This window comes from Streptomyces sp. NPDC017940, assembly GCF_044328435.1.
Classification (GTDB): Bacteria; Actinomycetota; Actinomycetes; order Streptomycetales; family Streptomycetaceae; genus Streptomyces.
In genome coordinates, this window is the sequence record NZ_JBIRHJ010000003.1 from 571,300 (window position 1) to 801,985 (window position 230,686).

Annotated in this window: 196 protein-coding genes, 2 pseudogenes and 2 riboswitches (2 of these 200 running past the window's edge); of the genes and pseudogenes, 55 read left to right on the forward strand and 143 right to left on the reverse strand. The window is 71.6% G+C overall.

Annotation, left to right across the window (positions count from 1 at the left end):
- From ACH4DX_RS12625 to ACH4DX_RS12665, 9 genes are all read right to left on the reverse strand, one after another.
- On the reverse strand, positions 1-1,112 hold the 5' portion of the coding sequence (locus ACH4DX_RS12625) for an amidohydrolase (RefSeq protein WP_398122095.1). Its footprint begins 145 nt before the window's first position; 1,112 of the gene's 1,257 nt are visible here — the first part of the coding sequence; the start codon lies at positions 1,110-1,112; the stop codon falls past the left edge of the window.
- A gap of 784 nt (positions 1,113-1,896) precedes the next feature.
- Complete coding sequence (locus tag ACH4DX_RS12630) at positions 1,897-2,526, reverse strand: SMI1/KNR4 family protein (RefSeq protein WP_398155042.1); 630 nt, start codon at positions 2,524-2,526, stop codon at positions 1,897-1,899.
- On the reverse strand, positions 2,526-9,449 hold the full coding sequence (locus ACH4DX_RS12635; RefSeq protein ID WP_398155043.1) for a polymorphic toxin-type HINT domain-containing protein: 6,924 nt from the start codon (positions 9,447-9,449) through the stop codon (positions 2,526-2,528). Before ACH4DX_RS12635 ends, ACH4DX_RS12630 begins: the two co-directional genes overlap by 1 nt.
- 96 nt (positions 9,450-9,545) lie before the next feature.
- Complete coding sequence (locus ACH4DX_RS12640; RefSeq protein WP_398155044.1) at positions 9,546-13,220, reverse strand: LamG-like jellyroll fold domain-containing protein; 3,675 nt, start codon at positions 13,218-13,220, stop codon at positions 9,546-9,548.
- Between the two features lie 94 nt (positions 13,221-13,314).
- Positions 13,315-14,826, reverse strand: a complete 1,512-nt coding sequence (locus tag ACH4DX_RS12645) for a hypothetical protein (protein ID WP_398155045.1) — start codon at positions 14,824-14,826, stop codon at positions 13,315-13,317.
- A 451-nt stretch (positions 14,827-15,277) separates the two neighbouring features.
- Positions 15,278-16,519, reverse strand: coding sequence for a hypothetical protein (locus ACH4DX_RS12650; RefSeq protein WP_398155046.1), 1,242 nt, complete (start codon positions 16,517-16,519; stop codon positions 15,278-15,280).
- Positions 16,520-16,956: 437 nt separating this feature from the next.
- Positions 16,957-17,892 (reverse strand): N-acetylneuraminate synthase family protein, encoded by a 936-nt coding sequence (locus tag ACH4DX_RS12655; RefSeq protein ID WP_398122034.1) that lies wholly within the window; start codon positions 17,890-17,892, stop codon positions 16,957-16,959.
- 13 nt (positions 17,893-17,905) lie between these two features.
- A complete protein-coding gene (locus ACH4DX_RS12660) occupies positions 17,906-19,216 on the reverse strand; it encodes a cytidylyltransferase domain-containing protein (RefSeq protein WP_398122033.1) in 1,311 nt (436 codons plus the stop codon).
- A gap of 215 nt (positions 19,217-19,431) precedes the next feature.
- Positions 19,432-20,805 (reverse strand): DUF6716 putative glycosyltransferase, encoded by a 1,374-nt coding sequence (locus ACH4DX_RS12665; RefSeq protein WP_398155047.1) that lies wholly within the window; start codon positions 20,803-20,805, stop codon positions 19,432-19,434.
- A 198-nt stretch (positions 20,806-21,003) separates the two neighbouring features.
- Here ACH4DX_RS12665 and ACH4DX_RS12670 point away from each other — a divergent pair, with 198 nt between their 5' ends.
- From ACH4DX_RS12670 to ACH4DX_RS12690, 5 genes are all read left to right on the forward strand, one after another.
- A complete protein-coding gene (locus ACH4DX_RS12670; protein WP_398122031.1) occupies positions 21,004-21,984 on the forward strand; it encodes a glycosyltransferase family 2 protein in 981 nt (326 codons plus the stop codon).
- 44 nt (positions 21,985-22,028) lie between these two features.
- Positions 22,029-23,471, forward strand: coding sequence for a polysialyltransferase family glycosyltransferase (locus ACH4DX_RS12675; protein WP_398155266.1), 1,443 nt, complete (start codon positions 22,029-22,031; stop codon positions 23,469-23,471).
- Positions 23,472-23,706: 235 nt separating this feature from the next.
- A complete protein-coding gene (locus tag ACH4DX_RS12680; RefSeq protein ID WP_398155048.1) occupies positions 23,707-24,630 on the forward strand; it encodes a class I SAM-dependent methyltransferase in 924 nt (307 codons plus the stop codon).
- Positions 24,631-24,711: 81 nt separating this feature from the next.
- Positions 24,712-25,275: a MarR family winged helix-turn-helix transcriptional regulator gene (locus ACH4DX_RS12685; protein ID WP_398155049.1), complete on the forward strand. Its 564-nt coding sequence runs from the start codon at positions 24,712-24,714 to the stop codon at positions 25,273-25,275.
- Between the two features lie 85 nt (positions 25,276-25,360).
- Positions 25,361-26,323, forward strand: coding sequence for a L,D-transpeptidase family protein (locus tag ACH4DX_RS12690; RefSeq protein WP_398155050.1), 963 nt, complete (start codon positions 25,361-25,363; stop codon positions 26,321-26,323).
- Between the two features lie 252 nt (positions 26,324-26,575).
- Here ACH4DX_RS12690 and ACH4DX_RS12695 read toward each other — a convergent pair whose 3' ends face one another.
- Positions 26,576-28,036 (reverse strand): hypothetical protein, encoded by a 1,461-nt coding sequence (locus tag ACH4DX_RS12695; protein ID WP_398155051.1) that lies wholly within the window; start codon positions 28,034-28,036, stop codon positions 26,576-26,578.
- Positions 28,036-28,707, reverse strand: a complete 672-nt coding sequence (locus tag ACH4DX_RS12700; protein WP_398122026.1) for an RNA polymerase sigma factor — start codon at positions 28,705-28,707, stop codon at positions 28,036-28,038. Before ACH4DX_RS12700 ends, ACH4DX_RS12695 begins: the two co-directional genes overlap by 1 nt.
- 538 nt (positions 28,708-29,245) lie before the next feature.
- Between ACH4DX_RS12700 and ACH4DX_RS12705 the strand changes: the two genes are divergently transcribed.
- Positions 29,246-30,004, forward strand: coding sequence for a hypothetical protein (locus tag ACH4DX_RS12705; RefSeq protein ID WP_398122025.1), 759 nt, complete (start codon positions 29,246-29,248; stop codon positions 30,002-30,004).
- Positions 30,005-30,024: 20 nt separating this feature from the next.
- Here the strand turns inward: ACH4DX_RS12705 and ACH4DX_RS12710 are convergent, their stop codons facing one another.
- The 6 genes from ACH4DX_RS12710 to ACH4DX_RS12735 form a co-directional block, all read right to left on the reverse strand.
- Entirely contained in the window at positions 30,025-30,792 is a 768-nt protein-coding gene (locus tag ACH4DX_RS12710; protein ID WP_398155052.1) for a hypothetical protein, read from the reverse strand.
- Between the two features lie 447 nt (positions 30,793-31,239).
- Complete coding sequence (locus ACH4DX_RS12715) at positions 31,240-31,899, reverse strand: hypothetical protein (protein ID WP_398155053.1); 660 nt, start codon at positions 31,897-31,899, stop codon at positions 31,240-31,242.
- 216 nt (positions 31,900-32,115) lie between these two features.
- Positions 32,116-32,619: a hypothetical protein gene (locus tag ACH4DX_RS12720; protein WP_398155054.1), complete on the reverse strand. Its 504-nt coding sequence runs from the start codon at positions 32,617-32,619 to the stop codon at positions 32,116-32,118.
- Positions 32,620-32,827: 208 nt separating this feature from the next.
- Positions 32,828-33,580 (reverse strand): DUF4328 domain-containing protein, encoded by a 753-nt coding sequence (locus ACH4DX_RS12725; protein ID WP_398155055.1) that lies wholly within the window; start codon positions 33,578-33,580, stop codon positions 32,828-32,830.
- Between the two features lie 182 nt (positions 33,581-33,762).
- Positions 33,763-35,478 carry a glycoside hydrolase family 20 protein gene (locus tag ACH4DX_RS12730; RefSeq protein ID WP_398155056.1) on the reverse strand — a complete coding sequence of 572 codons (1,716 nt, stop codon included), beginning with the start codon at positions 35,476-35,478 and terminating at the stop codon, positions 33,763-33,765.
- The gene (locus ACH4DX_RS12735) at positions 35,469-35,612 is read right to left on the reverse strand and encodes a hypothetical protein (protein ID WP_398155281.1); all 144 of its coding nucleotides are present in this window, start codon (positions 35,610-35,612) and stop codon (positions 35,469-35,471) included. The genes ACH4DX_RS12730 and ACH4DX_RS12735 overlap by 10 nt, the downstream gene beginning before the upstream one ends.
- A 221-nt stretch (positions 35,613-35,833) precedes the next feature.
- On the opposite strand from ACH4DX_RS12735, the gene ACH4DX_RS12740 reads away from it, so the two are divergent.
- The 5 genes from ACH4DX_RS12740 to ACH4DX_RS12760 all read left to right on the forward strand — a co-directional run bounded on the left by ACH4DX_RS12740 (position 35,834) and on the right by ACH4DX_RS12760 (position 39,928).
- Positions 35,834-36,349 carry a 2-oxo-4-hydroxy-4-carboxy-5-ureidoimidazoline decarboxylase gene (locus tag ACH4DX_RS12740; protein WP_398155057.1) on the forward strand — a complete coding sequence of 172 codons (516 nt, stop codon included), beginning with the start codon at positions 35,834-35,836 and terminating at the stop codon, positions 36,347-36,349.
- A gap of 148 nt (positions 36,350-36,497) precedes the next feature.
- Positions 36,498-36,878: a succinate dehydrogenase, cytochrome b556 subunit gene (gene sdhC, locus ACH4DX_RS12745; RefSeq protein WP_078965447.1), complete on the forward strand. Its 381-nt coding sequence runs from the start codon at positions 36,498-36,500 to the stop codon at positions 36,876-36,878.
- Positions 36,879-36,886: 8 nt separating this feature from the next.
- The gene (locus ACH4DX_RS12750; protein ID WP_030562433.1) at positions 36,887-37,381 is read left to right on the forward strand and encodes a succinate dehydrogenase hydrophobic membrane anchor subunit; all 495 of its coding nucleotides are present in this window, start codon (positions 36,887-36,889) and stop codon (positions 37,379-37,381) included.
- Positions 37,382-37,403: 22 nt separating this feature from the next.
- Positions 37,404-39,158: a succinate dehydrogenase flavoprotein subunit gene (sdhA, locus tag ACH4DX_RS12755; RefSeq protein WP_398122018.1), complete on the forward strand. Its 1,755-nt coding sequence runs from the start codon at positions 37,404-37,406 to the stop codon at positions 39,156-39,158.
- Positions 39,158-39,928 (forward strand): succinate dehydrogenase iron-sulfur subunit, encoded by a 771-nt coding sequence (locus tag ACH4DX_RS12760; protein WP_398122017.1) that lies wholly within the window; start codon positions 39,158-39,160, stop codon positions 39,926-39,928. The genes sdhA and ACH4DX_RS12760 overlap by 1 nt, the downstream gene beginning before the upstream one ends.
- 144 nt (positions 39,929-40,072) lie before the next feature.
- Here the strand turns inward: ACH4DX_RS12760 and narI are convergent, their stop codons facing one another.
- From narI to ACH4DX_RS12780, 4 genes are read right to left on the reverse strand one after another with little or no spacing between them, the layout of a single operon-like run.
- Positions 40,073-40,789, reverse strand: coding sequence for a respiratory nitrate reductase subunit gamma (narI, locus tag ACH4DX_RS12765; protein ID WP_398155058.1), 717 nt, complete (start codon positions 40,787-40,789; stop codon positions 40,073-40,075).
- Complete coding sequence (gene narJ, locus ACH4DX_RS12770) at positions 40,789-41,436, reverse strand: nitrate reductase molybdenum cofactor assembly chaperone (RefSeq protein ID WP_398122015.1); 648 nt, start codon at positions 41,434-41,436, stop codon at positions 40,789-40,791. Before narJ ends, narI begins: the two co-directional genes overlap by 1 nt.
- Complete coding sequence (narH, locus tag ACH4DX_RS12775) at positions 41,433-43,154, reverse strand: nitrate reductase subunit beta (RefSeq protein ID WP_398155059.1); 1,722 nt, start codon at positions 43,152-43,154, stop codon at positions 41,433-41,435. Before narH ends, narJ begins: the two co-directional genes overlap by 4 nt.
- A gap of 2 nt (positions 43,155-43,156) precedes the next feature.
- Positions 43,157-46,894: a nitrate reductase subunit alpha gene (locus tag ACH4DX_RS12780; RefSeq protein WP_398155060.1), complete on the reverse strand. Its 3,738-nt coding sequence runs from the start codon at positions 46,892-46,894 to the stop codon at positions 43,157-43,159.
- A gap of 139 nt (positions 46,895-47,033) precedes the next feature.
- On the opposite strand from ACH4DX_RS12780, the gene ACH4DX_RS12785 reads away from it, so the two are divergent.
- Positions 47,034-47,939 (forward strand): tellurite resistance/C4-dicarboxylate transporter family protein, encoded by a 906-nt coding sequence (locus ACH4DX_RS12785; protein ID WP_398155061.1) that lies wholly within the window; start codon positions 47,034-47,036, stop codon positions 47,937-47,939.
- Between the two features lie 128 nt (positions 47,940-48,067).
- Here ACH4DX_RS12785 and ACH4DX_RS12790 read toward each other — a convergent pair whose 3' ends face one another.
- Complete coding sequence (locus tag ACH4DX_RS12790) at positions 48,068-48,403, reverse strand: cupin (protein WP_398155062.1); 336 nt, start codon at positions 48,401-48,403, stop codon at positions 48,068-48,070.
- A gap of 125 nt (positions 48,404-48,528) precedes the next feature.
- Between ACH4DX_RS12790 and ACH4DX_RS12795 the strand changes: the two genes are divergently transcribed.
- From ACH4DX_RS12795 to ACH4DX_RS12805, 3 genes are all read left to right on the forward strand, one after another.
- A complete protein-coding gene (locus ACH4DX_RS12795; protein ID WP_398122010.1) occupies positions 48,529-48,945 on the forward strand; it encodes a VOC family protein in 417 nt (138 codons plus the stop codon).
- Positions 48,946-49,420: 475 nt separating this feature from the next.
- Positions 49,421-50,191 (forward strand): response regulator transcription factor, encoded by a 771-nt coding sequence (locus tag ACH4DX_RS12800; RefSeq protein ID WP_398155063.1) that lies wholly within the window; start codon positions 49,421-49,423, stop codon positions 50,189-50,191.
- Between the two features lie 77 nt (positions 50,192-50,268).
- Entirely contained in the window at positions 50,269-51,792 is a 1,524-nt protein-coding gene (locus ACH4DX_RS12805; protein WP_398155267.1) for a sensor histidine kinase, read from the forward strand.
- Here the strand turns inward: ACH4DX_RS12805 and ACH4DX_RS12810 are convergent.
- The gene (locus ACH4DX_RS12810) at positions 51,758-53,035 is read right to left on the reverse strand and encodes a metallophosphoesterase (protein WP_398155064.1); all 1,278 of its coding nucleotides are present in this window, start codon (positions 53,033-53,035) and stop codon (positions 51,758-51,760) included. The two genes, ACH4DX_RS12805 and ACH4DX_RS12810, sit on opposite strands and share 35 nt — an antisense overlap.
- A 2-nt stretch (positions 53,036-53,037) precedes the next feature.
- Positions 53,038-53,280, reverse strand: a complete 243-nt coding sequence (locus tag ACH4DX_RS12815; protein WP_398122007.1) for an SCO4848 family membrane protein — start codon at positions 53,278-53,280, stop codon at positions 53,038-53,040.
- A 115-nt stretch (positions 53,281-53,395) separates the two neighbouring features.
- Here ACH4DX_RS12815 and ACH4DX_RS12820 point away from each other — a divergent pair, with 115 nt between their 5' ends.
- A complete protein-coding gene (locus ACH4DX_RS12820; protein WP_398155065.1) occupies positions 53,396-54,631 on the forward strand; it encodes a D-alanyl-D-alanine carboxypeptidase family protein in 1,236 nt (411 codons plus the stop codon).
- Here the strand turns inward: ACH4DX_RS12820 and ACH4DX_RS12825 are convergent.
- From ACH4DX_RS12825 to ACH4DX_RS12840, 4 genes are read right to left on the reverse strand one after another with little or no spacing between them, the layout of a single operon-like run.
- Positions 54,600-55,553, reverse strand: coding sequence for a YihY/virulence factor BrkB family protein (locus tag ACH4DX_RS12825; protein ID WP_398122005.1), 954 nt, complete (start codon positions 55,551-55,553; stop codon positions 54,600-54,602). The genes ACH4DX_RS12820 and ACH4DX_RS12825 overlap by 32 nt on opposite strands.
- Entirely contained in the window at positions 55,541-56,023 is a 483-nt protein-coding gene (locus ACH4DX_RS12830) for a GtrA family protein (RefSeq protein WP_398155066.1), read from the reverse strand. Before ACH4DX_RS12830 ends, ACH4DX_RS12825 begins: the two co-directional genes overlap by 13 nt.
- Positions 56,024-56,028: 5 nt before the next feature.
- On the reverse strand, positions 56,029-57,018 hold the full coding sequence (locus ACH4DX_RS12835; RefSeq protein ID WP_398155067.1) for a decaprenyl-phosphate phosphoribosyltransferase: 990 nt from the start codon (positions 57,016-57,018) through the stop codon (positions 56,029-56,031).
- Complete coding sequence (locus ACH4DX_RS12840) at positions 57,011-57,562, reverse strand: phosphatase PAP2 family protein (protein ID WP_398155068.1); 552 nt, start codon at positions 57,560-57,562, stop codon at positions 57,011-57,013. Before ACH4DX_RS12840 ends, ACH4DX_RS12835 begins: the two co-directional genes overlap by 8 nt.
- A 142-nt stretch (positions 57,563-57,704) precedes the next feature.
- Here ACH4DX_RS12840 and ACH4DX_RS12845 point away from each other — a divergent pair, with 142 nt between their 5' ends.
- The gene (locus tag ACH4DX_RS12845) at positions 57,705-59,126 is read left to right on the forward strand and encodes an FAD-binding protein (protein ID WP_398155069.1); all 1,422 of its coding nucleotides are present in this window, start codon (positions 57,705-57,707) and stop codon (positions 59,124-59,126) included.
- A gap of 85 nt (positions 59,127-59,211) precedes the next feature.
- Positions 59,212-59,967, forward strand: a complete 756-nt coding sequence (locus tag ACH4DX_RS12850) for a decaprenylphospho-beta-D-erythro-pentofuranosid-2-ulose 2-reductase (protein WP_398122000.1) — start codon at positions 59,212-59,214, stop codon at positions 59,965-59,967.
- Between the two features lie 40 nt (positions 59,968-60,007).
- Here ACH4DX_RS12850 and ACH4DX_RS12855 read toward each other — a convergent pair whose 3' ends face one another.
- The 3 genes from ACH4DX_RS12855 to glyA form a co-directional block, all read right to left on the reverse strand.
- On the reverse strand, positions 60,008-60,589 hold the full coding sequence (locus ACH4DX_RS12855) for a 2'-5' RNA ligase family protein (RefSeq protein WP_398121999.1): 582 nt from the start codon (positions 60,587-60,589) through the stop codon (positions 60,008-60,010).
- Positions 60,590-60,745: 156 nt separating this feature from the next.
- Positions 60,746-61,783, reverse strand: coding sequence for a tryptophan--tRNA ligase (trpS, locus tag ACH4DX_RS12860; protein WP_398121998.1), 1,038 nt, complete (start codon positions 61,781-61,783; stop codon positions 60,746-60,748).
- A 192-nt stretch (positions 61,784-61,975) separates the two neighbouring features.
- Positions 61,976-63,244, reverse strand: coding sequence for a serine hydroxymethyltransferase (glyA, locus tag ACH4DX_RS12865; RefSeq protein WP_398155070.1), 1,269 nt, complete (start codon positions 63,242-63,244; stop codon positions 61,976-61,978).
- Between the two features lie 41 nt (positions 63,245-63,285).
- Positions 63,286-63,376: riboswitch (ZMP/ZTP riboswitch) on the reverse strand.
- Positions 63,377-63,642: 266 nt separating this feature from the next.
- Between glyA and rocD the strand changes: the two genes are divergently transcribed.
- Positions 63,643-64,845 carry an ornithine--oxo-acid transaminase gene (gene rocD / locus ACH4DX_RS12870; protein WP_398155071.1) on the forward strand — a complete coding sequence of 401 codons (1,203 nt, stop codon included), beginning with the start codon at positions 63,643-63,645 and terminating at the stop codon, positions 64,843-64,845.
- 261 nt (positions 64,846-65,106) lie between these two features.
- Here rocD and ACH4DX_RS12875 read toward each other — a convergent pair whose 3' ends face one another.
- A complete protein-coding gene (locus ACH4DX_RS12875) occupies positions 65,107-68,547 on the reverse strand; it encodes a BTAD domain-containing putative transcriptional regulator (protein ID WP_398155072.1) in 3,441 nt (1,146 codons plus the stop codon).
- 166 nt (positions 68,548-68,713) lie between these two features.
- On the opposite strand from ACH4DX_RS12875, the gene ACH4DX_RS12880 reads away from it, so the two are divergent.
- From ACH4DX_RS12880 to ACH4DX_RS12890, 3 genes are all read left to right on the forward strand, one after another.
- The gene (locus tag ACH4DX_RS12880; RefSeq protein ID WP_398155073.1) at positions 68,714-69,733 is read left to right on the forward strand and encodes an NADP-dependent oxidoreductase; all 1,020 of its coding nucleotides are present in this window, start codon (positions 68,714-68,716) and stop codon (positions 69,731-69,733) included.
- Positions 69,734-69,813: 80 nt separating this feature from the next.
- Positions 69,814-70,395, forward strand: coding sequence for an NAD(P)H oxidoreductase (locus ACH4DX_RS12885; RefSeq protein WP_398155268.1), 582 nt, complete (start codon positions 69,814-69,816; stop codon positions 70,393-70,395).
- Between the two features lie 108 nt (positions 70,396-70,503).
- A complete protein-coding gene (locus ACH4DX_RS12890) occupies positions 70,504-71,370 on the forward strand; it encodes a polysaccharide deacetylase family protein (protein WP_398155074.1) in 867 nt (288 codons plus the stop codon).
- A gap of 242 nt (positions 71,371-71,612) precedes the next feature.
- On the opposite strand, the gene ACH4DX_RS12895 is transcribed toward ACH4DX_RS12890, so the two are convergent.
- Positions 71,613-72,041, reverse strand: coding sequence for an ATP-binding protein (locus tag ACH4DX_RS12895; protein WP_398121992.1), 429 nt, complete (start codon positions 72,039-72,041; stop codon positions 71,613-71,615).
- 124 nt (positions 72,042-72,165) lie between these two features.
- Between ACH4DX_RS12895 and ACH4DX_RS12900 the strand changes: the two genes are divergently transcribed.
- The 3 genes from ACH4DX_RS12900 to ACH4DX_RS12910 all read left to right on the forward strand — a co-directional run bounded on the left by ACH4DX_RS12900 (position 72,166) and on the right by ACH4DX_RS12910 (position 73,865).
- Positions 72,166-73,002: a helix-turn-helix domain-containing protein gene (locus tag ACH4DX_RS12900; RefSeq protein ID WP_398155269.1), complete on the forward strand. Its 837-nt coding sequence runs from the start codon at positions 72,166-72,168 to the stop codon at positions 73,000-73,002.
- Entirely contained in the window at positions 72,999-73,172 is a 174-nt protein-coding gene (locus ACH4DX_RS12905; RefSeq protein WP_398155075.1) for a DUF397 domain-containing protein, read from the forward strand. The genes ACH4DX_RS12900 and ACH4DX_RS12905 overlap by 4 nt, the downstream gene beginning before the upstream one ends.
- 144 nt (positions 73,173-73,316) lie before the next feature.
- A complete protein-coding gene (locus ACH4DX_RS12910) occupies positions 73,317-73,865 on the forward strand; it encodes a Uma2 family endonuclease (RefSeq protein ID WP_398155270.1) in 549 nt (182 codons plus the stop codon).
- A 37-nt stretch (positions 73,866-73,902) separates the two neighbouring features.
- Here ACH4DX_RS12910 and ACH4DX_RS12915 read toward each other — a convergent pair whose 3' ends face one another.
- Together ACH4DX_RS12915 and ACH4DX_RS12920 are read right to left on the reverse strand one after the other, a co-directional pair.
- Positions 73,903-74,853, reverse strand: a complete 951-nt coding sequence (locus tag ACH4DX_RS12915) for a LysR family transcriptional regulator (protein WP_398121990.1) — start codon at positions 74,851-74,853, stop codon at positions 73,903-73,905.
- 683 nt (positions 74,854-75,536) lie between these two features.
- On the reverse strand, positions 75,537-76,934 hold the full coding sequence (locus ACH4DX_RS12920) for a PLP-dependent aminotransferase family protein (RefSeq protein WP_398155076.1): 1,398 nt from the start codon (positions 76,932-76,934) through the stop codon (positions 75,537-75,539).
- 47 nt (positions 76,935-76,981) lie between these two features.
- On the opposite strand from ACH4DX_RS12920, the gene ACH4DX_RS12925 reads away from it, so the two are divergent.
- Together ACH4DX_RS12925 and ACH4DX_RS12930 are read left to right on the forward strand one after the other, a co-directional pair.
- Positions 76,982-77,503: a carboxymuconolactone decarboxylase family protein gene (locus tag ACH4DX_RS12925; RefSeq protein WP_398155077.1), complete on the forward strand. Its 522-nt coding sequence runs from the start codon at positions 76,982-76,984 to the stop codon at positions 77,501-77,503.
- Positions 77,500-78,234, forward strand: coding sequence for an isocitrate lyase/phosphoenolpyruvate mutase family protein (locus ACH4DX_RS12930; protein ID WP_398155078.1), 735 nt, complete (start codon positions 77,500-77,502; stop codon positions 78,232-78,234). The genes ACH4DX_RS12925 and ACH4DX_RS12930 overlap by 4 nt, the downstream gene beginning before the upstream one ends.
- Positions 78,235-78,351: 117 nt before the next feature.
- Here the strand turns inward: ACH4DX_RS12930 and ACH4DX_RS12935 are convergent, their stop codons facing one another.
- The 6 genes from ACH4DX_RS12935 to ACH4DX_RS12960 form a co-directional block, all read right to left on the reverse strand.
- On the reverse strand, positions 78,352-79,317 hold the full coding sequence (locus ACH4DX_RS12935; protein WP_398155079.1) for a glycine betaine ABC transporter substrate-binding protein: 966 nt from the start codon (positions 79,315-79,317) through the stop codon (positions 78,352-78,354).
- Position 79,318: 1 nt separating this feature from the next.
- The gene (locus tag ACH4DX_RS12940) at positions 79,319-81,295 is read right to left on the reverse strand and encodes an ABC transporter permease (RefSeq protein WP_398155080.1); all 1,977 of its coding nucleotides are present in this window, start codon (positions 81,293-81,295) and stop codon (positions 79,319-79,321) included.
- On the reverse strand, positions 81,295-82,416 hold the full coding sequence (locus ACH4DX_RS12945; RefSeq protein WP_398155081.1) for a glycine betaine/L-proline ABC transporter ATP-binding protein: 1,122 nt from the start codon (positions 82,414-82,416) through the stop codon (positions 81,295-81,297). The genes ACH4DX_RS12940 and ACH4DX_RS12945 overlap by 1 nt, the downstream gene beginning before the upstream one ends.
- Positions 82,413-83,948: a GMC family oxidoreductase gene (locus ACH4DX_RS12950; RefSeq protein ID WP_398155082.1), complete on the reverse strand. Its 1,536-nt coding sequence runs from the start codon at positions 83,946-83,948 to the stop codon at positions 82,413-82,415. Before ACH4DX_RS12950 ends, ACH4DX_RS12945 begins: the two co-directional genes overlap by 4 nt.
- A 245-nt stretch (positions 83,949-84,193) precedes the next feature.
- Positions 84,194-85,723, reverse strand: a complete 1,530-nt coding sequence (locus ACH4DX_RS12955; RefSeq protein WP_398155083.1) for an aldehyde dehydrogenase family protein — start codon at positions 85,721-85,723, stop codon at positions 84,194-84,196.
- A gap of 134 nt (positions 85,724-85,857) precedes the next feature.
- On the reverse strand, positions 85,858-86,823 hold the full coding sequence (locus ACH4DX_RS12960; RefSeq protein ID WP_398155084.1) for a LysR family transcriptional regulator: 966 nt from the start codon (positions 86,821-86,823) through the stop codon (positions 85,858-85,860).
- A gap of 105 nt (positions 86,824-86,928) precedes the next feature.
- Between ACH4DX_RS12960 and ACH4DX_RS12965 the strand changes: the two genes are divergently transcribed.
- A complete protein-coding gene (locus ACH4DX_RS12965) occupies positions 86,929-88,401 on the forward strand; it encodes an MFS transporter (protein ID WP_398155085.1) in 1,473 nt (490 codons plus the stop codon).
- On the opposite strand, the gene ACH4DX_RS12970 is transcribed toward ACH4DX_RS12965, so the two are convergent.
- The 9 genes from ACH4DX_RS12970 to ACH4DX_RS13010 form a co-directional block, all read right to left on the reverse strand.
- Positions 88,398-89,228, reverse strand: coding sequence for a hypothetical protein (locus ACH4DX_RS12970; RefSeq protein ID WP_398155086.1), 831 nt, complete (start codon positions 89,226-89,228; stop codon positions 88,398-88,400). The two genes, ACH4DX_RS12965 and ACH4DX_RS12970, sit on opposite strands and share 4 nt — an antisense overlap.
- A 2-nt stretch (positions 89,229-89,230) precedes the next feature.
- A complete protein-coding gene (locus ACH4DX_RS12975) occupies positions 89,231-89,611 on the reverse strand; it encodes a hypothetical protein (RefSeq protein ID WP_398155087.1) in 381 nt (126 codons plus the stop codon).
- A 26-nt stretch (positions 89,612-89,637) separates the two neighbouring features.
- On the reverse strand, positions 89,638-91,560 hold the full coding sequence (locus ACH4DX_RS12980; RefSeq protein ID WP_398155088.1) for a hypothetical protein: 1,923 nt from the start codon (positions 91,558-91,560) through the stop codon (positions 89,638-89,640).
- Positions 91,561-91,741: 181 nt separating this feature from the next.
- Positions 91,742-92,731: a malate dehydrogenase gene (locus ACH4DX_RS12985; RefSeq protein WP_398155089.1), complete on the reverse strand. Its 990-nt coding sequence runs from the start codon at positions 92,729-92,731 to the stop codon at positions 91,742-91,744.
- A 381-nt stretch (positions 92,732-93,112) separates the two neighbouring features.
- The gene (locus ACH4DX_RS12990) at positions 93,113-94,348 is read right to left on the reverse strand and encodes a DUF2690 domain-containing protein (protein ID WP_398155090.1); all 1,236 of its coding nucleotides are present in this window, start codon (positions 94,346-94,348) and stop codon (positions 93,113-93,115) included.
- 449 nt (positions 94,349-94,797) lie between these two features.
- Positions 94,798-95,493, reverse strand: coding sequence for a response regulator (locus ACH4DX_RS12995; protein WP_398121974.1), 696 nt, complete (start codon positions 95,491-95,493; stop codon positions 94,798-94,800).
- Positions 95,490-96,659, reverse strand: coding sequence for a sensor histidine kinase (locus ACH4DX_RS13000; RefSeq protein WP_398155091.1), 1,170 nt, complete (start codon positions 96,657-96,659; stop codon positions 95,490-95,492). The genes ACH4DX_RS12995 and ACH4DX_RS13000 overlap by 4 nt, the downstream gene beginning before the upstream one ends.
- A gap of 479 nt (positions 96,660-97,138) precedes the next feature.
- The gene (locus ACH4DX_RS13005; RefSeq protein ID WP_398155092.1) at positions 97,139-97,816 is read right to left on the reverse strand and encodes a DUF3017 domain-containing protein; all 678 of its coding nucleotides are present in this window, start codon (positions 97,814-97,816) and stop codon (positions 97,139-97,141) included.
- 19 nt (positions 97,817-97,835) lie between these two features.
- The gene (locus tag ACH4DX_RS13010; RefSeq protein ID WP_398121971.1) at positions 97,836-98,690 is read right to left on the reverse strand and encodes a bifunctional methylenetetrahydrofolate dehydrogenase/methenyltetrahydrofolate cyclohydrolase; all 855 of its coding nucleotides are present in this window, start codon (positions 98,688-98,690) and stop codon (positions 97,836-97,838) included.
- 325 nt (positions 98,691-99,015) lie between these two features.
- Here ACH4DX_RS13010 and ACH4DX_RS13015 point away from each other — a divergent pair, with 325 nt between their 5' ends.
- The gene (locus tag ACH4DX_RS13015) at positions 99,016-99,648 is read left to right on the forward strand and encodes an RDD family protein (protein ID WP_398155093.1); all 633 of its coding nucleotides are present in this window, start codon (positions 99,016-99,018) and stop codon (positions 99,646-99,648) included.
- Positions 99,649-99,747: 99 nt separating this feature from the next.
- Here ACH4DX_RS13015 and purH read toward each other — a convergent pair whose 3' ends face one another.
- Positions 99,748-101,373 carry a bifunctional phosphoribosylaminoimidazolecarboxamide formyltransferase/IMP cyclohydrolase gene (gene purH / locus ACH4DX_RS13020; protein WP_398121969.1) on the reverse strand — a complete coding sequence of 542 codons (1,626 nt, stop codon included), beginning with the start codon at positions 101,371-101,373 and terminating at the stop codon, positions 99,748-99,750.
- A complete protein-coding gene (gene purN, locus ACH4DX_RS13025; protein ID WP_398121968.1) occupies positions 101,370-101,990 on the reverse strand; it encodes a phosphoribosylglycinamide formyltransferase in 621 nt (206 codons plus the stop codon). The genes purH and purN overlap by 4 nt, the downstream gene beginning before the upstream one ends.
- Before the next feature lie 333 nt (positions 101,991-102,323).
- Here purN and ACH4DX_RS13030 point away from each other — a divergent pair, with 333 nt between their 5' ends.
- Entirely contained in the window at positions 102,324-103,403 is a 1,080-nt protein-coding gene (locus ACH4DX_RS13030) for a hypothetical protein (RefSeq protein WP_398155094.1), read from the forward strand.
- A gap of 308 nt (positions 103,404-103,711) precedes the next feature.
- Here the strand turns inward: ACH4DX_RS13030 and ACH4DX_RS13035 are convergent, their stop codons facing one another.
- On the reverse strand, positions 103,712-105,763 hold the full coding sequence (locus ACH4DX_RS13035) for a DUF6350 family protein (RefSeq protein ID WP_398155095.1): 2,052 nt from the start codon (positions 105,761-105,763) through the stop codon (positions 103,712-103,714).
- A 107-nt stretch (positions 105,764-105,870) separates the two neighbouring features.
- Between ACH4DX_RS13035 and ACH4DX_RS13040 the strand changes: the two are divergent.
- Positions 105,871-106,083 (forward strand): annotated as a pseudogene (locus ACH4DX_RS13040) (helix-turn-helix transcriptional regulator); the annotation flags it as partial.
- Positions 106,084-106,398: 315 nt separating this feature from the next.
- Positions 106,399-107,640: an RNA polymerase sigma factor gene (locus ACH4DX_RS13045; RefSeq protein ID WP_398155271.1), complete on the forward strand. Its 1,242-nt coding sequence runs from the start codon at positions 106,399-106,401 to the stop codon at positions 107,638-107,640.
- A gap of 282 nt (positions 107,641-107,922) precedes the next feature.
- Here the strand turns inward: ACH4DX_RS13045 and sucD are convergent, their stop codons facing one another.
- From sucD to ACH4DX_RS13070, 5 genes are all read right to left on the reverse strand, one after another.
- Positions 107,923-108,807 (reverse strand): succinate--CoA ligase subunit alpha, encoded by an 885-nt coding sequence (sucD, locus tag ACH4DX_RS13050; protein WP_398121964.1) that lies wholly within the window; start codon positions 108,805-108,807, stop codon positions 107,923-107,925.
- 23 nt (positions 108,808-108,830) lie between these two features.
- Positions 108,831-110,012, reverse strand: coding sequence for an ADP-forming succinate--CoA ligase subunit beta (gene sucC / locus ACH4DX_RS13055; protein ID WP_398155096.1), 1,182 nt, complete (start codon positions 110,010-110,012; stop codon positions 108,831-108,833).
- 309 nt (positions 110,013-110,321) lie between these two features.
- Complete coding sequence (locus tag ACH4DX_RS13060; protein WP_398155272.1) at positions 110,322-111,443, reverse strand: VWA domain-containing protein; 1,122 nt, start codon at positions 111,441-111,443, stop codon at positions 110,322-110,324.
- A gap of 217 nt (positions 111,444-111,660) precedes the next feature.
- Positions 111,661-114,213 carry a DUF5682 family protein gene (locus tag ACH4DX_RS13065; protein WP_398155097.1) on the reverse strand — a complete coding sequence of 851 codons (2,553 nt, stop codon included), beginning with the start codon at positions 114,211-114,213 and terminating at the stop codon, positions 111,661-111,663.
- The gene (locus ACH4DX_RS13070) at positions 114,210-115,346 is read right to left on the reverse strand and encodes an AAA family ATPase (RefSeq protein WP_398155098.1); all 1,137 of its coding nucleotides are present in this window, start codon (positions 115,344-115,346) and stop codon (positions 114,210-114,212) included. The genes ACH4DX_RS13065 and ACH4DX_RS13070 overlap by 4 nt, the downstream gene beginning before the upstream one ends.
- Before the next feature lie 222 nt (positions 115,347-115,568).
- On the opposite strand from ACH4DX_RS13070, the gene ACH4DX_RS13075 reads away from it, so the two are divergent.
- Both ACH4DX_RS13075 and ACH4DX_RS13080 read left to right on the forward strand, forming a co-directional pair.
- Entirely contained in the window at positions 115,569-116,954 is a 1,386-nt protein-coding gene (locus ACH4DX_RS13075) for an SWIM zinc finger family protein (protein ID WP_398155099.1), read from the forward strand.
- Between the two features lie 166 nt (positions 116,955-117,120).
- A complete protein-coding gene (locus ACH4DX_RS13080; RefSeq protein ID WP_398155100.1) occupies positions 117,121-118,821 on the forward strand; it encodes a DUF5691 domain-containing protein in 1,701 nt (566 codons plus the stop codon).
- Positions 118,822-119,335: 514 nt separating this feature from the next.
- Here the strand turns inward: ACH4DX_RS13080 and ACH4DX_RS13085 are convergent.
- On the reverse strand, positions 119,336-119,752 hold the full coding sequence (locus tag ACH4DX_RS13085; RefSeq protein WP_398121958.1) for a cobalamin B12-binding domain-containing protein: 417 nt from the start codon (positions 119,750-119,752) through the stop codon (positions 119,336-119,338).
- 476 nt (positions 119,753-120,228) lie between these two features.
- Between ACH4DX_RS13085 and ACH4DX_RS13090 the strand changes: the two genes are divergently transcribed.
- Positions 120,229-121,104 carry an esterase/lipase family protein gene (locus tag ACH4DX_RS13090; RefSeq protein WP_398155101.1) on the forward strand — a complete coding sequence of 292 codons (876 nt, stop codon included), beginning with the start codon at positions 120,229-120,231 and terminating at the stop codon, positions 121,102-121,104.
- Between the two features lie 254 nt (positions 121,105-121,358).
- The gene (locus tag ACH4DX_RS13095) at positions 121,359-123,035 is read left to right on the forward strand and encodes a M23 family metallopeptidase (RefSeq protein WP_398155102.1); all 1,677 of its coding nucleotides are present in this window, start codon (positions 121,359-121,361) and stop codon (positions 123,033-123,035) included.
- Between the two features lie 162 nt (positions 123,036-123,197).
- Here the strand turns inward: ACH4DX_RS13095 and ACH4DX_RS13100 are convergent, their stop codons facing one another.
- Entirely contained in the window at positions 123,198-125,750 is a 2,553-nt protein-coding gene (locus tag ACH4DX_RS13100) for an ATP-dependent DNA helicase (protein WP_398155103.1), read from the reverse strand.
- A gap of 289 nt (positions 125,751-126,039) precedes the next feature.
- Positions 126,040-126,197: riboswitch (cyclic di-AMP (ydaO/yuaA leader) on the forward strand.
- A 7-nt stretch (positions 126,198-126,204) separates the two neighbouring features.
- Here ACH4DX_RS13100 and ACH4DX_RS13105 point away from each other — a divergent pair.
- Entirely contained in the window at positions 126,205-127,488 is a 1,284-nt protein-coding gene (locus ACH4DX_RS13105) for an NlpC/P60 family protein (protein WP_398155104.1), read from the forward strand.
- Between the two features lie 6 nt (positions 127,489-127,494).
- On the opposite strand, the gene ACH4DX_RS13110 is transcribed toward ACH4DX_RS13105, so the two are convergent.
- On the reverse strand, positions 127,495-127,848 hold the full coding sequence (locus tag ACH4DX_RS13110) for a hypothetical protein (RefSeq protein ID WP_398155105.1): 354 nt from the start codon (positions 127,846-127,848) through the stop codon (positions 127,495-127,497).
- Between the two features lie 583 nt (positions 127,849-128,431).
- Between ACH4DX_RS13110 and ACH4DX_RS13115 the strand changes: the two genes are divergently transcribed.
- Positions 128,432-129,508 carry an NlpC/P60 family protein gene (locus tag ACH4DX_RS13115; RefSeq protein ID WP_398155106.1) on the forward strand — a complete coding sequence of 359 codons (1,077 nt, stop codon included), beginning with the start codon at positions 128,432-128,434 and terminating at the stop codon, positions 129,506-129,508.
- A 98-nt stretch (positions 129,509-129,606) separates the two neighbouring features.
- Here ACH4DX_RS13115 and ACH4DX_RS13120 read toward each other — a convergent pair whose 3' ends face one another.
- Both ACH4DX_RS13120 and ACH4DX_RS13125 read right to left on the reverse strand, forming a co-directional pair.
- The gene (locus tag ACH4DX_RS13120) at positions 129,607-130,461 is read right to left on the reverse strand and encodes a LuxR C-terminal-related transcriptional regulator (protein ID WP_398155107.1); all 855 of its coding nucleotides are present in this window, start codon (positions 130,459-130,461) and stop codon (positions 129,607-129,609) included.
- Entirely contained in the window at positions 130,458-131,750 is a 1,293-nt protein-coding gene (locus ACH4DX_RS13125; protein ID WP_398121950.1) for a PspC domain-containing protein, read from the reverse strand. Before ACH4DX_RS13125 ends, ACH4DX_RS13120 begins: the two co-directional genes overlap by 4 nt.
- Before the next feature lie 252 nt (positions 131,751-132,002).
- Here ACH4DX_RS13125 and ACH4DX_RS13130 point away from each other — a divergent pair, with 252 nt between their 5' ends.
- Positions 132,003-133,358 carry a PspC domain-containing protein gene (locus ACH4DX_RS13130; RefSeq protein ID WP_398155108.1) on the forward strand — a complete coding sequence of 452 codons (1,356 nt, stop codon included), beginning with the start codon at positions 132,003-132,005 and terminating at the stop codon, positions 133,356-133,358.
- Positions 133,345-133,770: a hypothetical protein gene (locus ACH4DX_RS13135; protein ID WP_398155109.1), complete on the forward strand. Its 426-nt coding sequence runs from the start codon at positions 133,345-133,347 to the stop codon at positions 133,768-133,770. Before ACH4DX_RS13130 ends, ACH4DX_RS13135 begins: the two co-directional genes overlap by 14 nt.
- 145 nt (positions 133,771-133,915) lie before the next feature.
- On the opposite strand, the gene ACH4DX_RS13140 is transcribed toward ACH4DX_RS13135, so the two are convergent.
- The 3 genes from ACH4DX_RS13140 to ACH4DX_RS13150 form a co-directional block, all read right to left on the reverse strand.
- Positions 133,916-134,437, reverse strand: coding sequence for a DoxX family protein (locus ACH4DX_RS13140; RefSeq protein ID WP_398155110.1), 522 nt, complete (start codon positions 134,435-134,437; stop codon positions 133,916-133,918).
- 218 nt (positions 134,438-134,655) lie between these two features.
- On the reverse strand, positions 134,656-135,927 hold the full coding sequence (locus ACH4DX_RS13145) for a hypothetical protein (protein WP_398155111.1): 1,272 nt from the start codon (positions 135,925-135,927) through the stop codon (positions 134,656-134,658).
- Between the two features lie 220 nt (positions 135,928-136,147).
- Positions 136,148-136,936, reverse strand: coding sequence for a class II aldolase/adducin family protein (locus tag ACH4DX_RS13150; protein WP_398155112.1), 789 nt, complete (start codon positions 136,934-136,936; stop codon positions 136,148-136,150).
- Between the two features lie 187 nt (positions 136,937-137,123).
- On the opposite strand from ACH4DX_RS13150, the gene ACH4DX_RS13155 reads away from it, so the two are divergent.
- Entirely contained in the window at positions 137,124-137,603 is a 480-nt protein-coding gene (locus ACH4DX_RS13155; RefSeq protein WP_398121944.1) for a pyridoxamine 5'-phosphate oxidase family protein, read from the forward strand.
- 77 nt (positions 137,604-137,680) lie between these two features.
- On the opposite strand, the gene guaA is transcribed toward ACH4DX_RS13155, so the two are convergent.
- On the reverse strand, positions 137,681-139,261 hold the full coding sequence (gene guaA, locus ACH4DX_RS13160; RefSeq protein WP_398155113.1) for a glutamine-hydrolyzing GMP synthase: 1,581 nt from the start codon (positions 139,259-139,261) through the stop codon (positions 137,681-137,683).
- Positions 139,262-139,744: 483 nt separating this feature from the next.
- Between guaA and ACH4DX_RS13165 the strand changes: the two genes are divergently transcribed.
- Complete coding sequence (locus tag ACH4DX_RS13165; protein ID WP_398155114.1) at positions 139,745-140,077, forward strand: chorismate mutase; 333 nt, start codon at positions 139,745-139,747, stop codon at positions 140,075-140,077.
- Positions 140,078-141,248: 1,171 nt separating this feature from the next.
- Here ACH4DX_RS13165 and ACH4DX_RS13170 read toward each other — a convergent pair.
- A complete protein-coding gene (locus ACH4DX_RS13170; protein WP_398155115.1) occupies positions 141,249-141,743 on the reverse strand; it encodes a hypothetical protein in 495 nt (164 codons plus the stop codon).
- Between the two features lie 561 nt (positions 141,744-142,304).
- Complete coding sequence (locus tag ACH4DX_RS13175) at positions 142,305-142,694, reverse strand: hypothetical protein (protein WP_398155116.1); 390 nt, start codon at positions 142,692-142,694, stop codon at positions 142,305-142,307.
- Between the two features lie 378 nt (positions 142,695-143,072).
- On the opposite strand from ACH4DX_RS13175, the gene ACH4DX_RS13180 reads away from it, so the two are divergent.
- Positions 143,073-144,275: a hypothetical protein gene (locus ACH4DX_RS13180; protein WP_398155117.1), complete on the forward strand. Its 1,203-nt coding sequence runs from the start codon at positions 143,073-143,075 to the stop codon at positions 144,273-144,275.
- A gap of 122 nt (positions 144,276-144,397) precedes the next feature.
- Here ACH4DX_RS13180 and ACH4DX_RS13185 read toward each other — a convergent pair whose 3' ends face one another.
- The 4 genes from ACH4DX_RS13185 to ACH4DX_RS13200 form a co-directional block, all read right to left on the reverse strand.
- Positions 144,398-146,278 carry a GMC family oxidoreductase N-terminal domain-containing protein gene (locus ACH4DX_RS13185; RefSeq protein ID WP_398155118.1) on the reverse strand — a complete coding sequence of 627 codons (1,881 nt, stop codon included), beginning with the start codon at positions 146,276-146,278 and terminating at the stop codon, positions 144,398-144,400.
- Between the two features lie 154 nt (positions 146,279-146,432).
- The gene (locus ACH4DX_RS13190; protein WP_398121936.1) at positions 146,433-148,049 is read right to left on the reverse strand and encodes a succinic semialdehyde dehydrogenase; all 1,617 of its coding nucleotides are present in this window, start codon (positions 148,047-148,049) and stop codon (positions 146,433-146,435) included.
- Between the two features lie 165 nt (positions 148,050-148,214).
- Positions 148,215-149,960 (reverse strand): serine/threonine-protein kinase, encoded by a 1,746-nt coding sequence (locus ACH4DX_RS13195; RefSeq protein ID WP_398155119.1) that lies wholly within the window; start codon positions 149,958-149,960, stop codon positions 148,215-148,217.
- 152 nt (positions 149,961-150,112) lie between these two features.
- Positions 150,113-150,766 (reverse strand): hypothetical protein, encoded by a 654-nt coding sequence (locus tag ACH4DX_RS13200; RefSeq protein WP_398155282.1) that lies wholly within the window; start codon positions 150,764-150,766, stop codon positions 150,113-150,115.
- A 684-nt stretch (positions 150,767-151,450) separates the two neighbouring features.
- Between ACH4DX_RS13200 and ACH4DX_RS13205 the strand changes: the two genes are divergently transcribed.
- Entirely contained in the window at positions 151,451-151,657 is a 207-nt protein-coding gene (locus tag ACH4DX_RS13205; RefSeq protein WP_398155283.1) for a hypothetical protein, read from the forward strand.
- Positions 151,658-151,675: 18 nt separating this feature from the next.
- Positions 151,676-151,837: a hypothetical protein gene (locus ACH4DX_RS13210; protein ID WP_398155284.1), complete on the forward strand. Its 162-nt coding sequence runs from the start codon at positions 151,676-151,678 to the stop codon at positions 151,835-151,837.
- A 480-nt stretch (positions 151,838-152,317) separates the two neighbouring features.
- On the opposite strand, the pseudogene ACH4DX_RS13215 reads toward ACH4DX_RS13210, so the two are convergent.
- The 5 genes and pseudogenes from ACH4DX_RS13215 to ACH4DX_RS13235 all read right to left on the reverse strand — a co-directional run.
- A pseudogene (locus ACH4DX_RS13215) lies at positions 152,318-153,157 on the reverse strand (serine/threonine-protein kinase); the annotation flags it as partial.
- A gap of 92 nt (positions 153,158-153,249) precedes the next feature.
- Positions 153,250-155,031, reverse strand: coding sequence for a protein kinase (locus ACH4DX_RS13220; protein WP_398155273.1), 1,782 nt, complete (start codon positions 155,029-155,031; stop codon positions 153,250-153,252).
- 338 nt (positions 155,032-155,369) lie between these two features.
- Entirely contained in the window at positions 155,370-158,543 is a 3,174-nt protein-coding gene (locus ACH4DX_RS13225) for a protein kinase (protein WP_398155120.1), read from the reverse strand.
- A 144-nt stretch (positions 158,544-158,687) separates the two neighbouring features.
- Positions 158,688-160,976 carry a serine/threonine-protein kinase gene (locus ACH4DX_RS13230; RefSeq protein WP_398155121.1) on the reverse strand — a complete coding sequence of 763 codons (2,289 nt, stop codon included), beginning with the start codon at positions 160,974-160,976 and terminating at the stop codon, positions 158,688-158,690.
- Positions 160,977-161,308: 332 nt separating this feature from the next.
- Positions 161,309-163,015 (reverse strand): glycerol-3-phosphate dehydrogenase/oxidase, encoded by a 1,707-nt coding sequence (locus ACH4DX_RS13235; RefSeq protein ID WP_398121929.1) that lies wholly within the window; start codon positions 163,013-163,015, stop codon positions 161,309-161,311.
- Positions 163,016-163,299: 284 nt separating this feature from the next.
- Here ACH4DX_RS13235 and ACH4DX_RS13240 point away from each other — a divergent pair, with 284 nt between their 5' ends.
- Together ACH4DX_RS13240 and ACH4DX_RS13245 are read left to right on the forward strand one after the other, a co-directional pair.
- Positions 163,300-164,553 carry a nucleotide sugar dehydrogenase gene (locus ACH4DX_RS13240; RefSeq protein ID WP_398155122.1) on the forward strand — a complete coding sequence of 418 codons (1,254 nt, stop codon included), beginning with the start codon at positions 163,300-163,302 and terminating at the stop codon, positions 164,551-164,553.
- 101 nt (positions 164,554-164,654) lie between these two features.
- Positions 164,655-165,269 (forward strand): hypothetical protein, encoded by a 615-nt coding sequence (locus ACH4DX_RS13245; protein ID WP_398155123.1) that lies wholly within the window; start codon positions 164,655-164,657, stop codon positions 165,267-165,269.
- Positions 165,270-165,402: 133 nt separating this feature from the next.
- Here the strand turns inward: ACH4DX_RS13245 and ACH4DX_RS13250 are convergent, their stop codons facing one another.
- The 4 genes from ACH4DX_RS13250 to ACH4DX_RS13265 all read right to left on the reverse strand — a co-directional run bounded on the left by ACH4DX_RS13250 (position 165,403) and on the right by ACH4DX_RS13265 (position 170,546).
- On the reverse strand, positions 165,403-166,527 hold the full coding sequence (locus ACH4DX_RS13250) for a GuaB3 family IMP dehydrogenase-related protein (protein ID WP_398121926.1): 1,125 nt from the start codon (positions 166,525-166,527) through the stop codon (positions 165,403-165,405).
- 264 nt (positions 166,528-166,791) lie between these two features.
- On the reverse strand, positions 166,792-168,303 hold the full coding sequence (gene guaB / locus ACH4DX_RS13255; RefSeq protein WP_398121925.1) for an IMP dehydrogenase: 1,512 nt from the start codon (positions 168,301-168,303) through the stop codon (positions 166,792-166,794).
- Positions 168,304-169,092: 789 nt separating this feature from the next.
- The gene (locus ACH4DX_RS13260; RefSeq protein WP_398121924.1) at positions 169,093-169,668 is read right to left on the reverse strand and encodes a sigma-70 family RNA polymerase sigma factor; all 576 of its coding nucleotides are present in this window, start codon (positions 169,666-169,668) and stop codon (positions 169,093-169,095) included.
- Between the two features lie 266 nt (positions 169,669-169,934).
- A complete protein-coding gene (locus ACH4DX_RS13265; RefSeq protein ID WP_003948568.1) occupies positions 169,935-170,546 on the reverse strand; it encodes a response regulator transcription factor in 612 nt (203 codons plus the stop codon).
- A gap of 434 nt (positions 170,547-170,980) precedes the next feature.
- Between ACH4DX_RS13265 and ACH4DX_RS13270 the strand changes: the two genes are divergently transcribed.
- Positions 170,981-171,295 (forward strand): WhiB family transcriptional regulator, encoded by a 315-nt coding sequence (locus tag ACH4DX_RS13270; protein WP_398121923.1) that lies wholly within the window; start codon positions 170,981-170,983, stop codon positions 171,293-171,295.
- Positions 171,296-171,423: 128 nt separating this feature from the next.
- Here ACH4DX_RS13270 and ACH4DX_RS13275 read toward each other — a convergent pair whose 3' ends face one another.
- Positions 171,424-172,320 (reverse strand): LysR family transcriptional regulator, encoded by an 897-nt coding sequence (locus tag ACH4DX_RS13275; RefSeq protein WP_398121922.1) that lies wholly within the window; start codon positions 172,318-172,320, stop codon positions 171,424-171,426.
- Between the two features lie 90 nt (positions 172,321-172,410).
- Here ACH4DX_RS13275 and ACH4DX_RS13280 point away from each other — a divergent pair, with 90 nt between their 5' ends.
- Positions 172,411-173,088, forward strand: a complete 678-nt coding sequence (locus ACH4DX_RS13280) for an MOSC domain-containing protein (RefSeq protein ID WP_398155124.1) — start codon at positions 172,411-172,413, stop codon at positions 173,086-173,088.
- Between the two features lie 89 nt (positions 173,089-173,177).
- Entirely contained in the window at positions 173,178-173,951 is a 774-nt protein-coding gene (locus ACH4DX_RS13285; RefSeq protein WP_398155125.1) for an SDR family NAD(P)-dependent oxidoreductase, read from the forward strand.
- Between the two features lie 232 nt (positions 173,952-174,183).
- On the opposite strand, the gene groL is transcribed toward ACH4DX_RS13285, so the two are convergent.
- The 3 genes from groL to ACH4DX_RS13300 form a co-directional block, all read right to left on the reverse strand.
- Positions 174,184-175,812, reverse strand: a complete 1,629-nt coding sequence (gene groL / locus ACH4DX_RS13290; protein ID WP_398121919.1) for a chaperonin GroEL — start codon at positions 175,810-175,812, stop codon at positions 174,184-174,186.
- A gap of 118 nt (positions 175,813-175,930) precedes the next feature.
- Positions 175,931-176,239, reverse strand: coding sequence for a co-chaperone GroES (groES, locus tag ACH4DX_RS13295; RefSeq protein WP_030022440.1), 309 nt, complete (start codon positions 176,237-176,239; stop codon positions 175,931-175,933).
- Between the two features lie 719 nt (positions 176,240-176,958).
- A complete protein-coding gene (locus ACH4DX_RS13300; protein WP_398155126.1) occupies positions 176,959-178,002 on the reverse strand; it encodes a polysaccharide deacetylase family protein in 1,044 nt (347 codons plus the stop codon).
- An 82-nt stretch (positions 178,003-178,084) separates the two neighbouring features.
- On the opposite strand from ACH4DX_RS13300, the gene ACH4DX_RS13305 reads away from it, so the two are divergent.
- A complete protein-coding gene (locus ACH4DX_RS13305; protein ID WP_398155274.1) occupies positions 178,085-179,293 on the forward strand; it encodes a methyltransferase domain-containing protein in 1,209 nt (402 codons plus the stop codon).
- Positions 179,294-179,353: 60 nt separating this feature from the next.
- On the opposite strand, the gene ACH4DX_RS13310 is transcribed toward ACH4DX_RS13305, so the two are convergent.
- The 6 genes from ACH4DX_RS13310 to tsaB all read right to left on the reverse strand — a co-directional run bounded on the left by ACH4DX_RS13310 (position 179,354) and on the right by tsaB (position 184,111).
- Positions 179,354-180,676 (reverse strand): RNA polymerase sigma factor, encoded by a 1,323-nt coding sequence (locus ACH4DX_RS13310; RefSeq protein WP_398155127.1) that lies wholly within the window; start codon positions 180,674-180,676, stop codon positions 179,354-179,356.
- A 35-nt stretch (positions 180,677-180,711) separates the two neighbouring features.
- Positions 180,712-181,095 (reverse strand): YciI family protein, encoded by a 384-nt coding sequence (locus ACH4DX_RS13315; protein ID WP_398121916.1) that lies wholly within the window; start codon positions 181,093-181,095, stop codon positions 180,712-180,714.
- Positions 181,096-181,427: 332 nt separating this feature from the next.
- A complete protein-coding gene (locus ACH4DX_RS13320; RefSeq protein WP_398124141.1) occupies positions 181,428-181,679 on the reverse strand; it encodes a hypothetical protein in 252 nt (83 codons plus the stop codon).
- Entirely contained in the window at positions 181,676-182,791 is a 1,116-nt protein-coding gene (gene tsaD / locus ACH4DX_RS13325; protein ID WP_398155128.1) for a tRNA (adenosine(37)-N6)-threonylcarbamoyltransferase complex transferase subunit TsaD, read from the reverse strand. Before tsaD ends, ACH4DX_RS13320 begins: the two co-directional genes overlap by 4 nt.
- Positions 182,784-183,350: a ribosomal protein S18-alanine N-acetyltransferase gene (gene rimI, locus ACH4DX_RS13330; protein WP_398155275.1), complete on the reverse strand. Its 567-nt coding sequence runs from the start codon at positions 183,348-183,350 to the stop codon at positions 182,784-182,786. The genes tsaD and rimI overlap by 8 nt, the downstream gene beginning before the upstream one ends.
- Positions 183,351-183,454: 104 nt before the next feature.
- Positions 183,455-184,111, reverse strand: coding sequence for a tRNA (adenosine(37)-N6)-threonylcarbamoyltransferase complex dimerization subunit type 1 TsaB (tsaB, locus tag ACH4DX_RS13335; protein WP_398155129.1), 657 nt, complete (start codon positions 184,109-184,111; stop codon positions 183,455-183,457).
- A gap of 103 nt (positions 184,112-184,214) precedes the next feature.
- Between tsaB and ACH4DX_RS13340 the strand changes: the two genes are divergently transcribed.
- Positions 184,215-184,763: a hypothetical protein gene (locus ACH4DX_RS13340; protein ID WP_398124138.1), complete on the forward strand. Its 549-nt coding sequence runs from the start codon at positions 184,215-184,217 to the stop codon at positions 184,761-184,763.
- A 114-nt stretch (positions 184,764-184,877) separates the two neighbouring features.
- Here the strand turns inward: ACH4DX_RS13340 and ACH4DX_RS13345 are convergent, their stop codons facing one another.
- From ACH4DX_RS13345 to ACH4DX_RS13370, 6 genes are all read right to left on the reverse strand, one after another.
- Complete coding sequence (locus ACH4DX_RS13345; RefSeq protein WP_398124137.1) at positions 184,878-185,066, reverse strand: hypothetical protein; 189 nt, start codon at positions 185,064-185,066, stop codon at positions 184,878-184,880.
- A gap of 171 nt (positions 185,067-185,237) precedes the next feature.
- Positions 185,238-185,750 (reverse strand): tRNA (adenosine(37)-N6)-threonylcarbamoyltransferase complex ATPase subunit type 1 TsaE, encoded by a 513-nt coding sequence (gene tsaE / locus ACH4DX_RS13350; RefSeq protein WP_398124136.1) that lies wholly within the window; start codon positions 185,748-185,750, stop codon positions 185,238-185,240.
- A 71-nt stretch (positions 185,751-185,821) separates the two neighbouring features.
- On the reverse strand, positions 185,822-187,099 hold the full coding sequence (locus tag ACH4DX_RS13355; RefSeq protein ID WP_398155130.1) for an alpha/beta fold hydrolase: 1,278 nt from the start codon (positions 187,097-187,099) through the stop codon (positions 185,822-185,824).
- Positions 187,100-187,112: 13 nt separating this feature from the next.
- Positions 187,113-188,264, reverse strand: coding sequence for an alanine racemase (alr, locus tag ACH4DX_RS13360; RefSeq protein WP_398155131.1), 1,152 nt, complete (start codon positions 188,262-188,264; stop codon positions 187,113-187,115).
- Positions 188,265-188,756: 492 nt separating this feature from the next.
- Positions 188,757-190,226 (reverse strand): NAD(P)H-hydrate dehydratase, encoded by a 1,470-nt coding sequence (locus tag ACH4DX_RS13365; protein WP_398155132.1) that lies wholly within the window; start codon positions 190,224-190,226, stop codon positions 188,757-188,759.
- Positions 190,227-190,281: 55 nt separating this feature from the next.
- The gene (locus tag ACH4DX_RS13370; protein WP_398155133.1) at positions 190,282-190,650 is read right to left on the reverse strand and encodes a holo-ACP synthase; all 369 of its coding nucleotides are present in this window, start codon (positions 190,648-190,650) and stop codon (positions 190,282-190,284) included.
- A 185-nt stretch (positions 190,651-190,835) separates the two neighbouring features.
- Here ACH4DX_RS13370 and coaA point away from each other — a divergent pair, with 185 nt between their 5' ends.
- A complete protein-coding gene (gene coaA / locus ACH4DX_RS13375; protein ID WP_398122101.1) occupies positions 190,836-191,834 on the forward strand; it encodes a type I pantothenate kinase in 999 nt (332 codons plus the stop codon).
- 38 nt (positions 191,835-191,872) lie between these two features.
- Entirely contained in the window at positions 191,873-192,823 is a 951-nt protein-coding gene (locus ACH4DX_RS13380) for a DUF389 domain-containing protein (protein ID WP_398122102.1), read from the forward strand.
- Here the strand turns inward: ACH4DX_RS13380 and glmM are convergent.
- From glmM to ACH4DX_RS13400, 4 genes are all read right to left on the reverse strand, one after another.
- Positions 192,820-194,187, reverse strand: a complete 1,368-nt coding sequence (gene glmM, locus ACH4DX_RS13385; protein ID WP_398122103.1) for a phosphoglucosamine mutase — start codon at positions 194,185-194,187, stop codon at positions 192,820-192,822. The two genes, ACH4DX_RS13380 and glmM, sit on opposite strands and share 4 nt — an antisense overlap.
- Positions 194,188-194,376: 189 nt before the next feature.
- Positions 194,377-194,892: a 30S ribosomal protein S9 gene (rpsI, locus tag ACH4DX_RS13390; protein ID WP_030567300.1), complete on the reverse strand. Its 516-nt coding sequence runs from the start codon at positions 194,890-194,892 to the stop codon at positions 194,377-194,379.
- A gap of 42 nt (positions 194,893-194,934) precedes the next feature.
- Positions 194,935-195,378, reverse strand: a complete 444-nt coding sequence (gene rplM, locus ACH4DX_RS13395; protein ID WP_030567298.1) for a 50S ribosomal protein L13 — start codon at positions 195,376-195,378, stop codon at positions 194,935-194,937.
- A gap of 252 nt (positions 195,379-195,630) precedes the next feature.
- Positions 195,631-196,866 carry a glycosyltransferase 87 family protein gene (locus ACH4DX_RS13400; RefSeq protein ID WP_398155134.1) on the reverse strand — a complete coding sequence of 412 codons (1,236 nt, stop codon included), beginning with the start codon at positions 196,864-196,866 and terminating at the stop codon, positions 195,631-195,633.
- Positions 196,867-196,940: 74 nt separating this feature from the next.
- Here ACH4DX_RS13400 and ACH4DX_RS13405 point away from each other — a divergent pair, with 74 nt between their 5' ends.
- Complete coding sequence (locus tag ACH4DX_RS13405; protein WP_398122105.1) at positions 196,941-197,789, forward strand: hypothetical protein; 849 nt, start codon at positions 196,941-196,943, stop codon at positions 197,787-197,789.
- Positions 197,790-197,811: 22 nt separating this feature from the next.
- On the opposite strand, the gene truA is transcribed toward ACH4DX_RS13405, so the two are convergent.
- The 41 genes from truA to ACH4DX_RS13610 form a co-directional block, all read right to left on the reverse strand.
- Positions 197,812-198,678: a tRNA pseudouridine(38-40) synthase TruA gene (gene truA, locus ACH4DX_RS13410; protein WP_398155135.1), complete on the reverse strand. Its 867-nt coding sequence runs from the start codon at positions 198,676-198,678 to the stop codon at positions 197,812-197,814.
- Positions 198,679-198,813: 135 nt separating this feature from the next.
- The gene (gene rplQ, locus ACH4DX_RS13415) at positions 198,814-199,314 is read right to left on the reverse strand and encodes a 50S ribosomal protein L17 (RefSeq protein ID WP_398122107.1); all 501 of its coding nucleotides are present in this window, start codon (positions 199,312-199,314) and stop codon (positions 198,814-198,816) included.
- A 136-nt stretch (positions 199,315-199,450) separates the two neighbouring features.
- A complete protein-coding gene (locus tag ACH4DX_RS13420) occupies positions 199,451-200,473 on the reverse strand; it encodes a DNA-directed RNA polymerase subunit alpha (protein WP_016645160.1) in 1,023 nt (340 codons plus the stop codon).
- 139 nt (positions 200,474-200,612) lie between these two features.
- Entirely contained in the window at positions 200,613-201,017 is a 405-nt protein-coding gene (gene rpsK, locus ACH4DX_RS13425) for a 30S ribosomal protein S11 (protein WP_003948617.1), read from the reverse strand.
- 65 nt (positions 201,018-201,082) lie between these two features.
- Positions 201,083-201,463 (reverse strand): 30S ribosomal protein S13, encoded by a 381-nt coding sequence (rpsM, locus tag ACH4DX_RS13430; protein ID WP_030567288.1) that lies wholly within the window; start codon positions 201,461-201,463, stop codon positions 201,083-201,085.
- A gap of 218 nt (positions 201,464-201,681) precedes the next feature.
- Entirely contained in the window at positions 201,682-201,795 is a 114-nt protein-coding gene (rpmJ, locus tag ACH4DX_RS13435) for a 50S ribosomal protein L36 (RefSeq protein ID WP_003948619.1), read from the reverse strand.
- Positions 201,796-201,852: 57 nt separating this feature from the next.
- Positions 201,853-202,074 carry a translation initiation factor IF-1 gene (gene infA / locus ACH4DX_RS13440; protein WP_003948620.1) on the reverse strand — a complete coding sequence of 74 codons (222 nt, stop codon included), beginning with the start codon at positions 202,072-202,074 and terminating at the stop codon, positions 201,853-201,855.
- Between the two features lie 161 nt (positions 202,075-202,235).
- A complete protein-coding gene (map, locus tag ACH4DX_RS13445; protein WP_398155136.1) occupies positions 202,236-203,072 on the reverse strand; it encodes a type I methionyl aminopeptidase in 837 nt (278 codons plus the stop codon).
- A gap of 167 nt (positions 203,073-203,239) precedes the next feature.
- Positions 203,240-203,896, reverse strand: a complete 657-nt coding sequence (locus ACH4DX_RS13450; RefSeq protein WP_398122109.1) for an adenylate kinase — start codon at positions 203,894-203,896, stop codon at positions 203,240-203,242.
- The gene (secY, locus tag ACH4DX_RS13455; RefSeq protein WP_398122110.1) at positions 203,896-205,209 is read right to left on the reverse strand and encodes a preprotein translocase subunit SecY; all 1,314 of its coding nucleotides are present in this window, start codon (positions 205,207-205,209) and stop codon (positions 203,896-203,898) included. The genes ACH4DX_RS13450 and secY overlap by 1 nt, the downstream gene beginning before the upstream one ends.
- 236 nt (positions 205,210-205,445) lie before the next feature.
- The gene (rplO, locus tag ACH4DX_RS13460; protein ID WP_398122111.1) at positions 205,446-205,901 is read right to left on the reverse strand and encodes a 50S ribosomal protein L15; all 456 of its coding nucleotides are present in this window, start codon (positions 205,899-205,901) and stop codon (positions 205,446-205,448) included.
- Between the two features lie 2 nt (positions 205,902-205,903).
- A complete protein-coding gene (rpmD, locus tag ACH4DX_RS13465; RefSeq protein ID WP_030567278.1) occupies positions 205,904-206,086 on the reverse strand; it encodes a 50S ribosomal protein L30 in 183 nt (60 codons plus the stop codon).
- Positions 206,087-206,088: 2 nt separating this feature from the next.
- On the reverse strand, positions 206,089-206,694 hold the full coding sequence (gene rpsE / locus ACH4DX_RS13470; RefSeq protein WP_016645168.1) for a 30S ribosomal protein S5: 606 nt from the start codon (positions 206,692-206,694) through the stop codon (positions 206,089-206,091).
- Positions 206,695-206,758: 64 nt separating this feature from the next.
- Positions 206,759-207,142, reverse strand: coding sequence for a 50S ribosomal protein L18 (rplR, locus tag ACH4DX_RS13475; RefSeq protein ID WP_398155137.1), 384 nt, complete (start codon positions 207,140-207,142; stop codon positions 206,759-206,761).
- A 3-nt stretch (positions 207,143-207,145) separates the two neighbouring features.
- Positions 207,146-207,685 carry a 50S ribosomal protein L6 gene (gene rplF / locus ACH4DX_RS13480; RefSeq protein WP_398122112.1) on the reverse strand — a complete coding sequence of 180 codons (540 nt, stop codon included), beginning with the start codon at positions 207,683-207,685 and terminating at the stop codon, positions 207,146-207,148.
- Positions 207,686-207,709: 24 nt separating this feature from the next.
- Positions 207,710-208,108, reverse strand: a complete 399-nt coding sequence (rpsH, locus tag ACH4DX_RS13485; protein ID WP_018528360.1) for a 30S ribosomal protein S8 — start codon at positions 208,106-208,108, stop codon at positions 207,710-207,712.
- Between the two features lie 222 nt (positions 208,109-208,330).
- On the reverse strand, positions 208,331-208,516 hold the full coding sequence (locus ACH4DX_RS13490) for a type Z 30S ribosomal protein S14 (RefSeq protein WP_003956452.1): 186 nt from the start codon (positions 208,514-208,516) through the stop codon (positions 208,331-208,333).
- Positions 208,517-208,521: 5 nt separating this feature from the next.
- Positions 208,522-209,079, reverse strand: a complete 558-nt coding sequence (gene rplE / locus ACH4DX_RS13495) for a 50S ribosomal protein L5 (RefSeq protein WP_398122113.1) — start codon at positions 209,077-209,079, stop codon at positions 208,522-208,524.
- Complete coding sequence (rplX, locus tag ACH4DX_RS13500) at positions 209,079-209,402, reverse strand: 50S ribosomal protein L24 (RefSeq protein ID WP_030685463.1); 324 nt, start codon at positions 209,400-209,402, stop codon at positions 209,079-209,081. Before rplX ends, rplE begins: the two co-directional genes overlap by 1 nt.
- A 2-nt stretch (positions 209,403-209,404) precedes the next feature.
- Entirely contained in the window at positions 209,405-209,773 is a 369-nt protein-coding gene (rplN, locus tag ACH4DX_RS13505) for a 50S ribosomal protein L14 (protein ID WP_003974257.1), read from the reverse strand.
- Positions 209,774-209,907: 134 nt separating this feature from the next.
- Entirely contained in the window at positions 209,908-210,198 is a 291-nt protein-coding gene (gene rpsQ, locus ACH4DX_RS13510) for a 30S ribosomal protein S17 (protein WP_030567265.1), read from the reverse strand.
- Positions 210,198-210,422, reverse strand: a complete 225-nt coding sequence (gene rpmC, locus ACH4DX_RS13515; RefSeq protein ID WP_010036720.1) for a 50S ribosomal protein L29 — start codon at positions 210,420-210,422, stop codon at positions 210,198-210,200. Before rpmC ends, rpsQ begins: the two co-directional genes overlap by 1 nt.
- The gene (gene rplP / locus ACH4DX_RS13520; protein WP_398122114.1) at positions 210,422-210,841 is read right to left on the reverse strand and encodes a 50S ribosomal protein L16; all 420 of its coding nucleotides are present in this window, start codon (positions 210,839-210,841) and stop codon (positions 210,422-210,424) included. Before rplP ends, rpmC begins: the two co-directional genes overlap by 1 nt.
- A gap of 5 nt (positions 210,842-210,846) precedes the next feature.
- Positions 210,847-211,695: a 30S ribosomal protein S3 gene (gene rpsC, locus ACH4DX_RS13525; RefSeq protein ID WP_398122115.1), complete on the reverse strand. Its 849-nt coding sequence runs from the start codon at positions 211,693-211,695 to the stop codon at positions 210,847-210,849.
- Positions 211,695-212,042: a 50S ribosomal protein L22 gene (gene rplV / locus ACH4DX_RS13530; protein WP_135332555.1), complete on the reverse strand. Its 348-nt coding sequence runs from the start codon at positions 212,040-212,042 to the stop codon at positions 211,695-211,697. Before rplV ends, rpsC begins: the two co-directional genes overlap by 1 nt.
- A 41-nt stretch (positions 212,043-212,083) precedes the next feature.
- Positions 212,084-212,365, reverse strand: coding sequence for a 30S ribosomal protein S19 (gene rpsS / locus ACH4DX_RS13535; RefSeq protein ID WP_030567256.1), 282 nt, complete (start codon positions 212,363-212,365; stop codon positions 212,084-212,086).
- 12 nt (positions 212,366-212,377) lie between these two features.
- The gene (rplB, locus tag ACH4DX_RS13540; RefSeq protein WP_016645178.1) at positions 212,378-213,214 is read right to left on the reverse strand and encodes a 50S ribosomal protein L2; all 837 of its coding nucleotides are present in this window, start codon (positions 213,212-213,214) and stop codon (positions 212,378-212,380) included.
- Between the two features lie 39 nt (positions 213,215-213,253).
- Complete coding sequence (rplW, locus tag ACH4DX_RS13545; RefSeq protein WP_058848119.1) at positions 213,254-213,670, reverse strand: 50S ribosomal protein L23; 417 nt, start codon at positions 213,668-213,670, stop codon at positions 213,254-213,256.
- Complete coding sequence (rplD, locus tag ACH4DX_RS13550; protein ID WP_398122116.1) at positions 213,670-214,329, reverse strand: 50S ribosomal protein L4; 660 nt, start codon at positions 214,327-214,329, stop codon at positions 213,670-213,672. The genes rplW and rplD overlap by 1 nt, the downstream gene beginning before the upstream one ends.
- Before the next feature lie 7 nt (positions 214,330-214,336).
- The gene (rplC, locus tag ACH4DX_RS13555; protein WP_398155138.1) at positions 214,337-214,981 is read right to left on the reverse strand and encodes a 50S ribosomal protein L3; all 645 of its coding nucleotides are present in this window, start codon (positions 214,979-214,981) and stop codon (positions 214,337-214,339) included.
- Between the two features lie 16 nt (positions 214,982-214,997).
- On the reverse strand, positions 214,998-215,306 hold the full coding sequence (gene rpsJ / locus ACH4DX_RS13560; protein WP_003948644.1) for a 30S ribosomal protein S10: 309 nt from the start codon (positions 215,304-215,306) through the stop codon (positions 214,998-215,000).
- A 510-nt stretch (positions 215,307-215,816) separates the two neighbouring features.
- A complete protein-coding gene (gene tuf / locus ACH4DX_RS13565) occupies positions 215,817-217,010 on the reverse strand; it encodes an elongation factor Tu (protein WP_030567246.1) in 1,194 nt (397 codons plus the stop codon).
- A 144-nt stretch (positions 217,011-217,154) separates the two neighbouring features.
- A complete protein-coding gene (fusA, locus tag ACH4DX_RS13570) occupies positions 217,155-219,281 on the reverse strand; it encodes an elongation factor G (RefSeq protein WP_398122117.1) in 2,127 nt (708 codons plus the stop codon).
- A gap of 39 nt (positions 219,282-219,320) precedes the next feature.
- The gene (gene rpsG, locus ACH4DX_RS13575; RefSeq protein ID WP_003974303.1) at positions 219,321-219,791 is read right to left on the reverse strand and encodes a 30S ribosomal protein S7; all 471 of its coding nucleotides are present in this window, start codon (positions 219,789-219,791) and stop codon (positions 219,321-219,323) included.
- A 2-nt stretch (positions 219,792-219,793) separates the two neighbouring features.
- On the reverse strand, positions 219,794-220,165 hold the full coding sequence (rpsL, locus tag ACH4DX_RS13580; RefSeq protein WP_003948652.1) for a 30S ribosomal protein S12: 372 nt from the start codon (positions 220,163-220,165) through the stop codon (positions 219,794-219,796).
- A 293-nt stretch (positions 220,166-220,458) separates the two neighbouring features.
- On the reverse strand, positions 220,459-221,031 hold the full coding sequence (locus ACH4DX_RS13585) for a DUF1707 and DUF4190 domain-containing protein (RefSeq protein ID WP_398122118.1): 573 nt from the start codon (positions 221,029-221,031) through the stop codon (positions 220,459-220,461).
- Between the two features lie 108 nt (positions 221,032-221,139).
- Complete coding sequence (locus ACH4DX_RS13590; protein WP_398122119.1) at positions 221,140-225,054, reverse strand: DNA-directed RNA polymerase subunit beta'; 3,915 nt, start codon at positions 225,052-225,054, stop codon at positions 221,140-221,142.
- Between the two features lie 125 nt (positions 225,055-225,179).
- Positions 225,180-228,665, reverse strand: coding sequence for a DNA-directed RNA polymerase subunit beta (gene rpoB / locus ACH4DX_RS13595; RefSeq protein WP_398122120.1), 3,486 nt, complete (start codon positions 228,663-228,665; stop codon positions 225,180-225,182).
- 651 nt (positions 228,666-229,316) lie between these two features.
- Complete coding sequence (rplL, locus tag ACH4DX_RS13600; protein WP_398122121.1) at positions 229,317-229,703, reverse strand: 50S ribosomal protein L7/L12; 387 nt, start codon at positions 229,701-229,703, stop codon at positions 229,317-229,319.
- Between the two features lie 110 nt (positions 229,704-229,813).
- Positions 229,814-230,341, reverse strand: coding sequence for a 50S ribosomal protein L10 (gene rplJ, locus ACH4DX_RS13605; protein ID WP_398122122.1), 528 nt, complete (start codon positions 230,339-230,341; stop codon positions 229,814-229,816).
- Between the two features lie 315 nt (positions 230,342-230,656).
- Positions 230,657-230,686 carry the 3' end of an LppX_LprAFG lipoprotein gene (locus tag ACH4DX_RS13610; RefSeq protein WP_398155139.1) on the reverse strand. 831 nt of this gene lie beyond the right edge of the window, so the window shows 30 of its 861 coding nt (coding positions 832-861); the start codon falls outside the window, past its right edge; the stop codon is at positions 230,657-230,659.

Below are 230,686 nucleotides of genomic sequence, written 5' to 3' on the forward strand. Positions count from 1 at the left end.
GCCATCGCGCCCGGCACGTGCTCCAGGTACCAAGAGAAGTCCTCGCCGCCGAGGCTCTGCTCGGTGTCCTCGACGGAGGCGACGCCGCGCCGGGCGACCATGGCGTCCCTGAGCAGGTCCGTGACGACCGGTTCGTTGACGACGGGCGGGACGCCGCGGATGTAGTTGATCTCGGACTTGGCGCGGTAGAGGTCCGCGATCTCCTGGATGGCGCCGTGTACGAGGTCGGGGGCCTGCCGCCAGGCGACGAGGTCGAGGCAGCGGACGGTGCCGGAGAGCTCGGCGTGCTGCGGGATGACGTTGGGGGCGTGCCCGGACTCGATGCGGCCCCAGGTCACGGAGAGGCCGGAGCGGGCGTCGATGCGGCGGCCGACGAGGGCGGGGACGTCGGTGGCGACCCTGGCGGCGGCGGTCACGAGGTCGGTGGTCAGGTGCGGGCGCGCGGTGTGGCCGCCGGGGCCGTCCAGCGAGATCTCGAGGCGGTCGCAGGCGGAGGTGATGGGGCCGTGGCGCAGGCCGATGCGGCCCGCGTCGACGCGGGGGTCGCAGTGCACGGCGACGATCCGGCCGACGCCGTCGAGGGCGCCGCTGGCGACGGCGTCCGCGGCACCGCCCGGCAGGACCTCCTCGGCGGGCTGGAAGATCAGCCGCACGGGGTGCGGGAGCTGCCCCTCGGCGGCGAGTCCCGCCAGCACGAGGCCGGCGCCGAGGACGACGGTGGTGTGCACGTCGTGGCCGCAGGCGTGGGCGCGGTCCGGGACGGTGGAACGGTAGGGCACGTCCGTCTTGGTGTCCGGGATGGGCAGGGCGTCGATGTCCGCGCGCAGGGCGAGAACGGGGCGGCCCGGCTGTGGCCCGCCGCCGATGTCACAGATGAGCCCGGTGCCGACGGGGAGCACACGGGGCGTGAGCCCGGCCCGCTCGAGCCGGGTCTTGAGCGCCGCGGTGGTGCGGAACTCCTGGTTGCCGAGCTCGGGGTGCATGTGCAAGTCACGGCGGAAGGCGATGAGTTCGGCACGCAGCGCGTCGGGCAGCGCGCCCGGCATATCCCCCGGCTGGTCTCCGGGGGACGCGGACTCGGATTCGGCGTCGGCCTTGGGCTCGCGGGACATCAAATGGTTCACCCTGTGAAGGGTAGGGCGATCGAGGGGTCAACTAACCCTCGATCAACAAAAGTTCAGCCAGATTGAGGTAAGAAACTAGGTCCCCTGGCGCATGCCCGGTCGGCACGGAGGGTAGAAAGGATAGTTACCTTCCGCTTGCGGAGGGGCATCTCCGCAGGTCAGTGCGGGGCTCCGGGCGGGGCAAGGCGTCATCCTCCCGGGGGAGGGGCTGCTTGTTCGCCGTTCTGCGTCCGGGTGGACGGGACAGGGGCGGAGGCGGGGGTTCCTGTCTGGTGGCGCCGATAATAACCCCCTATAGGGGGATTTCTTGCTAATGGGGTGCATGGGCTTCGGGTGCCCGGGTGGGCCGGGGGGAAACGTCGGGGTCCGGGGGGTGCCCGGCGGAGGAGCCACCTGACCCTGTTCGGACCGGGCCCGTGCCCGGGCCATGATTCGAACGGGGGTGTGTGCGGTTCGGAGGCGGGGGCCGTGCGGTCGGGTGTCCTGCTGGGGCTCGGGGGTCATGTGCTGGGGTGGCGGCGCTCTGATCAGGCGTCTAGTTGCCGCTCACGCCCCCCACGACCTACTCCATACAGTGGCTCCCCAGGCAAGACGTCGAACTCGTCGCCAGCAAAAAGTTGCTGTGGCACTCTCATATACGGCGTCATCGCCACTCCGTCCGATGACGTGGCCGACAACTACCGTCACGGCAACCAAAAGCCCTGCCTAGAGTACCTGGCGGGGTTACAGATTTGCATCAGCCACTTTCGCGGACCAATGTCACACGGTTACGTCAATCGGAGACCGAATACTTGATCACGGCTCCGTCTGGAAGATCTCTGATCTGCACGGCAAGGTCTGCACGAAGCCGCATCCCTTTCACCGCGTCGAGGGCGTACAAATTATCCACCGAATAATCTCCCCCCAATACGAACGGCCTTTTGGGGAGGAGACGAAGGCCCTGCTGAAGCTGCCCTTTTTGACTCTGCCACTCATGCATCAACGGGAAACCGGTCTCGACTTCAAAGTCGGCGAGCAGACGACTGGCCCATTCTTCGAGACTTGCGGCAAATGGCGACACCTCGCCGGTCTCCGGATCGAATGCGAATATCGTTTCACCCTTGATTCCGAATTGCCCACCGAAAGCATCCTCGGCGAAGAAGAGATAGCCGTCGGCCATGCCACCGTATCCCGCCCGCCACAACTGGGCGTCGTTCCAATCCTCTTGACTGAGTACACCAGAACCGGAGCACGCTGGATAAACATGCAGAGCCGACTCGAAGGCGTAGAAGCCGTTGGCGCACTGCAAAAGTTCCGTAAGTTCTCCACCCAAGCGCCCGGACGCGCGGTCCGGCTTGTTCGCACCTGCAGAAGCCAACGGCTCCCCAGAAATAGCGAGGAGTTTACTGATCGAAGTTTCCATTAGGGGCACACCACCACGTGAACGACAGTCCCGTTTGACAACCCTGTGCACTGATGCCTGATGACTGAGCCAGCTCCTCTATTATCGCTGGGATCAATTGGCCGCACACTTGAGCCTGTGCCGCCTTCCTGGAACATCGCAGGAGGATACTCGTCACGATCCTTTCCTGCCACCACCGGATTACCCTTCATCGACTGGGCACGCCGTTTACTTGCGCCGCCTCGATCGATGGTCAGATGATCCGGCTGCCCTGCCGCCTGCGCGTCTTCGATGTGCTGAGCAGATTCCGGGTGCCGACCCCTACTCACCTCAACATCCGGTATCCCATTGCAATTGTGAACCAGTACCGGCGTAGCCCCCGCCAGCACATAGTACGTATGCACGTCCGCAACGGTCAGGTTGTACACCGTTGCCGATCGCGTCCAGCGGGCGACCGCCGCGATCTGGACGTACGTCCCCGCGCTGTTCCGCAGCCACTGTCCCGGCCGAAGGTCCTTCGCCTCGATCCATTCGTCCAGCTCCGGAACCCAGAAGGGATGTCCGTCCGTCGCCGTGACGGAAGCCGTCCTGCTGCCCTTCTTGCCGTCCGTGTCGATCGTGACCTTGACCAGGTGCTTGGCGCCCTTGCCCTTGATCTCCGCCGTGACCGTACGGACCTTCGTCTTGCCGGTCCTGGGGTCTGTCGCTAGAACCTTGTCGCCCACGTCGACGTCTCTGACGGCCTTCGTACTGCCGTCCGCCATGACGACTCTGGTGTCCGGAGTGAAGCTGTTGGTGACGTCCTCGCAGCTCTTCGCCGCCGCGTCCTCCAGCTTGTCGGCCTTCTTGTCCAGACTTCGCCACTTGCCGTAGCTGCTCTTGAGTCTGCCGAGCAGGCCCCAGATCCGCTTGGCGAGTGCGACGCCCTTCTTCCAGTGCCACAAGTACTTCTTGGCCAGCTGTCCGATCTTCGCGCCGATCGCACTCGTGACGACGTTCAGAATCGTGGCCCCGCAGGCCCCGAGGCTGCCGGTGCTGAAGCAGTCCAGGGCGTCGGTGATGCCCAGTTCGTCGGAGAGGATCTGACCGAGTTCCTTGGCGGCGGACACCGCGAAGCTCTTCTCGACGTTGGCGCGGGAGCGCGCGGCAACGGCTTTCCGCTGTGCCGGGGTCTTGTCGAGCTGGAAGTACGTGTAGTAGGTCTTGGTGACCTTTACGTCGTGGCCGCCCCTGTCGTTCAGGTTGCACTGGACGCCGGGGAGCTTGCACTCCTCGGGCATCATCCCGGTCGGGTCCGACAGCGTCACCGGACTGTTGTTGGCGTACGCGTAGCCGTTGATCTGCTGCGGATCGGTGAAGTCGATCAGCGGGTCGGCGGAGATGAAGCGGCCGTTCTCCGGTTCGTACTCCCGGGCCCCGATGTGGGTCAGACCCGTCGAGGCGTCCATCGGCTTGCCGAGGAAGCCCTTGTCGTCGATCCAGGGGTCGGTCACGGCCGTACCGCGTTCGTTGCCGAAGGGGTCCATGCGGCGTCGCGTCACCGCCCCGGACTTCGCGTCGACCGCCGCGAGGGACGTCCCGTGATGGTCCCCCGCCAGGAACTGCACGCCCTTCGGTGTGCGCGTCGCGACGGTCTGGCCGGCGAAGGAGTAGTAGCGGGTGGCCTCGACCGCGCGGGTGGCGGTGTCGAGGGACAGTTCCATGCCCGGCAGGTACAGCGTCTGCTTGCCGGGTTCCTTGCGCAGGAGACGGCTGCCGGACGCGTCGTAGGAGAACGTCGTCGCCTCGGTGTCCGGCTTCGCCGACCTCCTCAGCTTGCCGGTGGCGTCCCAGGTCAGATCCTGCGTCGTGCCGTTCAGAACCCGCTGGCGGGTGTTGCCCGCCTTGTCGTAGGCGAAGGTGTCCTGCGACTTCACGGCGGGCCCGCTGCCGCTCGCGGGGGTGTCCGTCACCACCTTGTTGAGGGTGTGCGGGCCGCCGTTGCCGTCCGCGCCCTTGCCGTACGTGTACGTCCGCGTCACATCCGGCTTGCCGCCCACACCGTGCAGGACCTGCTTGCTCCGGTTGCCGGAGGCGTCGTAGTCGAAGTCCTGCCAGTAGGCCCCGGGGCCGCCGAGCGTCGGTGCCGCGGGGTCACTCGCACACGCCTTGTTCTGCTCCCCGGTGCCCGCGGCCTCGTCGGTCGGGTTGGCTGTCGCCCAGGCCGACTTCAGGCGCCGCTGCCAGTCGTAGCGGAAGCACTGGACGTCCGCCTGGCCGCCCGTCGGGGTGTCGGCGATCGAGGTGACGTTGCCGGAGGCGTCGTAGGTGAAGTCGGTGTCGGCGGTCACCGGGTCGACGCCCGAGATGTCCACGCGGGAGTTCGTGAGCCGGTCCGTGCCGCGCTCCCGCTCGTAGGTGAGCCAGGCCTTCTTGCCGTCGGTGCCGCCGATCGTGCCCAGTTCGAGCTGCTGGAGCTGGGAGGTGGGGGCGTAGGACGCGAGCCCGACGTAGGCTCCCTGCTTCCTGCCGTCGAGCGTCGATTCGAGGCGGATGGGGCGTTGCAGGTCGTCGTAGGTGTAGGTGAGCACCTCCGAACCCAGGCCGCCCGCGCCGGGGACGGTCTGCGTCTGGACCGTGCCGTCCGGGTTGTACTGCGTACCGAACTCATAGGTCGCCGCGAGCTCGGCGGCCGTGTCGCCCCCGAGCGCCACCTTCGTCAGCGTCGGTTGGTACATCTCGTCCAACGTGGCGTTGACCGTCGAGGTCTGCACCTTGCCGTTGTCGTACGTGTACGACCCGTACGGCTGCCCCTTGGCGACGTGGTCGTACGTCGTCGCGGTGAGCTGGGTGCCCTTGTCGGGCTCGCCCTCCCACGTGGACACCGGGCGGCCGAGCACGTCGTACTCCGTGGACACCGTCCTGTCCCGCATGTCCGTCGTGGAGACGAGACGGTCCAAGGTGTCGTACGCGTACGAGGACCTGCCGGTGTCCGGGTCGGTGGACGAGATCTTGCGGCCGCGCTGGTCGTAGCCGTACGACCAGGAGTTACCGGCCGCGTCCTCGACGTTCTTGAGCTGCCCGGCGGGCGTGTAGGTGTAGGACGTGGCCTCGTAGTCCGTCGCCGTGCCGTTGGGCAGGGGCTTGTCGCCCTTGTAGCGGCGGATCTCCGTCGCCCTGCCACGGCCGTCGGTGACAGTCGTCGTGGGCGGCGTGCCGACGGGTGGGTCGACGTGGACGCGGTCACCGCCGTGGATGTACGTGGTGCGCCACTTCTCCTCGTCGGCGACCTGGAAGATCTCCGCCGTCTTCCGGCCCGCGCCGTCGTACTGGCTGAGGGTCTGGCCGTCCACCTCGCCGGTGGGTTTGAAGATCTCGTCCTCGGGCGCCTTCGCGGTGTAGTAGTCGGAGGTGGTCTTCACGACGTTGCCGAGGCCGTCATAGTGCGTGTCGGCGACCACTCGTCCGCCGTTCGGCCCCTCGGACTGCTGCTGGCGCGGCCGCAACAAGCCGTCGTAGAGCGTGTACTCGGTGCCGTAGGACGTACCGCTGTTCTCGATCTTCTCTGTCTTGACCGCTGCCGGGGCACTCTTGCGGATCTGGTAGCTGTACTTGATGGCGGGGGTGTGGTCCTTGTCCCGGGGCCGGTCGGGCATCCACACCGAGGTGACGCGGCCGAGGGCGTCATGGCCGATGTCGCTGCGCTTGCCGTTCATGTCGACCTGCGCGGACGGCGCGCCCCAGGAACGGGCGTACTCCGTAAGGATTTGCCAGCCCAGCGGGTTGGTCTCCGTCTGCTTCGTCGTCAGTCCGTCGGTCTCCGTGTACGCGAACTTCGTCTCGGTGCCCTTGGCGTCCGTGACCTTCAGCGGGCGTCCGAACCGGTCGAAGTCGGCCGGCGCGGACTCCGTCACCGTCTGGTACGTGGCCTTGGTGCCGTCGTGCTTGGAAAGCCGCTGCACCTTGGTCACGTCGCCCTTGACGGGCGCTTCGCCCAGCGCTTGGCCGTCGTAGTACGTTCGCTCGTCGGAGATCACCTGAGTCTTGCGGTCCGGAGTCGTCCCGCAGGTGACGGCGACCTTCTCGATCCGGGAGACCAGGTCGTAGATGTGCTTCGCCTTGTTGTCGGCGAACTCGGTGCGGACGCACTGGTTGTCGGCGGCGTCGCCGACCTTGCCGTAGTCGTCGGTCTCGATCGCGCGGCCGGTCTCCGCGTCGTAGCGGGTGGTGGCGGAGACCTCCTGCCACTTGCCCGCGCCCAGGGCCGTGTACGTCTTCGTGGACTGGGGACGCACGTAGTACGCCTTGCGGGTGCCCCAGTCCTTGACCCGGGTCGCCGTGGCGCGGGACCAGGCGGTGCTGATGCTCCTGGAGACGATCTTGTCGGCTTCGTACCCACCGTTGTAGGTGATCGTCTCCAGTTCCTGACCGGACAGCTCCTCGTCGTCGGCGTGCTTCATGCCGGTCGAGTCCTCGACATCACCGCCGAGGCCGCGCAGGAAGACGTGCTCCGACCGCTGGTTCGCGGTGCTGACGGTCCCGTCGGACTTCGTCACGCGGACCTTGCCGTATCCGCGCCAGTCGCTGTGCGTGCGGTACTCGTCCTTGGTGATGCCGTCCGGCTTGGCCTTCTTCCAACCCGCGTCGCCCAGGTATGCGTGGTCGCTGACGCTGTCGGGTGTGCCGCCGGTGAGGTCGTCCTCGATGACACGTCTGACCACGTACTTGTGGAACCAGTCGGTGATCGGCTTCTCGTGGCCCGGAGGATTCCACTTGACCGGGTAACAGGCCGACTTGGGCGCGTCCTCCGAGGGCAGATCGCTCGCCTCGCACTCCGCGTCGCGGTAGAGGACGTTGAGCTGTCCGCCCGTGCCGTTGTCCACGCCGGAGAGGCGGAACCGGTTCATCGCCTGGATGCTGTCGCCCGGCTTGTCGACCCGGTTGGGCAACTGCTCCCCGAGAAGTTCCACGACCGGTGTGGTCACCGTGCCGGAGCCCGCATGGCCGGTCTGCTTGATCGTCTTCAGCCAGAGCGACTTGGAGCTGTCGCCGTTGTCCGTGAAGACGTGGCCGAGGGTCCAGGAGTCGACGTCCGCGTAGCCGTCGCCGTAGCGGATCTGCGTCGTGATCTTGCTCAGCTTCTTGCGGGTCCAGAAGGTCGGGCTGTTCTGACCCTTGCACTTGGTGCCGGACTTGCAGTTGAGGTCCCAGGGGACGTCGGGCCAGCGGCCCGCCGTCGCGTCCGTGAGGTCGCCCGGTTCGCAGTCCGCAGCCGCGGCCAGGCACCGCTCGTCGGTGTCGAAGACCATGCGGGCTGCGGCCGGAGTGCTGTACGCCTTGCCGTCCTGCTGACCGTAGTCGACCCGCTTGAGGTAGCCGCCGCGCGTGTACGACTTGCCGTTCTCGTCGGTCTGCAAGTTCTGGGTGTAGTAGTTGGTCTCCTTGCCGTAGAAGTACGACATGGCGTTGCCGTGCGGGTCGACGACGTAGTCGAGGTTCCAGCGCCAGGCCTGCTTGCAGTGGGACTCGGCGAAGGTCGCCTTGTTGCAGGGTTCCTTGTCGTCGTCGCCGTAGACCGGGACGGTCCAGGCCGAGCCGGTCTGCTCCTTGCCCGAGGTGTAACCGGGCAGGTTGTCCAGGCCGAAGTAGTACTGGGTGCCGTTGGTCGTGGTGACGCGCCAGTGCTCGCCGTCGTCGTCGCCGTTGCTCGCCCCGGAGAGCTTCTCGACCTTGCTGTTGTCGTCGCCGCTGATCCGCCACTCGTCGGACTTGTCGTCCTTGATCAGTTCGCCGGAGCTGCCACCGCCGAGCTGGATGGTGGCGTTGTCGTACGCCCAGCACTGGTCGCCGTTGGCCTTGGCGTGGCCGTCGTCGGAGCACGGCTTGTAACGGCGCTCGATGAAGCCGGGCTCATAGCCGAAGCCCTGCCCGATCCAGGAACCCTGGTTGTTCGTGGCAGCGGTCTGGCCGTCGGCGGACTGGGAGTTGTAGGACAGCGCGACCGACGGCGCGAGGCCGCCCGGCGCGGGTGGGGTGCGCAGCGGGTACGTCCAGTTGAACGCACCGGAGGAGTTGGACACGCTCCACTCGGCGGACGGCGCGAGCGGCGTGGCGCCGAAGCTGCCCTGGTCGCCGGAGGCCCCGGCGGTCGCGGCGAGTACGGTCGCCGCACCGGTGGACCCGGTACCGGCCCGCACCGGGACGTCGGCGCCCAGCGTCCGCGCGGCGGCGTCATTGCTGGTGGTCGGCAGCTCTCGTGGAGTCGTGCAGCCCTTCTTGTCCGGCGTGCTCAGCGCGCACTCCGGGAGTTGCACCAGCCGGAGGCGGGAGCCGTAGCCCGCGCCGTAGGCGTCGGCGAACGCGGAGTAGTCGAGGGTGACGCGTGCGGTCCCGGCCTGCCCCTGGCCGGCCTTCGACTCCGCGGTGCCGCGCGTCGGCTTCGCGGTGCCGTCCGCTCGCGTGTCCTTGTCCACGGCCGCGATCGAGAGCAGGACCCCCTCGACTCCTGCCGCCGCCGTCTTCCTCCGGTCGGCGACGACGACCTTCAACTTGGCCGGAGTCGCGGGAGTCGCCGCTCCTGCCGGTCGGTGTCGGGTGCGGTTCCCGGGCGGCCCGAGTTCGACGGGCATCCCCGCCGCCTTGACGGAACGGGTCGGCGCGGCCCCCAGGGAGACGGTGTCACTCGCCGCCCCGGGCCAGGTGACACCCGGCGCCCGCCGCACCCGCGCCTTGTCGACCGGATTGGGCCTCGGCCGTTCGGCCTTCAGGGTCGTACCCGGCACCGGCTTGCCGAGGTCCTTCTGGAGGGCGGGCCGGGAACGGCCCCTGTCGTCGGCAGACGCCTGCGGGACGTACTGCGGAAGCAGCCCCACGGCCATGGTGACGCCCAGGGCGAGTATCACCTGACGGCGCACCCCCGGGTACGCGGGCCAGGAGGGCAGACGGAACCGCTTGGACGTAGACATGTCACAACTCCGGGAAGTCTCGGAAGAGGGGGCGCGGGCGGGTGTCGCGGCGGCGGGGCGGCTTCCTGTACTGCCGCCCCGGCTCGCTGCCTGCGCCTATGTCACCGTTCCGTCCAGGTTCACACCGGACTCCAGGCCCGCGACGGTGGCGACCAGCGCCTCGTCGAAGGCTCCTTCGAAAACCCGCACCTCATCGATCGCGCCGGAGAAGTACTGAGACCCCGACGTCAGCCCGGCGCGTCCCACTTGGAAGCCGGCCGTGGCGAAGTTCCACTCGTTGGGCCACTTCACCACCTCTTCGGTCCACTGGCCGTTCACATAGAGGCGGACTTCTTCGAAGAGGGCGTTGTAGGACAGCGCAAGGTGATCGCCGTCACCGGAGCTGCTCGGCTGGAACCCCTGCGCGGTGGCCTCCTGCACGACGGAGTCCGCCGAGTCCTTGTCGGTCAGCCTCAGCTTCCAGCGGCCGCTGTCCTTGTCGAACCGCACACTGGCCGCCGAGCCCTCGGTCCCCGGCAACGCGAACACCGTCTGGCTGACCTTCGCGTCCGGCGAACTCAGCCGGGCCCGCGCCGTGATCGTGAAGCTCGCCTTGGACTTCAGCAACCCGGCGGTGCGGCTCGCATAGCCGTCCTTCCCGTCGAGCGACAGATGCCCGTCTCCCCATACGGGCTCTTCGGCCGGCTTGCAGTTCGGGTCGAGGATGTCGCAGGTGTCGTCCGCCTGGTGGACGGAGGACCCACCGTGCATCGACAGCCCCTTGCCGTCCGAACGGTCCGGCAGCGTCCCACTGGCGGACTCGTCCATGTCCCAGTACGCGCGCTGGCGCGGGGGGATGCCGCCGAGACTCTCCGTCTCGCCCGCGGCCAGGACCCGGTCGAAGACCTGGACGTCCGCGACGGTCCCCTTGAGGTTCGCGGTGTACCCGGCGGGCTCCAGGGCACGTCCGATCTGCAACGAGCCCGTGGCGTTCCACGTCGTGGGACGCTGCTGGACGTCCCCCTTCACGAGCATCCCGTTGACGTACATCCGCATCGTGCCCCGCGTACCGGACTTGACCTCCTCCTTGTCGTAGACACCGACCAGGTGGGTCCACTCGTCCGGCACGGGCCGGGGCCCCTGCACCTCCCACGAGATCATCGTGTCGAGGTCGCTGTCGGGCGCCAGGAAGGACCAGCGCCTGGAGGTGGCGTCGTACCCGAGCGAGAAGCCCGAGCGGGCCGACCCGTCCTGGCTCAGCACGCTCATCGAGGTCTTCGGCAGCTCGGGGAGCTGCACCCAGGCGGCCACGGAGAAGGTCTTGTCCGTGTCGACCACGTGCTGTCCGGTGTTGAGATAGGCACCGCTTCCGCCGTTCAGGGTGGCCGCCGTGCGCACCGAGCCGTGCGGGCCGTCCTCGCCGAACGTCACGCCCGAGCCCGCCGTGGCCGCCGGGGTGTCGTCGTTGCCCGCGGCCTCCTTGGACCCCACGGGGTCGGACAGACCCCAGGACGCCTTGGCCGAGCGGCCCTTGGTGACCCGGAAGCGGTAGGACCTGGTGATGTCCTTGGTGTTGCCGGCCCGGTCCTCAGCCCGTACGAACAGGGCCATGGGGGCTTCACGACGGGGCATCCAGCGCACGGTGACCGGTCTGCCGGGCGAGCTCGGCGTGACGGTGCGCTCCTCCTCCCCCGTGAACTGGTAGCGGTACTTGACCACGTCGGTTCCCTCGGAGTGCAGTTCGAAGGTGCCGTAGTCCCCCACGCCGTCGTGCCACTCGTCGTCGTCGGGGTACTTCTCGGACTTCACGTCGGGCGCGGCCGGTTTGGTCGAGTCGAGGATGAACTCGCAGCGGGTGCCGTCACCCTCGTGGCTCCACGGGCCCCAGGACGCATCCGGACCGGGGATGTCGTCGCCGCCGCGTACCCACCAGCCGATCACCGTGTTCTGCGGCAGCGTGAACTTGCCCGTGCCGTCCCCGGGGATGTCCTCGCCGGCCTTGTAGCTGAACCCGGCGACGCCACTGTCGCGGCCCCGCTGCGAACGCGACTGCTTGTAGTCGGTCGTGACGGCGTATTTCTTCTCCTTGCCGTCCTTGTCCGTCCAGAAGATCTCGAACTGGGCGCGCATCTTCTCCGAGTTGCCGCCCGCGTCGCCGTGGTCCGCGTCCCAGATCTCCGCGGACAGCGTCGGCACCGTCTTCGTGTAGTGCTTGGTGGCTTCCCCGTAGGCGCAGGAACCCCCGGAGTCCATGGTCAGGTCGCCCATCCTCGGCTGATAGGGCGGCCGGTTGTACGTCACTTCCAGCGCCGCGTTGTTGCAGAAGCGCTTCCAGGACACGTACGAGCCCTCGTCGGCGGCCTGGAGGCCGAAGGTGGTGGTGTCCCAGCCGCTGGACGCCGCCTTCTGCACGGTTCCCTGCACGTTGAAGCGCACGTTCTGGTTGGTCGCGGTGCAGGAGCCGGTCGGGTGGGTCGGCGACTCCGAGGTGATGTGGTCCTTGCTGGAGGGGCGGTTGGACCAGTTGGTACGGGAGTTGACGGCACTGCCGCCGGAGCTGTTCACGCGGTGCAGCTGCACCGAGCGTGCCTCGCTGTTGTACGTGTGCACCAGCGTGATCGCGAACTCCGCCTTGAGGATCTTCTTGCCCTCGAAGCTGCCGGTCGGCAGGGCGTAGTACTGCCGCTGCACGTCGTCGCTGCCGGTGCAGCGCACGGAGTAGTTGGCGGGGCAGCGGCCGACGCCCTTGCCGGACTCGACACCGTCGTCGGAGTTGGGGAACTTCCAGCCTTCGAGGCTGGGCTTCGCCGATGACACCCATGTCCACGCCGTGCGGCTCTTCGTCCGCGCGACCGGGTCGATGATCACCGGGTAGCGCGTGTGCTCGCCCCTGAGCAGGCCGAGGTCGGGCTTCAGGGTCATGACACCCTGCCGCAGGCCGAGGCCGACGTCGGCGACCCTGGCACCGTCCCCCGGCGCGGCCTGCGCCGTTGCCGAGGAGGGCTTTCGCTGCCCCGCGGCGTGACGTTCCCCGCGGGAATCCCACATCACCGGCTGCGGAGCCTCGAAGACCGTGCCACCGGTCTGCGCGTCCTTCGCCACCATCCCGCCGTCGGCGTCCTTGCGCAGAGTCACGCCCCGCGTCTCGACAGGCATGTCGACGGCGGCCAGCGCGGGATTCGCCGCCGCCCTCGCCGACTTGACGACCAGCAGGTGCGCGAACCCCTCGGGTTCCGCGCGGACGACCAGGTCCACGTCCGGCAGGACCGCGCGGTACGTGGCCGTCGCGCCCTCGACCTCGGGGGCGGGCAGCTTGCCGGGCCAGGACAGGGAGAACGTCCTGCCGTCCCGGCCCATCGTGGCGAACGGCCCTTCGCCGCCGCCGGAGAACGTCACTGCGGTGGGAGTGGCCTTCGGGGCGAGGGCGCCGTTCGGCTGCTCGACCAGCGTCGTGTCGATGTCGGCCCAGGCCCCGCCCTTCCGGGTGCGGACCGGCTGCGCGAACTCCTTGACGGTGAAGGTGCCATCGGGGTTCGCGAACGTCTGGGCGCGTTCCGTGCGGCGGCCGAGGACCTCTACGCGACTGCCGGACCCTTCCGCGCGGCGGGCGGCCGCGCCGTCCGTCGGTTCGGTGCGCGGTGCCGCACTCGCCGCCGCCCTCTCCGGGGGCCGGTCGGACGGTGCCGCCGCGGCCGTGGAAAGCCCCGAGACACCGGCCGCGAGGACGGACGTCACCGCTGCGACCACGACGGCGGTTCTTCGCGCCCGCAGCGCTCCCCTGCTCTTCAGCATCCCCAGCTCCCCCTGGTCCCCCTGCTTCGAAAGCCCTCTGCCCGCACCGCGCACCGGAGCGGTCCCGCGCACCGCAGTGCACACGGTCCGCCCGCTACCGGATGTCCGAACCGAACGCCTTGCCCTCGTCCGGGACGTCACCGGCGCCCGGCTTCACCGTGCGCACCGTCCCTGTCCCGCTGTCGATCTGGGTCCAGGTGGGCGCGTACACCAGACCCTTCCGGTCGCCCGAGGTCTTGCTGTACGGCACTCCCACGTACAGAAGCCGGTAGTTGGCCCACAGGCCGAGGCCCGTGAAGTCCCGCTCCTCGGCCTCGCCCGGCAGCCCGTGGCCGCGCGTGAGGACCTTGGCGCCGCGCCCCGGTGTGCCCAGGGCCGACAGGATGTGCACGGCGCCCGCGTTCTCCGCGGCCCCCACTTCCTGATTCGGGACACTGACGGCCAGCTTGATCGACTCGGCGGTCCCGACCGCTCCCGGGTCAGTGCTGGCCAGGGCGACCCGATGGCCGAAGTGGTCCGCTGCCGTCGGGCGCTCGTCGCCGCCGGTCGCCAGTCGGTCAATGAAGTTGATCTCGGTGACGGCTCCGGACGGCTTGATCCGCACAATGGTGACGGCGCCCGCGTCCACGACCGAGCCCACGTTCTCGTTGGGGGTGCCGACAGCCAGCAAGGCGTCCGTCTCGGAGTCCGCACCGGAAGGGCGGTACGGGACCATGGACAGCGCCGCGCCGAATCGGTCGCCCTCGGTGGACGTCCCGGTCACCAGAGCCGGGTGGTTCTCGTCCACACCGTCCAGGACAGTCGGACGCCCGTCCTCGATGGTGTGGTTGAACAGCGTCACCGAACCGGCGAAGGACTCGTCGCCGATCCCCTCACCGGGCACTCCGGCTGCGATGTAGCGACTCGTCGCCGAGAGGGACTGGCCGAAGCGGTCGTTGGTCTCCGCGACCCCGGGTACGTCCGGGTCGTCCTGGTTGACCGTTGTCCTGGTGGTTCCCTGGACGTAGTGGATACAGCCCGCGTCGGAGACGTCGCCGATGGCCTCGCCCGGTACGCCGATGGCGAGATACGGCTTGCCGCCCGACTTGGTCCCGGCTGCGAGGGCGTATCCGAACAGGTCCCCGGCCTCCGTGGCGGTACCGCCGTCGAGGCCTGCCTGGGTGTAGCTATCGATCTTGGAGCCCGGCCCGATGCCGGTCGGCCTGCCGTGGATGACATAGACCGCGCCGGCATCCGCCTGCGGGCCCGCGGCGGTGGTGACGTCCTCGTAGGGCGTGCCCACCACCAGGTCGTCACAGTCGTCGTTGTCAGCGTCGTACACGGCGATCGACATGCCGAACTTGTCGCCCGCCTCAGGGCTCGCTGTCATGCCGCTGAGCGCCTGTGAGATCTCGGTGACGCCCTTGTCGCCGCCCAGCACGACGCGGACCAGGCCTGCGTTCGCCTTGCCGTCCACGGTGGCTTCGGGGTCGGCCACAGCCATGTCACGGACGCCGTCGCCATTGAAGTCCGATCCCGCTCCGGCCGTGCACGAGGCAGCCGCCGCCGACGGCGCTCCCACCGCGACAGACGTCGTCGTGGCCGCCACCACCAGAGCAGCGATCACTCCCCATCCCGTCGTCCGTGCACACCCATGCAAGCGTCGGCTCAACTCCACAGTCCCCACCCCAGAGCTACAGAACACCGTCACAGAATGTTCACGGCGGGGTGAGTAAATGCCTCGACCGATCAAGCGTCAATGTGACTCACGCCACAACTTGCAGGCGGTTGCTACGTAAAGTAACCGACTGTGCGCAGGCGTTACGAGTACCAGCCAAAACGCACTGTGCCAGGCGCCGCCCGGTCACGCCGAATCTCGCGCTTTCCCCATGGCAAAGACAACGAGAATCGGCCAGGCCTCGGACAGGCGCGGTCCGGGACGTCACCCAGAGCAAGGGAAGTTTTTACCAAACACGCTTGGCGATATGTCCGTCTCCGCAACGGTGCCCGTGCAAAGCGCCGGTCGAGATGTCTGCCCCGCGGCGGCGGATAACGGGCCCGGCCCCTGCCTCGTCCGCCTACGCAGGCGACACCTGCTCGAACGACGTGGCGGTCTCCGCTGTCGGCTTGAGGCCCTGCGTAGGTACGGCGCCCGTGGCGGGTGCCGTGGGCTCGGCCGCCGCCGACTCCAGCCGCTGTACGTCCCGCGCGGTCCCCGTCACCCCCGACAGGAACCCCTGCGCCCGCGGCGACGCGGAGTCCGTGAGCCAGGTGGGGTCGATGTCCATGACGGCGACCTTGACCTCCGTGCCTGCCAGGGCGAGGGGGAGGGTGTGGACGACCGTGGAGGGGAAGCTGAGGATGGTGGAGCCGATGGGGCCGCGGCGGGCGATGAGTTCCAGGGGGAGGTCGGGGCGTACGACCTGGAGGCCCGTGTCGACGGCCAGGCGGTGCAGCTTCTCGGCGCTCTCGCGGCGGTGGGCGAAGTAGCGGGTCGCGCCGTGCGTACGGGCCAGCTTGTCCACCGCCTCGACATAGCGGTCCAGGTCCACCACGCCCGTCTCCACCAGCGACGTGCCGACCAGGTCGGCGCCCTTGGTGATGCGGGGCGGGCCGAACCTGGCCCGGGTCCAGGCGAAGGAGTTGGCCGCCACGGCCACCCCCTCGGGCACGGACGCGATCGGCATCGACGAGAAGACCTCGACGCGGCGGTGCCCGCTCGGGCTCGGCGTGAGACGGCGGCGCGCCTTCGCCGACACCGGCATGAACACCAGGTCCCGGGCGCCGGGACGGCCGCCGCGGCGGTGCCAGCGCACCAGGCGTTCGCCGTTGGCCAGTTGTGAGACGAACTCCATCGTCGCCGTGCCGTCGTCCACGACGACCAGGTCACGGGCGCGCGTGATGGTCAGGAGCAGTTGCACGTACCGCGAGAAGGGGTCGCCGATGACGATGCGTTCGGCCCTGCGCAGCGGCCCCGCGAGGCCGCCGATGGTGTGGAAGGGCGCGGAGGCGCCGCCCCGTGCCTCCTCCCAGCGCACCTGGAAGCCCTCGGCCCGCGCAAGCTCGGCCATGCGGCGCAGCTGGCCGCGCGTCATGGGGTCGGTGGGCGAGAGGACGACCAGGGTCAGACCGCCGTCCGGCGCACCCTCGTGCGGGTCCTCGCCGTGGCCGCCCTCGGCCACGTCCGCCGGGCGGCCCGACTCACCCGCCGCGTACGCCCATTCCAGGACGTTGAGCAGCTGCACCGGCGACTCCACGAACGCCAGCGTGCCGCGTCCGGTCGTCGGGGCGGCGGCGCGCCGTCCGCTTCGTACTGACATGAGTCCTCCCGTGCACAGCGGTGTGGCGGTCCCCCGTGGAGCCGCCGAAGCCCCGGCCACCGGGGCCGGAGCCGACGAAGCCGCGGTCCCGCTCAACGGGGACCGCGGAGCCGGTGCCCCGGGGTTCCCGGGGCCCGGCGGACCTGGGCCGACGCCCACCGGCCCGGGGCCGGGTGACGTACCCGGGCCGGGACCGGGCGACGTACCCGGGCCCGAGCCGGGCGGGCTTCCCGACCCGGGCCCGGCGGCATGCCCGGCTCAAGCCGGAAAACCTCCCCGACCCGGACCGGACGGCTCTCCCGACCCGGGCCCGGTGGCAAGCCCGACCCGAACCGGATGGCAAGCCCGACGCCGAGCCGGACAGCCTCCCCGACCCCAGCCGGGCGGCTCCCCCGGTGGTGCGGACGGCCGCGTGCGGGGCGTCCGCCCGGTGGGTGTCAGACGGCGGCCGGCTGGCGGTCGGCGCCCTCGGCGACGACGCCGGCGACCCGGCGAAGCTTCTTCATCGGGCCGAGCTCGGACTCGTACACCTTCTTGACGCCGTCACCGAGGGACTGCTCGATGGTGCGGATGTCGCGGACGAGGCGGGTGAGGCCCTGCGGCTCGACGGAGGCGGCCTGGTCGGAGCCCCACATCGCGCGGTCGAGGGTGATGTGGCGCTCGACGAAGGTGGCGCCGAGGGCGACTGCCGCCAGCGTCGTCTGGAGGCCCGTCTCGTGGCCGGAGTAGCCGATCGGGACGTTCGGGTACTCGGCCTGGAGGGTGTTGATGACCCGCAGGTTGAGCTCCTCGGCCTTCGCCGGGTACGTCGACGTGGCGTGGCAGAGCAGGATGTTGTCGGAGCCGAGGACCTCGACGGCGTGCCGGATCTGCTTCGGCGTCGACATGCCGGTGGACAGGACGACCGTGCGGCCGGTCGCGCGCAGGGCGCGGAGCAGCTCGTCGTCCGTGAGGGAGGCGGAGGCGACCTTGTGGGCCGGGACGTCGAACTTCTCCAGGAAGGCGACGGCCTCGGTGTCCCACGGCGATGCGAACCAGTCGATGCCGCGCTTGGCGCAGTGCTCGCTGATGGCCTGGTACTCGGACTCGCCGAACTCCACGCGGTGGCGGTAGTCGATGTACGTCATCCGGCCCCAGGGGGTGTCGCGCTCGATGTCCCACTGGTCGCGCGGCGTGCAGATCTCCGGCGTGCGCTTCTGGAACTTCACCGCGTCGCAGCCGGCGTCGGCGGCCACGTCGATGAGCGCGAAGGCGTTCTCCAGGTCGCCGTTGTGGTTGATGCCGATCTCACCCGTGATGTAAACGGGGTGGCCGGGCCCGGCGGTCTTCGAACCGAACGTGCGCAGGCGGGGGTTGGCGGCCGTGTTGCTCATGGGGGAACTGTCCTTAACTGTTGAGGGAGGGGCCGAGGATCCAGGCGGCGATCTCTCGGATCGCGCCGTCACCGCCGGGTACGGAGGTGACCGCGCGTGCGGCGCCGCGTACGACGTCGTGGGCGCTCGCGACCGCCACGGGCCAGCCGACGAGGCCGAAGCACGGGAGGTCGTTGACGTCGTTGCCGACGTAGAGCACGCGCTCGGGAGCGATGCCCTGCTCCTCGCACCACTGCTTCAGTGCGAGGTCTTTGCGGTCGATGCCGTGCAGGACCGGGATCTTGAGCTTCCTGGCCCGGGCGGCGACGACCGGGTTCACCTCCGTGGACAGGATCAGCATCGTCAGGCCCGACCTGCGCAGGGCCGCGATGCCGAGTCCGTCACCGCGGTGCACGGTGACGAACTCCCGTCCGTCGGAGTCGATCAGCACCCGGTCGTCCGTCTGGGTGCCGTCGAAGTCGAGTACGACCGCGTCGATGTCGGCGCGGGTCGGGAGCGCCCCGTCGCGGTCCGCGTCGAAGAGCGGGGCGAGGGCGCGGGCGCGGGCGAGGTCGTGCGGGTCGTCGATCTCCAGGACGCGCGCCGGGTCGGTGCGTACGGGCTCGGTGTGCCCGAAGAAGCGGTGCTTGTGCCGGCGGAAGCCCGCCACGTCCATGCCGTAGACGGCGCCGGTCTCCAGGAGGTCCTGGGGGCGGTCCTGGCGGCGGGGGCGGAAGGACTTGTCGTGGTTGACGCCGTAGCCGCCGGAGGTGGTCGGGGTGTCGGTGACGAGGCTTGTGGTACCGCCCGCCCGGGCCGCGGTGTCCGCGCGCTCCTCGATGGCGGGCTCGTCACCGGCGTCGCGCCAGATGAAGCCATGGAAGGGCGCGACGGTGTGCGCGGTGTCGGCGCCGCCCGCGGTGATCGCCGCGACGACGCCGTCCACGTCCTCGCGGACGATGAAGGGGCTGGTGCACTGGACGAGCAGGACCACGTCCACGGTCACGCCGTGCCGCTCCTCGTACCCGTCGAGGGCGTGCAGGACGGCGGCCTCGCTGGTCGCGGTGTCCCCGGCGATGGCCGCGGGCCGCAGCACCACCTCGGCGCCCGCGGCGCGGGCGGTCTCGGCGATCACCGTGTCGTCCGTCGACACCACGACATCGGTGACCAGCGGTGACGCCACGCAGGCACGGATGGCGCGGGCCACGAGCGGGACGCCGCCGACCGGTGCCAGATTCTTGGCGGGCACCCCCTTGGAGCCGCCTCGCGCGGGGATGACGGCGAGGACGCGACGCACCGGTCCGCCCTCCGGGTCGGACGGGCCCGCTGGGTGGGGCTTGGGCATGGAGGCTCCTTCAGGGATGCCTGGTGGGGGGCTTTGCGGGGCGGGCGGCGACACATCGCGGCCCGGCCCCTGCGGCGGGACTCCCTGGGGCGGGGTTCCCTGGGGCGGGATCCCTCGCGGCGGGGTTCCTTCCGGCGGAATTCCCTGCGGCGGGGTTCCCTGCGGCGGAATTCCCTGCGGCGGGATCGCGGGCCCGCGGCTCGCGTCGGGCGCCGTCACAGCTCGCCCATCCGCCGGATGACCGGTGCGACCCGCTGCACACCGTGGCGGTAGGCGCCGCGGGCGGCGCTGCGGACGGCCTGGCGCACCGGTCCTGGCTCGCGGTCGGCCGCGGGGGCGCCGGGCAGCGGCGCCGCGTCCGGGCCCAGGTGGTGGCGGGCGAGGATGCCGGGGAGATAGCCGGGGGCGGTGACCTGCGTGTAGTACGGCGCGATCGGCGGCAGGCCGCCGTCGCGGGCGCGGCCGGTGAGCTCCGCGACACGGCTGCGGGCCGCGTCGAACGCCGTCTCGTAGGCCCCGTCGGCGGCGACGCCCTGGCGGGCCACCCACTCGGGGTCGGGCGTCGGACTGTGCCCGGCGTCGAGCTGGTCCCAGGAGGCGAGGCAGCCGGAGCCGATGAAGGCGTGGTTGCCGAGCGCCTCGCGCACCCCGAGGTCGGTGAGGACGGCGGTGGGGATGGACCGGTGCAGCGCTTCGAGGGCGGCGGTGGAGCTGACGGTGACGAGCAGGTCGGTGCGGTCGAGGACCTCGCCCATGTGCCCGTAGACGAGGCGGAAGTTGGGCGGCGCGTCCTCGCTGCGGACCAGCTTCTGGTACGGGAGTTCCTCGATGTGCGTGGTGTGCTCGCCGGGCTTGCTGCGCAGCTTCAGGAGGACTTCGCGCTCGGGGTGGCTGCGGGCGTGCCGGATCAGGCGGGACAGCAGGTAGCTGCGGTCGGCGCGCTTCTCCGGTACGGAGGGCTGGGCGGCGAAGACGACGGTGTACGGGGTGGAGCGGCCGTCCGGGGCGTAGGGCGTGCCGCCGAGGAAGGGCAGCGCGGCCTCCACGACACCGGAGGCGTCGGCGCCCACTCCTTCGTAGACCTCGCGGAACCGCTCGGCGTCCTGCCGGGAGTTGGCGAGGACGACGTCCGCGCCGTGCCGCAGGAGCAGACCGTCGGCCAGCTTCTCGTAGACGACGCCGACGTAGCCGGTGACGACGACCGGTCGCCGGGAGGCGCCGTCGAAAGCGCGGGCGAGGCCGTGCAGGACGGCCTGGACGGCGCCGCCGACGAGGGCGAGGACGATGACGTCGTACGGGGCCTCGTCACCGGTCGCGGCACGCGCACCGGACGCACCGCCCACGTGGCCCAGGAACTCTATGGCGGTGACCTCGCGCATGCTGTCCGCGCGCACCCCCACCTCCTGGAGCTGGCGGGGTGTCGGCGTGGCCCGGCCGCGCAGGAGGTAGCCGTCGAGGTGGAAGTCCGCCGGGGTGTCCACGGCCGCGGTGGTCTGCACGAGGCGCTTCGCGGTGAGCGAGCCCCACTTCCACCGGGTGTCGGAGTCGGCGAGCACGGCGACCCGCGTCGTCTTGTTGCTTACTGGCACAGCGAAGACGCTAGGAAGGCATTCCGATGGGCGGCCCAACTCAGGTGCAACAAACGGTTAACAGCATGCCGACGAATGGCGAAGCGGGCTGGCATACGTGTGACGGGATGCCTGGTTAACCGTTCCGCCACGCTTCGTTCACCTGACATACCACTGTCGGCCAAGACGAATGCCGGGCCGACACCTAACGTCTCGCACGTGGTTAAGCTCTCCGTCATCGTGCCGTTCTACAACGTGCAGCAATACGCGCCCGACACCTTGAAGTCCCTGCACGCGAACGCGCGCGAGGACTTCGAATTCATCTTCGTCGACGACTGTTCGACGGACGAGACGCCGGACGTGCTCGAACGCGCCGCGCGTGAGCTCCCCGGCGCCGTCCACCTCAGACATGAACAGAACGGGGGCCTGGCCACGGCCCGCAACACGGGGCTCGACGCCGCCCGCGGCGAGTACATCACCTTCCTCGACGGCGACGACTGGCTCGCGCCCGGGTACTACCCCCGGCTGCTCGCGGCCATCGAGGGCCTCGGCTGCGACTTCGTGCGCACCGACCACGTGCAGTGCACGGCGCGCGCCCGCAGCGTGCACCGGGTGCCGCACGGCCTGCGCGACGTGGTGATGTCCCCGCGCGACGTGATCCTGCCCGCCGACCGCTCCACGTCCGTGGACTACGCCTTCGCGTGGGCGGGCATGTACCACCGCCGCCTGCTCGACCAGGGCCTGCTCCACTTCACCCACGGCCTTCGCACGGCCGAGGACCGGCCGTGGATCTGGCGCCTGCACCGGGAGGCGTCGTCGTTCGCCGCGGTGGGGATGCTCGGCGTCTTCTACCGGCGCGGCGTCGCGTCCTCGCTGACCCAGATCGGCGACGTTCGCCAGCTCGACTTCATCAAGGCGTTCGATCAGGTGGTGCGGGAGACGGCCGAGGACCGGGACGCGGACGTGCTGCTCCCGAAGGCGGTCCGTACGTATTGCGCGATCATCTCCCACCATTTGGGATCCATCGAAAGGTTCGAGCCAGCCGTGGCCCGGAAACTCAAGGCGCTGAGCGCCGCCGCACTCAAGCGCATGCCGCAGGGCGTCCTGGAGGAGGCCCTCGACTCCATGGACGTACAGCGCTCCACCCGCCTCCGCCGGCTGCGCCGCCGCTCGGGCGGCGCCGGGGAGGTGGCCGCGTGAGCCCCGCAGGCTGGGCCGTGCCCGAAAGCCCCGCGGGCCGGGCGGTGCCCGATCCGCACACGGCCGCGCTCGACGCCGCGCGCCCCGACTCGGGCCGCCGCACCACGCAAATCTTCTTCGCGTCCACGCTGTACGGCGTGGCCACGCTGGCCGCGGCCCTGGACGCCGAGCGCTTCGGCCCCGCCGACCGGCGCGTGCTGCTGATCGCCAACAACGCGGCGACGCCCGAGACCACGCCGTCCGTCGACACGATGCCCGGCTTCGAGCGGCTGCGGGCCCGCTTCGACGACGTGCTCTCGTGGAACGAGGCCATCTCGCCGTTCCACCCGGGCGGCTGGTCGCCGCGCGGCGACGACCTGCCGCTGTGGCAGCGCTATCTGCGGCTCGCCTGGGGTCTCGGCGACGACCGGATCGAGCTGGCCGTGGAGTCCATCCAGGTCAACCCCGCCCTCGCGCTCACCCGGATCTTCACCGGCGCGCCCGTCGACGTCTACGCCGACGGCCTGATGAGTTACGGCCCCACCCGCAGCAAGATCGACCCCCTGGTCGGCACCCGGGTGCGGCGGCTGCTCCACCTCGACCTGGTGCCGGGGCTCGCTCCGCTGCTGCTCACCGAGTTCGGGGTCGAGCCCGAGCTGGTGCCCACGGACGTGTTCCTGAAGGTCCTCGGTGAACTCGCCGACGACCAGGCCGAATCGGCGGCCGCCGGCGAGCTGCCGCAGCCCGACGGGGCGTCGGGGACCGACGCGTCGGCGCGGGTCGACGAACCCGCGCTCCTGCTCGGCCAGTACCTCTCCGCCCTCAACATCCTCACCACCGAGGAGGAGGAGGAGCTGCACGCGCGGATGCTGCGCGGCGTCGCGGCGCTCGGGCACACCCGGGTGGTGTTCAAGCCGCACCCGACGGCTCCCGCGCGCTGGTCGCGGCAGCTGGAGAAGGAGGCCGAGCGGATCGGCGTCGAGCTGACCGTCCTGGACACCCCGGTCCTCGCCGAGGTGCTCTACCAGCGGATGCGGCCCGCCCTCGTCGTCGGCTGCTTCTCCACCGCACTGCTCACCGCCTCGGCGTTCTACGACCTGCCGGTGGCCCGGATCGGCACCGAGACGCTCTTGGAGCGCCTGAAGCCGTACGAGAACAGCAACCGCATCCCGGTCACCCTGGCCGACGCGCTGCTGCCCGACCTCGGGGACCGCGCGGCCGTCACCGGGCCCCGCGGGGAGCCGGATCCGGCCGCGCTGACCGCCTTGGTGCGCGCCGTGGGCTTCGCCATGCAGCCGAAGATCTACCCGAGCCTGCGCCCGGCCACGGAGCGCTACCTCACCACCCAGCTGAACGACACCACCTGGCGCTACTTCAAGCGGCGCAGGCTGACCGCGCTCGCGCTGCCGGGCGGGATCCCGGTGCAGCTCGCCTTCATTCCGCGGAACGCGGCCGTCCGCAAGGTGGCGCGGCGGGCCCGGTCGATCAAGCGCGCCGCCCTGGGGTGAGGCGGGCGCCCGCGGTCCGGGGCGGGGCGCCGAAACGCCTCAGAGCACCACCGCGGGTAAGGTGATAATCCGCTTGCGTTCACGGGGAATTCATTTCTCCTGACCTTTTCGGCCGTCTCACCGATGTCTCGCGGATGTCCAGAAGCAGCATTGCGGTACGCGCCTTGACCGTGTCCGGGGTATCGCCTAGTTTCCCGGGGAACTTGCGTCCGCAACAAGAGAGCGGTTTTCCCTCATGCCTGCTGCGCACGACATATCCACGCCCCCTCAGGAGCTCGGCGACGTGCCGGGCTGGTTCCCCCCGCTCGACCAGGTGCTCTTCGATTGGTTCCTGAACCGGCAGGAGGGCCGGGGGCTGCACGGTGATCTTTTGGAGATCGGCGTGTACATGGGCAAGAGCGCGATATTCCTCGGCCGTCACCAGCGGGACGGCGAGGCCTACACGGTCTGTGACCTCTTCGAGGACGACGCCCCGGACGGGGCCAACTCCGCGGAGTCCAAGAAGTCCTACCCGACCTTGACCAAGCAGGCGTTCGAACGGAACTACCTGTCCTTCCACGACACGCTGCCGCGCGTCCTGCGGGGGCCGAGCTCCGTGGTGCCGGTCGAGGTGGCGCCCGCGTCCTGCCGGTTCGTCCACGTCGACGCCTCGCACCTGTACGAGCACGTGGCCGGTGACATCACCGCGGCCAGGGACGCCCTGCTGCCCAAGGGCGGCATCGTGGTCCTCGACGACTTCCGCTCCGAGCACACGCCGGGCGTGTCGATCGCGGCCTGGGAGGCGGTGCTCAACCGCGGCCTGCGACCGGTCTGCCTGAGCACCCAGAAGCTGTACGGGACGTGGGACGACCCCGAGGCCGTACAGGAGGACCTGCTCGCGATGGTGCGGGAGCGCGACGACTGCCACCTGAGCGTGCAGCAGGCGGCAGGACACCGGATCGTCCGCGTCAAGTCCAAGAAGGGCATGACGCCCCCCGACTTCCCGAAGTCACGCCACTACCGCCCACCCGTTCCGGCCCCCCGGCCCGCCACGCCCGCCACGCCAGCCACGCCCGCCACCGTCACTCCGGCGCGCCCGAGCCGCACCCGGGCCCGGCGGCTCGCGGCGGACCTGCTGCCACCGGTGGTGACGCGGGCGGTGCGCAAGGCACGGTCCTGAGGGGACCTGTCGGGCCCGGCCCGCGAACGCTCGCGGCGAGCGATTGACCTCAAGCAAACTTGAGGTCCTACGTTCGTACACATGACGAACACCAACGCGAACGCGAACACGGTTACGCATACGGATACGCATACGGATACGGATGCGAACACGACGACGGCGGCCACCACGGCGGCGAAGGCACCCTTCGCGCCCTCCCACAGCGACGCCGGCCTGGCCGACCAGCCGATCGGCTACTGGAGTTCGGCGGCCGGCAAGGCCGTGGTGCACCACATCCGCACGATGCTCGCCGAGAACGGCCTCACGCAGCCGCAGTGGTGGGTGCTGAACCAGGTCGACGGCCACCCGGAGGGCCGCGGCCGCGAGGAGGTCGTCGAAGTCCTGCGCGGCTACCTGGAGTTCGGCGAGGGCCCCCTGCACCACGACATCGACTCCCTCGCCCGCCGCGGACTGCTCACGGAGGGCGGGGACGGCACTCTGCACCTCACGGAGGAGGGTTCACAACTGCGCGGGCGGGTAGCCGCGTTGCAGGGAAGGACCCGTGGGGAGATCCACGAAGGCATCGACGACGCCGAGTACGTACGGACCCTGAAGGTGCTCCAGCGCATGATCTACAACGTGGACGGCCGGGCCTGGCACCACTGAGGCAGGCTTCACAAGTATTCGCTCATGGGAAACACTTCGGAGAACGGTGTCCGGTTCCAAGGCTTGGGGCGACATGAGGGATGCGATGAGCAGAAGCGCGATAGCCAAGGGGCGGGCGGCGGTGGGCGCCGTCGCCGCCCTGGCCCTGGCGTGCGGGTGCACGGCGCAGGCCGTCGACTCGTCCAGGGGTGAGGGGAATGCGCCATCCGCCAGGAAGACTTCGGACAACTCCGCGCCCACTCCGCGGAGTTCACGGAGTTCCCCGACGGAGAAGCTGAAGAAGATGAAGTCGCCGGTCTCACGGGCGGAGTTGCCCGCGTCGCAGCGGAAGCGGCCCACCCATCGGGCGCCGACGACCCCGTCCACCCCCGCGCCCCCGCTGCGCACCAGTACGCCCCCACCGCCTCCCGAGCCGGGCCCGGTCGTCATGGCCCGCGGCGAACGGGGCAAGAAGGTACGGGACTTGCAGGCCCGGCTGCGGCAGATCGGCTGGTTCGGGCAGCATCCGACAGGGACGTACGGGCCCGTCACGGCGACCGCGGTCGCCGGCTTCCAGAGCAAGCGGGGCCTGCGCGCCACCGGCACGACCGACACCCGTACCTGGAAGCGGCTGCTCGCGATGACGCGCGAGCCCTCGCGGTACGAGCTGTACCCCGACGGCGGCATGCCGCCCGCCAAGCCGGACCGGCGCTGTCTGACCGGCCGCGTCCTGTGCATCAGCAAGGACAGCCGCACCCTGACGTGGATGATCGACGGCAAGGTCAGGTCCACGATGGACGTGCGCTTCGGCTCCGAGTACACCCCGACCCGCGAGGGCGAGTTCCGCGTCTTCTGGAAGTCCCGCCACCATGTGTCGACGCTGTACGACACCCCGATGCCGTACGCCATGTTCTTCAGCGGCGGCCAGGCCGTGCACTACTCGTCCGACTTCGCGGCCAGCGGCTACAACGGCACGTCGCACGGCTGTGTGAACGTACGCGACAAGGAGGGCATCGCCCGGCTGTTCAAGCAGGTCGAGGACGGGGACCGGGTGGTCGTCTACAAGTGAGGGGGCCGGGGGTCACGGGCGGCACCGGTGGGGACTGAGGGCGCGGGCGGAATCGGGGGAACGTATCCCGCCCGCGCCATTGGCACGGAGCCGTAGGTACGGGGGGAACCCCGGCTCGTGCGCAGCCGATGACCAGTCGGCTCACTTCTTACTGCGTCACCCGTTCGGAAAACGTCACACCCGGGCGGTGCGGTCTGGGTCACATCCGCGGGCGTCCCTGGGCCTGCGGTCGGCGGCGTCCGGCGGCGTACTTCACCGGACGGGCAGCGCGCTGTACGGCGCCGACGGGCTCGGGAGCGGGGCGGGGAGCTTGACGGGCGGGGCGTGGTGGCCGCCGCCCTGGCCCTGGCCCTGGCCGGGGCCGTGCCCACCGTCTTGGTGGTCGTCGTCCTTGCCACCGTTGCCGTTGCCGTTGCCGTTCCCGTTGCCGTTGCCGTTCCCGTTGTCCTTGCCGTTCTCGTTCCCGTTGCCGTTCCCGTTGCCCTTGCCGTTCCCGTTGCCCTTGTCCTTGCCGCCGCCGAGGAGGCGCTCGCAGAACGTGCGCACGCGGTCGGCGCCGCGGGCGGCCTCCTCCAGGCTGCGTCGCTTGTCGCCCCGGAGTTCGCCGCTGCGGTAGTCGCGGCAGGCGGAGACCACGCGCTTGTGCCACTTCTTGGTGTCGCCGCGGCCCTGGCCCTGGTCCGTGTCGGGCCCGGCCTCCTGGTCCTTCCGCGGCTTGTCGGCGTCCTTCTGGCCGCCGCGGGTGTCACCGTCCTCCGGGTCGTCCGGGGTCTCGGTGTTCTCCGGCGGTGCGCTGGTCTCCGGGGCCCTCGACGGTTCGTCGTCGGGTGCGGAGCTCACGTCGTCGGGCAGTTCGTCGGGCGGGGCGACGGTGTCGCCGGAGGGCGTGGACAGCGGCCGTTCCGTCGCCGCCCCGGACGAGCCGCTGGTCGCGGGCCCCTGCTCGCTCCGCTGGAACGGCGAGGGGATCACTCCGGTCCCGGCGGCGACAGCGACCCCACCGACCATGCAGGCAGCCATCGCGGCGGCCACCCCGAACCGCACGGGCCGCCCCCAGCGGACGGACCCGCGCCCCGGGGCGGCGGTGCGCCCGATGCGGACGGACTGGTCACCGGGGGCCTTGAGGGTCTCGGGCGGCCCGGAGGCAGGGCGCCGGGGCAACTCCGCCGCGGCCCGCGGTTCCGCTTCGGGGGTGGCGGAGACACCGGGCAGGCCCGAGACGGCAGCCACCGCACCGTCCCCCGAGACCGCACCGTCCGCAGCCGCCGCACGGGACGCACGACGCGCGGCAGCCGCCCCGGACACAGTCACCGCCTCGGACACAGCCGTCGCCCCAGACGCAGCCGTCGCCCCAGGCACACCCGGCACCCCAGACACACCCGGCACCCCAGCCCCAGCCCCAGCCGCCGCACCAGCCCCAACCGCCGCCCCCGCGACGGCCGCCGCATCCGCCGCGGCACCCGATGCCACGCGGGCCTCGCGGGCCTCGCGGAACGCCGCCAGGGCACCGGCCTCGCCGGGAAGCTCGCCCCCGTCCCCCGGGCCGGCCCCGGGGGCGGGTGCGGGGAGGGCGGGCGTGCGGAGGGCGGCGAGGGCCTCCGTGAGGCGTTCCACCTGTTCACGCTCGTGATCACCGATGCCTTCGAGCCGCTCGCCGCTGAGCAGTCGCTCCGCGGCGTCACGGTCCAGCCACTTGTCCTGCTCGTCGGCCATCACATGTCCTTCTGCGTCCGCGTACGCGAATGCGTCACACAGGGGGACGGCGGCGCAGCACGTCCGTGCGGGTCCGGCTGCGGGGGAACGGCACCGAGTCCCTGCCCCTGCGCGGGCGCGTCGACGCCCATGAGTTCGGCGAGCCGCTTGAGCCCGCGGTGCGCGGCGGTACGGACGGCTCCGGGGCGTTTGCCCAGCGTATCGGCGGCGCTCTTGGCGTCGAGGCCGACCACGACGCGCAGCACGACGGCCTCCGCCTGGTCCTGCGGGAGCTGGGCTATGAGCGCGAGGGCCGCGTCGGTGGAGAGGGACTCGATCGCCTCGCCCGCGGTGTCGGCCTCGGCGGGCCTGCCGGTCAGCTCGGTCTCGTCGCCGCCTATCGCGGGGCGGCGGCCGCGCATCCGGATGTGGTCGAGGGCCCGATTGCGGGCGATGCGCGCGGCCCACCCGCGGAAGCGGTCCGCGTCACCGCTGAACCGGTCGAGGTCGCGGGCGATCTGCAACCACGCCTCGGACGCGACGTCCTCCGCGTCGACGTCGCCGACGAGCGTACGTACGTAACCGAGCAGCCGCGGGTGCACGGCGCGGTACACAGTCCGGAACGCGGTGTCGTCCCCGTCCTGCGCCGCAAGCACGGCGGCGGTCAGCTCAGCGTCGTCCTCCCCCTGCACTGCGTGCCCCTCCGCGCCTCGGCGAGGCGCCGCTCTCGCGGGTCTGTCTTCTCGCGGTCGTGCGCCGCTGTGCCGCTCGCGGTGGTCCGGTCGGCGGTCGCGTCGATGGGTCGCGACGCGGCGCGAAACTGCACGCTACGGCGTGCGACGGGTGCGCGTCCATGTTTGTACAACACGCAACTAGCGGGTGATGCGATGCGGTGTGACAGAAAACGCACCGGGAACGCAGAAGGGAGTACGGACCGCCACGCGGTTCGTACCGTGTGACGGCCGGGGCCTCTCCTGTGGGGGGTGGCGGCCCCGGCCGTCGTACCTTTCCCTACCGCCCTGAGCAGCAAAGACGTGGCTCGCGAGACGTGGCGCGACCAAGGCGTCCGGGCGTTCGACCGACCCTCCCCGAAACGATGCGCTCTGCGTTCCGTGGGCGGGGTCAGGTGGGGCCCGACGGGTGCGGGACGGGGGAAGGCGAGACGGTTGTACGCCTCGGGGGGGGGGACCTGTGACATCAGGCGGTTCAGATCGACGTCCAGATCGACGGGTGAAGCTGCGCCTGGCGCGGCAGAAGCAGCGACCGCGTTCCGTACGCGGCAGGGAGAGGGACCAGCCGCAGCGTCAGGAGGAGGAGCGCGGACGGTGGCGACGCCTCAACTGGTGGGTGCAGACCGGGACGGCCCTCGCGGGCGTCGCGGCGGTCGGAGGCATCGTGGTCACCGGTATCGCCACCTACTACAGCGCGCGGACCGCGGAAGACCAGTTGCAGCAGTCCCAGGAGGACGCTGACGAGTCAATACGCTCCCAGGCGTCCAAGGTGACGTTCTACAGCGATGCCGAGGTCAACCCGAGGAGCCGTCGCTACTACCTCATCAACCGGTCGCCGGATCCGATCTCGAAAGTGCATGTGATGATCCTGGCCGATGTCGCATGGAAGAAGACGGGCGCCGGGCCACCCCGTCGACAGAAGAGCCAGCTCATCCTCTGGCTCGGCAGCTTCCCGCCCTGCTCCGGGATCGTCCTGCGCAGCCGGGACATGGCCGTCGACTCCACCGCGCCGACGAACAAGAAGATCCCTCGCGACGCGGCGATAAGCCTGGACGAGTACTTCACGGTCAACTCCACCTACTTCAACGACAGTGGAGGGCGACGTTGGAAGCGCACCCTGGACGAACTGACGCACTGGGTGGAGCCGGGCGATGCCTATCCGGCCCCGCCGGCGCCGGTCACGGACGTCTCCACCATCCAGGTCAAGTTGCGCGAGAAGGTTCCCCTGGACACGGTGAAGCCCTGTAGTGCCACCTGATCCGTCACGTGCGGTACGGGTCAGACCTCGAAGAGGCCCGCCCCGGCCGGGCCGCCGATCTCGCTCACGTCGACGGTCCGGTCCACGGCCGGGGCGTGCGCCGCCACCGGCTTGCCGTAGTCGGACATCCGCATCGTGAGCCGCTTGTTCCCGTCCTCCATGACGAGAGCGGAGATGTAGGGCCTGCCCTCGGCCGCGACGTACATGGCGTTGGTCTCGCCCGCGCCGGGAGCCGGGTCGACGAGCGGTATGACGTGCTTGCCGTAGCGGTACGTCGCTGCTTCGGCGCGCACCTGGCCGTCGAAGGCGTGCTCCCCGCCGTCCAGCTTGCGGAGCATCGCGCCGAGGTCGCACTGCGCGCCGGGTAGCGCACGCCGTCCCGTGCCGACGCCCTCGGGCAGCTTCAGGTACTTGCCGCGGACGAGCGCGATCCGCTCCTCGACGGCTGCCAGGGCCTGCGGGCCTCGGCCGCGGGCCGTCGTCCGCATCGCCTCCAGCGAATCCTCCGAGAACCGCAGGTACGTCGCACCGCCCGCGATCACGATCAGTTCACCGCGCTGACCGGTCCCGGAGTCGAAGGTGCCCGTGCAGTTGCTGCGCCGGTCCAGATGCAGGTCGACCTCCTGGACGGTGGCCGTGCCCCCGGTCGGGGAGCCCTGGCTGATCTCGGTGGCTATGCGCAGCGAGTCCGCCGACTTCAGCAGGTCCATGCCCTCGGCGGCGAGGGTCTCACCGCGTGCCCGGTCCGCGGGCAGCCTGTCGGTGAACGTGCCGCCCTCGAAGCGCACCGGCTTCTCCCGGCCGCCGCAGGCCGTGAGCGCCGACGCGAGCGAGACAGCCGCCAGCGCGGCGGCTGCGCCCCGCGTCCACGCCCGGCCGCGGCGTCCGTGTCCACCCCGAGCCCCGCGTACCACCCTCAGCCCCACAACCCCACCCGTCCCCCACGCTCCGGCCGGGTCCGTCCCGTTCCGTCCCGCCGAAGTCCTCGTACGCTCTGCCACGTGCTCTTGCGTTCGCACGCGTCCCCACGTGTTCGCACGCGGCTCACGCGTCCGCACGCGGCTCATGCGTTTCTCATGATTCTCCCCATGAACCCTGCGCAGCGGCCCGCCCGTTGTCACATCCACGCGGTGCGGGATACGTCACTCCCCGATCCGCCCGCCCCGGTACAACCCTTCCGTCCCCTCGGCAGTCGTCCGGGCCCGCCGCCGCACGGACCATCCGCCGGACGGCCCCTAGGGCAGGTCCGAGCCCGCCCGCGTCCCCGATCGCCGGGACCTCGACACCACCGCCCGCAGCACCCTGCGCCCCTCGGTCGACACGTCGAGGACCTGGCGCAGGTTCCCGGTGACGGCGTCGCCGTCGGCTTCGAGGAGTTCGAGAACCCGTATCTGGCGGCGCAGTTCGGCGGCGACCAGAGGGGCCATGGCATCGTCACCGGCGTCCAGGAGCCGGTGTATGCGCAGCGCGGTGGCCGAGCAGGTGTCGGCCCAGGAGCGCAGGGCGCCGGCCGAGCGGGCCGCGGGTACGGCGTCGAGCATGCGCCGGGCGAGGGCGGTTGCGGCACCGCGGTCGGAGGAGTCGGGGGCGGAGCCCTCCCGGGAGGCAGGGGTGGAGCCCTCCCGGGAGGCAGGGGCGGAGCCCTCGTGGGAGGCAGGGGCGAAGCCCTCGTGGGAGGCGCGGGAGGCGCGCAATCCCTGCCGCACCTCCGCGAGCGCCCCCTCCCACGCCGTGCCGTCCGCGAGGCTCACCCACAGCGGGCGGAGCACCTGGTCGGTGGAGCCGAGCAGGGGCAGGCAGCGGTCGAGGCAGCCGAGGCCGCTCGCGGCGAGGGCGGTCTCGTCGGCGCGGGCGATGAGGTCGGCGAGGGCCGACTGGCCGGGCTCCGCCCCCACGGCGCCCGGAAGAACATCATCCGGCCATGCGTCGCCGGTTCCCACGCGCGGACCTGAACTGGACAAAGGGCTCGTACTCATGGCGTACGCCGTCTCCCGTCGCGGATGGGCACCTCCGCATGCCCCACTTGCCCTTACTGCGTACGGAGCGGCAGGAACGTCACTCCAGCGTCAGCGCGGCTGGAATTCGACGACGCCGTGCGGCGGCCGCGACGGCTACTGCGGGAACACCCCGAGCCGGTCGAGGAAGCGGAAGAAGAGCTCCTCGGCGGAGGGTTCGGGGTCCGCGGTGAGCACGTCGAGGAGCGCGGCGGACCCCACCGTCGTGCCGGACTCGGCGGCCCAGGCGACGGCGCGCCCAGCGGCGTCGCGCGGCTCCAGGAAGTAGTCCTCCACGGTCAGCTCGTCCTCGCGGAGGAACCCGGCCATCGCCTCGCGGGCCAGGCACGTGGTCCACGCGCCGCTCTCGGGGGCCGCCGCCTCGACGACGACGCAGTCGCTGTCGAGGACGTAGCCGAAGAGCGCGGGCGCGTCCGTCTCCTGGGCGAGGGTGTTCATGTTGCCGACGTCGACGCCGCCGTCGTCCGGGCACTCCCACACCTGCCACCCGTCGGGCCGCCTGTCCAGGAGCGTGAGCCGGTCCCGTACGCCCGCCACCGCCTTGCACTCACCGAGCGGGCGCTCGCTCCGGCCCACGACGTAGTACCCCCAGTAGCCCATCTCCGGTGCCCCCGTTGAACTCGAACCGCTGCTGTTCTCGAACCGTCGTACGCGATCCGTCGTACGCGAACCGCTGTACGCGACCCGCTGTACTGGAACCGCCGTGCTCGCACCGTGCTTCCCGGCTTTCGGCCGAATAGACCACAAGGCGGGTACCCGCGCCACCGAAAACGCACCGGAAAGGCCGGTGACCTGACAGAAGTGCCCTTTAAAGCGCACCTTCCGGACCAGAACGCGCCTTCGCGTCCTGCATCGCCGTGAGGCGGCGTACGAAGAGGATGGCGACGACGGCGGCGGCGATGTTCAGGACGTCGGAGGCCATCAGCGACACGACGGCCTGCTTGATCGCCTCGGGCTCCTCGGCGTTCTCGTACTGGCGGGAGGCGACCTGCCCGATGACGCCGGTGCAGAGCCACAGCGTCCACCAGGCGTTGAGCAGCGTGCGCCGCGGCCGCGCCGGCGGGGCGACGGGCTGCTCGAACCCGGCGGGCACCGCGGCGGCCGTGGTGGGAGCGCTCGCGTCCCAGATGTCGACGGCGATCCGGCGCGGGAACCAGAAGTTCACCACGGGCACGAACCAGCCGCCCACCGCCCAGCCGCGCGCCTTGGCGTGCCCGTCCGGGGCGAACACCTCGGCGTTCACGCGCACCCGGCGGAACCAGCAGATGAAGACGACGGCCGTGGCGAGCAGCGCGAGGCCCTGGAGCACGCCGGAGACGCCGTAGAGCGTGTCGGCCCGGTCGGCCCGGTCCTCCGCGTCGGCGCTCCAGCCGTGGTCGATGAGGTCGCTGACGACGTCGACGACCCCGACGCCCGCCCACAGCGAGAACACGTCGAAGGCCATGCCCACACCGAGCAGGGCCATGGTGGCGCGCGCGAGCCCGACGGGCGACTTCAGCCAGACGGCGGGTCCCGCGAACCCGGCGAACGGCGGTGGCGGTGGCGGCGGTGCGACGGGCATGGAAGGCGGCGTGTACGACATGACGGTGTGACCCCCACGGGTTCGGCGAACGCAAAGCAGCGCCGCCCTCTGCCCTCCCCGGCACCGGCGCGGCGCGACCTGCGAACCTACCCGAATTCCCCTACTTCTCCCGCATCATCCGTGTCATCCGCCTCATCCGCCTCATCCGTCTCGTCAGGGAGCTACTCCAGCCTGTCCGCGAGCCGCACGAACTCCTGCCACGAGCGGGTGGGTTCGCGCGCGTCCCACAGTTTCTGCGCCGTCGCCCGCAGCGGCATGCGGATGCCGCGGGCCACCTCGTCCTGGGTCTGCGCTCCGGCGAGGTCGCACCACACGGCGAAGGCGGCGCCGAGTATCTGCCGGTCGTAGGAGGCGGGGACGGGTGCGGTGCCGCGCAGCACCCGGGGGGTCCACTGCTCGTAGATCCGCTGCCCGGTGGGGTACGTGAAGTCGTTGGGCTGGCCGAGGACGTAGTAGAGGTACTCGTCGTTGTAGTTGACGACCTTCCGTCCCTCACGGAGGTACTCGACGGGTTCGCGGGCGCCGATCTCCTTGCCGGTCCAGTACGCGACCTCGACGCGGTCGTCGGCGTCGGTGACGCCGCCGCGGAAGAACCCGTCGTTCCAGGCCCGCACCTCGCGGCCGGGCCCGATCACCCTCGCGCGGTCGTCGAGCCACGCCGTGGCCAGGTCCTGAATGCGCGCGTCCGGTCCGAGGCGCTCGCGGGCGGCGGCGGCGAGCTGCGGGTAGGAGGCCTCCGGGTCGCTGCGGGTCAGGGCCTGGTACTCGTCGGCGCCGAGGTGCCACCGCGCCCCGGGGAACAGTTCGGCGTACTCGCGCAGCAGGTCGTCGACGATCTTCGCGGCCTTCGGCTCGGAGATGTCGACGGCGCCGGGCGTCGCCACCCCGCGGGTGTCACGCAGTTGCAGGTCGGGGTGGGCGCGGATGACCGCGCCGAGGTGCCCGGGCGAGTCGATCTCGGGGACGACGGTGATGTGCCGGCTCGCCGCGAGGTCGACGATGCGGCGGACGCGGTCCTTGCCGATGTGGTCGTCCGAGACGACCTCGGGGTGCGAGTCGGAGGCGATGCGGAAGGCCTGGTCGTCGGAGAAGTGCAGGCCTATCTCGTTGTACTTCAGGTCGCCGAGCTCACGGATGCGGTCCTCGATCCAGTCGGCGGAGAAGTGCTTGCGCGCGGTGTCGATCATGAAGCCGCGGCGGGGCTTGGCGGGCTGGTCCCGTACGACGCCCTCCGGGGCGGTCCGGCCGTCGGCGACCTCCTGCTTGAGGGTGCGGGTGCCGTAGAAGACCCCGGCGTCGGTGGGCGCGGCTATGCGTACGGTGCGGTCCTTGACGGTGAGGGTGTACGACTCGCGGTGCGTGCCGTCCTTCGCCGCCGCCAGGTCCAGGTGGACGTCGCCCGCGCGCGGCGCGGTCTCGCCCGCGTACCGCAGGCGCAGCTCACCGGCGAGCAGCCGGGCCTCGTCCGCGAGCCGCCCGTCCCCCACGACCACGCGCCCCTTCTCCGGGGGACGCCAGCCCGGCCCCCTCGCGGGGGTGTGGTCGCGTACGGCGGGCAGCGTGGCCGGGGTCTCGGAGAGCGCGTACGACTTGGTGGGCGTGGGGGTGGGCGTGGGCGTGGGCTTCGGTGCGGGTTCGCGCGCGGCCCTCGTGCGGTCGCCGTGCCCCGTCCCGCCGGAGCGGTCGTCCTCCGTGGGCCACAGGAGTGCCGTCAGCACGACGGCGCCGGTGACGGCGAGGGCCCCCGCGGCTGTGGCGGCACGGCGGCGACGGTTCGGCGGGCGCCCGCCCGGACCCGGGCGGGCGGACTCAGGGCCACCGGACCCGGGGCCGCCCTGTCCTCCGGCCCGCCCGCCGGAGTGATTCCCTAGGCCCATGCGGGACACCCCCGTCCGGGCGAACCGGCCGCGGCGGGTACGGCTCCGGCCGCCGCCGCCCGGACGGCAGCGGCGGCGGGGGCCGCGACGACAGTGGCTCCCGCGGTGGACAACGGCTCCTCGACCCTCTCCATGACTCCACGCTAAGCCTCGACAGCCGGCCACCGCGCGTCCACCTGGTGCCGCCAAACTCTGCCGTTCGGATGAATTCCCGGTGCCGCACGGTCACCCCGTCGCCCACCCCGCTAGCGTTGCCCCAGTACCCCCGTACGCCGCATCCGCCGCTCTGCGCCGAGGAGCCACCCTGCTGCCGCCGCACCGCGTCATACCGGACGCCGAGGACGCTCTGCACGTCATGAACACGACGTCGACCCAGGACGCCGAGCGCGCCCTCATGGCCTGCTGCGGGAGCCGTCACTGGGCGCGCCGCCTCGCCGACCACCGGCCCTACCCCGATCTGGACGCCCTGCTCGCCGCCGCCGACGAGGCGTCCTACGACCTGGCGCAGGACGACCTCGGCGAGGCCCTGGCCGCCGAAGCGCCGCAGGCGGCGCACCTGGCGGGCGGTGTCCACGGCGCCGCGGCCACCGCGCTGCGCGCCGCCACCGCCGCGTACGAGAGCCGCTTCGGCCACGCCTTCGTGATCTGCCTGGACGACATCGCGCCCAGCGAGGCCCTCGACCACGTGCTCGCCTCGCTCCGCGACCGCCTGGGCAACGACCCGGAGGAGGAGCGCGCCCTCGCGGCCGAGGAGCTGCGGCGCCTCGCCAGGGGCCGCCTCGCCCGGCTGCTGCCGAGGACGCCACGGGCCGGGGGACAGCCCGGACCCGCCACGGTTACACGGCGTAATAGCCCGTACGTACCAGTTTGATTGCTTGTTTGATCACAGTGGAGGACCCGGAGCGAGGTCACCGACAACTCGTCGATACGATGACGAGCGGCCGGTGGACCGTACCCGGCCGGGCTCGTCCGACCGAGAAGCCGGCCGGCCCCCATCCCCGCTCCCGGAGGGTTCTTCCGTGCCGGCTGGAACGCTGTACCGCGGCCGGGAAGGCATGTGGTCATGGGTGGCTCACCGAGTCACCGGTGTCCTCATCTTCTTCTTCCTGTTCGTGCATGTCCTCGACACCGCTCTCGTCCGCGTCTCCCCGGAGGCGTACGACGATGTCGTGGCTACCTACAAGACGCCGATCGTCGCGCTCCTCGAGTACGGCCTCGTCGCTGCCATCCTCTTCCACGCGCTCAACGGCCTGCGCGTCATCGCCGTCGACTTCTGGTCGAAGGGTCCGCGCTACCAGAAGCAGATGCTCTGGACCGTCGTGGGCATCTGGGTCGTGCTGATGGTCGGCGCGCTGTACCCGGTGCTCGGCCACGCCGTCCGTGAAGTCTTCGGGAGCTGAGGCGAGACATGTCCACTGACACGACCGTTGAGAAGTCCGGCGGCAGCGGCATCGGCCCCGTCGAGGGCGCCTCGCTGTACGACGCCGACAACCCGGCCCCCCTCATCGAGGCCCCGCGCAAGCGCACCACGAAGACCCCGCGGGCCACCCGCGGCAACTTCGAGATGGCCGCATGGCTGTTCATGCGCCTGTCCGGCGTCGTCCTCGTCGTCCTGGTGATCACGCACCTGCTGATCCAGCTCGTCCTGGACGGCGGCGTCTCCAAGATCGGTTTCGCGTTCGTCGCGGGCCGCTGGGCGTCCCCGTTCTGGCAGGTCTGGGACCTGCTCATGCTGTGGCTCGCGATGCTGCACGGCGCGAACGGCCTGCGTACGGTCATCAACGACTACGCGGAGCGCCCGAACACGCGGCTGTGGCTGAAGGGCCTGCTGTACACCGCCACGGTGTTCACCATCCTGCTGGGCACGCTGGTGATCTTCACCTTCGACCCGAACATCCGCTAGGCACGGGGCTGAGGCAACCACCATGAAGATCCACAAGTACGACACCGTCATCGTCGGCGCGGGCGGCGCCGGCATGCGCGCCGCCATCGAGGCGACGAAGCGCAGCCGCACCGCCGTGCTCACCAAGCTCTACCCCACGCGTTCCCACACGGGCGCCGCGCAGGGCGGCATGGCCGCCGCGCTCGCCAACGTGGAGGAGGACAACTGGGAGTGGCACACCTTCGACACGATCAAGGGCGGCGACTACCTGGTCGACCAGGACGCCGCCGAGATCCTGGCGAAGGAGGCCATCGACGCGGTCCTCGACCTGGAGAAGATGGGCCTGCCGTTCAACCGCACCCCGGACGGCACCATCGACCAGCGCCGCTTCGGCGGCCACTCCCGCAACCACGGCGAGGCGCCGGTGCGCCGCTCCTGCTACGCCGCGGACCGCACGGGCCACATGATCCTTCAGACCCTCTACCAGAACTGCGTCAAGGAGGGTGTGGAGTTCTTCAACGAGTTCTACGTCCTCGACCAGCTCATCGTGGAGGAGAACGGCGTCAAGAAGAGCGCGGGCGTCGTCGCCTACGAGCTCGCCACCGGTGAGATCCACGTCTTCCAGGCGAAGGCCGTGATCTACGCGTCCGGCGGCACCGGCAAGTTCTTCAAGGTGACGTCGAACGCGCACACCCTCACCGGTGACGGCCAGGCGGCCTGCTACCGGCGCGGTCTGCCGCTCGAGGACATGGAGTTCTTCCAGTTCCACCCGACCGGCATCTGGCGCATGGGCATCCTGCTCACGGAGGGCGCGCGCGGCGAGGGCGGCATCCTGCGCAACAAGGACGGCGAGCGCTTCATGGAGAAGTACGCGCCGGTCATGAAGGACCTCGCGTCCCGTGACGTCGTGTCCCGCTCCATCTACACGGAGATCCGTGAGGGCCGCGGCTGCGGTCCCGAGGGCGACCACGTCTACCTCGACCTCACGCACCTGCCGCCGGAGCAGCTCGACGCCAAGCTCCCCGACATCACCGAGTTCGCGCGCACCTACCTCGGCATCGAGCCCTACACGGACCCGATCCCGATCCAGCCGACCGCGCACTACGCCATGGGCGGCATCCCGACGAACGTCGCGGGCGAGGTCCTCGCGGACAACACGACGGTCGTCCCCGGCCTGTACGCCGCGGGCGAGGTCGCCTGCGTCTCGGTCCACGGCGCCAACCGCCTCGGCACCAACTCGCTCCTCGACATCAACGTCTTCGGCCGCCGCGCGGGCATCGCCGCCGCGGAGTACGCGGCCAAGGCCGACTTCGTGGAGCTCCCGGAGAACCCGGCGGAGCTCGTGGCCTCCCTCGTCGAGCAGCTGCGCGACTCCCGGGGCACCGAGCGCGTCGCGGACATCCGCAGGGAGCTCCAGGAGACGATGGACGCCAACGTGATGGTGTTCCGTACGGAGCAGACCATCAAGACGGCCGTCGAGAAGATCGGCGAGCTGCGCGCGCGCTACAGGAACGTCTCGGTCCAGGACAAGGGCAAGCGGTTCAACACCGACCTTCTCGAGGCCATCGAGCTGGGCAACCTGCTCGACCTGGCCGAGGTCATGGCGGTGTCGGCCCTGGCCCGCAAGGAGTCCCGCGGCGGTCACTACCGCGAGGACTTCCCGAACCGCGACGACGTCAACTTCATGCGCCACACCATGGCGTACCGCGAGGTCGCCGACGACGGCAAGGACTCGATCCGCCTCGACTACAAGCCGGTCGTGCAGACCCGCTACCAGCCGATGGAGCGTAAGTACTGATGGCTACCCCGACCCTCGACAAGGAAGACGCCAAGCCCGAGGCGGGCTTCGCCGACACCCCGTACATCACGGTCACCTTCCGGATCCGCCGCTTCAACCCGGAGGTCTCGGCGGACGCGACCTGGGAAGACTTCCAGCTGGAGATCGACCCCAAGGAGCGCGTCCTCGACGGTCTCCACAAGATCAAGTGGGATCTGGACGGCTCGCTGACGTTCCGCCGCTCCTGTGCGCACGGCATCTGCGGCTCCGACGCCATGCGCATCAACGGCAAGAACCGCCTCGCCTGCAAGACGCTGATCAAGGACATCAACCCGGCCAAGCCGATCACGGTCGAGCCCATCAAGGGCCTCACGGTCCTGAAGGACCTGGTCGTGGACATGGACCCGTTCTTCCAGGCGTACCGGGACGTCATGCCCTTCCTGGTCACCACGGGCAACGAGCCGACCCGCGAGCGGCTCCAGTCCGCCGAGGACCGCGAGCGCTTCGACGACACGACGAAGTGCATCCTGTGCGCCGCCTGCACGTCCTCGTGCCCGGTGTTCTGGAACGACGGCCAGTACTTCGGCCCGGCCGCGATCGTCAACGCCCACCGCTTCATCTTCGACTCGCGCGACGAGGCCGGTGAGCAGCGCCTGGAGATCCTGAACGACAAGGACGGCGTGTGGCGCTGCCGCACCACGTTCAACTGCACCGACGCCTGCCCGCGCGGCATCGAGGTCACCAAGGCCATCCAGGAGGTCAAGCGAGCGCTGATCACGCGCCGCTTCTGAGCCTTCCGGCTCGGCCAGGGCGAGGGCCCCGCTTCCGGTTCCGCACCGGGAGCGGGGCCCTCGCTCGTTCGCGCGCGGCCCGGTGCCATCCGGACAATCCGGGGCTGTACGGGGCTGTACGGGGCCATCCGTGACCATCCGGGACTAGGAGTCCACCCGCTCCCAGCCCCGCTTCTCCTTGCGCGGCGCCGCCCCCCTGCTCCGGTACACCACATAGGGCCGGAACAGGTACTGCACGGGCGCGCTGAACATGTGGATCAGGCGCGTGAAGGGCACCAGGGCGAAGAGGATCAGGCCGATCACGGCGTGGAGCTGGAAGGTGAGGGGGACGGCCTCCATCAGGGAGACCTCCGGCCGGAGGGTGAAGAGGGAGCGGGCCCAGGGGGCGATGGTCTCGCGGTAGTCGTAGCCCTCGCTGGGCGTGGAGTGCGCCAGCTTGGCCCACATGCCGAGGACGATGGCCGCGAGCAGCACCGCGTACATGAGCTTGTCGTTGCGGGTGGTGGCGCGGAAGACCGGGGTGTCGGTGCGGCGGCGGTAGATGAGGACGGCGATGCCCGCGACCGCGAGGGCACCCGCCGCGGTGCCGCCGAAAAGCGAGAACAGGTGGTAGGCGTGCTCGTCGAGGCCCGCGCCCGCGGTCCAGGACGCCGGGACGAACAGGCCCATGAGGTGGCCGACCAGGACGAAGAGGATGCCGTAGTGGAAGGCGGGGGACGCGATGTTCAGGAGCCGGGACTCATAGATCTGGGACGAGCGGGTGGTCCAGCCGAACTTGTCGTAGCGGTAGCGCCAGACGGTTCCGGCGACGAGCAGGACCGCGGCCAGGTAGGGCAGCACGCCCCAGAGGAAGAGGTGCATCAGCGGCCTCCGTGCCCGGGGGTTCCGTATCCGGAAGTCCCGTACCCGGAAGTCCCGTAACCGGGAACTTCGTACCCGGGAGCCCCGTACCCGGGCGGGAAGTCGAGGCCGACGGTCTCCGTGCGCGGCCCGGTTCTCGCCAGCGCCCGTGCCTCCAGGCGGTCCTTCGGGGTCGGACCCGGCAGGGTCGCGCACACCGCGTCCAGGATCGCCGCGTACGGCGTGCCGTCGTCGGTGAGCGCGAGGCGCAGGAGTTCCAGGCCCGCGCGGTGGGCGGCGAGGAGGTCCCGGTTGCCGGTGCGTGCGGTGAACTCCAGGACGGCGGGCAGGAAGTCGGGCAGTTCCTCGCCGGTGACGGTGAGGCCGTAGGCGCGGTACGTCTCCTTGAAGGCGACGAGGGACGCGCCCCTGCGGCGGGTGTCGCCGTCCAGCCACCAGCTCAGGTACAGGCTGTGCCGGTTCTTGAAGTCGAAGACGCGGACGTAGTGCTCGGCGGCGGCGGTCGGCGACCAGGGCTCGAACTCGTCGAGGAAGGGGTGCAGCTCCGGTACGGCCGCCCGCACCAGCGGCAGGCGGTCGCGGACCTCGGCGTCGGGGTAGCACAGACAGTGCGCGGCCCCCTGGTACAGCACGGCGGGTTCGGTCACCGTTCCTCCTCCTCGCCGGAGTTCACGCCGGAGTTCCCGCCGAATTTCCCTCCGGAGTTCTCACCGGAGTTCTCACCGGAGTCCGCGGCGGAGCCCACGGCGGGCATCTCGTCCGCCGTCTGGCGGCGGCGCGACGCGTGGAAGTTCTCGATCGTGACGAGCGGCAGTCCCCCGTACGTCCCCGAGTCGTCCCCGAACGGGCCGGGACCCGCCGGGACCATGCCGGGACCGCCGGGCCGGTCGAGGCCGCAGCCCTCGGGCACCGCCGACTCCTCCAGGCGCCGGGCGTCGTCGAGCGCCGCCGTCGGGATGACGTAGCGCTCGTCGTACTTGGCGAGGGCGAGGAGCCGGTACATGTCCTCGATGCCGTCCGCGGTCATGCCGACGCGGGCGGCCACCGCGGGGTCGGCGGTGTCGGCGAGGTTGACGGCCCGCATGTGCGAGCGCATCGCCGCGAGCCGCTCCAGGGCGGCGCGCACGGGGCCGACATCCCCGGCCGTGAACAGCTCCGCCAGGTACTCCAGGGGAATGCGCAGGGTGTCGATGGCGCCGAAGAGGTTGTCCGCGTCCTCGCCGTCGTGCCCGGTGCCCGCGAGGGCGTCCACGACCGGGGACAGCGGCGGTACGTACCAGACCATCGGCAGGGTGCGGTACTCCGGATGGAGCGGGAGCGCCACCCGGTAGGTGCTGATGAGGGCGTGCACGGGTGAGCGGCGGGCCGCCTCGATCCAGTCGTGCGGGATGCCGTCGCGCTCGGCGGCCCGCCGCACCCCGGGGTCGGCCGGATCGAGGAAGATCCCCAGCTGGGCCTCGTACAGGTCCTGCTCGTCGGGCACCGAGGCCGCGGCCGTCACCTTGTCCGCGTCGTACAGGACCACGCCCAGGTACCGCAGCCGCCCCACGCACGTCTCGGAGCAGACCGTCGGCAGGCCCACCTCCAGACGCGGGTAGCAGAGCGTGCACTTCTCCGCCTTGCCGGTGCGGTGGTTGAAGTAGACCTTCTTGTACGGGCAGCCCGTCACGCACTTGCGCCAGCCCCGGCACTGGTCCTGGTCGACGAGGACGATGCCGTCCTCGGACCGCTTGTACATCGCCCCCGACGGGCAGGCCGCCACACACGCCGGGTTCAGGCAGTGCTCGCAGATGCGCGGCAGATAGAACATGAAGGTCTGCTCGAAAGCCGCCTTGACCTGCACGGCGGCGCGGTCGGCGGTCTCCGTGGCCCGTTGCTCGGCCTGCGCGACCATGGGGTCGGCCGCGACGCTCCCGGGTCCACCGCCGAGGTTGTCGTCCCAGTTGGAGCTCCACTCGATCTTCATGGGCTTGCCGGAGATCAGGGAGCGGGGCTCGGCGACCGGGTAGTCGTCGCCGAGGGGCGCGTCGGTGAGGTTCCTGTACTCGTACGTCCAGGGCTCGTAGTAGTCCTTGATGCCGGGGAGCACCGGGTTGGAGAAGATCGTGGCGAGGGCGTGGAAGCGGCCGCCGGACTTCAGCTTCAGCGCGCCGCGCCGGTTCAGCTCCCAGCCGCCGCGCCACTTCTCCTGGTCCTCGTAGCGGCGGGGGTAGCCCTGCCCGGGACGGGTCTCGACGTTGTTGAACCAGACGTACTCCACGCCGGAGCGGTTGGTCCAGGTCTGTTTGCAGGTGACCGAGCAGGTGTGGCAGCCGATGCACTTGTCGAGGTTCATGACCATCGCGATCTGGGCGAGGACCCGCATGGCTAGTACGTCACCTCCTGCTCGGTCCTGCGCCTGATGACCGTGACCTCGTCGCGCTGGTTGCCGGTGGGACCCAGGTAGTTGAAGGCCCAGGAGAGCTGCGCGTAGCCGCCGATGAGGTGGCTCGGCTTGAGGAGCAGCCGGGTCAGGGAGTTGTGGATGCCGCCGCGCCGGCCGGTGGTCTCGGTCTTCGGGACGTTCACCGTGCGCTCCTGCGCGTGGTGCATGTAGACGGTGCCGGCCGGCATGCGGTGCGAGACGACGGCGCGCGCGGCCACCACGCCGTTGCGGTTGACGGCCTCGATCCAGTCGTTGTCGCGTACGCCGACGGCCGCCGCGTCGTCCGGCGACATCCAGATCACCTGGCCGCCGCGGGACAGCGACAGCATGAAGAGGTTGTCCTGGTACTCGGAGTGGATGGACCACTTGTTGTGCGGGGTGAGGTAGCGGACCGTGACCTCGCGCTCCCCGTCGGCGCCGATGCGCGGTTCGCCGAACAGGCGGTGCATGTCGAGCGGCGGCCGGTAGACGGGCAGGGCCTCGCCGAGTTCGTGGATCCAGTCGTGGTCGAGGAAGAAGTGCTGGCGCCCGGTGAGGGTGTGCCAGGGCTTGAGGTGTTCGGTGTTGAGCGTGAACGCGGTGTAGCGGCGGCCGCCGGCCTCGCTGCCCGACCACTCCGGCGAGGTGATCACGGGCACGGGTGCGGCCTGCGTGTCGGCGTACGAGATCCGCTTGCCCTCGTGCTCGGCGGCCAGGTGCGCCATCTCCTGGCCGGTGCGGGCCTCAAGGGTGTGGAAGCCCTGGGTGGCCAGGCGCCCGTTGGTGGTGCCCGACAGGGCGAGGATGGTGTTGGCGGCCTTCACGGCGGTGTCCAGGCGGGGGCGGCCCGCCGCGGGCCCGCCCCGGACCACGCCGTTGAGCGCGGCCAGCGCCGCCACCTCCTCGTCGGGGCGCAGCGCGATGCCCTTGGCGGGCAGGCCGAGCCGCTCCGTGAGCGGGCCGAGGGCGGCGAACTTGGCGCCGATCGCGGTGTAGTCCCGCTCGACGACGGTGAGGGCCGGCATGGTCTTGCCCGGCACGGGCTCGCACTCGCCGCGCCGCCAGTCCAGGGCCACCCCGCCGGGCTGCGCGATCTCGCCGGGCGTGTCGTGCTGGAGGGCGGTCGCCACCAGGTCGCGGCGGGTGCCGAGGTGACCGGCGGCCAGCTCGCTGAACCGGTCGGCGACGGCACGGAAGGCATCGAAGTCGGTACGGGCCTGCCAGGGCGGGTCCACCGCCGGGGTGAAGGCGTGCACGAAGGGATGCATGTCGGTGCTCGACAGGTCGTGCTTCTCGTACCAGGTGGCGGCGGGCAGCGTGATGTCGGACAGGAGCGTCGAAGACGTCATGCGGAAGTCCAGGGACAGGAGCAGGTCGAGCTTTCCCTCCGGGGCCCGCTCGTGCCAGGTCACGTCCCGGGGGCGGGCCCCGGGCGGCGCCTCGTCGGCGCGCAGCGAGGAGTGGGTGCCGAGGAGGTGCTTGGTGAAGTACTCGGCGCCCTTCGCCGACGAGCCGAGGAGATTGGCGCGCCACAGCGTCAGCACCCGCGGCCAGTTCCGCGGCGCGTCCGGGTCCTCGCCAGCGAACTTCAGCTCGCCCGAGCGCAGTTGCCGGACGGCGGAACCCACCGGGTCCTCGCCCTCGCCGAGGTCCAGCGGATTGCGGTCGAACGTCGGGTACGACGGCATCCAGCCCGCACGGGTCGCCTGCGCCAGACAGTCCGCCGCCGCCATCCCCTCGAACCGTCCCGTACCGAGCGGTGAGGCGAGGACGTCGGCGCCGAACCGGTCGTAGCGCCACTGGTCGGTGTGCAGGAACCAGTACGCGGCGCCGATCATCTGCCGGGGCGGCCGCGACCAGTCACCGGCGCCCGCGAGGGTGGCCCAGCCGGTGGCGGGGCGGCACTTCTCCTGGCCGACGTAGTGCGCCCAGCCGCCGCCGTTGCGGCCCTGGCAGCCGGTGAGCTGGAGCAGGGCGAGGAAGGTGCGGTAGATGGTCTCCGAGTGGAACCAGTGGTTGGTGCCCGCACCCATGAGGATCATGCAGCGGCCACGGGACTTCTCGGCGGTCGCGGCGAACTCCCGGGCGATGCGGGCGCACTGGGCGGCGGGAACGGAGGTGTGCGCCTCCTGCCAGGCGGGCGTTCCCGGCTCGGACGCGTCGTCGTACGAGGACGGCCAGCCGCCTACCAGACCCGCACGCCCCACGCCGTACTGCGCGAGCAGCAGATCGAAGACCGTGGTGACCAGCGGACCGTCAGGACCGGCGAGCCGGACGGCGGGCACCCCGCGCCGCAGCACCTCGCCCCGCCCCTGCCCGTGTGCGCCGCCTTCGGTGTCGAAGCGCGGGAGCAGCACCTCCACCCCGCGCGCCCCCACCCCGCGCGCGTCGTCCCCGTTCGCGTCGTCCCCGCGCGCCTCGTACCCGTACAACGAGAGCCGGGGCCGCACCTCGCCGAGGTCCAGGTTCCACTTCCCCTTCCCGGACTCGGTCCAGCGGAAGCCGAGCGACCCGCCGGGAACGACGGGCCGCCCGCTGCCCTCGTCGAGGACGACGGTCTTCCACTCGGCGCCCTCGCCGTCGTCACCGAGGTCGGCGGCGCGCAGGAACTTCGCCGGTACGTACGCGCCGTCGCGCTCGGTCAGGGTGACGAGGAACGGCAGGTCGGTGAAGCGGCGTACGTAGTCGTCGAAGAACGGCACCCGCCGGTCCACGAAGCACTCGCGCAGGACCACGTGCCCCATGGCGAGGGCGAGGGCGCCGTCGGTGCCGGGGTGCGGGTGCAGCCACTCGTCGGCGAACTTGGCGTTGTCGGCGTAGTCCGGGGCGACGACCACGACCTTCTGGCCCCGGTAGCGGGCCTCGGCCATCCAGTGCGCGTCGGGTGTCCGCGTCACCGGCACGTTCGAGCCCCACATCATCAGATACGCGGCGTCCCACCAGTCCCCGGACTCCGGCACGTCCGTCTGGTCCCCGAACACCTGCGGCGAGGCGACCGGCAGGTCCGCGTACCAGTCGTAGAACGACAGCATGGGCGCGCCGATCAGCGACATGAAGCGGGCGCCCGCGGCGTGCGACACCATCGACATGGCGGGGATGGGGGAGAACCCCGCGACCCGGTCCGGGCCGTAGGTCTTGATCGTGTGCACGTGCGCCGCAGCGATGATCTCCACGGCCTCGTCCCAGGTGGCCCGCGTGAGCCCGCCCTTGCCGCGCGCCCGCTGGTACGCCCGCCGCCGCTCGGGATCGCCCTGGATGTCGCCCCACGCGAGCACCGGGTCCTTCAGCCGCGCCTTCGCCTCCCGGTACAGCTCTAGCAGCACGCCCCGGACGTAGGGGTGGCGGACGCGGGTCGGTGAGTACGTGTACCAGGAGAAGGCGGCGCCCCGGGGGCAGCCGCGGGGTTCGTACTCGGGGCGGTCGGGGCCCGTCGAGGGGTAGTCGGTGGCCTGGGTCTCCCAGGTGATGACGCCGTCCTTGACGTACACCTTCCAGCGGCAGGACCCGGTGCAGTTCACGCCGTGCGTGGAGTGCACGACCTTGTCGTGGCTCCACCGGTCCCGGTAGAAGACGTCCCCCTCGCGCCCGCCCTCGACCCTGAGACTGTGCAGATCGGGCGCGGCCTCGCCCCGGCGCAGGAAGCGGCCGGTCCGCAGGAGCAGGGCGCCGGGTTCGGCGGGAGCTTGCACACGTTCCGTCACACGCTCCATCCCATGCGCGGACGGACGGGACCGCAGCCTGGCCTAGGCTAAGTGGTGGCCTGCGGGCCTGCGGGGTCTCATGGCTGGTGTGAGACGGACATGGCGTGACGAGGTGACTCCCGCCGCCGGAGCCTGCGTGATGGCGACCGGCATCATCTCCGTGGGCCTGTACCTGACGGGGCACGACGTCCTGTCGGAGATCCTCCTGGCCCTGGCCTGCGTGCTGTGGCTGGTGCTCGCCGCGGACTTCGTCGACCTCCTGGTACGCGACCGCGCCCGCTGGACGGCTGCGGCCGTCACCCCGCCCGCGCTCACCGCGGTGGCGGCGACGACCGTGGTCGGCACCCGCTTCTCCCTCCTCGGGTGGCCCGAACTCGCCGTCGCCCTGCTCGTCGTCGCCGTGCTCGTGTGGCCGGTCCTGCTGCTCGCGGTCGTCCGGCACTGGCTGCGGCACGGCATGCCGGGCGGGGTGTTCCTGGTGTGCGTGGCGACGCAGGGCCTGTCCGTACTCGCCGCCACCCTGTCCCTCGCGGGCGAGGGCGACTGGCTCGGCGACGCGGCGCTTGCCTGCTTCGCGCTCGGCCTCGTCCTGTACGCCGACGCGCTGCTGCGCTTCGACCTCCGGCAGGTGTGGACGGGGGCCGGGGACCAGTGGGTGGCGGGCGGTGCCCTGGCCATCTCCGCCCTCGCCGCCTCCAAGCTGACCGCGTCCCCGCTGTGGACGGGGGCGGGCCACACCTTCCTGCGCACCCTCACCTTCGTCCTGCTCGGGCTCGCGCTCGCCTGGTACGCCGTCCTCGCCGCCGCCGAGGTGGCCCGGCCGCGGCCCTACTACGACGTCCGGCGGTGGGCCACCGTGTTCCCCCTCGGCATGACGGCCGTCGCCGCGCTGTCCACCGGCCTCGCGACCGATGTGCCGTGGCTGCGGACGCTGGGGCGGGTGCTGTTGTGGGTGGCTGTGGCGGTGTGGGGGCTGGTGTGGGTGGGGTTCGCGTGGGCGCGGGCGGGCGGGCCTCGCGGGGCGCCGCCCCGCTCCGTCCATTAGTGCGCTCCGCGCACGGGCGCCCCTTGGCCGGTGCGGGACGTCTGCCGGGGCGGCGGCAGGGTTTCAGCACGTCCGGCGCTTGCGGACGAGGCGCGGAGCGCCGACGGGGCGGCGCTCCGCGAGGGCGCTCAGGCAGTCGCCGTCACGGCGGTCAGCAGCACCACCGAGTCCTCCACGGCGAGCAACCCGTGCCGCTCCTTGGGCGCCGCCCACAGCTCCCCCGCGGCAAGGAGGTGATCACCACCGTCCACGGTGGTCACCCGCACCTTGCCGCGCAGCACTTGCAGACTCGCCGCGGGCGGCGTGACGTGCTCGTCGAGCGCGGAACCCGAGGTCAGCGCGATGACACTCTGCCGCAGCGCCCCGTCGTGGACGACGAGACGCGCACTGCGGCCGTGGTCGTCGGCGTGAGCGCCGTGCAGGTGCTCCTCGACGAGGGCGTTGAGATCCTGGCTTTCGTGCATGGCGAGTACTCCAGACATGGGCGGAACCGACGCGGAACAGGTCGGGTACCAGGCTTCCCGGTATGAAACGCGCCGTGCCGCACCGACGCGGCCGCACCGCACGATCCGGCCCGTATTCTGACGTTATGTCAGACAATCAGCTGTCAGCTACCTGTGATGTGCTCGGGTTCGACAACACGCTGTTCCCCGTGGGCGACCTGGACGAGTCGGTCGGCTTCTACGAGCGCGCCGGCTTCACCGTCACCCACCGTCTCGACGAGGCCGGACTCGCCATCCTGAAGGTGGGCCCCGAGACGCCCGGGATGCTGCTGCGCGTCGAGGACGGTGTCGGCCGCCGCCCGCCGCCGTGGCCCACGCCCCGCGTCTGGCTCGAGGTGCCGGACGCCCGCGCGAAGGCCAGGGCCCTCGCGGCCGCGGGCATCCCGGCCCTGGCCGGACCGCACTCGGTGGCGACGGGCTGGACGGTGGAGATCGCCGACCCGTGGGGGAACGTCATCGGCTTCACGGACTACTCCAAGCGGCCGGAGCTCGGCCGCGTCTGATCACGGCGGGTCGCCACGCCCGCGGGAGCGGAGCGGTGGGCCGGCGGGGTGGGACCCGCCGGACGCGCGGCGGTGGCCGCCCCTGTGGAAGGGCGGCCACCGCGGGTGCCGGTCGACCCGCTCGCAGACCCCTGGTCAGAGGGCCTGGCGCGGGTGTCCCGGCAGGGGGGGCCGGGGGCGGGTGCAGCTCCGCCCTCCGGGCCAGGTCTGGTGCGCGGCACCGGGTGGCACGCGCGTCGGCTCACCGCCCGGGCGGCGCACCCGGTGCGGGCGCCGTGGACCCCGCCCGCCGTCCGACGTCCACGGGCCCGGACGGGGGTTCCGGGTCGTGGGCGTCGGCGGCGGGCGGTGCCTTGGTGTTCCGCCCTCAGCATCGGGGCCCCGGACCGCCGACGGCATCTTCCGGCCGGGATTCTCAAGGAACTCCAAAGGGCGGACGCGTACTTCGCGGACGGGCGGTGCGGATACTGGGGGCATGAGCAACGCCGAAGGTCACCCGGCCGCACCGGGGGGAAGAGCTGCGGGAACACCGGCCGCGGGGGCCGACGCCGGGCACGGTGGCGGGCGGGGGCGGGCGACCGTCCTGGTGGTCGAGGACGAGCCGAGCATCGCCGACGTCCTCGCCATCGCCCTGCGCTACCACCACTTCGACGTGATGACCGCGGGCACGGTCCGCGAGGCACTCGCGACGACCGCGCGGACCCGGCCGGACTGCGCCCTGCTCGACGTGATGCTGCCCGACGGCGACGGGCGGGCCCTCGGCCAGGAGCTGCGGACACGGATGCCCGACCTCGCCCTGGTCTTCCTCACCGCGCGGGACGCGCCCGCCGAGGTGGTGGGCGCCCTCGGCTTCGGCGACGACTACATCACCAAGCCGTTCAACATCGACGAGGTCGTCGCCCGCATCGGCGCGGTCCTTCGCCGGGTACGCCCCCACGACGTGCTGCCGCAGCGCCCGCCGCTGCGCTACGGCGACCTCGAGCTCGACGAGACGACGTACGTGGTGCGGCGCGAGGGCGGCACGGTGCAGCTGACCCCGACCGAGTACGCGCTGCTGCGCTTCCTGGTCCGCAACGGCGGCCGGGCGGTGCCCAAGGAGCAGCTCCTGCGCCATGTGTGGAACATCGAGCACAGCGCCGAGTCGACGGTCGTGGAGACCTACATCAGCTATCTGCGGCGCAAGCTCGACCAGGTGGGGCCGCCGCTGATCACGACGCGGCGCGGCGTCGGATACGGGCTGGCGTGACGCGCCCCGGCACCGGCTGGACACGGTCCGCGGCAAGGCCCCGCGGCACCGGCCGGGCCCGGCGCGGCCGCTTCGGCATGAACTCGCTGCGCGCCAAACTCACCCTCGTGAACGTGGCGCTGCTCGCCCTCGGCATCGTGGCCGCGACCGCCGTGAGCCTGATGGGCATGCGCCACTACCTCCTGGAGAACGTCGACTCCGAACTGACCACGTCCCGCTCGGCCATGCGGCAGAGCGGACTCGTGCTCGACGATCTGCGCAGCCTCGCCGACCTCGGCTCCCTCGACCAGATATCGCCGGAGGCCGTGCGGGCGAACGGGGAGTTCCCGGCCACGGAGTCCGTGTTCGTCGCCGTGAACCGGCGCGGCAACCCGGTCGGCATCGGCCCGCTGCCGACGACGGCACGCCAGCTCGCCCTCGCCGAGGCGGTGGGCGACGCGGCGGAGTTCGCGCGGCACACCTCGCCCCGGGGCGTGGCGGTGAACGGCGACTCCTACCGTGCCGTCGCGGCACGGCTCGCCGACGGTTCGGTGGTGGTCATGGCGTCGTCGACGGAGAACGTCCAGTCGGGCGTGGCCAAGGCCCTCAAGCTCGACCTGGCCTTCGGCGCCCTGCTGCTCGGGCTGCTCGCAGTCCTCACGATGATCGCCGCGCACCAGCGCCTGCGCCCCCTCGAGGACATGGTCGAGACGGCCTCCGCCATCGCCGACGGCGACCTGAAGCGGCGCGTCCCGGCGAGCAGGGCCGCGGTGATGGAGACCGAGCAGCTGCGCCTCGCCCTGAACTCCATGCTCCAGCAGGTCGAGACGGCCTTCGTCACGCGGGAGCGCAGCGAGGCGCAGCTGCGCCAGTTCGTCGCGGACGCCTCGCACGAGCTGCGCACCCCGCTGGCGGCGATCCGCGGCTACCTCCAGCTGTACGACAGGGGGATGCTGGACACCCCGGAGTCCCGCACCCGGGCCTGGGGCCGGGTGCACGCCGAGACCGACCGCATGAACCACCTGGTGGCGGAGCTGCTCACCCTGGCCCGCCTCGACCAGCAGCCCGAGCTGCGCTTCCACCCCGTGGACCTGAGCCGTCTCGTGCGGGACGCGGCGGACGACCTGCGCGCCCAGGAGCCGGACCGGCCGCTCACGGTGTGCGCGGACGGCGCGGTCCTCGTCCAGGCGGACGAGCAGCAGCTGCGCAAGGTGCTCGCGAACCTGCTGGCCAACGTCCGTACGCACACGCACGCCGACACCCCCGTCCGGCTCGGCCTCGACCGGTGCGGGGACGTGGTCCGCCTGACCGTCGCCGACCGGGGCCCCGGGCTCGCCCCCGAGGACGCGGCCCGGGTCTTCGACCGCTTCTTCCGGTCGGGACGGGGTGCGGGCAGCGGGCTCGGCATGGCGATCGTGCGGGGCGTGGTGGCGGCGCACCGCGGGCGGGTCGAGGTCCGCACCGCTCCCGGCGAGGGCCTCACCGTCCTGGTGACCCTGCCGAGGACACCGGCGCCGCCGCGGCCCGCCGCTCCCCCGCACCCCATGGAGCCGCCGCGGTGCACACCGCCGCTGCCCGCCGGGGCCCTCAGGCCCGCGACGACGCCAGCTCCACCACCGTGATGTCGGACGGCGCGCCCACCCGCACGGGCGGGCCCCAGGCTCCGGCGCCGCGCGTCACGTACAGCTGGGTGTCGCCGTAGCGTTCCAGGCCCGCGAGGGTCGGGTTGGCGAGGTCGGCGACGAAGTTGTTGGGCCACAGCTGGCCGCCGTGGGTGTGGCCGGAGAGTTGCAGGTCCACGCCGTGTTCGACGGCGTCGTGGATGACCACGGGCTGGTGGGCCATGAGCACCGAGGCGCGGGTCCGGTCGCGGTCGCCGAGCGCCTTCACGAAGTCGGGGCCCTCGCCGTCCCCTTCGCCCTGTACGTCGTTGACCCCGGCGAGGTCGAAGTACGGCAGTTCGGTACGGGCGTTCTCCAGGGGGCGCAGGCCCAGTGAGCGCACGTGGTCGACCCACTGCTCGGCGCCGGAGAAGTACTCGTGGTTGCCGGTGACGAAGAAGGCGCCGTGCCGTGCCCGAAGGTCCGCCAGCGGGCGGGCCGCCGGGGCGAGGTCGGCGACGCTGCCGTCCACCAGGTCGCCCACGACGGCGATCAGGTCGGGCTGGGTGGAGTTGATGGTGTCCACCACGCGGCGGGCGAAGCCCTCGCCGAGGACCGGGCCCAGGTGGATGTCGCTCACCACGGCGATCCGGAAGCCGTGCGCCGCGCGCGGCAGCTTCGCCAGCGGGACGGTGATCCTCTTGATCCTGGGGCCGCGGAGTACTCCGTACGTTCCGTGGGCGACCGTCGCGCCCGCCGCCGTTGCCGCTGTGGCGGCGACCGCCCGGGATACGAACAGGCGCCGGGTCAGGTCCCTGCCGGGCTCCGGTCCCGGCTCGTCGGACTGCCGGGGCTGCGCCCCTTCCCCCGCCTCATCGGCCCTTCGGGCCTCGTCCGCAGACGCCGGACGGGCCGAGACCTGCTTCTCCGGCACCCTCGCGCGCCGCGCGAGCCACCGCCCCAGCAAGGGCCGCACGACCTCCCCCACCAGCAACGCCAACAACAGATACAGCGCGAACGCCAGCCACAGGAAGCCCGGCCAGGCCAGGGTCTGCTGGAGGAGGAAAGGGGCCCCGCCGCGCTCCGCGCCGAGGGCGGCGAACGCGAGGAGTGGGCCCGCGAAGAAGACGACCGTGCCCACGCGGCGGGCGCGGGAGCGGGGCCGGGTGGTGTCGCGGACCGTGCGCCGCCACACGTACCAGAGCAGACCGGCGAACAGGGAAAGCACCCCTGCCCCTACGAGCACCCCGATGACGATGCCCACGGCTATGAGGTTCCGCGCAGTGCGCGGACGCCACGCAACCCGATGCCGCCCACCACCGTCCCCAAGACAAAGGAGACAACGGCGAGCGTCAGGTGCACCCAGAAGTACCCGGTCGGATCGCCCGCGTCGTCGAAGGCGAGCCCGCTGCCGTCCTTCCACAGGTTCTTGACGAAAGTGATCCAGATGAACCAGCTCCACACGCCGAAGGCGAGCAGGAACCAGGAGACGGGGCGGCTGAGCTTCATGTCCTCAGTATCGCCAGCCGCTCTCACGGACCGCCTTCGGGGTGCGGAGCGCCGGACCGCGGCAGAGGCGACCTCGGCGGAGGGCGGCGCGGGTCGCCCCTGTACGTTCTCGTCCGTGCCAGCGTTGAAGAAGACCGCCCTGCTCGTCGCCTCCGCGACCCTGTTGTCCCTGTCGGCCACCGGCCCCGCCCTCGCCGACGACAAGCCGGGCGGTGACGGCGAGCCGAAGCCGCCCGCGTCCATGTCGACGGTGGGTGGCGCGCGCCTCGGCAAACCGGGCACGCAGGTGAACCTGAAGGCGGGCGCACCGGTGCTGCCCAAGGAGCTGTCGGCGCGCTCCTGGATGGTCTCGGACGCCGAGACCGGCGAGGTGCTCGCGGCGCACAACGCGCACTGGCGCCTGGCCCCGGCGAGCACCCTGAAGATGCTGTTCGCGGACACGGTCCTGCCGAAGTTCCCGAAGACGCAGAAGCACAAGGTGCGGGCGGCGGACCTGGCGGGCATCGGCCCGGGCAGCAGCCTGGTCGGCGTCAAGGAGAACGAGACGTACTCGGTCCACGACCTGTGGCTCGGTGTCTTCCTCCAGTCCGGCAACGACGCCGTGCACGTGCTGTCCTCCCTGAACGGCGGTGTGCCGCAGACCGTGCAGGACATGCAGGAGCACGCCGAGGACCTCCAGGCCCTCGACACGCAGGTCGTCACGCCCGACGGCTACGACGAGAAGGGGCAGGTCTCCTCGGCGTACGACCTGTCCCTGTTCGCCCGCTCCGGCTTGCAGAAGAAGGACTTCCGCGAGTACTGCGCGACGGCGACCGCGCAGTTCCCCGGCGAGACGAAGAAGATCAAGAACGGCAAGGACAAGGGGAGGACGAAGCGGGAGCCCTTCGGCATCCAGAACACCAACCGGCTTCTGACGGGCGCCGACGGCGTGGAGCAGTACAAGGGCATCGCGGGCGTCAAGAACGGCTCGACGACCAACGCGGGCAACACGTTCACGGGGGTCGCCGAGCGCGACGGCAAGGTCCTGCTCGTCACAGTGATGAACCCCGGCTCCGGTGAGAGCCACGCCGTCTACAAGGAGACCGCCCGCCTCCTCGACTGGGGTTTCGCGGCGAACGGCAAGGTCGAGCCCGTCGGCGAGCTGGTCGCCCCGAAGGGCGCGAGCACCGGCTCCGGCAAGGGGGCGCCGGGCAAGGGCCAGGCGGGCGGCACCGACAGCGTCGCGAACGCCACCGAGAAGGACTCGGGCACCGGCATGGGCACCGCCATCGGCGTCACCGCCGGTGTGCTCGCGCTGCTCGCGGGCGGTCTCTTCCTGCTCAACCGCCGCTGGCCGCTGCGCCGCCAGTAGCGTCCGCCGCCCGCACCGCCCCGGCCCCCTCGGGCCGGGCGGGCTCCTCGGCCTCCGGGTAGGCGCCGGGGACGGTCTTGGAGGGGGTCGCCGTCCACGCCGCGCAGAACAGCAGCAGCTTCGCGGTGAAGTTGATCCACAGGAGCAGGGCGACGGGCACACCGAAGGCGCCGTACATGCTCTTCGCGGCGACGCCCTTCACATAGCCGCCGAGCAGCAGCTTCAGGAGCTCGAAGCCGAGTGCGCCGAGTGCCGCGGCGACGACGAGGGCGCGCCGCGGCGGCTCCACGCCGGGCAGCAGCGTGAGGACGTACAGCAGCAGCAGGAAGTCCGCGAGGACGGCGATGGCGAAGGCGATGATCTGAAGGAGCACGCCGCCCGCGCCGTCCCGGTCGACGCCGAGCCGGTCGGCACTCCAGCCGACGGCGGTGGAGGCGACCGCGGAGGCGATCAGCGAGGCGAGCCCCGCGCCGCCGAGCCCGGCGAGCACACCGGCGTCCTTGAGCTTGCGCAGGAACGGGTTCTCGTCGGTGTCGTCGAGGTCCCACACCGCGCGCAGGCACTCCCTTATCGAGCCGACCCAGCCCACGCCGGTGAACAGCAGGAGCGCGCCCGCGACGACGCCGACGGTGCCCGCGTTCGCGATCAGGGAGTCCAGGTCGAGCTGGTCGGAGATCCCCGGCACCTGCTCGGAGATCTTGTCCTTGGCGCTCTTCACCTGGCCGTCGGAGAGCGTGGCCGCGGCGATCGCCGCGGCCACGGTGATCAGCGGGAACAGGGCCACGAAGCTGATGAACGTCATCGCGGCGGCGAGCCGGGTCCAGTGGACCCGGTCGAGGCGCTCGTAGGAGTGCCAGGCGTGGGTGCGCGTCAGGCGCTCGACGTAGGGCCCGATGCCGGGGAGCTTCTTCAACCAGTCCATGTCACTCGTCTCCCCTGCCTCACCTGTCCGGTCGGTGCACTCCGAGAACGGAACACCAAGGTCCGTGTACCCCAGAATCGCAGCACGGTGGCCAGTGCCATGCCGACTCCCGCCCCGGAGACCGCGTCGGCCCGCGGCGAGGTGAGGCCGAGGCCGTAGTGCGAGACGGCCAGGCACGCGAGCTGGACGAGCGCGCCCGCGACATTGACGGCGAGGAAGATCCCGTACTGCCGCAGCCGCGACACCCCGCCGGACGCCGCGCCGGACGCCGTCCCGCGGTAGGTGCCGAGCGCGTTGCCCGTGTACGCCACCGTGCACCCGGCCACGAAGGACAGCGCCTTGGCGGTGAGCGGGTCGAGGCCCGCGGGCCCGCGCAGCCAGACGAAGAGCCCGAGGTCGGCGGCGTACGCGCACAGGCCGACGACGGCGAAGGCGGTCAGCTCGGGCCCGAGCGCCCGCAGCCGTGACACCCCCCTCACCAGTCGGCGACCGCGAACCCGTACATGGCGAGCCACACCACGCCGATCAGCGCGAGCGCGCGGTCGCGCAGGACCACGTCCTCCGGTTCGCCCGCCGTGCCGCGGTCGGCGAAGACGGCGTACCGCAGGATCGCGAGGACGAAGGCGACCACCGAGAGCTGCCGCCACGGCAGCAGCCCGGTGCCCTCGATGCCGCCGCTCTCCATCGCCCACAGGCAGTAGGCGAGCACGGCGACCCCGGCCGCGAGCTGCCACACGAAGCGCAGGTAGCCGGTCGTGTACGAGGTGAGCAGGGCCCGGGTGGCGCCGAGCCGTTCGGTGCGCCCGGCGGCGGTCGCGGCCCGCGCGGCCTCCGTCATCTGCACGGCCTCGGAGTAGCGCTTGGCGGACACCATGAACAGCGCCCCGAACCCGGTGGTGATCAGGAACCAGCGGGACAGCGGGATGTCGAGCGCCACCCCGCCGATCATCGCCCGCATCAGGAAGCCGGTGGTGACGACGGCGAGGTCGACGACCAGTACGTGCTTGAGGCTGACGCAGTACGCGAACTGCATCACCACGTACGCGGCCAGGAGCGCGGCCGTCAGCGGGGTGCACAGGACGGCCGCGGCGGCGGGCGCGAGGACGGCGAGGAGCCCGCCCACGGCGTACGCGAGGGGCACGGGGACCTGTCCGGCGGCGACGGGGCGGCGGCACTTGGTGGGGTGGGCGCGGTCGGCCTCGGCGTCCCGGGCGTCGTTGACGAGGTAGACGGCGGCCGCGGCGGCGGTGAACAGGCAGAAGGTGAGGGCGACCTGGGTCAGGGCGTGCCGGGAGAAGAGTTCGCCCGCGGCCGCGGGGGCGGCGATGACCAGGACGTTCTTGACCCACTGGCGGGGCCGTGCGGTCCTCAGGAGGCCCTGGGGGATCGCCCAGGGGCCGGTTCTTCTGAGCGGGGAGGCGTCGGGCGCCTCCCCGCGGTCCAGTACGGCGGCGCGGTCAGCCATCGGTGAAGCCTCCGATCCAGGGGGTGCCCGCCCGGGCGGCGAACGCGCCGAGGGCCGCGCCCGCCGCGACGTCCGACGGGTAGTGGACGCCGACGACCAGGCGGGACACGCACATCGCGGCGGCCAGCGGCGGCACGACCCGGGCGCAGGCGGGGCGCAGCGCGCCGTACACGAGCGCGGCCGCGGTCGCGGACGTGGCGTGGGAACTGGGGAAGGAGTGCCGTCCCGCCGTGCGCACGAGCGGCTCCACATGGCCGGGCCGCGGGCGCCGCACGAGGCGCTTCAGGCCCATGCTGGCCAGGTGCGCGGCCGCGGTGAGCGCGGTGCCGCGCAGCCAGTGGGCGCGCCGCTCGCGGTCGACGGCCGCACCGGCGAGTCCCGCGGCGAGCCAGAGGGCGCCGTGCTCGCCGCTCCTGGACAGGGCGCGGGCCGCCGCGGCCACCCGCGGGTCGCCGCCGCAGTCGCGCAGCGCGGAGAGCAGCCGGTGATCGGCTTCGCGCAGGAAGCCACTCCTGACGGCGTTCCCCGAACACTTCGTATTCATCACATAACGACTCTTCTATGCAAAGTCGCAATTACTACGGCAATCTTTGATGACACTCGCTCAATCACCCATTTCGGTGAGAAGGCCGACCGAGGTGAGTAACCGCTTTTAAGCCCCTTATGGGGGCGATACGGTCACTGCCATGTCAGCCACCCCCGCTTCCCCCTCCGCCTCCCTCCCGGAGTCCGAGCCCGAGTCCGAGCCCGAGTTCCTGTCCGAGCCCGAGTTCGTGTCCGTGTCGGGGTGGGGGCGCACCGCACCCAGCACCGCGCGCCTGGTGCGGCCCCGCTCCCCCGAGGAGGCGGTGGCCGCGCTGCACGGCTGCGCGGAGCGCGGCGGCATCCCGCGGGGGCTCGGGCGGGCGTACGGGGACGCGGCGCAGAACGCGGGCGGCGCGGTCCTGGACATGACGGGCCTGGACCGCGTGCACGCCATCGACGTGGACGCGGGCACCGTGGTGTGCGACGCGGGCGTGTCCCTGCACCGCCTGATGGAGGTCCTGCTGCCGCTCGGCTGGTTCGTGCCGGTGACGCCCGGCACCCGCTACGTCACCGTCGGTGGTGCCGTCGGCGCCGACATCCACGGCAAGAACCACCACGTCGCGGGCTCCTTCGCCCGCCACGTCCTGAGCCTGGACCTGCTCACCGCCGACGGCACCGTCCGCACCGTCGAGCCGGGCACCCCGCTCTTCGACGCGACGGCCGGCGGCATGGGCCTCACCGGCGTGATCCTCGCCGCCACCCTGAAGCTGCACCCCGTCGAGACGTCCCTGATGGCCGTCGACACCGAACGCGCGACGGACCTCGACGACCTGATGGGCCGCCTCACCGCGACCGACCACCGCTACCGCTACTCCGTCGCGTGGATCGACCTCCTCGCCCGCGGCGCCGCCACCGGCCGCGCCGTCCTCACCCGCGGCGACCACGCGCCCCTGGACGCCCTGCCCGCCCGCGCGCGCACCGCCCCCCTCGCCTTCCGGCCCCGGCAGCTGCCCCCCGCCCCCCGGTTCGTGCCCGAAGGGCTGCTCGGCCGCCGCACGGTGGGGCTCTTCAACGAGCTGTGGTACCGCAAGGCACCCCGCTCCCGCACCGGCGAGCTCCAGAAGCTGTCCGCCTTCTTCCACCCCCTCGACGGCGTGCCGCACTGGAACCGCGTGTACGGCCGCGGCGGCTTCGTGCAGTACCAGTTCGTCGTCGGCCACGGCGAGGAGGAGGCCCTGCGCCGCATCGTGCACCGCATCTCCGCGCACCGTTGCCCGTCCTTCCTCGCCGTCCTCAAGCGCTTCGGGGACGCGGGACCCGGCTGGCTGTCCTTCCCCATGCCCGGCTGGACCCTGGCCCTCGACATCCCCGCGAACCTGCCCGGGCTCGGCCCGCTCCTCGACAGGCTCGACGAAGAGGTGGCCACCGCGGGCGGCCGCGTCTACCTCGCCAAGGACGCACGCCTGCGCCCCGAGACCCTCACCGCGATGTACCCCCGCCTCCAGGACTTCCGCGCCCTGCGCAGGGACCTGGACCCGGACTCCCTGTTCCGCTCGGACCTCTCACGCCGCCTGCGCCTGTGAGGGGTTTCGGCCCGTCCGGCGTTCGCGGACGAGCGCGCGGCGCGACGCATGCACCCCGACCGCACCCCGACCCCGGAGGACCCCCGTGAAAGACGCTTTCGGCACCCCCCAGTCCCTGCTGATCCTCGGCGGTACGTCCGAGATCGCCCTGGCCACGGCCCGCCGCCTGGTGGCACGCCGCACCCGCACGGTCCACCTGGCGGGACGCCCGTCGCCCGCCCTGGAGAAGGCCGCGGAGCAGCTGCGCGACATGGGCGCCGACGTCCGTACGGTGCCCTTCGACGCCCTGGACTCCGAGTCCCACGCCCCCACCCTCGGCAAGCTCTTCCAGCAGGGCGACATCGACATGGTGCTGCTCGCCTTCGGCATCCTCGGCGACCAGGCCCGCGACGAGGACGACCCGCTCGCCGCGGTCCGCGTGGCCCAGACGAACTACACCGGCGCCGTCTCGGCGGGCCTGGTCTGCGCCCGCGCGCTCCAGGCGCAGGGCCACGGCTCCCTCGTCGTGCTCTCCTCGGTGGCCGGTGAGCGCGCCCGCCGCTCCAACTTCATCTACGGCTCGAGCAAGGCGGGTCTCGACGCCTTCGCCCAGGGCCTCGGCGACGCCCTGCACGGCACCGGCGTGCACGTCATGGTCGTGCGCCCCGGCTTCGTACGGTCGAAGATGACGGCGGGCCTCGAGGAGGCGCCCCTGGCCACGACGCCGGGCGCGGTGGCGGAGGCCATCGAGACGGGACTGCGCCGCCGCTCGGAGACGGTGTGGGTGCCGGGGACGCTGCGCGTGGTGATGTCGGCGCTGCGCCACGTGCCGCGCCCGGTCTTCCGCCGCCTGCCGGTCTGACCGGCGTGCACCCCGCCGGGGGCGGGCGCCCGGGGCCCGGTCAGCGGGCGGGCAGCGTGCCCCGCGTCGCCGGGGCGCCCGCCTGCGGGGGCACCGTGGAGCCGCCGAAGGGGAACTCGCGCAGCTTGCGCCAGACGGCGTCGGGCCCCTGCTCGTACAGCGCGAAGCCCGTGCACGGCCACGCGGCCTCGTACCCCGCAAGCTCCTCGAACGCCCGGTCCATGGCCTCCTCGGCGATGCCGTGGGCGACCGTGACATGCGGGTGGTACGGGAATTGCAGTTCGCGTACGAGCGGTCCCGAGGAGTCACGGACCCGCTCCTGGAGCCAGGAGCAGGCCGAGCCGCCCTCGACGACCTGCACGAAGACGACCGGCGACAGGGGCCGGAAGGTCCCGGTGCCGGACAGCCGCATCGGGAAGGGCCTGCACGCGGCCGCGACCGCGGCCAGGTGCTGCTCGATCGCGGGCAGCGCGCCGGAGTCCACCTCGGTCGGCGGCAGCAGCGTGACATGCGTGGGGATGCCGTGCGCGGCCGGGTCCCCGAAGCCGGCGCGCAGCTCCTGGAGCAGGCTGCCGTGTGGCTCCGGAACCGCGATCGACACACCGATCGTTACGGTCCCCACGTCGTACTCCTGTCGTCGTGTCGATGGGCGGTCGGCGGGCAGCGGCGGCTGCCTCGCCGTACGGCGGGTACTGCTCCTGCGGGTGGCCCGGTCCGGTTCGGCCGGGGTCCTTCCGGGCTCGGCCCGGGGTCCTTCCGGGGTGCGTCCGGGTCGGGCTCAGTGCTTGGCGGGCAGGAAGCCCACCTTGTCGTATGCCTGGGCCAGGGTCTCCGCCGCCACGGCACGCGCCTTCTCCGCGCCCTTGGCCAGGATCGAGTCCAGCGTCTCCGGGTCGTCCAGATATTCCTGCGTGCGGTCGCGGAACGGGGTGACGAACTCGACCATGGCCTCGGCGAGGTCGGTCTTCAGCGCACCGTAGCCCTTGCCGGTGTACTTCTGCTCCAGTTCCGCGATACCGGTGCCGGTGAGCGTGGAGTAGATGCTGAGCAGATTGCTGACGCCCGGCTTCTCCACGGGGTCGTACCTGATCACGGTGTCCGTGTCGGTGACCGCGCTCTTGACCTTCTTCGCGGTGGCCCTCGGCTCGTCAAGGAGGTTGATGAGGCCCTTCGGCGTGGACGCCGACTTGCTCATCTTGATCGCCGGGTCCTGGAGGTCGTAGATCTTCGCCGTCTCCTTGAGGATGTACGGCGCCGGGACCCTGAACGTCTCCCCGAAGCGGCCGTTGAACCGCTCGGCCAGGTCGCGGGTCAGCTCGATGTGCTGGCGCTGGTCCTCACCGACCGGCACCTCGCCCGCCTGGTACAGCAGGATGTCGGCGACCTGGAGCACCGGGTACGTGAACAGGCCCACGGAGGCGCGGTCGGCGCCCTGCTTGGCGGCCTTGTCCTTGAACTGCGTCATCCGGCCGGCCTCACCGAAGCCCGTGAGGCAGTTCATGATCCAGGCGAGCTGGGCGTGCTCGGGCACGTGGCTCTGCACGAACAGGGTGCAGCGCTCCGGGTCGAGACCGGCGGCAAGGAGCTGGGCGGCGGCGAGCCTCGTGTTCGCGCGCAGCTCGGCGGGGTCCTGCGGGATCGTGATCGCGTGCAGGTCCACGACCATGTAGAAGGCGTCGTGGGACTCCTGGAGCGCCACCCACTGGCGGACGGCGCCCAGGTAGTTGCCGAGGTGGAACGAGCCGGCGGTGGGCTGGATCCCGGACAGGACGCGAGGACGGTCGCCGGGGAGAACGCGGGGACGATCAGAGGCCATGCTCAGCATTCTCTCAGGTGCCGCCCGTTGGTCGGGAACTGGTGCGTGACGAGCGCGGACCGGTTCGGTCCGTACGGTGCGCCGAAGGCGCGGGGACGGGTCCTGGCGCCTCCCGCGGGCCGTGGCCCGGCAGCCGCCCGGCCGGGAGTCGGTCGACGCCCGGCCGGGCCCCGGGGGCGGTGGGCCCCGGGCTCACGTCACCGGCAGGCCCGGCGCCGGGAAGGCGGCCATCAGGTCGGCCACCTCCGCGCGGATCTTCCGCAGGGCGTCCTCGTCGCCGGTTGCGGCGGCGCGGACCGCGCGGTCGATCCAGTCGGCGACGGTGTCCATGTGGGCGGTGCCGAGCCCCCGGGAGGTGAGGGAGGGGGTGCCGATGCGCACGCCGGAGGGGTCGAACGGCTTCCTCGGGTCGTAGGGGACGGTGTTGTGGTTGACGACGATCCCGGCCCGGTCCAGGGCCTTCGCGGCGACCTTGCCCGGCACGTCCTTCGGCGTGAGGTCCATCAGGACCAGGTGGTTGTCGGTGCCGCCGGAGACGAGGTCGAAGCCGCGCGCGAGCAGGGCGTCGGCGAGGGCACCGGCGTTGGCGACGACGGCGTGCGCGTAGTCGCGGAAGGAGGGCTCCGCGGCTTCGCGCAGGGCGACGGCGATGGCGGCGGTGGTCTGGTTGTGGGGGCCGCCCTGGAGGCCGGGGAACACGGCCTTGTCGATGGCCTTGGCGTGCTCCTCGCGGGCCAGGAGCATCGCGCCGCGCGGGCCCCGCAGGGTCTTGTGGGTGGTCGTGGAGACCACGTCGGCGTGCGGCACCGGCGAGGGGTGGGCGCCACCGGCGACGAGGCCCGCGATGTGGGCGATGTCGGCGACCAGGACGGCCCCCGCCTCCCTGGCGATCTCGGCGAAGGCGGCGAAGTCGATGGTGCGGGGCAGGGCGGTGCCCCCGCAGAAGATCAGCTTCGGCCGCTCCTTCAGGGCGAGTTCGCGGACGGCGTCGAAGTCGACGAGGCCGGTGTCCTGCCGTACTCCGTACTGCACGCCGCGGAACCACTTGCCGGTGGCCGAGACCCCCCAGCCGTGGGTGAGGTGGCCGCCCATGGGCAGGGCCATGCCCATGACGGTGTCGCCGGGCTCGGCGAAGGCGAGGTACACGGCGAGGTTCGCCGGTGAGCCGGAGTAGGGCTGGACGTTGGCGTGGTCGGTGCCGAACAGGGCCCTGGCGCGGTCGGCGGCCAGGCGCTCGACCTGGTCGATGTTCTGCTGGCCCTCGTAGTAGCGGCGGCCGGGATAGCCCTCGCTGTACTTGTTCTGGAGGACGGTGCCGGAGGCTTCGAGGACGGCGGCGGAGACGTAGTTCTCGCTGGGGATCAGGCGGAGCGTGTCGGCCTGGAGCCGTTCCTCGGCGTCGACCAGGGCGGCGAGTTCGGGGTCGGCGGCGGTCAGGGCGGGGTGACGGGAATGGCTCATGGCGTCCTCCGGGGCGAGCGGTGATGGTGTCCGGTCGGGTCCCGGGGTGCCCAGGCGGGCGGCACCTCGAAGGCGTTGCCTCGCACGGCTCCCTCAGGGTCGATTCCCTGTGCGCCAGTCGCCGTGCTGTCAGGGCCAGGTTAACGGTCACGCCGCTCCGGCGGCTTCCCTCGTCCAGAATGCGAGTGACGATGGGAAGGGGAGCCCGCACCGGGCCCCGCCCGGGAACCCCCGCCCGGGGGCCCCGCCCGGGGGTCCGAGCCAGAGCACCCCGCCCAGGAGTCCCAGTCCAGAGATCCAGGCCCACAATCCAGGCCCGCCGGCCCCGACCCGACGCCGGACCCATGTGTGCCGCAAGGAGCGTGCGACCCGTGCGCACCGCGAGAAACGGAGACCCCGTGTCTGCTACGGAAGAACTCATCGCCTCGGCCGAAGCGCACAGCGCGCACAACTACCACCCCCTGCCTCTCGTGGTCGCCTCGGCACAGGGCGCGTGGATGACGGACGTCGAGGGCCGCAGGTACCTCGACATGCTCGCCGGGTACTCGGCGCTCAACTTCGGACACGGCAACCCGCGCCTGATCGACGCGGCGAAGAAGCAGCTCGACCGGGTGACGCTGACGTCGCGGGCGTTCCACCACGACCGCTTCGCCGAGTTCTGTACGCGCCTCGCGGAGCTGTGCGGCAAGGAGATGGTGCTGCCGATGAACACCGGCGCGGAGGCCGTGGAGACGGCCGTGAAGACCGCCCGCAAGTGGGGGTACCGCGTCAAGGGCGTCCCCGACGGGCGCGCCAGGATCGTGGTGGCCAGGGACAACTTCCACGGCCGCACGACGACGGTCGTCAGCTTCTCCACGGACCCCGAGGCGCGCGCGGACTACGGCCCGTACACGCCGGGCTTCGACATCGTGCCGTACGGCGACCTCGCGGCGCTGCGCGCGGCGGTCACGGACGACACGGTGGCGGTGCTCCTGGAGCCGATCCAGGGCGAGGCGGGGGTGCTCGTGCCCCCGCCCGGCTACCTCCCCGGCGTACGGGAGCTGACCCGTGACCGGAATGTCCTGTTCATCGCGGACGAGATCCAGTCGGGGCTCGGCCGGACGGGCCGGACGTTCGCGTGCGAGCACGAGGGTGTGGTGCCGGACGTGTATCTGCTCGGCAAGGCGCTCGGCGGCGGGGTGGTGCCGGTGTCGGCGGTGGTGGCGGACACCGGTGTGCTCGGCGTGTTCAGGCCGGGCGAGCACGGGTCGACGTTCGGCGGCAATCCGCTGGCGTGCGCGGTGGGCCTCGAAGTGGTCGCGATGCTGGAGTCCGGCGAATTCCAGCAGCGGGCCACGGAACTCGGCGAGCACCTGCACTCCGAGCTGCACCTGCTCGTGGGCACGGGCAAGGTCACCCGGGTGCGCGGGCGCGGACTGTGGGCGGGCGTCGACATCGACCCGGCGCACGGCACCGGCCGGGAGATCTCCGAGAAGCTGATGGAGCGCGGGGTCCTGGTCAAGGACACCCACGGCTCGACGATCCGCATCGCGCCGCCCCTGGTGATCAGCAAGGAGGACCTGGACTGGGGGCTCGCCCAGCTCCGCTCGGTCCTCGCCTGACCACTGCACCGGTCCCTGCCCGACGGCTGCGTCGGTCCCTGCCCGACCGCTGCGTCGGTCCTGGCCTGACCACTGCACCGGCCTCCGCCTGACCGCCGCGTCGGTCTCCGCCTGACCACTGCGTCGGTCCCCGCCTGACCACCGCATCGGTCCCGCCTGACCACCGCATCGGCCCTCGCCCGAACACGGCACTCGATGTGCGGTGCCCATCCCGGGGTCCCAGGGCCCCGGGGTCCCGGGGTCCCGGGACCCCGGGGGCCGTCAGTGGCCGCCCGCGTGCCTCCCCGCGCCCCCGACGGGGCGCGGTACCCCAAAGGGCCGCGCCGGGGCCGCCCGGCCCGTGTCCCCCTTCTCGTACGCCGCCTCGAACGCGGTGGCGCCGATAGCGGCGCGGGAGCGGGCGGTGGCGCGGTCCACGTCGGTGCGTTCGGCCGGGGGCAGCGGGGCGCCCTCGGCCCGGCGGAGGGCCGCCGCCTCGCCGAGGAGGGCGGCGGCGGCCAGGTGCTCGCCCGCCAGGGAGCGGGCGCCCGCCAGGCCTTCGAGGGCCAGGGCCACGGCCCGGTTGTCGCCGGTGCGCCGGGCCTCTTCGAGGCCCTCGCGGTGCAGGGTCTCGGCGCGCGCGGCGTCACCGCGCTGCTCGGCGACGTAGCCGAGCTGGGCGAGGACGAGGGCGGCGCCGGAGGTGACGGCGAAGCGCCGGTTGAAGTCGAGCCAGGGCAGCAGCAGGCGTTCGGCGGTGTCCAGGTCGCCGCGGCGGCGCGCGCCGAGGGCGAGGCCCGTCTCGGCGAACTGCTGCGCGGGCCGGTGGGACTGCTGTCCGGCGAGGCGGGCGGCCCGCTCGTGGTACTCGTCGGCGCGGTCGGGGTCGCCGGTGAGCAGGGCGATGCGGCCGAGCCGGGAGAGCCTGAAGGAGACCTCGGTCCAGAGTTCGAGCTCCTCGGCGCCGCGCATGCCCTCGCGCTGGAGGCGGGCGGCCACGTCGTAGTCGGCGGTGATCTCGGCGAGCACACCGAGCAGTTCCGCGGACTGGAACTGCCCCCAGCGGTCGCCCAGCTCCTCGTACAGCGCGGCGCTGCGCTCGGCGTCGCTGCGCAGGCCCACGAGGTCGCCGCCGTAGAGGGCGCGGACCGAGCGGGTGGCGAGCGCGGCGGCCTCACCCCAGCGGTCGCCCGCCGCGCGGAACTCGGCGAGCAGCCCGTCGATGCGCCGCGCCTCCTCAGCGGACCGGTCGTGTCCGCAGCGCGCGAAGGCGAGGAGCCAGCGGGAGCGGGCGTCCGCGCCACTGGTGTCGAGACCGCGGTCCGCTCCGTGCGCGCCCCCGCCGTCTCCGTGCGTGCCCTTATCGGCTCCGTACCCGCCCTCGCCTGCTCCGTACGCACCCTCGTCCTCGCCCACGAGCAGGGAGAAGGCGCTGCGCGCGGTGGCGGCCGAGGCCCGGGCCGTCCGCAACTCCGGGGGCAGGGCGGCCGTGCCCTGGGCGGCCGTGCTCAGGTCGAGGGCGAGAACCAGGGAGCGGATGGCTTCGGTGAGCCGGCCGCGCAGGTACCAGTACCAGGTCTGGGCGTTGACGAGGCGCAGCGCGAGGGCGGCGTCGCCGTCGGCGGCGGCCCGGTCGAGGGCGGCGCGCAGGTTCACGGTCTCGGCGTCGAGGCGGTGCAGCCAGCGGCGCTGGTCGCGGCCGTGCAGGGTGGAGGCGGCACGCTCGGCGAGGTCGGCGTAGTGCTCGGCGTGACGCCGCGCGAGTTCCTTCGACTCACCCGCGTCGCCCAGGCGTTCGAGGCTGTACGCGGTGACGGACTCCAGCATGCGGTGGCGCGGCGGCGCGCCGGGCGCGGGGGGCGCGGTGACGAGCAGGGAGCGGTCGACGAGGCGGGTGACGAGGTCCAGGACGTCCTCGGCGTCCAGCTCGTGCGGAACGCGGGCGTCGGGGGCTCCTGAGGGGGCGTCCCGGGCGGGGGCCAGTACCGCTTCCGCGCTCTCCAGGGTGAAGCCGCCCCGGAAGACGGCGAGGCGGCGCAGGGCGCGCCGCTCCGGCGGCGTGAGCAGCTCCCAGCTCCAGTCGATCATCGCGCGGAGGGTGCGCTGGCGGGCCGGGGCGTCGCGGCGCACCTGGCTGAGGAGGCGGAAGCGGTCGTGCAGCCGGTCGGCGAGGTCGTGCACGCCGAGGGCGCGGACGCGGGTCGCCGCCAGTTCGACGGCGAGGGGTATGCCGTCCAGGCGGCGGCAGATGAGGGCGACGGCCTCGCGGTTGTCGTCGTCGAGGGCGAAGCCGGGGGCGGTGGCCGCCGCGCGCTCGGCGAAGAGGCGGACCGCCGCGTCCTCCCCGAGGGGCGCGACGGCTTCCAGGGTTTCGCCGGTCAGGGCGAGGGGGTCCTGGCTTGTGGTGAGGACGTGCAGGTGGGGGGCGTGGCGCAGGAGGTGGGCGACGAGGGGGGCGGTGGCGTCCAGGACGTGTTCGCAGTTGTCCAGGAGGAGCAGGGCGTGGTGGGGGGCGAGGGTGCGGATGAGCCCTGCCGGGGGCTCCCCCGGCCCGCCCCTTCCCGGGACCGGGGGCCGGGCCCCCGGGCCGCCCTCCCGGTCCCCGGCCTTGTCCTCGAACGCCGGACGGGCCGGAACCTGGCCCGGGGCCTCGTCCTCCCTGACACCGAGCGCCGCGGCCACCGCCTCCGGCACCCCCTCCCCCGTCGTCCCCGCCAGTTCCACCAGCCACACCCCGTCCGGGAAGTCCTCGGCCAGGCCCGCCGCCGCCTCCAGGGCCAGGCGGGTCTTGCCCACGCCGCCGGGGCCCGTGAGGGTCACCAGGCGGTCACGGCGTACGAGTTCGCGTACGCGGGTGACGGCGCCGGTGCGGCCCACGAGGCCGGTCGTGGGGGCGGGGAGGTTGGTGCGCGGGGGTTCGGCGGCGGCGGGCGCCGAGGCGGGCGCGGGTGCCGGTGGCGGCGGGGTCAGGTCCGCTTCCTGGCGGAGCATCGCGCCGTGCAGGGCGGTGAGTTCGGGCCCGGGGTCGGTGCCGAGTTCGTCGGCGAGGCGGACGCGCAGGTCCTCGTACGCGGCGATGGCCTCGCTCGGCCGTCCCGCCCCGTACAGCGCCCGCAGATGGGCCGCGCGCAGCCGCTCCCGCAGCGGGTGGCGGGCCACGAGGTCGGCGAGCGCGTCGGCGAGGGCGGCGTGCTCACCGAGGTCGAGGCGGAGTTCGGCGAGCGTCTCGTGGGCGGTGAGGTGTTGTTCCTCCAGGCGCGCTGCGGCCGTCCTCGCGAAGTCCGCGTCGCGGAAGTCGGCGTAGGCGGGGCCCCGCCACAGGGCGAGCGCGTCGGTGAGGAGGCCGGCCCTGGCGCGGGGTCCCGCGGTGGTCTCGTCGTACGCGGCCGCGGTCAGGGCGGCCGTGAAGCGGGCCGCGTCGGTGGCGTCGGCGGCGATGCGCAGCGCGTAGCCCGCCGGGCCGTACGTCACGAGGTCCCGGCCGCCCGGCTCGGCGGCGAGGGCGCGGCGCAACTGGGAGACCTTGGTCTGGAGGGAGTTGGCCGGGTTCGCGGGGATCCTCGTGCCGCCCCACAGGTCCTCGACCAGGGCGTCCACCGGGGCGGGGTGGGGGGCGCGGACGAGCAGCGCGGCCAGGAGGGTGCGCACCTTCGCCTCCGGTACGGGGACGGGGTCGCCGTCGTCCGTACGCACCGTGAGTGGGCCGAGCACCTCGAATCGCATGGGGCAACCGTAATCGGCCCCGCCGGGCGCGCGTCGTGCGTGGACCGTCGGTGATCCGTGCGCGGGTCCCGGCACCTTGTTCCTCGTCAGCAGGAACGCGGGGCGAGCGCAGCCGCCCCGCACCCACCGCACCACTGCACACCGCAGAGAAGGAACGGGACATCCCATGCCGAACTCTCGTGAGATCCGTCTTGCCGCCCGGCCGGTCGGTTTCCCCTCCCCCGCCGACTTCGCCCTGGTCACCACCGAGGTCCCGGACACCGTGGCCGACGGGCAGGTCCTGGTCCGCAACACCTGGATGTCCGTGGACCCGTACATGCGGGGCCGCATGGACGACGTGCCGTCCTACATCGCGCCGTTCGAGCTGGGCGCGCCCCTGGAGGGCAACGCGGTCGGCGAGGTCGTCGCGTCGGGCTCGGCCGGTGTGCCGGTGGGCGCCACCGTCGCGCACTTCGCCGGCTGGCGGGAGTACGCGGTGCTCGACGCCGCCGATGTGACGGTGATCGACACGTCGGCGGCCCCCGCGTCGGCCCACCTGGGTCCGCTGGGGGCGACGGGCCTGACGGCGTACGCGACGCTGAAGCGGATCGCGCCCATCCGTGCGGGCGACGTGGTGTTCGTGTCGGCGGCGGCGGGCGCGGTCGGCAGTGTGGCGGGCCAGGTGGCGCGGGCGCTCGGCGCGTCCCGGGTGATCGGTTCGGCGGGCGGCCCCGAGAAGACGAAGAAGCTGCTCGACACCTTCGGGTACGACGCGGCGCTCGACTACCGCCAGGGCGCGCTCGACGCGCAGCTGGCGCAGGCGGCGCCCGACGGCATCGACGTCTACTTCGACAACGTCGGCGGCGACCACCTCCAAGCCGGGATCGGCGCCATCCGCCGCGACGGCCGGATCGCGCTGGTCGGCGGGCTCGGCGAGTACAACGCCACCGCACCCGTACCGGGCCCGGACAACCTCCTCTGGGCGGCGAAGCAGGAGGCGACCCTGCGCGGCATGCTCGTCACCAGCCACCTCGACCTGTTCCCGGAGTGGATCGCGACGGCGTCCGCCATGATCGCGGACGGGACGCTGCGTACCGAGCAGACCGTCGTCGAGGGCATCGCCGCCGCGCCGGACGCCTTCCTCGGCGTCCTGCGCGGCGCCAACACCGGCAAGATGCTGGTCAAGATCGCGGAAGAGGCCAAGTGATGGCGGCGCCGGCGACGACGACGGCGGTGAAGGCGGTGACGACGACGACGGCGGTGACGGCGGTGACGGCGACCGCGAGGATGAAGGTCCTGCTGGTCACCGGCCACCCCCGGGCCGACTCGCTGACCGCCCAGCTCGCCCGGCACGCCCGGGCGCGGCTGACGGCCGAGGGCCACACGGTCGACCTCCTCGACCTGGAGGCCGAGGGCTTCGACCCGCGGATGACGCCCGCCGACGAACCGGACTGGGACGACCCGCACAAGGAGTACTCGCCCGAAGTCCGCGCGCACATGCGGCGCGTGGCGGACGCGGACGCCGTCGTGGTCGTCTTCCCGCTGTGGTGGTTCGGTCTGCCCGCGCTCCTCAAGGGCTGGGTCGACCGGGTCTGGAACAACGGTTTCGCGTACGGCCGCGAGGACAAACTGCTCGCCGGGAAGCGGATGCTGTGGTTCAGCCTGGTCAGCTACGACGAGGCGCAGTTCGCCGACCTGGGCTGGCAGGACGTGGTGACGCGGATGCTCGGCAGGGGCGTCTCGCAGTTCTGCGGGATGAGACCGGAGCTGGTGGCGGTGCGGTATGTGTACGAGGCGTTGAGTGTGGGCGAGGGGGCGTTCGAGGTCCTCGACGGGGCGCTCGACGAGTTGACCGGCTCCGGGTCCTGACCTGGCCCGCGTCCCGGGCTGTGCCGCTTGACCCTCACATCAATGTGAACGTTCGAACATGTTGCCCGAGCGGCACTTTCGACTTCGTACGCATCCGAGGTGAGCGTCATGGACAACGAACTGTACGACTACAGCCCCATCGCGGGCCGGGAGACGATCCGGTGGCCCGAGGGCAAGCGGGTCGCCTTCTACGTCGGCCTCAACGTGGAGCACTTCGAGGTCGACAAGCCCGCGACCAGCATCTTCGCGGGCACCTCGCACCTCACCCCGGATCCGCTCAACCACGGCTGGCGGGACTACGGGCCGCGGGTCGGCTTCTGGCGCACCTTGAAGACCCTGGACCGGCACGGTGTCAGAGCGAGCGTTCTCCTCAACTCGGATGTGGGGGACCGCTATCCGCAGATCGTCGAGGCGGGCAGGGAGCGGGACTGGGCGTGGCTCGCGCACGGCAAGAACAACTCGATCTTCCAGGCGGACATGGCGGAGGACGAGGAGCGGGCGTACCTCACGGACGTCGTCGACACCATCGGGCGGACGACCGGGACACGGCCGCGGGGCTGGATGGGGCCGGGCCTGACGGAGACCTTCCACACGCCGCGGCTGCTGCGTGAGCTGGGTCTCGACTACGTCCTGGACTGGACGGCCGACGACCAGCCGTTCCCCCTGAACGTGCCGGGGATGCTGAGCGTGCCGTACTCGGTGGAGCTGAACGACATCAGCCTGTTCGTCAGCAAGGACACCACCGGCCCGGACTTCGTGACGATGCTGAAGGACCAGGTCGACCAGCTGGCGGCGGAGGCGGAGGCCGACGACAGCGGACGCGTGCTGCCGCTGGCTCTGCATCCCTTCGTCATCGGGCAGGCGTTCCGCGCGAAGTACCTGGACCAGGCCCTGGAGTACGTCGTCAACCACCCGGGCGTGTGGGTGACGACGTCGGACGAGATCGCGGAGCGCTATCGCGCGCAGCGCGGTTGATCCGGTACTCACCCGGATGAGGGAGCTGACGGGGTGCGCCGGGGCTCGTGCGGGACGGGGGCGTGCCGCGCCTCCCGAAGTCCGCGCCGTCTCCCCTGCTCCGAGCGTCCGTGCGCCCTGGCATCCGCCGCCGCCGATCCGCGACGGTTCACAGCGTGCGGTGCGGCTGACGGCACCGCGCACGCCCTGGACCGGCGGCGGGGCCCCCTCCCCTTCTGGGCTCCGCCGTCCAGCCCCCGGCGTCAGCTCCCTCCGTCCAGCTCCGCCCACACCGTCTTCAGCGGCTCCGGCCCCAGCTCGACGCCCCACCGGTCCGCGAGCGCCGCGACGATCACGAGCCCTCGGCCCGACTCGTCCTCCCCGTCCGGCTCCCGTACGACGGGCAACCGGTCACCGCGTGTGTCCGCGACCTCGATCCGGAGCACGCCGTCCGCCCTCCTGGTGAGTGTCAGCCGGAAGTCCCGCGCGGGGACCCTGCCGTACACGGCGGCGTTGGCCGCCAGTTCGGCGACGATGTGTTCCGCGTCCTCGTGGGGCTGTGCCCAGGCACGGAGTTGCTCGACCGCGAGCAGCCTCGCCCTGCGGGCGCCCCTCCACGTGGCGGGCAGTTGGGCGCAGTAGCGCCGCTCGGTCCTTGCGGAACGCACGGTTCGGGTGATTTCTGAGTTCACGTGACTCAGCGTGGTCGCTGGCGCTTAGCCTGAACAGTGATGATGCCTGTACGTACGGTGACTGTACGGTCCTGTCCCTGCCCGTACCGGCCGTACCCGTGACCCGGGGAGGTCCGCCGTGAGTATGGACGACATCGGCTGGGAGGTCGACGCCGACGACGAGTCCAGCGCGATCGCCGAACTCATCGGACGGCAGGTCAAGTCCTGGCGGGAGGGGGCGGGGTTGCGGGCTGTGCAGTTCGGTGAGCTGATGGGGTACGGGGAGAATTTGATCCACAAGGTGGAGCGGGGGGCGCGGATTCCTCGGCCTGAGTTTCTGGATCGGGCGGATGAAGTTCTGGGTGCGGCTGGGCACTTGCGGGGACTCAAGCCCGACGCCGAGAAAGCCCGGTACCCGAGGAAGGTTCGGGACGTCGCCAAGTTGGAAGCCCAGGCGGTCGAGGTGTGCTCGTACAACAACTCCGTGGTCGACGGGCTGTTGCAGCACGAGGACTACGCGGAAGCGGTGTTCAGCAACCGTCGCCCGCCCCTCCCGCACAACGAGGTGGAGTGGCGGCTGCTCGCACGCATGGACCGCCAACGGATCCTCAAGGACGCGGTCGGGCGTACCGTCTTCAGCTTTGTGCTGTGCGAGTCGACATTGCGGCGCAACCCTGGGGGCACAATGACACTGCGCAACCAGCTCGAACACTTGTCGGCGATCGGCGGTTTGCGGAACGTGGACATCCAGATCCTGCCCTTGAGCCGCGAGCGGAACACAGGACTCGAAGGGCCCTTCCGCCTGACCAAGCTCAAGGACGGCACCACCGTCGGACTGATCGAGGTCCAGCTCGCCAGCCGCGTGGTCACCGACCCGAAAGAGGTCCAGATCCTCGACATGCGCTATGGCATCATCCGAGCCCAGGCCCTGACGCCAGAGGAGTCACAGGACTTCATCGAGAGGATGGAAAGGGAGTCATGACGCTGGAGTGGATCAAGAGCAGTTACAGCACGGCTGACGGACCGTCGTGCGTTGAGATAGCCGCGACCCCCGGCACCATTCACATCCGCGACTCCAAGACCCCCGAGGCTCCCCACCTCACCGTCACACCCGCTGCCTGGGTGCACTTCCTGCGCCGCTCCGTCGAGTGAACCGTACGCAAGGCTGTGCCTCAGGCGTGGTGCAGGACCCGCCCCGCCGTCCTGCCGAGGTCGCGGTGCTCGACGCGGCATTGCCGCCCGACCGCTCTTTCTAGGCGCCCGGAGGAAGCCGTGACCGCAGACCTCCCCGACTGGATGATCCCGCCCAGGCCCAGCGGGTGGGAGGCCGAAGACCTCGACCATCTCCCCCAGGCGCCGCGGCATACCGAACTCATCGACGGAGCCTTGATCTTCAAGGTGTCGCCGCAGCGGTCCTGGCACTCCAGGCTCGTGGAGAACCTGACCTTCGCCCTGCGGCAGGCGGCACCCGCCGGTTCGGAGACCGAGCGTGAGATGACCGTCCGCCTCGACAGGAAGAGCCGCCCCGAGCCGGACATCCTGGTCACCACCGCCCCGTACGACCCCGACCGCACCTGGTACGCCCCTGAAGACGTCACCCTGGTCATCGAGGTCGTCTCGGAGGAATCCGCCGACCGCGACCGGTCCCTGAAGCCCTTCAAGTACGCGCAGGCCAAGATCCCGCACTTCTGGCGCATCGAGGACGAGGCAGGTGCCCCGTCCGTCCACACCTACGAACTCGACGTCATGACCAACGCCTACGTGGCAACGGGCATCCACAGGACCCGGCTGGAGGTGGCGGTCCCCTTCCCCGTCGACATCGACCTCGACGGACTCGTGCCCTGACTCCCCGGCAGGGGTCGTCGGATACGTCTCGGGCCCGCTACCTCGGCTGAGCCCACGACGGACGCCACGTTTTCGCGGGCTCCGCCGCCGCACGGCCCCGGCGCGCGGCGAGCAGGTGCTCGCGCAGCGCGGTGAGGCCGGGGTGCGGGTTGTCGGTGTGCCACAGCAGCGAGTGGGGGTAGACGGGGGTCGGGTCCCGCAGGGGGACGAGACGCAGGTCGTGGCCCGCCGGCCAGACGAGCGGGGTACGGTCGCTGAGGAAGGTCGCCAGCGTGGCGGAGTCCGCGATCGTGTCGAGGAGCGACTCGATGCCGAAGTGCGGACTCGGCCCGACGACGTCCACGGTGAAGCCGAACACCGCCGCCATCTCGTCGTAGTAGGCGGCCCACTCGGTCCCGGAGGTGTTGCCCGGCATCCAGATCCGGTGCCCCGCGAGCTGCGCCGGGGTGATCGAGCGCGCCCCCGCGAACTCGTGGGCCGGGCCGGTGAACAGGCCCATGGGCTCGTCGAGCACGGGCACGGCCTCGATGTCGTCCGGGAGTTCGCTGCCCGGCATGGTGACCGCCCGGAACGTCGCGTCGATCACTCCCGACCTCAGCGCGGCGACCGCCGCGTCGACGCCGAAGAGGGTCACGACGTCGAGATCGGTCTCCGGGTGCGCACGGTGGAAGTCCCGCAGCAGCCCGGCTGTGGCGACCCTGCGGCCCACCACGTCTACGCGCAGCGCCCTGCTTCCCGGCTGCACGGACGCCATCGCCCGCTCCTCGGCCCGGAGCAGCGCCCGGGCGTGCGGCAGGAACGCCTGGCCGTCGATGGTGATGCGCGCGCCCCTCGGGGTGCGGTCGAACAACCGCACCCCCAGGTCCCGCTCCAGCGCGGCCATCCTCTTGGACACGGCCTGCTGGGTGATGCCCAGATCGACGGCGGCCTCCTGGAACTGGCCGGTGTCGGCGGCGGCGACGAAGGTGCGTACGGCGTTGAGGTCCACCCGGCTAGCCTAGGGCCCGGTATACAACTGTTGGTTGTGTTGCGGAGAGGGCGGAGGGGACTGCGGGGCGGTGGTGCCCCCCTTCACCGCCCCTACCGCGCGCAGTGTCAGCGCACCGCCCACTTGAGCGGCTCCTTGTAGTACCCCCGTCCCGCCGGGGCCCCTCATGCCCCCCGGCACTTACAGGTGAACGTGGCCGCCCGGAGTAGGCCAGAGTGGCGCTTCCGGGGCGGAAGTAAAGGGCGCCCTCCGGGCGTCGGCTGCGCCGATTCCGCTGCGCTCCACCCTTGACTTCCGCCCCTCCAGCGCGCGTTGCTGTTGTCCGGGCGGCCCCCGGGGTGGGGCTCCGGATCACCTCCGGTGATGGCTGTCCGCCTTCGTCGCCGTCTGCCGCCCGGCACATACAGGGCACCCCGCATCGATACGTGCCCGGAGGTCGGTCGAGCAGTCGGCAGCGTTGAGCCGGTTCGGCAGCGAGCGGCGATCCGGTTTGGTGGTCCGGCGTGCCTCGTCGGGCATGCCGCCCCGGGGCCAGCCGGTTATCTACTTCGCGAAAGTTGCGTGAAGTGCGTAGGGGGCGCGAAGTGTGTGGCGCGCGCCCCCTGCGCCTCCTGCGTCCTCAAGGCACCGCCCTGCACAGGGCTTGCGTCCTCAAGGCACCGCCCTGCATAGAGCCTGCGTTCTCAAGGCAGCGCCCTGCACAGGGCTTCCAGTGCCGCCTCCCACGCTCGGTCCGATGGTGTTCCGTAGCCCACCACCAGTGCGTCCAGCGGGGGTTCCGCCGTCTGCGGGTGTCGGAAGCGGGACAGGCCCTGGAGGGCCAGGCGCTGCCAGTGGGCGGCCTGGACCACCGTCTGTTCGCTGCCCGGCGGGAGGCGCAGGACCGCGTGCAGGCCCGCCGCGATGCCGGTCACGCGGACGTCGGGGGCGTGCTCGGCCAGGGATGCCACCAGGTGGTCGCGCCGGCGGCGGTAGCGCAGGCGGGCGGACCGGACGTGGCGGTCGTAGGCGCCCGACGTCAGGAAATCCGCCAGCGTCAGCTGTTCGAGCGTGCTGCTGGCCGCCCCGTGTGCGTCCTTCAGCTCGGCGGCCTCCGGGGCCAGGGCTGCGGGCAGCACCATCCAGGCGAGCCGCAGCCCCGGAGCGAGGGACTTGCTGGCCGTGCCCAGGTAGATCACGCGGTCGGGGTCGAGGCCCTGGAGCGCGCCGACCGACTGACGGTCGTAGCGGAACTCCCCGTCGTAGTCGTCCTCCAGGATCAGGCCACCCGCACGGCGCGCCCAGTCCACCGCCGCCGCCCGCCTGTCTGGGTGCAGCGGCACTCCCGTCGGGAACTGGTGCGCCGGGGTCAGCAGGGCCGCCCCGTGCCCGGTGAGGGCGTCCGTGTGGGCGCCCCGGTCGTCCACGGCGAGCGGAACGGTGCGCAGGCCCGTGCGGTCCAGGCGCTCCCAGTGCAGGTCGAGGCCGTACGACTCCACGGCGATCCGCCCGAGGCCGCACGCGTGCAGCAGGGTGCCGAGCAGGGTCAGGCCGTGCGCGATGCCCGGTACGACGACGATCCGGTCGGGGTCGGCTCGGACGCCGCGAGCACGCGCGAGGTACGCGGCGAGCGCCGCGCGCAGCTCGACACGGCCCCTCGGGTCGCCGTACCCGAGGGCGTCGTCGGGCGCTGCCGCTAGCGCCCGCCGGGCCGACTTGAGCCACTGCGCGCGCGGGAACGACGCCACGTCCGGTCTGCCCGCCATCAGGTCGTACGTGGGTGCGCCGCCCGTCCGCCGCGGGCGCGGTGCCGCCACCGGGCCCGGCACGGCACGCTCGGCGACCCGCGTGCCCGAGCCCTGCCGTGCCGTCAGCCAGCCCTCCGCGACCAGGTCCGCGTACGCGTCGGCCACGGTGTTGCGGGCGATGCCGAGATCCGTGGCGAGGGAACGGGACGACGGCAGACGGGTGCCGGGCGCGAGCCTGCCGCCGCGCACCGCCTCGCGCAGGGCGTCGGTCAGGCCCCTGCGGACACCCGAAGCCATCGCCGCGGGCGTGTCCAGGTGCAGGTCCACCCCCAAAGTGGCCCAGGAATTCTCCATGGAAATGGACTATACCCCTGGGCTAATCGCGCCGTAGCGTCTTGGCCATGACGAACATCGACAGCAGCAACGAGAACGAGCGCCTTCCCGAGCACCTGCCCCGACTCAACGTCGCCGAGCACGCCCCCGAGGCGTACAAGGCCATGATCCGGCTCGCCACCGCCGCGAAGAAGGGCCTCGACCCGGTCGTCTTCGAACTGGTGCAGATCCGGGCCTCGCAGATCAACCACTGCGCGTTCTGCATCGACATGCACACCAAGGACGCCCTCGCCGCGGGCGAGAGCGTCGAGCGGATCGTGCAGCTCAGCGCCTGGGAGGAGTCCAAGCACTTCTACACGGCCAAGGAGATCGCGGCCATCGAGCTGACCGAGGCCGTCACCCTCCTCACCGACGGCTTCGTACCGGACGACGTGTACGAGCGGGTCGCCAAGCACTTCGACGACGCCGAGATGGCCCACCTGATCGCCGCGATCACCCTCATCAACGGCTGGAACCGCATCGCGGTGACCTCCCGCCTGGTGCCGGGCCACTACACGCCGGGCTCGACCGCGCACCGGCCCGCCGAGTGACCGGCACCGCCGCGGCGTTCGGCGCGCTGCACCGGGACCGTGCTCCCGGCGATCCGCTCGTCCTGCCGGGACCGTGGGACGCGGCCAGCGCCCGCGTCTTCGAGGAGGCCGGGTTCCCCGCGCTCGCCACACCCAGCGCGGGCGTCGCCGCCTCCCTCGGGTACGCCGACGGGTCCGTGCCGCCACGCGAGATGTTCGAGGCCGTGGGGCGGATCGCGCGGGCCGTGTCGGTGCCCGTCAGCGCGGACGTCGAGGACGGGTACGGGCTCACCCCGCGGAGGCTGGTGGGGCGCTTGCTCGACGCCGGTGTCGTCGGCTGCAACCTGGAGGACTCCTGGGGGCGCGAGGGCACTGCCGTGGGAAGCCTCAAGGACGCGCAGGAGCAGGCGGACTACCTGGCGGCGGTGCGCGAGGTCGCCGGCGCGGAGCTGTTCGTCAACGCGCGCGTCGACACCTACGTCCGCGGGGTGCCGGACCTGGCGGAGACCGTGCGGCGGGCCCGCCTCTACCTCGCCGCCGGGGCGGATTCCGTGTACGTCATCATGGCGCCCGTCGACGTCATCCCCGCCCTGCGGGACGCGATCGACGCACCGCTCAACGTCGTCCACCTTCCGGGCGGGCCGTCCCCCAAGGAACTGGGTGAACTGGGGGCCTCGCGGATCACCTTCGGCCCCGGGTTGCACCACCGCGCGACCGAAGCCCTCCGGGAGATCGCAGCGGGGTTGGGATAAGGACCTGTAGACCCGGTCCTCGAACGCCGGACGGGCTGATTCTCAGCCCGTCCGGCGTTTGAGGACGAGGCGCGCAGCGCCGATGGGCGGGAGCCAAACGGGCGGCAACCCGCAGGGTCACTTCGGCAGCCAGGACCTCCACTTCGACTCGTTGGAGTCGATCCACTCCTTCGCCGCGTCGTCGGGCGACATCTTCTTGTCGGCGATCAGGAGGGAAACCTCGTTCTGGTCGGCCTCGGACCACCGGAAGTTGCGGAGGAACTCCGCGGCCTTGCCGCCGTTCTTCGCGAAGTCGGCGTTGAAGTACTTCTGGAGCGGCGTGTGCGGGTAGGCGCACTTGATCTTGGCGGGGTCGGCGTCGCAGCCCTCCTTGTAGGCGGGGAGCCGCACCTCCGTCATGGGCACCTTCTCGAACAGCCACTGCGGCTTGTACCAGTAGGTGAGGAAGGGCTTCTTCTGCTTGGCGAACTGTTCGATCTGGGTGATCTGGGCCGCCTCGGAGCCCGCGAAGACCACCTCGAAGTCCAGGTCCAGGTTCGCCACCAGGGCCTTGTCGTTCGTCACGTACGACGGGGAGCCGTCCATGAGCTGGCCCTTGTCGCCGCTCTCGGAGGTGCGGAACCGGTCCGCGTACTTGTTGAGGTTCTTCCAGTTCGTGACGTCCGGGTGCTTCTCGGCGAAGTACGTCGGGACGTACCAGCCGATGTGCCCGGTCACGCCGACATCGCCGCCGGGGACGATCGTCTTCTTGTCCTTGACGTAGCGCTGCTCCTGGTCCGGGTGGCCCCAGTCCTCCATGATCGCGTCGACGCGGCCCTGGCTGAGGGCGTCCCAGGCGGGCACCTCGTCGATCTGGACCTTGTCGACGCGGTAGCCCAGCTCGTTCTTGAGCAGGTACTCGGCGACGGCGACGTCCGCCTGCGCGCCGACCCAGGACTGGACCGAGAGCGTCACCGTTTTGGCGCCTGCGGCGTTCGCGTACGGGGACGCCTGCTTGGTCATGTCGGCGGCGCCGCAGCCGGAGAGCGCGAGCAGCGCGCCGGTCGCCGTGACGGCGCTCATGACACGGGTACGAACGCGCATGTCACGCTCCCTTCTTCGCGCTGTGTTCCCGGCGTGCCGTGGGCTGCGTGACCCGGTCGAGCACCAGGCCGAGGCAGACGATCGCGACACCGGCCACCAGGCCCGTCGCCAGGTCGCCCTGCGCGATGCCGAACACGACGTCGTAGCCGAGCGCGCCACCGCCGACGAGGCCGCCGATGACGACGACGGCGAGGACCAGGACGACGCCCTGGTTGAGGGCGAGCATCAGGGCGGGGCGGGCGAGCGGCAGCTGGACCTGGCGCAGTTGCTGCCAGGAGGTGGCGCCGAGCGAGCGCGCGGACTCCATCGCGGCGGCGTCGACCTGGCGCAGGCCCTGGGTGGTGATGCGGACGACGGCGGGCAGCGCGTAGACGACGGCCGCGGCGACCGCGGGGGCGCGGCCGATGCCGAAGAGGGCGACGACCGGGATCAGGTACACGAACTGCGGCATGGTCTGGAACACGTCGAGCACCGGGCGGAGCAGGCGTTCGAACCGCTTGCTGCGGGACGCCGCGACGCCGATCGCGAAGCCGAGGACCAGTGTCACGGCGACACCGGCGAGGACCTGCGCGAGCGTGTCGAGGGACTTGTTCCACACCCCGAGGACACCGATGGCGCCCATCGCGGCCACGGCGGTCAGCGCGGTCTGCCAGGTGCCGATCAGCCAGGCGAGCGCGGCGACGACGAGGAGGATCGACCACCAGGGCAGGTCCTGGAGGCCGTCGCGTACGGGGTTCAGGACCCAGGTGGTGAAGTTCGCCGCCCAGTCGGCGGTGCCGCCGACGACGGGCACGCCGGTGTAGATGTGGTCGACCATCCACTCCTTGGCGGTGTTGACCGAGGGGGCGATGTCGACGACCCAGTCGGTGGGCCAGTCCACGCGGTCCGCGAAGCGGGCGGCGAGCGCGGCGAGCACGGTCACCGCGGCGGCGACGGACCAGCCGCGCGGGCCGCGCAGCGGCGAGTCGTCCTGCGCGTGGGCGCCGACGCGCTCGCCGGCGGCGCCCGTGACGCGGTCGAGGACCACGGCGAGCAGCACGATGGGGATACCGGCGGCGAGCGCCTGGCCGACGTCGACGGTGGAGAGCGCCTGGTAGACGCGGTCGCCGAGGCCGCCCGCGCCGATGACGGAGGCGATGACGGCCATGGACAGCGCCATCATGATGGTCTGGTTGACGCCGAGCAGGAGTTCCTTCAGGGCGAGGGGCAGGCGCGCGGAGAGCAGCCGCTGGCGTGCGGTCGCGCCCAGCGAGGTCACCGCCTCCATCACACCGCCGTCGGCGCCGCGCAGGCCGAGCGCGGTGAGGCGGGCCATGGGCGGGGCCGCGTACACCACCGTCGCGATGATGGCCGCGGGCACGCCCATGCCGAAGACGAGGGCGAACGGCAGCAGGTACGCGTACGCGGGGAGCACCTGCATGGTGTCGAGCACCGGGCGCAGCACGCGGAAGACGCGGTCGTCGAGTCCGCCCGCGAGGCCGAGGAGCAGGCCGACCACGACCGCGGTGAGGACCGCCACCACCATCAGGGCGAGCGTCTGCATGGTGGGCACCCACATGCCGAGCAGCCCGCACACCGCGAACGCGGAGGACGCCAGGACGGCCGGCCTGACGCCGGCGACCCGCCAGGCGATCAGACCGGCGCCGACGGTCACTCCGGCCCAGCCCGCCGCGAGCAGGACGAGGTAGACGCCGCGCACGGACAGCACGATGGCGTTCGAGACGTGCCCGAGGAAGTGGGTGAACAGCCAGTGGCTGTCGCGGTTGTCGATGATCCAGTCGGTGGTCCTGCCGAGGGGCTCGGTCAGGTCGACGGTGAGGGCGTCCGGCCAGGCGCCGGAGGCCCACTTGGCGTTGAGGATCGGCACGACGACCGCGGCGGCGACGGCGAGCAGCAGGAGCTTGCCGACGGCACGGTGGCGCAGGAGCGCGCCGACTCCCGTATCCCGTGCGGGAGTGGAGGCGGTGGCGGTGGCCATCAGGCGACCACCTCGCCCCGGCCGGCGGCCGGTGTCCTGGCGGGCGTCGCCGCGGTGGTCCCGGCGACGACGGCGAGCAGCCCGGCGTGGTCCACCACGCCCAGGCAGCGCTTGCCGTCCATCACGCGCACCGGGAGGCCGGAGCGGGCGACGGCCTCGATGGCCTCGGTGACCTTGGCGTCGGGTGCGAGGGCGGCGCCCGGGGTCTCCTCGTTCTCGCCCACGGGGCGCATCGCGCTGCGTACGCTCATCACGTCGGCGCGGGCCACGTCGCGGACGAAGTCGCGGACGTAGTCGTCGGCCGGTGAGCCGACGATCTCCTCGGGGGTGCCGAGCTGGACGACGCGGCCGTCGCGCATCAGCGCGATGCGGTCGCCGAGCTTGAGTGCCTCGCTGAGGTCGTGGGTGATGAAGACCATCGTGCGGCCCTCCTCACGGTGCAGCCGGACGACTTCTTCCTGCATGTCGCGGCGGATCAGCGGGTCGAGGGCGCTGAACGGCTCGTCGAAGAGGAGGACCTCGGGGTCCACGGCGAGGGCGCGGGCCAGACCCACGCGCTGCTGCTGGCCGCCGGAGAGCTGTCCGGGCTTGCGCTGTTCGAGCCCTTCGAGGCCGACCTTCCTGACGACTTCGAGGGCCTTGGCGCGGCGCTCGGCCCTGCCGACCCCCTGGATCTCCAGGCCGTACGCGACGTTGTCGAGGACCGAGCGGTGCGGCAGGAGGCCGAAGTGCTGGAAGACCATGGCGGCGCGGTGCCGGCGCAGTTCGCGCAGGCGGGCCCTGTCCATGGCGAGGACGTCCTCACCGTCGATGGCGAGACGGCCCGCGGTCGGCTCGATGAGGCGGGTCAGACAGCGTACGAGGGTGGACTTGCCGGAGCCCGACAGGCCCATGACGACGAAGACCTCGCCCTTGTTCACCTCGAAGGACACATCCCGCACGGCGGCGGTGCAGCCGGTGCGCGCACGCAGCTCGGCCGGGTCGAGGGCGGTCAGTTCGCTGTCGCCGGGTATGCGTCCGGCTCCGGGGCCGAAGACCTTCCACAGGTTCCGCACGGCGAAGACGGGCCCTTCGCCGGGCGCCTCGCTCTGGTCCCTCGTCGTCACGACGGCTTCGCTCATCGGCCGTCACCTCCCAGGATCTCGGCACATTTCTCCCCGACCATGAGCACTCCGATCATCGGGTTCACGGCGGGCATCGTCGGGAAGACGGATGCGTCCGCGATACGGATTCCTTGCAGGCCCCGGACGCGCAACTCGGGGTCGACCACCGCGAGTCCATCACCGGAAGCACCCATTCGGCAGGTTCCCGCCGGGTGGTAGACGGTGTGGGCCGCCTTGCGCGCCAGTTCGCTGATCTCGGCGTCGTCGGTGACCTCGGGGCCGGGGAAGACCTCGCGCTTGAGCCACTTCTTGAACGGTTCGGCCGCGGCGACCCTGCGGGCCAGCTTGATGCCGTCGACGAGCGTCCGCCCGTCGTAGTCCCCCTCGTCCTCGAAGTACCGGAAGTCGATGGCGGGCTTGACCTCGGGGTCCGCGGAGGTGAGGTACAGGCGGCCGCGGGCGCGGGACTTGGGGATGTTCGGGGTCATCGACACACCGTGCTCGGGGCGTTCGTAGCCGAGCCGCTCCGGGTTGTCGGTGAACGGGATCTGGTAGAAGTGGAACATCAGGTCCGGGCCCTTGTGGGCGGGGTCCCGCTTCACGAAGAGGCCCGCGTCGGAGTCCATCGCGGAGTTGCCGGGGATCGGCCCGTTCGTCTCCCAGACGATGACCGACTCGGGGTGGTCGATGAGGTTCTCGCCGACGCCCGGCAGGTCGTGCACGACCGGGATGCCGAGGGCCCGGAGGTCTCGTGCCGGGCCGATGCCGGAGTGCATCAGGAGGCGGGGCGTGTCGATGGCGCCCGCGCAGACGATCACCTCGCGGCGGGCGGTGAGCAGCCGCTCCGCACCGTCCCCGGTGCGGACGTGGACGCCGCGCGCGGTCTTGCCCTCGAACTCCAGTGCGTACGCCCACGTCTCCAGGAAGAGGTGGAGGTTCGGGCGGTCGCCCGCCTCCATGTGCGGGTGCAGATAGGCGACGGACGCGGAGGAGCGCTTGTTGTTCTCCGGGTGGTAGGCCAGGTCGAAGAAGCCGACGCCCTCCTCGAAGGGCCGGTCGTTGAAGCCGACGACCTCGGGAACGTCGAGGGCGGACTTGACGGCCTCGACCCAATCGGTGGCGATCTGGTTCTGGTCCTTCTTCGCGACGCGCACCACGTTGTTGCGCAGCTTGCCGAAGTAGGGGTCCATCGACTCGGCGTTCCAGCCGGTGGCGCCCGCCTCCTCCCACTCGTCCCAGTCGGACGGCAGCGGCTTGAAGGAGATCAGGGTGTTGTGCGAGGAGCAGCCGCCGAGGACCTTGGCGCGGCTGTGCAGGATGTGCGAGTTGCCGCGCGGCTGCTCGGTGGTGGTGTATCCGTAGTCGAGTTCGCCGCCGAGGAGGCCGAGCCAGCGGCGCAGCGTCAGGACGTCGTCCCGGTCGATGTCGCTGGGGCCGCCCTCGATGACGGCGACGGACACGTCCGGGTTCTCGGTGAGGCGGGATGCGATCACCGATCCCGCGGTGCCGCCACCGACGATGACGTAGTCGAACTCGGTCTGGTCAGACATGCGTGGGTGTTCCTCTTCCTGCGAGGTCGTGCAAGGTGCTCGCGCGTGCTGGGCGGGAGTGCTCGAACGTGTCGCGCGCGGGGCGGTGTGTCCCGCCCCGCGCGTCTCGCTGCGTGGTGCCGGTGGTCGGCGCGTGGTGCCGGTGGTCGGCGTGCAGGGCCGTGTTCGGCGAGTGATGCCGGTGCCCGGCGTGTGGTGCCGGTGGTCGGCGTGTGGTGCCGGTGTCCGGCGTACGGTGCCGGTCGTCAGCCCGCGAACCAGCGGACCGGCTGCGGCGCCAGGTTCTGGTAGATGTGCTTGGCCTCGCGGTACTCGGCGAGCCCCGCGGGGCCCAGTTCGCGGCCGACGCCGCTCTTGCCGAAGCCGCCCCACTCGGCCTGCGGCAGGTAGGGGTGGAAGTCGTTGATCCAGATGGTGCCGTGCCGCATCCGGCGGGCCATGCGGCGGGCGCGCCCGGAGTCGGCGGTCCACACGGCGCCCGCGAGCCCGTACTCGGTGTCGTTGGCGAGGGCGAGGGCCTCCTCCTCGGTGCGGAAGGTCTCCACGGTGAGGACCGGGCCGAAGACCTCCTCACGGACGACCTTCATCTCGCGGTGGCACTGGTCGAGGACCGTCGGCTCGTAGAAGTAGCCGGTGGCGGGGCGCGCGTCGGTGGGCTCGGGCCGCTTGCCGCCGCACCGCAGCACGGCACCCTCCTCCAGGGCCGACGCGACGTACCCCTCGGTCTTCTCGCGCTGCCCCTCGGAGACGAGGGGACCGCACTCGACGCCGTCCTCGGTGCCCCGGCCGAGGCGGATGCGCTCGGCGCGCCGGGTCAGTTCGGCGACGAAGCGCTCGCGCACCGACTCCTCGACGATGAGGCGGCCACCGGCGGAGCAGACCTGCCCGCTGTGGATGAAGGCGGCGTTCAGCGCCTGGTCGACGGCGGTGTCGAAGCCCTCGTCGGTGGCGCAGGCGTCCGCGAAGACGACGTTCGGGTTCTTGCCGCCGAGCTCGAGGGCGACCTTCTTCACGCCGACGGCGGCGGCCTGGGCGACCTTGGTGCCGGAGACGAGCCCGCCCGTGAAGGAGACGAGGTCGACGTCGGGGTGGTCGGCGAGGCGGGCGCCGACGGTGTGGCCGGGCCCCGTGACGATGTTGGCGACGCCCTCGGGCAGTCCGGCCTCGACCAGGAGCTCGATCAGGGCGACCGTCGTCAGGGGCGTGATCTCGCTCGGCTTGATGACGAAGGTGTTGCCCGCCGCGAGGGCGGGCGCGATCTTCCAACTGGCCTGGAGCAGCGGGTAGTTCCAGGGCGTGATCATCGTGCAGACGCCGATGGGCTCGTGCACGACGACGCTGTGGATGTCCTCGGACCCGGCGTCGACGACGCGCCCCGCGCCCTCACCGACCACGAGGTCGGCGAAGTAGCGGAAGGCGTCGGCCACGCAGTCGACGTCGACGCGCCCCTCCTCGACGGTCTTGCCCGCGTCGCGGCTCTCCAGGAGCCCGATCTTCTCGCGGTCGCGGACGAGCAGGTCGGCCACGCGGCGCAGCAGCGCGGCGCGCTCGGCGACCGGCGTGCCCGGCCAGGGGCCCTCGTCGAAGGCCCGGCGCGCGGCGGCGATCGCCGCGTCGGCGTCGTCCGTGCCGCCCTCGGCGATGAGCGCGAACGGCTTGGCATCCGCGGGGTCGATGATCTCGCGGGTGGCACCGGAAGCGGCACCGAGCCACTCTCCCGCCACATGGATGGTCTGTTGTGCGGACACGTCCCTGTTGCCTTCCGTTCCTGGCATTTCGTCGGCATTCGCTGCCTTTTGCCCCACCTGATCACTCGTGATAGCCGGGAGCACCTGCCCCGGTCCGGGAAAAGCATGCGCGTTCGATGGCCGAAAGTGCGCTGTGTCACTCGGCCCGCGTGGACGTGTCGTCACCCGACCCACCCGGACGTGTCGTCGTCCGTCCGGGTGATCAGGTCCCGCACACACTCCCGCAGCCACGCGTGCGCGGGGTCCGCGTCGTTGCGGGGGTGCCAGGCCATGCCGAGGGTGAGCGGCGGGAGTTCGAGGGGCAGCGGGAAGGTCACGAGGCCGAGGGTGTCCGTCAGGGGGCGCGCCCAGGACATGAAGAGGCCGACCAGGTCGGTGTGCAACAGGATGAACAGGGACGAGGGGTAGGTGCCCACGTTCCCCACGACCTCGCGGCGCAGGCCGAGTTCCGCGAGGGCCGTGTCGACGGGACCGGCCATCCGTCCCTTGCGCGACACCGCCAGGTGGTCAGCGGCGGCGAACCGCTCCGGCGTCACCTCGCCGTCGAGGAGCGGGTGCCCGGGGCGTACGACGCCCGTCATCACGTCGTCGTGGAGGTGCTCCACCCGCACCTCGGGCGCGACCGTGTCGATCACGCCGACCTCCAGGTCCGCGACGCCCTCGCGGAGCACGGGCGCGGCCAGATGGCTCTCCGGCAGGAAGCGCAGGCGCACCCCCGGCGCCTCGGCCGCCGCACGGGCGAAGAGCCGGGGTGCCCACGCCGCGGCGAACGCGTCCTGGCCGACCACCGTGAGCGTGCGCGAGACCGCCCGCAGATCCTGGGCGCCGGGGCCCGCGAACACCGCCCGCGCCCGCTCCACGACCGCGCTCACCTCCGCCCGCACGGCGAGGGCGTACGGCGTCGGCACCATCCGGCGGCCTGCGCGCACCAGGACCGGGTCACCGAGGGCCTTGCGGACCCGGCCGAGCGTGCGGCTCATCGCGGGCTCCGACAGATGCAGCCGGGCGGCGGCCCCGCGCACGCTGCCCTCGTCGAGCAGCACGTCGAGGGCGAGCAGCAGATTGAGGTCGACGCCGCCCCCGCCGCCGGGAAGCTCCACCGGAACGCGCCCTTGCGTCACGCGCAATCACCCCTTGCACACGTTGCACTGGAAAGCAGGTACGGCCCGAGCCTACGGTGACGGCATCCCCCTTCCGGACACTCCTGAGCCCGACGCTCCCCAGGAGGAGCCATGCCCGCGCCCGCCCACTCCCCGTCCTTCGACCGCGCCACCCCGCCGCCCTCCGCCACGACCCCGGACCCGTCGGGGCCGGGTCCCCTCAGACGCTCCACCCTCCTCGTCCTGTGCCTCTGCGTCCTCGTCGCCCAGAGCATGGTCGCCGCCGTCAACCTGCTGCTCCCCCAGCTCGCCGCGTCCGCCCTGCACCTCACGGCCGGTGAACTCCTGTGGACCGTCGACGCCTACGTCATCGTCTTCGCCGGTCTGCTCATACCGGCGGGCGCGCTCGGCGACCGGTACGGGCGCAAGGGCGCGCTGCTCGCGGGGCTCGGCCTGTTCGCGGCGGGCGCCACGGTGAGCGCGCTCGCCGTGTCCCCGGCCCTGCTGATCGCCGGCCGCGGGGTCTCCGGCGCGGGTGCGGCGCTGATCATGCCCGCGACCATGTCGATCCTGGTGCGCGTGGCGCCGCCCGAGCAGCGGCCGCGCGCCCTGGCCTCCTGGACCCTCGCGGTCGGCCTCGGCGGCTTCGCGGGGAACGCCGGGGGCGGCCTGGTCGGCGAGTACCTGTCGTGGCGGGCGCTGTTCTGGGTGATGGTGCCGCTCGCCGCGGTCCTCGCGCTCGCCGTTGCCCGCGCGGTGCCCCGCACCGGCCACTCGGCGGGCACCCCGGCCGCGCCGTCCCTGGACCCCCTCGGCACGCTCCTGCTCACGGCGGGTCTCGTCGCCGTGCTCTTCGGCGTCATCGAGAGCCCGGAGTTCGGCTGGACCTCACCCCGGATCCTGGGCGCCTTCGCGGCGGGCGCCGTCCTGCTCGCCCTGTTCACGGCGCACGCGCTGCGCTCCGCCGCCCCGCTGTTCGACCCCCGGGTCTTCCGCTCGGCGCGGCTGCGCGCGGCGACCCTCGGCACGGCGGCCGGGTTCTTCGGCCTGTTCGCGCTGTTCTACGTCAACTCGCAGTACCTCCAGTACGTGCAGGGGTACGGGGCGGCGCGCGCCGGATTCGCCATCCTGCCGCTCACGGTGGGCATGGCCCTGGTGCCGAGGTTCGCGGCGCGCTGGGCCGCCACGCCACGGCCGGTGGTGGGTGCCGGGCTGCTGCTCATCGGAACGGGGCTGCTCGCCGTCGCCACGGTCGACGCCGGCACCCCGTACGCGGTGTACGCCTGCTGGCTGCTCGTCATCTCCGCCGGTACGGGCCTGTGCATGCCCGCGCTGACGATGGGCGTGGTGTCGGCGCTGCCCCCGCACCAGGCGGGCCTCGGCTCCGGACTCGGCACCTCCGCGCGGGAGATCGGCGCCGCCCTCGGCGTGGCCGTCACCGGCACGGTGCTCGCCGCCCACACCGGCACCGGACACACCGGCGGCACGGCGGACTTCACGTCCGGGATGGCGGCGGCGCTGCGGGTGGTCGGGGTCGTGGTGGTCGTCGCGGCGGCCGTGGTGACGGCCGGGTTCCCGGGGCGGGACCGGGACGGCGAGGGCTAGGTCCTGTCGCCTCCGGTGCCCCCACCGCCTTCCGCCCCGCCCGGTTCCGGGCAGTACGTCAGCGGCGGGCAGAACCACTCCAGGGCGGTCGCCACCAGCTCGCGTTCGTCCTGGGTGCCGTCCGCCTCCGCCCCGTACGCGGCGATGGCGTAGATCTTGCCGTCCTGCGCCTCGAAGCGGTGGTCGACCACGTGCCAGACGCCGATCTCCGGCTCGTCCGTGATCCTGTCCGTGCGGTAGGCGAGCCGGGCGGCGGGGCGCGGGGCCGCCGGGCTCGTCAGGGAGAGCTGCTCGAAGCCCGCGGACTTCGGGACCTGGGTGTCGTCGAGGAACACTTGCAGCGAGGCCATCGGGGACGGTTCGCTCACCTCGTACACCTGGAGCCGTCGACTCCCGTCGGAGCTGCGGTAGTTGACGATGTCGATGGCCGTGCCGGACCGGGTGTCCTGCTGACCGCGGCTCCAGCCCCGCGGCACCGCGGTCCTGAAGCCCTCGGCGTCGAGTACGGACTCGTAGCCGGACGGCGGGCCGCCGTCGGGGGACGGCCGCGCGGCGTCCTCCGTGCCCGTGGCGTCCGTGCCGCCCGCGGCACCGTCCGACCCCGTGCGCTGCTCGGGCTGCCGCTGCGTCAGGTACCCGGTCGGCCCCGGCTCGTCCTTCCAGCCGAGCGCCCAGGTGCCGAAGGCGAGCCCGCACACCGCGAGCACCGCGACCGTGCCGCGCAGGGCGGCCCGCTGGCGTCCGGCGTCCCGGTCGTGGAGCAACGCGACGGCCCGCTCCCGCTCCGGTCCGACCCACTCCTGCCGGTCACTGTCGTAGATCCGCACGTTCAGCCCAGGACCCCGTCGACGGCCTGGAGGACGGCCGTCACGGACGCGGCCGTCGCGGCGGCGGGCGCGCACTCCGCGAGGGAGTCGCGCAGCCGGACGAGGACGCCGCGCTCCGCGCGGCCTCCGCCGGTGATCTCGTCCTCGACCTCGTCGAGCCGGGCCGCGATCTCGTCGTCCGCGGGCGTGCGCCCACCCTCGTCCAGCTCCCTTCGGAGCGTGCGGACAGCGGTCAGGAGGTCGCCGTGCGCCCGGCCGGCGACCACCGTCGTGTGGTTGGTGGACTCGGCCCTGCCGTGGTCGCCGAAGGCCAGGGAGCCGCCGTGGACGGAGCCGATGTGCACGCTCGCTCCGCCGCCCGGGGGGTTGTCGTCACTGCTCATGGGGTGTTCCTCCCGTAAGGGGCCGCTCACGCGGGGGTCTTGTCCGTGTGGGTGGCCCGGCCGTGGGTGCCGGTGGCGAGGGCGCCGCCGGACATCTCCTTGATGTAGACACCGCTGTTGATCTGCGTGATGTGCTGCTCGAGGCGGTCGGTGCGGTAGCCGCCCTCCCTGAGCGCGTCGCGCACGCCCTCGCCGATGCGGTCCTGGAGGGTGCGGGTGTAGCGGGCGACGTCCATCTCCTGGAACAGCGACAGCTCGTCGGTGGCCGCGAGCTGGCGCAGCGAGACCAGCGGGGCGTCGGGGGCACGGCCGGGCTCCGGCCACAGCCGGGCGGCGCCGTGCCGCAGGAGACGGCCGAACCGGCGCAGGGCACCGGCGGCCCCGGCGGGCGCGGGGTGCGGGTCGGCCTCCGGCGCCGTCAGCCAGAGCCGCAGCGCGGTCCCGAGCGAGGGCAGCCAGCGCAGGGCGGTGATGCCGAGGGCCACCGAGTGCGCGGGGGCGGTGACACAGGCACGGGCCGCGGTGCGCAGCGGTCCTTCCGGCTCACCGCCCACGAGCCCGTCCACGGCGCGGAACTCGGCCCTGACCGGGCCGAGCACGTGCGGCACGACCTCCAGGACGAGCATGCCCCCCTGCGTGTGCACCCGGACCAGGAGCGAGACGACGACCTGCTCGTTCCAGGCGCCGACGCGGATGCGCAGGAAGTGGCGGCGCGCCTCGCCGCCCTCGCCCGCGGACTCGTCGAGGTGCCGGTCCGCCTGGTCCCGCCCGTACACGAGGGCCCGTCGCGCGCCCTCGCCGGTGTACACCTCCTCGTCGCGGCCGACGCCCGCCGGGAGGTAGACGAACTCCTCGATCTCCAGCTGCCGCAGCCGGTCCCTGCTGGTGGCCGCCGCCGAGGTGCGCAGGTCCTGGAGGCGGGGCTCGATCATCGTGATGACGTCGTCCGCGGTGAGCGCCACGGGAGCGGTCTGCTGCCGGGGCACACCGCCGTTCGCCCCGGCGGGGGCGCCGTCGCCCTCGTCGGCGGCGCGCTTCAGCTCCAGGACGACGGACCAGGGCTCGCGGGGCGCTCCGGCGCCGACGAAGGGGCGGTTGACGTCGTACAGCGTGAGGGAGGCGTCCTGCTCGCGGCGGATGCACCGCTCGATGCGGCCGTACCGCGCGGGCAGGCGCGGCTGTTCGGTCTCGGCGAAGATCTGCCGGGCCAGCTGTGCGCGCAGCGTCCGGGTGCGCCGGGAGGTGTGGCGCCAGACGACGGCCGCGATCAGGAGCGGGAAGATCACGGGGTACGGGGTGTCGGCGATCCCTTCGACCGCGGCCACCGCGTACGCGAGCGCCGCCGCCCAGGCCGTGTACGTGAGCAGCCCGCCGAAGCGCCGCCGCAGCCAGGCGAGGGCTGCGGGCAGCGGCACCGGGCGCAGCGGCGCGCCGACGCCCGTGTCCCGGCCCGCCACCGTCCGCGCGCACCACAGCAGCAGCACCACGAGGGCGTACGCGAGGGCCCAGCCGCCCGGCACCATGCCGCCGAGGCCGCCGCCGGGCTCCGTGTCGCCCGCGCCCGCGGCCTCGGTGCCGAACGGGAGCAGGGCGATGTCACCGGCGGTCAGCCCGGCGTCGCCGCCCGCCCGGTCCTCCAGGGCGTCGAGGAGCAGCACGGCGTCCGTGACCAGGAACCCGGCCCAGACGGCGAGCAGCAGCAGCGCCGTCACCAGTTCGTCGCGCCGGGCGCGCAGCGCGTGCGCGAGCACCGGCAGCACATCGGCGCCGAGCGGCGGCGCCACCGGGCGCTCCGCGTGCCCGACCAGCTCCTCGACGACGCGTCTGCGGAACGCCGCGTTGAGGTGGGTGCCCGCGCTGAGCAGCCGGGTGGCCTCGGTGTGCGCGTACTGGCGGGGGGCCCGGCGGCGCTGCCGCCGGGACGGCCGGCGCGGTGGATCGGCTCGCATGCGGCGCAAGCTAGCGGAGGGGGCGGTGGGTGTGCGGCGAATGGGACAGCGGTCCCCCTAAAGGATTCCACGTACGCGAAAGCCCCCCGGGCCGTGGCTACGGCGCCGGGGGGCTTCGTCGTGCGCGCTTGCGCAGGCGCGTACTCAGGTACGCGTACTACGGCGTGCTACCGCGGTGGTACTAGATGAGGCCGAGGCCGCGGACCGCCTCGCGCTCCTCCTCGAGCTCCTTGACGGAGGCGTCGATGCGGGCGCGCGAGAAGTCGTTGACGTCCAGGCCCTGGACGATCTCGTACGTGCCGTCCTTGGTGGTGACGGGGAAGGAGGAGATGAGGCCCTCCGGCACGCCGTACGAACCGTCGGACGGGATGCCCATGGAGGTCCAGTCGCCGGCGGCCGTGCCGTTGACCCACGTGTGCACGTGGTCGATGGCGGCGTTGGCGGCGGAGGCGGCGGAGGACGCGCCACGGGCCTCGATGATCGCGGCGCCGCGCTTGGCGACGGTCGGGATGAAGGTGTCGGCGAGCCACTGCTCGTCGTTCACGGTCTCGGCGGCGTTCTTTCCGGCGATCTCCGCGTGGAAGATGTCCGGGTACTGGGTGGCGGAGTGGTTGCCCCAGATGGTGAGCCGCTTGATGTCGGAGACCGACGCGCCGGTCTTCTTCGCGAGCTGCGAGAGCGCGCGGTTGTGGTCCAGGCGCGTCATGGCGGTGAAGCGCTCGGCCGGTACGTCCGGGGCGGCGGCCTGCGCGATGAGCGCGTTGGTGTTGGCCGGGTTGCCGACGACGAGGACCTTGATGTCGTCCGCGGCGTGGTCGTTGATGGCCTTGCCCTGCGGCTTGAAGATGCCGCCGTTGGCCTCCAGGAGGTCGCCGCGCTCCATGCCCTTGGTGCGGGGGCGGGCGCCGACGAGGAGGGCGACGTTGGCGCCGTCGAAGGCGACGTTCGGGTCGTCGCTGATCTCGATGCCCGCAAGCAGCGGGAAGGCGCAGTCGTCGAGCTCCATGGCGGTGCCCTCGGCGGCCTTGAGGGCGGGCGTGATCTCCAGGAGGCGCAGGTTGACCGGCACGTCCGGGCCGAGCAGGTGGCCGGAGGCGATGCGGAAGAGCAGCGCGTAGCCGATCTGGCCGGCTGCGCCGGTGACGGTGACATTCACGGGAGTGCGGGTCATGGCGATCTCCGTAAGACAGCTGGCGGTGGGGGTCCCTGCCCCATGTGCTGGATCCCCACCGACGCCCTCGATGATCGATCTCTTGGCATCAAGAGAGATCCGGCGTCAGGTTACCGCGCCGCCGTCCGCCCCGAGCGGTGGGGCCGTGTGGGGCACCCCACAGGCCCTGGCCCCCGGGCCGGAACGGGTACGAGTGGGCGGCCGCCGCCTCGGGGGGACGAGGCGGCAGCCGCCGGGGGGGTGTGACCACTCCCGTGGGGGTAGGTCTCGTCTGCCCCCGGATCTCCCTCGCATGCGTGCCGCTGTCTCATTTCTGTGGACGCGTTCCGCCCCCAGGGGGAGAAGACCCCGGAGGAGGGCTCCCCCGCGGGCCGAAGCCGGTCACTTCGTGCAGCCGCTCTCCCCGGAGGCGAGCGTCACGCACGCCTTGGCGGAGGCGGCGTCCCGCACGGCGACCATGGGCGTGTAGCCGTCGACCCCGTCGACGGTCCCCCGCTGCCGCGCCCCCGCCCCGGACCCGGTGATCCGCACCTCGTCCCCCGGCGCGGCCAGGGTGACCCGGGCCCAGGCGGCCCCGCACGTCCTGCTGTACCGCACCTCGACGAGCGTCCTCGCCCCGACGGTCGCCCGGGACGTGGTCCTCGCGAACTCCCCGCCGCAGCCCATGGTCTCGGGGTCCTTCCCGGCGCAGTCGGCCCCGCCGCACCCGACCCCCGCGGGCAGCTTCGCCGTGGACCTCGACGGCGCGGCGGAAGGCTTCGCCTTCTTGTCGCCGTCGCCCTTGCCCAGGTCGGTGAGGAACACCGCCGCCGCGATCACCACGAGCGCTCCCACCACACCAGCGAGGAACATCGTCAGCTTCCGCTTGCGCCGCTGCCCGTCGGGGGACTTGCCGCCGGACCCCGGCCCCCCGCCCGGGTACACCGGCGGCGCCGACGCCGTCGGTGCCACCGAACCGGGGGGCGCCGACGCCTCGTACGAACGTGAGGCGGGCGGCTCCCGTTCGGCGGGCTGCTGCCGCGGCACCGGCGGCACCGTGGGGGAGACCCCCGCGGGCCCGGCCACACCGGTCACGGTCCCGATGCCGCCCCGCGACGCCCGTCCGGGACCGCTGTTGTCCCTGGGGGCGTTCGGGACCTCGGGGGTCCGCGGAGCCTTGGCCGTCTTCGGAGCCTTTGGGGCCTTGCCCGTCCTGCCCCCCGCGGCCGCGGCGTCCCTGGACTCCCCGGACACCTTCGGGCCCTTGGCGCCCTTGGTGCTCCCCGGCGGGTTCGAGGCCTGCTCGCCGAGCGCGGCGCGCGCCTGGGAGATGCGTATCGCCTGCATCGTCATGTCGTGCCGCATCTCGGAGCGGCTCCAGGCGCGCTCCGCGAGCTCCCACATGGTGATGAGGTGCACCGGCGGTGTGCCGGTGACTTCGGCGAGCGCGACGATCGCACCCTTGGGGGCGAGCAGCCGCCCGTTCAGATAGCGCTCCCACGACGTCTTGCTGTAGCCGGTCCTGTCCGACACCGCGGCGATGCTCAGCCCGCTGCGGTCGACCAGCGTGCGCAACTGACTCGCGAACTCCCTGACCTGCGGGTCGAGATCGTCCGGTAGCGCCTTCCATCGAGGCATTGCTCCCCCTGTCCCCCCGTACGTGCCTGTCTGCCGCCGTGCGTGAACTACCCAGAGGGATGCGCGGATCCGTGGTGTCAGTTCCCCGTATGGGAGCGCATCGGAGTATTGGGGGCAAAGTGTGCCCTGCCGTGCGCCCCGCGGTCCACGGCTCAGTGTCCCATCGACGCCCCGCCGCGCGACGCGGAACGCCCGCTCTCCCTCCCGCACTCCGCACGATCTTCCTAAATATGCCCTTTGAGCAGGCCGTTTCTCATCCGTAGCGGGCCCAGAACACCGTTGCGGAATGGTCACTTCCGTGCCACAGGGGACGGTTCCGACTTGTCGCCGCGATGGCGCGTCCATGACGCTTGACCCACGGCGAGCACGGGGGCTCGCCCCGCAGAACGACGGCGCCCGTCCTCCCACGGGGGAGAGGACGGGCGCCGTCCACGCGCTGCTCCGCGACGTCAGAGATTCGTTCTGCCCGGGATCACCAGACCCGTCTCGTACGCGATCACCACGGCCTGCGCCCTGGTGTCCAGGTCCAGCTTGTTCATGGTGCGGTTGAGGTGGGTCTTGACGGTCGCCTCGCTGATGTACAGGCGGTCGGCGATCTCCGCGTTGGACAGGCCCTGCGCGATCAGCTTCAGGACCTCCAGCTCGCGCCCGGTGAGCGCGGCGAGGTCGGCGGGCGGCGCGTCGGCCGAGGCCGGGGCGACTCCGGAGCGCACCGCGAAGGCCTCCACCAGACGCCGTGTGACGCTCGGCGCGAACAGCGCGTCGCCGCTGGCCACCGCGGCCACGGCGGCCAGGAGCCGTTCGGGCCCGGAGTCCTTGAGCAGAAATCCGGCGGCGCCCGCGCGCAGCGCCCCGTACACGTACTCGTCGAGGTCGAAGGTGGTGAGGACCAGGACGCGGGGCTGGGGTTCGGAGGCCGCGGCGAGGATGCGCTCGGTGGCGGTGATGCCGTTCATGCCGGGCATGCGGATGTCCATGAGGATCACGTCGGGGTGCGTGGCCGCCGCGAGCTCCACGGCTTCCGCGCCGTCACCGGCCTCGCCGACGACCTCGATCCCGGGGGCCGCCCGCAGCACACCGACGAGCCCGGCGCGGATGAGGAACTGGTCGTCCACGACGAGCACCTTGGTGTGGCTTTCGGTCATTCGGTGACATCGTCTCCCGCCGGTGCGGCCCGCGCCGACGTGGGCAGGGTCAGCCTGACGGCGAACCCTCCCGCGCTGCGCGGTCCGATGCTGATCGTTCCGCCGTAGAGCTTCGCTCGTTCACGCATACCAATCAACCCATGTCCACCACCACTCCTCACTCTCTCCGGAATCACCCCCTCCCCGTCGTCGGTGACCGACACCTCGATGCGGTCGCGGTGGTAGTGGAGTTCCACGGTCGCGCTGGCGTGGCGGGCGTGCTTGAGGACGTTGGTGAGGGCTTCCTGGACCACGCGGTACGCACACAGTTCGACGCCGGGCGCGATCGGCCGCGGCGTCCCGGTGACCCGGAACTCCACGGGCACCCCGCCCGCCCTGACCCGGTCCGTCATGTCCTCGATGCGGGCGAGCCCCGGCATCGGCGCGTCCGGCACCACCCCGTCGTCCTCCTGGGCGCGCAGCACCCGCAGCATGCGCCGCATCTCCTCCAGGGCCTCGGTGCTGGTGCCGGAGATGGTGCCGAGCGCGGTGCGCGCGGTCTTGGCGTCGGAGTCGAAGACGAACTTGGCGAGCCCCGCCTGGACGGAGATCACCGACATGTGGTGGGCGACGACGTCGTGCAGCTCCCTGGCTATCCGGCCGCGCTCCTGGGCGACCGCGTGCCGGGCCCTCTCGTGCTGCTCGGCGTGGGTCTTGCGGGCGAGTTCCGCGGAGCGGCGGGCCAGGTACCCCATCCGCCACACCAGGGCGTTGATGCCGATGGCCTGCGAGGCCACCGTCGGCACCGAAGGCATCGCGACGTTGTCCTGCCCGACGAGCCCGCCGTAGACCCAGATCGCCGCGAGCAGCCCCGCACAGTAGCCGGTGGCCTTCGTGGACTTCTGGAGGGCCACTGTGTACAGGCACAGCATCGGCCCGAAGGACGTCACCACGGGCCAGTAGCCGACAGCGACGTACAGGGTCCACAGCGAGTAGGTGAGCAGGCACGCCACCATGGGTGCCTTCCAGCGGAACATGGTCGGCAGGATCACCAGGGTGGCGAGCAGATAGCCGCGCGCATCCAGGGTGGACCAGCCCACCACGTGGGCCTCCGGACCCAGCAACGCGATCAGTGCTGCTTGCCCCACGGCGAGCAGCACGTCGACGGCGAACGGGGGGAGGCGCATCGCCGCAGCGTAGCCCGCGTGCGGGTGGGGGCACGTCCATCGGCTGCCGTACCGCGGAAGTTGTAGACGGCTCCCACGTACTCCGAAGGTGGTATACGAACGTCAACCCGGCACAGGACGACGGGGCACACCGGCGCCGCGTAGGTTCTTGCCTCAGCACCACCACCCGCGCCGCCTTGAAAAAACGGCGCGCCGGGGGAAGGGGGCGCGGGCCGCAAACGGGGGTTTGCACGGGGGACCAGGCCTGCGCCCCACACCCCCGGGACACACAGACCACTGAGGTACGCGGCTTCGTGCGGGGGCGCACGAAGGAACGGGCCCGCGGCCGCCGGCACCACCCCCTGCCCCCACGGCCAACGGCCCGTACTCTCCTGGCGAGTACGGGCCGTTGGTGTGTGCCGTGGATGTGTGCCCGGGCTTTGTGCCGGGGTCTGCCGGCCGCGGTGGCCGCCGCACCGCGGTGGCCCCGGGCCGCCCTGCTAGCTGCTGATCGTGAAGTGCAGCGCGTCGTCGAGGAACGGGATCCGCAGCCAGGGATCCGGCTGCGCCATCAGCGCGAGCAGCACGATCACCAGTCCGAGACTGCCGTACGTCACCATGTCCGTGAACCGTGAGCGCACCGCCAGCATGCCGACGCCCGGCAGCCACCAGCGCAGCACGGCGCCCGCGAGCAGCGCGAGCCCGATCAGTATCGTGCCGACGCGGAACACGTCGAAGGCGGTCAGGAGCAGCCCGAGCCCCACCAGGGACACGACGCCGAGCAGCGGCCACTGCCGCGCCGGCGCGGGCGCGTCCCCCGACGCCGCGCGGCCGCCGCCCTCGGGCCGGGCGGTGTCCCGGGTGAACAGCGGGAACCGCCGCGACACCTTGCGGGGTTCGCCGTCGGGCCCGGGGGCGCTGACGGCCCCCTTGGCGGTGGGCTCGCCGTCGTCGAGGCCGCCCGACCCGCCGGACTGCGACCGGTCGAGGTCGCCCGACCCGCCGGACTCCCGCTCCGGGCCGGTGGCCGTGCTCCGCTCCGGGGCCCTTCCCCGGTCTTGACCCGGCTCCGGCTGCGGCCCGGTGTCCGTGCTCCGCTCCGGGTCCTCACCCGGGGCGCGGTCGTCGACCGGCGCCCCGGTACCGGCCGGGTCCGTGCCCCTCGGCCCTGCGTTCATGGGCTAGCCCCTCCCTCGCTCAGCCGGCGCGGCGTTCCGCGGCCTCGACGACGTTGACCAGGAGCTGGGCGCGCGTCATCGGGCCCACCCCGCCGGGGTTGGGCGAGATCCACCCGGCGACCTCGGCGACCCCCGGGTGCACATCGCCGACGATCTTCCCGGTGTCGTCCCGCGAGACGCCGACGTCGAGCACCGCGGCGCCCGGCTTCACGTCCTCGGGCTTGATGAGGTGCGGTACGCCGGCCGCCGCCACGATGATGTCGGCGCGCCGCAGGTGGGAGGAGAGGTCACGGGTGCCCGTGTGGCACTGGGTGACCGTCGCGTTCTCCGACTTGCGGGTGAGCAGCAGCGGCATCGGCCGCCCGATGGTCACCCCGCGCCCGACGACCACGACCTCCGCGCCCTTGATCTCGACGTCGTGCCGGCGCAGCAGCCGGATGATGCCGTAGGGGGTGCAGGGCAGCGGCGCCGGCTCGTTCAGGACCAGGCGGCCCAGGTTGGTCGGGTGCAGGCCGTCCGCGTCCTTGGCGGGGTCCATCAGCTCGAGGACGCGGTTCTCGTCGATGCCCTTGGGGAGCGGCAGTTGCACGATGTAGCCGGTGCAGGCCGGGTCGTCGTTCAGCTCCCGCACGACGGCCTCGATCTCCTCCTGCGAGGCGGTCGCGGGCAGTTCGCGCTGGATGGAGGCGATGCCGACCTGCGCGCAGTCGCGGTGCTTGCCCGCGACGTACTTCTGACTGCCGGGGTCGTCGCCGACCAGGACAGTGCCGAGGCCGGGCGTGACGCCCTTCTCCTTCAGAGCCGCCACGCGGACGGTCAGTTCGGACTTGATCGCTGCTGCGGTGGCCTTGCCATCGAGAATCTGGGCGGTCATGGCCCCATCCTCCCGGATGAGGGCGTCCGCGTACCAATCCGGGGCACCCGGGGTCGCGGGAGCACGAGCGGCATTCGGGGCGCACGGTCGGCCGATGCGGCCCGTGGTGGTGCACTCGCGGGCCAATGCGGCCCGTGATGATTGCACTCGCACAACGCCATGGGGGCGCGGCTGGACAAACACCGCAGCGCTGAAGAACGATGTGGGCCACAGTGCCGCGGCCGATGTCGGGGGGAACCGACGCATCTGTGAACGTTTTCTCCTCCGCGTGTGCCGCGTCGTCCCCGACAGTTCCCCGCACAGTCCCCGACGGAGGATTCCCGCCATGAGCAACCCTTACGGGCCGCCGCCCCAGCAGCCGGGCCAGCCCGGTCAGCCCGGTCAGCCCGGTCAGCCCGGTTACGGCTATCCGCAGCAGGCCCCCCAGGGCGTACCGCCGCAGCAGGGCGGCTACCCGGGCCAGCACTACCCCGCCTACCCGCAGCAGCAGGGCGGCCAGTCCCCCTACGGCGCCCAGCCGCAGCAGGGGTACGACCCGAACGGCTACGGCGCCCGGCCCGAGCTGGCGCACTGGGGGCTGCGCGTCGGCGCGTTCTTCGTCGACATGCTGGTCTTCGTCGGGATCTACGTGGTGATGCTCATAGGTCTCGTCATCGACGTGAACGCCGTACGGGCCGCCATCGGCGTGCTCGGCGTCATCGCCCTGATCGGCATGGCGATCTACCAGCTGATCCAGGAGGGCCGTACGGGTCAGACCATCGGCAAGAAGGCGCTCGGCATCCGGCTGCTGCGGGAGCTGGACGGCCGCCCGGTCGGCGTCGGCATGGCGTTCGTGCGCCGCCTCGCCCACTTCCTGGACAGCCTGCCCCTCTACATCGGGTGGCTGTGGCCGCTGTGGGACTCCAAGAAGCAGACCTTCGCCGACAAGGTGTGCGGCACGGTCGTCATCAAGGGCTGATGTGACGGTGGTTCACCGAGGCTGATGGACGGCTCGTCGCACGTCGACGTGACGGTGGGGCGCACCCGGGTCCGGGTGCGCCCCACCGTCACGTACCGCTCAGTGGAAGAAGTGCCGCGTCCCCGTGAAGTACATCGTCACGCCCGCCTTCTTCGCGGCCTCGACGACGAGTTCGTCACGGACCGAACCGCCGGGCTGCACGACGGCCTTGACACCCGCTGCGGTCAGGACCTCCAGGCCGTCGGGGAAGGGGAAGAACGCGTCGGAGGCGGCGAAGGCGCCGCGGGCCCGCTCCTCACCGGCCCGTTCGACCGCGAGCTTCGCGGAGTCCACGCGGTTGACCTGGCCCATGCCGACGCCCACGGACGCCCCGTCCTTGGCGAGCAGGATCGCGTTGGACTTCACGGCACGGCAGGCGCGCCAGGCGAAGGACAGCTCGGCCAGCTCGCCCTCGGAGAGCGCGTCCCCGGTGGCGAGGGTCCAGTTGGCCGGGTTGTCGCCCTCGGCCTGGAGCCTGTCGGTGACCTGGAGCAGCACGCCGCCGTCGACGGGCTTGACCTCGACGGGGGTGGCGGGCGCCTGCGGGGCGCGCAGGACCCGGAGGTTCTTCTTCTTGGTGAGGGCTTCGAGCGCGCCGTCCTCGTAGTCGGGCGCGACGATGACCTCGGTGAAGATCTCGGCGACCTGCTCCGCCATCTCCGTGGTGACCGGCCGGTTCACGGCGATGACACCGCCGAACGCGGACAGCGGGTCACAGGCGTGCGCCTTGCGGTGCGCCTCGGCGACGTTGCCGCCGATGGCGATGCCGCACGGGTTGGCGTGCTTGATGATCGCCACGCACGGGTCGTCGTGGTCGTACGCGGCACGGCGCGCGGCGTCCGTGTCCGTGAAGTTGTTGTACGACATCTCCTTGCCGTGCAGCTGCTCGGCCTCGGCGAGGCCGCCGCGGCCGTCCCCCGCGGCGGAGCCGCCCGCGGGCACGTAGAGGGCCGCGCCCTGATGCGGGTTCTCGCCGTAGCGCAGCACGTTCTTGCGGACGTGGGTCGAACCGATGAACTCGGGGAAGCCGCTCTCGTCGGCGGCGGCGCCGTGTCCGTCGGCGAACCAGGACGCCACCGCCACGTCGTAGGCGGCCGTGTGCTGGAAGGCCTCCCCCGCGAGCCGCTTGCGCGCCGCCAGGTCGAAGCCGCCCGCACGGACCGCGGCGAGCACGGCGTCGTACCGCGCGGGGCTGGTGACGACCGCCACGGACGGGTGGTTCTTGGCGGCGGCGCGGACCATGGAAGGGCCGCCGATGTCGATCTGCTCCACGCACTCGTCGGGCGTCGCGCCGGAGGCGACGGTCTCCTTGAACGGGTAGAGGTTCACGACGACCAGCTGGAACGGCTCCACGCCCAGCTCGGCGAGCTGGTTGCGGTGGTCCTCCAGGCGCAGGTCGGCGAGGATGCCGGCGTGCACGCGCGGGTGCAGCGTCTTGACCCGGCCGTCCAGGCACTCGGGGAAGCCGGTCAGCTCCTCGACCTTGGTGACCGGCACGCCGGCGGCGGCGATCCGCCCCGCGGTGGAGCCGGTCGACACCAGCTCCACACCGGCCTCGTGCAGGCCGCGCGCGAGTTCTTCGAGCCCGGTCTTGTCGTAGACGCTGATGAGCGCGCGCTTGACGGGGCGCTGCGTACCCTCGGCGGTGGCCGTAGCTGCTGCGGTGGCCGTACCTTCGGCGGTCACGGGATAACTACCTTTCGTCCCTCGATCGAGAAGCCGTCCCGGGCCAGGCGCCCGACGACTTCGACGAGCAGTCCTCGCTCGACTTCCTTGATGCGCTCGTGCAGCGCGCTCTCGTCGTCCTCGGCCCTGATCTCCACCACGCCCTGCGCGATGATCGGGCCGGTGTCGACGCCGTCGTCGACGAAGTGGACGGTGCAGCCGGTGACCTTCGCGCCGTACGCGAGTGCGTCGCGCACGCCGTGGGCCCCCGGAAAACTGGGCAGCAGGGCCGGGTGGGTGTTCACCGTGCGCCCGCCGAACCGGGCCAGGAACTCCTTGCCGACGATCCTCATGAACCCGGCGGAGACGACCAGGTCGGGTTCGTACACCGCGGTGGCGTCGGCGAGCGCGCGGTCCCACTCCTCGCGGCTCGCGTAGTCCCGTACGCGGCACACGAACGACGGCAGCCCCGCGCGCTCGGCGCGCTCCAGGCCCACGATGCCGGTGCGGTCGGCGCCCACGGCCACGACCTCGGCGCCGTACGCCGCCGCCCCGTGCTCCGCGACGGCGTCGAGCAGGGCCTGCAAATTCGTACCTGATCCGGAGACCAGCACGACGAGGCGCTTGGCCTTGGCCACGGCGGGGCCCTTCCTCGGGTTCTCGGGTTCCCGGGTGCTCGGGAGTTCTCTTTGTACGGTCGTACGAAGGCTTCGCACTCCCCGATACGGGGAACTCTACGAAGCGGCCGACCGTCAGCAACGATACCGGCACACCGGCCCGCCCCTCACGGGACGGGGGCGCGGGCGGAAGGTAGCGTCTGTGGGGGCAGCCGCCCGAACAGCCGGCTGCCGAGCTCCACCACAGCCAGTCGCCAAGCTCCACCGCCGAGTTGCCGGCTCCGCCGAGCCGGCGGGTTCCACCAGCCGGGCTCTACCAAGGCCGAGCTCTACCAAGGGGAAGACGCACACCTGATGCCGGACCGCAGCCTCCGCCTCCCACCGACGCTCGCGCTTGCCGCGCCCGGCCCGTCCCGCGCTCCCGGCGCGGGCGCCCCGACACGCGCCGGGTGGGGCGGGTCGACACTGCTGCGGGATGGTGGGCGGTCTTCTTCGCCGCCTCGGGGGGAGGGTGGGGCCGATGGGCCTGGAGGTTCCAGTGGCTCCGGTGGGCCCGGGGGGTCCAGTGGCTCCGGGGGGCCCGGGGGCTCCAGTGCGTCCGGGGGTCCCGGTGGGCCCGGTGAGTCCGGGGGCTCCGGTGGGCCCGGGGGGTCCAGTGGGTCCGGGGGCCGGTCCGAGGACAATCCCTTCGCGCCGCCGCCCGAGGGCACGCCCGAGCAGCCCTGGCAGCCGCGGCGGCCCGGCGGCGGGTCGGGGTCCGGCGGAGGCAGCGGCCAGGACGGGTCCGGCGGCCACGGCGACTCCCCCTGGGGCAGCCAGTGGAGCGACCGGCAGCCGGGACGGTCGTCGGACGGCGGCTTCGGCGAGCGGCCGCGCGGCCAGGGGCAGGGGTCCGACAACTCCGGCTCCGGCGGATCGGGCGGCGGATCGCGCTGGGACCCGACCGATCCGGCCCAGCGCCGCGCGCGCTACGCCCTGCTCTCCGGCATGTGGGCGTTCTTCTTCGCACTCTTCGGCTGGCGGTACGTGGCGCTGCTGCTCGGTGCGCTCGGCCTCCACTGGGCGATCAGCGCGCTGCGGGCCAGGCCGCGGGTGCAGGACCCGACGGCTCCGGCGGCCGTCCCGGCGGCGTCGGGGGGATCGGCGGGTGCCGAAGGGCCGGGTGGCTCCGGTGGGCCCGGCGGCCCGGGCGGCTCCGGGACCGCCGTCGCCCCGAAGAGCTCGAGCGGATCGCGGCCGCAGACGACGGCGGCGATCAGCGGCCTCGTCACGGCCTCCCTCGCGCTGGTCATGGTGCTCGCGACGTTCGCCGCGCAGCTGATCTACCGGGACTACTACACGTGCCGTGACGACGCCCTGACCAACGCGTCCCAGGAGTCCTGCGAGGACCTGCTGCCCAAGGGGCTGCGGCCGCTCCTCACCGACCGCGACTGACGCCGCGACCGTGCGGCGCGCCTCACCCCGGTAGCCGGGGGCGGGTGCGCCGCACACCTCGTACGCCTCGCACGATCTCGCGCGGCTCGTACGACCTCGCGCCGCCCGTACAACGACGAAGGTCCCCTCACCGGTGAGTGAGGGGACCTTCGTTCTTTGGAGCGCCCGGCAGGCCTTGCACCTACATTTCCCATCGGATGATGGGCGTCTTTCCTTGGACCACAGACGCGTGACTCCCGTGCCGTGCACCGAAGTTACGTGATGATCATACACACCGAAGCGGCCCTCCCGAAACCACGTCGCGTCGACTATGCGGGCCGCTCCGGTTCTCCGTCCTGCGCGGGGGCGTTGTCGCCCACCGGGCGGAAGAGGAAGTCGTAGGGGTCGAGTTCGGGGGCTCGGGCGGGGGGTGGGGGTGTGGGTGGGGGGTTCGTCGGAGGTGCGGGGTTGGTCGGGGGTGCGGGGGGAAGTTGGGGCGGGGGGGTGTCGCGGTTCCGCCGGGGTCGGAGCAGGGGCCAGGTCCGGGGCTTGGTCCGGGACTTGGACTTGGACCTTGACCAGGGCCAGGGCCGGAGCTGGGACCAGGTACGTGTACGGGGCTCGGGACCGGAGTGGGGCTCGGGTTCGAGGCGGGGCTCGGGCTCCGGGCGGGACTTAGGCCCGGGGCGGGATTCGCGCTTCGGGCGGCTGTCGGATGCGGGGTGCGGCTCGGGCCCCGGGTGGGGGCGGGTCCAGAAGCGGAGCCGTACCGAGGGGCGGAGCCAGCGCCTGCCCTCTGCCTCGGGGGCCGCGTCTCCCGGGGGCGCCGGGGTTCTGGCCCTCTCACTCCCGGCCGCCGGGCTCCCGACCGCCGGGCTCCCGACCGCCAGGCCTCCCGCCGCCGGACCGGCCGGACGCGCTGGCCCCGCCGCTCCCGCCGCTCCCATCGGACGCGCGGCTGCAACCGGACGCGCCGGTCCCGCCTGGCCGGGCGATCCGGGTGCTCCGGGTGACCCGGGTGACCCGAGTGCTCCTGGCGTGTTCCTGGGCGCAGCCACCTGAAGTGCCTGCGCCACCGCCGCCTCAAGGAGCGCCGCCTTCGCCCTGATCCGTGCCTTCGTACGCCACCAGCGCACGACCAGCGCCACCGGCACCCCCACCACCAGCGTCCAGCCCGTGGCCATCGCGCCCGTGAGCCACCACACCGGCCCGAAGTCGGCGAGCACCCGTACTCCCATCGGCCCCCCGGACAGCCCCGCGAGCACCGCGCCCAGGGCCCCGCACAGCACCGCCGCGAGGACGGCGCCAAGGACCGTCCGCCCCACCGGCCAGGACGTGTCCCCCGCCGTCGCCGCCCGCGCCATGAACCACCCCAGCGTCCACCCCGCGAGGACCGGCACCACCCCCGCCGCCCAGGTGAGCGGCGAACCGGGCCCCGCCTCCGGGACCGCAGCGAGCAGCGGGAACGGCGGCAGCAGTGGCGCCGCCGAGGCACCGAGGGGTGACACCACCGTCCCGGTCCCGAGTACGAAGCCGGGGCCGAGGCCGTACGCCGCGCCCCACACCGCCGCGTTCGGCACCAGCGCGAGTGCCAGCAGGAGCACCGCGAACCGTCCCGACCACACCGTGGTGACATCCAGGAACGACTCGCGTACGAGCCCCGCGTGCAGCACCACCGACAGCGCCACGAGCAGCGCTCCCCCGGCCACCAGGACCGCCGCCCCCGCGACCGCGGCCCGCCCCACGGCGAGCGAGCGCTCGGCGTCGAAGAAGCGACGCAGCACACCGGCCACCGGCAGCGCGCCCGCCGCACGGCGCAGCGACCCCGGCAGCGGTCCGTAGGGCCGCCCCTGCGCCGTCCACACGCCGAAGCCCGCCGCCGCCACCGCGAGGAGCGGTACGTGCGCCGCCGCGCTCAGCCACGAGGGGCGCAGGGCGCCGCCCGCCGCGTACACCGTGGCCGCCGTACCCACGCACACATAGCCGAGCACCACACCCGTCCAGGCGGTACGCACCCCGAGCGCCCGCCCCTCGGGGTCGGCCGCGTCCCGCGCCGCCCGGTGCACCAGCCAGGCGGGCAGCCCGAGCAGCAACAACGGGGTGACGCCCACCGGCGCGGGCACACCGGACAGCGTGTCGGCGCGGACGAGTTCCGTGCCGTGCGCCAGGAGCCACAGGGTGGCCGCGACGTGCAGCGCGCCGTCGGGTCCGCTGTCCGGGTACGGCGAGCTGATCCACAGTCCCATCACCAGGACCGCGAACACGCCGAGCCCGAGCCCCGCGGCGAGCGCGCCGCCGATCACACAGGTGCCGAGGCCCGGCGCCGTCTGCTTCCGGTAGAGCGTCAGAGAACCGGAGTCGGTCGTAGTCGGATGAGTCACACGGTCATGCTGCCAACGACACGCGCTTTCTTCGCGTAACAGGCGAATGCCGGATGTGTCGCCCAATATACGTTTATGTACTTTTTCGAACGGCGGATCGGCTAGTCATGTCCCAGAGTCCCGCGGCCCCCAAGCGCTCGGCCTCGTCCGGACCAGGGGGAGCCCCCTCGCTGCCGTCCCCCAAGGAACGCCGCAGACTGCGCGAGGCGAAGTCGCTGAGCCAGACCGAGGTCGCCGCGAAGCTGGGGGTCTCCCGTACCACCGTCCGCGGCTGGGAGACGGGCCGCACCCAGCCCAGCGGCCGCCGCCGCGCGGCGTATGCCCGCTTTCTGGCGAGCATCGCGGAGGCCGGGGCCCCGGGGCCCGGCGCCGGTGACCCCCGGAAGGGGGACGTGCCGGAAGGCGGGGGCGCCTCGGGTGAGGACGCTTCCGAGGGGGCCCGCGACGCGGTGGGGCAGAGGGTGGCCCGTACCTCAGTGGACGAGGGGGCGGTCCGCGACCCGTTGGGCGAGGAGGCAACCCCCGGCTCGGGGGGCGAGGCGGCCCACAGCACTGTGGGCGAAGAGGCGGTCCACGGTACGGAGGGCGAGGCTACGGCCCGGAGCACAGAGGGCGAAGGGGCAGCCCGCGGCTCCGTGGGCAAGAAGGCAACCCGCAGCTCAGGGGGCAAGGCTGCGGCCCGCAGCTCAGGAGGCGAAGCTGCGGCACGCGGCACAGAAGGCGCGGCTGCGGCACACGGCTCAGCGGGTGAAGAAGCGGCCCACGGCACGGAGGGCGAGACCACGGCCCGCGGCACAGAGGCGGCCCGCGGCTCCGTGGGCAAGAAGGCAACCCGTAGCCCAGGGGGCAAGGCTGCGGCCCGCAGCTCAGGAGGCGAAGCTGCGGCACGCGGCACAGAAGGCGCGGCTGCGGCACGCGGCACAGTGGGTGACGGGGCAGCCCACGGCACGGAAGGCGCGGCTGCGGCACGCGGCGCAGTGGGTGACGGGGCAGCCCACGGCACGGAAGGCGAGGTTGCGGCGTCTGGCGCGGAGGGGGCGGAGGTCGAGGGTCCCGGTGTCGGGGCCTCGGGGCCGCCCCGTGGGCCCGAGGAGGCCTTCGACGCGCTCTGTGCCGGCACGGCCCCCACCCTCGTACGGCAGGCGTTCGCCCTGACGGGGCGGCGCGCCCTGGCCGAGGAGGCCGTCGAGCGCGCCTTCCAGCACGCCTGGCAGCGCTGGCCCGAGGTGGCCGTGGACCGGGACCCGGCGGGCTGGGTACGCGCCGTGGCACACGAGTACGCGCTGTCCCCCTGGCACCGGTTCCGTCCCGCCTACCGCCGTCCCGACGTACCGCCCGCCGAGGAGGCGGACCGCGCGCTGCTGCGCGTACTCCTCAGCCTGACGCCCGCGCAGCGCCGCACGCTGCTGCTCTACGACGGCGTCGGGCTCGACCTGCCGGAGACGGCGGCGGAGACCGAGGCCAGCACACCCGCCGCCGCGTACCGCCTGATGAACGCCCGCGACGCCGTCGCCGAGCAGTTGCCCGACACGGCGGGCCGCCCCGACGAACTGCACCGGGGCCTCGACGCCCTCGGCCGCACCGAGCGGCTGCGGCTGCCGCGTCCGGCGCGGGTACGGATCGGCAGCGAGCGCCGGGCCCGCGTCTGGACCAGGGCCGCCATCGCCTTCACCACCCTGATCATCGGCGCCACGGCCCTGACCGTCCGCACCGCCCCCACCCGCTACGAGCCGCCCCAGTCCCCCGGCAGAGCCATCAGCGGCGTCCCCCCGCACATGGGCCCGGGCCCGCTCTCGTACGACGAGGAGTCCCTGCGCCAGAAACTCCGCAAGGAACCGGGCAACACCCCGGCAAGACTGACCCCGCTACCCCGCTAGCGACCCCCGCGGCCGGGACGACGAGCACCCCCACGCGCAGGGCGTGCGGGGCGGCACCCCGCTCCGCACCGCTGCGGGCAATCGTGCCGCAGGGCGGCACGGGTGGGCGCAGCACCCCGGCGCCGGACCACCCACCCACACGCGCCGACCCCACCGCCCCAACCGGAGCAGCCAACCCCTCCGGCGCACCCCGACCCCACAGGCGGGACAACAAGAACGCGGGCCCGCACCCCACGCGGAGTGGGTGCGGGCCCGCGTTCGAGCGAACCGGACGTGCCGGCGCTAGCCGGCGAGAATCGCGCGGGCCAGCTTCGCCGTCTCGGTGGGCGTCTTGCCGACCTGCACACCGGCGGCCTCAAGGGCCTCCTTCTTCGCGGCAGCCGTGCCGGAGGAGCCGGAGACGATGGCGCCGGCGTGGCCCATCGTCTTGCCCTCGGGCGCGGTGAAGCCCGCGACGTAGCCGACGACCGGCTTCGACACGTTCTCCTTGATGAAATCCGCGGCGCGCTCCTCGGCGTCACCACCGATCTCACCGATCATCACGATCAGATCGGTGTCGGGGTCGGCCTCGAACGCGGCGAGCGCGTCGATGTGCGTCGTACCGATGACCGGGTCGCCACCGATGCCGACGGCCGACGAGAAGCCGATGTCACGCAGCTCGTACATCATCTGGTACGTCAGCGTGCCCGACTTCGAGACCAGGCCGATGCGGCCCGGCTTCGTGATGTCGCCCGGGATGATGCCGGCGTTCGACTGACCCGGCGTGATCAGACCGGGGCAGTTCGGGCCGATGATGCGGGTCTTGTTGCCCTGGGACTTCGCGTACGCCCAGAAGGCGGCGGAGTCGTGGACGGCGATGCCCTCGGTGATGACGACCGCGAGCGGGATCTCGGCGTCGATCGCCTCGACGACGGCGGCCTTGGCGAAGGCCGGCGGCACGAAGAGGACGGAGACGTTGGCGCCCGTCTTCTCCATCGCCTCGGCGACCGTACCGAAGACCGGGATGTCGTTGCCGTCGATGTCGACGGAGGTGCCCGCCTTGCGGGGGTTCACGCCACCGACGATGTTGGTGCCGTCACCCAGCATGAGCTTGGTGTGCTTCATGCCCGTGGCACCGGTCATGCCCTGGACGATGACCTTGGAGTCCTTGTTGAGGAAGATAGCCATGGTGGTCTGAGTCCCTCTATCCCTTACTTCGCAGCCGCGGCGAGCTCGGCGGCCTTGTCGGCCGCGCCGTCCATGGTGTCCACGCGCTGCACCAGCGGGTGGTTGGCGTCGGACAGGATCTTGCGACCCAGCTCCGCGTTGTTGCCGTCGAGGCGCACGACCAGCGGCTTGGTGACCTCTTCACCCTTGGACTTCAGGAGCTCCAGGGCCTGCACGATGCCGTTGGCGACCTCGTCGCAGGCGGTGATGCCGCCGAAGACGTTGACGAAGACGGACTTGACGTCCGGGTCGCCCAGGATGATCTCCAGGCCGTTCGCCATGACCTCGGCGGAGGCGCCGCCACCGATGTCGAGGAAATTGGCGGGCTTCACGGCGCCGTGCGCCTCACCGGCGTACGCGACGACGTCCAGGGTGCTCATGACGAGACCCGCGCCGTTGCCGATGATGCCGACCTCGCCGTCGAGCTTGACGTAGTTGAGGTTCTTGGCCTTGGCGGCAGCCTCGAGCGGGTTGGCTGCGTCCTTGTCCTCGAGCGCCTCGTGGTCGGGCTGACGGAAGTCGGCGTTCTCGTCGAGCGAGACCTTGCCGTCCAGGGCCAGGATGCGGCCGTCCTTCGTCTTCACCAACGGGTTCACCTCGACGAGGAGCGCGTCCTCGGCGACGAAGGTGTCCCACAGGGTCACCATCGCCTCGGCGACGCCCTCGGCCACGTCGGCCGGGAACTTCGCCTGGGCCACGATCTCGCGGGCCTTCTCGATGTCCACGCCCTCGACGGCGTTGACCGGGACCTTCGCGAGGGCCTCGGGGGTCTTCTCCGCAACCTCCTCGATGTCCATGCCGCCCTGCACCGACGCCATGGCGAGGAAGGTGCGGTTGGTGCGGTCCAGGAGGTACGAGACGTAGTACTCCGCCTCAATCTCCGGGGACAGCTCGGCGATCATCACCTTGTGGACCGTGTGGCCCTTGATGTCCATGCCGAGGATGTCCGTCGCGCGGGCGACGGCCTCGTCCGGCGTCGCCGCCAGCTTCACACCGCCGGCCTTGCCGCGGCCACCGACCTTCACCTGCGCCTTCACTACCGACTTGCCGCCAAGGCGATCAGCCGCCGCGCGCGCCGCCTCAGGCGTGTCGATGACTTCACCGGCCAGCACCGGTACACCGTGCTTGGCGAAGAGGTCCCTCGCCTGGTACTCGAACAGGTCCACGCGCGTCCGTCCCTTTTCAGTGATCTCGCGCCGCTGACGCTAGGCAGCGGCTTCAGTCTCTGCGTGCTCTGCGTGGGCGTGCCGCGAAGGGCAACGTGACTGCGCTGTCACTAGGGAGGCGTAGACGGAAGTCCGGTACGCGGCATGTCCGTCTCGCAGGTTATCGCCGCGGGACGTGCGTCCCTAAATCGCAGGTCACATTTGCGCGGTGATGACGGTCACAGATCTAGGGCGCCCGCCCGTTTGCTCGCGTGTGCGCACGTGATCAGGCGGTGCGCGCGGGCGGGCACCACGGGGACGTGCCCGCCCTCACCGCTGCGCGGGCGCGTCCGGTACGGGCAGCGGTCTCCGCTCGATCGCCGCCGCCATCACGTCCGGGAACAGGTCCGGCGTACACGCGAAGGCCGGTGCGTCCAGGGCGGCGAGCGCCGCCGCGTGCTCCCTGTCGTACGCGGGTGCCCCCTCGTCGGACAGCGCGAGCAGCGTCACGAACTGCACGCCGGATGCCTTCATCGCCGCGACCCGCTTCAGCATCTCGTTCCGTATCCCGCCCTCGTAGAGGTCGGATATCAGCACGACGACGGTGTCCGCGGGGCGGCTGATCTGCGCCTGGCAGTACGCGAGCGCCCGGTTGATGTCGGTGCCGCCGCCGAGCTGCGTGCCGAACAGGACGTCCACGGGGTCGTCGATCTGGTCCGTCAGGTCCACGACGTTCGTGTCGAACACGACGAGCCGTGTGCTGATGGACCGCATCGAGGCGAGCACCGCGCCGAAGACGGAGGCGTACACCACGGACGCCGCCATCGAACCGGACTGGTCGATGCAGAGGATGACGTCCTTCTTCACCGACTGCGCCGCCCTGCCGTACCCGATGAGCCGCTCGGGGACCACCGTCCGGTACTCGGGGAGGTAGTTCTTGAGGTTGGCCGCGATGGTGCGGTTCCAGTCGATGTCGCGGTGGCGCGGCCTGCTGACGCGTGCGCTGCGGTCGAGCGCCCCGGTGAGCGTGGCCCGGGTGCGGGTCGCGAGCCGCTTCTCGAGGTCCTCGACCACCTTGCGCACGACGGCCCGCGCGGTCTCCTTCGTCGTCTCGGGCATCGCCTTGTTGAGGGAGAGCAGGGTGCCGACCAGGTGGACGTCCGCCTCCACGGCCGCCAGCATCTCGGGCTCCAGGAGCAGCGCGGACAGTCCGAGCCTGTCGATGGCGTCGCGCTGCATGACCTGGACCACGGACGTCGGGAAGTACGTCCGGATGTCCCCGAGCCAGCGCGCGACCGACGGCGCCGACGCCCCGAGCCCGGCAGACCGCCCCTGCCCGCGCTCCTTCTTCCCCGCTCCCCCGTACAGCGCGGCGAGCGCCCCGTCCATCGCGGCGTCCCGACCACTCAGCGCACACCCGGTCCCGTCCGCCCCGTCCCCACCCAGCACCATCCGCCACCGCCGCAACCGCTCCCCTCCACCCTCACCGCCACTCACATCCACCGCCCCCCTCACGTCCGCCGCGCCGCTCACATCCACCGCCCCATCCATGTCCGCCGCTCCGTTCACGTCCGCCACGCCGCTCATATCCACCGCCCCAGTCACGCCCACCGCTCCGCTTACGCCCTCAACCTCCGCCCCCCCCGCACTCCCCTACTCGTCCCCGCCCTCACGCCGCCCCCACCAGCCAGCTCCCGTTCCGTCCGGTCCCGCCGTCCACGGTGCCGTCCTGCCCGGCCGCCCCCCGGCCGACGGGCGCGGCCCCGCTCCGCTCGGCCCCGTCCGCGGCGCTTCCCTCGGGCCCGTCGGTGAGGTGGTCGCCGAGGCCTAGGAGCAGGGCGAGGGCCGGGAGTACCGCGTCCGCGCGGTCGCGGTCGAGGTCGGGCGCGAAGCCCGGCGCGCCCTCGGACGGCGACGCCTCGCCCGCCCGGCCCGGGCCTCTGCGCACCAGCTCCCCCAAGGACCGGCGCACGCCGGGCTCATACGCGGCGAACGTACGCCGCAGCAGTGGCAGTACGTCGACGAAGGCATCCTCCGGCACCCGCGTCAGCCACTGGTCGACGAGCCCGAGGAGCCGAGGGTCGTGCACGAGCAGCATCCCGCCCCCGGCGCCGCCCCCGACGAACCCCTCGATCCACGCGGCGGCCTCGGCCGGTTCGGTCCCGGGTGACAGGGCGAGCCCCATGAACCGCGCGGCCTCCCCCTCGTCCAGGCTCCCGTCGTCCATCAGGAGACGGGCGCACCGGCCACGCACGACCCCGGCGACCCGCTCCCCCTCGACGAGCGCCCGCAGCACCCGCGCCCACCGCGGCCTGCCGCCCCACCCGGTGTCCCCGTCGTCGGAGCCGGGACCCCCGGCCCCGTCCCCTTCGCCCCGGGCGATGAGGTCACCCAGCAGGCCCACGGCCAGGTGCACCGCGTCGATGTGCCCCCGCATGGCCCTCGCGGCGTCCGCGTCGACGCCCACGCACGCGGGCGGCAACCCGACGAACACCCGCTCGGCGAGCCCGCGCGCCACCTCCCCCAGCGCACCGGTGTCCGTCCCCCGTACGTCCCCGTACCGCATCGACCGCACGAGCGCGGGCAGCGCCCGCGCCAGCTGACCGACGTCGGTGTCGAGCGCGGCACGGTCGGCGAGGACCCGCATCACCACCGGCAGCGCCTCGGACAGCTCGGCGAGCAGACACCGCTCGGCCAGGGCGGTGACCTCGGCGAGCGCCGGCGCGTCCACCGCGTCGGCCGCCGCCTTGGCGGTGGCCGCGCCGAGGACCGTCGTCCCCCACACCCCGGCCTCGGCGACCCGCACCGAAAGCTCGGGCTCCCACCGCAGCCGCCAGGTCTCCCGGAACGTGCCCGTGCTCCCGCGCGACTCGACCGGCTCCCCCCAGGCCACTCCGAGCAGCCGCAGCCGGTGCAGCAACCGGCTGCGGGCCGCGTCCGTGTCCTTACGGAGGTCCAGCTCGACCTCCCGCTCCAGCGTCTCCGGCTTGAGCCGGAGCCCGCGCTGGACCCGGGTGAGGTCGCGCTGGAGCGGCACGGCAGGCGCGGACTCCGGCACCTCGCCGAGCACGTCCCCGACGACGAGCCGGTCGTGTACGAGAGCGAGCGGCACGTCCGAGCCCTCGCACAGCACCGCCCGCGCCGCGTCCATCGTCTCGGTGAGCCCGGGCAGCGGCCGCCCACGCATCACGGCGAGCGTGTCGGCGAGCCGCACCGCCTCGATGACGTGCGCGGACGACACGATCCGGTCCTCCTCCCTGAGCAGCCGCGCGACCTTCACCAGCCAACGGGCGACGGGCCGGTCGGGCGCGCCGAACAGATGGCCGTACCAGCCGGGCGAGTCGATGCCCGCCCCGTAACCGCTGTGCCGTGAGAGGCGGCGGTGCGTCCAGGGCACCCACGTCATGTCCACCTTGACCTTCGGCAGCCCCTTCAGGAGCGCCCGGTCGGCCGCCACGGAGGTTTTCTGCCGCAGTGCGGGCACGTGCCAGGCCCCGCACACCACGGCGACACCCGCGGCCCCGAACTCCTTCTGCGCCGCCCGCACCTGGAGCCGCATGTACGCCTCGCGCACCAGGTCCCGGTCGTGCCCGCCGTCGCCGTACGTCTCGCGCAGCGCTCCCATGGCCTCACCGAGCGCCTCGAAGGGCGCGTACGCGTCACCGCCTCCCGCGCGGTGTTCGACGACGTCCTCCCACCAGCGCTCCGGGTCGTCGTACCCGGCCGCGTCGGCGAGCGCCCCCAGCGGATCGATCCGCACGGCCTCCCCGGCCCCGGCAGCGGACGCGCCCCCGTGCTCTCCGGGTTCCCCGTGTTCCCCGTGGTCTCTGGGTTCCCCGGCCCCCGGCTCCTCACGGCCCTGTGCCAGCGTGTGCGCGGCCGGCAGGTCCATGAAGCGCACCGGCACCCCGCGCCGTACCGCCCACCGGATCGCCACCCACTCGGGCGAGAACTCGGCGAGCGGCCAGAACGCCGAGCGGCCCGGCTCGTCCACCACGTGTGCGAGCAGCGCGACCGGTGGCCGCATCCCGGCCTCGGCGGCGAGCCCCACCAGGCCGTCCGCCTCCGGCGGCCCTTCGACGAGGAGCACCCGCGGCTGCGCCGCGTCGAGCGCCGCGCGCACGGCCCGCGCGGATCCGGGCCCGTGGTGCCGCACGCCGAGCAGCAGCGGCCCGTCCGCCCCGGCCCCGGCACCCGCGGTCCCCTGCGTGGCCGTCGTCATGCGCTCACCTCACGGCACGCGCGGTAGAAGTCCTTCCACCCGTCGCGCTCCCGCACGACCGCCTCCAGATACTCCTGCCAGATCACCCGGTCCGCCGCGGGATCCCGCACCACCGCCCCGAGGATGCCCGCGGCGACGTCGCCGGGGCGCAGCACCCCGTCCCCGAAGTGCGTGGCCAGGGCGAGACCGTTGGTGACCACGGAGATCGCCTCGGCCGTCGACAGGGTCCCGCTCGGCGACTTCACCTTCGTACGCCCGTCCGCGGTCACGCCCGCGCGCAGCTCGCGGAACACGGTGACGACGCGGCGGATCTCGTCGATGCCCTCGGGCCCGGTCGGAAGGTCGAGGGAGCGGCCTATCTGGTCGACGCGGCGCGAGACGATGTCGACCTCGGCCTCGGCGCTCTCGGGCAGCGGAAGGACGACGGTGTTGAAGCGGCGGCGCAGGGCACTGGACAGGTCGTTGACGCCGCGGTCGCGGTCGTTGGCCGTGGCGATGAGGTTGAAGCCGCTCACGGCCTGCACCTCTTGGCCGAGTTCCGGTACGGGCAGGGTCTTCTCCGACAGGATCGTGATGAGCGTGTCCTGTACGTCGGCCGGGATGCGGGTCAGCTCCTCGACGCGTGCCGTCATGCCCTCGGACATGGCCCGCATCACCGGGCTCGGCACCAGCGCGTCGCGGCTCGGCCCGTGCGCGAGCAGCTGCGCGTAGTTCCACCCGTACCGGATGGCTTCCTCGGGTGTGCCCGCCGTGCCCTGCACCAGGAGCGTCGAGTCGCCGCTGACCGCGGCGGCCAGGTGCTCGGACACCCAGGTCTTGGCGGTGCCCGGCACCCCGAGCAGGAGCAGGGCCCGGTCGGTGGCGAGCGTGGTGACGGCGACCTCGACGATGCGGCGCGGCCCCACGTACTTCGGGGTGATCACGGTGCCGTCGGGCAGCGTGCCGCCCAGCAGATACGTCGCCACGGCCCAGGGCGAGAGCAGCCAGCGGGCGGGGCGCGGCCGGTCGTCCTGCGCGGCGAGCGCGGCCAGTTCGGCGGCGAAGGCGTCCTCGGCGTGCGGCCTGAGCGCCTGCGCCGACTCCTCCGCGGATTCCGTGACCTCAGGTCCGGTGGGTTCGACGGAAACAGACATGGTGATCCCCCTCCAGCTCATGCGTGCCACGGCGTGACGGCAGGCCACGACACGGGCATGCGGCAGCAACGATCAACAGCACGAGCCCTCGTGACGACGGTCTCGGCCGCGATGTGTTCCACCGTGCACCAAGCCACTGACAATCGGCCCCGGCACGGCTCCGACCTGCACCGATTGCTTGCGCACGGTGGATTGTCAGTGCCGGGACCTACCTTCGGACTCATGACTCAGCAGGGGGTTCGCTGGACGGCGGACCAGGTGCTGGCACTGGCACCTGACGCGTCGTCACAGAAGGCGGGAAGCAGGCTCGGCGTCGCCGGGCCGTGGTCGGAGACGGGCAGTTCGGGCGAGGGGGCCGTGTGGGGACTGTGCAAGGGCAGCGGCAGCAAGCCGTACCGAACGGTGATCGCCACCGCGGACGTCGCGGGCCCGGCGTACAAGTGCAGTTGCCCGAGCCGCAAGTTCCCGTGCAAGCACGCGCTCGGCCTGCTGCTGCTGTGGGCCGAGGTGCCGGGGGCGGGGAGCGGCGGGGCAGCGGTGCCGGACGGGGCCGCGCCGCCGGACTGGGCGCGGGAGTGGCTGGACGCGCGGGGTAAGAAGGCGGAGGCGAAGCGGAGTTCGGCCGCTGCGACGGGGCCGGCCACGGCCCCCGCCGACCCGGAGGCGGCCCGCAGACGCGCCGAGCGCAGGGCGGAGCGGGTGACGGCGGGCGCGACGGAGCTGGAGCGGCGCCTGTCCGACCTGCTGCGCGGCGGCATGGCGGCCGCCGAGCAGGCGGGGTACGGACAGTGGGACGAGACGGCGGCCCGCATGGTGGACGCCCAGGCCCCCGGTCTCGCCGCCCGGGTGCGGGAGTTGGGCGCCATACCGGCCTCGGGCCCCGGCTGGCCCGCCCGCCTCCTGGAGGAGTGCGCGCTCCTGCATCTGCTGACCTCGGGCTGGCTGCGCCGCGACACGCTGCCCGCCGTCCTGGCGGCGACGGTCCGCTCCCGCACGGGTCTGCCCACCCCGGCGCAGGGCACCCCGCTCCGCGACCACTGGCAGGTTCTCGCGCAGTACGACACGGCGGACAGCAAGCTGACCACACGCCGCATATGGGTGCACGGCGAGCGATCCGGACACACGGCCCTGCTCCTGTCGTACGGCGCGGCCGGCCGTGCCCCCGCCCTGTCCCTGCCGGTCGGCCTGACCCTGGACGCCGAGCTCACCCCGTACGCCGCCGATCCCGCGTCCCGGCAGCTCCGCGCGGACCTGGGCGAGCAGTTCTCGGCCCCCGCTCCCGGCACGGGCCACCCACCAGGCATACGCCCCGAGGAGGCGATGGCCCGGTACGGCGACGCGCTGCGTGACGATCCCTGGCTCGACTCGTGGCCCGTCACCCTCGGCCGGGTCGTCCCGGTCCCGCACGGCACGGACTGGCAACTGGCCGAAGCCGACGCCGATCTGGCCCTGCCCGTCGCCCCTTCCGCCGCGTCCCGCTCCGGCCTGTGGCGCCTGGTGGCGCTCTCCGGAGGCGCCCCTCTCACGGTCTTCGGCGAATGCGGCCACCGCGGCTTCACGCCCCTCGCGGCCTGGGCGCATGACGGGGCGGAGACGGTGCGGCTGTGACATCGGATCTCCGACCCCGGTCCTCGGACCTCAGATCTTGGACCTCAGACCTCGGGCAGGAACCGACGCACGCATGAGACGGAAGGAAGAACAAGAAGGAAACGAAGAAGAAGAGCAGGAGCAAGAGCAGAAGCACGAGGAACAAGAGGAAGAGGAAGGAGGGGAGATGGCCTCGTCCACCGCCCCCGCGGAAGCTCCCGCCCCTGCGGAAGCCGCCACCCCTGGGGAAGCCGCCACTCCTGGGGAAGCCGCCACCCCCGTGGAAGCCGCCGCACGGTACGCCCATAGCTCCTGGGAGGCGCTGGTCACCGCGGCGCTCCTGGGCACGGACCGGCGCACCCCACCGGTCACCGCCCCCGGCCGGGAGGCCCCCGCGGCCCTCCTGGACGCTGCCGCCGTGCAGACGGTGCGGCGCCGCGCGGGCCTGCGCGCCGCCCCCGCGGCCGAGCGCCCCGCGCCCGCGCCCGCCGACCCCCGCCCGGCGGTCCCCGTGGCGGCCCGGCGCCGCCTCGCGGCCCTGCTCGCCGATCACCCCCACGCGGGCGGCGGCCGCCGCGGCACCTCGCCCGACCTGATGGAGCTGCTCCCCCAGTGGCTCGCCCTGGCCAACGACCGGGGCTACGCACCGCCCCCGGAGCTTCTGCCCGCCCTCCTGAACGCGGCGCGCGGACGCACCGACCTGCGCCCCCAGGCCCTGGCCTTCGCGGGCCCGCGCGCCCAGTGGCTGGCCCGGCTCAACCCGGACTGGAAGTTCGCGCTGCGCACGGCACCGGGCGGGGCCCCTGTGTCGGGTCAGCGGGAAGCCGACCGGGCCGAGCGGGAACGGCGCTGGCAGGAGGGCTTGTTCGCCGAGCGCGTCGCCCTCCTCGCCTCACTCCGCGCCCACGACCCGCAGCTGGCACGCGAGTTGCTCACCGGCACCTGGTCGACGGAGCGGGCCGAGGACCGGCTGATGTTCCTGGACTCGCTGCGCACGGGACTGTCCGCGGCCGACGAGCCGTTCCTGGAGCAGGCGCTCAGCGACCGCAGCCGCAACGTCCGGGCGACGGCGGCCGAGCTGCTGTCTGCCCTGCCGCACTCGGCGCTGGCCGCCCGCATGGCGGACCGCGCCGCCTCCTGCGTGGCCCTGGACCGGACCGCGGGCACACCGGTGCTCACCGTGGAGGCACCGCACGAGTGCGACGCGGGCATGGAGCGAGACGGCGTGGCACCCAAGCCACCCGCGGGACGGGGCGAGCGCTCCTGGTGGCTGGGGCAGCTGGTGGAGGCCGCTCCCCTGGCCGCCTGGCGCGCCCGGCTCGGTGACCGTCAGCCCGCCGAGATAGTGGCGCTGCCCGTGGCCGACGACTGGCGGGGCGAGCTGCACGCGGCCTGGTGTCGCGCCGCCGTCCGCCAGCGCGACGCGAGCTGGGCCAGGGCGCTGCTCGGCGTCCCGTCGTCCCCGGACGCCGCCGGGCCCGGCGCGGTGTCCCTCGCGGAGCGCGCCAAGCTCCTCACCACGCTGCCCGGGGCGGAGCGGGCGGAGTGGGTCGCGGGATTCATCGACGCGCACGGCCTGTCGGAGGCGTTCCAACTGCTCGGCGTGTGCGCGGTGCCGTGGGCCCCCACGCTGGGGCGCGCGGTGGTGGACGCGCTCAACATCGCCCGCGACGCGGGGAGCTACCCGTGGAGCTTCAGCGGAGTGATGGGCCTCGCGGAACGCTGCCTGGACCCGGCGGAGGCAGTACGCCTGGACGCGCTGACGGCCGTCCCGGACGAACGCGAGGACGCCGCCCCCGGGGCGGGCGGCTACTGGTCGGAGGCGTTCCAGCGCCTGGTCACGACGTTGCGGCTGCGCGCGGCTATGCGGGAGGAACTGGGAGGATGAGGCGGGGCGGGCTCGCGGCCGGTGTGGCAGGGCGGGCCTGCGGCGGCCGGTCAGGCGGGAGGGACCGGGCCCGCGGCCGGTGTGGCGGGGCGGGTCCGGGGCCGGTGTGGCGGGGCGGGTCCGGGGCCGGTGTGGCGGGGCGGGTCCGGGGCCGGTCAGGCGGGGACGGACCAGGCCCACGGCCGGTGTGGCGGGGACGGACCGGGCCCACGGCCGGTGTGGCGGGGACGAACCAGGCCCACGACCGGAGAAGCGGACCCGGCCCGCAGCCCGTCAGACGGGCACGGACCAGGCCCACGGCCGGTGAGGCGGGGTGAACCCGCGGCCGGTCTGGCGGAGACGGACCGGGCCCGCGCCGCTCACGCGGGGACGAACCAGGCCCGCAGCCAGTCCGGCGGGGACAGACCAGGCCCACGACCGGACCGGAGAGGCGGACCGGGCCCCGGGCCGCAGCCCCCGCGGACCCCTCAAGCACCCCCGGGTGCACCCAGGCACCCCCAAACACCGCCGAGGGCTACGCCTCCGTAGGCTGCCGCACGTTCCCCCGCACCCACTCCACGATCTCCGTCGTCGTCGCCCCCGGCGTGAAGAGCTCGGCGACACCCTTCTCCTTCAGGAGGGGAATGTCCTCCTCGGGAATGATCCCGCCGCCGAAGACCTTGATGTCCTGCGCGTCGCGCTCCTTGAGGAGTTCGATGACCCGGGCGAACAGGGTGTTGTGCGCGCCGGACAGGATGGAGAGGCCGATGGCGTCGGCGTCCTCCTGGATCGCGGTGTCGACGACCTGCTCCGGCGTCTGGTGCAGGCCGGTGTAGATGACCTCCATGCCGGCGTCACGCAGTGCCCGCGCGATCACCTTGGCCCCGCGATCGTGGCCGTCGAGCCCCGGCTTGGCCACCACCACGCGGATCGGACCGGCTGCCACACCCATCACTGCCTCCATGTACAGAAAGCCGACTGCGGAATCCCACGCGCCCGGCCGGCCGGCGGCGCCGGCCCGGACACCCCGCGCCGCACCGGCCGGGTAGGTGAACGAACGTTATCTCCAGGATCGCTCAACCCGCAGTTTCGTGGTGGAGAGCGAGGGGGAAATCACACGGTGGGACACGTTCACTGCGCGCCGCTCCCGTGATCACCCGGCACAGGGGCCGGATCAGCCCGGGACACCCGGGCCGCATCCCCGCCCAGCCGCCGGGCCGCGGTCGGGGGTTGCGCAAGGGGAGCCGCCGCGAGGCCGCCGTACCACCACGTCGTCAGCCGCAGGACGCGGTGGCGCCGGTGCGTCGCCCACCGGCGCGCCGACGGGCGGCGCGCCACACCACGGGAAGGGCACGCCTCACTTCCGGTTTCCCATGAGAGGCACACGGGGGACAGAGGTGTCCTCCGCGTGCCGACCGGGAGGTCGACATGACGGACACGAGGGTCGAGCCCTTTCGTCGCTGCAACACCCTGCTTCCCGCAAGGTTTGCGGGCCTGCCTCTGGCACTGCTGAAGGCGACCGCGCTCGAACTCGCCATCCTCGCCGGACACCTCCTCCTGTATCCCTCGGGCATCACCCAGGAACGCCGCGCCGTACCCCCGCCACCGTCACCGGACGCCCCGCGGCTGCCCGCGCAGGACAAACCACCGGTCCTGCTCCTGCACGGCTTCATCGACAACCGTTCCGTCTTCGTGCTGCTGCGCCGCAGTCTCGCCCAGCACGGCAGGCAGCACCTGGTATCCCTCAACCACTCGCCGCTGACCTGCGACATCCGCGGAGCCGCCGAGTTGCTCGGCCGTCATGTGGAAGAAATCTGCGAACGCACGGGGCACTCCCGTGTCGACATCGTCGGCCACAGCCTCGGCGGCCTCATCGCCCGCTACTACGCGCAGCGGCTCGGCGGTGACGCCCGCGTACGCACACTCGTCACGCTCGGCACACCGCACGGGGGCACCCGGGCCGTGCCGCTCGCGGACGCGCACCCGATCGTGCGCCAGATGCGCCCCGGTTCGGACGTGGTGCGGGAACTGCGCGAACCCGCGCCGGGGTGCCGCACGCAGTTCGTGAGCTTCTGGAGCGAACTGGACCAGCTGATGGACCCGGTGGAGACGGCCTGCGTCGACCACCCGGACCTGGTCGCGCAGAACGTACGCGTCTCGGGCATCGGCCATCTCGCCCTGCCCGTGCACCCCGCGGTGGCGAGCGCCATCCGCCAGGCCCTGGACCTGACCGAGCCCGCGGTCGACACCGCCGAGTCCGCCCTCGACACCGCCGCGCCCTCCGGCGGACTGACGGTCGCGTGACGACGGCCTGACGGCTTCCGGCCCGACAGTCCGGATCGTCGATCTCGCGCCGCCCCGCCCCCGGATTCCGCTTCTCGCAGTCGAACGAACCTCGAACACAAAACCAAGGCTGCGCCCGGGGACCGCCGAAAGACGGCCGAATGCCCGTTTCCTGCGACCGGGAAACCCAGCGAAGATTGTCGCGCCCGCGTACCGCCGGGTACAGTCGCGGCACTGCTCTGCCAGCCCATGCTGTCGAGGCGAAAGAGAAGTTGGTGAACGACCGTCACCCGCCGGGGCCCCCCACCTCGGCTCCGGCACCCGACGCCGACTACGCCCCCTTCGGGTCCTACGACCAGCAGGCCGGCTACACCGGATACGACGGCTATGCCACCGGTACCTTCTCCGCCACCGGTTTCAACGCCCCCGGCGACTACGACGCAACGGACGGTTTCGACACTTCCGGTTCCGGTTTCTCCGTGCCCACCTCGGGTTTCCCCGCCGATCCGCTCTTCGGCGCCCTGCCGGGCGACCACGACACGGGCCAGTGGGCCACGACGGGCCCGCAGCAGACCCTCACGTACGACGCGTACGCCACCGAGACCGGATACGACACCGGCAGCCACGACACCACGGCCGTATGGGGCGGCGGTCACCAGCCGCTCGCGGACATCCCGTCCCAGCCGGGCACCCCTTCCGGCGCCACCTGGGACGCCACCGCCTGGAACGAGGGCCCCGCCACCGGCCAGTGGGCCACCCAGGTCTTCGACAGCGGCGCCTACGACGCCACGGCGTGGAACTCCGACGGCCATGAGACGTACGAAGGACCACAGCAGGAGACGTACGAGGCACCCGACTCCGCCTACGACCCGCAGAACGGATACACCACGCAGGATCCGTACGAGGCCGGGGCGTCCGCGGACTCCGACGGGTACGGATCCGAAGAGGCCGCGTACGAAGGCGATGCCACCGCGTACGAAGGCGACACCTACGATGGCGACGCCTACGACAAGGGCACCTTCGACAAGGACGCTTACGACGAGGGCGGGTACGGATCCGAGGAGGACCCGCACGCCTCCGCTCCCGACGAGGGACCCGCCGACCAGCTCGGCGGAATCACCCCGGGTGGCGCTGACGCCGATCCCGCGGAGCACGCGTCGACAAGTCGCAAGGAACGTTCCCGCTCCGCCCGGTCCACCGGGTCGCGGAGCCGTGGCCGTTCGCGCCGCTCCCCCGCCAAGCGGTCCGCGCTGTTCACCGTCGCCGTACCGTCCGCCTGCGTGATGGGGGTCGCCGGAGTGGCCGCCGCGTCCGTCGGCGACCTCGGCGGGGGCGGCGAGGACAAGAACGCGCGGGCGTCCGCCCCGGATCCGGCGACCGTCCAGCCGTCCACCGCCAACAACAAGCTGGACACCCAGCTGGCCAACCTCTCCGCGGACGCGGGCGACTTCGCCGACCGCGCGAGCCGCACGCAGGAGCGCATCGACCTCAAGGCCCAGAAGGTGGCGGCGCAGAAGAAGGCCGCCGCGGACGCCGCGCGCAAGGAACGGCTGCGGCCGAAGTTCGCGCTGCCGGTCGCCCAGCACGGTCTGAGCGCCTACTACGGACAGGCGGGCATCAACTGGATGTCGGCGCACTCCGGCATCGACTTCCCGGTGTCGTACGGCTCGCAGGTCCGGGCCGCGACCGACGGCACGGTCTCCACGAAGTACAACAGCGCCTACGGCAACATGGCGATCGTCACCGCCAAGGACGGCACGGAGACCTGGTACTGCCATCTCTCCACGCACAAGATCGCGAGCGGTCCCGTGCAGGCCGGTGACACCATCGCCTTCTCGGGCAACTCCGGCAACTCCACCGGGCCGCACCTGCACTTCGAGGTCCGCCCGGGCGGCGGCTCCGCCATCGACCCCCTGTCGTGGCTGCGCAGCCACGGGCTCGACCCGACGTAGGCCCAGCTCCCACCCACCGCGTGGGCAAACACAGTTCCCACTGCCGCGTGGGCGGGCACGGCTCCCGCCGCCGAACCGCACCTGCGGCCCTGAAGGGCGCAACTCCAGCCCCCGTCGCTGGAGTTGCACCTGCCGAGTGTCCCCCGCGCCCGGGGGCGAGCGCTACAGCTTTTCCACCGGCGCGTACCGCAGCAGCAGCCGCTTCGGCTTCTCCTCGCCGAAGTCCACCGTCGCCTCGGCGTTCGCCCCCGTGCCCTTCACGCCGACCACCGTGCCCAGGCCGAACTGGTCGTGGGTCACACGGTCGCCGACCGCGAGCGCGACCACCGGCTTCTCCGTGGCCCTGCGGGTGGCGAAGCCCTGCGCGCCGCCCGTGCGCGAGCGCGACGACGACAGCGCGGCGGCCACCCCGCCCGCAGGACCCGACGCGGCGGGCGCGCCGACGGAGCCCTTCCGCTTCCAGTCCAGGTGGGCCTCCGGGATCTCCTCCAGGAAGCGCGAGGGCGGGTTGTACGACGGCTGGCCCCAGGCGCTGCGCATGGAGGACCGCGTGAGATACAGCCGCTCCCGCGCGCGCGTGATCCCCACGTAGGCCAGGCGCCGCTCCTCCTCCAGCTCCTTGACCTGCCCGAGGGCGCGCATGTGCGGGAAGACGCCGTCCTCCATGCCGGTCAGGAACACCACGGGGAACTCCAGGCCCTTGGCCGTGTGCAGCGTCATGAGCGTGATGACGCCGGAGCCGTCGTCCTCCTCGTCGGGGATCTGGTCGGAGTCCGCGACGAGCGCGACCTGCTCCAGGAAGTCCGAGAGGGTGCCGGTGGGGGCCGGCGCCGCGTCCTCCGCGGGAGCGGGAGCGGTATCGGCACCGGGGGCGGTGGCGGTGGCGGCGTCGGGAGCGGTGGCGGCGTCGGTGGTGGCACCGGCGGCCGTGCCGCGGTCCTGCTCGAACTCCAGGGCCACGGCGGCCAGCTCCTGGAGGTTCTCGATGCGCGTCTCGTCCTGCGGGTCGGTGGAGGACTGGAGCTCCGCGAGATATCCGGTCCGCTCGAGCACGGCCTCCAGGACGACGGCGGGGCCCGCGCCGGACTCGACGATCGTGCGCAGCTCCTCCATGAGCGTGTTGAAGCGCTTCACGGCGTTCGCCGAGCGGGCCGCCATGCCGTACGCCTCGTCGACGCGGCGCAGCGCCTGCGGGAAGGAGATCTTCTCGCGCTGCGCGAGCGCGTCGATCATCGCTTCGGCGCGGTCCCCGATGCCGCGCTTGGGCACGTTCAGGATGCGGCGCAGCGGCACGGCGTCCTCGGGGTTGGCGAGGACCCGTAGATACGCGAGGACGTCGCGGACTTCCTTGCGCTCGTAGAAGCGGACCCCGCCGACGACCTTGTAGGGCAGGCCGACGCGGATGAAGATCTCTTCGAAGACACGGGACTGGGCGTTCGTGCGATAGAAGATCGCCACGTCGCCGGCCTTGGCGTCACCGGCGTCGGTCAGGCGGTCGATCTCGTCGGCGACGAACTGGGCCTCGTCGTGCTCGGTGTCGGCGACGTACCCGGTGATGCGTGCGCCGGCGCCCGCGTTGGTCCACAGGTTCTTGGGGCGACGGCTCTCGTTGCGCTCGATGACCGCGTTGGCGGCGGTCAGGATCGTCTGGGTGGAGCGGTAGTTCTGCTCGAGGAGAATCGTGGTCGCGTTCGGGTAGTCCTCCTCGAACTGGAGGATGTTGCGGATGGTGGCGCCGCGGAAGGCGTAGATGGACTGGTCGGCGTCACCGACGACGCACAGCTCGCCCGGCTCGTCGCCCTCTCCGGAGGGGCCGACCAGCTCGCGCACCAGGGCGTACTGCGCGTGGTTGGTGTCCTGGTACTCGTCGACCATCACGTGGCGGAAGCGGCGGCGGTAGTGCTCGGCGACGTCCGGGAAGGCGCGCAGCAGATGCACCGTGGTCATGATCAGGTCGTCGAAGTCGAGGGCGTTGGCCTCGCGCAGCCTCGACTGGTACATCGCGTACGCCTGGGCGAGGGTCTTCTCGAAGCCGTCGGCTGCCCGGGCGGCGAAGTCCTCCTCGTCGATGAGCTCGTTCTTCAGGTTCGAGATCTTGGCGCTGAAGGACTTCGGCGGGAACTTCTTCGGGTCCAGGTCCAGGTCGCGGCAGACCAGGGCCATGAGGCGCTTGGAGTCCGCGGCGTCGTAGATCGAGAACGAGGACGTGAAGCCCAGCTTCTTGTACTCGCGGCGGAGGATGCGCACGCACGCGCTGTGGAACGTCGACACCCACATGGCGCCCGCGCGCGGGCCGACGAGCTGTTCGACGCGCTCCTTCATCTCGCCCGCGGCCTTGTTCGTGAACGTGATCGCGAGGATCTGGCCGGGGTGGGCACCGCGCTCCGCGAGGAGGTACGCGATGCGGTGCGTGAGCACGCGCGTCTTGCCGGAACCGGCGCCGGCGACGATGAGCAGGGGCGCTCCGGCGTGCACGACGGCCGCGCGCTGGTTCTCGTTCAGGCCGTCGAGCAGCGCCGCCGGGTCGATCGCGGGGCGGTGGGCGCCGTCCCTGTAGTACGCGTCCCGGGGTGCGGGCGCGTCGAACCTCCCGTGGAACAGGTCGTCCGGAATGGGCTCCGGAGCACTGTCCTCGGGCGGCGGCGGGGGTTCCTCCTCGTGGCCCTGCGAGGGCTTGAGGTCCGCCAGGAAGCTGTCGTCAAAGAGGCTGCTCATCGCCTCCCGAGTCTAGGCGGCCCCACTGACAACCCGCCCCGGGTTCCGCGAGGCCGCCCCGATCCGGCCACACCGGCGCGGTGCGGCCGCGCGGGGGCGGCTCCACGCAGCCGCGGTGTCACGCTGCGCCACCGCCCGGGTCGGCGCCCGCCGCCGCGGCACCGCACTCCTCGTGAGGTCACGGAAATGTATCGGGCATATCGAACATCAACCTTCCCTCGCGCCTCACCGGTTGGCTAGCGTGCTGCGCGGGCCGCACGTCCCCCCACCGGCGATCCCCGCCGGGTACGCGCGGCCTCCGCCGAGTCCGACGCGTTCGGAGCCGGGGACCCACCACGATCTCTGGGGTGAATCAGTCCCGTACCCCGTACGGAACCGTAGGGCAGCCTTCCGGATCATCCGCCCGAACCCGACAGCTAACCCGGTAGGCGGTCCACGGAAGGAGTCGCCAGTCTTGGCGTCGCACCGCAAGCCGCGCAGCCGACCGGCCCGCGTCCGCACGACCCCCGCGCTCGGCATCACCACGGCCGCCCTGACGTCGGTGGCCCTGCTCTCGCAGAGCGCGCACGCCGCGCCGTCCGCCCCCACCGAGCCCGGGAAGCCAAGCCTAGAAGAGGTGCAGAAGAAGGTCGACGACCTCTACCACCAGGCCGGGGTGGCCACACAGAGGTACAACTCCGCCAAGGAGAGCACCGACAAGCAGCGCAAGAAGGTCGACCGTCTCCTGGACGACGTGGCCAGGCGCACGGACCGTCTGAACGAAGCCCGTCAGGAGCTCGGCTCCTTCGCCGCCGCGCAGTACCGGACCGGAGCCGTCTCCGAGACGGCCACGATGCTGCTCGCCGACGACCCGAAGGGCTTCTTCGACCAGAACCACCTCGCCGACCGGCTCACCAACCGTCAGAAGAAGGCCGTCGACGACTACCGGACGCAGCAGGTCTCGGCGACCGAGCAGCGCGCGAAGGCCGCCAAGAGCCTGCGGACGCTACAGGACTCGCGCGACGCCCTCAGAACGAGCAAGCAGACCGTCCAGACCAAGCTCACCGAGGCGCGCTCGCTCCTGTCGAAGCTGACCGCCGAGGAGAAGGCGCGCCTCGCCGCGATCGAGAAGCGGAAGAAGGAGGCCGCCGAGCGCGAGGCGGCGGAGCTCGCGCGCGAGCAGGCGGAGGCGGAGCGGGAGCGGAAGGCGGAGGAGGCCGCGGAGCGGAGCGCGCGGGACCGTGAGCAGGGGCAGGAGCAAGGACAGGGACAGGGCCAGGGCCAGGGGTCCGGTGCGGGTTCGGGCTCCGGCTCCGGCTCCGGCTCCGGCTCCGACCAGGGCAGCGGTCCAGGTGGGGGCTCGGGGGCGGGTTCCGGTTCGCGCTCGGGGAGCACCGGAGGCAGCTACGCGGCGAAGGCCGAGAAAGTGATCGGCTTCGCCGAGCAGCAGATGGGCAAGCCCTACGTGTGGGGTGCCGCGGGCCCCGACTCCTTCGACTGCTCCGGCCTCACCCAGGCCGCCTGGAAGACCGCGGGCATCTCCCTGCCACGCACCACCTGGGACCAGGTGAAGACGGGCACGACCGTCTCGAAGGCGAACGCCCGGCGGGGTGACCTCGTCTTCTTCTACGACGACATCAGCCACGTCGGCATCTACATCGGCGGCGGCAAGATGATCCACGCCCCCAAGCCCGGTGCGAACGTCCGGGTCGAGTCCATCTCCTACATGCCGATCCACAGCGTGGTGCGCCCGGCATAGAGCTCCCTACGTCCACAGGACGGCGATGAAGATGTTCGCCACCGTCAGCGCCCCGACGGTGGCGAACATCGCCTTGTCCACCTTGTCCTCGTCCCGCTTCACGTACACGAGGCCGAGAATCACGATCAACAGGGCCAGCTTGATGCCGATCTTGACGTTGTTGACCGTGTTGTCGTCGGCCTGATTCAGACCGACAAGAACGACGCCAGTGATCAACATGGTCAATGCGCCGTGCAGCATCGCGGGGCTGAACCGGGCCGTGCCCGCACCCATCGCCTTCATCTGGGCGAGGAAGCCGCCCAGGAGCGCAGCGATGCCGATGATGTGCAGTCCGACGAAGAGATGGATGAGTACGTCCATGGGGCGGAGCCTAATTCCCGGTGCGCGGATCCGGCCGCGCGGGGCAGGGCTCCGACCGCGCGGGGCAGGCCCCCAGCCCGGGGCAGGACTGCCACCGCCCGGGGCAGGGCTCCCATCGCCCGGGGCACGGTTCCGCCCTCGTGGGGCACGACCCTGGCCACCCGGGACGCGGCACGACCGCCCGGGGCACGGCGCGGCGGGCACCCCGGACGCCTGGTGCACCGGGGGCGTTAGCACTCCCACCGGACAGGCGGGCCACATGGACCACATCGGTCACGCACTTGGTGAACCCGTCGGCGAAGCCGGGACGGAACGCTCGTATCCGTTCATCCCTTGCGCCACATCCGCCGTTAGCGCACAACGGGTCACGAAGGGGTGACGGTGAGTTTAACGTCCTCTGTCAGGTGACCGGCCCCCACCGTCGTCCGGACCAGGGACGGCAGCCGGCCACCTCCGCCGAGAAAGTCCGGCGGCGTCCCGTCTCCCCTGTGCGGACGTCGCCGGACCGGTACCGGACCCCGGCCGGCAAGGGCGGGCCCGGCCCACGAGGGCCCCGCCCCGCAAGGAAGGACGTGGAGCCTCCGTGGCAGCGCACCGCAAGCCCAAGAAGCGCTCGCTCAGCGGCAGTACGGCCCGTACGGCCGCGACATTCGCCCTCGCGTCGGCCGCCACCGCGACCGCCTTCGAAGGCACCGGCCACGCGGACCCGCGGCTCACTCCCAGCGAGGTGAAGGCCAAGGTCGACGCGCTCTACCGCGAGGCCGAGGTCGCCACCGAGAAGTACAACGGCGCCAAGGAGAAGGCCGACCGCGCCGAAACGGCCCTCGACGGCCTCCGCGACGAAGCCGCCCGCAAGGCGGACCGGCTCAACACCGCGCGCCAGGACCTGGGTTCGCTGGCCGCCGCCCAGTACCGCAAGGGTGCCATCGACCCGTCCATGCAGCTCGTACTCTCCTCCGACCCCGACACCTACCTCGACCGGGCCGCCCGCGCCGACCGCGTCGGCCACCGTCAGGCCGCAGAGATCGCCGGCGTACGGCGCCAGGTCCGCTCCCTCGACCAGCTCCGCACCGAGGCCACCGACACCCTCAAGGACCTCGAGTCCCGTCAGGCGGAGCTGCGGAAGCACAAGAAGACGGTGACCGGAAAGCTGGGCGAGGCCAGGCGGCTGCTCGCCCGGCTGACCGAGGAGGAGCGCGCCCGCGTGACCGGCGGTGCCCGCACCGGCTCGCTGGGAGCGGCCGCGGAGGGCGCCAGGGCGTCACGCGCAGCCGCGCGCGGCACCGCGCCCGACGGCGTCAAGGCACCCGACTCCCGCGCCGGTGCGGCCGTCTCGTACGCCTACAACGCTCTGGGCAGCCCCTACGTGTGGGGCGCCACCGGCCCCAACGCCTTCGACTGCTCCGGCCTCACCCAGGCCGCGTACCGCGCCGCGGGTGTCTCCCTGCCGCGCACGACCTACGCCCAGATCGACACCGGCCGGCGCGTCTCCCGCGCCGACCTCCAACCGGGCGACCTGGTCTTCTTCTACCCGGGCATCAGCCACGTCGGCCTCTACGTAGGCGACGGCAAAATGATCCACGCCCCGAACCCGAGCGCCCCCGTTCGGATCGCCCCCGTCGACGAGATGCCGTTCGCCGGGGCGACACGGATCGCGTAGGGCCGCGACTCCGCGCGTATGCCGTGGCGCGGGGGGACCGGGCCGCGGTCTCGGGGCTGAGCCCTGGGCTGCGGGGCCCGACCTCCGGGCCCCGGCGGTCAGACCAGGCGCCGCGCCGTCGCCCACCGCGTCAGTTCATGTCTGTTCGACAGCTGGAGCTTCCGCAGGACCGCCGACACATGCGACTCGACCGTCTTCACGGAGATGTAGAGCTGCTTGGCGATCTCCTTGTACGCGTACCCGCGCGCGATGAGGCGCAGCACCTCGCGCTCTCGCTGCGTGAGGCGGTCCAGGTCCTCGTCCACCGGCGCCGCGTCCGTGGAGGCGAAGGCGTCCAGGACGAAGCCCGCGAGCCTCGGCGAGAACACCGCGTCCCCCTCCTGGACCCGGAAGATCGAGTCCACCAGGTCCGTACCGGTGATCGTCTTGGTGACATAGCCGCGGGCACCGCCCCGGATGACCCCGATGACGTCCTCCGCCGCGTCCGACACCGACAGCGCGAGAAACCGCACCGGGTTCTCCGCGTCCACCATCAACGACGCGCATCTGCGCAGGACTTCGACCCCGCCGCCGCCCGGCAGATGTACGTCGAGCAGCACCACCTCGGGGCGCGTCGCCGTGATGACCGAGACCGCCTGGTCGACGTCGGCGGCCTCCCCGATCACCTCGACACCCGTACGCGCCGTCTGGCCGATCTCCGCCTGCACTCCTGTACGGAACATGCGGTGGTCGTCGACCAGCACCACCCGCACCCGCCGCCCCGTATCCCCCTCGGCCTCGACAGTCGCACTGGCACCACTGGCACCATCACCCACCCCGGCAGCCCCTCCGACATCGAGACCTCCCCCAGCCCCGGAAGCCCCGCTCGCCCCGGCGGCCCCGGCAGGCGGCCCCACGGGCCCCGCAGCCCCTGCCCGCTGCCCGGCCCCGCCCGCTTCGGTCGCGTCGCTCATGTCGCCGCCGTCCTCTCCATCTCCAGCTCGACTTCCGTGCCGCCGCCCGGCACCGCACGCAACCGTGCCGTACCGCCGTTGCGCTGCATACGGCCGATGATCGATTCTCGTACGCCCATGCGGTCGTCGGGCACGGCGTCCAGATCGAACCCCGGGCCCCGGTCCCGCACGGACACGAAGACCGTCTCCCCCTCGACCTCGGCGAAGACCTGCACCGCGCCGCCCTCGCCACCGTACTTGGCGGCGTTCACCATCGCTTCCCGCGCGGCCTGCGTCTGCGCCGTCAGTCTCTCGTCGAGCGGGCAGTCCCCGACGACCACCACCTCGATGGGGACGCCGTGCTTGTCCTCCACCTCCGCGGCGTCGCGCCGGACCGCTTCGGCGAGGGTGTCCGGCTCCTCCGCCTCGTCCTTGCCGGTGCCCTCCGGCTTGTACAGCCAGGCGCGCAGGTCGCGCTCCTGGGCCCGGGCGAGGCGGCGCACCTCCCCCGCGCTGTCCGCGTTGCGCTGGATCAGCGTGAGGGTGTGCAGCACCGAGTCGTGCACGTGCGCGGCGACTTCCGCGCGCTCCTGGGCGCGGATGCGCATCAGCCGCTCCTCGGAGAGGTCCTGGGTCATGCGTACGAGATAGGGGCCCGCGAGCAGCGCGATACCGACGAGCACAGCGAGCGCCGCCTGCAATGCCGCCCCGAGGTCGGAGGCGGAGCCACGCAGGACGAAGATGCCGGAGACGCCGACGCCGACGAGGAGCACACCGGCGCCGGTGCGCGCGATGGTGAGGGTGCGGCGTCTTCGGCCGACCTCCATCCAGCGGGCCCTGCGTGCGTTGTCCGCCTGCCGCCAGACGAGCGCGACGCCCGCGGCGACGAACAGGGTGGGCCACAGATACGCCTGCGTCGGGCCGCCGAGGTCCACGCTGCCGACGAAGACCATGGCGACGACGACCATGGCGAGCAGCGCGACTATCTGGCCCTTGTCGGGCTTGCGTGCGACGAGCTTGCGGCGGCCGTCCGGCGCCGTCTCGGTGGTGACCACGGTCTGCCGCTGGGCCTGCGAGCCGACGCCGCCCACGCCCAGCGGGACGAAGAACCAGAACGCCGCATACAGCAGCCCGCCCAAGCCATTGGCGAGGAACAGGCCGATGAAGATGATCCGCACCCAGATGACGGGCAGCCCCAGGTGCCCGGCGAGGCCGCGTGCGACCCCGCCGAGCAGGCGGCCCTCGCCGCTGCGATAGAGCTTCCGCAGCGGCCGCTCGTCTTCGATGGGTACAGCTGCGGCTTCCGGCATGCTCCGATATTCACACGTGGGCGCGGGCGGGGGCATCAGGGTCGAGCCCCGAGACTCCCCTGATCTCTGCCCCTGCCCCGCGGGTCTCTGGGCGGCGTCCTCCGCCGCCACGCCGAGCGCTCCGCCCGGCCCTCCACGGCCGGATCAGGGGCGGGCGCTCCGGGATGGTCAGGGGTGGTCAGGGATGATTTCAGGGTTCGGCCAGGGTTGTCCCGCCTGCCGCGGCGGGGCGCCGGCGGTCACCATGGAGTCATGACAGATCAGCAGCCCGCGCCGGGCCCGCAGGCCCCGCCGCGCGACCGTCTCTCCGCCCCGGCCGAGGCACCGGGCGGGCCGGAGGCCGTGCGTGAGCGCAAGTTCCGCCGCGACCGCCGGCACCGCAAGCTGGGCGGCGTGTGCGCGGGTCTGGGGCGGCACTGCGACATGGACCCGGTGATCTTCCGCATCGGCCTCGCGGTCCTCGCGATCACGAGCGGCCTCGGCCTGGTGTTCTACGGCTTCGCGTGGCTGTTCATCCCCTATGAGGACGAGGAGGAGAACGAGGCGCGCCGCCTGCTGACCGGCCGCGTGGACGGCCATGCGCTGACAGCCGTCCTGTTCTCTCTCGTGGGCTGCGGCGTCTTTCTGACCCTGCTGAACAACAGCAGTGCCCTGACCTTCGCCGCCGTCCTCGCCCTCCTGCTCGCGGGCGCGGGATATTGGTCGCAGCAGCGCGGCACCCCCGACCCGGACCCGGTGGCCGCCCAGGCCGTGGCGGACGCGCCGCCGGAGACCTTGGCCCCGCCGGTGGCCGGCGCCCCGTCCTGGTGGCGCGACCCCCTCACCAAGGGCGGGTCGCACGAAGGGATGCCGAACTACTTCTGGGGCCCGGCCCCGGTCGCGGTGGAGTATCAGCCGGACGCACCGCACGCGTCCGTGGGCCGGTGGACTCCGGGCCCGGCGCCCACCGGCCCGCCAGGCCCGCGCCTCCCCCGCGGCCCGCGCTGGATCGGCGGCTGGGTGTTCCTCGCGACGGTGCTCGCGGGCTCGCTCGGCACGGCCGCGACCTGGGAGGACCAGCCGCTCGGCACGAGTCTGCAAATGGGCTTCGCCTGCGGGCTCGCCGTGCTCGGCGTCGGCCTGGTGATCAGCTCCTTCGCCGGGCGTACGGGCGCGGGCTCGATCGTGCTCGCGCTGATCGTCGCGGCCCTGGTCGCGGGCTCCGCCGCCCTGCCCAAGAGCATCACCACGGACTGGATACGCACGGACTGGCGCCCGGCCGTGACGGCGGACGTCCGCTCGAAGTACGAGCTGGGGACAGGTGTGGGCACGCTCGACCTGAGCCGGATCGACCTGCGCGAGGACCAGACGCTGAAGACCGGGGCGGAAGTCGGCGCGGGCCGGTTGAAGGTGATCGTCCCGAGGGACGCAGAGGTGAAGCTGCGGGCCGAGGTGGGTGTCGGCGACATCCAGCTCCCCGCTGAGAGGAAGGACGACGTGGACATCTCCCCGGCCCGGACCGAGACGAAGACCCTCGCCCCGCCCCGGGGCGCGAAGGACGGCGGCACGGTCGAGCTGCGGCTCGAAGTCGGCGTCGGACAGGTGGAGGTGGAACGTGCTGCGTCATGAGTTCCAGCCCGGCAGGCTGGTGGCGGGCGTCTTCCTGGCCCTGGCCGGGCTGGTGTACGCGGGAGATTCGGGTGGCCTGTGGGACACCCCCTGGTTCGCGATCATCCCGATCGTGGCGGGAGGCCTGTTCCTCGCAGCGGCGACGGCGGCGGTGGCCCACCTCATACGCAGGGGCCGCGGCCCTCGGGCCGGGACCCGGGCGGACGCTCGGACCGGCTCCCCGGTCCGCTCCCAGGCGGCGGGCACGACCGTGCACGGGGACCTCCCCGCCGACCTGGAGCCCCCGCACCGCCTGGACACGCCGGAGGGCGCTCCGGCGGAACCGGAGAGCACTCTGGCGGAACCGGAGGACGCTGGGAGCCCCCCGGAGCGGCCGGACAGAGCACCGACGTCCGGTCCGGGCGCGCTCTAGCAGCGCGCGGGCACAGGCGGGCCGAGTCGGCCCAGCTCCAGCCTGGGCGGTCCGGTCGAGCCAGACAGCCCAGCCCAGGCCCAGGCCCAGGCCCAGGCAGCCCAGCCCAGCCCAGGCGGTCCGGGTCGAGCGCAGGCGGCCTGGTTCAGGCCGAGGCTCTGGAGTTGCGGCGTGCTGCCAGCCAGGCGTCGACGGACAGGTAGGGCGCGCCTGCGAGGACCAGGGGGAGCCAGGCCATCAGGTAGGGGAGGTCGTTGCCGTAGTAGTAGGGCTCCTCGTGCCAGCTCATGGTGAGCCAGAGGCTGAGGGAGATCAGGGCGCCGCCGAGTGCGGCGACGCGGGCGAGCAGGCCGATCAGGATGCCGATGCCGACGGCGAGTTCACCGAGGGCGATGGCGTAGCCGAAGCCGACGGGGCTCTTCAGGGCGAGGTCGACTAGTTCGGGGAAGGCGGCGAGGTCGCGGACGCCGCGCATGGTCTCGCCGAGGGAGCCGGTGCCGTTCGCCTTCATGAAGGCACTGTCGGTGATCTTGTCGAGGCCCGCGTAGATGAAGGTGACGCCGAGGAAGATCCTCAGTGGGAGCAGGGCGTAGTGGGTGGCGTTGTCCCGCCAGTCGTTCCGTCTGACGTAGTTGCTGTGGCTGTCCGTGCGCATGCCGTGAGCCATCGCCGTCCGCCGCCTCTCCGCACCTCGGCCGTTGCCTGGTCGACTGACGATACGTAGAGGAGGCACCCGCCGCTCAGTGGTGTGCGGCGGTTTCCTCGGCGGACTCCTCGTGGCGTTCACGAGGCCTTGGGGGGTCCTGGGAACTCGGGAGCAGGGGGAAGGGCGAAGGGGGAAGCCATGCGTCCATTTGGCGCGAGGCAGGTGGTGACGTGGGTCGGTCAGTCGGTGACGTCGATGGTGCAGCGGTTGGTCTCGGCGCCGGCCGCGGTGATCACTTGGACGTCGACGCGGCCGGGTTCGACGTCGACGGGTACGGGCACGGTCAGGACGGCGTCGGTCGGGTTGGTGAAGCCGCCGGGGACGGGCACCAGGGGCACGTGGACGTGGACGGCGCCGATGCGGACGGCCATCCTGGCCAGGCGGTCGGCGCTGCCGGCACCGGGCGGGACGAAGCCGGCGCCGCGGATCTCGATGTCGTCGCCGGTGCGGATCGGCGCGTCCAGGTCTCCGGCCTCGCGGGAGCGGACGACGGAGAGGATGACGGGCCGGCCGCCCTCGGCGTACTTGCCGGCCAGGTATGTGGCGGCGGACACGAGTACCAGCAGGGCGAGGCCCCAGGGCAGGTCCGGCAGCTGCGCGGGGCGGCGGGCGAGCCGGACGGCGGCGAAGGCCACGGCGACGACACTGACGAGGACGTACTGGACGTCGGCGAAGTGGCCGCGGCCCGCGTCGTCGGTGAGCAGGTCGGCGGCGCGCGGCCGGTGGGCGCGTACCTTTTGCAGCCGCTGGGCGAGGACGCGCAGGCCGACGACGCGGCGTACGAGGACGGCGACGCCGCAGACCACGGCGAGGACGGTCACGAGGCCAGCGGCCCGGCCGAGCCTGAGCCCGTCGACGAGTTCGTCGCGGGCGCCGTGGCCGGAGGCCGCCGCGAGCTCGCAGGCGAGGACGAGGACGGCGAAGACGACGAACAGCACCCAGCAGGCGGCCACGGCACGGGAGGTGGAGAGCCGGTTGTCCTCGCCGATCACGGGGGCGAGTACGCCGCCGCGGGCGCGGTGCAGATACGCGGCGCCGCTGAGGGTGAGGCCGACGAGGAGGGCGGCGAGCAGTCCGGCCGTGCGCGCGGGGCTCCAGCCCGTGCCGATGGCGGTGAGGGCCTGGACGAGCACGAGGGCGACGACCGCGGCCCAGACGACGACGAGGGTGCGCGGCCACAGGCGGGCGAGCCAGGCATCGCCCTCGGCGCGGCCGCGTTCGGCGACGAGCCGCGCGGACTGGGTCAGCTCGTCCGACACCCACTGGCGGGATGCGCCCGCGGAGTGGACGACGGCCGCGGGCACCCCTTGCCCGGTCGCCAACTCGTCCCGTTTGGCGAGGAACTCGGAGACGGCGCGCCGATGCCCCTCGCGCGCCCCGTGCGGGCTGCCACCGCACGCGCAACCACCCCCGTGCACCCCGGCCCCCTGCCTGGCTTCCTGCACCGCCACCGCGTACGCCGCCTTCCCCACCCTTGACCGGAGTCACCGCGGGAAGCGCGTCCGGATCTCCGTTCGGGCGCGCGTCCGTGAACTTCCTTGCGATGTCTGGGAATTGTGCCGTACGGACGCCTGTACGTGCTCCCTGGTTCAGGTCAGCGCGGGTGGTCCGGTGATCCGCGGGTTGACGCGGCGTCCGGTGTGGTACGCGTGTGCGGCGGCAGGGGCCGGGTCAGGTCAGCAGGTCGGGTTCGCTGCGGCTGATGTCCTGCCACAGGGACTGGTAGTTGATCCAGGCCACGAGGTCGCTGCCGAGTTGTTCGCGGGTCGCGACGGCATCCTTGTGGCCGATGAGGACGGGGCGGCCGGCGGCGCGGGCGGCGAGTTGGACCCGGCAGGAGCGTTCCATGGAGATGAACCACCAGGCGGCGGCGTCGACGGAGCCGCCGATGGTGAGCAGCCCGTGGTTGCGCAGGACCAGGGCCTTGTGGTCGTCGTGGTCACCGAGGGCGGCGGCGACGCGGCGGCTTTCGTCGGCGTCGACGGTGACTCCGGTGTAGGCGTCGTACAGGGCGTGGCTCTGGTAGAAGGCGCAGGACTCCTGGGTGATGGGTTCGAGGAGTTCACCGAGGGCGGCCAGGGCTCGGCCGTAGGTGGAGTGGCAGTGGGCGACGGCGTCGGGCCGGGCCCGGTGGACCTGGGCGTGCACGGTGAAGGCGGCCTGGTTGACGTGGTGGCGGCCCTCGACGACCTGGCCGTCCCCGTTGGCGAGGACGAGGTCGCTCACGGTGATGTGGCGGAAGGGCATGCCGAACGGGTTCACCCAGAAGCAGTCGTCGTACGCGGGGTCGCGGGCGGTGATGTGCCCGGAGACGCCGTCCTCGTACCCGAGGCGCCCGAAGATCCTGAGGGCGCCGGCGAGCCGTTCCTTGCGGTGGCGCCGTTCGTCCTCCGGAGTCTCGTGGACCGGCGGCATCGCGAACTGCAATTTCTCGACGGGTATCGGTGTGGGCGCCTGCATGGGTCCTCCGTCTCTGGCGTCCCTGGCCGTACGGAGCGGAAGTTACCCCCGGTCAGCGCAGGACAACAGGGGTCTTCCGGGGAGCGGGCACGGAATCGGGAGGGGTGGGCGGCGCGGCCCGCGTGCTGGGGGCGGGGGCGTGGAAAAGCAGACATGGGGTGTCGTGTTCGGGTGCGAGGGTCGGTGCATGACGAGCAACTGGGCGGCCTTCTCGGCTGCGGAACCGGAGCTGGCGCGGACCGTCGAGGACCGGTTCGGACAGTTCGCGCACCACGTCCTCGCGACGCTGCGCAAGGACGGGTCGCCGCGCACGACGGGCCTGGAAGTGCGGTTCCTGAACGGCGAGCTGTGGTTCGGGATGATGCCGGGTTCGGTGAAGGCGCTGGATCTGCGTCGCGACCCGCGGTTCGCGCTACAGGCGAATCCGGGGGCGGGTACGGGGATGGCGGGCGGCGACGTACGGATCGCGGGACGAGCGGTGGAGGTGCGGGACGGGGCGACGAGGGCGTCGTACGTGGACGAGGTGCGGCCGCCGGACCCGACGGCGTTCCACCTGTTCCGCACGGAGCTGACGGAGGTCGTGCGGACGTACATCGAGGAGGAGAGGTATCTGGCGGTGCAGCTCTGGAGGCCGGGGCGGCCGCTGGAGAAGTCCAGGCGGACGTGAGAACGCCGGTGCCGCCGCCCGGGTCGGGGACGGCGGCACCGGCGTTCAGGCCGGGAGGCGGGCCGGGGCCGTGGGGACTACTCCCACTCGATGGTGCCCGGCGGCTTGCTGGTCACGTCGAGGACGACGCGGTTGACGTCGGCGACCTCGTTGGTGATGCGGGTGGAGATGCGGGCCAGCACGTCGTACGGCAGGCGGGACCAGTCGGCCGTCATGGCGTCTTCGGAGGAGACGGGGCGCAGCACGATCGGGTGGCCGTAGGTGCGGCCGTCGCCCTGGACGCCGACGGAGCGGACGTCGGCGAGGAGCACGACGGGGCACTGCCAGATGTCACGGTCGAGGCCGGCCGCGGTCAGCTCCTCGCGGGCGATGGCGTCGGCCTCGCGGAGCAGGTCGAGACGGTCCTTGGTGACCTCGCCGACGATGCGGATGCCGAGGCCGGGGCCCGGGAACGGCTGGCGCTGGACGATCTCGTCGGGCAGGCCGAGCTCCTGGCCGACCATGCGCACCTCGTCCTTGAAGAGCTTGCGCAGCGGCTCGATGAGCTGGAACTCGAGGTCCTCGGGGAGGCCGCCCACGTTGTGGTGGGACTTGATGTTGGCGGTGCCGGTGCCGCCGCCGGATTCGACCACGTCCGGGTACAGGGTGCCCTGGACCAGGAACTCCACCGGCTGGTCACCCGGCGCCTCGGCGACGATCTCGGCCTGGGCCTGCTCGAAGACGCGGATGAACTCGCGACCGATGATCTTCCGCTTCTGCTCGGGGTCGGACACCCCGGCGAGCGCGGCGAGGAATCGCTCCTGGGCGTCGACGACCTTCAGCTGCACGCCGGTGGCGGCCACGAAGTCCTTCTCGACCTGCTCGGTCTCGTCCTTGCGCATCAGGCCGTGGTCGACGTACACGCAGGTCAGCTGGGATCCGATGGCCTTCTGTACGAGGGCTGCGGCGACCGCGGAGTCCACGCCGCCGGACAGGCCGCAGATGGCGCGCTTGGTGCCGACCTGCTCGCGGATGGCGGCGACCTGCTCGTCGATGACGTTGTCGGTCGTCCAGGACGGCGTGAGGCCCGCGCCCCGGTACAGGAAGTGCTCCAGGACCTGCTGGCCGTGCGTGGAGTGCATGACCTCGGGGTGGTACTGGACGCCGTACAGCTTCTTCTCGTCGTTCTCGAAGGCGGCGACCGGGACGACGTCCGTGGAGGCCGTGACCGTGAACCCTTCGGGGGCGGCGCTGCACGCGTCGCCGTGCGACATCCACACCGGCTGTTCCGCGGGGGTGCCTTCGAAGAGGGTCGAGCCGGACTTGGACACGTGCAGCGGCGTGCGGCCGTACTCACGGGCGCCGGTGTTGTCGACCTGGCCGCCGAGGGACGTCGCCATCAGCTGGAAGCCGTAGCACATGCCGAAGACGGGGACGCCGGCCTCGAAGAGGTCACGGTCCACCACAGGAGCGTGCTCGGCGTACACCGAGGACGGACCGCCGGAGAGGATTATCGCCGCGGGGTTCTTGGCGAGCATCTCGGCAACCGGCATGGTGCTCGGCACGATCTCGCTGTAGACCCGGGCCTCGCGGACGCGACGGGCGATGAGCTGGGCGTACTGCGCTCCGAAGTCGACGACCAGGACGGTGTCGGGGGCGGCGGGCGGCGCTACTGGCACGGTTTGCCTTCCGGCGGTGAGCAAGGGGTGAGTGGTTTCGATTCTAACGGGGGTGGAGCGGGGGTGCCCGCAGCGCTTCTGGGGGCCTGCGCAGGGGGCTCCTGGGGGCCTGCGCAGGGGACTCATGAGGCCCTGTGCAGGGGGCTGGCTTCTTGGGGGCCTGGGCAGGGGGCTCCCGGGGCCGCGGCAGGGGGTTCCCGGGGCCGCGGGCGGGGTCCTGGACCGTGCAGGGGGCCTTTTGGGCCGGGCAGGGGGCGCGCGGTCGGGGCGCGCGGGCTCGTCGACTACACTCCCCGCCATGCGCAAGCACTCGACCTCCGTCTTTACCTATGGCACCCGGCCCGCCGGCTGCCATGGTCGAGCTGCTTGACGTAACGACAAGCGACTTCCCAGGCGCCCCGGGCCGACAAGGCCCGGGGCGTCCTGTCGTTTCCGGGCACTGTCGCCGCCCCGGGGCCCCGCGCCCGAACGAGGAGCCCCACCATGAACGCCAGCACCGTCACCGTCACCGGCGCCACCACCGGCACCGGCACCGCCTCCGCTTCCGCCGACTCCGGCGCCCGCACCCCCGCAGCCGCCGAAGTGATCGGAGGTGCCCGCGAGCGCATCGACGCGCTCGACGACCGGATCATCGGGCTCGTCCAGGAACGCATGGCCGTCTCCGCCGTCGTCCAGGAGGCCCGCATCGGCTCGGGCGGGCGGCGCGTGCACCTCGCCCGCGAGATGGAGATCCTCAGCCACTACCGGGACGCCCTCGGCAAGCCCGGCACGCAGCTGGCCATGACGCTCCTCGAGCTGTGCCGGGGCCGCGTCTGAGCCTGGCGCGAAACCGGGGGGCGCCGGGGCGCACCGGGAAGCACCGGCAGACGCGGGGAGCGCCGCACAGCACCGGAAAGCGCTGGGAAGCGCCGGACCGGCGCCGGTGGACACGGAACCGCTGCGCCACGGAACTGAGTTCGGATCCGCTCTCACCCGTACGGCGCGTGACCGGTTCCGGACGGGCTTCGTTGGTCCCGGTGTCCGTGCCAGCCAGGGGCGGGCCGCAAGAACCACGCGTGGCTCCGCTGGGGCGATGAGGCGTACGCGTCACGGGTACGCCGTGGGACCTCGTCCCAGAGAAGTGACCGGACGGCAGGGGACAGCAGCCCGGTCACCCAGGGAACGGTCGGCCCCGGGGACGCCCGGGGCCGGTCGGCCCGGTCCCCCTCCCCGCCGACCTTCCTTCCCCCACCAGCTTTTCCGAGCACCTGAGCACCCGAGCGCCCGAGCACTCCGGATCCCTCACGTTCTCCCGCGTCCCACGTCTCTCCAGCGTCCCCGGTCTTTGGCGCTCCCCCGGTTTCCCGGGCTCCTCCGTGCTCCCGCCACCGCTCATTCATCCGTTCTCACCACTGGCCCGCGCCCCGCCGTCTTCGCAGCCCCGGCCATTCTCAGCTCCTGCCGACGAGATGTCGTCGAAACGGTTGCGCGGAGAACGGGCCATCGTCCACGATGCGTAGAGGAGAGGGGCTGACCACCCCGTTCTTCACAACCCCACTGCCATTGGTCTAAACCAGGCGCGCTCCCCGGGCGCGCCGGGTAGGCCACCGGCTCGTTCAGCCAGCGGCGCACCCCCCGGCGCCGCCCTGCGGCACCGGCGCTGCCCTGACGTCGGTGCTGACAGCCAAGGGCCCCGCGGATCCGTCCCGCGGGGCCCTTCGCTTCGTTTACGGGGCCCGGGGTGGCCCCAGGCCTGGGGTGGCCGCACGCCTGGGGTGGCCGCACGCCCGGGGTCCGCACCGTGCACGGTCCGTCCGGGCGGGGTCCCTGCCGAGGGCTCCCCAACCCCGCCCCTTCCCGAAACTGGGGCTCCGCCCCAGACCCCGCTCCTCAAACGCCGGAGGGGCTGGAGATCGACCGCCGACCGGGCGGGAACCCGGACCCTGGAGGGGCTGAAGGCCGAACGACAGGAGAAGCCGGAGTACGCGCCCTCGGCTCCCCCGCCGCCCTACCCCACCTTCCCCAGCTGCGCGTCCACCACCGTCGACGGAACCACCGGCTCCTCGTCCGCCCCGGCCGAGCCCGGAACGTCCCCGCCGCCCGCCTCGCGGGACTCCTCGCCGGCGGCCACCCCCTGCGGGTCATAGAAGTTCTTCACGGCGAAGGAGACGAGCGTCGAGCCGTCGCGGACCACGACGACGGAGTGCCGTCGCACGTACGACTCCTCACGGCTGCCGATCCTGTACGCCACGGCCTCGTCGCCCTTGTCCGGGGCCGGCCGGGGTGCGACACCGGTGTACCGCATGCCGCCCGCGCGGAACGCCGCGCACGTCTTCGACTTCACCGCCGAGCGCAGGTCCCGCAGCGCGCCGCGCGCACCGTCGGCGCTGTCGTACGCGAACAGCTCGACGTCCGTCACCCCGCCCTCGGTCCGCCGGCTCTTCGGCGCCACCGCGCGCCCCGCGTGCGCCGTCGCGTTCGGCGGAGTAACGGGCGCCAGCATGTCCGAAAGTGGTCGGCAGGCAGCCGGGTTCGCGGGGGCGCCGTCCGACACGGCCGCCATCCTCGACCGCTCCCTGCGGCCGACGGAGTACCCCTCCAGGTCACCCTTGGCCACCAGGGACGCCGTCAGCCTCCTCGCCGCCGCCGAATCGGAACCGCCCTCGCGGTCGCCGGAACCCTTCGGATCCGGCGTCGTATGCCGATCCGGCGTCGTATGCGGTTTCGGCGTCGTATGCGGATTCGGCTTCGCCTGCGACGTCGAAGACCCCCCGCCGTCACGGCCATCGCGGCCATCGCCGCCGGTACCGCCCTCACCACCACCGCACGCGGCGGTCAGGCCCAGCACGGCCGCGACCGAGACGGACACCACGCCACGCGACACAGCTGTCTTCACGTTCCCCCACTTCCCTGCGCGCGGCTGCGCCGACCACAGGGATCCCGGCACACCCGCGCCACACACGTCCATGCGGAGTCACCCGCACATGCGGAGTCAGCCGCACCCCTTCTACGACTGAAGATCGCCGTCAGCGGTTCCGTGCGAGCCAGGGGCGCCGCCGCCCCCTCACTGCCAGGGCCAGAACCGGTACGGGCTGAGGAGCGCGATCGTCAGGACCATGCAGCCCGCCACGATCACCACGCTGCGCACCTGGCGCCACCGCCCCGATCCGCCGCCGCGTACGGAACCCGTGGGCGCCGCGCGCCACTCGTCGGGGCGCCAGGGCTGCGCGGACTCCTCCCTGCGCTTGCGCCGCTTGCGGCCCACGACCCCCTGCGCGTGCTGCCGCGCCGCCTCCTCGTCCAGGCGGCGCAGCCGCTCGGCGACCATGCGCGCCCGCGCGGACGGCTCCTTGGGCGCCGACGCCCTGATGTCGCGCTCGCTGTCCTCCTCGAACCTGCGCCACACCTCGTCGGGTATGGACGCCTCGTCGTCGGGCTCACGCGGCGACTGCACGGACACTGTGCCCCCCTCAATCCCTCTCTCGGCATGCTGAATCCCCCACGGGGCCCACAGACGAGCCCGCGGACCAGCCCGCGGACGAGCCCGCGGACAAGCCCGGGGCCGACCCCGCAGGCGCGCCCCCAGGCGCCCCCCATCTCGCTTGCAAACGGGGGAAGTTCTACGACACCCCACGGCGGACGCACAAGCCAAGCACCTCCCCGAGGGTCGAACATGTGACTCAAGCCACATAAGAATTCTGTGAGCCCCAGGGCAACCATTCTCTGGCGACGCAGGTCATCCATGCGTATCAACGGCCACTTCCGCGCCCGCCGCGGAGGCCTCCACCTCCGTACCGTGCGGCGCGCGGTGCGCCGGACTCTCTGAGGTCTTATGAAGCTTCGCCGTGCTCTGGCCGCCGCGGCCGCGACAGCCGCGCTCGCCCCGCTCGCGCTGCTCTCGGCCCCGGCCGCGTTCGCAACTGGGGACGCGAACAGCGCGCCGTCCGCGAGCTCCGGCGAGACGGCTCCCGGCACCACGCCCGCTCCGGGAGACACGACGAAGCCCGGCGACCAGCCCCCCGCTCCCGGCGACACGACGAAGCCGGGTGACGACACCAGGCCCGGCGACGGCACCGAGCCCGGTGATGACACCGAGCCGGGCGACGACACCGAGCCCGGTGGCGACACCAAGCCCGCCGACGGCGAGAAGCCCGGCGGCGACACCGGCCCCAAGGACGACGCGAAGCCAGGTGGCGACACCAAGCCGGGCGACACGAAGCCGGGCGACAAGGGCACCGAGCCCCGCGAGGACGGCGGGCCCACGGCGGAGCCCACCGAGTGCCCCTCCGACCCGGAGACCGGCGAGGACGCGGAGAGCAAGCTGGAGCTCCAGCTGACCGGCCTGCCCGGCAAGATCACCGCAGGCAGCGGCTGGCACGAGTTCGAGCTGACCGCGGCCAACCCGAGCGACGAGGAGCTCGGCGCCGTCGAGTGGCTCGTGGCCGCGGACAACTTCTCGGACAGCGAGAAGGAGAAGGACTGGCTCAGCACCTACGCGCGCATCCAGTTCTACGACCCCGAGGCCAAGGGCTGGAAGTCGATCGTCGACGAGGGCGAGAACGGTGTCGCCTTCGGCAGGACGACGCTCTCCGCCAAGGAGCAGGTCGAGATCAAGCTGCGGCTGGACATCAACGCCAAGGCTCCCGCGGGCGACAGCTACGCGCTCGGTCTCGGCGGCTACGTGGACTCCGAGCTGAACTGCCGCCACAACGCGTTCACGCTGTTCGAGTTCACCGTCCTGAAGGCCGGCAGCGACAACGAGGACCCCGGTGAGGCCAAGCCCGTCCCGGGCGCCACCGAGCCCCCGCACATGCGGCCGCAGGGCATCGTCGTCAAGCCGGTCAAGTCCGCGAAGACGGTGAGGACGGTGAGGAAGACGACCGTGACGGACATCGCGCCCACCGGCAGCCTCGCCCAGACCGGATCCAACTCCATGCTGCCGACCATCGGCGTCGTCGGCGGCGTCGCCGTCGTCGCGGGCGCGGGCGCGGTGTTCGCCGTGCGCCGTCGCGCCCACTCGGACAGCGCCGTGTGAGCGGCACCGTCCACCGGCCACGTACGCGCCCCTGAGGCGCCGTACCTGCCGGAGAACGCGAGGGACCTGCACTCGGAGGGGGGTGCAGGTCCTTTCGCGTACGGGGCGGCCCTCTCTCCTCGCTACTTCTTCGGTGGCACCGTCGGCATCCCGAGGAACGGCAGCCGCAACGCGCCGAAGGCGTGGTCCGGCACCGCGGGGCACTCGGGCGCGACCGGCGCAAGCCGCGCGTACGCGGCGCCCTGCGGTGGACGCGGGTCCTCGGTGCCCTTGTTGGGCCAGAACGACATGGCGCGCTCCGCCTGCGCGGTGATCGTCAGCGAGGGGTTCACGCCCAGGTTCGCCGAGACCGCGGAGCCGTCGACGACGGAGATGCCCGGGTGGCCGTACAGGCGGTGGTAGGGGTCGATGACGCCGGTGTCGGGGCGGTCGCCGATCGGGCAGCCGCCGAGGAAGTGCGCGGTCAGCGGCGTACCCATCAACTCGCCCACGTTGGAACCGGCGAAGCCGTTGATCTCCTCGGCGATGAGGGTGGCGGCGCGGGTGGCCTCGGGGATCTGCCCGGGGTTGGGCGCGCCGTGGCCCTGCCGCGCGGTGAGCAGACCCTTGCCGATGCCCTTCTCCTTGCGGTACGTGGTGAGCGAGTTGTCCAGGGTCTGCATGACCAGGCCGATGATCGTGCGCTCCGACCAGCGCCGGTTGGACAGGGAGCGGGCCGTCAGGACCGGGTGGCGGACGGAGTTGGCGAGCCAGCCGGCGACACGGGCCTTGCCGCCCTTCAGGGTGTAGGGGACCTGGAGCAGGGTCAGGCCGCCCATCGCGTTGGACTTCTTGCCGTAGCGGACGGGCTCGATGTGGGTCGTGGCGTTCGGGTGGATGGACGAGGTGATGGCCACGCCCCTGGTGAAGTCGACCTTGCCGCCCGGGGCGAGGAGGGCGCCGCCGTGGCGCTTGCGGTAGCGGCGGTCCGTGGTCTGGGCGCCCACCAGGGCCTCGGAGTTGGTACGGGTCAGCTCGCCGAGGCGGGGGGAGACGCGGGGCAGCAGATGGTTGTCCTTCATGCGGTGCAGGAGGGTCTGGGTGCCGTAGGTGCCCGCGGCGAGGACGACGCGGCGGGCGCGGAGGGTGCGGCCCTTGCCCTTGCGCTTGTTGTCGGTGGGCAGCGTCCCCACCGCGTAGCCGCCGCGCGAGTCCTCGGTGAGGGCCACGACGGTCGTCATCGGGTGGATGACGGCACCGGCCTTCTCCGCGAGGTACAGGTAGTTCTCGGTGAGGGTGTTCTTCGCGCCGTGACGGCAGCCCGTCATGCACTCGCCGCACTCGTTGCAGGCCCGGCGGGTGGGGCCCGCACCACCGAAGTACGGGTCGGGAACTTCCCTGCCGGGGCCGGGCGTTGTCCTGTCGTCGGCCGGTTCGGATCCTGCGGCCGTCGACTCGTCGGTGGCGTCCCGCCCGTCGCCGAAGAAGACGCCGACCGGCGCCATGTGGAAGCTGTCGCCCACTCCCATGGCCTGTGCGGCGGCCCGCAGATGGATGTCGGAGGGGGTGGTCGTGGGGTTGGTGCGCACACCGAGCATGCGCTTGGCCTGCTCGTAGTACGGCCGCAGCTCGTCCTGCCAGTCGGTGATGTCCTTCCACTGCGGATCGTCGAAGAACGCCGCAGGCGGTACGTAGAGCGTGTTCGCGTAGTTCAGCGATCCGCCGCCCACGCCCGCGCCCGCCAGGACCATCACCTTGCCGAGCAGATGGATGCGCTGGATGCCGTAGAGGCCGAGCGCCGGGGCCCACAGGTAGTTCTTGATGTCCCAGGAGTTCCTGGGCAGTTGCGCGCGCGTGAAGCGGCGGCCCGCCTCCAGGACTCCGACGCGGTAGCCCTTCTCCGTGAGCCGCAACGCCGATACGGAGCCGCCGAAGCCGGACCCGACGACGAGGACGTCGTAGTCGTACCCTCCGTCGGCACGATCGTCGTCGCCCGGGTTCTGGACAGAGCTCTCCTGTGCCATCGACTCTCCTCGTCGGGAACGGGTCACTACGGAAGCGGGTCATTACGGAAGCGGGTCACTACGGAAACGCGTCACTGGAACGGGGCCGCTGGAAGGCACCCGCCGGGCGGCGGGGCCCGTCGAGGCCCCGCCGGTCCACAGGCGCCTGCTCGGCTCAGCGCAGGCGCAACGCCTTCATGAGTCGCAGGCTCGTCGTCATGAACGCCGCGTACTTCTCGTCGTCCATGCCGAAGGACGGCGCGAGCGGGACGATCCGCTGGTGGGCCACCGTCTGCGCCTCGGTGTACTTGAGGATGCCCTCGGAGCCGTGGCGGCGGCCGAGGCCGGAGTCCTTCATGCCGCCCATCGGCGACTGCACGCTGCCGTAGGCGGGGCCGTAGCCCTCGTTGACGTTGACGGTGCCGGTGCGCAGGCGGGCGGCGAGGGCACGGCCGCGCCTGCCGTCCTTCGTCCAGACGGAGGAGTTGAGACCGTAGGAGGTGGAGTTGGCCAGCTCCACGGCCTCGTTCTCGTCGGTGAAGCGGTAGATGGCGACGACCGGGCCGAAGGTCTCCTCGGTGCAGACCGCCATCGGCGCCTCGACGCCCTCCAGGATGGTCGGCTCGTAGAAGTAGGGGCCGATGTCGGGCCGGGCCACGCCGCCCGCGACGACGGAGGCGCCCTTGGCGACGGCCTCGTCGACGTGGCGCCTGGTGGTCTCCAGCTGCCGCTCGCCGACGAGCGAACCCATCTCGGCGCCGTAGGCGAGGGACCGGCCGAGCCGCATGGCCCTGGTCTTCTCGGCGAACCGTTCGACGAAGAGGTCGGCGACGGCCTCGTGCACGTAGAGACGCTCGATGGAGATGCACAGCTGCCCCGCGGAGGAGAAGCAGGCGCGCACCGCGCCCGCGGCGGCCTTCTCCACGTCGGCGTCGTGCAGGACCAGCATGGCGTTCTTGCCGCCGAGTTCCAGGGAGACGCCGACCAGGCGGGCCGCGGCGCCCGTCGCGACCTCACGGCCGGTGCGGGTGGAGCCGGTGAAGGAGACGAAGTCGGCGTGCCTGACGATCTCGGGGCCGACGACGGGTCCCTCGCCGAGCACCACCTGGAACACCTCCGCGGGCAGACCCGCCTCGATGATCAGGTCCCGGGCCCACAGCGCGGTCAGGGCGGTCTCGGTGTCGGGCTTCATCACCAGGGCGTTGCCCGCGACGAGGGCGGGCAGGGCGTCGCCGACGGACAGTTCGAGGGGGTAGTTCCACGGGGCTATCTGGCCGACGACGCCGCGCGGCTGGCGCAGTTCGGTGACCTTGGTGAGGCCGGGCACGACACCGGTGTGCCGCTTGGGGTTCAGATAGGCGGCGGCGCGACGGCCGTAGTGGCGGGCCGCGACGGCGACGGCCTGGACCTCCTCGTGCGCGTGCAGCCGCGCCTTGCCGGTCTCCAGCTGGATGAGGTCGAGGACCTCACCCTGGCGCTGGAGCACCAGGTCGTGGAAGCGAAGCAGCACGGCGGCGCGCTGTCGCACCGGCGTGCGCGCCCACGCGACCTGCGCGGCCCTGGCCCGCTCGAAGGCCGTCGCCACGTCCTGCGGGGCGGCCTCGGGCAGATCGGCCAGCTTCTCGCCGGTGAACGGCATGTGGTTGGCGGTCGTGCCCGAGCCGATCACCTCACGGGTGAGCTGGGCGACCAGCTCCGGCGTGACCACGTCGGCGGCGGTGCGTGCGCCGCTGGGTGCCGGGGCGACCGGGTTCGTACCGAGGGGCGTTGCGGGGGCCAGCGAGTCCGTCATGACGGTGAGCGTATGCCTGGTCGGACGCTTTGGGTACCCGTGGGTAACGAGGTTTCGCCCCGCACGCACACGGCGCCGCGGCCCTCCGCGCACGTTGCCAGTGCCTACTGGCGACAAAGGTGCTGATCAGGGCGTTCCCGAGGCGGCGGCGGGGTGTTCGGGGCCTCAGGGCCTGGCGATCTGCAAGTTGTCGATCGCCGTCCTCGCGACCTCGCGCCCGCGCTCGGTGAAGTCGCTCCCCGCCGGGTAGTCGATCCACAGCTTGTACATGTCGCCCGCCTTCGTCCTGTAGTAGAAGACCTTGGCCTCGCGCGGGTAGGTGACGTCGGTTTCCTTGTTGACGTACGGGATCAGGTTCTCGGCGGACTGCCCGCCCTCGTACTCGCCCTGCGTCGTCCTCTTGCCGCGCCCCAGTTCGTCCGGGCTGAACGCGCCGATCGAGCCCCCGCCGTCCAGCGTCTTCATGTCCTCGTACGCCTCGGCCATCGACGTGCCGGCGATGTAGCCCAGTTCGTCCTCGGACTTCTTGGCGAGGTCCAGGGTGACGGAGATGGCTCCGCTCGCGTCCTTGTACGTGACCCAGTGCTCCTTGGGCGTCTCGTCGTTGGTGGTCCTGCGGTAGCCCTCCGGCACCGAGAGCGTCGCCCCGAGGGTCTTCTCCTCGCGCTGCGTCCACCCTTGCGTGTCCGATCCGCCGCCGAACGGGTCCACGGCGAGCACCACCCCCGCGGCCACCGCGGCGACGACCACGGCACCGACGGCCGCCAGCGCCCTGGGGCCGAGGAACACGCCCTTGCCGCGGTCCCGCCCCGTGCCGCCCGTACCGGCCGTGCCGCCCGCACCGCCGTCGCCGGAGAACCCGGTCACGAGCCGCGTGGCCGGCGGGGGCGGGGGCGCCGGTGGCTCGACGGCGTCCTCCAGGAGGGCGCGCACCCGGGCGGCGTTCGGGCGGTGGGCGGGGTCCTTGTGCAGCAGGCCGTTGATGGCGTCGGCCAGCGGGCCCCGCGCGGACGCGGGCGCGGCGGGTGTCGCGTTCAGGACGGACTGGAGCGTGGCGGGGGTGTTGTTGCGGCGGAACGGCGAGACGCCCTCGGTCGCCGCGTACAGCACGACGCCCAGCGACCACAGGTCGGACGCCGGGCCCGGACGCCGGCCGAGTACCCGCTCCGGGGCGATGAACTCGGGCGAGCCGACGAAGCCGCCGGTGTCGGTCAGATTGGTCTCGCCCTCGATCTGGGCGATGCCGAAGTCGGTGAGCACGACGCGGTCGTGGCTGCCGAGCATCACGTTGTCCGGCTTCACGTCGCGGTGCAGGATGCCCGCGGCGTGCGCGGCCTCCAGTGCGCCGAGCACCCCGAGGCCCACCCGGGCGGCGTCCCGCTCCCCGAGCGTGCCCTCGTCCCGCAGCGCCGCGCCGAGCGAACGGCCCTGCACGAACTCCATCACGATCCACGGCCTGCCGTCCTCGACGACGACGTCGTGCACGTTGACCACGGCCGGGTGGTCGAGCCTGGCGGCCGCCCGCGCCTCCCGGCGCATCCGCTCGAAGGCGTTGGCGCGCTCGCGCTCCGGCAGGTGGTCCGGTACGCGCGGCTCCTTGACGGCCACCTCACGGTCCACCGTCTCGTCCTTGGCCCGCCACACCGTGCCCATGCCGCCGTGGCCCAGCTTGGAGAGCAGGCGGTAGCGCCCGCCGACAAGACGCCCCGAACCGGGCTCGGCCCGCGTGACCTCGGTGGGCGATGCGTGTTGCGGTGCGGGTACGGGGGGTTGCGGGGGCAGATGGTGCTGGGGAGGTACGGGGTGCGGGGAAGTCACCGGGTGCTGCGGTGGCTGTGGGAGCCGCGGTGGTTGCAGGCCGTAGCTGGTGGTCTCGTTCGGGCCGTAGGCGGATCCCCCGTCGTTACTCATGCCCCCATCCCTACCGCGCGGGGCACCCACGGTTCCAGCCACGGCTCCCAGTTGTGACCGGGGCGATGCACGATCCGGGAACTTCGGCGACGTACGGGCAGACACACGGGGGCAGGTGCGCGGACGGGGTGACCGCCGAGGGCGTCCGCATGTCAGCGGCGTACGAAGGTGTCCACCGCCGTGTCGAAGTACCGGCGTGCCTCCCCCGCCCGGTCCACCGGCGAGGACACCCAGACGTGATACATCCGGCCGTTCTCCTCCCAGCACAGGTCGAAGGTGTGCCGGGCGCCGCCGTCGGCGCCGGAGCCGTCCCAGGTGTACTGCCACAGCGCGGCGGGCCTGCCGTTGCGGGTGGTCCCGGTGACCTCGCCGTCGCGGTAGCCGCGGAGGTCGCGGGGGCCCGCCGCGTGGGAGCGGCGCTGGGCGGCGAGCGGGGTCCCTGCCCGGGGCGTGTCCTTGTCGATGCCGATGCGGACGACTCCGCCCGGTGAGCTGTAGTAGGTGCGCGGGCCGTCCGTCTCCCGTACGTAGCCCTTGGGCACGGCGAGGGCGAAGCCGCGCGGGTCCTTGGCTATGCGGTAGTTCTCCGGGGCCTCGGGCGTGGACGGGCGGACGGTGTCCGGGGTCCTGGTGACCGTCGAGGTCGCCGTCGGCCGCGGCGCGGAGTCGTCGGGGGCGTCCGGGCCCACCGAACTGGGCGGCACGGTCCGCACCCCGCCCCCGTCCCCGTCCCGCCCGAGCAGCAGCACCGCGGCCGAGACGGCACCGACCGCCACGGCGGCGACGAGGGACGCGGCGATGAGCATGGGGCGCCCCCGCCGCAACGCCGGTACGGCGAGCGGGGCGGCCGGACGGAAGGGCCTGGGCCTGGCGCTCCGGCGGCCGGGCGAGGGCCTGGGTGGCGCGGCGCGCTCGGGCGCCGCGGGGTTGCTTCGGGCGGGAGGGTCGTTGTGGGCGGGAAGGTCGGCCCAGGCGGGCAGGTCGCCCTGGGCGGGAGGGGCGCCCCGGGCGGGCAGGTCGTGCCGGGCGGGCAGGTCGCCCCGGGCGGGCAGGTCGTCCCAGGCGGGCGGGTCGCTCCAAGCGGGAGGGTCGGCCCAGGCGGGCAGGTCGCCCCGGGCGGGAGGGGCGCCCCGAGCGGGCGGGTCGCCCTGGGCGGGCAGGTTGTCCCAGGCGGGCGGGTCGCTCCAAGCGGGAGGGTCGGCCCAGGCGGGAGGGTCGGCCCAGGCGGGCGGATCACCCCAAGCGGGTGGGTCGCTCCAAGCGGGAGGGTTGTCCCAAGCGGGAGGGTTTTCCCAGGCAGGAGGGTCAGCCCAGGCGGGAGGGGCATCCCAGGCGGGCCCGTCGCCGCGATGAGGGGGAGTCTCCGGGGCTGGCGCGTCACCCTGGGCGGGCGCGTCACCCCGGGCAGATGCGTCGCTTCGGGCAGGTGCGCCACCCTGGGCAGGTACGTCACCCCGGGAAGGCGCGTCACCCCGGGCAGGTGCGTCTTCGTGGACGGTCGCGTCGCCCGGCGCAGGTGCGTCGCTGGCGGCGGGCGGGTGCTCCCAGGCCGACGCGTCACCGCGGGTTCGTGCGTCGCCACCGCCGCGTTCGTCACCCCGCGCGGCCGGGTCACCCCGGGAAGGGCCGTCATCGCGGGTACGTGCGTCGCCACCGCCGGGCTCGTCACCACGCGCGGCCGGATCACCCCGAGATAGCCCATCACCACGCCGTAGATGATCCGCCTGGTCGAGCGCACCTCCATGGCCAGATGCATCACCACGGGCGGGCTCGCCACCACGACCAGGCTCGTTACCGCGAACAGCCGGATCACCCCGAGCGAGCCCCTCGCCACGGCCCGGCGCGTCACCACCACCGGCCGCATCACCACGGCCTGACGCCTCACCACGAACAGCCGGGTCCCCCCAGCCCTGCGCCTCACCACGAACAGCCGGGTCCCCCCAGCCCGGCGCCTCGCCACGGACAACCGGGTCCCCCCAACCGGGCGCATCACCACGGCGAGGCACCTCACCGCGACCAGCCGAATCCCCCGAGTCGGGCGTTTCACCGCGACCAGCCGAATCCCCCTGGTCGGGCGCCTCACCCCAGCCCCGCGCTGCACCCCGGTCGGGCGCCTCCCCCCAGTCCCGCGCCTCCCCCCAATCAGACGTCTCCCCCCGACCGGACGGGGCCCCTCCGTCAGCCGGGCGGCGGCCAGGTAGCCCGTACAGGCCAGGAAGGCGCGACAACCCGGGGCGCGCCGTCCGCCCCACGCGCCCCCCACGGCCGGTGCGCCCCGAGCCTCCCCCGCGCCCCGCACGCCCCGCACGCAGCGCGAGCAGCCGCCACCCGGACCCCGGCACCTCCCCGGGCAGCGGAGGCATCACCCCGGTGGCGACGTATTCGCGCAGCAGATGCTCCGCCCCGGCCGCGTCCAGGCGGCGCTCCGGGTCGCGCTGGAGGAGGCCGCGGACGACGGGCGCGATCGGCTCGGCACCGGGTGGTGGGCGTATGTCGTCGAAGACGACGGCGTGCAGCACCCCGCCGATCGAATCGCGCCGGAACGGCGACTCACCGCTGACCGCGGTCACCAGCAGCGCGCCGAGCGACCACAGGTCGGACTTCGGGCCGCTGCGCTCACCGGACATCCGCTCCGGCGCGGTGTACTCCGGTGAGCCGACGAACGTGCCGCTCTCCGTGAGCGTCGTCGCGCCGGAGACCTGCGCGATACCGAAGTCCGTGAGCACGACCCGGCCCGTGGCGTCCTCCAGGAGGACGTTCGCGGGCTTGAGGTCGCGGTGCAGGACACCCGCGGCGTGCGCGGTGCCGAGGGCGCCGAGCAGGTCGAGGCCGACACGCGCGGCGGCCTGCGCGCCGAGCGGCCCCGACCTGGCGATCCGACCGGCGAGCGAGGTGCCCTCGATCAGCTCCATGACGATGTAGGGGCGTTCCTGGTGGACGACGACGTCGTGCACCACGACGATGTGCGGATGCTGCAACTGCGCGACCGCCCGCGCCTCACGCAGGGTGCGTTCGCGCTGTTCAGCGGCCTCCTGCTCGGAGAGCGTCTCGCCCAGGGGCAGTTCCTTGACGGCGACGCGGCGGCCGAGGAGCAGATCGGTCGCGCGCCACACGACGCCCATGCCACCCCCGCCGATCCGCACCTCCAAGCGGTACCGACCGGCGATGACTCGGGTGTGGCCACCCAGGCTCCCCATGCGGCCATCATGCCCCAATGGTCTGGCCTCGGATCCTCTCCGCCCGGGAGAGCAACCAGTTCAGGCCCGTATGCGACGGTGAGCGGCCGGTGTCAGACGCGCCAGCCGCGCAGCACCGCGTCGAACTGCTGCCGGGTCTCGTCCCAGTCGCCCGCCGGAGCCGACATGTAGATCACGTATTCGACGTTGCCGGAGGTGACGTACGCCTGCGAGACGGCGCGTCGCGGGCCCTTCGTGGTGTCACTGGCCCCGCCGTTCCAAGCGAACTCCCAGAGCGCGCCGGGGCGTTCGAGGAAGGTGTTGGAACTCATGTGCAAGCGCCGGTAGCCGGGCGACTTCTGCACCTGCTTCTCCAGGGCGAGCTGGTGCTGGTACGGATTGGCGTAGTCCGGGCTGCGATCGATGCCGATGCGCAGGAAGTGGCGGCCGCCGTCGGGCGTGTAGTCGATCTGGCTGCCGTCCACCCGCCGCTTCCAGCCCTTGGGCAGCATGACACTGAAGCCCTCCACGTCGTTCACCCGGACCCAGTCCTCGGGCACGCCGCCGACGACGTCGTCTCCCTTGCCGCCCTCGTCCTTGCCGCCCTGCCCCTGGCTCACGTCCTTGCGGGCGCCGTCGCCACCGCCGTCGCCGAACTGTAGAAAGCCGAACACCGCACCGCCGCCGAGCAGCGCCGCCACGGCGACCAGGGCGACCACCCGGGGCCAGCGACGGCGTCCCGCACCCGGTCCGGTGGCCGTGGGGGCGGTGGTGGCGTACGGGGTTCCGGAGCCGTGCACGGTCGCCGCGCCGTGCGTGATCGCCGCACCGTGCGTGGGGGCCGTGCCGTACGGGGTCTGGAGGTGCGGGGCGGGGGTGTGCGGCGTGTGCGGCGTGTGCTGTGCGGACGCGGCGTGCGGGGGCTGTTGGGCCTGGTAGGACTGGTGGGGGTGCTGGGAATGCTGGGGGTGCTGGGGCTGGGAGTACGGCGGCGTCGGGGGGTGCGGGGCCGGGGTGCGGCTCCCCGGTGGCGCCGCCTCGTGCACCCGCGTCGGCACGTACCCCTGCGCGGGGCCCGGGTACCGCCCCTGCGCCGCCTCGGCCAGCATCCGCTCCGCCTCGGCCGCCGTAGGCCGCGCGTCCGGGTCCTTGCGAAGCAGCGCGGAGATGACGGGCCCGAGCGCGTCCGCGTACGTGGAGGGCTCGGGCTCCTCGGTCACCACGGCCTGCATCGTGCCGAGCGGCGAGGTGCGCCTGAACGGCGAGTTGCCCTCGACGGCCGTGTACAGCGTGGCGCCGAGCGCCCACAGGTCGGCCGCGGGCCCGGGGTTCGCACCGCTGACCCGCTCCGGCGCCAAGTAGTCCACGGAGCCGACGACTTCCCCCGTGCGGGTGATGGTCGAGTCGCCCTCGATGGCGGCGATGCCGAAGTCGGTGAGGAGGACCCGGCCGTCCTCGGAGAGCAGGACGTTGCCGGGTTTGATGTCGCGGTGCAGGACCCCGGCGCCGTGCGCGGCGCGCAGGGCCCGCAGGACCCACAGGCCGATGCGGGCGGTCTCGCGGGCCTCGATGCGGCCCCGCTCCCTGACGGCGTCGGCGAGCGAGTGCCCCTCGACGAGCTCCATCACGATCCAGGGCCGGTCGTCGTACTCGAGGACGTCGTGGACCGTGACGACCGCGGAGTGGTTGATCTGCGCCTGGGCCCGCGCCTCCGTCTGCGTCCGGGTGAGGAGGACCTCGCGCTCGGCCTCCTGCACCCACTGTGCCGCCGTCAGCTCCTTGACGGCCACTACGCGGTGCAGGACCTCGTCGCGCGCACGCCATACGCGGCCCATGCCGCCGCTGCCGATGGACTCACCGAGCCGGTAGCGGCCGGCGAGGAGCAGGCCCTGCATCTGATTCACGTTCCCCCGCAGTCGGTATTGACAGGGCCAATTTCCCGAGGTTTGCCAGTGTCCAGATTAAGGAGCAGTGCACGCGCGGGGAAAGGGAGGGGGTGAGTGGAGACAGCACTGTGACGCTGCCGGAGGCCGGGCACGCGTCCGGAACGGTGCCTGGTCCCTGGCTGACATGGACATTTGACGGCCCGGCACCGGACAAACGCGGTCGGTACACGCTTCAACAGGAACCGATCCGGTCGGTACGCGCCCCGACAAGAACAGATGCGGTCGGTACGCGACCTCCCTGCGAACGGACGCGGCGGGCGGCCAACCGGCCCCCGTGCCGGGGAGATTCAGCCCGTGACCCGGTACGAACTCGACGCCTGCTCGTACAGCCTGGTCACCTCGTCCCGTTCGGCCTCCGGTCCACGTACCTGGAGGACGTGGTACTTCCCGTCCACGACCATCGCGAGATTGCGTACGTAGACCTCGGCACCGTCGGCGCCCTGCCAGGTGAACTGGCCCTCGGCCATGGAGCGGCCGCCCACGTCGACCCGGCGCAGACCGCTGGAGGTGGCCCAGGACGAGTCGCGGAACGGCTGGAGTTCGCGTTCGTCCTCCTTCTGGTACTTCATCGGGTCCGTGCCGTGGTCGCCGGTGCTGTCCCGGCCGGGAACGACGAGCAGCTCGAAACTCCCGTGCGTGTACACGACCTGGCCGCGGCCGTTCTTCGGCTGCCGGTCCCAGCCGTTGGCCACGGCCACCCGGAAGCCCTCGGTGTCCTTGCGCACCGTGAAGCCCGCCGCGACATCGGGGTCGGTGGTCTGCGGCTCCTGCGAGCCTGGGGTCTCCTCCGGGGCCGGCGATTTGCCGGTTTCCCCGTCGGCACCACCGGAACCGCCGCCTCCGGGTTCACCGTCCGGGCTCGGGTGGCCGCCCGAGGGCTCCGTGCTCGCCTCGCCCGCGTTGCCGGTGCGGCCCGCGCCCTCCTTCTCGTCGGACTCGGGCATGAACAGCATCGCGTACGCGACGGCCGCCACGAGCCCGGCGAGTATCACCACGAGCAGCAGCCGCCCCAGCGAACGGGGGCCGCTCGCGGACCGCGGCGCGCGCTCGGGCCGCGGCGCACGCACCGGCCTGGTGTCACGGGCCCGTTCCCTGTCCCGCTCCCTGCCGCGCTTGTGACGGCCGTGCGCGCTGCCGTCGCCGGTCGGGACGGGGGCGGGCGGGCGGCGCTTGCGGACCATCTCGCCGCGACGGCGTACGACGGGGAGCCTGCCGCCGTCGTACGCGGGCGCGGGCACCACGTGCGCGCCCGCCTCGGGCTCCGGCGCCGACCGCACGAGGGAGCGCAGCCAGCCGCTCAGCTCCTCGAAGTCGATGCGCTCGGTGGGGTCCTGACGCAGCAGCGACTCGACGACGGGCCGCAGCGGACCGCACTCCTCCGCGAACGCGGGCGGCTCCGCGCACACCAGCTGCACCAGCTCGGCCGTACTGTCCTCCGGGTACGGCGCGTGGCCCTGCACGGCACGGAAGAGCAGCGCGCCGAGCGCCCACAGGTCGGTCGCGGGACCGATGGGCGCGGCCAGCTGCCAGTTCTCGTGCACGGGGCCCGCCTGCTCCGGCGCCCACCGCTCGGTGACGGCGCCGACGACGGTCATCCGGGCGTGCCGGGCGCGCTCGGCGGCCAGCGCGGTGGTGGGACCTCGGCGCGGCTTGCGCTCACCCGCCGGGTCGCCCCAGCCGCTCTCGCGCGGGTGGCCGTCGGGGTTGTCGGTGGCGTCGGCGGCGTTGCCCTCACGGGCGGCGGGGACGGCAGGGGCGGCTTGCGGAGCCGGCGTGGGGGGCGCGGGGCGCCGTGCGGGCGGGACCTGTTCGGTCAGCGCCCGCGCCGGGGACGGGCGTGCGCTCGGCGCGTGCCGGGTCTCGTGCGCCTGCTGGGGGTCGTGTGTGCCGCGTGCGCCCGGCGTGCCCTGCGCGGGCACGTCCTCGGTGCGCGGCACGGCTCCGTGCCATGGCGTCCGCTGGCGCTCCCGGACGCCGTACGGGTCCGCGATGTGCCCCATGTGACCACCGGCACCCCTGTCCGCGGCTTCCAGGGGGGCCGCTTCGGCGCCGCGCTCGGCCTCGCTCACCCGGGCCGCGGCACGCGCGGCACCCGCCCGGTACGCGGCGATGGCCCCGGCTCGCGCGGCCCGCAGATCCCGCTCGGCGGTGCCGTACTGCCCGCCTCCGGCGGAACCCTCGGGCCCGGCGGTACGCTCGCTCCCGGCGTAGGGATCCGCCCCGGCGGCACGCTCGGTCCCGCCGTAGGAATCGGACCCGCCCGGGGGCTCGGACCCGGCGTAAGCCTCCGCCCCGCCGTAGGCCCCGACCTCGGCCCCGCCCAAGGACTCGGGCCCAGCGTAAGTTTCCATGCCCCCGTAGGCCCCGACCCCGGCCCCACCCGGAGACTCGGACCCGGCATAACCCTCCGCGCCCCCGTAGGCCTCCGTGCCGCCGTAGGCCCCGGCCCCACCCGGGGACTCGAACCCCCCGTAGGCCTCCGTGCCCCCGTAGGTCTCCGCCCCGGCCCCGCCCAGGGAATCGTCCGCGTGCCGCGCCGCCTCGATCGCGGCGTGCCCACGCGCCCCGTCGCCCTCGCCCGGCCCGCCGTACTCGTCCCCGTCCCCGTCCCCGTACGGGTCGGGGCCGCCGTCGCCGTACTCGTCGTCCCCGGAGGCCCGTGCCTCCGGCACGGATCCGGGCCCAGGCCCCTGGGAAGAGTGCTCCGGCGCCCGCTCCAGCGGGCCGCCCCCCTCGGGCTCCGTGAAGCCCGCGAAGTCGTCCTCCTCCGGGCGCGGGTCGTACCCGCACAGCGCCTCTTCCGCCGCGCCCGCGGCGAGGCCCGTCAGCATCACGCGGCCGTCGTCGCAGACGAGGACCGTGCGCGCGGTGATGTTCCGGTGCACCCAGCCGTGCGCGTGCAGGACGCGCAGGGCCGTGACGACATCGGCCGCGAGCTCCGCGGCCCGGAACGGGTCCAGCGGCTTGTCGGCCAGTAGCGCCGCGAGCGGACGGGCCGCCACCCGCTCACTCACTATCCACAACGACCCGTCCTCGGCGAACACGTCGAAGATCTGGTCGAGCCGGGGGTGGTCGGGGATGCGCGCGGCGGCCTGCGCGGCCTCTATGGCGCGCAGGACCGCGGGGTCGCTCGGCCTGCGCGTCGCGCGCGACCCCGCGCGCCGGGCGCCCCCCTGCGCCGCGCTCCCGCGCGCGCTCCGGAACCCCTTGGGCAGCCCGCCCGGCAGGACGTCGCTCAGGTCCCCGTCGCCGTACGCCTCGTCGCCGTACGTCTGGTCCCCGTACGCCTCGTCGCCGAGCACCTCGGCTTCGACGATCTCCGGCAGTGGCACCTGCCTGACCAGGACTTCCTGGCCGCTGTAGGTGTCGAAGGCGCGGGTCTCCGCGAGTTCGTACTCGTCGGCCGGGGGCAGGGGCAGGCGGTAGCGGTCGGCGAGTACCCGTCCCGCATAGTCGTCCACGATGCCTCCCCCGATCCGCCCGGTGGTCAATTCCGTTCGTCCTACGGCTCGTTGCGGCCGCTTACCCTCCGCAAGCACTCACGATACGTGCCACAACCGAACCGTATTGAGGGGATGCGGGATCTCACCGGTCCCGCCCCGCCGTCACTTCTTCGGTTCGAAGGTCCGCGTGAACGTCTGCCAGGTGTCGCGACGCTGGTCGCTCCCCCAGTCGTCCGCCTTCGCGGTGTACATCATTCCGTAGCCCAGGCCGCCGTTCACCACGAAGCCGCGGTCCACGGAGCGGTACTTGGTGCCGCCCTCCACGTAGGTGAATTCCCAGTCCGCCGTGTTCCAGCCGCGGAAACCGACCTTCTCTATGCGGATGCGGTCGTACTGCGCCCTGCGCATGGCCGACTCCTGGCTCTTCCAGTCCGCCACCGGGTTGTCCTTGGGCGTCGTGGTCCAGCCGATCAACAGCTTCTGGTCGTCCGGCCCGGTGAAACGGGCGCCCGCGCGGTCGGTCGAGCGGAACTTCCAGCCCTTCGGCAGACCGAGCGAGAAGCCCTGGGCGTGCTTGTACGTCGTCTCGGCGCCGTCGTCCGAGCCCTTGCCGCCACCGCCGATGGCCGAACCCTGCCCGGAGTCGTCCTTGCCGGAGTCCGGGTCGGAGCCGTCCTTCTCCTTGCCCTGGCCGCCCTGGTCGCCCTTGCCCTTGTCGGCACCGGAGCCGGAGTCCTCGTCCTTGCCGGAACCCTTGCCGTCGCCGTCGCCCCCCGCGGTGGCACCGCTGGACGAGGACGAGTCGCCGCTCTTGTCGCCCTTGCCGCTGTTCGGGCTGTCGTCGCCGCCGCTGAGGGCGAAGGCGAGGACCGTACCGATAACGGCGAGAGCGACGACCACCGCGATGATCACCAGGGTGCGCCGGGGCACCACATCCGTGAGCGGCGCCCGGGCGGGCGGCCTCGGCGGCCCGGCAGGCTGCGCCGGGACCCGGGCCCCGCCGTGCGCACCCGGTCCGGCACCCGCGGAACCCATAGCGACTCCGGCACCCGCGGAGCTCACACCGGCCCCGGCACCCGCACCGGCCGCCCCTGCGCCCTTACCCGTGCCCTTGCCCGAGGCCGTGCCCTCGCCGGTGCCCTTGCCCGGAGCCGGACCCGAACCGACCCCCACGGCCGCACCCGCACCCGTGCTCACACCAGTACCAGCACGCCCGGCACCCGCCTCGCCCGCACCGGCCCCGCGGTCACCCACGCCGACCGTCCCGGACGAAGCAGCCGCTCCGGCCCCCGCGGCACCGGCACCAGCGCCCGCGCCGCGAGCCGTGGCCGCCTTCTTGCGCACCGAACGGAACGCACCCTTCAGCCGTTCCGCGGCCTCCTCACCCTTACGGCTTCCCGAAGAACCCGCGGCACCCGAGGAACCGGCCGACCCTATGGAGCCCGAGGAACTTACGGAACCCGAGGAACTGGAGGAACCCACGGAACCCGAGGAACCCGACGCACGATCCCTCGGCACCTGTGGCGGGATCGGCGGCAGCGGCACGATCTTCGTGGCGTCCATCGGCTCGTCCTGCGCCTTGGGCTCGGGGAGGTCGGGGGCGTTGATGACCTCCTGGAGCATCGCCCGGGCGCTCGCGTCGTCGAGCCGCTGCTCGGGGTCCTTGGCGAGCAGGCCGTAGATGACCTTCTCCAGCAACGGCCCGGCGTTCCTCGGCGGTTCCACCGCCTCGGTCATCACGGCGGTGAGCGTCGCGATGGCCGAGCCCTTGTCGTACGGGGGCGCGCCCTCCACGGCCGCGTAGATCAGGCCGCCGAGGGACCACATGTCGGCGGCGGGGCCCGGCTTGTGGCCGCGGGCGCGCTCGGGCGAGATGTACGAGGGGGCGCCGACGAGCATGCCCGTCGACGTGATGGACGGGTCGCCCTCGACCTGCGCGATGCCGAAGTCCGTGAGGACCACGCGGCCGTCCTCGGCGATGAGCACGTTGGACGGCTTCACGTCACGGTGCAGGATGCCCTCGCGGTGGGCCGAGCGCAGCACGTCGAGCACGGCGAGGCCGACCTCTGCGGCCCGTCGCGGCGTCAGGAGCCCGTCCTCGCGGACGGCTTCGGCGAGCGACTTGCCCTCGACGAGCTCCATCACGATCCAGGGGCGGTCGTCCTCGTCGACCACGTCGTAGACCGTCACGGCGCTGGTGTTGCGGATCCGGGCGATCGCCTTGGCCTCACGCAGCGTGCGCGTGATGAGGCGCCGCTTCTCGTCCTCGTCGATGCTCGACGGGAAACGCAGCTCCTTCACCGCGACCGTGCGGCCGAGCGTCTCGTCCTTGGCCCGCCAGACGGTGCCCATGCCGCCACGGCCGAGCACGTCACCGAGCCGGTACCGCCCCGCGAGGAGACGTGCGCTCTGATCCTGACGAGCCTTGCCCGCCTGCTCCGCCTCCGACATGCGTCCCCTCAACTACCCGCACAACCCGCCCTGACAGAGCCTTCATTGTCCCTCACCCGGGGACCGGTCAATGCCGCGGGTCCGACGTCCCACATCATGGACACCCGGGACCGCTCCACCCCTGCACACCACCCCAAACCGCCCCGCCCATACCCCCCTTGGCCACCCTCCTCGGGTCAAACCGCCCAGAACCCCCGACCACACCTCGACTGCTTGCTGACGTCCTGCCTACGTGTTGACAGTCGACGGGCCCGGCGTGGCACCGGGCCCTCCGGGCCCCGCGGTGGGCCCAGGGGTCACCGTCGGCCCACGGCCCACCGCCGGCCCACGGGTCACAGCGGCACGATGTCCGGCGCACCCAGCCGCGCCGCGTCCGCCGTCAGGTCGTCGGGCTGTCGCTGCGATTCGCGCTCGGCCTCCACCCGCTTCTCGTAGTGCTGCACCTCGCGCTCGATCTGGTCCTCGTCCCAGCCGAGCACCGGTGCCATCAGGTCCGCGCACTCACGGGCGCTGCGGGTGCCGCGGTCGAAGGTCTCGATGGAGATGCGCGTGCGGCGCGTGAGCACGTCGTCGAGGTGGCGGGCGCCTTCGTGGGACGCGGCGTAGACGACTTCGGCGCGCAGATAGTCGTCGGCGGCTCCGAGGGTGTTGCCCAGGGACGGGTCGGCCGCGATCAGTTCGAGCACTTCCTCCGCCAGTGCGCCGTACCGGTTCAACAGGTGCTCCACGCGGACCACGTGCAGGCCCGTGCGGGCGGCGATGCCCGCGCGGGCGTTCCACAGCGCGCGATAGCCCTCGGCCCCGACGAGCGGGACGTCCTCCGTGACGCACTCCGCCACGCGCTGGTCCAGGCCGTGCACCGCCTCGTCCACGGCGTCCTTGGCCATCACGCGGTACGTCGTGTACTTGCCGCCCGCGACGACGACCAGGCCCGGCGCGGGGTGCGCGACCGTGTGCTCGCGCGACAGCTTGCTGGTGGCCTCCGACTCACCGGCGAGCAGGGGGCGCAGGCCCGCGTACACACCCTGGACGTCGTCGCGGGAGAGCGGGACCGCGAGCACCGAGTTCACATGCTCCAGGAGATAGTCGATGTCCGCGCTGGAGGCCGCCGGGTGGGCCTTGTCCAGGTCCCAGTCGGTGTCCGTGGTCCCGATGATCCAGTGCCGGCCCCAGGGGATGACGAAGAGGACGCTCTTCTCCGTCCGCAGGATCAGGCCCGTGGAGGAGGTGATGCGGTCCTTGGGGACCACCAGGTGGATGCCCTTGGAGGCGCGGACGTGGAACTGGCCGCGCTCGCCGACCATCGCCTGGGTGTCGTCGGTCCACACGCCCGTGGCGTTCACCACCTGCTTGGCCCGGACCTCGTACTCCCCGCCGGCCTCGACGTCCCGCACCCGGGCGCCGACGACGCGCTCGCCCTCGCGCAGGAACCCGGTCACGCGGGCGCGGTTGGCGACCTTCGCCCCATAGGCCGCGGCGGTGCGCACCAGCGTGGCCACATAGCGGGCGTCGTCCATCTGGGCGTCGTAGTACTGAAGGGCGCCGACGAGGGCGTCCTTCTTCAGGCACGGGGCCACGCGCTGGGCGTGACGCCGGGTCAGATGGCGGTGGCGCGGCAGGCCGCGGCCGTGGCCCCTGGCCATCGACATGGCGTCGTACAGCGCTACGCCCGAGCCCGCGTACAACCGCTCCCAGCCCTTGTGCTGGAGCGGATACAGGAACGGGACGGGCTTCACCAGATGGGGTGCGAGCCGCTCAAGGAGCAGGCCGCGCTCCTTGAGGGCCTCGCGGACCAGGGCGAAGTCCAGCATCTCCAGATAGCGCAGGCCGCCGTGGATCAGCTTGCTCGACCGGCTCGACGTGCCCGACGCCCAGTCCCTGGCCTCCACCAGGCCCGTGCTCAGGCCGCGGGTGACCGCGTCGAGGGCCGTGCCCGCGCCGACCACGCCCGCGCCCACGACCAGGACGTCCAGCTCGTGCTCGGCCATGCCCGCCAGTGCCCCGGCGCGCTCCGCCGGGCCAAGAGTCGCTGTCCTCACCGCTGCCTCCCGTGCTGTTCGGGTGTGGTCGCGCTCACATCATGCCCAGATTCCCGCCGGGTCCGCCGAGTGGGGGCGCCGCCTGTGGATAAACCCCGGCCTCCCGGCCCCGGCGCGGGTCCCCGCGCCGACAACACTCCGAGGTTCTGAGCAGCCCAATCCCGCAAATCGGTCATATTTACTCCTAGTCTGACATTGCGGTCGCCCGTTCTGTCCACAGGACTTGCGCGATCGACTCGCTTTGGCTATATCCGCTCGGCTATTGGGAAGGACGGCTCACCGCCATGCCAGCTGACCTCGCCGTCATCGGCCTCGGCCACCTCGGCCTCCCCCTCGCCCAGGCCGCCGCCGCAGGCGGCGTCGCCACCGTCGGCTACGACCCCGCCCGCGCACCCGACCTGGCCTGCGGGCGCCTTCCGGGCGACGGCACCGAAGGGACGCTCACCGCCGCCGACGTCCGCCGGATGCTCGCGGGGGGCTTCCGGCCGACCACCGACCCCGCCGAGCTCGGCCGCGTCCGCACCGCCGTCATCTGCGCGCCCACGCCCCCGGCCGCCGACGGAACGCTCGACCTCGGCCAGGTCGCCGAGGCCGCCCGCGCCCTGGCCGCGCGCCTGCGCCCGCACACCACGGTCATCCTGGAGTCGCCCGCGTACCCCGGAACCACAGAGGAATTCCTGCGCCCCCTCCTCGAAGAGGGCTCGGGCCTGCGCGCCGCACGCGACTTCCACCTCGCCTACTCCCCCGGCCGCATCGACCCGGGCAACCGCACCCACGGCTACGCCGGCACCCCGAAGGTCATCGGCGGCCTCACCCCCGCCTGCACGGAGTCCGCAGCCGCCTTCTACGGCCGCCTCACCGACAAGGTCGTCCGCGCGCGCGGACCGCGGGAGGCCGAGACCGTGCACCTCCTGGAGACCAACTACCGGCACGTGAACATGGCCCTCGTCAACGAGATGGCCGTGCTCTGCCACGACCTCGGCATCGACCTGTGGGACGTCATCCGCTGCGCCGAGACCAAGCCGTTCGGCTTCCAGGCGTTCCGGCCGGGACCCGGCGTCGGCGGCCACGGGCTCCCCCTGGACGTGCCGGGGCCCGCGCGCGGCATCCGCCCGCTGCGCATGGTCGAACTCGCCCAGCAGGTCAACGACCGCATGCCGGCCTATGTGATCCAGCGCGCCGCGACCCTGCTCAACGAACACGGCAAGTCCGCGCGCGGCGCCCGCGTCCTGCTCCTCGGCGTCACCTACAAGCCGGACGTCGCCGACCAGGCGGGCTCCCCCGCCCAGGAGATCGCCGTCCGCCTCCGGGAGCTCGGCGCGGCCGTCAGCTACCACGACCCCTACGTCGGGCACTGGAACGTTCTCGGCCATCCCGTGCCCCGCGCGGACACCCTCTACGAAGCGGCCGCCGACGCCGATCTGACGATCCTGCTCCAGCACCACCGCACCTACGACCTCCAGGGCCTGGCCGTGAAAGCCCAGCTCCTGCTCGACACCAGGGGAGCCACCCCGGCGGGCGCCGCACACCGCCTCTGATCCTTCACCGATCCCCCCGAGGCCCGTGACCCGCTGCTGCTACCGTGCGGAACCAGTCACTTACCGCACACCAGTGCGCAGATGTCCCAGGGGGAAATCTCATGACCCATCCCACGCCTCCAGGCCAGGGCGGCCAGCAGCCCTACGGTCAGCCGCAGCAGCCGTACGGCCAGCCCCAGCAGCCCTACGGCGGCCAGCCCGGCTACGGCTACCCGCAGCAGCCCCAGCCCTACGGCCAGCAGCCGCAGCAGCCGTACCACCCGTTCCCGCAGCAGCCGCAGCCCGGTGGCTTCCCGCCGCCCGCTCCGGCCGCCCGGAACAACATCGGCCTCGGCGTGGCCGTCGCCCTGGTGACCGCCCTGGTGGCCGCGGGCATCTACGGAGCGATCATCGGCGCCACCGAGCACGAGATCGGCTGGGCCGCGGTGGGTGTCGGCTTCGTCGTGGGTCTGGCCGCGGGGAGGACGGGCGGCGCCAACCCGGCGCTCGGGGCCCTCGGCGCGATCTTCTCGCTCGGCGCGGTCTACCTCGGCCAGCTGATCGGCGCCGCGATGGTCATCGCCGACAAGACCGGCCTGGCGTTCTCGGACATCTTCTTCGACCACTTCGACGCGCTCCAGGAGGCGTGGTCGAACGACGCCGACGCGATGACCTTCGTGTTCTTCGCGGTAGCCGCCATCGCGGCGTTCGGCGGCGCCAAGCGAGCCGCTCAGTAGCGCGACGCGCGCCGACGGCACCGGCACCCGCCGGAACGCACGTCACCGGAACGCACATCACCGGAACGCACGGGAGCCCGGGCCGCCTCTTCGGGCGGCCCGGGCTCCCGGCTGTTCGGCGCCCCGGGGAGGGTCAGCGGCTGTGCTGCGAGTCCGCGACCGTGACCTCGACCCGCTGGAACTCCTTCAGCTCGCTGTAGCCCGTCGTGGCCATGGCCCGGCGCAGCGCCCCGAAAAAGTTCATGGAACCGTCGGGGATGTGTGAGGGTCCGGTGAGGATCTCCTCGGTGGTGCCGACCGTGCCGAGGTCGACCTTCATGCCGCGCGGCACGTCCTCGTGGACGGCCTCCATGCCCCAGTGGTGGCCCTGGCCGGGCGCGTCGGTGGCGCGGGCGAGCGGTGAGCCCATCATGACGGCGTCCGCACCGCAGGCCACGGCCTTGGGCAGGTCGCCGGACCAGCCCACGCCGCCGTCGGCGATGACGTGGACGTAGCGGCCGCCGGACTCGTCCATGTAGTCACGGCGGGCGGCGGCCACGTCGGCCACGGCCGTCGCCATCGGCACCTGGATGCCGAGGACGTTGCGCGTGGTGTGCGCGGCGCCGCCGCCGAAGCCGACGAGGACACCGGCCGCGCCGGTGCGCATCAGGTGCAGCGCGGCCGTGTACGTGGCGCAGCCGCCGACGATCACCGGGACGTCGAGTTCGTAGATGAACTGCTTCAGGTTCAGCGGCTCGGCGGCACCGGAGACGTGCTCGGCCGACACCGTCGTACCGCGGATCACGAAGATGTCCACGCCCGCGTCCACGACGGCCTTGGAGAACTGCGCGGTGCGCTGCGGCGACAGGGCGGCTGCGGTGACGACGCCGGAGTCGCGCACCTCCTTGATGCGCTGGCCGATGAGCTCCTCGCGGATGGGCGCGGAGTAGATCTCCTGGAGGCGTCGCGTGGCCGCCTCGGTGGGCAGCGCGGCGATCTCGTCGAGCAGCGGCTGCGGGTCGTCGTGGCGCGTCCACAGGCCTTCGAGGTTCAGTACGCCGAGGCCGCCGAGCTCACCGATGCGGATGGCCGTCGCGGGCGAGACCACGGAGTCCATGGGGGCGGCGAGGAAGGGCAGCTCGAAGCGGTAGGCGTCGATCTGCCAGGCGATCGAGACCTCCTTGGGGTCCCGGGTGCGCCGGCTCGGTACGACGGCGATGTCGTCGAAGGCGTACGCCCGGCGGCCGCGCTTGCCGCGCCCGATCTCGATCTCAGTCACGTGTGTGGCCCATCGCTTTCTTCCGCACTCACTCGGCCCGTCTCGGGCACTCACTCGCCCCGTCGTCGGGCACTGCGTCGGCCCGCCGTCCGGTACTCGGTCTGCCCGTCCAGTATCACCGACACGCGGGAAGGGGGCGGCCCCGGGAACACCGGGGCCGCCCCCACGCGCGCGTGCGTCACACCGTCGCGGGCCCGCCGCCGTGTGCGGCAGCGGTTCGGTACGAGGCCGGGGACCGGCGGCGGCCGGTCCCCTGCGGCTTCGTCAGCCGCGCTTGTTCGTGTAGTTCGGCGCCTCGACCGTCATCTGGATGTCGTGCGGGTGGCTCTCCTTGAGGCCCGCCGAGGTGATCCGTACGAAGCGGCCGCGCTCCTGGAGCTCGGGCACCGTGCTCCCGCCCACGTAGAACATCGACTGGCGCAGACCGCCCACCAGCTGGTGCACGACCGCCGACAGCGGGCCGCGGTATGCCACCTGGCCCTCGATGCCCTCGGGCACCAGCTTCTCGTCGGAGGCGACGCCCTCCTGGAAGTAGCGGTCCTTGGAGAACGACTTCGTCTCACCGCGCGACTGCATGGCCCCGAGCGAACCCATGCCCCGATAGGACTTGAACTGCTTGCCGTTGATGAAGAGCAGCTCGCCCGGGGACTCCTCGCAGCCCGCGAGCAGCGAGCCCAGCATGACCGTGTCCGCGCCGGCGACGAGCGCCTTGGCGATGTCTCCGGAGTACTGGAGACCGCCGTCGCCGATCACCGGGACACCGGCCGCCTTGGCGGCGAGCGACGCCTCGTAGATGGCCGTCACCTGCGGTACGCCGATGCCGGCGACCACGCGGGTGGTGCAGATGGAGCCCGGTCCGACGCCCACCTTGATGCCGTCGACGCCGGCGTCGATCAGCGCCTTGGCGCCCTCGCGCGTCGCGATGTTGCCGCCGATGACGTCCACGCCGCCGGAGTTCGACTTGATCTTGGCGACCATGTCGCCGACGAGCCGGGAGTGGCCGTGCGCGGTGTCGACGACGATGAAGTCGACGCCCGCCTCGATCAGCGCCTGCGCGCGCTCGAAGGCGTCCCCCGCGACACCGACGGCGGCACCGACGAGGAGGCGGCCCTCGGCGTCCTTGGCGGCGTTCGGGTACTTCTCCGCCTTCACGAAGTCCTTGACCGTGATGAGGCCCTTGAGGACACCGGCGTCGTCGACGAGCGGCAGCTTCTCGATCTTGTGCCGGCGCAGCAGCTCCATGGCGTCGACACCGCTGATGCCGACCTTGCCGGTGACGAGCGGCATCGGCGTCATGACCTCGCGGACCTGGCGCGAGCGGTCCGCCTCGAACGCCATGTCGCGGTTGGTGACGATGCCGAGCAGCTTGCCCGCGCCGTCGGTCACCGGGACGCCGCTGATGCGGAACTTGGCGCAGATCGCGTCGGCCTCGGCGAGCGTGGCGTCCGGGTGCACGGTGATCGGGTCCGTGACCATGCCGGACTCCGACCGCTTCACCAGGTCGACCTGGTTGGCCTGGTCGGCGATCGACAGGTTCCTGTGCAGCACGCCGACGCCGCCCTGGCGGGCCATGGCGATCGCCATCCGGGACTCGGTGACCTTGTCCATCGCCGCCGAGAGCAGCGGGACGTTCACCCGGACGTTCTTCGAGATGTACGAGGCGGTGTCGATGTCACCCGGCGCCATGTCCGACGCGCCCGGCAGCAGCAGCACGTCGTCGTAGGTCAGCCCGAGTGTCGCGAATTTCTCGGGCACTCCGTCGACGTTTGCAGTCATGACACCTTCCCCAAATGGCCTTGATCGGTGCGGATGTCCATGCTAACGGGAAGCATGGCTCTCTCATTCCACGGTGCCTGTGGGGGTGCGGGTTCGTAGGTTTCTACAGCTCCGCTGTGGGGGCGCCCTGGGCGGGCTGCCGCGGCGGCCAGGGCCCCGGCTTCACCGGGACGTGGCGCTGCGGCTGATCACCGCCGCGGCGGACAGAGACTCCCGGCTCCGCCGGGGATCGGCCCCAGCAAGGCTTGGCACCGCCGAGATGCGCCGTAACGGCTGATCACCGCTGCGGCGGACAAGAAACCCCGGCTCCGCCGGGATGTGGCGCTGCGGCTGATCACCGCCGCGGCGGACAGAGACTCCCGGCTCCGCCGGGGATCGGCCTCAGCAAGGCTTGGCACCGCCGGTATGCGCCGTTGTGGCTAATCACCGCTGCGGCGGACAAGAAACCCCGGCTTCGCCGAGATGTGGCGTTGCGGCTGATCACCGCCGCGGCGGACAGAGATTTCCGGCTTCGCCGGACGGGGTCGGAGTGGTGAATGTCTCCCAGCCCCGCGGCGGAGGAGGTCCGCCCGCCGCGGCACAGATCAAGCCCGTCCGGCGATTGAGGACGAGCGCGGCAGCGCGACAAACCCAACCCACCAGCCGCACCCGCCCAACCGCCCGCGGCGCGGATCAAGCCCGTCCGGCGATTGAGGACGAGCGCGGCAGCGCGACAAACCCGACCCGCCAGCCGCACCCGCCCGCGGCAAGACCGCACGCAGGCAAGGGTGGGTGGGCGGGGGAGAAAAGCTACTGTTCGGCCAGCGCGCGCAGGCGGCTCAGGGCCCGGTGCTGAGCCACCCGCACCGCCCCGGGCGACATCCCGAGCATCTGCCCGGTCTCCTCGGCCGTGAGCCCCACGGCCACCCGCAGCAGAAGCAGCTCCCGCTGATTCTCCGGCAGATTGGCGAGCAGCTTCTTGGCCCACTCCGCATCGCTGCTGAGCAGCGCCCGCTCCTCGGGCCCGAGCGAGTCGTCGGGCCGCTCGGGCATCTCGTCCGAGGGCACAGCGGTGGACCCGGGATGCCGCATCGCGGCCCGCTGCAAGTCGGCGACCTTGTGCGCGGCGATCGCGAAGACGAAGGCTTCGAAGGGCCGCCCGGTGTCCCGGTAGCGCGGCAGCGCGAGCAGCACCGCGACACAGACTTCCTGCGCGAGGTCCTCGACGAAGTGCCGTGCGTCACCGGGAAGTCGGGACAGGCGGGTGCGGCAGTACCGCAGCGCGAGCGGGTGGACGTGGGCAAGCAGGTCGTGCGTAGCCTGCTCGTCCCCCTCCACGGCGCGTAGGACGAGGGCAGCGATCACCGTCGTCTTGTCATCGCGCATCGGTCCATGGTGCCTCGGCGCCGACTGATCCGTGGCACCGCGTCCGTAGTTGTGCACTGAAGCGTTATGAGCGGGTGCGCCGGAACTCATCTCCCGCACCCTCCCCTCCCGCTCGGCCGACTCGTCCCCAAGGAACTCCACACCTCAAGGATGCGGCATCGGCGGCGAAGCGCCACAAGCCGTTCCTCAAGAGGACTCCGACGGGCCTCCATGACCCCGCCCGCCGCACGGCGGGCGGGAGACATCGTGCCCCCGCCGGGGCCCGCTCAGCGAACCAGGCCCCAGCGGAAGCCGAGCGCCACCGCGTGCGCGCGGTCCGAGGCGCCGAGCTTCTTGAACAGGCGCCTGGCGTGCGTCTTCACCGTGTCCTCGGAGAGGAACAGCTCGCGGCCGATCTCGGCGTTCGACCGGCCGTGGCTCATCCCTTCGAGTACTTGGATCTCACGCGCGGTGAGCGTCGGGGCCGCGCCCATCTCGGCCGACCGGAGCCGGCGCGGAGCGAGCCGCCAGGTCGGATCGGCGAGCGCCTGCGTGACGGTCGCGCGCAGCTCGGCGCGCGAGGCGTCCTTGTGCAGATATCCGCGGGCGCCCGCGGCGACGGCGAGCGCGACGCCGTCGAGGTCCTCGGCGACCGTGAGCATGATGATGCGTGCCCCCGGGTCGGCCGAGAGCAGTCTCCGCACGGTCTCCACACCGCCGAGACCGGGCATGCGTACGTCCATCAGAATCAGGTCCGAGCGGTCGGCACCCCAGCGGCGGAGAACCTCCTCGCCGTTGGCCGCTGTCGTCACGCGCTCGACGCCGGGCACGGTCGCGACCGCGCGGCGCAGCGCCTCTCGGGCGAGCGGGGAGTCGTCGCAGACGAGGACGGATGTCATGGCCGTCCTCCGCAGCTGATGCGCGTCACCTTGAGCCTCCAGGCTGGTACAAGTCGTCACCTGTGCGATTGACGCACTCGGACACCTGCCCGAGCGCTTGTTCTTTCAACCGCTTCCGCACTCTCAACGACGGTCACTCGAAAGAGTTACGGGGCAGTCAGGCACCTTCGGCACTCTACGTGAGGGCGCGGACACGGCACAGGCGGCGCGTGCCGACGCGCCTTCCCGCCGGTCACCGACAGGCCGCGCGGCGCGGCGCCATGGCCCGTGCGCCGTACACCCTTCAAGCCTTATGACCCATTTAGCGGCTTTTCTTCACTTTTACTGGTGTCTGCGGCTAGATTCGCAATGAGTCATATTTTCATCTCCTTAGACAGTAGATGTACTGTCATGGGCACCGTATCCGCGTCAGAACGGCTACCAGGAGACACGCAATGGCAGATTTCTCCCGCCTTCCCGGACCGAACGCAGATCTATGGGACTGGCAGCTCCTCGCGGCCTGTCGCGGGGTGGACAGCTCGCTCTTCTTCCACCCGGAGGGCGAGCGCGGCGCGGCACGGAGCGCGCGCGAGAACTCGGCCAAAGAGGTCTGCATGCGATGCCCGGTGCGCGCGGAGTGCGCCGCGCACGCGCTCGCGGTCCGCGAGCCGTACGGCGTGTGGGGCGGCCTCACGGAGGACGAGCGCGAGGAACTCATGGGCCGTGCCCGCAACCGTCTGGTGACGGCGAGTAGTGGTGGCACTCCCTGAAGGAACGTTTCTTCAGAACCTTGGCGGGACGCCCGGCAGCTCGGTTCCCCCGCACGGCAGCGAGGTTCCGGCAGCACGGCAGCGAGGTTCCGCCGGTGCGGTCCCGGCCGCACAGCAGGGCGCGCCGCTCAGCGCGCGGCGGCCCGCGCCAGGTGGTCGAGCGTGGCGGCCACCGCGGGGACCTGCGCCAGATCCGGCAGCGTGAGCGCGACGATCTCCCGTCGCACGGGGGGCTCCACCGTGACCGCGCGGGCGCCCTTGGGACGTACCGACTCGATGGCGAGCTCGGGCAGCACCGCCACTCCGAGGCCCGCCCCGACCAGGCCGACCACCGCCGGGTAGTCGTCCGTGGCGAAGTCGATCCGGGGCGCGAAGCCCGCGCCCTCGCAGACCTCCACCAGCTGCCGCCGACAGCGCGGGCAGCCCGCGATCCAGGACTCGTCGGCCAGTTCCCCGATGGTGACGCTCTCGGCCTTCGCCAGCGGGTGCTCCTCCGGTACGAGGCCGACGAGGCGGTCGTCGAGGAGGGGCCGCACGACGAGGTCGTCCCACTCCTCCGCACCCGCCGCCCCGGCGTACCGGAAGGCGAGCGCCACGTCGCAGTCGCCCTCGCGCAGCATCTCCACCGAGCGCGGCGGCTCGGCCTCCTCCAGGGAGACACGGGTGCCGGGATGCGCGGCGCGCAGGGCGGCGAGCGCACCGGGGACGAGGGTGGACGAGCCGCTCGGGAAGGACACGAGGCGCACCCGGCCCGCGCGCAGACCGGCGATGGCGGCGACCTCCTCCTCGGCGGCGGTGAGCCCCGCGAGGATCCCGGCGGCGTGCCGGACCAGGGACTCACCTGCCTGGGTGAGCCGCATCTCGCGACCGGTGCGGATGAGCAGGGGCGTGCCCACGGACCCTTCGAGGGCCTTCATCTGCTGGCTGACGGCGGGCTGGGTGCAGCCGAGCTCGCGGGCCGCCGCCGAGAAGGAGCCGGTGGCGGCCACGGCGCGCAGGACACGGAGATGACGGGCCTCGATCATGAGTCGAGCATAAGGGAATCTTGGGAGTGGCGCTGAATATCGCGCGGAAACTTTGAGGGGGCCTCAAGGCCGCTCGCTTAGCCTGACCGGATGAAGCTTCTCTCCGTGAACGCCGGACGGGCCAGAGCCGTCGACTACACCGACTCCCCCACAGGCAGCACCGGAATCGACAAACAGCCGACGGAAGGCCCCGTGCGGGTGACCGCCCCCGGCCCGAAGGGCACCGGGGGCAGCGGCGTCGCCGGAGACACCGTCTGCGACCTGCGCCACCACGGCGGCAACGACCAGGCGGTGTACGCCTTCGCCCGCGAGGACCTCGACGAGTGGGAGCGCCGCCTCGGCCGGACGCTGCGCAACGGCGGCTTCGGCGAGAACCTCACGACGTCCGGCGTCGACGTGAACGGCGCCCTGATAGGCGAACGCTGGCGGGTCGGCCCCGAACTGCTCCTGGAGGTGACCTCCTCGCGCATCCCCTGCCGTACGTTCCAGGGGCACCTGCGAGAGCGGGCCTGGGTGCGGCGGTTCACCCAGGCGGTGCTGCCCGGCGCCTATCTGCGGGTCGTCGAGCCGGGCACGATCCAGGCGGGCGACCCGGTCGAGGTCGTGCACCGCCCGGACCACGGGGTCAGCGTCTCCCTCCAGTTCCGGGCCGTGACGACGGAGCGTGCACTGCTGCCCGAGCTGCTCGCCGCCGGGGACGCGCTGCACCCCGGCGCCAGGGCGAAGGCGCTCAGGTTCGTCAAGCAGCGGCAGGCGAAGGGCAACTGACGGCGGCTCGGCGCGGCGCGCGGTCCCCGGGGCCCGGCCGCGCCGGACTCGTGGCAGACGCACGCCCCCGGCCTCACTAGCCTTGGTCCATGACTACGGCTCTCATCACGGGTTCGACCGCGGGCATCGGCGCGGCCTTCGCGCGCCGCCTCGCCGCCGACGGGCACAACCTCGTCCTGGTCGCACGCGACACGAAGCGGCTGCGGGAGCAGGCGACCGAGTTGCACGACCGGCACGGCATCGAAGCGGAGGTCCTCACCGCGGACCTCGCCACGGAAGAAGGCATCGGTGCCGTCGAGGAGCGGCTCGGCCGCCGCCGCGACGGCGTCGACCTGCTCGTCAACAACGCCGGTTTCGGCAACAAGGGCCGCTATCTGGAGGTGTCCCTCGCCGACGAGCTGACGATGCTGAAGGTGCACTGCGAGGCGGTGCTCCGGCTGACGTCCGCAGCGACGGCGGCCATGAGCGAGCGCGGCCGCGGCGGTGTCGTGAACGTGGCGTCGGTCGCCGCGTTCGTGCCGCGTGGCACGTACGGCGCGTCCAAGGCGTGGGTCGTGCAGTTCACGCAGGGCGCCGCGCGGGACCTGGCCGGATCGGGGGTGCGGCTGATGGCGCTGTGCCCCGGCTTCGTCCGTACGGAGTTCCACGAGCGGGCGGGCATGGGCACCGACAACATCCCGGGCTGGATGTGGCTCGACGCCGACAAGCTGGTGGCCGCGGCCCTCGCCGACCTGGCCCGCGGCAAGTCCCTCTCCGTACCGGACCCCCGGTACAAGGCCCTGATGGGCGTGGTGAAGGTGACGCCGAGGGCGCTCCTCGGGGGCGTCACGTCGAGAACGGGCCGCAAGTACGGGCCGCGGTAGCACCCCAGAGCGGGGACCCGCCCCTGAAGGGGCGCGGGGAACTGCGCGAGGACGGTCCACGACCGGCACCCGGCGACGCGGCAGCACCAGGCAGACGCGAAGCCGAGCGAACGCGAAGCGGAGCAGACGCGAAAGGCCCGACCTCCCGCGACGGGAAGTCGGGCCTCAGCGACCGCTCGGGCCGGCCGACCACTCGGGCCGGCCGACCGCTCAGGTCAGGCGCAGGCTCGGGTCAGTGCGAGTGACCGTGACCGTGGCCGTGCCCGCCGTCGGCCTCTTCCTCGGCCGGCTTCTCGACGACCAGCGTCTCGGTCGTGAGCAGCAGGGAAGCGATGGAGGCGGCGTTCTCCAGGGCGGAGCGCGTCACCTTGACCGGGTCGATGACGCCGGCCTTGACGAGGTCGACGTACTCGCCGGTCGCGGCGTTGAAGCCGAAGCCCTTGTCCAGCTCCGACACCTTCGTGGTGATGACGTAGCCCTCGAGGCCGGCGTTCTCGGCGATCCAGCGCAGCGGCTCGACGACGGCGCTGCGGACGACCGCGACACCGGTTGCCTCGTCGCCGGTCTTGTCGAGGTTGCCCTCGAGAACCTTCGCGGCGTGCACCAGAGCGGAGCCACCACCGGAGACGATGCCCTCCTCGACCGCGGCGCGGGTCGCGGAGATGGCGTCCTCCAGACGGTGCTTCTTCTCCTTCAGCTCCACCTCGGTGGCGGCGCCGACCTTGATGACGCACACGCCGCCGGCCAGCTTCGCGAGGCGCTCCTGGAGCTTCTCGCGGTCCCAGTCGGAGTCCGTGGCCTCGATCTCGGCCTTGATCTGGGCGACGCGGCCCTCGACGTCGCCGGAGTTGCCGCCACCGTCGACGATGGTGGTGTCGTCCTTGGTGATCGTCACGCGGCGGGCGGTGCCGAGCACGTCGAGACCGACCTGGTCGAGCTTGAGGCCGACCTCCTCGGCGACGACGGTGGCACCGGTGAGGGTGGCCATGTCGCCGAGCATCGCCTTGCGGCGGTCGCCGAAGCCGGGGGCCTTCACGGCGACGGCGTTGAAGGTGCCGCGGATCTTGTTCACGACCAGGGTCGAGAGGGCCTCGCCCTCGACGTCCTCGGCGATGATCAGGAGCGGCTTGGAGGAGCCGGCCTGGATGACCTTCTCCAGGAGCGGGAGCAGGTCCTGGATGGAGGCGATCTTGCCCTGGTGGATCAGGATGTACGGGTCGTCGAGGACGGCCTCCATACGCTCCTGGTCGGACACCATGTACGGCGACAGGTAGCCCTTGTCGAAGGCCATGCCCTCGGTGAAGTCCAGCTCGAGGCCGAAGGTGTTGGACTCCTCGACGGTGATGACGCCGTCCTTGCCGACCTTGTCCATCGCCTCGGCGATGAGCTCGCCGACCTGCTGGTCCTGGGCGGAGAGCCCGGCCACGGCGGCGATGTCGGACTTGTCGTCGATCGGACGGGCGGTGGCGAGGAGGTCCTCGGAGACCGCCTTGACCGCGGCGTCGATGCCCTTCTTCAGGGCGGCCGGGGAGGCACCGGCGGCGACGTTGCGCAGGCCTTCCTTGACCAGGGCCTGGGCCAGCACGGTGGCGGTGGTGGTGCCGTCACCAGCGATGTCGTTGGTCTTGGTCGCCACCTCCTTCACCAGCTGGGCGCCGAGGTTCTCGTACGGGTCCTCGACCTCGACCTCGCGGGCGATGGTGACGCCGTCGTTGGTGATGGTGGGAGCGCCGAACTTCTTGTCGATGACGACGTTGCGGCCCTTGGGGCCGATCGTCACCTTGACCGTGTCGGCAAGCTTGTTGACGCCGCGCTCGAGGGCGCGACGGGCGTCCTCGTCGAACTTCAGGATCTTCGCCATGGGAGCGGTTCAGCCCTCTCGGAAACTCGGGTTCAACGGGCTGCGCCCCTCGCCGCCCGGCAATCAGCGGGGTGACCAGGGGCGCAGCTCAACAGCGGAAACTGGTGAAGCAGGTGAATTACTTCTCGATGATCGCGAGCACGTCGCGGGCCGAGAGGACGAGGTACTCGTCGCCGTTGTACTTCACCTCGGTGCCGCCGTACTTGCTGTAGAGCACGACGTCGCCGACCTGCACGTCGAGCGGCAGGCGCTCGCCGTTCTCGAAACGGCCCGGGCCCACGGCGAGGACAGCACCCTCCTGGGGCTTCTCCTTCGCGGTGTCCGGAATGACCAGGCCGGAGGCCGTGGTCTGCTCGGCGTCGAGCGGCTGGACCACGATGCGGTCCTCAAGCGGCTTGATGGCAACCTTGGAGCTGGCGGTCGTCACGATCCGACCTCCCCCTTCGGAGATCTCGCGGGGTTAACTGATCTAGAGGTGGCGACCAGGTCGATCCGTCGTCGCGGGTGCCGGACCTGCCCGTCGCTGTTGGCACTCTCCGGTGGGGAGTGCCAGGCCCGAGACTAGGACGACGATTAGCACTCGGTCAAGCGGAGTGCCAACGGACGCGGCTCACGGCCGAGCGGGACCGCTCCGCCGGCCCGCTTCTTCCGGGTCGGAATCCGGCGCTCCCGCACCCCGGTCCGGCGGCTTCGTGACCGCTTCCAGGGGCTTCGTGTCCGCGTCGTCCAGGCGTTTCGTGCCCTCGCCCCGCGGCCCCGTATCCGCGTCCCGTGGTTTTCTCGCCGGGCGTGGCGAGCCCGCCTCCCGGCAACGTCCGGGCCCGGCCGCAGGTTCCGTGGCGGGCCGTGTGGCCGGATCGGTGGCCTGTTTCCGGGCGGGTCTCCTGGGCGCGGGCTCCGTGGCGGGCCCCGCGAGGGAGGGGTTCGCGGTCGGCGGGGCGGCGCCGGGGCGCCCCGTGCGCGGGGGCGCGCCCGTCCGTCCGCAGTCCCCGCCGGGAACCGCCCCCTTCGAGGGCATCTTTTCGGCCGCTTTCCTGCCGAGTCGCTCGATCGGGTCGACCGACTGCGCGCAACCGGACAGCAGCAGGGCGGGGGCCAGCACCCCCGCCGCGACGGCTGCCGCCGCCCGGCCGCGCGCCGGGCTGCTCACAAGTAGTCCTCCAGCCGCGCGATCGCGTACCCCTTGGCCGTGGCCTTCTTCAGGACCGTGCGGACCATGTCGGTCATCGTGCCGTTCCAGTCCGCACGCCCGCGGAAGTGCGTGAGGATGATGTCGCCCCGGTGCAGGTCCTTGTCCCACTCCCGCCACTCCATGTGGTCGGCGAAGCCCTCGGAGGCCCACAGCGGCACCGCCTTGATGCCGCAGGACTTGGCGGCGCGCAGGGTCGTGCGGTTGTAGTTCCCGTACGGCGGCCGGAACAGCTCGGGCCGCTTGCCGTACCGCTTCTCGATGACGTCCTGCATCCCGCAGATCTCCCGCCGCTGCTTCTTGTAGGAGAGCTTCGGCATGTAGCGGTGGTTGAGCGTGTGGTTGTTCAGTACGACGCCACGGTCCTGCATCTGCTTGAAGTAGCCGTAGTCCTCCTTGACCAGGTAGTCGCTGAGGAAGGCGGTGTACGGGATCTGCAAGTCGCTCATCATCCGCAGGAACGCCGGACTCTTCTCGGCACCGTCGTCGACCGTCAGGAAGACGACCTTGTGCTTGGTCGGGATCGTGGTGAACACCGGCGGCAGCTGCGCCTGGCCCTTGACCTCGAAGCCCTTGCGGGTGGTGAGGCGCGGCTTCACGGCGGGCGCGGGGGGCGCCAGGAGCGGGGTGCGCTTCAGGCCCCAGCGCTTCGCCGCGGCGGCGCGCACGGCCTGCCTCGCCCGCAGATCCTCGGCGTACTCGCGCAGCACGCGGGCGGGCGGGCCGAGCTCCGGCTGCTGGCCGTGCGCGCCGGAGCCGCCCCGGCCGGCACCGTCGAAGGAGCAACCTGAGACGATCGTGGTGGCGACGATGGTGGTGCTGAGGACTCCGGCGGCGAGCGTTCCCTTACGGGACTTCCCCTTCCCGCGGGGCCTCCCGGCGGGGGGCTCTCTCCTGGGGGGTTCCCCCTTACGGGGTTCCTCCCAGCGGGACTCCTCCTTGCGGGGCTCCCCCGTCCAGAGTTTTCTCCTCGATTGTTCGTTTTGTCGTACTTGTCGCATGGCGCCGGATCCTCGCAGTTCAGCCGCCCCGTACGGCACCGACACCGCCGCCGCACGCGCACCTTCCTCCGACTGGCCCACAATGGGCGGCGTGAACGATCCGCTTGCCTCCTTCGCCGCGCTCCGCACCGACGAAGGCCGCGCCCTCCTGGAATCCGTACGGGACGTCGAACCGAGCCAGGAGCTGGCGGTCGCCACCCGGCTGCGCCGCGAGCACCCCGCCGACCTCGTCTCCGCCGCGCTCGCGCAGGCGCGTCTCCGGCAGCGGGCGGTCGCGAAGTTCGGCGCCGACGCCGCCCGGATGTTCTTCACCCCCCACGGCGTCGAACAGTCCACCCGCACCTCCGTCGCCACCCACCGCGCCCGGCGCTTTGGTGACCCCGTCGAACTCGGCGGGCTCAGCGTGCGTTCCGTCGCCGACCTCTGCTGCGGCATCGGCGGCGACGCCATCGCTCTCGCCCGCGCCGGCATCTCCGTCCTCGCCGTCGACCGCGACCCGCTGACCTGCGCCGTCGCCCGCGCCAACGCCGAGGCCCTTGGCCTGTCCGACCTCATCGAGGTCCGCGAGGCCGATGTGACCGACGTGGACACCTCCCCGTACGACGCCGTGTTCGTCGACCCCGCACGGCGCGGCGGACGCGGCCGGATCTTCGACCCCGAGGCCTACTCCCCGCCCCTGTCCTGGGCCGTCGAAGCCGCCCGCAAGGCGCCGCGCGCCGCCCTGAAGATCGCCCCCGGCGTGCCGCACGACGCCGTGCCCGAGGAGGCGGAGGCCGAGTGGATCTCCGACGGGGGCGACGTCAAGGAAGCCGTCCTGTGGTTCGGCACCGACACCCCCGCCGCGCACCGGGCCACCCTCCTGCCCGGCGGCGACACCCTGGTCTCCCCGCGCGCCACCATGCTCCCCGACCCCGGCGTCCGGCCCGTCGGCCGCTTCCTCCACGAACCCGACGGCGCCGTCATCCGCGCCCACCTCGTCGCCGAGGTCGCCGCCCGCGTCGAGGGCGGCCTCATCGACGAGACCATCGCCTACGTCACCTCCGACACCGCCGTCACCACGCCGTACGCCACCACGTACGAGATCACCGACCAACTCCCCTTCAACGTCAAGAAGCTGAAGGCGCTGCTGCGGGAGCGTGGGGTCGGTGTCCTCACCGTCAAGAAGCGGGGGTCCGCGGTCGAGCCCGAGGAACTCCGCCGCAAGGTGAAGCCCCGGGGGGCCGGGTCCGCGACGGTTTTCCTGACCCGGGTCGCGGGTGCGCCCACTATGCTGGTGGGACACCCTTGCTGAAACGGCGCTCCGCGCCTCCTCCTCGAACACCGGACGGGCTGGATGTGCCCCCGGGCGGGTCTACCCCCCGCACCCCTTGGACCTCCGCAGCAACAGCTCCCGCTCCCGCGCGTTGCGGGTGAGCCCCGCCGCCCGCTCGAACTCCGCGCGGGCCTCCGCGCCGCGGCCCAGCCGGGCCAGGACGTCCCCCCGCACACTGGGCAGCAAGTGGTAGTCCCGCAGGGCGGGTTCGTCCACCAGCGCGTCCACGAGCGGCAACGCCTCCTCGGGGCCCCGCGCCATGGACACCGCGACCGCGCGGTTCAACTCCACCACCGGCGACGGCGCCCGCACCGCCAACAGCCCGTACAGCGCCGCGATCCGCCCCCAGTCCGTCTCCTCGTACGACGCCGCGTGCGCGTGGCACGCCGCGATCGCCGCCTGGAGCACGTACGGTCCGTGCAGCGGTCCGTCTGCCGCCCGCTCCGCCCGTTCCGCCCGTTCCGCCCGCTCCAGTGCGGCGAACCCGCGCCCGATCAGCATCCGGTTCCAGCGGGCCCGGCTCTGGTCCTCGAGCAGTACGGGTTCGCCGTCGGGGCCCGTCCGCGCGGCGGTGCGCGACGCCTGGAGCTCCAACAGCGCCGCAAGACCGTGCACTTCGGGCTCCCTCGGCATCAGGGCGGCGAGCTGCCTCGCCAGGCGCAGCGCGTCCTCGCACAGCGCGGGACGCACGTGGTCGTCGCCCGCCGTCGCCGCGTACCCCTCGTTGAAAATCAGGTAGATGACGTCCAGGACCGAGCCGAGCCGGGCCTCACGGTCCGGGCCGTAGGGCACTTCGAACGGGACGTTCTTCGCGGCCAGCGTGCGCTTGGCTCGGACCACGCGCTGGGCCACCGTCGGTTCGGGGGCCAGCACGGCGCGGGCGATCTCCGCCGTGGTGAGGCCGCCGAGCAGGCGGAGCGTGAGAGCGACCCTGGCCTCCGCCGAGAGCACCGGGTGGCACGCCGTGAAGACCAGGCGCAGCAGGTCGTCGTCGATGGCCTCCGGGTCCTCGACGCGGTCCGGGATCTCGTCCAGGTGCGGCGGCGCGGTCTCCAGGTCGCGGCCCATCTCCGCCAGCTTGCGCGCGTAGCGCTCGCGCCTGCGCACCAGGTCCACGGCGCGGTGCTTGGCCGCGGTCGTGAGCCAGGCGCCCGGGTTGTCGGGGACGCCCGCGGCGGGCCACTGCTCCAGGGCCGCCACCAGGGCGTCCTGCGCCAACTCCTCGGCGATGCCCACGTCCCGTACGATCCGGGCGGCGCCGGCGATCACTCGTGGGGCCTCCATGCGGAAGACCGTCTCGATGGTCTGCTCGACGCTGTGCGCGGGGTGGCGGGGGTGCTCAGACGCGTGGTCCACGGCCATCCATCAGAGCACCCCTGGTCCCTGCGCGCAAAGGATCAGGCGTCCGGGCCCACGCCGGGGATGCCTGCCTCGCCGATCTCCCTGACCTCCACGGTGATCGTCCAGTAGTCCTCGTGGACCTTCAGGAACCGCTTGGTCCACTCGACCGCCTCGGCGCTGTCCCTGGCCTGGAGGATGGAGTAGCCGCCGATGACCTCCTTGGCCTCCGTGAACGGGCCGTCCGTGACGGACAGCCTGCCGCCCTGCCAGTGGACCCTGGTCCCCTCCGAGGTCGGCGCCAGGCCCGCCGTGTCCAGCAGTACGCCCTCCTTGGCCATGCCTTCCAGGAGCTCACCCATGCGCTGCTGGAGTTCGGGGCTCGGGCCGGTTCCGTGCGTCTCGTTCTCGTCGATGCGGATCATCGCCAGGTAGCGCGGCATGGTGGTGCCTTTCGTTCGTTCGGTGGGTGGGCGGGGGGTCTTTCTCCCGCCTCTCACCCCTACGTCGAACGGCAGGAGCCCTCATCGACATGGCCTCGGGGGTTTTTCGCCTTTCCGGTTGTGGGGGTGGCGGGGTCGTGGCGGGATGGCCGTGCTCGCGTAGTGGACACTGCCTGGTTGCGTCGCGCCGTAAGTGTGTTGCTTGGCACGCTGCGCTCGGTCATCCCGCCACGACCCCTCCGGTGCGATGGCGACTTCCGGTTCGTCTGTGGTTCCCGCCGCCGATGCGGGCAGCTGCCTCCGCCCTTGCTGTGGGCAGCCGCTTCCGTGGCTCAGTCCACCGGCTCGAAGCGCCAGCGGTGTGGGGGGCGGGACACCAGGCCGGGCGGGGGGTCCGGGAGTTCGGGGAGCTTCGCCTCGTACGGGGCGTCCCACCAGGTGATCACTAGCACCCGGTCCGCGGGCGCCCGCAGGGTCTCCCGCCGCACCGGCGCAGGATCAAGCCCCTGCCCCCGCACCCAGTCGAGCAACTCGGGCCCCCGCCCGACCTCCGCCCGGGCCTCCCACATCAGCGCGACGCTCATGAGTACAGGTTGTCCTTCGCGACCTCGTGCACGTGATCGTGCGAGTGGGTGTGGGCGTGCGCGCCGGGTACGTGGGGTTCCGTCACGGGCAGGGACGAGTCCGCCGACAGGGAGAGGTCCGAGGACGCCCGGTTACGGGCGACCATCTCCGCGCCGAGCGCAGCCACCATCGCCCCGTTGTCCGTACAGAGCTTCGGCCGCGGCACCCGGAGCCGGATCCCGGCCGCCTCGCACCGCTCCTGCGCAAGGGCCCGCAGCCGCGTGTTCGCCGCCACGCCGCCACCGATCATCAGGTGGTCCACGCCCTCGTCCTTGCAGGCCCGCACCGCCTTGCGGGTCAGGACGTCCACGACGGCCTCCTGGAAGGACGCCGCCACGTCCCGTACCGGAACCTCCTCGCCCGCAGCCCGCTTCGCCTCGATCCAGCGCGCCACCGCCGTCTTGAGGCCGGAGAAGGAGAAGTCGTACGGCGCGTCGCGCGGGCCCGTCAGACCCCGCGGGAACGCGATGGCGCCGGGGTCGCCCTCGCGCGCGTAGCGGTCGATCACCGGGCCGCCGGGGAAACCCAGGTTCAGGACGCGCGCGATCTTGTCGAACGCCTCTCCCGCCGCGTCGTCGATCGTCGCCCCGAGGGGCCGTACGTCGGAGGTGATGTCGGTGGAGAGGAGCAGGGAGGAGTGGCCGCCGGAGACCAGGAGGGCCATCGTCGGCTCCGGGAGCGCGCCGTGCTCGAGCTGGTCCACGCAGATGTGCGACGCCAGGTGGTTCACCCCGTAGAGGGGCTTGCCGAGCGCGTACGCGTACGCCTTCGCCGCCGAGACCCCGACGAGCAGCGCACCCGCGAGGCCGGGGCCCGCCGTGACCGCGACGCCGTCCAGGTCGGACGCCGCGACCCCGGCGTCCTCCAGGGCGCGCCGGATGGTCGGGACCATCGCCTCCAGGTGCGCGCGGGACGCCACCTCGGGGACGACGCCGCCGAAGCGCGCGTGCTCGTCGACGCTGGACGCCACCGCGTCCGCCAGCAGGGTCGTACCGCGGACGACACCTACGCCCGTCTCGTCGCAGGAGGTCTCGATGCCGAGGACGAGGGGCTCGTCACGGGAGTCAGCCATGGATCTCGGTTCCTTGTACGCCGTTCAGCGGGCCAGGTGCCGCCTGGCCGTCGGTCGAGGGTTCGGGGGCGCCGTGCACGGAGGCCGGGACGGCGGAGGGGTCGGACAGGCGCATCACCAGCGCGTCCACGTTGCCGGGCTGGTAGTAGCCGCGGCGGAAGCCGATCGGTTCGAAGCCGAAGCGTTCGTACAGCTTCTGCGCCCGGGTGTTGTCCACGCGCACCTCGAGCATCACCTCGGTGGCCTCGAACGCGCTGGCGTGCCGCAGCAGCTCCGTGAGCAGGGCCGCGCCGAGGCCGGTGCCCCAGTGGTCCCGGGCGACGGCGATCGTCTGCACGTCGGCGGCCACCGCCGCGCCGTCGCCGGAGTCGCTGCCCGCGACCGCGACGCCGCCGTAGCCGACGAGGCGCTCGCCCTCGTACGCCACCAGATAGCGGCGCGTGGAGCCGGGCCCGCGCGCGTGCGCCAGTTCCGACCAGAACATGCCGCGCGACCACGCGTCGTCCGGGAACAGCTCCTTCTCCAGGGCGAGCACGGGGTCGATGTCCCACCAGCGCATCTCGCGCACCTCGGTGGCGGCCCGGGGCGTCGTCCCGGGAAGCCCGGAGAGCCCAGAGGGCTCGGTGGGCTCGGGGGGTTCGGTGGGCTCCGTGGGCTCCGTGGTCACTTGGGGGTGACCACCTTGTAGTTCTTGGGGACCTGCGCGTCGGGGCGGCGCAGGTACAGCGGGCGCGGTTCGGGGAGCTCCGCGCCCGCCGCCAGCTTCTCCGCCGCGAGGGACGCGAGGGCCGCTGCCGCCACGTGCTCGGGGCCGCGCACGTCCGTGAACGCGTCCGGGTACAGGGCGGCGCCCGCGCCGACCGCGGGGAGCCCCGCGACCTCGGCGGCGATGTCCGCGGGGCGGTCCACCGCGGGGCCGCCGGTCCGGGTGCGCGCGTTCTCGTACCGCGCCCAGTAGACCTCCTTGCGGCGGGCGTCCGTCGCCACGACGAACGGGCCGTCCTCGATGCCCGAGGCGTACGCGAGGCCGTCGAGGGTGCACACCCCGTACACCGGGACGCCGAGCGCGAGGCCGAAGGTGTCGGCGGTCATCAGGCCGACGCGCAGGCCCGTGTAGGGGCCGGGGCCGATGCCCGCGACGACGGCCGTGACCGCGTCGAGTCTCAGGCCCGCGTCGGCGAGCACCCGGTCCACGGCGGGGAGCAGCAGCTCACCGTGGCGACGGGCGTCGACCTGGCTCGACGCGGCGATGACGGCCGTACCGTCGTGCAGGGCGACGGTCACGGCGGGGGTGGCGGTATCCAGAGCGAGCAAGAGCACGCAAACAGCCTACGGCTCCGGGGCCCGGCGCACGGCCGCCCCGGCGATGAGCACACCTGCTGCTACCGTCACCCCGTAGCCGTACGCACGGGAGGTGGCGCAGATGTCAAGGAGCAGCTCGGGGTTCGTGGCCGGCCTCACCGCGGCAGCCCTCGCCGTGGTCGGATTCCTCGCCTACCAGGCCTCCGCCAGCGCCCCCGACGACCTCGGTGCCCGCCCCGACAAGTCCTCCACCGAGACCTCGGACCCGGAGAAGGGCAAGACCGACCCGCTCGCGCTGCCCGGCGGCACGGGCTCGGGGAAGCGGGTCGTCTACTCCCTGGCGGGCGACCGGGTCTGGCTCGTCGCCGACTCCGACAAGGTGAAGCGCACGTACAAGGTGACGCCGAGCTCCGTGGACCCCGCGGCCGGTTCGTACACCGTGACCTCGCGCTCCGGCCAGATCGTCGGGTCCGACGGAACGCAGATCGAGCACGTCGTGCGGTTCGCGGACGTGAACGGCATAGCGATCGGGTTCAGTGCGGCGCTCAACGGCTCCACGGAGAAGCCGGACCCCGCGAAGAAGACCGGCGGCATCCGCTCGTCGCGCGCGGACGGCAACGCGATGTGGGACTTCGCGCTGATGGACGTCAAGGTCGTCGTCGTCCCCTGAGGCGCCACCCCCTGAGGGGCCACCCCGCTGAGGCGCCAGCCCCGCTGAAGCGCCGCCCGCCGGGGCGTACGCCCGCGCACGCCCGCGCTCCGAGGGCACCCGTCGGCCGACGGCTCAGGCCGCGTCGCACCGCCGTTCCTCCGCGCGGTGCCCGGCCTTCGGGTGCCGCGGGGGCGCGGCCGGGGGCGTGGAGACCGCGTTCGCGGCGGCGCACGAGGCCAGCAGATCGCTCATCGACCAGGCCGACGGCGCCGAGGGACGTGCGAGCGGCTTGGGCCGCGCATCGCGTTCTGAAGCCGGCATGGACGCCTCCTGGGGCTTCGGGGGCAGACGTGGTTAGGTAGACCTAACCACTACCTGGTATCCATGTGACCACGGACGACGCTCGCCGCGCAATATCTTGCCGACGCCTTGTCGGAAAGTTCGGGCGACCCTACAAGACCCCCTACAAGACCCCGGGAAACGCCGGAGCGCTCAGGCGGAGAGCACCGTCAGGTCGGCGGCGGCCCAGCGCGCGCCGATGCCGTGCAGCGTGACCTCGCGCACCTCGTCCGTAGTGTCGCCGACGGCCCGGTCGATGACGATGTGCAGCCGGTCGTCCGAGAGCTCCTCGACCTTGCCGTCGCCCCACTCCACGACGACCACGGACTCCGGCAGCGAGACGTCGAGGTCCAGGTCCTCCATCTCGTCGAGGCCGCCGCCCAGGCGGTACGCGTCGACGTGGACCAGCGGCGGGCCGTCGCCGAGGGAGGGGTGCACGCGGGCGATGACGAACGTCGGCGAGGTGACGGCGCCCCGCACGCCGAGGCCCGCTCCGAGGCCGCGGGTCAGCGTTGTCTTGCCGGCGCCCAGCTCACCGGTGAGCATGACCAGGTCTCCGGGACGCAGGACCTCGGCGAGGCGGCGGCCCAAGTCGCCCATCCGGTCCGGCGAGTTGACGGTGATCTTGAGGGTGGTGGCGGGGGCCGGGCTGTGCGGTGCTTCCATGGCGGCCACGTTAGCCGCTCGGGAGCCGTGCTCCGGCCGCCCCGACACGGCACCCCGCGGTGCCGGGCGGGCTACCTGGCGGCGTCGCGCACCTGCTCCTTGGCCCTGACGAGCAGGTCGGCGATGCGGTCGACGACCACCTCGGGGTGCTCCATCATCACCAGGTGCCCGGCGTCGGGTACGAGCACCAGTTCGGCGTCGGGCAGCAGGTCCGCGATGGCCTCGCTGTGCTCGCTGGGGGTGACGAGGTCCTTGTCGCCCGCCAGGACGAGTACGGGCAGCCCGGCGAAGCGCTCCAGGGCCGTCGTCTTGTCGTGCTCGGCGAAGGCCGGGTAGAACTCCGCGACGACGTCGATCGGGGTGGACTCGATGAGCCGCTCCGCGAACCGCGCGACGGCCGGGTCGATGTCCCTGGGGGAGGCGAACGAGTACCGCTTGATGATGCCCGCGAACAGATCGGCGGTGGCACGCCGCCCCTTCTCCACCAGCTCCGCCTGCGATCCGAGGGCCCTCAGGACGCCGGGCAGCACCCGCCGCACGGCGTTCATCCCCGCCACGGGCAACCCGAAGTTGACCTCGCCGAGCCGCCCGGACGACGTACCGATGAGGACGACGCCCGCGACGCGTTCGCGGACGAGGTCGGGGAACTGGTCGGCGAGGGCCATCGTGGTCATGCCGCCCATGGAGTGCCCGACGAGCACGAGCGGCCCCTCCGGCGCGGCCGCGTCGATGACGGCCTTGAGGTCCTGGCCGAGCTGGTCGATGGAGACGGGCCTGCCGTCCTCGATCTGGGCCACGCCGCGTCCGGAGCGGCCGTGGCTGCGCTGGTCCCAGTACACGCAGCGCACGACGCCCCGCAGCGCGGCACGCTGGAAGTGCCAGGAGTCCTGGCCGAGGCAGTAGCCGTGGCTGAAGACGACGGTGACGGGCGCGGGAACCTTCCGCCCGAAGAGCCGAAGCCGCCGAGCACCCCCCGAGAGACCGGGCCCGCCTACTTCCGCGTCCGCATCCGCCTGCACACGGACCCCATCCACCCGCGCAGGGACTGCATCCACCTCATCGACCTCGTACGCGAGTTCGGTGCCGTCGTCCGCGTACGCCGTGCCGGGCATGCCGCGCAGGGAGCCGTAGGGCCCCGCGGAGTCGAGGGCGAGGCGGGCCTTCTTGCGCATGCCGCGGCCGACCGTCATGCGCTCGATGGCGACACCCGCGGCGGCGCCCGCGGCGATGACGCCTATCGCGGTGCCGGCGATCCCGGCCCGCCGCCAGGAGGTGCCCGCCGCGACGGCCGCCCCGGCCACTTCGGTCACCACGTCCGCGGCGGCCGCCCCCGTGCTGCCCTCGCTCACGTGCCGCTCCTCTTCAGTCGTTCGGGCCCTTGTCCACGTGGACGCGCGGAACGCGGGAACCGATGCGCGTGACGATCTCGTACCCGATCGTGCCCGCCGCACGGGCCCAGTCCTCGGCCGTCGGCTCACCCTGGTCACCGGGCCCGAAGAGCACGGCTTCCGAACCGACCTCGGGCTCGTCGCCGCCGAGGTCGACGACGAACTGGTCCATCGCGATCCGTCCGGCGACGGTACGCAGCTTGCCCCCGACGAGCACGGGCCCGGTACCGGAGGCGTGCCGCGGGATGCCGTCGCCGTAGCCCGCGGGAACCAGGCCGAGGGTGGTGGCGCCCGGGGTGGTGTAGTGGTGCCCGTAGCTCACGCCGTGCTGCGCGGGGGCGTGCTTGACGGAGGCCAGGGCGGCGGTGAGCGTCATGACGGGCCGCAGGCCGAAGTCCTGGGGGACGCCGATCTCGGGGCTGGGCGAGATGCCGTACATGGCGATACCCGGCCGTACGAGGTCGAAGTGGGTGTCCGGCCGGGTGAGGGTGGCCGGGGAGTTGGCGATGTGCCGCACCTCGGGCCGGATCCCCCGCTCCTCCGCGTACGCCACCATGTCGCGGAAGACGTCGAGCTGGGCCTGGACGGACGGATGCCCCGGCTCGTCGGCACACGCGAAGTGCGACCAGAGCCCGGTGACCTGGACCAGGCCGTCGGCCTCGGCGCGCAGCGACTCCGCGACGAGCTCGGGCCAGTCCTTTGGCATGCAGCCGTTGCGGCCGAGGCCGGTGTCGGCCTTGAGCTGGACGCGTGCGGTGCGGGTGGCCGCGCGGGCGGCGGCGGTGACTTCGCGCAGGGCCCAGGTGCCGCTGACGGAGATGTCCAGGCCGGCCTCGACGGCTTCGCGCCAGGGGCCGCCCGGGGTCCAGAGCCAGCACATCAGGGGGGCGTCGATACCGGCCGCGCGGAGCGCGAGGGCCTCCTCCGGGGTCGCGGTGCCCACCCAGGTGGCGCCTGCCTCCAGGGCGGCGCGGGCGCACGGCAGCATGCCGTGGCCGTAGCCGTCCGCCTTCACCACGGCCATGAGGGCGGCGGTGGGGGCGTGGGCGCGCAGGGTCCGTACGTTCGCCCTGAGGGCGGCCAGGTCGATCTCGGCGCGGACGCGCGGCGGTGCAGTCTGAGTCATCGCCCCCAAGTCTCTCAGAGCCGCCCCCCGCCCCTGCATCAGCCACTGTGCAGGCCTTGCCCCTCCGCTTACACACCGGGTACCCGGCGGTTGGGGCTGTGCCCACCCTCCCCCAAGCTCTCGGCTCCGCTAGAGCAGGGAGGTACCCCCTCGCCCCTGGCGGACCAGATGCCCACAGCGAGGGGGCGGGCGGGCGGCGAAAGCCGCACGAGCCGCACAAGGCACCGAGCCGCAAGGCGCACGGATCGCAAGTGGCACGGAGCCGCAGACGCTGAACGCACGGGAGGGGTCGTGGCGGGATGACCGAGCGCAGCGTGCCAAGCAACACACTGACGGCGCGATGAAGAAGACAGTGTCCACTACGCGAGCACGGCCATCCCGCCACGACCCCGCCACCCCCACCAACGGAAAGGCGAAAACCCCGCCACCCCACAACCGGAAAGGCGAAAACCCCGCCACCCCCACCCACGGAAAGGCGAAACCGCCAAGCTCTCAGCCCCGCACATCCCGCCAGGCCAACGGCACGGCGTCAGCGACATCCTGCGCCCCCACCGGCGCCCCCTCCGCGGCAAGCCGCCCCGCCAGCCCATGCAGAAACGCCCCGACACCCCCCGCGTCCCCCGCCCCGAGCCCCGCCGCCAACAGCGACCCGGCAAGCCCCGACAGCACGTCACCGCTCCCCGCGGTGGCCAACCACGACGTCCCCGTCGGATTGACCCGCACAGCACCACCCCCCGCGGGCGGGGCAACCACCGTGGTCGACCCCTTGAGCAGCACCGTGGCCGAGTACCGAGCAGCCAACTCCCGCACGGAGTCCAGCCGAGCCCCCTCGACCTCCTCCCGGGAGACACCGAGCAACGCGGCGGCCTCCCCGGCGTGCGGAGTGAGCAGCGTGGGCGCCCCGCGCCCGCGCACGGCGGAGGCGTCCACGAGCCGCAGCCCGTCGGCGTCGATCAGGACGGGCACGTCGGCGGCCACCACGTCCCGCAGAGCCGCGGCGTCGTCACCGAGCCCCGGCCCGGCGACCCAGGCCTGCACCCGCCCGGCGGAGGCAGGCGGCCCGGCGGAGACGAGGGCTTCGGGGAAGCGGGCGATGACGGCGTCGGCGGCGGGCCCCACGTACCGAACGGCCCCGGCCCCGCCCCGCAGCGCCCCGGCGACACAGAGCACGGCGGCCCCGGGATACCGGGCGGACCCGGCGACGACGCCCACGACGCCGCGCCGGTACTTGTCGCTCTCGGGGCCGGGCACGGGCAGCAGCCGCTCGACGTCGGCGTACTGGAGGGCCTCCAGGGCGGGCTCGTGCGCGTGGAGTTCCCCGTCGAGGCCGATGTCGACGAGGCGTACGGCTCCGGCGTACGCACGCCCGGGGTCGACGAGGAGGCCGGGCTTGTACGTCCCGAACGTCACGGTCGCGTCGGCGCGGACGGCGTCCCCGCGCACCTGTCCGGTGTCGGCGTCCACACCGCTCGGCAGGTCGACGGAGACGATCGGGGCACCGGAGTCGGCGGCGGCGCGCACGAGCCGCGCGGCCGGGGCCCGCAGCCCGCCCCTGCCGCCGATGCCGACGATGCCGTCGACGACGAGCCGGGCCCCGTCCAGGGCGGCCAGGGCCCGCTCGGAGACGCCGGAGCCGTCACCGGGGGCGGCGTCGAGGACCCGCCCCCCGGCACGAAGGAGGGCGGCGAGCCCACCGCCGTGCACCCGCTCGGAAGCGAGCAGCACCGCGGTCACCCCGGCACCGCGCCGCGCGAGCCGGGCACCGGCGAACAGGGCGTCGCCCCCGTTGTCGCCGCTGCCGACGAGGAGCACGACGCGCGCCCCGTACACCCTGCCGAGCACCTGCCCGCACACCACGGCGAGCCCGGCGGCGGCCCGCTGCATCAGGGCACCGTCCGGCACGCGGGCCATCAGCGCGCGCTCGGCGGCTCGAACACTGTCCACGCGGTACGCAGTACGCATCACACAAGTTTCGCGCACCCCACCGCAGAGGGCACCCGCGCCCCGGTACGAGGGCCTAGCCCTCCGCGATGACCACGGCGGAAGCCACCCCCGCGTCATGGCTCATGGAGACGTGCCACCCCCGCACCCCCAACGCCTCCGCACGCGCGGCGACGGTCCCCCGCACCCGAAGCCGCGGTTGCCCGCTCTCCTCGACGTACACCTCCGCGTCGACCCACCGCAGCCCAGCGGGCGCCCCGAGCGCCTTGGCGAGCGCCTCCTTGGCGGCGAAGCGCGCGGCGAGGGAGGCGATTCCGCGCCGCTCCCCGTCGGGGAGGTACAACTCGGCCTCGACGAAGATCCGTTGCCGCATGTTGGGCCGCCGCGCGATCGATTCGGCGAACCGCTCGATCTCGGCCACGTCGATGCCGACCCCGATAATCACAAGCAACTCCAACCAACAAAAGAAAAGGTCGACCACCAGGGTGCACCCCCACGAACCGCAGGGTGCACCCCCACCGGACCGCAAGGGTGCACCCCCACCGGACCGCGAGGGTGACGCACCCCACCGGACCGCAAGGGTGACGCACCCCACCCGCACCCGAGTTCAAACAGCCGTAACAATGGACTGTGATCTCTTCGGCCCCCTCGCCGCCGCGGGGCGCCCACCGGCACCGCCCGGAGGCGACCCCCTACGTCGACCTCACCCGCTCCGAGTGGAGCGCGCTGCGCGACAAGACGCCGCTCCCCCTCACCGCCGCCGAGGTGGAGAAGGTGCGCGGTCTGGGCGACGTCATCGACCTCGACGAGGTCCGTGACATCTACCTGCCGCTCTCGCGCCTGCTGAACCTGTACGTGGGCGCCACCGACGGCCTGCGCGGCGCCCTGAACACCTTCCTCGGCAACACCGGCGAACGGGCGGCCCAGACGGGCACGCCCTTCGTGATAGGCGTCGCGGGCTCGGTGGCGGTCGGCAAGTCCACGGTCGCCCGCCTGCTCCAGGCCCTGCTGTCCCGCTGGCCGGAGCACCCGCGGGTGGAGCGGGTCACCACCGACGGCTTCCTGCTGCCCACCAAGGAACTCCAGGCCCGCGGCCTGATGTCGCGCAAGGGCTTCCCGGAGTCGTACGACAGGCGCGCCCTGACCCGCTTCGTCGCCGACATCAAGGCCGGCAAGGACGAGGTGACGGCCCCCGTCTACTCGCACCTGATCTACGACATCGTGCCCGGCGAGCGCCTCACCGTCCGCCGCCCGGACATCCTGATCGTCGAGGGCCTGAACGTCCTTCAGCCCGCGCTGCCGGGCAAGGACGGCCGCACCCGCGTGGGCCTCGCCGACTACTTCGACTTCAGTGTGTACGTGGACGCGCGCGCCGAGGACATCGAGAGCTGGTACCTGAACCGCTTCCGCAAGCTGCGGGCCACGGCGTTCCAGGACCCGTCCTCCTACTTCCGCAAGTACACCCAGGTCTCCGAGGAGGAGGCCCTCGCCTACGCGCGCACGACCTGGCGGACGATCAACAAGGTCAACCTCCTGGAGAATGTGGCTCCCACCCGCGGCCGCGCCACCCTCGTCGTGCGCAAGGGCCCCGACCACAAGGTGCAGCGGCTGAGCCTGCGCAAACTCTGACCGGCGGCGGCCGGCCGGACCGGCGTTAGGGTGCGCTCATGCTGCATCTGCGCCTGATCACCCCGGCGGGAAGCACCGCCGACGTGGTGCGCCTGATCGAGAGCACGCCGGGCACCGCGCATCTGGCCGTGGTGCCCGGTGCGGCACGCAACCCCGTCGGGGACGTCGTGATGTGCGACGTCGCCCGGGAGGCGGGCGACGAGCTGATCGACGGACTGCGCGCGCTCAGGATCGACGAGCACGGCTCCATCGCCCTGGAGAACATCGACCTGTCGCTGTCGAAGCGGGCCGACAAGGCGGAGGACGACGCGCCGGGCGAGGGCGCGGACGCGGTCCTGTGGGAGCACCTGGCGGAGGAGACGCACGAGGAGTCCACGCTCTCTGTCACCTACGTCGCCTTCATCACGCTCGCCACGATGATCGCCGCGTGCGGTGTCGTCCTGGACAACGCGATCCTGATCGTCGGCGCGATGGCGGTGGGCCCGGAGTTCGGTCCGCTCGCGGGTTTCTGCACGGCCGTGGTGCAGCGCGCGCCGCGGCTCGCGCTGCGCTCGCTGACCGCCCTCGTCGTGGGCTTCGCGGTGGCGATGGCGGTGACGGTCGGCTTCAGCCTCCTGATGGACGCGGTGGACCTCTTCCACCGGGCCCAGCTCAAGGGCGAGCGCCCCAACACCAACTTCATCTACCGGCCCGACTGGTTCTCCTTCGTCGTGGCCGTCCTCGCGGGCGCCGCCGGCACCCTCTCGCTGACCTCGGCGAAGTCGGGCGCCCTGGTGGGCGTCGCGATCTCCGTGACGACGGTCCCCGCGGCGGCGAACGCCGCGGTCGCCTTCGCCTACAGCGAGTACCGGCAGGCCTGGGGCTCCACCGAGCAGCTGCTCCTGAACCTGCTCGGCATCGTCCTCGCCGGTACGTTCACGCTGCTCACCCAGAAGCTGCTCTGGGCGTGGCAGCGCGACCGTACGGCGAGAAGACGCGCGGCTCCCTAGCCGAGGGCGGACTTCACGACGTCGGCGAGGCGCCCGGCGACCGAGCGGGCCTGCTCGATGTCGGCGGCCTCCACCATGACGCGCACCAGCGGCTCGGTGCCCGAGGACCTGAGCAGCACCCGGCCGGTGCCCCCGAGCTCGCGCTCGGCCTCGGTGACGGCCGCGGACAGCTCGGGCGAGGTGTTCACCCGGGACTTGTCGACGTCGGGGACGTTGACGAGGACCTGCGGCAGGCGCTCCATGACGGCGGCCAGCTCGGCGAGCGGCTTGCCGGTCTGGGCGACGCGGGCCGCGAGCAGCAGACCGGTCAGGGTGCCGTCGCCGGTGGTGGCGTGGTCCAGGATGATGACGTGGCCGGACTGCTCGCCGCCGAGAGCGTAGCCGTGCTCCTTCATCGACTCCAGGACGTACCGGTCGCCGACGGCCGTCTGGACGAGGGACAGGCCCTCGCGCTCCATGGCCAGCTTGAAGCCGAGGTTCGACATGACGGTCGCGACGACGGTGTCCTGGCGCAGGGCACCGCGCTCGCGCAGGGCGAGGGCGAGGACGGCGAGGATCTGGTCGCCGTCGACCTCGGCGCCGGTGTGGTCCACGGCGAGGCAGCGGTCGGCGTCGCCGTCGTGGGCGATGCCGAGGTCGGCGCCGTGCTCGACGACGGCGGCCTTCAGGAGGCCGAGGTGGGTGGAGCCGCAGCCGTCGTTGATGTTGAGGCCGTCCGGCTTGGCGCCGATCGTGATGATCTCGGCACCGGCCCGCGCGAACGCCTCCGGCGAGACACGCGAGGCCGCGCCGTGGGCCTCGTCGAGGACGACCTTGATGCCGTCGAGGCGGCCCGGCAGGACGCCGATGAGGTGGGCCACGTACTGGTCGAAGCCCTCGTCGTACGTCGTGACACGGCCGACACCGGCACCCGTGGGGCGCTGCCAGGGGGCGGCGGTGCGGTGCACGAACTGGCTGTCGTACTCGGCCTCGATGCGGTCCTCGAGGTCGTCGGCGAGCTTGTGGCCGCCGCGGGCGAAGAACTTGATGCCGTTGTCGGGCATCGCGTTGTGGCTCGCGGAGAGCATCACGCCGAGGTCGGCGCCGAGGGCGCCGGTGAGGTGGGCCACCGCGGGGGTGGGCAGCACGCCGACGCGCAGGACGTCCACGCCGGCGCTGGCGAGGCCCGCGACCACGGCGGCCTCCAGGAACTCCCCGGACGCCCGCGGGTCACGCCCGACCACCGCCGTCGGACGGTGGCCCTCGAAGGTGCCCGCTTCGGCTAGCACGTGCGCCGCGGCGACCGAGAGCCCGAGCGCGAGCTCGGCCGTCAGGTCGGCGTTGGCGACACCGCGCACACCGTCCGTGCCGAAGAGTCGTCCCACTGGTGTCCTCCGAACATTGAGTGTCGGCTGGTCCTGCGGACGCGGTGACGTCTGCGCCTTCACCGCGCGGCCCTCGGCCGCTCAGCCTGTCGAACTTCTACCCCGGATCACGGGGTGCTGATAAACGAACGCCCCGACAGCACACAGGGTGCCGCCGGGGCGTTCGGGAAGTGCTGCAGGCAGCGAAGACTAGCGCTTGCTGTACTGCGGGGCCTTGCGGGCCTTCTTGAGACCGGCCTTCTTGCGCTCGACCGCGCGGTCGTCGCGCTTGAGGAAGCCGGCCTTCTTGAGGGCGCCGCGGTTGTTGTCCACGTCGGCCTCGTTCAGGGCGCGGGCCACACCGAGGCGCAGGGCGCCGGCCTGGCCGGACACGCCGCCACCCGCGATGCGGGCGATGACGTCGTAGCGGTCGTCGAGCTCGAGCACCTTGAAGGGCTCGTTGACTTCCTGCTGGTGGACCTTGTTCGGGAAGTAGTCCTCGAGCGTGCGCCCGTTGATCTTCCACTTGCCGGAGCCCGGGACGATCCGGACGCGGGCGATGGCGTTCTTGCGACGGCCGAGGCCGGCGGCCGGCTGCGGGTCGCCGAAGCGCGCGGCGTTGGACTCCGAGGTGTACTCGCCCTCGACGGGCGCGTCCGACTCGGTGGTGTAGTGCTCGATGTCGACGGTCTCGTCGACAGGCTGCTCAGGGGTGGTCTCGGCCACGATGCTCCTCAGATTCTCTTCAGGCTTAGGGGGTGGCCGGACTTACTGCGCGACCTGGGTGATCTCGAACGGCTGCGGCTGCTGCGCGCCGTGCGGGTGCTGGTCACCCTTGTAGACCTTCAGCTTCGAGAGCATCTGACGGCCCAGCGTGTTCTTCGGGAGCATGCCCTTGACGGCCTTCTCGACGGCCTTCTCGGGGTTCTTGTCGAGAAGCTCGTCGTAGCGGACCGAGCGGAGGCCGCCCGGGTAGCCGGAGTGGCGGTACGCCATCTTCTGGGTCCGCTTGTTGCCGGACAGGTGCACCTTGTCGGCGTTGATGATGATGACGAAGTCACCGGTGTCAACGTGGGGCGCGTAGATCGGCTTGTGCTTGCCGCGCAGCAGGCTGGCTGCGGTGGTCGCCAGGCGTCCCAGGACGACGTCCTGGGCGTCGATGACGTGCCACTGGCGGGTCACATCGCCGGGCTTGGGGCTGTACGTACGCACGGTTCGTAGCCTTCGCTTCTTCAGAGGTGGGGTTTCCCTCGGTCCGGCTCGAACCTCGGGAAGGGTCCTGACAAGGCCACCTCGGACGATGGACGACAGCCTTGGCGGACCTCGGTGACGCAACCGAGTCCTGCCGCTGGTCATCGGCCCGGTGGGCCGGTGTAAGGGCCCCTCACGTGAGAATGAGAAAGCCAATACACATAACGAACAGGCAGAATACCCGCCGTGCCCCGTACGGGTCAAAACGATGCACTACCCAGCCGCGATGTCGACGGCGGAGCGCTCCCCGGGCCGGCGCGACGGCACAGCCGGAGGCACCTCCACCGCCCCCCGGCGGGAGGCACACCGCCAGAACACCACCCCCGCCAGCACGCACAGGGTGACCGCGTCCTTGAAGGCCCGCTGCGGCAACAGCTCCACCCCCACCCACACGAACCCCGGCACCTGCGGCACCAGCGCCACCCAGAACCAGGGCACCCGCACCGGCGCCCCCCGCCCGAGCCCCCCGGCGAGCAGCAACGGCAGCACGACCAGCAGATAGTGGTCGTACGAGGGCCGCGACACCAGGAACGCGGCCAGCATCAGCGCCACCGACGTCTCCACGACCCGCCCCGCGGCAGGCCCCCCGGCCCGCCACCGCAGCCACGCACAGCAGACCCCGGCGCCACCACCCACCACGGACACCAGCGTGGCCACCCCTTGCGGCACCCCGACGCGCGGCAGCACGGCCGCGGGCGACGCCTCGTACAGCCGCACGAACCGGTCGTCGCCCCGCAGCAGGAACGGCAGCGTCCGCGTGAAGAAGGCCCCGGGGTCGGGCAGCACGAGCGCCGCGAGCACCGAGACCACCACGGGCACGGCCACCGCCACGAGCAGCGCCCCCCACCGCCGGCCGAGGACGAAGAGCAGCAGCACCGGCACGAGCAGCGGCTTCACCGCGATCGCGGCCCCGACGACCGCCCCGGCGACCCCCCACCGCCCCCGGCAGACGCACAGCAGCGCGAGCGGCAGCGCGAGGGCCGAGGCCACGGTCCAGTTCCCCAGCTCCACCAGGTGCACGAAGGGCGCGAACCCGAGGACGAGCCCGAGCAGGCCGAACACCGCGAAGCGGCTGCGCGCGGCGACGCCGTGGATCCGCAGCGCACAGGCCCAGCCCGCGGCGAGCGCCGCCACCACCCCCACCGGCACCAGCACCCGCGCCGCGTCCGGGAACACCGCCTGCGGCACCGCGGCGAGCACGGCCCCCGGCAGATAGAGGAAGTGCCGGTCGGCGTACGGGCATCGCCCGTCCAGCCAGGCCTCCGCCGCCCGCACCACGATCGCGTTGTCCATGCCGCCGTCCGGCACCCGGTACGCGATCCGCAGGGCCGCCGCACCGAGGACGACGCCGAGGACGGCCCACGCGTGCCATCCGGCGGGCCGCAGCAGCCACCCGGTGGGACCGGAGCCGGAAGGAGAGAGGTTTTTACCGGTTTCACCCGAATCCATGCGGCTCAGGCTAGGCCGAGAAGGGCCCCGGGACCGGGCTCAACATCCCCCTCGCCCCGTCTAAGATGCGCCCCATGAGCTTTGGGCAAGGGGGACCCCCCTGGGGTCCGGGGGGCTCGCAGACCCCCGACTGGGCGGCGCTCGCCGAGGCGTCCGAGGCACGTGCCCGCCGCCGCAAGTGGCTGCTGATCGGCGGCGGCGCGCTCGCCACGGTCGGCGTGGCCGCGGCCGTGGCCGTCGCGGTGGTCTCGGCGAACAGCGACGACACCACGGCCTCCAACAAGCCCGCGAGCGAGCTGCCCACCACCGCGGACATCCCCGGCGCGAGCACCGCCCCCGAGCCGTCCTTCGAGGCGACCACGCCCCCGCCACCGCCGGACCCGAAGGACTACATCTCCAGCGCCAAGAAGGACAGGGCGCCGCTCGGCCCCGAGTCCTTCTTCCCCGGCACCAGGCTGACCTCCGGGGAGCGGGTCTACAAGAAGGGCGACACGGACAGCACCAAGAAGTGCGCCTCCGTCACCCAGCCCGCGCTCGCCACCGTCCTGACCAGGAACAAGTGCACCGAGGTGCTGCGCGCCACCTACGCCCGCAAGGGCATCGCGGTCACCGTCGGCGTCGCCGTCTTCGACACCGAGGCCCAGGCCCTGCGGGCGAAGAAGCAGGCCGACGACGGCCTGGTGAAGTCGCTGTCCGGCAAGGGCGTGGACCCGTTCTGCCGCACCACGGTCTGCCGCGGCACGTACAACGCGTACGGGCGCTACGCGTACTTCACGACGACCGGCTTCCTGAACGGCAAGGACGTCACCACCAAGGACAAGAACGCCTACGAGGTCGGCGACGACCTCGCCCGCTTCACCTTCCACCAGATCAACCGCCGCGGCGAGGCACAGGCGTCGGCGGCGGTCAACAACCCGGAGTAGCCGCGGCAGCCGCCCCGGTCCGTCAGCAGCAGCCCGCGGAATCGGCGCTCCCCGGCAGCGACCGCTTGTTGCGCGCCTCCACGCTGCGCGCGCCCAGCAGCTCGTCGGCCGGATAGCCGACCTCTTCGAGCGTCAGACCGTGCGGCCGCACCACATGCACCGCCGAGTCCCGCACCCCGGCCGCGAGCACCTTGCCCGGCCACTCGGCGCCCCTGTGCCCGTCCCCCACGAACAGCATCGCCCCGACGAGGGACCGCACCATGTTGTGGCAGAAGGCGTCGGCCCGCACCGTCGCCTCCAGGATCCCGTCGGCGCGCCGCTCCCAGCGCAGCTCCTGCAACGTACGAATGGTCGTGGCGCCCTCGCGCCGCTTGCAGTACGCGGCGAAGTCGTGCTCCCCGAGCAGCGGCTGCGCGGCGGCGTTCATGGCGTCCATGTCGAGCGCCCAGTCGTGCCACAGGACGTGCCCGCGCAGCAGCGGGTCGACGCCGCCGGGGTGGTCGGTGACACGGTAGGCGTACCGCCGCCAGATCGCCGAGAACCGGGCGTTGAACCCGGCGGGTGCCTCCTCCACCCGCCAGATCCGCACATCGTGCGGCAGCCGGCCCGCGAGCCGCCGCAGCAGCTTCTCCCGGTGCTCGCCCCACACGCGCTCCGGCAGGTCGACGTGTGCCACCTGACCCCTGGCGTGCACCCCGCTGTCGGTGCGCCCGGCGACGGTCAGCTCGTACGTCTCCTCGGACCGCGTCACCGTACGCAGCGCGTCCTCGATCTCGCCCTGGACGGTCCGCAGTCCCCCGCGCTGCTTGGCCCAGCCGGAGAAGTCCTTGCCGTCGTAGCTCAGGTCGAGCCGCACCCGGACGAACCCGGGCTCCACTTCCTCACTCACACCGCAATCCTCTCAGGCAGACGAAAGCGGGCCCGCCCCTAAGGGCGGACCCGCGGCGCCCTCAAGGGGCGCGGGGAACTGCGCGACGAGCCACGACCAGGCCGCAGCCGACGACACGCGGTTCCGGCAGAACGCTTACGCGTCCTTCGACTCCTCGGCCGGAGCCTCGGCAGCCTCGTCGGGCTTGGCCTCGACGGCCTCGTCCTTCTTGAGGGAGTCCTCCTTGACGGCGCGCTTCGTCGCCGCCTCGGCCTCACCGGTGGCCTCCTGGGCCACGGTCAGGGCCTCCACCAGCTCGATGACAGCCATGGGCGCGTTGTCGCCGCGGCGGTTACCGATCTTGGTGATACGGGTGTAGCCACCCGGGCGGTTCTCGTAGCGCGGGCCGATCTCGGTGAAGAGCGTGTGGACGATGCTCTTGTCCGAGATGACCGAGAGGACCTGGCGGCGGTTGTGAAGGTCGCCCTTCTTCGCCTTGGTGACCAGACGCTCCGCGTAGGGACGCAGACGACGGGCCTTGGCCTCGGTGGTGGTGATGCGGCCGTGCTCGAAGAGATCCTTGGCGAGGTTCGCCAGCATCAGCTTCTGGTGCGCGGCACTGCCGCCCATACGGGCACCCTTGGTGGGCTTCGGCATGGTGTTTCTCCTAGATGTCTGCCCCGGCCGTATCAGGTACCGGGGTCAGCGGACCGAGCCCCGTAAGGGGCGCGGGGAGCTGCGCGACCAGCCGAAGCCGGTCCGCAGCCACAGTCGAACCGTGAGGCCCGAGCTCTCAGTACTGCTCGGTCTCGACGAACCCGGCGTCCGCGTCGTCGTCGGCGCCGAAGGCGTCAGCGGCGGCGGTCGGGTCGAATCCGGGCGGGCTGTCCTTGAGGGCCAGACCCATCCCGTTGAGCTTCATCTTGACCTCGTCGATGGACTTCGCACCGAAGTTGCGAATGTCGAGGAGGTCCGCCTCGGAGCGGGCGACGAGCTCACCCACGGAGTGGATGCCCTCACGCTTGAGGCAGTTGTACGACCGAACGGTGAGCTCGAGCTCCTCGATCGGCAGGGCGAGATCGGCGGCGAGCGCGGCGTCCGTCGGGGACGGACCCATGTCGATGCCCTCGGCGTCGATGTTCAGCTCGCGGGCGAGACCGAACAGCTCGACCAGGGTCTTGCCCGCGGACGCCATGGCGTCGCGCGGACGCATGGCCTGCTTGGTCTCGACGTCGACGATCAGCTTGTCGAAGTCGGTGCGCTGCTCGACACGCGTGGCCTCGACCTTGTACGTGACCTTGAGGACCGGCGAGTAGATCGAGTCGACCGGGATGCGGCCGATCTCCTGGCCGACCTGCTTGTTCTGCACGGCGGAGACGTAGCCGCGACCGCGCTCGACGGTCAGCTCCATCTCCAGCTTGCCCTTGCCGTTGAGCGTGGCGAGGACGAGGTCGGGGTTGTGCACCTCGACACCGGCCGGGGGCGCGATGTCGGCGGCGGTGACCAGACCCGGGCCCTGCTTGCGCAGGTACATCACGACCGGCTCGTCGTGCTCCGAGGAGACGACCAGCTGCTTGATGTTGAGGATGAGGTCGGTGACGTCTTCCTTGACGCCCGGCACGGTGGTGAACTCGTGCAGGACACCGTCGATGCGGATGGACGTGACGGCCGCACCCGGGATCGAGGACAGAAGCGTCCGGCGGAGGGAGTTGCCGAGGGTGTAGCCGAAGCCCGGCTCCAGCGGCTCGATGACGAACCGGGAGCGGAACTCGTCGACGACCTCTTCGGTCAACGAGGGACGCTGAGCAATCAGCATGTTGCGATCCTTCTGTCAGGGGCGCCCGCTATTTGACGCCCTGAGATATGACAAGGGTACGGGCGATACGACCCGAAGGAGCCGTACCGCCCGGAAACCTCAGACAAGCAGTCGCTGCGCGACAGACGCGACCAACGCGTCAGACGCGGCGGCGCTTGGGCGGACGGCAGCCGTTGTGCGGCGTCGGCGTGACGTCCTGGATCGAACCGACCTCGAGGCCCGTGGCCTGGAGGGAGCGGATCGCGGTCTCACGGCCGGAGCCGGGACCCTTGACGAAGACGTCGACCTTGCGCATGCCGTGCTCCTGCGCGCGGCGCGCGGCCGACTCGGCGGCCATCTGCGCGGCGAACGGGGTGGACTTGCGCGAGCCCTTGAAGCCGACGTGGCCGGCGGAGGCCCAGGAGATCACGTTGCCGGTCGGGTCCGTGATGGACACGATCGTGTTGTTGAACGTGCTCTTGATGTGCGCGTGGCCGTGAGCGACGTTCTTCTTTTCCTTGCGGCGCACCTTCTTGGCAGCGCCCTGACGACCCTTGGGGGGCATCTATAACTCCTACGGGAGGTGGTCGGTCCTGCAGCGTCAGCTGTCGATAGACCGCTGAGCGAGGACTACTTCTTGCCCGGCTTCTTCTTGCCGGCGATGGCGCGACGCGGGCCCTTGCGGGTGCGAGCGTTGGTGCTGGTGCGCTGACCGCGGACCGGCAGGCCACGGCGGTGCCGCAGGCCCTGGTAGCAGCCGATCTCGACCTTGCGACGGATGTCGGCCTGGATCTCGCGACGGAGGTCACCCTCGGTCTTGATGTTCTGGTCGACGAACTCGCGGATCTTGACCAGGTCCTCTTCGGACAGGTCGCGAACACGGGTGTTGCGGTCGACGCCGGTGGCGTCCAGGGTCTGCTGGGACAGCGTCCGGCCGATGCCGAACACGTACGTGAGCGCGACCTCGATGCGCTTGTCGCGCGGGAGGTCAACACCTTCAACGCGTGCCATTCATGGCTCCTGTGATTCTTCGGAGGTCTTCAGCAGAACCGCTCCCAGCCGCCGTCCCCTTTTCCCGGCTTCCCCGGAAAAGGGTTGGTACGTCCTGGGTCCCCGGCCTCCGACCGGGGGTGTCGCCCTCCATTACCTGGTGGACCTGAAGAGGGACGGGTCCTGCGTATGTGCTTTTACGTGCGTCGCGCGAAAATCTGCGGGGTGCAGTACGTGCGTCAGCCCTGGCGCTGCTTGTGGCGCGGGTTGTCGCAAATGATCATGACCCGGCCGTGACGGCGGATCACCCTGCACTTGTCGCAGATCTTCTTGACGCTCGGCTTGACCTTCATTGGTGAGGTTCTCCGGGTCAGTGCCACCACCCCGCCGGAGCGGGGTGCGGGCAAGATCTACTTGTACCGGTAGACGATCCGGCCACGCGTCAGGTCGTACGGAGACAGCTCCACCACGACCCGGTCGTCAGGGAGGATGCGGATGTAGTGCATGCGCATCTTGCCGCTGATGTGTGCCAGGACCTGGTGGCCGTTCTGGAGCTCCACCTTGAACATGGCGTTCGGAAGAGACTCGACGACAGTGCCTTCGATCTCGATGGCACCTTGCTTCTTGGCCACGCTTCGCCCTTCGAATCGACTACCTTGATCGACTCCGTGAGCGATACGCAGACATGCGAATGCACGAGAGCCGACGCGTCAGTCTACGTCAGTGCACTCGGAAAGACGAATCGGGTATGACTGCCCGGCAACGGAGATCCTTAAGCAGACGGACGGGATACTCAGCCCAGCGGATCCGGCGCCGCCGTGATCCCGTACTCCGCCAGCTTCGCCTTACCGCCGTCGGGGGCGGTGAGGACCAGCGGACCCTGCTCCGTGAGGGCCACCGAGTGCTCCCAGTGCGACGACCAGGTGCCGTCCGTGGTGATGACCGTCCAGTCGTCCTGGAGCACCTCGGTCTTGGCGGTGCCGAGGGAGACCATCGGCTCGATGGCCAGGCAGAAGCCGGGGACCAGCTTGGGGCCGCGGCCGCGGCGGCGTTCCACATAGTTCAGGAGGTGGGGGTCCATGTGCATCTCGGTGCCGATGCCGTGGCCGCCGTAGTCCTCGATGATCCCGTACTTGCCGCGGGCCGGGCGGGGCTGGCGGCGGATGTAGGTCTCGATGGCGCGGGAGATGTCGACGAGGCGGTTGCCGAGCTTCATGGCCGCGATCCCGGCCCACATCGACTCCTCGGTCACCCGGGACAGCTCGATCAGCTCCGGAGCGTGCCCGCTGCCCACGAAGGCGGTGAACGCCGCGTCGCCGTGCCAGCCGTCGACGATCGCACCGGCGTCGATCGAGATGATGTCGCCGTCCTGGAGGACCACGTCCGCACCGGGGATGCCATGGACCACGACCTCGTTCTTCGAGGTGCAGATGGTCGCGGGGAAACCGCCGTAACCGAGGAAGTTGGACTTGGCGCCGTGCTCCGCGAGCACCTTGCGGGCCACGTCGTCCAGATCCTTGGTGGTGGCGCCCGGCACGGCCGCCGCGCGGGTGGCCTGATGGATCGCGGCGACGACAAGCCCCGCCGCCCGCATCTTGGCGATCTGCTCGGGAGTCTTGATCTGCACCATGCGCGGGCCTGAGCCTTTCTGAACCTACGAGTACGACATGTGTGGGGAGCATCCACAACGATACGGCCGAGCCGGACCCTCGCGCTCCCGGCGACGGCACACCACGCGGCTGGGCCGCGGCACCCCGCCCGGGGGTACCGCGGCCCAGCCGTGAGCGTGCGCTGCCGTCAGGCGTTCTCGCCCGAGAGCGCCGCCATCGCGCGCTGCGTGACCTCGTCGACCTTGCCGAGCGCGGAGATCGTGACCACCAGGCCCTGGGCCTTGTAGTGGTCGATGATCGGCTCGGTCTCGCGGTGGTACACGTCGAGCCGCTTGCGGACGGTCTCTTCCTTGTCGTCCTCGCGCTGGTACAGCTCGCCGCCGCAGACGTCGCAGACACCTTCCTGCTCCGGCGCGCTGTACGTCACGTGGAAGACGTGGCTCGAGTCATTGCGGCAGATGCGGCGGCCCGCGATGCGCTTGACGACCTCGTCCTCGGGGACTTCCAGGTCGAGGACCGCGTCCAGCTTCTGCCCCTCGGCCTTCAGCGCCTCGTCGAGGGCCTCGGCCTGCGAGACGTTGCGCGGGAAGCCGTCGAGGAGGAAGCCGTTCTCGGCGTCCGGCTGGTGCATGCGGTCCTGGGCCATGCCGATGGTCACCTCGTCGGGCACCAGGTTGCCGGCGTCCATGTACGCCTTCGCCTGCTTGCCGAGGTCCGTGCCCTGGCTGATGTTGGCCCTGAAGAGGTCGCCCGTGGAGATGTGCGGGATCGACAGGTTCTTGGCAAGGAACGCGGCCTGCGTTCCCTTGCCGGCACCGGGCGGCCCGACTAGGACGATTCGCATCAGCGGAGGAACCCTTCGTAGTTGCGCTGCTGGAGCTGGCTCTCGATCTGCTTCACGGTCTCCAGACCCACACCCACGATGATCAGGATGCTCGTCCCGCCGAACGGGAAGTTCTGGTTGGCCCCGAAGCCCACCAACGCCATCGTTGGCACGAGAGCGATCAGACCCAGATACAGCGAGCCCGGCCAGGTGATCCGATTGAGCACGTAGCTCAGGTACTCAGCGGTCGGTCGGCCAGCCCGGATGCCCGGGATGAAGCCACCATACTTCTTCATGTTGTCGGCGACTTCCTCCGGGTTGAAGGAGATCGCGACGTAGAAGAAGGCGAAGAAGACGATGAGTACGAAGTAGGTGACGATGTAAATCGGGTGGTCACCCTTGGTGAGGTTCTGCTCGATCCAGGTCTTCCACCCGGACTGTCCACCCGCGAACTGGGCGACCAGGGCCGGGATGTAGAGCAGCGACGAGGCGAAGATCACAGGGATGATGCCCGCCTGGTTGACCTTCAGCGGAATGTAGGTCGACGTACCGCCGTAGGACCTGCGGCCGATCATCCGCTTCGCGTACTGCACCGGGATGCGGCGCTGTGCCTGCTCGACGAAGACGACCAGGCCGACCATGAACAGACCGACCAGGATGACGGTGCTGAACTCGATCCAGCCACCGGCCAGATCACCCTGCTTCTTGATGCCCCACAGAGCGGCGGGGAAGGTGGCGGCGATCGAGATGAACATCAGGATCGACATGCCGTTGCCGATGCCGCGGTCGGTGATGAGCTCACCGAGCCACATCACGCAGGCGGTACCGGCGGTCATGGTGATGACCATGGTGATGGTGACGAAGATCGACTGGTCCGGCACGATCTCCGAGGCCACCGGGCAGCCCTGGAACAGGGTGCCGGTGCGGGCCGTGGCGACGAGGCCGGTGCCCTGAAGGATCGCGAGCGCGATGGTCAGATAGCGCGTGTACTGCGTGATCTTCGCCGTGCCGGCCTGGCCCTCCTTCTTGAGGGCCTCGAGGCGCGGGATCACCACGGTCAACAGCTGCAGGATGATGCTCGCCGTGATGTACGGCATGATGCCGAGCGCGAAGATCGTGATCTGCAGGAGCGCGCCGCCGCTGAACATGTTGACCAGACCGAACAGGCCCTGGTTGGCGTTGGCCGCGTCGATGCAGGTCTGGACGTTCTTGTAGTCGATACCGGGAATCGGGACATGCGTCCCGAGCCGGTAGATCACGATGATCCCGAGCGTGAAGAGCAGCTTCTTGCGCAGGTCGGGCGTCTTGAACGCCCGGGCGAACGCGGTGAGCACGGTGCCTCCTGCGACCCCCGCGCTACTGCGTCAGAGGTGACGGTGGTGAGTCCGACGGATAAGTACGTAACAGGCAAGACCGCACGCCCTGTCGCGAGGACAGACCGCGCGGAAAGTTAACAGTGCACGCCACCTTACCGGCGACCATGCCCCCCTTGGAACGACCAACCGGGGATGCCCCTTTTGTGGGGCATCCCCGGTCGGGATCGCTCAAGTCATCGAGACGCCTGGGAAATTCAGACGAGCTCGGTGACGGTACCGCCGGCGGCGGTGATCTTCTCCTTGGCGGAGCCGGAGACGGCGTCAACCGTCACCTGCAACGCCACGGTGACCTCGCCCTGGCCGAGGACCTTGACAAGGCTGTTCTTGCGAACGGCGCCCTTGGCGACCAGGTCGGCCACCGTGACCTCGCCACCCTCGGGGTAGAGGGAGGTGAGCTTGTCCAGGTTGACGACCTGGTACTCGGTCTTGAACGGGTTCTTGAAGCCCTTCAGCTTCGGGAGACGCATGTGGAGGGGCATCTGCCCGCCCTCGAAGCGCTCCGGAACCTGGTAACGAGCCTTGGTGCCCTTGGTACCACGACCGGCCGTCTTACCCTTGGACGCCTCACCGCGACCCACACGGGTCTTCGCGGTCTTGGCGCCGGGGGCGGGACGGAGGTTGTGGATCTTGAGCGGGTTGTTCTCCGCCATGATCAGTCGACCTCCTCGACCGTCACGAGGTGGCGGACGGTCTGCACCATTCCGCGGAACTCGGGGCGGTCCTCCTTGACGACCTGCGTGTTGATGCCCTTGAGGCCAAGGGAGCGCAGGGTGTCACGGTGGTTCTGCTTGCTGCCGATGTACGACTTCGTCTGCGTGATCTTGAGCTGAGCCATGATTACGCACCCGCTCCCGCACGCGCACGCAGCAGGGCCGCGGGGGCGACGTCCTCGAGCGGCAGACCACGGCGAGCCGCGATCTCCTCGGGACGCTGCAAACCCTTGAGGGCCGCCACGGTCGCGTGCACGATGTTGATCGCGTTGTCGGAGCCCAGGGACTTCGACAGGATGTCGTGGACGCCGGCGCACTCGAGCACGGCACGCACCGGGCCACCGGCGATAACACCGGTACCGGGGGAAGCAGGCTTCAGCAGGACGACGCCCGCGGCCTTCTCACCCTGGATGGGGTGCGGGATGGTGCCCTGGATACGGGGGACCTTGAAGAAGTGCTTCTTGGCCTCCTCCACACCCTTGGCGATGGCGGCCGGCACCTCCTTGGCCTTGCCGTAACCGACACCCACGGTGCCGTCACCGTCGCCCACCACGACCAGCGCGGTGAAGCTGAAGCGACGACCACCCTTCACAACCTTGGCGACGCGGTTGATCGCGACAACGCGCTCAACGTACGCGGTCTTCTCGGCGGCGGCTGCGCCACCGTCGCGACCCTTCCGGTCCCGCCGCTCGCCGCCACCGGCACCGCCACCGCGGCGCTGGGGTCCAGCCATTGGAATTACCTCTCTCTGTTTCCGCTAGCTACGCAGCGACAACAGCCGCTGCGCGACGGACGACTCAGAACTTGAGTCCGGCTTCGCGGGCGGCGTCCGCCAGGGCGGCGATGCGCCCGGCGTACTGGTTACCACCACGGTCGAACACGACGGCCTCGACACCGGCGGCCTTGGCGCGCTCAGCGACCAGGGTACCGACCGACTTGGCCTGCGCGGACTTGTCGCCCTCGCCACCGCGGATCGAAGCGTCCAGGGTGGACGCCGACGCGAGGGTGTGACCCTTCACGTCGTCGATCACCTGAGCGACGATGTTGCGGTTGGAGCGCGTCACGACCAGGCGCGGACGCTCAGCCGTACCGGAGATGTGCTTCCGGATACGGATGTGACGCCGCTTGATGGCAGCACGCTTGTAAGCGTCGCCCTTAGCAATCTTGACACCGTATGCCATGGCTTACTTACCCGCCTTTCCGACCTTGCGGCGGATGACTTCGCCTTCGTACTTGACGCCCTTGGCCTTGTACGGGTCGGGCTTGCGCAGCTTGCGGATGTTGGCCGCAACCTCGCCGACCTTCTGCTTGTCGATGCCCTCGACCGAGAACTTGGTCGGCGACTCGACCTTGAACGAGATGCCCTCGGGCGCCTCGATCAGGATCGGGTGGCTGTAGCCGAGCGAGAACTCCAGGTTGGAGCCCTTCGCCAGGACGCGGTAACCGACACCGCTGATCTCGAGCTTCTTCACGTAACCCTGGGTCACGCCGGTGATCATGTTCGCCACCAGCGTGCGGGACAGGCCGTGCAGGGCCTTGTTCTGACGCTCGTCGTTGGGGCGGGTGACGCTGAGCACGCCGTCCTCACCCTTGGCGATCTCGATCGGTGCGACGACCGTGTGGCTCAGGGCACCCTTGGGGCCCTTCACCTGGACCGTCTGGCCGTCGATGGTGACGTCCACGCCGGCGGGAACCGTGATGGGGAGCTTGCCAATACGCGACATAGCTGTTTCCTCCGTTCCCTTCCGCTACCAGACGTAGGCGAGGACTTCCCCACCCACGCCCTTCTTGCCCGCCTGCTGGCCGGTGAGCAGACCGTGCGACGTGGAGATGATGGCCACGCCCAGGCCGCCGAGCACCTTCGGCAGGTTGGTGGACTTCGCGTACACGCGCAGACCGGGCTTCGAGATCCGCTTGATGCCCGCGATGGAGCGCTCACGGTTCGGCCCGAACTTGAGCTCGAGAACGAGGTTCTTGCCGACCTCGGCGTCCTCGACCTTCCAGCCCGTGATGAAGCCCTCCTGCTGGAGGATCTCCGCGATGTGCGACTTGATCTTGCTGTGCGGCATCGCCACGGTGTCGTGGTACGCCGAGTTCGCGTTCCGCAGACGCGTAAGCATGTCTGCGATCGGATCAGTCATGGTCATGAATTGGCCTTCGGCCTCTCTCGCCGGGGTTTCCTGTATGCGCCATCCCTCTCCCCGCATGGAAGCGGGACGGGTGCGGTGCGGGGACCTACGGCGTAGTAAGTCGGTCAGGGCGGCAGGCGCCCAACCCCACAAGCCTACGGCATGCGGTGTCGGGCTCCTGCCGACCGGATACTTACCGAGAGCTTCTGGACATCCGTACGCCCGAAGGGCAGTACTGGACTACCAGGAGCTCTTGGTCACGCCCGGCAGCTCGCCACGGTGAGCCATCTCACGAAGGCACACGCGGCACAGGCCGAACTTGCGGTACACGGAGTGCGGGCGGCCGCAGCGCTGGCAGCGGGTGTACGCACGCACACCGAACTTGGGCTTACGAGCAGCCTTGGCAATCAGAGCCTTCTTCGCCATCTCGCTCACGCCTCCTTGAACGGGAAGCCGAGGTGACGAAGGAGCGCCCGGCCCTCAGCGTCGTTGGTCGCCGTGGTGACCACGGTGATGTCCATACCCCGGACACGGTCGATCTTGTCCTGGTCGATCTCGTGGAACATGACCTGCTCCGTGAGACCGAAGGTGTAGTTGCCACGGCCGTCGAACTGCTTGGGGGACAGACCACGGAAGTCGCGGATGCGCGGCAGCGCGAGCGACAGGGTGCGGTCCAGGAACTCCCACATGCGGTCGCCACGGAGCGTGACGTGGGCACCGATCGGCTGACCCTCACGCAGCTTGAACTGCGCGATGGACTTCCGGGCCTTGGTGATGGCCGGCTTCTGACCGGTGATCGTGGTCAGGTCACGGACGGCACCGTCCATGAGCTTGGAGTCACGGGCGGCGTCGCCGACACCCATGTTCACCACGATCTTGACGAGGCCGGGGATCTGCATGACGTTCTCGTACGAGAACTCTTCCTGCAGCTTCGCCTTGATCTCGTCGCGGTACTTCGTCTTGAGACGCGGAGTGGTGGTGGTCGTCATCAGATGTCCTCACCCGTCCGCTTGGCAACGCGGATCTTGTTGCCCTCGTCGTCGAAGCGGTAACCGACGCGCGTGACGACCTTGTTGCCGTCCTTCTCCACGACCAGCTGGACGTTGGAGACGTGGACGGGGGCCTCGGTGGTCACGATGCCGCCGGCCTGCGAGCCGCTGGCGGTCGGGCCGGCCTTCGTGTGCTTCTTGACCCGGTTGACACCCTCGACCAGGACGCGCTCCTCGCGCGGGTAAGCGGCAATGACCTTGCCCTGCTTGCCCTTGTCCTTGCCGGTGATGACCTGAACCAGATCACCCTTCTTGATCTTCATGCTTACAGCACCTCCGGCGCGAGCGAGATGATCTTCATGAACTTCTTCTCGCGCAGCTCACGGCCGACCGGGCCGAAGATACGGGTGCCGCGAGGGTCGCCGTCGTTCTTCAGAATGACGGCGGCGTTCTCGTCGAAGCGGATGTACGAGCCGTCCGGACGGCGGCGCTCCTTGACGGTGCGAACGATGACCGCCTTGACGACGTCACCCTTCTTCACGTTGCCACCGGGGATCGCATCCTTGACGGTGGCGACGATGACGTCACCGATGCCCGCGTAGCGGCGACCGGAGCCACCGAGAACACGGATGGTGAGGATTTCCTTCGCACCCGTGTTGTCGGCGACACGAAGTCGCGACTCCTGCTGGATCACGTCTATCTCCTGTGTGTCTGCCGGTTCCCGGCAGGGGCTCGTCCCTCGCGGGGCGGCCCCTGCCGAGCCTGGCGGAACTGATCCGAGGGGAAACCCCCTCGGACGGAACTATGGAATCCCCTTGCGGGAATTACCTACTTGGCCTTCTCGAGGATCTCGACGACGCGCCAGCGCTTCGTGGCGGACAGCGGCCGGGTCTCCATCAGGAGGACGCGGTCGCCGACACCGGCGGCGTTCTGCTCGTCGTGCGCCTTGAGCTTGTTCGTACGGCGGATGACCTTGCCGTACAGCGCGTGCGTCACGCGGTCCTCGACGGCGACGACGACGGTCTTGTCCATCTTGTCGCTGACGACAAGACCCTGGCGGGTCTTGCGGAAGCCGCGCGCGGCCTTCGTCTCTTCAGTCACGTTGCTGCTCTCGCTCATCAGGCGCTCTCCACCGTCTCGATGCCCAGCTCGCGCTCACGCATCAGGGTGTAGATCCGCGCGATGTCCTTGCGGACGGCCTTCAGCCGGCCGTGGTTCTCGAGCTGTCCCGTCGCCGCCTGGAAGCGGAGGTTGAACAGCTCTTCCTTGGCCTCGCGGAGCTTGTTGAGGAGCTCCTCGTTGCCCAGCTCGCGCAGCTCGGACGCCTTGGTTCCGGCCGACATCACGACTCACCTGCCTCGCGCCGGACGATGCGGCACTTCATCGGAAGCTTGTGAGCAGCGCGGGTAAGCGCCTCACGAGCAATCTTCTCGTTCGGGAAGGACAGCTCGAACATCACCCGACCCGGGTGAACGTTCGCGACCCACCACTCGGGCGAACCCTTACCGGAACCCATGCGGGTCTCGGCAGGCTTCTTGGTCAGCGGGCGGTCCGGGTAGATGTTGATCCAGACCTTGCCGCCACGCTTGATGTGGCGGGTCATCGCGATACGAGCCGCCTCGATCTGGCGGTTGGTCACGTACGCCGGCGTGAGGGCCTGAATGCCGTACTCGCCGAACGCGACCGTCGTACCGCCCTTGGCCTGACCACGACGCTTCGGGTGGTGCTGCTTGCGGTGCTTGACCCTACGGGGGATCAGCATGTCGGTCAGGCCTCCGTTCCGCCGGTAGAAGAGGTCCCCGCCTCAGCCGGAGCGGCGGCGGGAGCCTCGGCCTTGGGGGCCTCGGCGGCCGGAGCCGACTGCTGCGGCTTGCGACCGCGACCGCCGCGCTCGCCACCGCGGCCACCGCGGGCCGGGCGGTCGTTGCCGCCGCCACGGGCCGGGCGGTTGCCGGCGCGGGCGGCGGCGTTCTCGGCACGGACCTCGGCGATGTTCTTGACGTCGCCCTTGTAGATCCAGACCTTCACGCCGATGCGGCCGAAGGTCGTCTTGGCCTCGAAGAAGCCGTAGTCCACGTTCGCGCGGAGCGTGTGCAGGGGCACGCGGCCCTCGCGGTAGAACTCCGAGCGGGACATCTCGGCGCCGCCGAGACGGCCACCGCACTGGATCTTGATGCCCTTGGCGCCCGCCTTCATCGCCGACTGCATGCTCTTGCGCATGGCACGGCGGAAGGAGACGCGGGAGGACAGCTGCTCCGCGACGGCCTGGGCCACGAGCTGAGCGTCCGTCTCGGGGTTCTTGACCTCGAGGATGTTCAGCTGGACCTGCTTGCCCGTGAGCTTCTCGAGGTCACCGCGGATGCGGTCGGCCTCGGCGCCACGGCGGCCGATGACGATGCCGGGACGAGCGGTGTGGATGTCCACACGCACGCGGTCACGGGTGCGCTCGATCTCCACCTTCGAGATGCCGGCGCGCTCCATGCCGGACGTCATCATCCGACGGATGGCGACGTCTTCCTTGACGTAGTCCTTGTACAGCTTGTCGGCGTACCAGCGGGACTTGAAGTCCGTGGTGACACCGAGCCGGAACCCGTGCGGGTTTACCTTCTGGCCCATTACCGGGTTCCTTCCTTGCTGCTGACGACCACGGTGATGTGGCTGGTCCGCTTACGGATCCGGTAGGCACGGCCCTGGGCGCGCGGACGGAACCGCTTCAGGGTCGGGCCCTCGTCCACAAACGCCTCGCTGATGAACAGCGAAGAGGCGTCCGAGTGGTCGTAGTTGTGTGCAGCGTTGGCGATGGCGCTGTCCAGCACCTTGCCAACCGGCACGCTCGCGGCCTGCGGGGCGAAACGCAGGACCGCCTGAGCCTCCGTGGCATCCATGCCACGGATGAGGTCCACCACGCGGCGGGCCTTCATGGGCGTGACGCGGATGTACCGCGCCTGGGCCCTGGCTTCCATGGTTGTCCCTTCGGTGTTAGTCACAGTCGTTCACACCCCGCTTAGCGGCGCTTCGACTTGCGGTCGTCCTTGACGTGGCCGCGGAAGGTGCGGGTCGGCGAGAACTCGCCGAGCTTGTGGCCGACCATCGACTCGGTGACGAACACCGGGATGTGGGTCTTGCCGTTGTGCACCGCGATCGTGTGGCCGAGCATCGCCGGGACGATCATCGAGCGGCGGGACCAGGTCTTGATGACGTTCTTGGTGCCGGCTTCGTTCTGGGCGTCCACCTTCTTGACAAGGTGGTCGTCGACGAAGGGCCCCTTCTTCAGACTACGAGGCATCTCAACCCGTCCTTAGCGCTTCTTGTTCGTCTTGCGGCGGCGGACGATGTACTTGTTGCTCGCCTTGTTGCGATCACGAGTACGCATTTCCTTCTTGCCCCAGGGCGACACCGGGTGACGGCCACCCGAGGTCTTGCCCTCGCCACCACCGTGGGGGTGGTCAACCGGGTTCATTACGACACCGCGCACGGTCGGGCGAACGCCCTTCCAGCGCATACGGCCGGCCTTGCCCCAGTTGATGTTCGACTGCTCGGCGTTGCCGACCTCGCCGACCGTGGCGCGGCAGCGCACGTCGACCAGGCGGATCTCACCGGACGGCATACGAAGGTGGGCCATCGAGCCCTCCTTCGCCAGCAGCTGCACGGAGGCACCCGCGGAACGGGCGAACTTGGCGCCACCGCCCGGACGGAGCTCGATCGCGTGGATCGTGGTACCGACCGGGATGTTGCGCAGCGCGAGGTTGTTGCCGGGCTTGATGTCGGCGCCGGGGCCGTTCTCAATCCGGTCACCCTGCGACAGGCCGCGCGGAGCGATGATGTAGCGCTTCTCACCGTCTGCGTAGTGCAGCAGGGCGATGCGCGCGGTGCGGTTCGGGTCGTACTCGATGTGCGCGACCTTCGCCGGCACGCCGTCCTTGTCGTGACGACGGAAGTCGATCACGCGGTAGGCGCGCTTGTGTCCGCCACCCTGGTGGCGAACGGTCACACGACCGGCGTTGTTACGGCCGCCCTTGCTGTGCAGCGGGCGGACCAGCGACTTCTCCGGCGTGGACCGCGTGACCTCGACGAAGTCGGCGACGGAGGAGCCACGGCGGCCCGGCGTCGTCGGCTTGTACTTGCGGATTCCCATTTCTCAGTCCTCGTCCGATATTCGGACCAGGGCGCTCCGTTAGGAGGCCTGGCCGAAGATGTCGATACGGTCGCCCTCAGCGAGGGTCACGATCGCGCGCTTGGAGTCGGCACGCTTGCCGAAACCGGTGCGGGTGCGCTTGCGCTTGCCCTGGCGGTTGAGCGTGTTGACGCCGGTGACCTTGACCGAGAAGACCGCCTCGACGGCCTGCTTGATCTGGGTCTTGTTGGCGCCCGGCGCGACGACGAAGGTGTACTTGCCCTCGTCGAGCAGCGCGTAGCTCTTCTCCGAGACGACCGGCTTGACGAGGACGTCACGGGGGTCCGTGAAGCTCTTGCTCAGCGGCGTCTCAACGGTGTTCTTGCCCTCGGTGGCGTGGCGACGCGCCTTGGCGACGCGCGCGGCCTTGGCGGCCTTGGCCGCCTTCGAGGCGATAGCGGGGTGACGGATGGCCATCAGACCTCGCTCCCTTCGGTGTCATTGGCGGCCTTCGGGCCGGACACGAAGGACTCGAGCGCGGCCTGGGTGAAGACCACGTCGTCCGAGACGAGAACGTCGTACGTGTTGAGCTGGCCCGGCTCCAGGATGTGGACCTGGGGCAGGTTGCGCGCGGACAGCAGCGCGGCCTCGTCGGAGCGCTCGATGACCAGGAGCACGTTCTTGCGCTCACTGATCTTGCCGAGCAGGCTCTTCGCGGCCTTGGTGGACGGCGCCTCGCCCTCGATCACGCCGGAGACGACGTGGATGCGAGCGTTGCGGGCCCGGTCGGTGAGGGCGTGGCGCAGGGCCGCGGCCTTCATCTTCTTCGGGGTCCGCTGCGAGTAGTCACGCGGCACGGGGCCGTGGACGACGCCACCGCCGGCGAACTGCGGAGCGCGGGTCGAACCCTGACGGGCGCGGCCGGTGCCCTTCTGGCGGTACGGCTTCTTGCCACCACCGCGGACTTCGCCACGGGTCTTGGTCTTGTGCGTGCCCTGGCGGGCAGCGGCCAGCTGGGCGACAACGACCTGGTGGATCAGCGGGATGCTGATCTTCTCGACGTCGAAGATCTCCGCGGGGAGCTCGACGGTCCCGGCCTTGTCGCCTGCCGGCGAAAGGATGTCAATGGTGCTCATCGGTTCCTCAAGCCCCCTTGGCCGCGGTACGGACCAGGACGAGGCCGCCGTTCGGACCGGGCACCGCTCCCTTGATGAGGAGCAGACCCTTCTCCGCGTCAACGGCGTGAACGGTCAGGTTCTGGGTGGTGACCCGCTCGTTGCCCATGCGACCCGCCATGCGGAGGCCCTTGAACACACGACCCGGGGTGGCGCAGCCACCGATGGAGCCGGGCGAGCGGTGCTTGCGCTGGGTGCCGTGGCTGGAGCCGAGGCCACCGAAGTTGTGGCGCTTCATGACACCGGCGAAGCCCTTGCCCTTGCTCTTGCCGGTGACGTCGACCTTGATGCCGGCCTCGAACACCTCGGCGGTGATCTCCTGGCCGAGGGTGTACGCGCTGGCGTCAGCGGTACGGAGCTCGACGAGGTGGCGGCGGGGGGTGACGTCGGCCTTGGCGAAGTGGCCCTTGAGGGGCTTGTTCACCTTGCGCGGGTCGATCTCGCCGAAGGCGATCTGGACCGACTCGTAGCCGTCGGTGTCGTTCGTACGGACCTGGGTCACGACGTTGGGGCCGGCCTTGACGACGGTGACCGGAACAACACGGTTGTTCTCGTCCCACACCTGCGTCATGCCGAGCTTCTCGCCCAGGATGCCCTTGATCTGCTTGCTCATCTTCAGATCACCGGCCTCAGAGCTTGATCTCGATGTCGACACCGGCCGGGAGGTCGAGTCGCATCAGAGAGTCAACGGTCTTGGGCGTCGGGTCGAGGATGTCGATCAGGCGCTTGTGCGTGCGCATCTCGAAGTGCTCGCGCGAGTCCTTGTACTTGTGCGGCGACTTGATGACGCAGTACACGTTCTTCTCAGTGGGCAGCGGCACCGGGCCCGCGACCGACGCACCAGTACGCGTCACCGTCTCGACGATCTTCTTCGCCGAGGAGTCGATGACCTCGTGGTCGTAGGCCTTGAGCCGGATGCGGATCTTCTGTCCCGCCATGGCTACTTAGTAGTCCTTTGTCTCGAACGCTCTGGCTCCCGGGAGGCCCTTTTTTCTACTTCCATCCGACCCACGCGGTCGGGCGTGTCGCAGTCCCGCTCACACAGATCTCCCGAAGGATTCCCTGCTAGGGGCTGCGGCCCTGAATGACCGCGGGTCCGGGGGAAGAAACCCACCGGGCGCCTGGCCGAGCCACCGCACCGCACTTCCCGAAAGATTCCCGTACGTCCGCCACAGCGCTGCCTAACGGCAGATGGGGCGACGAGTACTGTGGGACTCGCTTTCAGTCCTCCCGGCGGGAGACGCGCAGCATCGGCACTCAACCGAGCAACCTGAACAGTGTGCCACACCTGGCGGGGCGAAGGCCAATCGGGCTGCTTGTCAAGCGGCGCGGCCGCCACCGCGCGGGCCCGGAACGGCAAGAGGCCCCACCCGCCGTAGTGGCGGGTGGGGCCCCTGCTGCGCTCAGTTCAGAGCGACCGGGTCTCCCCGATCCACAAGCAAGAGGACTTACTTGTTGATCTTGGTGACCTGGCCGGCGCCGACGGTCCGGCCACCCTCACGGATGGCGAACTTCAGGCCCTCCTCCATGGCGACGGGCTGGATGAGCTCCACCTTCATCTCGGTGTTGTCACCCGGCATGACCATCTCGGTGCCCTCGGGGAGGGTCACGACGCCGGTCACGTCCGTCGTACGGAAGTAGAACTGCGGGCGGTAGTTGTTGAAGAACGGGGTGTGGCGGCCACCCTCGTCCTTCGACAGGATGTAGGCCTGGGCCTCGAACTCGGTGTGCGGGGTGACCGAGCCGGGCTTGATGATGACCTGGCCGCGCTCGACGTCCTCGCGCTTGATGCCGCGGAGCAGCAGACCGACGTTCTCACCGGCCTGGCCCTCGTCGAGCAGCTTGCGGAACATCTCGATGCCGGTGACCGTGGTGGTGGTCTTCTCGTTCTTGATGCCCACGATGTCGACGGTCTCGTTGACCTTGAGGACACCACGCTCGATACGACCGGTGACGACGGTGCCACGACCGGTGATCGTGAAGACGTCCTCGATCGGCATCAGGAACGGCTTGTCGACGTCACGCTCGGGCTGCGGGATGTTCTCGTCGACGGCCTTCATCAGGTCGAGGACGGTCTTGCCCCACTCGGCGTCGCCCTCGAGCGCCTTGAGCGCCGAGACCTTGACGACCGGAAGGTCGTCGCCCGGGAACTCGTACTCGGAGAGGAGCTCACGGACCTCGAGCTCGACGAGCTCCAGGATCTCCTCGTCGTCCACCATGTCGGCCTTGTTCAGGGCGACGACGATGTACGGAACGCCGACCTGGCGGGCCAGGAGCACGTGCTCCTTGGTCTGCGGCATCGGGCCGTCGGTGGCGGCGACCACGAGGATGGCGCCGTCCATCTGCGCGGCACCCGTGATCATGTTCTTGATGTAGTCCGCGTGACCGGGGCAGTCGACGTGGGCGTAGTGGCGCGCCTCGGTCTGGTACTCGACGTGCGCGATGGAGATGGTGATACCGCGCTGGCGCTCCTCGGGAGCCTTGTCGATCTGGTCGAAGGCCGAGGCCTCGTTCAGGTCGGGGTACGCGTCGTGCAGCACCTTGGTAATGGCGGCCGTGAGGGTCGTCTTACCGTGGTCGATGTGACCGATGGTGCCGATGTTGACGTGCGGCTTAGTCCGCTCGAACTTCGCCTTCGCCACTGGGTCCTCCTGTGGAGTGGTTCTGTACGCCTTGCTTCATCGGCGCCAGGTGATCTTTGCTGGGAAGCCAGCCGCCGGGGTTCTCGCCCTGCGGGGTCGAACCCCGGCGGATGGTGTCAAGCCTAAAGCGTGAACTCGGGTGAGTTACTCGCCCTTGGCCTTCGCGATGATCTCCTCGGCGACGTTCCTCGGAACCTCGGCGTAGGAGTCGAACTGCATTGAGTAGCTTGCGCGACCCGACGTCTTGCTGCGGAGGTCTCCGACGTAGCCGAACATCTCCGAGAGGGGCACGAGGCCCCTCACGACGCGAGCACCACTGCGCTCCTCCATGGCCTGAATCTGGCCACGGCGGGAGTTGATGTCGCCGATGACATCGCCCATGTAGTCCTCGGGCGTGGTGACCTCGACGGCCATCATCGGCTCGAGCAGCACGGGCTTGGCCTGCCGCGCGGCCTCCTTGAAGGCCTGCGAGCCGGCGATCTTGAAGGCGAGCTCGGAGGAGTCGACCTCGTGGTAGGCGCCGTCGATGAGCGTGACGCGGACGCCCGTCATCTCGTAGCCCGCCAGGATGCCGAACTGCATGGCCTCCTGCGCACCGGCGTCCACCGAGGGGATGTACTCCCGCGGGATGCGGCCACCGGTGACCTTGTTGACGAACTCGTACGACGCGTCGCCGTCCACGATGGGCTCGATCGCGATCTGCACCTTGGCGAACTGACCGGTACCACCGGTCTGCTTCTTGTGGGTGTAGTCCACGCGCTCGACGGCCCGACGGATCGTCTCGCGGTACGCGACCTGCGGCTTGCCGACGTTCGCCTCGACGCGGAACTCGCGCTTCATGCGGTCGACGAGCACCTCGAGGTGAAGCTCGCCCATACCACCGATGATGGTCTGGCCGGTCTCCTCGTCCGAGTGAACCTGGAAGGAGGGGTCCTCCTCCGAGAGACGCTGGATGGCGACACCCAGCTTCTCCTGGTCACCCTTGGACTTCGGCTCGATGGCGACCTGGATGACCGGGGCCGGGAAGTCCATGGACTCCAGGATGACCGGGGCCTTGTCGTCACAGAGCGTCTCGCCCGTGGTGGTCTGCTTCAGACCCATGACGGCGACGATGTCACCGGCGCCCACCGAGTCGATCTCCTCACGCTTGTTCGCGTGCATGCGGTAGATCTTGCCGATGCGCTCCTTCTTGCCCTTGACGGAGTTCAGCACCGCGGTGCCGGAGTCCAGGCGACCGGAGTAGATCCGGACGAAGGTGAGCTTGCCGAGGTGCGGGTCGCTCGCGATCTTGAACGCGAGGGCCGACAGCGGCTCGTCGTCGGACGGCTTGCGCTTGACGACCTGCTCCGGGTCCTTGACGTCGTGGCCCTCGATGGCCTCGACGTCCAGGGGGGAGGGCAGGTAGCGCACGACCGCGTCGAGCAGGGGCTGGACGCCCTTGTTCTTGAACGCGGTGCCACAGAACACGGGGGTGACGGTGGTGTCGCCGCCCTTGCCGGAGGCGATGGTGATGCGGCGGATGGCCGCGTACAGCTGCTCCTCGGTGGGCTCCTGGCCCTCCAGGTACAGCTCCATCATCTGCTCGTCGTTCTCGGCGACGGCCTCGAGCAGCTTGCCGCGGTACTCCTCGGCAGCCTCGGTGTGCGTCTCCGGGATGTCGACGATGTCGTAGGCCTCGCCCATCTTGGTCTCGGCGGACCAGACGAAGGCCTTCATCGTGACGAGGTCGACGACGCCCTTGAAGTCGGCCTCCGCGCCGATGGGCAGCTGCATGACGATCGGGGTCGCACCGAGGCGGTCGACGATCATGTCGACGCAGCGGTGGAACTCGGCACCCGTGCGGTCGAGCTTGTTGACGAAGCAGATGCGGGGGACGCCGTAGCGGTCCGCCTGACGCCACACGGTCTCGGACTGGGGCTCGACGCCGGCGACGCCGTCGAACACCGTCACGGCACCGTCGAGCACGCGGAGCGAACGCTCCACCTCGACGGTGAAGTCGACGTGGCCCGGGGTGTCGATGATGTTGATCGTGTGATCGACGTCGTTCAGCGGCCAGTGACAGGTGGTGGCAGCAGAGGTGATCGTGATGCCACGCTCCTGCTCCTGCTCCATCCAGTCCATCGTGGCGGCGCCGTCGTGGACCTCACCGATCTTGTACGAGACACCGGTGTAGAACAGGATCCGCTCGGTGGTCGTCGTCTTGCCCGCGTCGATGTGAGCCATGATGCCGATGTTGCGCACCTTGGCCAGGTCAAGTGAAGTGGTAGCCATATCGGCTCAGTCTTCTCTCGGTCTCGATGGGGGTAGCGACTACCAGCGGTAGTGCGCGAAGGCCTTGTTGGACTCGGCCATCTTGTGGGTGTCCTCGCGCTTCTTCACAGCGGCACCGAGGCCGTTGGAGGCGTCGAGGAGCTCGTTGAGCAGACGCTCGGTCATGGTCTTCTCGCGACGGGCGCGGGAGTAACCCACCAGCCAGCGCAGGGCCAGCGTGTTGGCGCGACCGGGCTTGACCTCGATCGGCACCTGGTAGGTCGCACCACCGACGCGGCGGGACTTGACCTCGAGGGTCGGCTTGATGTTCTCGAGCGCGCGCTTCAGCGTGATGACCGGGTCGTTGCCCGTCTTCTCACGCAGACCCTCCATGGCGCCGTAGACGATGCGCTCGGCGGTGGAGCGCTTGCCGTTCAGCAGCACCTTGTTGATGAGGGAGGTCACCAGAGGAGAGCCGTAGACCGGGTCGATGATGACCGGGCGCTTCGGGGCGGGGCCCTTACGAGGCATTCTTACTTCTCCTTCTTGGCGCCGTAGCGGCTGCGGGCCTGCTTGCGGTTCTTGACACCCTGGGTGTCGAGCGAACCGCGGATGATCTTGTAGCGAACACCCGGCAGGTCCTTCACACGGCCGCCGCGCACGAGCACGATGGAGTGCTCCTGCAAGTTGTGTCCCTCACCCGGAATGTAGGCCGTGACCTCGATGCCAGAGGTCAGACGCACACGCGCGACCTTGCGCAGGGCCGAGTTCGGCTTCTTCGGGGTGGTCGTGAACACACGCGTGCAGACGCCACGGCGCTGAGGGGAACCCTCGAGTGCGGGCGTCTTGTTCTTCTCGACCTTGTCCTGCCGGCCCTTCCGGACCAGCTGCTGGATCGTAGGCACTACTTCTCCGGTTTCTGTGTGCCGAATAGTAAAGCTAACCTGGAACTTTGCCGACCCACGCGGTCGGGTGTGTCGAATACCGCGGACTCCCGCCGAAGACGGGGAGGACGCAGATTGCGGCGGCCGGATCGGACTCGCCGTGCGGTTGAGGACACGCACACGAGCCCAGGCACACCCCAGGCACAAGGTCTGAGCGTACCTACCTCATTGGCTGCGGTCAAAACAAATACCCCGCAGTCCGGACACACCGGGGGAAGGGCTGGACATTCCCCCGTGCCGTCGAGCTCCCCCGGTCAGCCCGAGGACGCCGAAACGATCAACAGCAGCAGCAGGGACCACCCCACGATCGACAGCCACCCGAGCACGAGCCCCGCCACCGCCATACCGTCGCCGCCCTCGTGGGTGCGGCGGATCTCCGAGCGGGCCATGTGACCGAGGACGACCGCGGGCACGGCGGTGAGGCCGACGGTGAAGAACGTGCCGATGCCGCAGGCGAGGGCCGCGCCCGCCTTGCCGTTGGTGGGCGGCGCCACGGGCAGGAAGGTGGGCGGCACGTACTGCGGAGCGGGCTGCTGGAAGCCGATGGGGCCCTGCGGCAGGTCCGCGACGAGCAGACCCAGCTCCCCCACCGTGCGGGCCTGGTAGGCACGCTCCACGCGCCGCTCGTACTCGTCCTGCTGGAGGCGCCCCTCGGCGAAGCCGGCCCGCAGCACGTCGACCGCGCGCTCGCGGTCGGAGTGCCCGGCGAGCATCGACGGCGGCCCCTGCGGCCCGAACTGCATGGGCGGCCGGCCGGGCTGCTGGGACTGCGCGGGCAGCCCCTGCCCGGGCGGCCACGGACCTGGCTGCCACGACGGATTCGTCACGCACGCCTCCCCCGAGAAGATGTGTGCCCTCCATCATGCGCCAACGCGCCGCGGGGCGGCCACCCGGCCTCAGCCGGATGTCCGCCCCGCGGGGTGCGCTGTGTGCTTCTACTGGTTGTACGGACCGTAGTCGTAGTCCTCCAGCGGCACGGCCTGACCCGAACCCGTCCCGAAGGGCGAGTAGTCGATGTCGTCGTAGCCGACGGCCGAGTACATCGCGGCCTTGGCCTCCTCGGTGGGCTCCACCCGGATGTTGCGGTAGCGGGAAAGACCCGTACCGGCCGGGATGAGCTTACCGATGATGACGTTCTCCTTGAGGCCGATGAGGCTGTCGGACTTGGCGTTGATCGCCGCGTCCGTCAGCACTCGGGTCGTCTCCTGGAAGGAGGCGGCCGACAGCCAGGACTCCGTCGCCAGCGAGGCCTTGGTGATACCCATCAGCTGCGGACGGCCGGAGGCGGGGTGACCGCCCTCGGTGACCACACGACGGTTCTCGGTCTCGAACTTCGAGCGCTCGACGAGCTCGCCCGGAAGCAGCTCCGCGTCGCCGGACTCGATGATCGTCACTCGGCGCAGCATCTGCCGGATGATGATCTCGATGTGCTTGTCGTGGATCGACACGCCCTGCGAGTTGTAGACCTTCTGGACCTCTCCGACCAGGTGGACCTGGACGGCGCGCTGGCCGAGGATCCGGAGCACGTCGTGCGGGTTGGTGGCACCGACGGTGAGCTTCTGGCCCACCTCGACCGCGTCGCCCTCGCCCACCAGGAGACGGGCGCGCTTCGAGATCGGGAACGCCGTCTCGTCGCTGCCGTCGTCCGGGGTGACCACGAGCTTCTTGGTCTTCTCGGTCTCCTCGATGCGGACGCGGCCCTTCGCCTCCGAGATCGGGGCGACACCCTTCGGCGTACGGGCTTCGAAGAGCTCGACGACTCGGGGCAGACCCTGGGTGATGTCGTCACCGGCCACACCACCGGTGTGGAAGGTACGCATCGTCAGCTGGGTACCGGGCTCACCGATGGACTGGGCGGCGATGATGCCGACCGCCTCACCGATGTCGACCAGCTTGCCGGTGGCGAGCGAGCGGCCGTAGCAGAAGGCACAGGTGCCGACCGCCGACTCACAGGTCAGGACCGAGCGGGTCTTGACCTCCTCGACGCCGTTGGCGACCAGGGCGTCGATGAGCACGTCACCGAGGTCGACGTTGGCCGGCGCGATGACCTTGCCGTCGATGACGACGTCCTCGGCCAGCATGCGGGCGTACACCGACGTCTCGACGTTCTCCGTCTTGCGGAGCACGCCGTCCTCGCCACGGATCGCGATCTTCAGCTTCAGACCGCGCTCGGTGCCGCAGTCCTCCTCGCGAATGATGACGTCCTGGGAGACGTCGACCAGACGACGGGTGAGGTAACCGGAGTCGGCGGTACGCAGAGCCGTGTCCGCCAGACCCTTACGGGCACCGTGGGTGGAGATGAAGTACTCGAGGACGGAGAGGCCCTCACGGAACGAGGCCTTGATCGGACGCGGGATGGTCTCGTTCTTCGCGTTCGACACCAGACCACGCATACCGGCGATCTGCCGCATCTGCATCATGTTTCCTCGGGCACCCGAGTCGACCATCATGAAGATGGGGTTGGTCTTGGGGAAGTTCGCGTTCATCGCCTCGGCGACCTCGTTGGTCGCCTTGGTCCAGATCGCGATGAGCTCCTGCGTGCGCTCTTCCTTGGTGATCAGACCGCGCTCGTACTGCTTCTGGACCTTCTCGTCCTGCGCCTCGTAGCCCGCGACGATCGCCTTCTTGGCCTCGGGGACCACGACGTCGGAGATGGCCACGGTGACACCGGAACGGGTCGCCCAGTAGAAGCCCGCCGCCTTCAGGTTGTCGAGCGTCGCCGCCACGATGACCTTGGGGTAGCGCTCGGCCAGGTCGTTGACGATCTCGGAGAGCTGCTTCTTGCCCACCGAGTAGTCGACGAACGGGTAGTCCTCGGGCAACAGCTCGTTGAAGAGCGCGCGGCCCAGGGTCGTCCGCAGCCGGAAGCTGTCGCCCTGCTGGTAGGCCCGCTCGCCGCTGAGGTCGTCGCCGTCCTCGGGGACCGGCGGGGTCCAGCCGCGGGGCGGGAAGGTGCCCACGGGGAAGCGGATGTCGACCTTCGCCTGGAGCGAGAGCTCCTTGGCGTCGAACGCCATGATCGCCTCGGCGGTGGAGCCGAAGGACCGGCCCTCACCGATGACCTCGCGCTCCTCCTCGTCCGTGGTGAGGAAGAACAGACCCAGGACCATGTCCTGCGTCGGCATCGTCACCGGACGGCCGTCGGCGGGCTTGAGGATGTTGTTCGAGGACAGCATCAGGATGCGGGCCTCGGCCTGCGCCTCCGCGGAGAGCGGCAGGTGCACGGCCATCTGGTCACCGTCGAAGTCCGCGTTGAACGCGGTGCAGACGAGCGGGTGGATCTGGATGGCCTTGCCCTCGACCAGCTGCGGCTCGAAGGCCTGGATGCCGAGGCGGTGCAGCGTGGGCGCACGGTTCAGGAGGACCGGGTGCTCGGCGATGACCTCTTCGAGGACGTCGTACACGACCGTGCGGCCGCGCTCGACCATCCGCTTGGCGCTCTTGATGTTCTGCGCGTGGTTCAGGTCGACCAGGCGCTTCATCACGAACGGCTTGAAGAGCTCGAGCGCCATCGCCTTCGGCAGACCGCACTGGTGCAGCTTCAGCTGCGGACCGACGACGATCACGGAACGCGCGGAGTAGTCCACACGCTTGCCGAGCAGGTTCTGACGGAAGCGGCCCTGCTTGCCCTTGAGCATGTCGGACAGCGACTTCAGCGGACGGTTGCCGGGGCCCGTGACCGGGCGGCCACGACGGCCGTTGTCGAAGAGCGCGTCGACGGCCTCCTGGAGCATGCGCTTCTCGTTGTTCACGATGATCTCGGGCGCGCCGAGGTCGAGAAGCCGCTTCAGGCGGTTGTTGCGGTTGATGACGCGGCGGTACAGGTCGTTCAGGTCGGAGGTCGCGAAGCGGCCACCGTCCAGCTGCACCATCGGACGCAGGTCCGGCGGGATGACCGGCACGCAGTCGAGCACCATGCCCTTGGGGCTGTTGGACGTCTGCAAGAACGCGGAGACGACCTTGAGGCGCTTGAGCGCACGGGTCTTCTTCTGGCCCTTGCCGGTGCGGATGATCTCGCGGAGGCGCTCGGCCTCCTCGTCGAGGTCGAAGGACTCCAGGCGCTTCTGCAACGCCGCGGCACCCATCGAGCCGTCGAAGTACGTGCCGAAGCGGTCACGCAGCTCGCGGTAGAGCAGCTCGTCGCCCTCGAGGTCCTGGACCTTGAGGTTCTTGAAGCGGTTCCACACCTCGTCGAGACGGTCGATCTCGCGCTGCGCACGGTCGCGCAGCTGCTTCATCTCGCGCTCGGCGCCTTCGCGCACCTTGCGGCGTACGTCGGCCTTGGCGCCCTCGGCCTCCAGCTCGGCCAGGTCGGTCTCGAGCTTCTTGGCCCGGCCTTCCAGGTCGGCGTCGCGGCGGTTCTCGATCTGCTGGCGCTCCACGGAGACGTGCGCCTCCAGGGAGGGCAGGTCGCGGGTGCGGCGCTCCTCGTCCACGAACGTGATCATGTACGCGGCGAAGTAGATGACCTTCTCGAGGTCCTTCGGCGCGAGGTCGAGGAGGTAGCCGAGGCGCGACGGGACGCCCTTGAAGTACCAGATGTGCGTGACGGGCGCGGCAAGCTCGATGTGGCCCATCCGCTCACGGCGCACCTTGGCGCGCGTGACCTCGACGCCACAGCGCTCACAGATGATGCCCTTGAAGCGGACACGCTTGTACTTGCCGCAGTAGCACTCCCAGTCCCGGGTCGGACCGAAGATCTTCTCGCAGAAGAGTCCGTCCTTCTCGGGCTTCAGGGTGCGGTAGTTGATGGTCTCCGGCTTCTTGACCTCGCCGTGGGACCACTGTCGGATGTCGTCCGCGGTGGCAAGGCCGATCCGCAGCTCGTCGAAGAAGTTGACGTCGAGCACTTTGTCGTCAATCCCTCTTTCGGGGTTGTGCCCCTCGCGTTAGCGAGTGAAAAGGCGCTTCATCATGGTCTGTACGGGTCCGGGGCAAGGCCGGGACCTCACGAGTGAGGTCCCGGCCGGACCCGTCAGACCTCTTCGACGCTGCTCGGCTCGCGCCGGGACAGGTCGATACCGAGCTCCTCCGCAGCGCGGAAGACATCCTCGTCGGTGTCGCGCATCTCGATGGACATGCCGTCCGAGGACAGCACCTCCACGTTGAGGCAGAGCGACTGCATTTCCTTGATGAGCACCTTGAAGGACTCGGGGATGCCGGGCTCGGGGATGTTCTCGCCCTTGACGATGGCCTCGTAGACCTTCACGCGGCCGGTCACGTCGTCGGACTTGATCGTCAGCAGCTCCTGGAGGGCGTACGCGGCGCCATAAGCCTCCAGCGCCCACACCTCCATCTCGCCGAAGCGCTGGCCACCGAACTGAGCCTTACCACCCAGCGGCTGCTGCGTGATCATCGAGTACGGACCGGTCGACCGGGCGTGCAGCTTGTCGTCGACCAGGTGGTGCAGCTTGAGGATGTACATGTAGCCGACCGAGATCGGCTCCGGGAACGGCTCGCCGGAGCGGCCGTCGAACAGCGGGGCCTTGCCGGACGGAAGCACCATGCGCTCGCCGTCGCGGTTCGGGATCGTGTGCTCCAGGAGACCGGCGAGCTCGTCCTCGCGGGCACCGTCGAAGACCGGGGTCGCGACGTTGGTGCCCGGCTGGACCGAGTCGGCGCCGATGGCCTGGAGGCGCTGCGCCCAGTCCTCCCCGAGACCGGAGACGTCCCAGCCGCGGCTGGCGAGCCAGCCGAGGTGGATCTCCAGGACCTGCCCCGGGTTCATTCGGGACGGGACACCCAGCGGGTTCAGGATGATGTCGACCGGGGTGCCGTCCTCGAGGAACGGCATGTCCTCGATGGGCAGGATCTTCGAGATGACGCCCTTGTTGCCGTGGCGTCCCGCGAGCTTGTCACCGTCGGTGATCTTGCGCTTCTGCGCCACGTACACGCGCACCAGCTGGTTCACACCGGGGGGGAGCTCGTCGCCCTCCTCGCGGTCGAAGACGCGGACGCCGATGACCTTGCCGATCTCGCCGTGCGGGACCTTCAGGGAGGTGTCACGGACCTCGCGGGCCTTCTCACCGAAGATCGCGCGCAGCAGGCGCTCCTCCGGCGTCAGCTCGGTCTCGCCCTTGGGCGTGACCTTGCCGACGAGGATGTCGCCGGCGACGACCTCGGCACCGATCCGGATGATGCCGCGCTCGTCGAGGTCGGCGAGGACCTCCTCGGAGACGTTCGGGATGTCCCGGGTGATCTCCTCGGGGCCCAGCTTGGTGTCACGGGCGTCGACCTCGTGCTCCTCGATGTGGATCGAGGAGAGGACGTCGTCCTGCACGAGGCGCTGCGACAGGATGATCGCGTCCTCGTAGTTGTGGCCCTCCCACGGCATGAACGCCACGAGGAGGTTCTTGCCGAGGGCCATCTCGCCCTCTTCGGTGGCCGGGCCGTCGGCGAGGACCTGGCCCTCGACGACGCGGGCACCCTCTTCCACCACAACCTTCTGGTTCACCGAGGTGCCCTGGTTGGAGCGGGAGAACTTGGCGACGCGGTACGTGGTGTACGTGCCGTCGTCGTTGGTGACCGTGACGTAGTCCGCGGAAACCTCCTGGACCACACCGGCCTTCTCGGCCTTGATCACGTCACCGGCGTCGACCGCGCAGCGGTACTCCATGCCGGTGCCGACGAGGGGGGCCTCGGCGGTGATCAGCGGCACGGCCTGACGCATCATGTTCGCGCCCATGAGCGCGCGGTTGGCGTCGTCGTGCTCGAGGAAGGGGATCATGGCGGTCGCGACCGACACCATCTGGCGCGGCGAGACGTCCATGTAGTCGACGTCGTCACCGGGGACGTAGTCGACCTCGCCGCCGCGGCGGCGGACGAGCACGCGGGACTCCTCGAAGCGGAGCTCCTCGGTGAGCGGCGCGTTCGCCTGCGCGATGACGAAGCGGTCCTCCTCGTCGGCCGTGAGGTAGTCGACCTCGTCGGTGACGACGCCCTCGACGACCTTGCGGTACGGCGTCTCGACGAAGCCGAACGCGTTGACGCGGCCGTAGGAGGCGAGCGAGCCGATCAGACCGATGTTCGGGCCTTCGGGGGTCTCGATCGGGCACATGCGTCCGTAGTGGGACGGGTGCACGTCTCGGACCTCGAAGCCCGCCCGCTCACGCGAGAGACCACCGGGACCCAGTGCCGAGAGACGACGCTTGTGCGTCAGACCCGACAGCGGGTTGTTCTGGTCCATGAACTGCGACAGCTGGCTGGTGCCGAAGAACTCCTTGATGGAGGCGACGACCGGCCGGATGTTGATCAGCGTCTGCGGCGTGATGGCCTCGACGTCCTGGGTCGTCATGCGCTCGCGCACGACGCGCTCCATACGGGCCAGACCCGTGCGGACCTGGTTCTGGATGAGCTCGCCGACGTTGCGCAGACGACGGTTGCCGAAGTGGTCGATGTCGTCGGTCTCGACGACGATGTCCACGCCGCTGTCGCCCACGGTCTCGGTCTCACCGGCGTGCAGCTTCACCAGGTACTTGATCGAGGCGATGATGTCCTCGACCGTGAGGACGCCCGCGTCGAGGGGCGCGTCCGCACCCAGCTTCTTGTTGACCTTGTAGCGGCCGACCTTCGCGAGGTCGTAGCGCTTGGGGTTGAAGTAGAGGTTCTCGAGCAGCGTCTGAGCGGCCTCACGGGTCGGCGGCTCGCCCGGGCGCAGCTTGCGGTAGATGTCGAGCAGCGCGTCGTCCTGGCCCTGGGTGTGGTCCTTCTCCAGGGTGGCGCGCATGGACTCGTACTCGCCGAACTCCTCGAGGATCTGCTCGGTGGTCCAGCCGAGAGCCTTCAGGAGCACGGTGACCGACTGCTTGCGCTTGCGGTCGATGCGGACACCGACCATGTCGCGCTTGTCGATCTCCATCTCCAGCCAGGCACCCCGGGACGGGATGATCTTGGCGGAGAAGATGTCCTTGTCGGACGTCTTGTCGATGGAGGAGTCGAAGTAGACACCGGGCGAACGGACCAGCTGCGACACCACGACACGCTCGGTGCCGTTGATGACGAACGTGCCCTTGTTCGTCATGAGCGGGAAGTCGCCCATGAAGACCGTCTGAGACTTGATCTCACCGGTCTCGTTGTTGGTGAACTCGGCCGTGACGAAGAGCGGGGCGGCGAAGGTGAAGTCGCGCTCCTTGCACTCGTCGATCGAGTTCTTCGGAGGCTCGAAGCGGTGGTCGCGGAAGGTCAGCGACATCGACCCGGAGAAGTCCTCGATCGGGGAGATCTCCTCGAAGATCTCCTCGAGACCGGACTTGGTGGGGACGTCCTGTCCACTTTCCAGAGCCGACTCGACGCGAGCCTTCCACGCGTCGTTGCCGAGCAGCCAGTCAAAGCTCTCGGTCTGCAGCGCAAGAAGGTTCGGAACCTCGAGGGGCTCCTTGATCTTTGCAAAGGAGATGCGCAGCGGGGCGGTGCTTGCGCCGTTGTTCGTATTCGCGGTCGAGGCAGTGCGCGAGGCGGCCAAGAGGGGGTCCTTCCGAGGGCTCGGACTCACTACGCGCGTACCGGTCCCAGGCTGGACACGGTGGGAGGCGTTCCCCGACTCACCCGAAGAGGGCCAGGTCAGGGCCGGTTCTGTCCACAGTGCTCAAGCATGGGCATGCCCCTGGTGACGGGCAGGAGGCAGCTAACAGGCAGCGCAAAGGGTCAGTGTAGCCACTTGGCCCACTGATGTCCAGTGCGGGTTTTTGAAGACCCTCGTTGTTCTCAACCCCTGCTGCAAGCCACGCCCTCGATGCACATCGATACTGCCCTCTTCGTCACCGATCCATGCCTCGGATCCGGATCGTTGTGACGACGCGTCCTGAGAATTGCGCGCTGCGTGCGGTTCGTCAAGGCCCCCCATGCCCCGACAGGCTCCGGATCGGGAGCCGCCGGGGGCCGTCCGGAGGCACAACGAAGATCACCATACTCGCCGGTGCCGACAGTGCAAGGCAGCCGTCGCGGCAACGCCGAAGGGCGACCACCCAACTGGGTGATCGCCCTTCAGTGCGTATGCGTTACAGCGCGATTTCTCACGCCGTGCGGCGCGGGGCCGCCGGGACCCGCGAGGGGGTCCCGGGGCCCGAGGAGTCACAGGACTCCCGGCAGGAGTCACAGGACTCCCGGCAAGGTCTTACTTGACCTCGACGGAGGCGCCGGCGCCCTTGAGGGCCTCGGCGGCCTTCTCCGCGGCGTCCTTGGCGACCTTCTCGAGGACCGGCTTCGGGGTGCCGTCGACGAGGTCCTTGGCCTCCTTCAGACCCAGGGAGGTCAGCTCGCGCACGACCTTGATGACCTGGATCTTCTTGTCGCCGGCGCCCGTGAGGATGACGTCGAACTCGTCCTGCTCCTCGACGGCCTCGGCGGCGCCGCCCGCGGCACCACCGGCGACGACGACCGGCGCGGCAGCGGCGGCGGTGACGTCGAACTTCTCCTCGAAGGCCTTCACGAACTCGGAGAGCTCGATGAGGGTCATCTCTTCGAACTGGGCGAGCAGGTCGTCCTGGCTGAGCTTCGCCATGATGGCGGTCCTTCCACTAATTCGGCTGGTGCCGGATGTACAAGAGAGGCGGGCGTACAAAGGGCCCGCTACGACCTTCGCCAGCGGCGACGATCAATGCGCGAGCCGAATTACTCGGCACCGCCCTGCTCGGCCTGCTTGGCGCGAAGCGCGTCCACGGTGCGGACGAGCTTCGACGGGAGCGCCTGGAAGACAGAGGCAGCCTGGGACTGCTTGCCCTTCATGGCACCCGCCAGCTTGCTGAGCAGAACCTCGCGGGACTCGAGGTCCGCAAGCTTCTTGATCTCGTCGGCGGACAGCGCCTTGCCATCAAGGACACCGCCCTTGATGACGAGAGCGGGGTTGTCCTTGGCGAAGTCACGAAGACCCTTCGCCGCCGTGACCGGGTCACCGGTCACGAAGGCAACAGCGGTCGAGCCCTTGAGGTGCTCGTCCAGCTGGATCCCGGCCTCGTTGGCCGCGATCTTGGTCAGCGTGTTCTTCACCACACGGTACTGAGCGTTCTCGCCGAGAGAACGGCGAAGCTCCTTGAGCTGCGCCACGGACAGTCCGGTGTAAGACGTGACAACAGCAGCGTTGGAGTCGCGCAGCTTCTGCGTGATCTCCTCGACGGCTGCGACCTTGTCGGACGTCGCCATGAGCCTCGGCCTCCTTCCGGGGTGATGATCCTCGACTGACCCTGCGATCAGCCGCGTACTGCCGGACCGCCTGAATCAGGCACACGGGGAAGGGGTTCTGCACAAAACGAAACGCCCCGGCGCAGGCGCACGGGGCGTGAGCTCGACCTGACGACACAGTCGTCCGGGAGCACTTCCACAGTCACCTACGCGGGTCGTCCGCAGCTTCAGCGGATCCTTCGGCCACCGCACCCTCTTACGAGCGCACGGCAACGACCAGCGGTCTTTGGCTTCTGTGGAAGAGTACGCGAACGCGGTCGCGACAGGCAAATCGGGTCAGCTGCCGGCCTTCTCCATCTCGGCGGC

Coding starts and splice junctions, on each gene's coding strand:
- ACH4DX_RS12925 (WP_398155077.1), top strand. CDS start 76,982: ATGACGAACATCGACAGCAGCAACGAGAACGAGCGCCTTCCCGAGCAC.
- ACH4DX_RS12975 (WP_398155087.1), bottom strand. CDS start 89,611: ATGAGCAGTGACGACAACCCCCCGGGCGGCGGAGCGAGCGTGCACATC.
- alr (WP_398155131.1), bottom strand. CDS start 188,264: ATGACTCAGACTGCACCGCCGCGCGTCCGCGCCGAGATCGACCTGGCC.
- ACH4DX_RS13365 (WP_398155132.1), bottom strand. CDS start 190,226: ATGCGTACTGCGTACCGCGTGGACAGTGTTCGAGCCGCCGAGCGCGCG.
- glyA (WP_398155070.1), bottom strand. CDS start 63,244: ATGAGCCATTCCCGTCACCCCGCCCTGACCGCCGCCGACCCCGAACTC.
- tsaE (WP_398124136.1), bottom strand. CDS start 185,750: ATGGAAGCACCGCACAGCCCGGCCCCCGCCACCACCCTCAAGATCACC.
- ACH4DX_RS12885 (WP_398155268.1), top strand. CDS start 69,814: ATGAAGGTCCTGCTGGTCACCGGCCACCCCCGGGCCGACTCGCTGACC.
- ACH4DX_RS12845 (WP_398155069.1), top strand. CDS start 57,705: ATGTCAGCCACCCCCGCTTCCCCCTCCGCCTCCCTCCCGGAGTCCGAG.
- rpmC (WP_010036720.1), bottom strand. CDS start 210,422: ATGTCGGCCGGAACCAAGGCGTCCGAGCTGCGCGAGCTGGGCAACGAG.
- ACH4DX_RS12720 (WP_398155054.1), bottom strand. CDS start 32,619: ATGGGCTACTGGGGGTACTACGTCGTGGGCCGGAGCGAGCGCCCGCTC.
- ACH4DX_RS13320 (WP_398124141.1), bottom strand. CDS start 181,679: ATGAGCGTCGCGCTGATGTGGGAGGCCCGGGCGGAGGTCGGGCGGGGG.
- ACH4DX_RS12825 (WP_398122005.1), bottom strand. CDS start 55,553: ATGGACTGGTTGAAGAAGCTCCCCGGCATCGGGCCCTACGTCGAGCGC.
- groL (WP_398121919.1), bottom strand. CDS start 175,812: ATGGCGAAGATCCTGAAGTTCGACGAGGACGCCCGTCGCGCCCTCGAG.
- ACH4DX_RS13150 (WP_398155112.1), bottom strand. CDS start 136,936: ATGCAGGCGCCCACACCGATACCCGTCGAGAAATTGCAGTTCGCGATG.
- ACH4DX_RS12660 (WP_398122033.1), bottom strand. CDS start 19,216: ATGCCCAAGCCCCACCCAGCGGGCCCGTCCGACCCGGAGGGCGGACCG.
- ACH4DX_RS13140 (WP_398155110.1), bottom strand. CDS start 134,437: ATGGCTCACGGCATGCGCACGGACAGCCACAGCAACTACGTCAGACGG.
- rpsQ (WP_030567265.1), bottom strand. CDS start 210,198: ATGAGCGAGAGCAGCAACGTGACTGAAGAGACGAAGGCCGCGCGCGGC.
- ACH4DX_RS13300 (WP_398155126.1), bottom strand. CDS start 178,002: ATGCGACAAGTACGACAAAACGAACAATCGAGGAGAAAACTCTGGACG.
- ACH4DX_RS13210 (WP_398155284.1), top strand. CDS start 151,676: ATGATCCGCCTGGTCGAGCGCACCTCCATGGCCAGATGCATCACCACG.
- rpsC (WP_398122115.1), bottom strand. CDS start 211,695: ATGGGCCAGAAGGTAAACCCGCACGGGTTCCGGCTCGGTGTCACCACG.
- ACH4DX_RS13450 (WP_398122109.1), bottom strand. CDS start 203,896: ATGCGAATCGTCCTAGTCGGGCCGCCCGGTGCCGGCAAGGGAACGCAG.
- ACH4DX_RS13080 (WP_398155100.1), top strand. CDS start 117,121: ATGGCCTCGTCCACCGCCCCCGCGGAAGCTCCCGCCCCTGCGGAAGCC.
- rpsJ (WP_003948644.1), bottom strand. CDS start 215,306: ATGGCGGGACAGAAGATCCGCATCCGGCTCAAGGCCTACGACCACGAG.
- rpmD (WP_030567278.1), bottom strand. CDS start 206,086: ATGGCTCAGCTCAAGATCACGCAGACGAAGTCGTACATCGGCAGCAAG.
- ACH4DX_RS12900 (WP_398155269.1), top strand. CDS start 72,166: ATGGACGACATCGGCTGGGAGGTCGACGCCGACGACGAGTCCAGCGCG.
- rplF (WP_398122112.1), bottom strand. CDS start 207,685: ATGTCGCGTATTGGCAAGCTCCCCATCACGGTTCCCGCCGGCGTGGAC.
- ACH4DX_RS13100 (WP_398155103.1), bottom strand. CDS start 125,750: ATGAGCAGCCTCTTTGACGACAGCTTCCTGGCGGACCTCAAGCCCTCG.
- rplB (WP_016645178.1), bottom strand. CDS start 213,214: ATGGGAATCCGCAAGTACAAGCCGACGACGCCGGGCCGCCGTGGCTCC.
- trpS (WP_398121998.1), bottom strand. CDS start 61,783: ATGGCCTCTGATCGTCCCCGCGTTCTCCCCGGCGACCGTCCTCGCGTC.
- ACH4DX_RS12690 (WP_398155050.1), top strand. CDS start 25,361: ATGAGCAGAAGCGCGATAGCCAAGGGGCGGGCGGCGGTGGGCGCCGTC.
- ACH4DX_RS13015 (WP_398155093.1), top strand. CDS start 99,016: ATGAGCAACCCTTACGGGCCGCCGCCCCAGCAGCCGGGCCAGCCCGGT.
- ACH4DX_RS13000 (WP_398155091.1), bottom strand. CDS start 96,659: ATGCGCCTCCCCCCGTTCGCCGTCGACGTGCTGCTCGCCGTGGGGCAA.
- ACH4DX_RS12785 (WP_398155061.1), top strand. CDS start 47,034: ATGGCGACCGGCATCATCTCCGTGGGCCTGTACCTGACGGGGCACGAC.
- ACH4DX_RS12740 (WP_398155057.1), top strand. CDS start 35,834: ATGAACACGACGTCGACCCAGGACGCCGAGCGCGCCCTCATGGCCTGC.
- ACH4DX_RS12940 (WP_398155080.1), bottom strand. CDS start 81,295: ATGGCCACCGCCACCGCCTCCACTCCCGCACGGGATACGGGAGTCGGC.
- fusA (WP_398122117.1), bottom strand. CDS start 219,281: ATGGCTACCACTTCACTTGACCTGGCCAAGGTGCGCAACATCGGCATC.
- ACH4DX_RS13245 (WP_398155123.1), top strand. CDS start 164,655: ATGACCCATCCCACGCCTCCAGGCCAGGGCGGCCAGCAGCCCTACGGT.
- ACH4DX_RS13270 (WP_398121923.1), top strand. CDS start 170,981: ATGGCAGATTTCTCCCGCCTTCCCGGACCGAACGCAGATCTATGGGAC.
- ACH4DX_RS13190 (WP_398121936.1), bottom strand. CDS start 148,049: ATGACGGACTCGCTGGCCCCCGCAACGCCCCTCGGTACGAACCCGGTC.
- ACH4DX_RS12935 (WP_398155079.1), bottom strand. CDS start 79,317: ATGCGCGTTCGTACCCGTGTCATGAGCGCCGTCACGGCGACCGGCGCG.
- ACH4DX_RS13340 (WP_398124138.1), top strand. CDS start 184,215: ATGTCAAGGAGCAGCTCGGGGTTCGTGGCCGGCCTCACCGCGGCAGCC.
- ACH4DX_RS13305 (WP_398155274.1), top strand. CDS start 178,085: ATGGGCGGCGTGAACGATCCGCTTGCCTCCTTCGCCGCGCTCCGCACC.
- ACH4DX_RS12640 (WP_398155044.1), bottom strand. CDS start 13,220: ATGCTGAAGAGCAGGGGAGCGCTGCGGGCGCGAAGAACCGCCGTCGTG.
- ACH4DX_RS12950 (WP_398155082.1), bottom strand. CDS start 83,948: ATGTCTGACCAGACCGAGTTCGACTACGTCATCGTCGGTGGCGGCACC.
- ACH4DX_RS13010 (WP_398121971.1), bottom strand. CDS start 98,690: ATGACCGCCCAGATTCTCGATGGCAAGGCCACCGCAGCAGCGATCAAG.
- ACH4DX_RS13345 (WP_398124137.1), bottom strand. CDS start 185,066: ATGCCGGCTTCAGAACGCGATGCGCGGCCCAAGCCGCTCGCACGTCCC.
- rplE (WP_398122113.1), bottom strand. CDS start 209,079: ATGACGACCACCACCACTCCGCGTCTCAAGACGAAGTACCGCGACGAG.
- ACH4DX_RS13085 (WP_398121958.1), bottom strand. CDS start 119,752: ATGGGTGTGGCAGCCGGTCCGATCCGCGTGGTGGTGGCCAAGCCGGGG.
- ACH4DX_RS12995 (WP_398121974.1), bottom strand. CDS start 95,493: ATGACCGAAAGCCACACCAAGGTGCTCGTCGTGGACGACCAGTTCCTC.
- ACH4DX_RS13400 (WP_398155134.1), bottom strand. CDS start 196,866: ATGGATTCGGGTGAAACCGGTAAAAACCTCTCTCCTTCCGGCTCCGGT.
- rpsS (WP_030567256.1), bottom strand. CDS start 212,365: ATGCCTCGTAGTCTGAAGAAGGGGCCCTTCGTCGACGACCACCTTGTC.
- sdhA (WP_398122018.1), top strand. CDS start 37,404: ATGAAGATCCACAAGTACGACACCGTCATCGTCGGCGCGGGCGGCGCC.
- rplP (WP_398122114.1), bottom strand. CDS start 210,841: ATGCTGATCCCCCGTAGGGTCAAGCACCGCAAGCAGCACCACCCGAAG.
- tsaD (WP_398155128.1), bottom strand. CDS start 182,791: ATGGCTGACTCCCGTGACGAGCCCCTCGTCCTCGGCATCGAGACCTCC.
- ACH4DX_RS13275 (WP_398121922.1), bottom strand. CDS start 172,320: ATGATCGAGGCCCGTCATCTCCGTGTCCTGCGCGCCGTGGCCGCCACC.
- ACH4DX_RS13155 (WP_398121944.1), top strand. CDS start 137,124: ATGACGAGCAACTGGGCGGCCTTCTCGGCTGCGGAACCGGAGCTGGCG.
- ACH4DX_RS13125 (WP_398121950.1), bottom strand. CDS start 131,750: ATGCCGGAAGCCGCAGCTGTACCCATCGAAGACGAGCGGCCGCTGCGG.
- rplX (WP_030685463.1), bottom strand. CDS start 209,402: ATGAAGATCAAGAAGGGTGATCTGGTTCAGGTCATCACCGGCAAGGAC.
- ACH4DX_RS13005 (WP_398155092.1), bottom strand. CDS start 97,816: ATGAACGCAGGGCCGAGGGGCACGGACCCGGCCGGTACCGGGGCGCCG.
- rplD (WP_398122116.1), bottom strand. CDS start 214,329: ATGAGCACCATTGACATCCTTTCGCCGGCAGGCGACAAGGCCGGGACC.
- ACH4DX_RS12965 (WP_398155085.1), top strand. CDS start 86,929: ATGCCCGCGCCCGCCCACTCCCCGTCCTTCGACCGCGCCACCCCGCCG.
- ACH4DX_RS12880 (WP_398155073.1), top strand. CDS start 68,714: ATGCCGAACTCTCGTGAGATCCGTCTTGCCGCCCGGCCGGTCGGTTTC.
- ACH4DX_RS13265 (WP_003948568.1), bottom strand. CDS start 170,546: ATGACATCCGTCCTCGTCTGCGACGACTCCCCGCTCGCCCGAGAGGCG.
- rplQ (WP_398122107.1), bottom strand. CDS start 199,314: ATGCCGAAGCCCACCAAGGGTGCCCGTATGGGCGGCAGTGCCGCGCAC.
- ACH4DX_RS12990 (WP_398155090.1), bottom strand. CDS start 94,348: ATGCCTCGATGGAAGGCGCTACCGGACGATCTCGACCCGCAGGTCAGG.
- ACH4DX_RS12790 (WP_398155062.1), bottom strand. CDS start 48,403: ATGCACGAAAGCCAGGATCTCAACGCCCTCGTCGAGGAGCACCTGCAC.
- ACH4DX_RS13030 (WP_398155094.1), top strand. CDS start 102,324: ATGCCGGACCGCAGCCTCCGCCTCCCACCGACGCTCGCGCTTGCCGCG.
- ACH4DX_RS12985 (WP_398155089.1), bottom strand. CDS start 92,731: ATGACCCGCACTCCCGTGAATGTCACCGTCACCGGCGCAGCCGGCCAG.
- ACH4DX_RS13090 (WP_398155101.1), top strand. CDS start 120,229: ATGACGGACACGAGGGTCGAGCCCTTTCGTCGCTGCAACACCCTGCTT.
- rplO (WP_398122111.1), bottom strand. CDS start 205,901: ATGGCGGAGAACAACCCGCTCAAGATCCACAACCTCCGTCCCGCCCCC.
- ACH4DX_RS13170 (WP_398155115.1), bottom strand. CDS start 141,743: ATGCTGGCGCCCGTTACTCCGCCGAACGCGACGGCGCACGCGGGGCGC.
- sucD (WP_398121964.1), bottom strand. CDS start 108,807: ATGGCTATCTTCCTCAACAAGGACTCCAAGGTCATCGTCCAGGGCATG.
- ACH4DX_RS13065 (WP_398155097.1), bottom strand. CDS start 114,213: ATGACGACGGCCACGCAGGGGACCGCGGGTGCCGGGGCCGGGGCGGAC.
- ACH4DX_RS12725 (WP_398155055.1), bottom strand. CDS start 33,580: ATGCCCGTCGCACCGCCGCCACCGCCACCGCCGTTCGCCGGGTTCGCG.
- ACH4DX_RS12750 (WP_030562433.1), top strand. CDS start 36,887: ATGTCCACTGACACGACCGTTGAGAAGTCCGGCGGCAGCGGCATCGGC.
- rpsH (WP_018528360.1), bottom strand. CDS start 208,108: ATGACCATGACTGATCCGATCGCAGACATGCTTACGCGTCTGCGGAAC.
- ACH4DX_RS12630 (WP_398155042.1), bottom strand. CDS start 2,526: ATGGAAACTTCGATCAGTAAACTCCTCGCTATTTCTGGGGAGCCGTTG.
- ACH4DX_RS13200 (WP_398155282.1), bottom strand. CDS start 150,766: ATGCTCATCGCCGCGTCCCTCGTCGCCGCCGTGGCGGTCGGTGCCGTC.
- ACH4DX_RS13310 (WP_398155127.1), bottom strand. CDS start 180,676: ATGGCCGTGGACCACGCGTCTGAGCACCCCCGCCACCCCGCGCACAGC.
- ACH4DX_RS13195 (WP_398155119.1), bottom strand. CDS start 149,960: ATGAGTAACGACGGGGGATCCGCCTACGGCCCGAACGAGACCACCAGC.
- ACH4DX_RS12980 (WP_398155088.1), bottom strand. CDS start 91,560: ATGCGAGCCGATCCACCGCGCCGGCCGTCCCGGCGGCAGCGCCGCCGG.
- ACH4DX_RS12840 (WP_398155068.1), bottom strand. CDS start 57,562: ATGAATACGAAGTGTTCGGGGAACGCCGTCAGGAGTGGCTTCCTGCGC.
- ACH4DX_RS12735 (WP_398155281.1), bottom strand. CDS start 35,612: ATGGAGAGGGTCGAGGAGCCGTTGTCCACCGCGGGAGCCACTGTCGTC.
- ACH4DX_RS13060 (WP_398155272.1), bottom strand. CDS start 111,443: ATGGTGCTGGGTGGGGACGGGGCGGACGGGACCGGGTGTGCGCTGAGT.
- ACH4DX_RS12945 (WP_398155081.1), bottom strand. CDS start 82,416: ATGAGCGAAGCCGTCGTGACGACGAGGGACCAGAGCGAGGCGCCCGGC.
- ACH4DX_RS12875 (WP_398155072.1), bottom strand. CDS start 68,547: ATGCGATTCGAGGTGCTCGGCCCACTCACGGTGCGTACGGACGACGGC.
- ACH4DX_RS13070 (WP_398155098.1), bottom strand. CDS start 115,346: ATGTCTGTTTCCGTCGAACCCACCGGACCTGAGGTCACGGAATCCGCG.
- ACH4DX_RS13220 (WP_398155273.1), bottom strand. CDS start 155,031: ATGCAGGGCCTGCTCCTCGCCGGCCGCTACCGGCTCGGTGAGTCCATC.
- ACH4DX_RS12815 (WP_398122007.1), bottom strand. CDS start 53,280: ATGAAGCTCAGCCGCCCCGTCTCCTGGTTCCTGCTCGCCTTCGGCGTG.
- ACH4DX_RS12805 (WP_398155267.1), top strand. CDS start 50,269: ATGAACTCGCTGCGCGCCAAACTCACCCTCGTGAACGTGGCGCTGCTC.
- ACH4DX_RS12680 (WP_398155048.1), top strand. CDS start 23,707: ATGCCTGCTGCGCACGACATATCCACGCCCCCTCAGGAGCTCGGCGAC.
- ACH4DX_RS13405 (WP_398122105.1), top strand. CDS start 196,941: ATGAGCTTTGGGCAAGGGGGACCCCCCTGGGGTCCGGGGGGCTCGCAG.
- ACH4DX_RS12800 (WP_398155063.1), top strand. CDS start 49,421: ATGAGCAACGCCGAAGGTCACCCGGCCGCACCGGGGGGAAGAGCTGCG.
- ACH4DX_RS12835 (WP_398155067.1), bottom strand. CDS start 57,018: ATGGCTGACCGCGCCGCCGTACTGGACCGCGGGGAGGCGCCCGACGCC.
- map (WP_398155136.1), bottom strand. CDS start 203,072: ATGGTGCAGATCAAGACTCCCGAGCAGATCGCCAAGATGCGGGCGGCG.
- ACH4DX_RS13130 (WP_398155108.1), top strand. CDS start 132,003: ATGACAGATCAGCAGCCCGCGCCGGGCCCGCAGGCCCCGCCGCGCGAC.
- ACH4DX_RS12910 (WP_398155270.1), top strand. CDS start 73,317: ATGATCCCGCCCAGGCCCAGCGGGTGGGAGGCCGAAGACCTCGACCAT.
- ACH4DX_RS13380 (WP_398122102.1), top strand. CDS start 191,873: ATGCTGCATCTGCGCCTGATCACCCCGGCGGGAAGCACCGCCGACGTG.
- ACH4DX_RS13240 (WP_398155122.1), top strand. CDS start 163,300: ATGCCAGCTGACCTCGCCGTCATCGGCCTCGGCCACCTCGGCCTCCCC.
- rpmJ (WP_003948619.1), bottom strand. CDS start 201,795: ATGAAGGTCAAGCCGAGCGTCAAGAAGATCTGCGACAAGTGCAGGGTG.
- ACH4DX_RS13180 (WP_398155117.1), top strand. CDS start 143,073: ATGAAGCTTCGCCGTGCTCTGGCCGCCGCGGCCGCGACAGCCGCGCTC.
- ACH4DX_RS13280 (WP_398155124.1), top strand. CDS start 172,411: ATGAAGCTTCTCTCCGTGAACGCCGGACGGGCCAGAGCCGTCGACTAC.
- rpsE (WP_016645168.1), bottom strand. CDS start 206,694: ATGGCTGGACCCCAGCGCCGCGGTGGCGGTGCCGGTGGCGGCGAGCGG.
- ACH4DX_RS13120 (WP_398155107.1), bottom strand. CDS start 130,461: ATGAGCGACGCGACCGAAGCGGGCGGGGCCGGGCAGCGGGCAGGGGCT.
- rplC (WP_398155138.1), bottom strand. CDS start 214,981: ATGAGCAAGCAGATCAAGGGCATCCTGGGCGAGAAGCTCGGCATGACG.
- ACH4DX_RS13285 (WP_398155125.1), top strand. CDS start 173,178: ATGACTACGGCTCTCATCACGGGTTCGACCGCGGGCATCGGCGCGGCC.
- ACH4DX_RS12695 (WP_398155051.1), bottom strand. CDS start 28,036: ATGGCCGACGAGCAGGACAAGTGGCTGGACCGTGACGCCGCGGAGCGA.
- rplV (WP_135332555.1), bottom strand. CDS start 212,042: ATGGAAGCCAGGGCCCAGGCGCGGTACATCCGCGTCACGCCCATGAAG.
- ACH4DX_RS12920 (WP_398155076.1), bottom strand. CDS start 76,934: ATGGAGAATTCCTGGGCCACTTTGGGGGTGGACCTGCACCTGGACACG.
- ACH4DX_RS13315 (WP_398121916.1), bottom strand. CDS start 181,095: ATGCCGCGCTACCTGGCGATGATCCGCATCGACGAGAACGAGACGCAC.
- ACH4DX_RS12890 (WP_398155074.1), top strand. CDS start 70,504: ATGGACAACGAACTGTACGACTACAGCCCCATCGCGGGCCGGGAGACG.
- rplW (WP_058848119.1), bottom strand. CDS start 213,670: ATGGCCATCCGTCACCCCGCTATCGCCTCGAAGGCGGCCAAGGCCGCC.
- ACH4DX_RS13420 (WP_016645160.1), bottom strand. CDS start 200,473: ATGCTGATTGCTCAGCGTCCCTCGTTGACCGAAGAGGTCGTCGACGAG.
- narI (WP_398155058.1), bottom strand. CDS start 40,789: ATGCACCTCTTCCTCTGGGGCGTGCTGCCCTACCTGGCCGCGGTCCTG.
- ACH4DX_RS12905 (WP_398155075.1), top strand. CDS start 72,999: ATGACGCTGGAGTGGATCAAGAGCAGTTACAGCACGGCTGACGGACCG.
- ACH4DX_RS13075 (WP_398155099.1), top strand. CDS start 115,569: ATGACTCAGCAGGGGGTTCGCTGGACGGCGGACCAGGTGCTGGCACTG.
- rpsM (WP_030567288.1), bottom strand. CDS start 201,463: ATGGCACGCGTTGAAGGTGTTGACCTCCCGCGCGACAAGCGCATCGAG.
- ACH4DX_RS13165 (WP_398155114.1), top strand. CDS start 139,745: ATGAACGCCAGCACCGTCACCGTCACCGGCGCCACCACCGGCACCGGC.
- ACH4DX_RS12655 (WP_398122034.1), bottom strand. CDS start 17,892: ATGAGCAACACGGCCGCCAACCCCCGCCTGCGCACGTTCGGTTCGAAG.
- narH (WP_398155059.1), bottom strand. CDS start 43,154: ATGCGGGTCCTCGCCCAGATCGCGATGGTCATGAACCTCGACAAGTGC.
- ACH4DX_RS13185 (WP_398155118.1), bottom strand. CDS start 146,278: ATGGCACAGGAGAGCTCTGTCCAGAACCCGGGCGACGACGATCGTGCC.
- ACH4DX_RS13230 (WP_398155121.1), bottom strand. CDS start 160,976: ATGTCGGAGGCGGAGCAGGCGGGCAAGGCTCGTCAGGATCAGAGCGCA.
- rpsK (WP_003948617.1), bottom strand. CDS start 201,017: ATGCCCCCCAAGGGTCGTCAGGGCGCTGCCAAGAAGGTGCGCCGCAAG.
- guaB (WP_398121925.1), bottom strand. CDS start 168,303: ATGACTGCAAACGTCGACGGAGTGCCCGAGAAATTCGCGACACTCGGG.
- ACH4DX_RS12955 (WP_398155083.1), bottom strand. CDS start 85,723: ATGCCAGGAACGGAAGGCAACAGGGACGTGTCCGCACAACAGACCATC.
- rplL (WP_398122121.1), bottom strand. CDS start 229,703: ATGGCGAAGCTCAGCCAGGACGACCTGCTCGCCCAGTTCGAAGAGATG.
- rpsG (WP_003974303.1), bottom strand. CDS start 219,791: ATGCCTCGTAAGGGCCCCGCCCCGAAGCGCCCGGTCATCATCGACCCG.
- ACH4DX_RS12795 (WP_398122010.1), top strand. CDS start 48,529: ATGTCAGACAATCAGCTGTCAGCTACCTGTGATGTGCTCGGGTTCGAC.
- rplR (WP_398155137.1), bottom strand. CDS start 207,142: ATGGCATACGGTGTCAAGATTGCTAAGGGCGACGCTTACAAGCGTGCT.
- rimI (WP_398155275.1), bottom strand. CDS start 183,350: ATGCGCTGGTGGGACATCGACCCCGTGCTCGCCCTGGAGAAGGAGCTG.
- ACH4DX_RS12635 (WP_398155043.1), bottom strand. CDS start 9,449: ATGTCTACGTCCAAGCGGTTCCGTCTGCCCTCCTGGCCCGCGTACCCG.
- ACH4DX_RS13490 (WP_003956452.1), bottom strand. CDS start 208,516: ATGGCGAAGAAGGCTCTGATTGCCAAGGCTGCTCGTAAGCCCAAGTTC.
- ACH4DX_RS13110 (WP_398155105.1), bottom strand. CDS start 127,848: ATGGACGTACTCATCCATCTCTTCGTCGGACTGCACATCATCGGCATC.
- ACH4DX_RS12730 (WP_398155056.1), bottom strand. CDS start 35,478: ATGGGCCTAGGGAATCACTCCGGCGGGCGGGCCGGAGGACAGGGCGGC.
- ACH4DX_RS12760 (WP_398122017.1), top strand. CDS start 39,158: ATGGCTACCCCGACCCTCGACAAGGAAGACGCCAAGCCCGAGGCGGGC.
- ACH4DX_RS13260 (WP_398121924.1), bottom strand. CDS start 169,668: ATGCGCGATGACAAGACGACGGTGATCGCTGCCCTCGTCCTACGCGCC.
- ACH4DX_RS12685 (WP_398155049.1), top strand. CDS start 24,712: ATGACGAACACCAACGCGAACGCGAACACGGTTACGCATACGGATACG.
- rplJ (WP_398122122.1), bottom strand. CDS start 230,341: ATGGCGACGTCCGACAAGGTCGCAGCCGTCGAGGAGATCACGCAGAAG.
- ACH4DX_RS12650 (WP_398155046.1), bottom strand. CDS start 16,519: ATGTCAGTACGAAGCGGACGGCGCGCCGCCGCCCCGACGACCGGACGC.